The organism is Erwinia psychrophila (assembly GCF_039023475.1).
Taxonomy (GTDB): domain Bacteria; phylum Pseudomonadota; class Gammaproteobacteria; order Enterobacterales; family Enterobacteriaceae; genus Erwinia.
Genome location: NZ_JBCHVB010000002.1, coordinates 57,672 through 288,357, shown reverse-complemented (window position 1 = coordinate 288,357; position 230,686 = coordinate 57,672). Strand labels below are relative to the sequence as shown.

Sequence of the window (230,686 nt, the reverse complement as noted above, 5' to 3'; positions counted from 1 at the left end):
TCATGTCCAGGACTTTTCATATTGCCATATTGCCGGGTGACGGTATCGGTCCCGAAGTGATGGCCCAGGCCAGTAAGGTGCTGGATGCGATTCGCCAGCGTTTTAACATGCGCATCTCCATCAGCGAATATGACGTGGGCGGCATCGCTATCGATCGCCACGGCGAGCCGCTGCCTAAAAAGACGATCTCCGGCTGCGAACAGGCTGATGCGATCCTGTTTGGCTCCGTGGGCGGCCCGAAATGGGAGCATCTGCCGCCGGCGGAGCAGCCTGAGCGCGGCGCGCTGCTGCCGCTGCGCAAGCACTTTAAGCTGTTCAGCAACCTGCGCCCCGCCAGCCTGCACAGCGGCCTGGAAGCCTTTTGTCCGCTGCGCAGCGATATCGCCGCAAAGGGGTTTGATATCCTTGTCGTTCGCGAACTGACCGGCGGCATCTACTTTGGCCAGCCGAAGGGGCGTGAAGGCAGCGGGCAGCATGAACGCGCCTTTGATACCGAGGTTTATTATCGCTTTGAGATCGAACGCATCGCTCGTATCGCTTTCGAGTCAGCGCGCAAGCGCCGTAAAAAAGTGACCTCTATCGATAAGGCGAATGTGCTGCAATCTTCCATTCTCTGGCGTGAGATCGTCAGCGAAGTGGCAAAAGATTATCCCGACGTTGAGCTACAGCATATGTACATCGACAACGCCACCATGCAGCTAATCAAAGCGCCATCTCAGTTTGACGTCATGCTCTGTTCTAACCTGTTTGGCGATATCCTCTCCGACGAGTGCGCGATGATCACCGGATCTATGGGCATGCTGCCCTCCGCCAGCCTGAACGAGCAGGGTTTTGGCCTGTTCGAACCCGCCGGGGGCTCGGCGCCCGACATCGCCGGCAAAAACTGCGCTAACCCGATTGCCCAGATCCTGTCGCTGTCGCTGCTGATGCGCTACAGCCTCGACGCGCCCGAGGTGGCAGATGCGATTGATAATGCCGTCAGTCGTGCGCTGGCCGAAGGCTACCGTACCGCCGATCTGGCCGGTGAGGGCCAGGCCATCGGCACCGATGAGATGGGTTCCATCATTGCCCGATTTGTCAGCGAAGCCTGAAAATGAAAACGTTATACGAAAAGCTGTTTGATGCGCATGTCGTGCATGACGCGCCTGACGAAACGCCGCTGCTCTATATCGACCGTCATCTTGTGCATGAGGTGACCTCCGCACAGGCATTTGACGGCCTGCGCGCGCATGGCCGCCCGGTGCGCCAGCCGGCCAAAACTTTTGCCACCATGGATCATAACGTCTCCACCGAGACGCGGGATATCAACGCCAGCGGCGAGATGGCCCGCATACAGATGTCCATGCTGATTAAGAACTGCGGGGAGTTTGGCGTTCCTTTATATGACCTCAAGCATCCGTATCAGGGCATCGTGCACGTTATCGGTCCCGAACAGGGGATGTCCCTGCCCGGCATGACGATTGTTTGCGGGGACTCGCACACCTCCACGCACGGCGCATTAGGCGCGCTGGCGTTTGGCATCGGCACCTCGGAAGTTGAGCATGTGCTGGCGACGCAAACGCTGAAGCAGTCCCGCGCCAGAACCATGAAAGTTGAGGTAGTGGGAGAGACCGCGCCGGGGATCACCGCAAAAGATATCGCCCTCGCGGTCATCGGTAAAACCGGCAGCGGCGGCGGCAACGGCCATGTGGTGGAGTTCTGCGGCCCGGCCGTAGAGCAACTGAGCATGGAAGGACGCATGACGCTCTGCAACATGGCGATTGAACTGGGCGCGAAGGCGGGGCTGATCGCGCCGGATGAAACGACCTTCAGCTATCTGAAAGGCCGCCAGTTTGCGCCGAAAGGCGAGGCCTGGGAAAAGGCCGTGGCCTACTGGCGAACGCTGAAGAGCGATGCCGGCGTACAGTTCGATAAAGTTATCACGCTCGATGCGGCAGCGATTGCTCCACAGGTGACCTGGGGAACCAATCCCGGTCAGGTCATTGCCGTGGACGAATGCATTCCCGATCCGGCCTCGTTCAGCGATCCGGTTGAGCGCGCTTCGGCGGAAAAAGCGCTGGCTTATATGGATCTCAAGCCCGGCATCAGGCTGACCGAGGTGCGTATCGATAAAGTCTTTATCGGCTCCTGCACCAACTCCCGCATTGAAGATTTGCGGGCGGCGGCATCCGTGGTGAAGGGGCATAAGCTCGCCGCTGGCGTTCAGGGCTATGTCGTACCGGGTTCCGGTCCGGTGAAGGCGCAGGCGGAAGCCGAAGGGTTAGATAAAATCTTTCTGGAGGCGGGCTTTGAGTGGCGGCTTCCCGGCTGCTCCATGTGCCTGGCGATGAACAACGATCGCCTCAATCCGGGTGAACGCTGCGCGTCCACCAGCAACCGCAATTTTGAAGGCCGCCAGGGCCGTGGCGGACGCACGCATCTGCTCAGCCCGGCGATGGCAGCCGCGGCGGCGGTAGCCGGTCACTTTGCCGATATCCGCAAACTGAACTGAGGAGCAATAATGGCCAGGAAATTTACCCGTCATACCGGCATCGTGGTGCCGGTAGACACCGCTAACGTGGACACCGACGCCATCATTCCCAAGCAATTTTTGCAGATGGTGACGCGGACCGGTTTTGGCCGGAATCTGTTCTACGACTGGCGCTATACCGATGCCGAAGGCCAGATTCCCAATCCCGATTTCGTGCTCAATAAGCCTGAGTTCAGCGGCGCCACTGTCATGCTGACGCGGGAAAACTTTGGCTGCGGCTCTTCACGTGAACACGCGCCCTGGGCGCTGACCGACTATGGCATTCAGGTGATTATCGGTAGCGGCTTCGCGGATATTTTTGCCAATAACTCGTTCAATAACCAGCTGCTGCTGGTGACGCTGGATGAGGATGTGGTGGAAACGCTTTTTCAGCAGGTTGCCGCGCAGCCGGGCATTTCTTTTACGGTGGATCTGGAGGCTCAGGAGATCGCTGCGGGGGATAAACGTTACGCCTTCAGCATCGATCCCTTCCGGCGTCACTGCCTGATTAACGGGCTGGACAGTATCGGCCTGACGCTTCAGCACGACGCGGAAATCGCCGCGTACGAGCAGAAGCAGCCCGCTTTCCTGCGTTAACCCTTTGCCAGACTTTCCCCCAGGGAAGTCTGGCACGTCACGCTATCAGACATCTTTTACCTTCGCCGACATGGCCAGTGACGCGATTGCGAGCAGCAGCGCCGCCCAGTAGACCGAATAGTGCCCGAAGGTTTCAGCCAGCGCCCCCTGAAGAATACCGGCAAGGATCACCCCAGTGGAAATACTGTTAGTAAACAGCGTAGTCGCCGCACCGGGCCGGCCGGGCATCAGATCCTGAAAGTAGAGCATGCCAATGCCGGCGACGATGCCGATAAAGACCGCATTGAAAATTTGCAGCGCCATCAGCGCGATACGTGACTGAAACAGCACCAGCCCCAGGTAAAACAGCACGCCCGCCGCCACGGCAAAAAGCATCATTTTGCGCTTGCCGACGCGTTTAACCAGATGCCCGGCCAGCAGCATCGCCGGGATCTCCAGCCCCGCTGCCACGCCCATCAGCAAACCCGCAAGGCGGTCCGGCAGCCCGAGGACGCTGGTGATATAGAGCGGCATATCAATGATATACATGGTATTGCAGGTCCACATCAGCAGCGAGGCGATAAACAGCAGCCGCACATCTTTATTCTTCCAGGCGCTGATTTGCGCGCTCAGTACTTCCGGCGACTGCTCCACGCGGGCCACGGAGGGCAGCGCAAACCAGATCAGCGCAAAGCAGACGACAAAAAGCCCCGCGGCGATCGCGAACATGGTGGTAAAGCCGTAGTTTAGCGCCAGCGCGAACGACAGCGGTGGGCCAATCACCCAGGCCAGCGAAAGCTGCGCACGCATCACGGAGCTGAACATCACCACTTCCCGCGCCGAACTGTCCGCGTATTCGCGCGCCAGCGCAAAGATCTGCGGCATCGACACGCTGGCAAGGGCGGAGAGCAGCACGCCAAAAGTAATCAGCGTCAGATAGTCACGGTTAAAGGCAAACAGCAGCGCGTTACCTGTCGCCATCACGCAGCAAAAGAGGATCAGCATGCGGCGATCGCCGCGATTATCCGAGCGCTTCGCCAGCAGAATACTGACGGCAATCCCGGCTATCGCATTGACGGTATAGAACAGTCCGACCCAGAACGGTCGTACCGCCACTTCACGGGTCAGAAAGAGACTGAGGGTGGGCGCCTGGAGCGCACCCGCCACGCCAATCATAAAAGAGACGGCCATAAAGGCCAGGTAAACGGGATTAATACGGCGACGCGGTCGGAGCATATTCATACCTGGTCCTTCAATGGCAAAAGCCGCCCGGCGCGGACGACAAACAGGAAGCATAGAAGAAAAAAAGCCTGACGAAAAAAGCCAGCGAACATAATGCCCGCTGGCTGGTGAAGATGCACCATACTCAGATTCAAATAATGCCAGAGCGCCATTCAGAGAATGCCTCCCGCTCTTTCATCGGAGCCATTATCGCCCTAATATAAGGCAGGAAAAACAGACCGCTTTTTACAAAAGGTTCCCCTTTTATGTCCTCTTCCCGCTTACAGCAGCAGTTTATCCGCCTCTGGCAGAGCTGCAACGGTCAGTCAAAGGAAACCACGCTTGGCGAGCTGGCCGTTCAGCTCAGCTGTTCCCGCCGCCATATGCGTAACCTGCTTAACGCCATGCAGGCGGAAGGCTGGCTGGAGTGGCAGGCAGAGGCGGGACGGGGGAAGCGCTCGGCGCTGCGCTTCCTTTATACCGGGCTGGCGCTTCAGCAGCAGCGGGCGGAGGAGCTGCTGGAGCAGGATCGCATCGATCAGCTGGTGCAGCTTGTCGGGGATAAGCATACCGTACGGCAGATGCTGGTCTCTCACCTGGGCCGCAGCTTCCGGCAGGGCAAGCATATTCTTCGCGTGCTCTATTACCGGTCGCTGCTCAATTTACTGCCCGGCACCCCGCTCAGGCGATCGGAAACCCACCTTGCCCGGCAGATTTTCAGCGGTCTGACGCATATAAATGAGGAAAACGGGGAAATCGAGCCCGATATCGCCCACCACTGGCAGCAGGTATCGCCCCTGCACTGGCGTTTTTATCTCCGGCCCGCCATTCATTTCCACCACGGCCGGGAGCTGGAGATGGCGGATGTGATTGGTTCGCTCAACCGACTGAAATCACAGCCGCTTTTTTCACATTTTGATCGCATCGACTCGCCAACCCCGTGGACGCTGGATATTTACCTGCATCAGCCGGATAGCTGGCTACCCTGGCTGCTGGGCAGCATCAGTACTATGATCCTGCCCGACGAATGGCACACCCTGCCCGACTTTGCCCGTCAGCCGATCGGCACCGGCCCGTACGCCGTGGTGCGTAACCAGCAAACGCAGCTGCGTATCGCCGCCTTTGATGATTACTTCGGCTACCGGGCGCTGATTGATGAAGTGAATATCTGGGTGTTGCCGGAAATCAGCGATGAGCTGGTCTATTCGGGCGTAAAGCTGGAAGGTGCCAGCGTGGACGAAAAATCGGAAGAGAGCCGCCTCGAAGAAGGCTGTTACTTTTTGCTGTTCGATCAGCGTTCGCCGCTGGGGCAGAACGAGCAGGTGCGGCGCTGGATCAGCATGATCTTCAATCCTGTCGCGCTGCTGAACCATTCCGGCATCGGCTATCAGCGCTACTGGTTCCCCGCCTACGGCCTGCTGCCCCGCTGGCATCACCGGCGCGATATGGCGGTGACGGAAAAGCCTCCTGAACTGACCTCAATTACGCTGACCTGGTACAACGACCATATTGAACATCAAGCGATCGCTAACGCGCTGGCGCCGCTGCTGGCGGCACACGGTGTCAGCCTGGTAACGCGCCAGGTCGACTATGCCACCTGGCACCGGGGCGACGCGGAAAGCGATATCTGGCTCGGCAGCGCCAACTTCACCCTGCCGCTGGAGTTCTCGCTCTTTTCCCTGCTGTATGAGATCCCGCTGCTGCATCACTGCGTGCCGATTGACTGGCAGCGGGATGCCCAACGCTGGCGCGAACAGAAGCTTTCGCTGGCCGACTGGAGCCGCCAGCTCGTCAATACCTGGAGCCTGCACCCGTTATTCCATCACTGGCTACTCCTTGAAGGCGAGCGCAGTATGCGCGGCGTCAGGATGAACACCCTCGGCTGGTTCGATTTCAAGTCCGCCTGGTTCGCACCGCCTGAATCATGACGCTTTCGCTACCGCCCGGAAATCATTAGAATAGCGCCTTCTCAACGGGGTGCGCGCAGGTGCTTTAAGCCTGCACGCTGAGACAGACCCGTCGAACCTGATCCGGATAATGCCGGCGTAGGGATTTGAGACGCTGTTACCTGCTCAGATCCTTTGCGGCCTCGCTTAACTTAAGGAACGCAAAGTGTTAAAGAAACTTCTTCCCCTGCTGATGCTTACCGCTCTTCCCGTCTTTGCCGCCAAACCAACGCTGGTGGTCTACACCTATGACTCTTTCTCCGCAGACTGGGGCCCAGGCCCGGCGGTTAAAAAAGCGTTTGAAGCCGATTGCCACTGTGAACTCAAATATGTGTCGCTGGAAGATGGTGTTTCGCTGCTGAACCGGCTGCGTATGGAAGGAAAAAACAGCAAAGCGGATGTGGTGCTTGGGCTGGATAACAACCTGCTGGTAGCCGCGGAAAAAACCGGCCTGTTTGCACCAGCTAAGGTGGATACCAGCCAGACCACCGTCCCTGGCGGCTGGCACAACCAGACCTTTGTGCCTTTTGACTACGGCTGGTTTGCCTTCGTCTACGATAAAACCAAACTCAAAAACCCGCCGCAGAGCCTGAAAGAACTGGTAGAGAGCGAGCAGCCGCTGAGGGTGATCTATGAAGATCCCCGCACCAGCACGCCTGGGCTGGGGCTGCTGCTGTGGATGCAGAAAGTCTACGGCGATGATGCGCCTGCGGCCTGGCAGAAGCTGGCGAAGAAAACCGTTACCGTCACCAAAGGGTGGAGCGAAGCCTATGGCCTGTTCCTGAAAGGAGAAGGCGATATGGTGCTGAGCTACACCACCTCCCCCGCCTATCACCTGATTGAAGAGAAAAAAACGCAGTACGCCGCCGCAAACTTCAGTGAAGGTCACTACCTTCAGGTGGAAGTGGCCGGCATGCTGAAATCAAGCGGGCAGCCTGCGCTGGCGCAACAGTTTTTGACCTTTATGCTGGATAACGGCTTTCAGAAAACCATTCCCACCGGCAACTGGATGTATCCGGCGATCAAATCGGATTTACCGGCAGGTTTTGATAAGCTGCCCCTTCCTGCCACCACGCTACAGTTCACCCCTGAGGAAGTGGCCGATAAGCGCAGCCAGTGGATAGCCGCATGGCAACGCGCCGTCAGCCGCTGATCGCAGGCTGGCTGCTGCCCGGCGCGCTGGCGGCGACGCTGCTGGTCGCCGTGGCGCTGCTGGCCTTTACCGCGCTGTGGCGAAACGCCCCCGCCATCGCCTGGCGCGATCTCTGGCAGGATGACTACCTGTGGCACGTACTGCGCTTCTCTTTCTGGCAGGCGTTCCTTTCCGCCGCGCTCTCCGTTCTTCCGGCCATTCCGCTGGCGCGGGCGCTCTACCGCCGCCGGTTCCCGGGCCGGGAAACGCTGCTTCGCCTCTGTGCGATGACGCTGGTGCTGCCGGTGCTGGTGGCGGTGTTTGGCATCCTCAGCGTCTACGGACGTACCGGCTGGCTGGCTCAGCTCAGCGCACTGCTGGGGATTGACTACACTTTCTCGCCTTATGGCCTGCAGGGCATTCTGCTGGCGCACGTTTTCTTCAATCTTCCTCTGGCGGCGCGCTTACTGCTGCAGACGCTTGAGCAGATCCCCGGCGAACAGCGTCAGCTTGCCGCTCAGCTCGGCCTGCGCGGCTGGGATCATTTCCGGATAGTGGAGTGGCCCTGGCTCCGGCGGCAGATCCTGCCTGCTGGCGCGCTCATTTTTATGCTCTGCTTCGCCAGCTTCGCTACCGTGCTGTCACTCGGCGGCGGCCCGCAGGCGACCACCATTGAACTCGCCATTTTCCAGGCGCTGAGCTTCGACTACGATCCCGGCCGGGCCGCCCTGCTGGCGATGGTCCAGATGGTCTGCTGCCTCGGTCTGGTCATGCTCAGCCAGCGGCTCAGCAAAGCTATTCCTTCCGGCGTCGCCAGTATTGGCGGCTGGCGTAACCCGGAAGAGAGCCTGACGGCGAGGATTACGGACGTCCTGCTGATTACGCTGGCCCTGCTGCTGCTGCTGCCGCCGCTGCTGGCGGTCATGGTGGATGGCGTCAATGGCGGGATGATCGCGGTCCTGCAGGAACCGGCGCTCTGGCAGGCTACCCTCACCTCGCTGCGCATTGCGCTTGGTGCCGGCCTGCTGAGCGTGCTGCTGACCATGATGCTGCTCTGGAGCAGCCGCGAGCTTCGCCTGCGCCAGCGGGCTTTGCAGGGCCAGCTGCTGGAGCTGAGCGGAATGCTTATCCTTGCCATGCCGGGCATTGTGCTGGCGACGGGCTTCTTTATGCTGCTCAACGAAACCGTTGGTCTGCCGCAGCAGGCTGACGGCATTGTCATCTTCACTAATGCGCTGATGGCGATCCCCTATGCCATGAAGGTGCTGGAAAATCCGCTGCGCGATATCGCTGAACGCTATAACCGCCTCTGCCTGTCGCTGGATATCCGGGGCTGGCAGCGGCTCAGGCTGATTGAGCTGAAAGCGCTGAAGCGCCCGATCGCCCAGGCGCTGGCCTTTGCCAGCGTGTTATCAATCGGCGATTTTGGCGTGGTTGCGCTCTTCGGCAACGAGGATTTCCGCACGCTGCCGTTCTACCTTTATCAGCAAATAGGGTCATACCGCAGCAGCGACGGTGCGGTTACCGCGCTGCTGCTCCTGCTGCTGTGCTTTCTGCTGTTCACCCTGATTGAAAAACTGCCGGGACGCCATGCTGACGCTGACTGATCTGACTTATCTTTATCATACTCTGCCGATGCGGTTTTCGTTCAGCATGCAGCCGGGAGAGCGGGTGGCCATTCTTGGCCCCAGCGGCGCGGGCAAAAGCACCCTGCTCAGCCTGATTGCCGGTTTCCTTCCGGTTGAAGGAGGCAGCCTGCACATTAATCACCAGCCGCACAGCCATACGCCACCGGCTCAGCGTCCGGTCTCGATGCTCTTTCAGGAGAATAATCTTTTTCCCCACCTCACCGTGGCGCAGAATATCGGCCTGGGGCTTCACCCCGGCCTGAAACTGAATCATGCGCAAAAGCAGCAGCTGCAGGACATTGCGAAGCGCGTCGGGATGGAAACCTATCTGCAGCGCCTTCCCGGCCAGCTTTCCGGCGGCCAGCGCCAGCGCGTGGCGCTGGCCCGCTGCCTGGTCCGTCAGCAGCCGGTTCTGCTGCTGGATGAGCCGTTTTCAGCGCTGGATCCGGCGCTGAGAAAAGAGATGCTGCAGCTGGTTGATGAAGTCTGTGCAGAACGCGCTATTACCCTGTTGATGGTGTCGCACAGCGTTGAAGACGCCGCGCGTATAACGCCGCGCAGCATCCTGATAGTGGAGGGAAGCGTGTTCTGGGATGGCAGTACAGCAGCGTTATTCAATGGCGAAGTACCGGAGGCGGAACTGCTTGGGATAGGCCAGCGATAAGCGGCAGGGCCCGGCATAAACTTTGCCAGGCCAGCCAGCGGGATCAGCCGCCGATAAAAACCTGCCACAGCAGCTGGCGGAAAATGGGCATCATGGGATGAAACTGGATAGCCGTAAAGCAGGCAACGGCCAGCAGCATCGCCAGCGGGGCGAGCCAGCGCAGACGCGAGGAGGGCAGCAGCGGCGTCGCCCAGTCGGACTGTTTTTTTGCCCGCAGCCAGCGCCAGCCTAACCAGAAGCCGAGCCAGAGCAGCAGCGTAACCCCCAGCAGCAGCCACTTGAATGCGCCGCTGTTGGTCCCTTCCGGCACGTCGATCGCCACCCCGGCCAGGATCCCCGGCAGCAGGTAAAGCGGCGGCCAGAGTATGCAGCCTGTGATATTCGGGGGGATAAATTTTCTTACCGGCAACTCAAGCATTCCCGCCACCAGCGGGATCAGCGGACGGGTCGGCCCCACAAAGCGGCCAACGATGATGGTAAACATGCTGTGCTGATGCAGCGCATGTTCCGTTTTATCCATCAGGCCTTTGTGCTTTTTGATAAACGACCACCGGTGCAGCGGCCCTTTGAACTGCCAGCCAATCAGATAGGAAGCCCAGTCGCCCAGCAGGCAGCCCAGGGTGCCGACGGCCCAGGCGGGATAGAGGCCAATCTGCCCGCTGCCGATCAGGGCACCGAAAGAGGCCATCAGTACGGTTCCAGGCAGCAGCAGCCCGACCAGCGCCAGCGATTCTAAAAAGGTAATCAGCCCAACAGCCAGTAGCGACCAGGCAAGTGATTGCGTAATAAGATGTTGTAGCCAGGCTTCCATATCACTCACGTTCCACGTTACAGGAGGTCGGATTGTCCTGAGCCTCCCCGAATCCGTCAAGGCTTGTTTTGTATGGGAATGCTGACGAAGCGGCTGCCCGACGCGCCCGGTCAATAACCCTGTATAAATAAACATGCTATGATTGGGCATTATTAAGCCGATAAGGGTTTCAGGTGAACGACGCACGCGCAGGTTTTCTGCTTAGCCGCCACTGGCGGGATACGCCCGCAGGTACGGAAGTTGTGCTGTGGCTAGCGACGGATGAAGGGCCGCAGCGGGTGGTGCTTGCCCCCCAGGAGTCGGTCGCTTTTATTCCGCTTGAGCAGCGCGCGCAGGCCGAATCGCTGCTCCGCCAGGAGCGGCACTACCGGCTGGCCGGGCTGAACCTGAAGGATTTTCGTCAGCGCCCCGTCTTTGGCCTCTACTGCACCCAGTATCGCCAGCTGCAAAAGCTGGAGAAGCTGCTGCGGGAAAATGGCGTCATGGTCTTTGAGGCGGATATCCGCCCGCCCGAACGCTATCTGATGGAGCGCTTTATCACCGCGCCCGTCTGGTTCAGCGGTCAGCCTGCCGGTCACAGCCTGATCAATGCGCGCCTGAAGCCGCATCCTCACTACCGGCCGCCGCTAAAGTGGGTCTCGCTGGATATTGAAACCACCCGCCACGGCGAGCTTTACTGCATCGGACTCGAAGGCTGTGGCCGCCGCGATGTCTACATGCTCGGCCCGGAAAATGGCGATGCCAGCGCGCTCACCTTCAATCTGGAATATGTCTCTAGCCGTCCTCTGCTTCTCGAAAAGCTCAACGAGTGGTTTGCCAGAGAAGATCCGGACGTGCTGATTGGCTGGAACGTGGTGCAGTTTGATCTCCGGGTGCTGCAAAAGCATGCCGACCGTTACGGTATTCCGCTGCGGCTGGGACGGCATAACGAGGCGCTGGAGTGGCGCGAGCACGGCTTCAAGCCGGGCGTTTTCTTCGCGCAGGCGACCGGACGCCTGATCGTTGACGGCATTGATGCGCTCAAGTCAGCCTTCTGGAACTTCTCCTCTTTCAGCCTTGAGACGGTCTCCCGCGAACTGCTGGGCGAAGGCAAAGCGATCGATAATCCCTGGGACAGAATGCAGGAGATCGATAAGCGCTTTGCGGAGAACAAACCGGCGCTGGCGCACTATAACCTGAAGGATTGTGAGCTGGTCACGCGGATTTTCCAGCATACCGAGCTGATGCCTTTCCTGCTGGAGCGCGCCACGGTCAACGGGCTGGCGGTCGATCGTCATGGCGGCTCGGTGGCGGCGTTCAGCCACCTTTATCTTCCGCGGATGCACCGGGCTGGCTTTGTCGCTCCCGGCATCGGGCAGGTGGCGCCGGGGGCCAGTCCCGGCGGCTACGTGATGGACTCGCGGCCGGGGCTCTATGACTCCGTGCTGGTGCTGGACTATAAAAGCCTCTATCCCTCGATCATTCGCACCTTTCTGATAGATCCCGTGGGGCTGGCCGAAGGGCTGGCGCATCCGGATGAGAGCGAGTCGGTCAGCGGCTTTCGCGGCGCGCGCTTTTCCCGCACTAACCACTGCCTGCCAGAGATTGTCCGGCAGATCTGGCAGGGACGCGAAGCGGCCAAAAAGCAGGGCAACAAGCCGCTCTCGCAGGCGCTGAAAATCATTATGAACGCGCTGTACGGCGTGCTGGGCACCAGCGCCTGCCGCTTTTTCGATCCCCGTCTTGCCTCGTCCATCACCCTTCGCGGCCATGAAATTATGCAGCAGACAAAGACGCTGGTTGAGGCCGAAGGTTATGAGGTTATTTATGGCGATACCGACTCCACCTTTGTCTGGCTGAAAACGCCACACGATGACGCCAGCGCTTCCGCTATCGGCCAGCATCTGGTCGCGGTTATCAACGCCTGGTGGCAGACGCATCTGAAAGAGGCGTACGGGCTGGAGAGCGCTTTGGAGCTGGAGTATGAAACCCACTTCAGCCGTTTCCTGATGCCCACCATTCGCGGGGCTGAACAGGGCAGTAAAAAGCGCTACGCCGGGCTGATCCGTGAAGGCGACGCGGAGCGGATGGTGTTTAAAGGGCTGGAGACCGTGCGTACCGACTGGACGCCGCTGGCCCAGCAGTTTCAGCAGGCGCTTTATCTGAAAATTTTCAAAGGCGAGCCCTATCAGGATTACATCCGGGAGACCGTCCGCCAGCTGCTGGAGGGCGAACTGGATGAACAGCTTATCTACCGTAAGCGTCTGCGTCGTCCGCTGGATGATTATCAGCGCAACGTACCGCCGCACGTGCGGGCAGCGCGTATCGCGGATGAGCAGAATCAGAGGCTGGGCCGCCCCTTGCAGTACCAGAACGGCGGCAGGATACGCTACGTTATGGCCACCTCCGGGCCGGAGCCGCTGGAGGCGCGCCAGACGCCGCTGGACTATGAGCATTACCTGACCCGCCAGCTTCAGCCGGTGGCTGACGGCATCCTCCCGTTTCTGCAGGATGACTTTGCTACACTGGTAACAGGCCAACTGGGGCTTTTTTGACAGGTGACGAACGGGCGCCCTTCCAGTAACATAGCGCCCTTCCTGAATATCTGAATTTTTCTGCCGGGCCTTGCGCCAGGCCGTCTAGCTATTGCCTGAAATTATCACTACGAGAATCGAGCCGAATATCTATGCCTTTTACACTTGGTCAACGCTGGATCAGCGATACGGAAAGCGAGTTGGGACTGGGAACCATTGTTGCGGTCGACACGCGCATGGTTACGCTGCTTTTCCCTGCCACCGGCGAAAACCGTCTTTACGCTAAAAATGATTCTCCTATTACCCGCGTGATTTTCAATCCGGGCGATACCATCACCAGCCACGAAGGCTGGCAGCTTGAGGTGGAAGAGGTCAACACCGAAAACGGCCTGGTGACCTACACCGGCACCCGCCTGGATACCGGCGAAACAGATGTGGTGATGCGGGAAGTGATGCTCGACAGCAAGCTCGTGTTCGGTAAGCCGCAGGATCGCCTGTTCGCCGGCCAGCTCGATCGTATGGATCGCTTCGCCCTGCGCTACCGCGCCCTTAAATATCAGAGCGAGCAGTATCGCCTGCCGGTGAGCGGCCTGCGCGGCATGCGCACCAGCCTGATCCCGCACCAGCTGCATATTGCGCATGATGTGGGTCGCCGTCACGCGCCTCGCGTGCTGCTGGCTGACGAAGTGGGCCTCGGTAAAACCATTGAAGCCGGTATGATCATTCACCAGCAGCTGCTGGCGGGACGCGCCGAACGTGTCCTGATCGTGGTGCCGGAAACCCTGCAACACCAGTGGCTGGTTGAGATGCTGCGCCGCTTTAATCTGCGTTTCGCCCTGTTTGACGACGACCGCTACGCGGAGGCCCGCCTCGACAGCGATAACGCGTTTGAAACCGAACAGCTGGTCATCTGCTCGCTCGATTTCGTTCGTCGTAACAAGCAGCGTCTGGAAATGCTGGCCGACGCCTCGTGGGATCTGCTGATCGTGGATGAAGCTCACCACCTGGCTTGGGAAGAGGGAAAGCCAAGCCGCGAGTATCAGGTGATTGAACAGCTGGCGGAGCAGATCCCTGGCGTTCTGCTGTTGACCGCTACGCCGGAGCAGCTGGGTCTGGAGAGTCACTTTGCCCGCCTGCGCCTGCTCGACCCAAACCGCTTTCACGATTTCGCCACCTTTGTGGAGGAGCAGCAGCATTTTCGCCCCGTCGCGGATGCGGTTTCCCTGCTGCTTGCCGATAAGCCGGTCAGCCAGAATGAGATGAACGTGCTGAACGACCTGGTGGGCGAACAGGATATTGAACCGCTGCTGCAAATTGCCAACAGCGATCGGGAGGGCAAGCTTGAGGCGCGCCAGGAACTGATCTCCATGCTGATGGATCGCCACGGTACCAGCCGCGTGCTGTTCCGCAACACCCGTAACGGCGTGAAAGGTTTTCCGAAACGCGAACTGCACCAGATCCGCCTGCCGCTGCCGACGCAGTACCAGACCGCTATTAAGGTTTCCGGCATCATGAGCGCGCGGAAATCGGCCGATGAACGCGCCCGCGACATGCTCTATCCGGAACAGATTTATCAGGAATTTGAAGGCGACAGCGGCACCTGGTGGAACTTCGATCCCCGCGTTGACTGGCTGATGGGCTTTCTGACCAGCCACCGCGACCAGAAAGTGCTGGTGATCTGCGCCAAGGCCGCCACCGCGCTTCAGCTGGAGCAGGTGCTTCGCGAACGCGAGGGGATTAAAGCAGCGGTATTCCATGAAGGGTTATCGATCATTGAGCGCGATCGGGCGGCAGCCTGGTTTGCTTCCGAAGAGGATGGCGCCCAGGTGCTGCTCTGTTCTGAAATTGGTTCCGAGGGCCGTAACTTCCAGTTCGCCAGCCAGATGGTCATGTTCGATCTGCCATTTAACCCGGACCTGCTGGAGCAGCGCATCGGGCGTCTGGATCGTATCGGCCAGTCGCACGACATTCAGATCCACGTTCCGTGGCTGGAGAAAACCGCGCAGTCCGTGCTGCTTCGCTGGTATCACGAGGGGCTGGATGCGTTTGAGCATACCTGCCCAACGGGACGGGCGATTTATGACAAGGTTTACGCTCAGCTGATCGCGTTCCTGGCCGCGCCGGAAAATCCTGAAGGGCTGGATGACTTCATTGCCGGCTGCCGTAAAGAGCACGACGCGCTGAAAAGCCAGCTTGAGCAGGGCCGTGACCGTCTGCTGGAGCTGAACTCTAACGGGGGTGAAAAGGCGCAGGCGCTGGCTGAAACCATTAGCGAGCAGGACAATAATATTGAACTGGTAAACTTTGCGCTGAACCTGTTTGATATTGTCGGGATCAATCAGGAAGATCGCAGCGACAACCTGATCGTACTGACGCCGGGCGATCATATGCTGGTGCCGGACTTCCCGGGGCTGCCGGACGATGGCTGTACCATCACCTTCGATCGCGGCCAGGCGCTCTCCCGTGAAGATGCCCAGTATGTGACCTGGGAGCACCCAATTATTCGTAATGGCCTGGATCTGATCCTTTCCGGTGATACCGGCAGCTGTGCGCTTTCTCTGCTGAAGAATAAGGCGCTGCCGGTAGGCACGCTGCTGGTGGAGATGATCTACGTCGTCGAAGCGCAGGCACCAAAGCACCTGCAGCTGACCCGCTTCCTGCCGCCAACGCCGGTACGTATGCTGGTTGATCGCAAGGGCACCAACCTGGCAGGCAAGGTGGAGTTCGAAAGCTTTAACCGCCAGCTCAATGCGGTGAACCGTCATACCGGCAGCAAGCTGGTGAACGCGGTGCAGCAGGACGTGCATGAAATTATCAAGCTGGCGGAAGATCAGGCCGCGGAAGAAGCGCGTAAGCTGATCGATATTGCCCGCCGGGAAGCCGATGAGAAACTGAGCGCGGAACTGTCGCGTCTGGATGCTCTCAGCGCCGTAAACCCTAACATTCGTCAGGATGAAATTGAGGCGCTGGAGAGCAATCGCGAGCAGGTCCTTTCGGCGCTGGACGAAGCGGGCTGGCGTCTTGACGCGCTGCGTCTGATCGTCGTGACGCATCAGTAATCAGTCGGGGCGGCGCAGGCCGCCCCCTACAGGTATAAGATGGAACCCTATAACCCTCCCCAGGATCCCTGGTTACACATTCTTTATCAGGATGCGTTTATCATGGTGGTCAACAAACCCAGCGGGCTGCTCTCCGTGCCTGGCCGTCAGGAAGAGCATAAGGACAGCGTGATGACGCGAGTCCAGCGCGACTTCCCCGCCGCCGAGTCGGTACACCGGCTGGATATGGCCACCAGCGGCATTATCGTGGTGGCGATGAGCAAGGCGGCAGAGCGGGAGCTGAAAAGACAGTTTCGCGAACGGGAACCGCAAAAAACCTACGTGGCGCGCGTCTGGGGTCACCTTGCCGAAGAGAAAGGGCTGGTAGATTTACCGCTGATTTGTGACTGGCCCAACCGGCCAAAGCAGAAGGTCTGTTTTGAAACGGGGAAGTCGGCACAAACCGAATATGAAGTTCTGGCATTCGATGACGACAACAGCACTCGCGTACGCCTGAAGCCGATTACCGGGCGCTCACATCAGCTGAGAGTCCACATGCTGGCGCTGGGCCACCCGATTCTGGGCGATAATTTTTATGCGCATGAAGAAGCGCGGGCGATGGCGCCCCGGCTACAGCTCCATGCGGAAATGCTGACCATTACTCATCCCAAATACCTGAGCCCGATGACCTTCCGGCAGCCAGCGGATTTTTAAGCTCCGCTGGCCTTGTCCCTTAGCCAATACAGTGAGATAGCGTGGTGGTGGTCAGTCCATAGCGCCGGGCAAACCCCGCCAGCCTTTCCACCTCCGGCTTGCCGTGACTGGGATGCATCTCCTCATAGCGGCAATCCTTACCCGACAGCGTATATTTGCGGTTACCAAAATTATGGTAGGGCAGCAGATCAATACCCTGAAAGCTTTTCTTACCACGTACCATCAACGCGATCAGAGCCATCATTTTCTCCCCCTCTTCCTCATTGTCATTCACCTCAGGAATAACCGGAATGCGAATGCGCAACGGAATGGGTTGCTGAAGTAACTTCTCCAGATTACGCAGTATGCGGCGGTTGCTCACCCCGGTGTAGTGCTGATGCAGCGCCGGATCGGCCAGTTTGATATCAAACAGAATCAGCTGGCTCAGTTCACACGCTTCCCAGAGAGCAGGCCAGGAAGCATAACCGGCAGTCTCCACCGCGGTATGAACACCTTCCTGCCTGGCTCGCAGCAGCAGCGCCCGCGAAAATGTTGGCTGCATCGCCATTTCTCCTCCGCTGAGCGTCATGCCTCCGCCAGAGGTGCGATAATACAGCTCATCGGCAACCACGGTGCGTATCACCTCCTCAACGCTGATCCGGTTGCCGATATTGCGGATCGCGGCGGCGGGACAGGCGTTATCCTCCGGCCAGCCCGCTCCGGTGCGGCGGTCGCTATGCGGGTCGTTTCCTTTAGCGGGGCAGGCTTGCCAGCACTGCACCTTGCCACAGCGGGAAGCATCAAACAGCACTTCAGGTCCGGCGGCCAGACTTTCCGGATTCGCACACCAGGCACAGCGCATCTGGCACCCTTTCAGAAAGACCACGGTGCGCACACCGGGCCCATCATGCAGGGAAAAGCGCTGGATATTGAATACCGTGCCGGTTGTCATCAGCGCCTCAGAACTGGCCGATTTGAGTGCGGCTGATAATTTCATCCTGTACCTCGCGACTGAGTTCAACAAAGAAAGCGCTGTAACCGGCAACGCGGATCATCAGGTTACGGTATTCCTCCGGGTTCTCCTGCGCCTTAAGCAGCGTTTTATTGTCCACATAGCTGAACTGCATCTGGGCATTGCCCAGCATACTGGCGCTGCGCAACAGAGTAATAATCCCCTGCTCTCCCTCTACTGTATCCAGAATGCCGTGCAGTATTTTGAAGTTATGGACCATGCCGATTTCCATCTCTTCAACGTTAATACGGCTGACCGAATTGACAATTGCGGTCGGGCCCGCAAAGTCCGTCTGCTGTGAAGGACTGATCCCGTCCGCAAGCGGCATTCCCGCCCGGCGTCCGCTGGGCAGCGCGCCCGTAGCCAGGCCAAACGGCGTGTTATTAGAGATCGATAAGGTGCCGTGCGTGAAGGGACCATAAAGCATCTGAAACTGACGGTGTTCGTGTTCAATAAAGCGGATCAGATCGCGGGCGATAAGATCCACCTCTTCCAGATCGTTGCCAAATTTCGCCACGTTCAGGCAGGCCATATGCAATGCTTCATGGCCCGTAAAGTTATCGCGCAGAGCCTGCCCCATCTGCTCAGGCGAAACCTGCTTTTGCCGGTAAACCAGCTCGCGCATCGCCATCATCGCGTTGGCGTAATCCGCCATGCCGGTCCAGATCAGCCCCGGACCATTATTCACCACGGCGCCGCCGTGCATCACATCCTTGCCCTGCTCCATGCAGCCTTCCACCAGGCAGGAGATAAGCGGCTTCGGTGCCAGGCGCTTGTGCAGCTTCTGTATCATCAGCGTCGCCCTTGCCGCCTGCCGGACGATATGGCTCAGCTGTTGTCTGACGGCCGCTTCAAAAACGTCGTAAGTGGTCAGCGTGTGCAGCTCCCCGCTCTGCGGACCGGCCTGAGAGCCGCTGGCGGTTTTACCATTATTCAGCGCCAGCTCAATGGCGCAGGTAAAGGTGGTGTAACCTACCGAGGTCCACTGATAGATACGCCCTGAACGCTGCGGCTCCACGCAGCCCATCAGGCAATAATCACGCGCGTCCTCATAATCGAACCCTTTGCGCAGCATCATCTTGATATGCGCATCGTCAAAATGGCAGGCTGGGAAACCAATTCCCGCGCGGATGACCTCCACAATTTTGCGCATAAAGTGCTGCGGCGACTGATTGTGAATACGTACGGCCAGGCTCGGCTGATAAATTTTCAGCTTGCGTGAGCAGTCCATAATAAGCAGCGACAGCGGGTTGGTCGCATCGCCGCCTTCGCGTTTTTGACCACCGACGACCAGGTTGACAAAAGGCTGATAGCCGGCGAAATACATTGCGGAAGATGCGCTGCAAATCCACATACAGCCGGACATTTTAATCATCCAGCAGCTCAGCAGCTCTTCGGCCTGCGCCTGACTGAGGACGCCTGAGGCCAGATCGGCCTCCAGCAGCGGCCAGAGATACTGATCGACACGGCCCAGTGAAATGCCGGTCTGATTTTCTTCCAGAATAAACAGCGACTGGGCAAACCAGATAGCCTGAAGCGCTTCGTGAAAAGTTGCCGGTGGGTGCTCCGGTACGCGACGGCAGATGGCCGAAAGCGCCTCCAGCTCGGCCTTGCGCTCTGCACAGGAAGCGTGCTGCGCCAGCTCATGCGCGTAATCAGCGTAGCGGTGCGCATAATCAATGACGCCCTGGCAGGTTTCAATAATTGCCTCATAAAAGTGGTGCTTATCCTGATCCTCCGGGCAGCTGAGCGACAGATGACGCAGTGCCTCACGCGCCTCTTGCTGGACGCCGCCAAGCCCTTTTGTAAGCAGAATGATGTCATAGCCCGGACAGGTATCGCCGCCGCCATTCTGCGTTTTAATGCTTAAATCGCATATTCCGTCGTCGGTGCTCCACTCCCACAGGCCGGCGTGGCGCAGCTGCGTTTCGGCCATCTCATCCAGCGATCGCCCCTGCCAGAATGGAAAAATCTCTTCACGCAGTTCCCGCTTCACCTCTTCGCTGATTTCGTACGGATCCTGTGCCCGTGTTGACATGGTATCCAGCTCATCGGCCACCCAGCGCCAGGCGATTTCCGGTGAGATTTCGCCGCCGCGGGCCGCGCCGGCGGGATGGCTGATAATAAGCTCGTCATCTTCTATAACCAGCGGGGCAATCTGACAGGCGCGACGAAATGCCATAGCCCGTAACAGGACTGTTGGCATCCCCGGATAATTACGATAAGTTTCGGTGACCGCACGGGCCCGCGAGGCAGAAATAAAAGGTTTAGCTTTTAAATAGCGCTCCCGCAGGCGGATAACTCTTGGCGAAAGCGCATTGTCTGTCATGGTGTTCATTGATATATTCCCATCGTGATGCAGCCAGCAACGATTAAAGCAATACCGAGCATGGTGTATTTCCCTGCCTTTTGGCGGAAAATAATCGCCCCCACCAAATTAACCAGCACAATGCCCAGCCCACACCATAATGCGTAAGTCATCCCTGGAGATAACATCACCATGGCTTTAGAGAGTGAATAAAAACAGAGAAGATAAATAGCCATAACGCCCAGCGTTACGTTAAGCCGGCGAAAACCGTCTGTTTTCGGCAGCAGGCTGGTCGCGAATACTTCCAGTACAATAGCAACAGACAGCCAAAGTAAACCTGTGGAAATGCCGTTCATGATGCCTTCTCCCCGACAGATTGAGCCGCTCTGCTACGCTCTTTATCTGCCAGAAGATTTATGATCAATGCCCCGGCAACGATCAGCAGCATGCCAGCAATGCTGCCGCGATGAATCACCGTACCAAGCAGCAAAACGTTAATCAGTGAATTTCCCATAATGCCAACGCCCGCCCAGAGAGCATAGGCAAGGCCAAGAGGAATTCTTTTCAACGCGAGCGTAAGAAAATAGTATGAACAAACATAGGCGGCGAGGGAGCCGGCGGTGGGTAATAGTTTCGTCATGCCGCTGGATAATCCCAGCAGGATAGTCGCGATGATTTCCGCCATAATGGCGAATCCCAGGAACCAGGAATACTTATCATTACGCATACTTTATTTAATTACCCCATACCCGCTTGTTAACCCTTACGGGACAGGGAAAGCGCAAGCATCATTTATAGTGTTGCGGAATATAGCCCCGACTTCATCAATCATTCTTCAACCGCAAAAGGATAATGCAAAAATAAAGTGGAGGAAAAAATAACATTTAATAATAAAAATTAACCCACACTCAACATATAACCATGAAAAATATTTATAGTTAAATAACAGGAAATAAAAGTTTATATAAAGGCGTTTCCGGCAAGGCTTTGACTAATAATATATTGTCAGGTGAGATGCGTTAAAATGAAGTCAGGTGGCAGAAGAGCGTGAAGGGAGAAAGCCTCCCTTCACCGTGACGATGCTATTTAAAGCCTTTTTCCCGCTTAATCAAATCGTAAGCGGCCTGAATCTCCTGCGCTTTCTGCTTCGCCATCTCCATCATCTGCGGCGGTAATCCTTTCGCCACCAGCTTATCGGGATGGTGCTCGCTCATCAGCTTGCGGTAGGCGCGTTTGATGGTGGTGCCATCATCACTGCTTTTCACGCCCAGTACGCTACAGGCATCTTCCAGCGTCGGCCCACGCTGACCGGGATTGAAGCCGCCCTGTGACCCTGCGCCGCCATGGTACTGACCGCCGCCAAACTGCTGTCCGCCCTCCATCATGCGCAGGAACTGGTCGAACTGGCTGCGGGAAATGCCTAACTCTTCCGCGATGACATAGAGTACCTGACGCTCATTTGGATGCAGAGAGCCGTCCGCAAATGCCGCCTGAATCTGGATCTCCAGAAACACCCTGATCAGATCGAAGCGGCCAAAGCAGGCGCTGCGCAACTCTCTCAGCTTCTCCCGCAGCGGATAATCGCCCTCTTTACCTTCCCGGAAAGCGTGCTGTGCGGCGGTTCTTGCCTCACCGTGCAGCTGCATTCTGTCCATCAGCAGCGAGGCCATCTGGATATCCGCATTGGTCACCCGGCCTTTGGACTTGGTCAGATGTCCCATTACCTGAAAGGTGGTCCGGAAAAAGAGCGTCTGACGGGTCTGCTGGTTGCTGAAATATCCCTGCCCTCTGACCGTACGTGCTTTATCAATCAGGTGACCGATTAGCAGGCCAAATGCGATACCCCAAAAGCCGGCACCGCTTAACAAACCCAGCACAAGGCCAATAACTTTTCCCCAATAGCGCATATACTCCTCAATTCGCCATGCTCAAGGCTAAAAATTGCATTATCATACCTGTCATTTATCCCTAAGCCTAACGGCAACGCGGTCAAACAACCAGACGAACCCTTTGATTTCACATTGCGGGTTGGCGGCAACAACGAGATGTCAGGTCGCCAGCAATTTTGAAGATGAAAGGTATAACACTAGCGCAACGCAGTTGAGTACGTTAGTCTCTGACCGTTTGTCGGCATGATGCCAGCTATCACGGAATTTTCGATACCGCGTATGAAAAAACGACTACCTACTTTGCTGGCCACGCTTATCGGTTCAGCGCTATACAGCCAGCAGGGTCTGGCCGACGATCTGGCATCACAGTGTATGCTGGGTGTGCCAAGCTATGACCGTCCGCTGGTCCTGGGAAAAGAGACCAGCGAACTGCCCGTTACCATTAATGCGGACAACGCCACAGGTAACTATCCCGATAATGCGGTATTTACCGGCAATGTGGACATCCAGCAGGGCAACAGCCGTCTCTTATCCGATGAGGTGCAGCTCCATCAGAAGCAGCAGCCGGGTCAGGCGCCGGTCCGTACCGTGGACGCGCTGGGTAACGTGCACTATGACGACAATCAGGTCATCCTGAAAGGCCCGAAAGCCTGGTCAAACCTTAATACTAAAGATACCAACGTCTGGGACGGCACCTACCAAATGGTTGGCCGTCAGGGACGCGGCAGCGGCGATCAGATGAAGCTGCGCGGTCAGAACCGCTATACCATCCTGGAAAACGGCACCTTTACCTCCTGTCTGCCCGGCGACAATAGCTGGAGCGTGGTGGGCACCGAGGTCATTCAGGACCGCGAAGAGCAGGTGGCGGAAATCTGGAACGCCCGCTTTAAAATCGGCCCGGTGCCGGTGCTCTACAGCCCCTATTTACAGCTGCCGATCGGCGATCGCCGCCGCTCGGGCTTCCTGATCCCCAACGCGAAGTATGGCAGTTCCAACGGCTTTGAGTTCATCCTGCCCTATTACTGGAACATTGCCCCTCAGGCTGACGCCACCATCACGCCGCACTATATGAGCGAGCGGGGTTTGCAGTGGCAGAATGAGTTCCGCTATCTGACCAAAGCGGGCGCGGGCCTGATGGAGTTTGACTACCTGCCGACCGACGATCAGTTTAATAAAGACGCCGCGGCCCGTAATATGGAAGACGATAAGGACTCTAATCGCTGGCTGTTCTACTGGCGGCATTCTGGCGTTTATGATCAGAACTGGCGATTTAATATCGACTACACCAAGGTCAGCGATCCTTACTATTTTACCGATCTTGACTCGACTTACGGCAACTCGACCGATGGCTACGTGACGCAGAAATTCAGCGTAACTTATGCAGAGAAAAACTGGGACGCGACGCTCTCCACCAAACAGTTCCAGATCTTCTCCACTAACGCCACCCGCGACGTCTACCGCGCCGAGCCGCAGCTGGACTATAACTACTATCAGAATGACGTCGGCCCGTTTGATACCCACGTGTTTGCTCAGGCGGTGAAGTTCACTAACGTTAACGAACAATATCCGGACGCCACCCGTCTGCACCTGGAACCCACGATTAACCTGCCGCTCTCCAACCGCTGGGGCAGCCTGAATACCGAAGCCAAACTGCTGGCGACGCGCTATCAGCAGGACGATATTGAGTATTACAACAACAGCGTTGACAGAACCAAAGTCAACCAGCTGAAAAGCTCCGTGAACCGGACTATGCCGCAGTTTAAGGTCGACGGTAAGATGGTCTTCGATCGCGATATGAACTGGTCGCCGGGCTATACGCAGACGCTGGAACCGCGGATGCAGTACCTTTATCTCCCTTACCGCGATCAAAGCTCTATCCGTGCCTACGACTCCACGCTGCTGCAAAGTGACTACACCGGGCTGTTCCGCGACCGTACCTACAGCGGCCTGGATCGCATTGCCTCCGCTAACCAGCTGACCACCGGCGTCACCACGCGCATATTTGATAACGATCTGGTTGAACGTTTTAACGCTTCTGTAGGTCAAATCTACTCGTTTACGCCATCTCGGACCGGCATTGAGACGGCGGATAACGACGATCGCGGCAGCCTGGTCTGGGCGGGCGATACCTGGTGGCGGATTAGCGATCGCTGGGGCGCTCGCGGGGGTCTTCAGTATGACACCCGCCTGGACAACGTCTCGCAGGGAAATGCGGTGCTGGAATACCGCCGTGATGCGGATCGGATGTTGCAGCTGAACTACCGCTATACCAGCCCGGAATATATTGAACAGACGTTAAGCCGCGTAAGAAACCCTGGCTATCAGCAGGGGATTTCACAGGTGGGTACGACGGCGAGCTGGCCGATTGCTGACGCCTGGTCGGTGGTGGGCGCCTGGTACTACGATACCAAAGCGAAACAGCCAGCCGATCAGCTGGTGGGCTTACAGTACAGCTCCTGCTGCTACGCTATCCGCCTTGGCTACGAGCGTAAAATCACCAGCTGGGAAGATAACAACAGTAAGTACGACAACAAAATATCATTCAACATTGAGCTACGTGGCCTGAGTCCTTCTTACAGCCTGGGCACCGGTCAAATGCTGCGTGAGGGAATTCTGCCTTACCAGCGCGCTTTCTGATGTTGTGAATTAGTTATGCAAACCCGCAGTGCGGACAGAAGAATGGAAAAAGTATGAAGAACTGGAGAATGCTGATCCTTGGTGTGGCGATGTCAGCCAGCACCGCGTTTGCAGCCCCGCAGGTTGTTGATAAAGTTGCCGCCGTCGTCAATAACGGCGTGGTATTAGAAAGTGACGTCGAAGGCATGATGCAGTCCGTCAAAGGGCAGGCCCGCCAGGCGGGTCAGCAGCTTCCGGATGATAATACGCTGCGCCACCAGATTACCGAGCGTCTGGTGATGGACAACATTCTGCTGCAGATGGCGAAGCAGTCCGGGATTCAGATTCCGGACGCCCAGGTCGATCAGGCGATTGCAAACATCGCGGCGCAGAATAAAATGAGCAGCGACCAGCTTCGCAGCCGTCTGGCCTACGATGGTATGAATTACAACACCTACCGCGAGCAGATCCGTAAAGAGATGACGATTGCTGAAGTACGCAATAACGAAGTACGTCGTCGCATTACGATCCTGCCGCAGGAAGTGGACTCCCTCGCTCAGCAGGTAGGCTCCCAGAACGACGCCAGTACGTCGCTTAACCTCAGCCACATTCTCCTGCCGCTGCCGGAAAACCCTTCCCAGCAGCAGGTTGACGATCAGGAAACCCTGGCAAAACAGCTGGTCAGCGAAAGTAAAAACGGCGCGGATTTTGGCAAGCTGGCTATCACCTACTCGGCCGATCCTCAGGCGCTGAAAGGCGGAAATATGGGCTGGGGTCGTCTCCAGGAGCTGCCGTCGCTGTTTGCCCAGGCGCTGGCCACCGCGAAGAAAGGCGACATCGTCGGCCCGATCCGTTCCGGCGTGGGTTTCCATATCCTGAAGGTGAATGATATCCGCGGCGATAACAAAAACATCTCCGTTACCGAAGTGCATGCCCGCCATATTCTGCTTAAGCCGTCGCCGGTAATGACCAGCGATCAGGCTCGTCAGAAGCTGCAACAGCTTGCTGAAGAGATCAACAGCGGGAAAACCACTTTTGCTCAGGCGGCGAAAGAGTTTTCTCAGGATCCGGGTTCAGCCAACCAGGGCGGCGACCTCGGCTGGAGTTCACCGGAGATTTTCGATCCGGCATTCCGCGATGCGCTGCTGAAGCTGAACAAAGGTCAGATGAGCACGCCGGTACACTCCTCATTCGGCTGGCACCTGATTCAGCTGCTGGATACCCGCCAGGTGGATAAAACCGACGCGGCGCAGAAAGAGCGGGCGTACCGTCTGCTGTTCAACCGCAAGTTCGCGGAAGAAGCACAGACCTGGATGCAGGAACAGCGTGCATCCGCCTACGTGAAGATCCTGGACAGCCGTGCTCAGTAATTGTCGCGTGGTCATCACGCCCGGCGAACCTGCCGGGATTGGGCCTGACGTTACGCTTCAGCTGGCCCAGCGCGACTGGCCCGTGGAGCTGGTCGTCTGTGCCGATCCGCTGCTGTTGCAACAGCGCGCGGCGGCACTGAACCTGCCGCTGACGCTTCGTGACTATCAGCCTGGCGCGCCGGCCCTGCCCCAGAAGGCGGGAACGCTGACCCTGCTACCCGTGGCAACGTCGCAGCCGGTCAACGCCGGTGAGCTTTGCGTGGCGAACGGTCACTACGTGCTGGAGACCCTCTCCAGGGCGTGTGACGGCTGCCTGAGCGGGGAGTTTGCCGCGCTGATTACCGGCCCGGTTCATAAGGGCGTGATCAATGATGCGGGCATCCCGTTCAGCGGCCATACGGAATTCTTTGCCGGGCGGGCGGGTCGTGAACGCGTGGTGATGATGCTGGCGACGGAAGAGCTGCGCGTGGCGCTGGCGACCACGCATCTGCCGCTGAAAGCCGTGTCTGATGCAATCACCCGCGACAGTCTGCATGAAGTTATCACTATTCTGCACAGCGATCTGCAAAGCAAATTTGGCTTAGCTTCTCCCCATATCTTTGTGTGTGGTCTTAATCCTCACGCGGGAGAAGGCGGGCATATGGGCCGGGAGGAGATCGATGTGATCGTTCCTGCGCTTAACGAACTTCGTCAGCAGGGGATGCGGCTTACCGGTCCGCTGCCGGCGGATACGCTGTTTCAGCCAAAATATCTGGAACAGGCCGATGCGGTGCTGGCGATGTATCACGACCAGGGCCTTCCGGTGCTAAAATATCAGGGATTCGGGCGTGCGGTGAATATCACCCTCGGCCTGCCCTTTATCCGCACCTCCGTTGACCACGGCACTGCCCTTGAACTGGCAGGTCAGGGGCACGCTGATGCGGGCAGCTTTATTACGGCGCTTAACCTCGCCATCACCATGATCAAGAGCAGTAATGAATAATCGCGTCCATCAGGGCCATTTCGCCCGCAAACGTTTCGGACAGAACTTCCTTAACGATCCCTATATCATCGACAGCATTGTCTCCGCCATCCACCCTCAATCCGGCGAGGCTGTGGTGGAAATCGGCCCCGGTCTGGGCGCGTTAACCGAACCGGTTGGCGAGCGTCTTGACGCCATGACGGTCATTGAGCTTGACCGCGATCTGGCGGCCCGCCTGCAAACGCATCCGTTTCTTGGCCCCAAGCTGACCATTTTTCAGCAGGACGCCATGACCTTTGACTTTGCGGCCTACGCCCGCGAAAAAGGCCAGTCTCTGCGAGTGTTCGGCAATCTGCCCTACAACATCTCCACGCCTCTGATGTTTCACCTTTTCAGCTATACTGATGCGATTCGGGACATGCATTTTATGCTGCAAAAAGAGGTGGTAAACCGCCTGGTGGCTGGCCCCGGCAGTAAAGCCTATGGTCGTCTGACGGTGATGGCGCAATATTACTGCCAGGTTATTCCGGTACTGGAAGTGCCGCCAGAGTCATTCACGCCGGCGCCAAAAGTGGATTCCGCCGTGGTGCGACTGATGCCACATGCCACCCTTCCTCACCCCGTTGAGGATATGCGTGTGCTGAGCCGTATTACCACAGAAGCCTTTGGTAAACGCCGTAAAACGCTGCGTAACAGCCTGGGTCATCTGTTTACGCCGGAGGTGCTGGAAGAGATGAACATTGACGCCTCTCTCCGTGCGGAAAATATCTCCGTCGCCCAATACTGCCAGCTGGCAAACTGGCTGATTGCGCATCCTCAGCAGCAGCAGGAGAAGTAAGATCATGATCGAGTCGCCCCGCGTATGTATTCAGGTTCAGAGCGCCTATGTGGCATCGCAATCCTCGCCCGACGAGAATCGCTACGTCTTCGCCTATACCATTACCGTACGCAACCTGGGGCGGTCTCACGTTCAGCTGCTCGGCCGTTACTGGCTGATCACCAACGGCAACGGTCATGAAACGGAAGTTCAGGGCGAAGGCGTGGTCGGCGAACAGCCGCACATTGAGCCCGGCGGCGAATTTCAGTATACCAGCGGCGCCGTGATGGAAACGCCAATGGGAACGATGCAGGGACACTACGAGATGGTCGACAGCGAAGGCGAAGCCTTCCGCGTGGCAATTCCGGTGTTCAGGCTGGCCATCCCCACGCATATTCACTAATTCATTTTTCGGCGAGAGGCCCTGCCAGGGGCTTCCCGGTATTTCTGACGGCGCATCGCCACTCATTCCCGGACAGGTTTAATGAGCACTTATTTAATCGGTGACATTCACGGTTGCTATGATGAACTTCAGTCGTTGTTGCACAAGGTTAGTTTCGATCCCGTTCAGGACACCCTCTGGCTGACGGGCGATCTGGTTGCCCGGGGTCCCGGCTCTCTGGATGTCCTGCGCTATGTTCGCTCCCTCGGCGACTGCGTTCGCCTGGTGCTGGGTAACCACGATCTGCATCTGCTGGCCGTCTATGCCGGGATCAGCCGTAATAAGCCGAAGGATCGCATTACGCCCCTGCTGGAAGCGGACGATGCTGATGAACTGATCAACTGGCTGCGCCGCCAGCCGCTGCTTCAGGTCGATGAAGAGAAAAAGCTGGTAATGGCCCATGCGGGCGTCACGCCTCAGTGGGACATTGAGACGGCAAAAATGTGTGCCGCAGAGGTGGAAGCCGTTTTGTCGAGCGATACCTATCCGCTGTTTCTTGATGCCATGTACGGAGACATGCCGAATAACTGGTCTCCTGAGCTGACCGGCCTGGCCCGCCTGCGCTTCAGCACCAATGCGCTGACGCGGATGCGCTTCTGCTTTCCTAATGGTCAGCTGGATATGATCTGTAAAGACGCGCCGGACTCGGCCCCACCGCCGCTGAAGCCGTGGTTTACCATTCCCGGTCCGGTTTCGCGGGAGTATACCGTTGTTTTCGGCCACTGGGCATCGCTGGAAGGGAAAGGCACGCCTGACGGCATCCTGGGGCTGGATACGGGATGCTGCTGGGGCGGTACGCTGACCATGCTGCGCTGGGAGGATCGCCAGTTCTTTACCCAGCCATCAAACCGCTTACCTGATGAACATGCATCCGGTCAGGCCGCGCTGCGCACGGATTAACATACCTTAAACGCCTGCGCGAACGCTCAGCGTCGTTGCAGGCGGAATCCGTTAAAGCCACGCCCGGCGGGCGTGGCTTTATTTTGCCGGTAAGGTAACGTCACTGTGACTCAGCATGCCGTCAGGCACCCAGCACGCCGCCATCCTTACGGGTAATCATCATCACGGAAGAGCGTGGTCGTGGGCTGTTGTTGGGGAAGCGTGAGTCCTTCTCTTCACCCGGATGCTGCACATTCACAAACATCGTTTTGTAGTCCGGCGTGAAGGTAATCCCCGTCAGCTCACAGGATTTGGGACCCACCATAAAGCGACGGATCTCGCCGCTCTGCGGATCGCCCACCAGCATCTGGTTATTCCCCTGCCCTTCATAGTCGCCTTTATTACTGTATTTGCCATCCGTAAGGATCCACAGTCGTCCAGCCTCATCAAAGCCCAGGCCATCCGGGCTGTTGAAGGTGTTCTGCTCGGTAATATTTGGCGTACCGCGATTAACACCCTGCGGATGGGCAATCGGATTCCCGCACAGGACAAACATATCCCAGTTAAACGCCTGCGCCGTAGCATCCCCCTTCTCATCCCAGCGAATAATCTGACCATACACATTATTCGGTCGCGGATTAGCCGCGTTGAGCGGCATATTTTCATCACCGCGCTTGCTGTTATTGGTCAGGGTGCAGTAGGCACGACCATCATGCGGGTTCACGGCAATCCACTCCGGGCGGTCCATACGGGTGGCTTTCACCACATCGGCGGCACCGCGCGTATTGACCAGAATATCCGCCTGCGTGCGGAAGCCTTTGTCCGCGGTAAGACCATTTTGTCCCTGTACCAGCGCCACCCAGCGCCCGGTGCCTTTCAGCGGCGTCCCTCCGGTGTCGCCGTCAAAGATGGCGACATAGAGCGTCCCTTCGTCCAGCAACGTTTTGTTCGCCGCCGGATTAGCCTGGTCGACTTTGTCCTTTGAGACATATTTGTAGATATACTCGCCGCGCTCATCATCACCCATATAAACCACCAGCTCGCCGCTTTTCGCTACCGTAACGGCCGCATTCTCATGCTTGAAGCGTCCCAGCGCGGTGCGCTTAACCGGTACGGAGTCAGGCGTGAAAGGGTCAATCTCCACAATCCAGCCGTGACGGTTAAATTCATTGGGATTTTTTGCCACGTCAAAGCGCGGATCGAAATCGGGCCAGTTACGCTCGGGCCCGGCGGGGTTCAGCGTGTAGCGTTTCTGCGCCGCCGTCAGTTTGTAATCCGCCTCTTTGGTGCCGAAATAGGTGTCGAAGTTTTCTTCGCAGGTCAGATAGGTGCCCCAGGGGGTTTTACCATTGGCGCAGTTACCGAAGGTGCCGAGAACGTTCATCCCTTCCGGGTCAGCGTCGGTATGCAGCGCTGCATCGCCAGCAGCAGGGCCGGAAAAACGCATCGGCGTATTAGCGGTGATACGACGGTTATAGCGTGAGGGGCGTACCACTTCCCACTGATTCCCTTTACTGCGGCGCACCTCCACAACGGAAACGCCATGCGCCGCCTGCGATTTTTTCACATCTTCCAGGTCGTGCGCCTTGCTGTCGCCATGCGCAAACAGATATTGCTCATTAACGTACTCGTTATTGATGGCCATCAGGCCGCGATCCTGGCCCTCTTCCATGGCAAAAAAACTCATGCCATCGTTGTTATCGCCAAACTGTTTTTCCTGATCGGCGGCGCTGTTTTTGCCATCAGGATCAAACGCTGGCGCGCCATCAACCAGCGGTTCGCCCCAGGAAATCAGCACCTCTGCCTGATAGCCTTCGGCAAGGACGACGTCATCCGCTGTGGAAGCCGGAATGCTGTCAAAACCCAGTAATTTGCTCCCGGCAGGCACTGATTTCGCCATCGCCAGAGAAGGGATGGAAATACCGCCGCCGATAAAACCCGCCAGGCCGAAAGCACCGGAACCAGCAAGCAGTTTACGACGGCCAGGATTATGCGTGAGATCTTCGTTCAGAACTGGAGGGTGATTAGACATACTGCATTGCTTCCTTTAAGTTTTCCCAAATTGAAGCAATGCTAGTGTTGTTATGTTACATCCATGTTACATATGGCTGAAGAATAAAGATTAATCCGTCTGCCGACGCCGCTCCAGCAGTTCAAAACAGTAGCTGTGGGAGTTCTTCTCATCAGCATCATGAAATTCGCTGAAAACCGACTGCCACTGATCCGGCTCATAGTCAGGGAAATGCGTATCGCCTTCCACTTCCGCATCGATATGGGTCAGGTAGAGGCGGTCGGCACGCGGCAGCATCTGCTCATAGATATGCCCACCGCCGATGATCATAATCTCTTCAGCATCGCCTGCGGCGGCAAGCGCCGCATCCAGTGAGCTGACCCAGGTGACGCCTTCCACGGATGTCCCTGACTGACGACTGACCACAATATTCTGACGTCCCGGCAGAGGGCGACCTATCGCCTCCCAGGTACGGCGGCCCATAATGACCGGTTTTTTCAGCGTGTTGCGCTTAAACCAGGCCAGGTCCGCAGGCAGATCCCACGGCATTGCATTGTCCATCCCAATAACGCGATCGGCTGCCAAAGCCGCGATCAGGCTTATCATCATAGTTACTCAACAGGGTATAAAATTGGCGCCATCATACGTAAAGGCGAAACTTTCGTCGATAGCAAAGCGCCGGGTTTTGCGTAAAGGTTTTTAAGGGTAGCAGAAGCCGCATTTTCCCGGCCTGAAGGCGCAAAAGCGCGGCCCTGTCGTGCTATTATCTCGCTTTCGATTTGAATGCAGAACAGACGATGTTAGAAACCAGCTTATTTATTATCACCATCGCCGGCCTGGGCATGCTCTCACCCGGCCCGGATTTTTTCCTGATTATAAAAAACGCAGTGCGTTACCGGCGCAGCGCGGCGATGATGAGTGCGCTGGGCATCAACTGTGCCGTTGCAACACATATGGCCTACTGCGTGGCGGGCCTGGCGGTGGTGATCACCACCACGCCCTGGCTGTTTATGCTGTTAAAATATGCCGGTGCGGCGTACCTGATTACTCTCGGCGTCCAGGCGCTGCTTTCCCGCGGCGGCGGTAAACTGGATCTCAGCAGCGTGCAGCCTGAAACCACCTCTCTCAGAAAGGCGTTTCTCCAGGGCTATCTCTGTAATCTGCTTAACCCTAAGGCAACGCTATTTTTCCTGGCAATGTTCACGCAGGTGCTGAACGTTGATACGGGACTGGGTGAAAAAGTCTGGTATGCAGGAATTATTCTGGCCCTTTCCTCTGTCTGGTGGCCGCTGCTGGTAATCCTCATTCAGAGCGAGCCGGTGCGTCGTGGCCTGGCGAAGGCGCAGAAGCTGATAGATAAACTTCTCGGCGGCGTACTGATCGCGCTGGGCATTAAGGTCGCCCTTTCCTGATCCCGTCCCCCACGGATGAAGGCTTAAAAGCCGTTTGACTCATAGTAAGCGCCGATGCCTCAGCCCGATCATCGCTGACTGAGGCGCAACGATTATTCCGCTTTAGTTAACCCGGCAAACTCCGCTTTCGCTTTCTGTAACTGTTCTGCAAACGCGGGTTCAGCATGCAGTCGTGCGACGACGGCTGCGGCGACAAGCCGGGCGGCCGTGACATCGCTCTGCCAGTGATAGCCGCAAATAACGCGGCTTTGCCCCATCTCATATCCCCGCTTGAGGATCTCCCCCTGCCTGCTGGTATTCACTTCTGCCAGCACCAGCGCCGTTGCCCAGCCGATGGTGGTATGGCCTGAAGGGTAAGAGCCATTTTTAGAGAGGGTGCTCTCTTCATCCGCACGGCAGGTCGGTTCGTTATAGAAGGCAAAAGGCCGGATGCGCATATAGTGATCTTTAGCCGAACGGGTCGCGAGATCGCCGGCATCCTCGCGCATTTTCATTACCAGCCGGTAAATTTCGGGCGTTTTTTGTTTATCGATAGTCATGCCAAACGCCTCAGATAACGCTTCGGCGACGCCATCGCCCGCCACATGCGCATCTTTCCAGGCCTGCTTCCCTCGCGGCGTATTTCTCAGCATTTTGCCCACGTCATACTGCGCTTTGTCGTTCAGAAAATCGATGCTGTCCATCGCGGGCGGCGGCGGAAGCAGCGCCAGGCTGTCCGGCGCCTGCCCCTCATGCAGATAAAACCTGTCCGGCTGAGTGGTGACATCCTTCGCGGCCAGCGCCGTCTGTCCTGTCGCCAGGCAGATCATGACCGTTAGCAGTAGTTTCTTCATGCTTATTATCCCAGAGCGTATTGATGCCGCGAGAGTGCGGAATCCGGTAACTTATTGAAAATATTCTGACTGGGGATAATAGCGAAGGGAGCGATCTGAAAACCGTAGCGGGATCACAGGCAAAAAAAATCCCTGACTGAACAGGGATTTTCCAGAGACCTGACTGTCGCCAGCGGCCTGTTTACAGGCTCAACGTCCTGCCGCAGCGGGACGTTGAGTGCACACGATCAGCCTTTAATCTGCGCGTGCATTTCCTGCACGGAGGTTACCTTCGCGGTCGGATCCGCATTCAGTGACATCGCCGTAGCAAAACCGCCATTCAGCGTGGTGTCATAATGCACCTTATACTGAAGCGCGCTGCGACGGATCAGCTTGGAATCCTCAATCGCCTGGCGCCCTGCGGTGGTATTGACGATATAGGCGTATTCACCGTTTTTCAGGCGATCCTGAATGTGAGGACGACCTTCATGCACTTTATTGACCAGGCGTGGATTGATGCCGGCTTCACCCAGTACCACAGCGGTGCCGTGGGTGGCGTCCAGCTCAAAGCCCAGCTTCTGCAGCTTGGCCGCCAGATCCACGATGCGCTTTTTATCCCCTTCACGCACGGAGAGCAGCGCACGCCCGCTTTTCTTCATATTGCTCTGGGCACCCAGCATCGCTTTTGAGAACGCCTCGGCGAAGGTGCGGCCAACGCCCATCACTTCACCCGTAGAACGCATTTCCGGGCCGAGGATCGGGTCCACGCCCTGGAATTTATTGAAGGGCAGCACCACTTCCTTCACGGAGTAGTAAGGCGGAATGACCTCTTCCGTCACGCCCTGCTGGGCCAGGGTTTTGCCAGCCATCACGCGGGCAGCGACTTTCGCCAGGGGAACGCCGGTTGCCTTGGAGACGAAGGGTACGGTACGGGCCGCGCGTGGGTTAACCTCAATCAGGTAAACCTCATTGTCCTTCACCGCAAACTGCACGTTCATCAGGCCACGTACGCAAAGCTCAAAGGCGAGCTTCTCAACCTGCTGACGCATCACGTTCTGGATCTCTTTGCTCAGCGTGTAAGCAGGCAGAGAGCAGGCGGAGTCACCGGAGTGAACGCCAGCCTGTTCGATATGCTCCATAATGCCGCCAATCAGCACCCGCTCGCCGTCACAGATAGCGTCCACGTCCACTTCCACCGCGTCATCCAGGAAGCGATCCAGCAGCACTGGCGCATCATTGGAAACCGATACCGCAGTCTGGAAGTAGCGTTTCAGGTCGATCTCATCGTAGACGATTTCCATCGCCCGGCCGCCCAGCACGTAGGAAGGACGCACCACCAGCGGATAACCAATCAGGGCTGCTTTCTCTACGGCCTGCTCCAGCGCGGTCACGGTGGCGTTGGCAGGCTGCTTCAGACCCAGACGATCTACCGCCTGCTGGAAACGCTCACGGTCTTCAGCACGGTCAATCGCGTCGGGGCTGGTGCCAATGACGGGAACGCCCGCGGCTTCCAGATCGCGCGCCAGCTTCAGCGGCGTCTGGCCGCCATACTGCACGATAACGCCCTTCGGCTTTTCAATACGGACAATGGCCAGCACGTCTTCCAGCGTGACCGGCTCGAAGTAAAGACGGTCAGAGGTATCATAATCGGTGGAGACGGTTTCCGGGTTACAGTTAACCATAATGGTTTCAAACCCATCTTCACGCAGCGCCAGCGAGGCATGAACACAGCAATAGTCAAACTCAATGCCCTGACCGATGCGGTTCGGCCCGCCGCCCAGCACCATAATTTTATCGCGGTCCTGATTCGGGTTCGCTTCGCACTCTTCCTCATAGGTGGAGTACATATAGGCGGTATCGGTCGAAAACTCTGCGGCACAGGTATCCACGCGCTTATAGACCGGATGGAGGTCGTACTGTTCGCGCAGTTTACGGATTTCCGATTCCGCCACGCCCGCCAGCGCGGAGAGGCGCGCATCGGCGAAGCCTTTACGCTTGAGGCCGCGCAGGAATTCTCTGTTCAGGCCGTTGATGCCTTCGCGGGCTACCTGCTCTTCCAGCCGCACCAGCTCCTCAATCTGTACCAGGAACCAGCGGTCAATGTTGGTCAGGTTAAAGACGCCATCCACCGACATGCCCGCACGGAATGCATCGGCCACGTACCAGATACGATCGGAACCGGCATCTTTCAGCTCACGACGAATGTGAGTGAGCGCTTCCGCATCGTTCAGGTCCACTTTCGGGTCAAAACCGTGTACGCCGACTTCCAGACCGCGCAGCGCTTTCTGCACCGACTCCTGGAAGGTACGGCCAATCGCCATCACTTCACCCACGGATTTCATCTGGGTAGTGAGACGGTCATTGGCACCGGCAAACTTCTCAAAGTTAAAGCGCGGGATTTTGGTCACAACATAGTCGATGGAAGGTTCAAACGAGGCCGGTGTCAGGCCACCGGTAATGTCATTCATCAGCTCGTCGAGCGTATACCCTACCGCAAGCTTGGCCGCGATTTTGGCAATCGGGAAGCCGGTCGCCTTGGAGGCCAGCGCGGAAGAGCGTGACACGCGCGGGTTCATTTCAATGATGATCAGCCGGCCGTTCTCCGGGTTCACCGAGAACTGCACGTTGGAGCCGCCGGTTTCCACGCCGATTTCACGCAGCACCGCCATCGAGGCGTTACGCATGATTTGGTACTCTTTATCGGTCAGCGTCTGGGCAGGCGCCACCGTTATCGAGTCTCCGGTATGAATCCCCATCGGGTCGAAGTTTTCGATAGAGCAGACGATGATGCAGTTGTCGTTCTTATCGCGAACAACTTCCATCTCATACTCTTTCCAGCCGATCAGCGATTCATCGATCAGCAGCTCGTTGGTCGGGGAAAGATCCAGGCCCCGCTCGCAAATTTCTTCAAATTCTTCACGGTTGTAGGCGATGCCGCCGCCGCTGCCGCCCATGGTAAAGGAGGGGCGAATAATGCAGGGGAAGCCAACGTCAGCGGCAACCGCCAGCGCTTCTTCCATCGTATGGGCGATGCCGGAACGGGCGGTTTCCAGACCAATTTTCTTCATCGCCACATCGAAGCGACGGCGATCTTCCGCCTTATCAATCGCATCGGCCGTCGCGCCAATCATGGCGACGCCGAATTCTTCGAGTACGCCCTGACGCTCCAGCTCAAGCGCACAGTTCAGCGCCGTCTGGCCACCCATGGTCGGCAGCACCGCGTCCGGACGCTCTTTTTCGATAATTTTACGCACGACTTCCCAGTGGATGGGCTCGATGTAGGTGGCATCCGCCATCTCCGGGTCGGTCATGATGGTGGCCGGATTAGAGTTGACCAGGATAACGCGGTAACCCTCTTCGCGCAGGGCTTTACAGGCCTGGGCACCGGAATAGTCGAATTCGCAGGCCTGGCCGATCACAATCGGGCCGGCCCCAAGGATCAGGATACTTTTTATGTCGGTACGTTTTGGCATTTTCTCGCTCCTGATTAGTTTGCGGTAGACCGGTAAGCTTCGATCAGTTCGATAAAGTGGTCGAACAACGGCGCGGCATCGTGCGGGCCAGGGCTGGCTTCAGGGTGACCCTGGAAGCTGAATGCGGCCTTATCGGTACGGTGAATGCCCTGCACGGTATGGTCAAACAAGGAAGTGTGGGTAACCCGCAGGTTAGCCGGGAGATTGTCATTGTCGACGGCGAAGCCGTGGTTCTGCGCGGTAATCATAACGGTGTTGTTATCGTGATCTTTAACCGGATGGTTGCCGCCGTGGTGACCCAGCTTCATCTTGACGGTTTTCGCGCCGCTGGCCAGCGCCAGCAGCTGATGGCCCAGGCAGATGCCGAAGACCGGGACATCGGTTGCCAGGAAAGCCTGGATCGCCTCAATGGCATAATCGCAGGGTTCCGGGTCGCCCGGTCCGTTGGAGAGGAAGATACCGTCCGGATTCATTTTCAATACTTCGTCAGCGGGCGTTTGTGCCGGGACAACGGTCAGGCGGCAGCCGCGATCCACCAGCATACGCAGGATATTGCGCTTTACGCCGTAGTCATAGGCCACCACGTGGAAAGGCAGATCCTCATCCTTTTTCGCTTCGGGCAAACCTTGCAGGGTCCAGCTGCCCTGCTGCCAGCGGTAAGTTTCGCCGGTAGAGACTTCTTTCGCCAGATCCATTCCCTTCAGGCCCGGGAAAGCCTGGGCTTTCTGATGCGCCAGCGAAGCATCCGCCGCGTCTCCGGCAATGATGCAGCCGTTCTGCGCGCCTTTTTCCCGCAGCAGTCGGGTCAGCTTGCGCGTATCAATATCGGCAATCGCGACGATATTGTGGCGCTTCAGGTACTCAGACAGCCCTTCTTCATTACGGAAGTTGCTGGCAATCAGCGGCAGGTCACGAATGACAAGGCCTGCTGCATGTACCTGAGTGGATTCTTCATCAGCGGCGTTAGTGCCGACATTGCCGATATGGGGATAGGTAAGGGTGACGATCTGGCGGGAATAGGAAGGGTCAGTGAGGATTTCTTGATAACCGGTCATTGAAGTGTTGAAAACAACTTCTCCCACTGCCGAACCTACCGCCCCGATGGCCCGACCGTGGAATTGGGTTCCGTCTTCCAGAACCAATAGCGCTGACTTAATCAAAACATCCTCCAGAGAATAAACAGTCACATTATTTGCATATTAATTCAAACCCAAGGGGTAAATCAATGCATAAACCGCCTGACTTCTCGATTTTTGGCAAATTGCGCGCATTCTAATCATCACCTCAGGCAATGTCTACCCTGAAGAGGTATTTTTCACCTCTTTTTGCGTCACTGAAGAAAAACTAAGATGATTCACCCTGAAAAGAGCAGTTATACCACGCGTTAAAACGGTTGCCTGCTCTCTTATGCGTGAAAAAGGGGATATGGCGGGTAAAATGTGGACCAACTGGTCAAAATTATCGTTTTTTGCGCTTAAAAATCCGGTGAAAGTATATTTATAAAGATATTTAAACCATACTTACTCGAAACCTTAATTTTCAAATAAATAAAAAAGGGTGAAATAAAACACCCTTAAAATCAGTTCATTATAAATATTAAAATTACAATAACGTGGTTAACAGATCATAAATCTGCTAAATGCAGCACACTTCTCATATCATAAAGACCATTTTTCAATGGACTAACCCACTCAGCAGCACGAACAGCCCCTTTAGCAAAGGTCATCCGACTGGAAGCCTTGTGCGTTATCTCCACACGCTCGCCAATGTCGGCAAATATGGCTGTGTGCTCGCCGACGATATCGCCCGCCCGGACGGTGGCAAAACCAATCGTCTTCGCCTGGCGTTCACCGGTCAGCCCTTCACGCGCGTAGACAGCATGTTCGTCCAGCTTCCACTCCATCGTATCGGCAATCGCTTCGCCCATCGCCAGTGCGGTACCGGAAGGGGCGTCGACTTTATGCCGGTGATGCGCTTCAATGATTTCAATATCAGCGTAATCGCCCATCACTTTGGCCGCTTTTTCCAGCAGCTTCAGGACCAGGTTGACGCCCACGCTAAAGTTCGCAGCAAAGACAATCCCTATATCCTGCGCCGCCGCCGCGATGGCGGCTTTGCCCTCTTCATCAAAGCCGGTGGTACCAATGACCATCCTTTTCCCGTGCTGGCGGCAAAACGTCAGGTATTCCAGCGTCGCTTCCGGGCGGGTAAAGTCGATCAGCACGTCGAACGCCTCCACGGCCTCAGCCAGGCTGTCGCCGACCCGGATGCCCAGCGCTCCGGTGCCCGCCAGTTCACCGGCGTCGGTGCCAATCAGCGAGGACCCCTTACGCGCCAGCGCTGCGCCCAGGCTGACGCCCTCTGCGTCCACAACAGCCTGGATCAGCTGCCGTCCCATGCGGCCTCCCGCTCCCGCGATCGCTACGCGGATTTGTGCATCATGCATAGTATGACTCTTCAAGTAATGTAATGACGTAAACGGATTCAGGTTAACCAGCCCAACGCGACGCCGCCAGTGAAAAACGCCGATAATTAGAATTTTGAGTCAGCGCGGCGGCATTATCAGCGGCAGCCGCAGCGGAAAAGCATTTTTACTGAAAGCCACAGGATTCACGGACCACCAGCGCTGGCGGCAAAATAATCCGCTTTGCGGGTTCATCGTTTCCCTGGATGCGGCTGAAAAGCAGTTCTCCCGCCTGGCGACCAATCTCTTTTGCCGCAACGGAGACGGTAGTCAGCGCAGGCTGCACCAGCGAAGCTTCCGTAATATCGTCGAATCCGACCAGCGCAAAATCCCTCCCCGGCACGCGACCGATTTTGCGCAGGGCCTGCATGACGCCCAGCGCCACGACATCCTGGTAACAAACCGCAGCGGTGATTTCCGGATAGCGTCTGAACAGCGCTTCAGCCACGCGGGAACCGTCGCTCTGGCTGGCCAGAGAGGTGACCACCCAGTCACTGTTAGGCTGGATGCGATGTTCGAGCAGTTTACTGCTGTATCCTCCCATCCGCTGCGCACGGCTGATGGAGTGTTCACCACCGCCGATAAAGGCAATATGACGATGGCCCAGGCCAAGCAGATGTTGCGTCGCCAGTTGAGTACCAAGAAAGTTGTCAGTACCGACAAAATCAAAAGCGACATCGTCCAGTGGGCGAACCACCATGATAGCGGGGATATTGCGTCGCTTTAGCGTTTCAAAAAACAGCGGTGGCGTCTCTCTGGCCGCGCATAACACCATGCCACAGGCATTGTTACGCATCAGCGAATCGACGAACTTTTGCTGCCGCTCGCCCGACTCCTCGCTGTTGGCCAGAAAGAGCATCAGATCGTGACGCTCCATTTCCTGGCTGAGACCCGCCGTCATTTCGCTGTAAAAAGGGTTAGTAATATCATGCAGCAGCAGGCCAACCTGATTGCTGGTGCGGTTTCGCAAATTCGCGGCGGTTTGATTATAAACATAGCCCAGCTCATCCAGTGCTTTCAGCACGCGATGACGCGTTGGATCGGATATCCGGCCACGGTTATGCAGCACCATGGAAACGGTGGCCGTTGATACGTGGGCTCGCTCAGCCACTTGTGCCAGGGTTACAGAAGTCATCAGCTCTCCTTCTCTGCAAGTTGCCATCTAGGTTAATCGAATAACCTATTAATGCCATTTTTCCCTGTGAATTCCCTCACAGAAATCGCATTAACACCCTCTTCTTTCCGTTTATTGACGGGTTAATCGCATTTAGCACGGAGGTTAAACGATTAATCTAAATACCAGAAACAGGGAGGAAGTATGAAACCAGAGCAATATGATAAATGGCCTGAAATCAGGGTGGCCGGTTTTGAAAACCAGGCCTGGCGCGGCTGGGATGCTATTCAGCAGCATCTTGCGTCTTGTCTGTCAGCGCAGCAAAAGAGCGTGGTGGTCATTGACTGCTATCCGGGCGTTCGCCTGGAAGAGCTTCGCCAGCAGCTAACCCGGCTCAGTCCGGCTCTGCTGATCAATGCCGAAACCGCGCGTCACAGCGAAGCGCATCTGCACGATTTACTTGCCGGTAACCTGACGGATGACCGTGTGTTCGGCGTTCTTTCCTGCCATCAGCCCGGCGAGTTTTTCTGTGCCGATCGGCTGGTGGCGCTCAGGAAAAACGTGGACGCGGTGGAAGAAGGCCTGGTCATTGTTTATGGCACCGGCGCGGCGCTGGTGCATCCCGGCGATACGTTGATTTACGCTGACCTGGCACGCTGGGAAATCCAGCAGCGTTTTCGCAGCGGCGAGCTGGGTAACTGGGGCGTGGATAATCAGGATGAGGATATTCTGCGCCGCTACAAGCGCGCCTTCTTTATTGAGTGGCGCGTGTTTGACCGCCATAAAACGCCGCTGCTCCGGCGGGCGGATTTCCTGCTGGATACCAACCGGCAGGATGACCCGGCGCTGATAACCGGCGAAGCGCTGCGCGGTGGCCTGCGCCAGGCCACCCGCCAGCCGTTCCGCGTGGTGCCTTTTTTCGACCCGGGCGTCTGGGGCGGTCAGTGGATGAAAAACAGATTCAATCTCGATCCCTCAAAGCCAAATTACGCATGGTGTTTTGACTGCGTGCCCGAGGAGAACAGCCTGTTATTGCGTGTTGGCGACGTGCGGATCGAGATCCCTTCCCAGGATCTGGTCTTGCTTTACCCACGTCCGCTGCTGGGCGAAAAAGTTCATGCCCGCTTTGGTGCCGAGTTCCCCATTCGCTTTGATTTTCTCGATACCGTTGGCGGTCAGAACCTCAGCTTTCAGGTTCATCCCGTGACCGAATATATTCAGCAGCATTTCGGTATGCACTATACCCAGGACGAAAGTTACTACCTGCTGGATGCCACGCCTGAAGCGGAAATTTATCTCGGTACTAAAAGCGGTATTGAACCGCAGGAAATGCTGGATGACCTCGCCGCTGCTCAGCGCGGAGAAAAAGCCTTCACTGACGAGAAATTCGTTAACCGCTTTCCGGCACGTAAACACGATCACTTTTTGATCCCCGCCGGCACCGTACATTGCGCTGGCGCCGGCGCAATGGTGCTGGAAATCAGCGCCACGCCCTATATTTTCACCTTCAAGTTGTGGGACTGGGGGCGGCTGGGGCTGGATGGTCTCCCTCGCCCGGTTCATCTGGCCCATGGCGCACAGGTTATTGACTGGCAGCGGGATACCCAGTGGGTTAGCGACCATCTGATCAATCAGGTTGAACCCGTCGCCGAAGGCGATGGCTGGCGCGAAGAGCGTACCGGCCTGCACGAGCGCGAATTTATCGAAACCCGCCGTCACTGGTTCAGCAAGCCGGTGACTCACCATACGCAAGGTACGGTCAACGTGCTCAACCTGGTGGAAGGCAGCGAGGCGCTGGTCGAAAGCCCGGAAAACGCTTTTCATCCTTTTGTCGTGCACTATGCCGAAACCTTTATCGTTCCGGCCGCGGTAGGAGAATATCGTATTTCTCCCTATCGCAGCAGCATCGGAACGCAGCTCGCCACCATGAAAGCCTGGGTAAGGGGATAACCATGATTAATGTCATTCTGGCCACACACGGACCTCTGGCGAAAGCACTGCTCGCCAGCGCACGGATGGTATACGGTGATTTGCCTTATGTTTTCCCGGTAATGCTGACGGAAAACAAAGGGATAGAGAGTTTCAGGGAGGAGTTCGCTGCCGTACTGCTTCAGGCCGGTAAACAGGCTGATGGCGTGCTGGTCCTCTGCGACTTACAAAGCGGCACCCCCTGGAATATAGCCTGTCATCACGCCTTCAATCCTGCGACAACGCCGCCGGTGGCCGTACTTGGTGGGGTTAATTTTCCCATGCTGCTGTTAAGCGACGAGATCAAAACGTTTAAAGACGTTAAGCAAGCCGCCGCCACGCTTCTCGCCCAGGCGACAGAGACACTGGTGCAGGCCCGGCTGGATGCAGCGGAACAATCTGATGATTTTTAAGGGGAACCCATGAGCATTTCTTTTGTACGCATTGACGATCGGGTCATTCATGGCCAGTTAATTACCCGCTGGGCCAGAGAGCTTCCCTGCGACGGCATTATTGCCATCGACGATGCCGTCGCGGCCGATCCACTCCTCTCATCGGTAATGAAGGGGGCGCTACAGGATACGAAGGTCTGGCTGTTTGATACCGCCACGGCGATTGAAAAGCTGCCGAAAATTATCGCCAGCGAGAAGCGCTACTTTGTGATTGGAAAATCTCCGGTAACGCTCAGACGCATTGAGGAAGCCGGAATCAGCCTGCAAAACGCCAACCGTAAAATTAATGTCGGGCCAATGAGCGCCCGCGCCAACACTACCACCATCGGGCCGAATCAGGCCGTCAGCGCCGAAGAGGCGGCGGCATTTGACGACCTGACCGTACGTGGTCATCAGATAGAGTTTCGTCTGGTGCCCGATGCCAGCAGCTACACCTGGCAGGACGCCAGGCAAAAAATAAAATAAGGGGATCGTTATGGTTTTTGAAGCGACACTAATCGGCATTCTCTGCTATCTAGGCGCACTGAGTACGCCCTGGCTGCTCGGGGTCACCGGCGGCTGGTATCTGATCACCCGTCCGCTGGTTTCAGGCATGCTGGTCGGGCTTATCCTCGGCGATATGCAAACCGGCATCATTATCGGCGTGGCCGTACAGGCGGTCTATATTGCGATGGTCACACCCGGCGGTGCAATGCCAGCCGATCTGAACTTCGTCGCTTTTCCCGCGATCGCGCTGGGCGTTTTATCCGGCAAGGGGCCTGAAGTGGCCGTCGCGCTGGCCGCTACCATCGGGATCGCCGGGACGGTGCTATTTAACGCCATGCTGGTGCTCAACTCGTGGTGGAACCATCGCGCCGATCTGGCTCTGGAGAGGGACGATGAACGCGGCGTTTACCTCAACAGCGCCATCTGGCCGCAGGTGACTAACTTTTTCATGCGCTTTATCCCGACTTTTATCGCCGTCTATTTTGGCGCTCAGTACATCAATGCTTTTATGGACAGCCTGCCACAAATCGTCCTCTCGGTGATGAACGTGCTGGGCGGCATTCTCCCTGCGGTAGGCATTGCCATCCTGCTGAAGCAAATCATCAAAAACAACAGCATGCTGATCTACTTTCTGGTGGGGTTTATCTGCATCGTCTTCCTGAAGCTGAATATGGTGGCGCTGGTGATTGTGGGCAGCCTGCTGGCGCTTATTCACTACAACTACAAACCGGAGCCAGCCCCGGCTGGCACAGCAAAACCGCTTGATGATGAGGATGAATTCTGATGACTGGACCTAAACTCACCCGCCGGGATTTACGCCGCTGCTGGCGCAGCTGGATGATGTATAACCTCTCTTCAATGAGTTACGAACGCCTCGCCTCTTTTGGTTTTTGCCTGAGTATGCTGCCGGTCGCCAGAAAGCTGTACCCCGATGACCTGCAAAGGAAAGAGATGCTGAAGCGGCACGCCTCGTTTTACAACATTGAGCCGCAGCTGGGGGCTATCGTTAACGGCATGGTGCTGGGGCTGGAGGAAAAACGCGCCAACGGCGAGCCTGTTGATGGTGAAACCATTAACACGCTGAAGGTCGGGCTGATGGGGCCGGTTGCCGGCATTGGCGACTCGATGATCCCGGGAATGCTGATCCCTATACTGCTCAGTATCGGTATGGCGCTGGCGGCAGGCGGCAATATTCTTGGCGCTCTGTTTTACTGTGTCGCCTGGCTGGGGATTGTCCTTCCCGGCTCGTGGTTTCTCTTTCTGAAGGGCTACCATATGGGCTCAACCTCGGTTGAAATGCTGGTGAGCAGCAAATCAACCCGCCTGCGTGAAGCGCTGTCGCTGCTGGGGGTGTTCGTTATGGGCGGGGTGGCGGCAAGCTATGTGAAACTGGGCACCGGCCTGGCGTTTGTCACTAAGGACGGCGTTAATATCCACCTGCAACAGATGCTGGATGGCATTTTCCCCCAGCTGCTGCCGCTGATGGTGGTGCTGGGCACCTGGTATTTCATGGCGAAACGCGGCCTGTCGCCGGTAAAAGCGATGTTATTACTGCTGGTGCTGGCGGCGGCTGGCGTCACGGCAGGCGTATTTACCGTCTGATCGCCTCGCGGGTAAGAGTGTTAACTTACCCGCTCTGTTCTGGCCTTACTAAGCGGTTGTTCAACTTAGCCGGGACCATCAACTCGCCCTGTTAAGGCGCCAGCGCGATGACTTCCGCCACCCATTTCTGAAAACCAGCGACATCGATATCCAGCAGTACTTTCGCATTCGCCGGACGGCCCATACGGTGCTCAATATCCACGACGGTGGTACCGCTGGTAAATTCTCCCTGCGTCTCTATGCCCACAAAACAGTCATGGGCCCGGAACAGATCCGGCCTCACCAGCCAGGCAATCGTGCACAGGTCATGCATACGCAATCCGCTGTCCATACTGCCGCTACGATAGTGGCTGAAGAGAGAATGAAGCATTTTTCCGGTCCGGTTTAGCATCGGTAACTGCGCCAGGTAAGCCGGGGAAAGCAGGGCCCGGTTCGTCACATCCAGCCCGCACATTACAATCTCCAGGCCGCTGGCAAACACCTGAGCTGCCGCTTCGGGATCGATGGCGATGTTAAACTCAGCGGTAGGGGTAAAGTTGCCGCGCCCTGCGGAACCGCCCATGATCACCAGCCGCCGGACAGATTTTTTAGCGTCGGGATAGCGGGAGAGCAGCTGGGCAATATTGGTGAGTGGCCCAATGGCGACCAGCGTCACCGGCTCTTTGCTGGCGGTAAGCGTCTCATAGATTGCGGTTATCGCAGGCTGGGCGAGCGCCTGACGCTGCGGTTTGGTAAACGCATAGCCGTCCATTCCGGACTCGCCGTGCACGTAGGCGGCATCGCGCAGCGGACGCACCAGCGGTTTTTCGGCCCCACGGGCGACCGGGATATCCTTCTGCCAGAAATCCATCAGCTGAAGGGCGTTATGCGTCGTTTTTTCTACCGCCACGTTGCCGGAGACGGTGGTGATTAGCTTAAGATCGAGCTGCGGTGAAAAGAGCGCCGCGGCGATAGCTACGGCATCATCAATCCCTGGATCGGTATCCAGGACGATCGGGGTCCTGATCATATTATTCTCCTTAAAAAAAATGCCGGAAGGCGTAAACCCTCCGGCATTATCTCATCACAGACATGTACGATTATTTGACTTCACGCACGTCCATCCGCAACTCTTTCGGAACTTCAAAAACGATATTCTCTTCCCGTCCAATCAGCTCAACCGCCGCCTCGCCGCCGAATTCGCGCAGGCGCTGGATCACTTCCTGCACCAGAATATCGGGGGCGGAAGCGCCTGCCGTCACGCCAATACAGCCTGCGCCTTTGATCCACTCTTCCTGAATATCATCAGCAGAATCGATCAGCCGCGCCAGCTTGCCGGCGCGCTGCGCCAGTTCGGCCAGGCGGTTGGAGTTCGAAGAGTTGCGCGAACCCACCACCAGCACCACATCCGCATCTTTTGCCAGCGTACGGACGGCTTCCTGACGGTTAGTTGTGGCGTAGCAGATATCATCTTTGCGCGGTCCGATAATCTTCGGAAAGCGCTCCCGCAGGGCATCAATCACTTCCGAAGTGTCATCCACCGAAAGCGTGGTCTGGGTCATGAAGCAGAGGTTTTCCTCATCCTTCACATTAAGCTTAGCGACATCCGCCGGCGACTCAACCAGATACATGCCGCCCTTCGGATTGCTGTACTGCCCCATTGTGCCTTCCACTTCGGGGTGCCCTGCATGGCCAATCAGGATCGCTTCAGTGCCCTTCCGGCTGGCGCGCGCTACTTCCATATGCACTTTAGTCACCAGCGGACAGGTGGCATCGAACAGCATGGTGAGATCGCGTGCTTTGGCCTCAGCCCGCACGGCCTGGGAGACGCCATGAGCGGAGAAAATCAGGATAGAGCCGTCCGGCACTTCCCCGATCTCCTCAATAAAGATCGCGCCCCGCTCGCGCAGGCTGTTGACGACATAGCGGTTATGCACCACTTCATGGCGCACATAAATAGGTGCGCCATACATTTCCAGCGCGCGCTCCACAATGCTGATAGCGCGGTCAACGCCCGCGCAGAAGCCGCGGGGATTAGCCAGAAGGATTTGCATTTGTCGCCTCCAGTGCCGGATCGATTGAAAGCACTTCAACCTCAAAGTGAATGGTCTGCCCGGCCAGCGGATGATTGAAATCAACGGTGATCGAGTCACCGGAGATCTCACGGATCATTCCTGGCACCTCGTTCCCATCCATGCCGCTGAACAGCATGATCGCGCCGATCTCCGGCTCGCCCGCCTGGGTAAAATCACGGCGGGAGAAATACTGGATTAAATCCGGGCTGGCCGGGCCAAACGCCGACTCGGGGGCCAGCGTAAAGGCCTTTTTGTCGCCCGCCCGCAGGCCGAGCAGCTCAGCCTCCAGCGCGTCCGACAGGCTCCCGTCACCGAGGCTGAACAGCGCTGGCTTGCCATTATTACGGGTGGATTCCGCCGTGGAGCCATCTTCCAGCTTCAGGATGAAATGCACCAGCACTGCGCTGTTGCTCTGTACAGAATCACTCATAGCCTGCCCTTAATTTTTAGCCTGTTTGCCGGCAGGGCTGAGAAAGCCCTCCAGCACGATCAGCGCGGCCCCGACACAGATACCGCAGTCAGCGATGTTAAAGGTGGCAAAGTGCCAGTCGCCGACGTAGAAGTCGATAAAATCGACCACGAATCCATGATAAGCCCGATCGAACAGGTTGCCGGCCGCGCCACCGATAATCAGCGCGTAGGCGATGTTGTTCAGCTTATGGCTGGCCGGCGTCCGGTACATCATCACCAGCAGCGCCAGCACGATCGCCACGGCAATCCCGGCGAAGAACCAGCGCTGCCAGCCGCCTTTATCGGCCAGGAAGCTGAACGCGGCACCGTAGTTGTGCGCATGGAAGAAATTGAAAAACGGCATGACCGGCATCGACTCATGCAGCATCAGCGTATCCATAATCCACTGTTTGCTGGCAAAGTCGATGCCGATCACCACGGCCACCAGCCAGAGCCAGCGCAGCCCGGTAGAGAGAATAGGTTTACTCATCAGGCAAACTTACGCTGTTCGCCGTCGCCGGCGATGTTAGTGACGCAGCGTCCGCAGATTTCCGGGTGAGCTTCGCTCTCGCCAACGTCCGTCGTGTAATGCCAGCAGCGGGGACATTTTTCGCCTTCCGCTTTATGCAGGGCAATTTTCAGCCCTTTCACCAGCTCGCTCTGCTGAGCATCGTCGGTAGCCAGCGCGTAATCCGCCACCTGGGCGCCTGAGGTCAGCAGCACAAAGCGCAGCTCGTCGCCCAGGCTGGTCAGCTTCGCGGCCAGTTCCGGATCGGCATACAGGGTCACGGTCGCTTCCAGAGAGCCGCCCACGCGCTTATCTGCCCGCGCCTGCTCGATCACTTTATTGACTTCGCCACGCACCTTCAGCAGCTCGGCCCAGTAGCTGTCGTTCATCGGTTCGTTCTCCGCCAGGCCGAACAGCCCGTCGTACCACTCTTCGGTGAAGACATATTTCGCCCGCTTGCCCGGCAGTTCGCCCCAGATTTCATCTGCGGTGAAGGACATGATTGGTGCCATCCAGCGAACCAGCGCTTCGGCAATATAGTAGAGCGCGGTCTGGCAGCTGCGGCGCGCCAGGCCATCGGCTTTGGCGGTGTACTGGCGATCCTTAATGATATCCAGATAGAACGAACCCATCTCGATAGAGCAGAACTGCATCAGACGCTGCACCACCTCGTGGAAATCATAGTTCTCATAGGAGGCAAGGATATCGTCCTGCGCGGCTTTCGCGCGGCCAACCGCCCAGCGATCCAGCACCACCATCTCTTCCGGGCTGACCATGTCCGTTTCCGGATTGAAGCCGTTCAGGTTAGCCAGCAGGAAACGGGCGGTGTTACGGATACGACGGTAGGCATCCGCAGAGCGCTTCAGGATCTCGTCGGAGACGGCCATTTCACCGGAGTAATCGGTTGAGGCCACCCACAGGCGCAAAATATCGCCGCCGAGCTTGTTCATCACGTCCTGAGGTGAGACCGTGTTGCCGATCGATTTCGACATCTTACGGCCCTGACCATCCACGGTGAAGCCGTGGGTCAGCACCTGACGATAAGGCGCTTTACCTTTCATCGCGGTTGAAATCATCAGGGAAGACATAAACCAGCCGCGGTGCTGATCCGACCCTTCCAGATACATATCCGGTGAATGACCGTCGAACTCCGGACGCGCATCCACCACCGAGTAGCTGGTCGATCCTGAGTCAAACCAGACGTCCAGCGTGTCAGGCACCTTAACGTAGTTATCCGCGTCGTCGCCCATCAGCTCCTTCGCATCAAGATCCCACCAGGCCTGAATGCCGTCCTGCTCAACGCGCTGGGCCACTTTTTCCATCAGCGCCAGCGTATCCGGGTGCAGCTGCTCGGTATCTTTGTGTACAAACAGCGCCATCGGCACGCCCCAGGTACGCTGGCGGGAGATGCACCAGTCGGGGCGATTAGCCACCATCGACTCAATGCGCGCCTGACCCCAGTCCGGGATCCACTGCACGCCTTTGATCTCACGCAGGGACTGCTCGCGCAGGCCTTTCTGATCCATGCTGATAAACCACTGCGGCGTGGCGCGGAAGATGATAGGCGTTTTGTGACGCCAGCAGTGCGGATAGCTGTGCAGCAGTTTCTCAACGTGCAGCAGCGCGCCCTTCTCACGCAGCAGATCAACGATCATATCGTTGGCTTTAAAGACGTTGATGCCGTCCAGCGTCGGGTAAGTCCCCGGCAGGAATCTGCCATCCGGCCCTACCGGATTGGCGGTTTCGATGCCATATTTCTGGCCGATAACATAGTCATCAGGGCCGTGGCCCGGCGCGGTATGCACGGCACCGGTACCCGCTTCCAGCGTGACGTGCTCGCCCAGAACAATCGGCGAAAGGGTGTCGAGGAAAGGATGTTTAAATACTGCCAGCTCCAGCGCCGCCCCTTTCGCTTCGCCCAGAACCTGCCATTCGGTGATACCGACGCGCTTCATCACGCTTTCCACCAGATCGCTCGCCAGGATCAGGGCACGGCCCTCGATCTGTACCAGCTGGTAGTCAAATTCCGGATGCAGAGAGATGGCGCGGTTAGCCGGCATGGTCCACGGCGTGGTGGTCCAGATCACGACAGAAACCGGCCCCTCAACGCGCCCGGCGCCAAATTTCGCGCGCACGGCATCCGCATCGACGGCATTGAACATCACGTCGATGGAAGGCGAGGTCTTGTCGTAATATTCCACTTCAGCTTCAGCCAGCGCGGAGCGGCAGTCCATACACCAGTGCACCGGCTTGGCGCCTTTGTGCAGGTGGCCGTTACCGATGATTTTGCCCAGCGCACGAATGATATTGGCTTCGGTTTTAAAGTTCATGGTCAGATAAGGACGATCCCAGTCGCCCAGCACGCCCAGACGGATGAAATCTTTCTTCTGGCCTTCAACCTGCTCGGCAGCGTACTTGCGGCACGCTTCACGGAACTCAGCGGCGGTCACTTTCTCGCCCGGCTTGCCGATCATCTGCTCAACTTTGTGCTCGATTGGCAGGCCATGACAGTCCCAGCCCGGCACGTAAGGGGAGTCAAATCCGGACAGGCCTTTGGACTTAACAATAATGTCTTTCAGAATCTTGTTTACTGAGTGACCAATATGAATGCTGCCGTTCGCGTAAGGAGGGCCATCGTGCAGGATAAAGGTTTTTTTCCCTTTTTTGGCTTCGCGGATGATGCCGTAGAGATTGTCATCATACCAGCGTTGCAGCATTCCCGGTTCGCGTTTGGCCAGATCGCCACGCATCGGGAACCCCGTTTCCGGCAAATTCAGGGTAGATTTATAGTCACTCATCAGATTCTCGATTCCGTATTTCGGTTCTGTTTAAACCGGTGTTTTCAGCCCAAAAAAGGTTCGGGCAGTCACCACATCTTTAGCAATTTGCTCTTTAAGCGCGTCCAGTGAAGCGAAACGCTGCTCGTTACGAATTTTTTCACACAGCACCACTTCTATATGGTGCCCGTACAGGTCCATTGCAACGTCCAGCAGGTGAACTTCCAGCTGCTGACGCATCCCGGCCACCGTGGGGCGGGTGCCAATATTGGCAACGCCGGGCAGCGGCTGGTCGCCAATGCCGTGAACCTCGACGGCATAGACCCCTTTTACCGGCGACGCATAGCGCCTGAGCGGCAGATTAGCAGTAGGAAAACCGATGGTCCGGCCCAGCGCATCACCATGCACCACCCGGCCTGAAATGCTGAAAGGATGCCCCAGAAGCGAGGCCGCTAACGGCAGGTTGTCTTCTGCCAGCGCCTGACGAATCGCCGTACTGCTGATGCGCATACCGCCATCGCAGAAGGTCTGGGTACTGATAACGTCGAAGCCATACTCCGCGCCCGCTTTCTGTAATAGCAGGAAATCCCCCTGGCGACCAGCGCCGAAGCGGAAATCATCCCCTATCGCCAGAAATTTCACATCCAGCTTATCGACCAGCAGATCGGCCACAAAACTTTGTGGAGAGCGTGCGGCAAAACGGCGATCGAAGCGTACGCAAAGCACCGCATCCACGCCCGCCTCACGAAGATAGCGAACCTTTTCCCGCAGGCGGGAGAGGCGCGCCGGCGCTTTTTCAGCCGCAAACAGCTCCAGCGGCTGAGGTTCGAACAGCATGACGACGACGGGCAAATGACGCTGTCGCCCTTCTTCGCACAGTCTTGCCAGCAACGCCTGGTGACCGCGATGCACGCCATCAAAGTTGCCGATAGTCAGAACGCAGCCGCGATGCTGCTCCCTGAGATTATGTATGCCGCGGATAAACTTCATGGCTGGCTCAAATGGGTGGAAATCGGCGGATTATACCTTGTACAGCGTGGAAGGTTAACCCGCGAATGCGGCTTTACTGCTTTCTGGCCGCCATTTTCTGCCGCAAACGCGGTCTGCGTAACCCGATCTCATTTTTCTTATGATTAAGCTGTATTCATCCTCATGAAGCTGATAGAATCTTGCGCCATCGAAACGTAACCAAGTGTCGTTTTTTTATGACGCTTATTTGCACAAATCCATTGACAACCATGGGCGAAAGAGGCATATTCCTCGGCCTTTGAATTGTCCTCATAGAACTATTTGGGAGTTGGACCTTGGCTAATATCAAATCAGCTAAGAAACGCGCCGTAACGTCAGAGAAGCGTCGTAAACACAACGCTAGCCGTCGTTCAATGCTGCGTACTTATATCAAGAAAGTTTACGCTGCTGTTGCTGTCGGCGATAAAGCTGCTGCACAGAACGCATTTAATGAAATGCAACCTATTGTGGACCGTCAGGCAGCTAAAGGCCTGATCCACAAAAACAAAGCGGCTCGTCATAAAGCAAATCTGACGGCTCAGATCAACAAACTGGCTTAATCGCCAGGCTGTTAATCGGCTTTGAAAAAGAAACCGGCTCTGCCGGTTTTTTTTTGTCTTTAACGCAGGCTCCCGGCGACGTCAGACTGCCCGGGATAGAAAAAAAGCGCTGAGAAGTCCTTCTCACAGATGCGTCTTACCGCCGGATGCTGGATCATACGCTCGGCAAAAATCACATGATACTCCTCCGTCACGTTATCAATCCTGCCCAGCTCGGTGATCCCCTTTTCATGAAAGAGGTCATCCCCATAAAGTGAAGGGGCCACGAAGATCGCATTACTTGAGGTGCCGAACGCTTTCATTAATGCCGCATCGTCAAATTCGCCCAGAATATCCACCTGCAGTCCCTGTATCTGAAACCAGTTCAGCAGCCGACGCCCAAGCATTGAGCGCCGCCCGGGGATCAGCAGCTTGCGCTGTTCAAGGCAGGCGGGAAAAGGAAGCGCAGGCAGCGGCTCGCGGCACCAGAAGCTGACGCCACACTCCCCCAGCTTGACCGAAAACAGTCCTTCCTGCTGACCCGAATCTACCGGGCAGTCGGAGAGGATCATATCCAGCTTATGCTGGCTTAGCTGCTCCAGCAGCATCTCGTGCGTCGATTCAAAGCAGCGAAGATGAATGCTCTCATCCTCAACCACTGCGGTCTCCAGCACCTGACTGACGAGGCGTTTGGAAAGCGCATCGGCCACGCCCACGTCAAACAGCAGGTTCACATCCTTTCGGTAGTTCACGATATCCAGCATTTCCTGGCTGAGCGTAAACATCCGATCGGCGTAGCGAAAGACCATCTGCCCCAGCTCCGAGGGCACCAGCCCTCTGCCCTGCCGCCGGAACAGCTTCCCCTGTAACCGCTCCTCCAGCGCTTTGATCTGGCCGGTAATGGTCTGTGGCGTGAGATTCAGCGTATCCGCCGCGCCCACGACAGAACCCGCTTTGCATACCTGCCAGAAATAGTAGAGGTGGTTGTAATTAATGTGCGACACAGGCAACCCTCAGCGAACGGAGGCATGCACCCGGCCAGCAAGGCCGGCCGGGTGAACGCTAACGAAGTTTGACCCGCAGCAGCACGTAACCCATCACCGCTGAAATCACCGAGCCGGTAAGGATACCCAGCTTAGCCAGAGTGACCATCTCCTCATGCGCGGCATCAAAGGCCAGCGAAGCGATGAAGATCGACATGGTAAAGCCGATACCGCAGAGCAGACCGATAGCGGCGATATCCCGCATTCGGGTGCCTTCTGGCAGCGTGGCGATGCCCAGCTTCTCCGCGATCCAGCAAATCAGAGTAATGCCCAGCGGCTTACCGATAACCAGCCCCAGAATGATGCCCAGCGGTACCGCAGATAACAGGCCGTCGTATGACACGCCGGTCAGCGAGACGCCGGCATTGGCGAAGGCAAACAGCGGCAGGATCAGCCATGTCACCCAGGGAGCAAGACTGTGCGCCATATGCAGCGCCGGCGAATGGCCATTTTCCTTTTTAAGCGGGATGAAGAAGCCCAGCAGAACGCCCGCTACCGTAGCATGCACCCCCGACTTGAGTACGGCTATCCAGAGCACCAAACCCACCAGCATATAGACGGAGAGGTTGCGTACCCCAAAGCGGTTAAGCAAGGCCAGCACGACAATGGCGCCCGCCGCCACGCCCATAGACGCCAGCGACAAATCGGCGGTATAGAAGAAAGCGATAATCAGGATAGCGCCCAGATCGTCTATCACCGCCAGCGCCATCAGGAACATTTTCAGTGAGGGCGGAACGCGGCTGCCAAGCAGGGCCAGAATACCCAATGCAAAGGCGATATCCGTTGCGGTAGGGATAGCCCAGCCGTGGGCGGCCAGCGGATCGTTATGGTTAAGCAATGCGAAGATTACGCCCGGAGCAATCATGCCGCCGATGGCCGCGATCAGCGGAAACATCGCTTTTTCCCGGGTGGCAAGCGATCCCGAGACCAGCTCATGTTTTACTTCAAGGCCGATCATCAGGAAGAACAGCGCCATCAGCGCATCATTGATCCACAGCAGCAGATCTTTACTGATATCCAGCGGGCCAAAACGAAACTCTACGGGCATCGACAACAGGGTCTGATAGGCACCCTGCGTGTCGGCATTATTCGCCAGGTACATGGCTATAGCGGCGGCCAGAATGAGGATCATTCCGCCGGTAGCTTCACTTTTTAATAGTTTACTTATCGCAGTATTCATCACAAAATCCAGTTACTTTTCGTTGATGGCGTTGTTCAGGTGGCACCAGCATACGCTTTTTTATCACTCGTAAAAAACAGTTTATTCCCGCTATTGAAGCAGGTTTTCCCGAGGTATGGACGCACCTGCCGCGCTTTGCAGCGCCACCAGACGTAAAAAAGCCGGGCAATGCCCGGCTTGATAAGCTTATGAAAGCGATAACGTTAGCGCGTTAAGTCGTCAAAGAACTTCTTCACGCCGTCGAAAAAGCTTTTAGAGCGTGGGCTGTTTTTCTCGCCGCTCGGGCCACCGAAGCTCTCTTCCAGCTCGCGCAGCAGCGCCTTCTGTTTGTCGTTCAGGTTGACCGGCGTTTCTACCACCACGCGGCACAGCAGATCGCCCTGCGCACCACCGCGTACTGATTTCACACCCTTGCCCCGCATACGGAACAGCTTACCGGTCTGGGTTTCCGCAGGCACCTTAAGGTTCACGCGGCCATCCAGCGTAGGCACTTCAATCTCGCCACCCAGGGCAGCCATAATGAAGTTAATCGGCACTTCGCAGTACAGGTTGTTATCTTCACGCTCGAAGATATGGTGCTTGCGCACCTGAACCTGAACATAGAGATCGCCTGCCGGTGCTCCCTGCTCGCCCGCTTCACCTTCGCCGTTCAGACGAATACGATCGCCCGTGTCCACGCCAGCCGGGATTTTCACCGACAGGGTTTTAGACTTCTCAACGCGACCGTGGCCGTGGCAGGCGTTACAAGGATCTTTGATGACCGAGCCGCGACCATGACAGGTCGGACACGCCTGCTGAACGGTAAAGAAGCCCTGACGCATCTGTACCTGGCCCTGTCCATGACAGGTGGGACAGGTTTGTGGCTTGGTGCCGCTCTTCGCGCCGCTGCCGTGGCAAACGTCACACTCTTCAAGCGTAGGGATGCGGATCTCTTTGGTCACGCCGCGGACGGCTTCTTCAAGCGTCAGCTCCATGTTGTAGCGCAAATCGGCGCCGCGAGCGGCACGCTGCTGACGGCGTCCTCCGCCGAAGATGTCGCCGAACACGTCGCCAAAGATATCGCTGAAGTCTGCGCCGCCGCCGCCAAAGCCGCCGCCGCCGTAACCACCACCGCCCATTCCGCCCTGTTCAAAGGCGGCATGACCGTACTGGTCGTAGGCCGCACGCTTCTGCGCGTCGGTCAGAATTTCATAAGCTTCCTTGACCTCTTTAAATTTGGCCTCGGATTCTTTATCTCCCGGATTGCGGTCGGGGTGAAATTTCATCGCCAGACGTTTATAGGCCTTTTTGATTTCACGCTCTTCCGCCGTCTGGGAAACGCCTAAAATCTCGTAATAGTCTTTTTTCGCCATTCTGGTTTTCTGCCCTTAACATGCGTGCACGGGCGTGGAGAAACTCCGACGCCCGTGGGTTTAATCAGTGGTCCTGTTCACATCTTACCTGCCGTCATCTGGCTAACTTGCCGGCTGACTCAGCGAAGCAGGTCAGCCGGTTAATGCTTAATGTCGCCAGGTATTCAGGAACCCCACCTTGTCCGCTCAAAGGCGATTATTTTTTGTCGTCTTTCACTTCTTCGAATTCAGCGTCAACGACATCGTCTTCTTTCTTACCAGACGCGTCACCTGCATCCGCAGCGCCGCCAGCGGCCTGCTGCTGAGCAAATTCCATCAGCTTGCTGGAGACTTCCATCAGCGCCTGCATTTTGGCTTCGATTTCCGCTTTATCCTCGCCTTTCAGCGCGGTGTTCAGCTCGGTCAGCGCCGCTTCGATAGGTGCCTTGTCGTCTGCCGGCAGTTTGTCACCGGCTTCGTCCAGCTGCTTACGGGTGCTGTGCGACAGATGATCGGCCTGGTTACGAACCTGCACCAGTTCTTCGAACTTACGGTCAGACTCGGCGTTAGCTTCCGCATCACGCACCATTTTTTCGATCTCGTCGTCGTTCAGACCGGAAGAAGCCTTAATGGTGATCTTCTGCTCTTTACCGCTGTTTTTGTCTTTCGCGGAGACGTGCAGGATACCATCAGCATCGATGTCGAAGGTGACTTCAACCTGCGGCATGCCGCGCGGTGCTGGCTGAATGCCGTCAAGGTTGAACTGGCCCAGCGATTTGTTATCCGCTGCACGCTTACGCTCGCCCTGCACCACGTGAATGGTCACCGCAGACTGGTTGTCTTCCGCCGTTGAGAACACCTGGCTGTGCTTGGTCGGGATAGTGGTGTTCTTGCTGATCAGCGGGGTCATCACGCCACCCATGGTTTCGATACCCAGGGAGAGCGGAGTTACGTCCAGCAGCAGCACGTCTTTCACGTCGCCGGCCAGTACGCCACCCTGCACCGCAGCACCTACGGCAACCGCTTCGTCCGGGTTAACGTCTTTACGCGGCTCTTTGCCAAAGAACTCAGCAACTTTTGACTGCACCATTGGCATACGCGTCTGACCACCGACCAGGATCACGTCGTTGATGTCAGAAACAGACAGACCGGCATCCTGCAACGCAACCTTCAGCGGCTCGATTGAGCGGGTAACCAGATCTTCAACCAGCGACTCCAGCTTCGCACGGGTCACTTTGATGTTCAGGTGCTTAGGACCGGTCGCATCCGCCGTGATGTACGGCAGGTTAACGTCGGTCTGCTGCGCGGAGGAAAGCTCAATTTTCGCTTTCTCTGCGGCTTCTTTCAGACGCTGCATCGCCAGCGGATCGTTGTGCAGATCGATACCCTGATCTTTCTTAAATTCCGCCACGAGATAGTTGATCATGCGGCTGTCGAAGTCTTCACCACCCAGGTGGGTATCACCATTGGTAGCCAGAACTTCAAAGGTTTTTTCGCCGTCAACTTCGTCGATTTCGATAATCGAGATATCAAACGTACCGCCGCCCAGGTCATAAACCGCGATAGTGCGGTTGCCCTGGCCTTTGTCCATACCGTAAGCCAGTGCGGCTGCGGTTGGTTCGTTGATGATACGCTTCACGTCCAGACCGGCGATACGGCCGGCATCTTTAGTTGCCTGACGCTGCGCATCGTTAAAGTAAGCCGGTACGGTGATAACCGCTTCAGTTACCGGTTCGCCCAGGTAATCTTCCGCCGTTTTCTTCATTTTTTTCAGGACTTCCGCAGAAATCTGCGGAGGTGCCATTTTCTGGCCCTTCACGTCCAGCCAGGCGTCACCGTTGTCGGAACCGACGATCTGATAAGGCATGATTTTAATATCACGCTGCACTTCTTCATCCTGGAAGCGACGGCCAATCAGGCGCTTGATCGCAAACAGGGTATTCTGTGGGTTGGTCACGGCCTGACGTTTAGCAGGCTGACCGACCAGCGTTTCACCATCCTGAGTGTAAGCAATGATGGAAGGAGTGGTGCGATCGCCTTCCGCATTTTCCAGTACGCGAGCCTTGCCGCCGTCCATAATCGCGACACAAGAGTTAGTCGTACCCAGGTCAATACCAATAATTTTACCCATCTAAACATCTCCCACTTAAATTTGTTTCAAATCAGGTTATGCACACTTAATGCGGGCTTTTTTTACCTTTTCAACTGCCGGCGCCGCGCTTTTTTCCAGGTCCATAATCTTGGATGCCAACTAAGATGGGGCCATCTCGTACGGCATCAAGGGGAAAGACAAAAAAAATTTCGATTTTAGATTCGCTCAGATCAATATCCTCTGTTCCTACGGTCATTATGATGCGTCGCGCACCGGCAGTGCGTGTGGAGCATTCTCCTCATCAAGCCAAATATAAACTCACCTTTTTTTCAGCACTTATTACTCTTTCAGAGGATTTATGCACACCAACAAATTAGCGAATCCTGGTCCTTTGGGCCTGATGGGTTTCGGTATGACCACCGTATTACTGAATCTTCACAACGCAGGTTTTTTTCCGTTAGCTTCCGTGATCGTCAGCATGGGCATTTTCTTTGGCGGGCTGGCGCAGATTTTTGCCGGCATCCTGGAATATAAAAAAGGCAATACTTTCGGTCTGACCGCTTTTACTTCTTATGGCTGTTTTTGGCTGAGCCTGGTGGGGATTTTACTGCTGCCACGGATGGGACTGGCGGAACCAACTGATGCTGCCTTTCTCGGCGTCTGGCTGGCGATATGGGGCCTGTTCACGCTGTTGATGTTCTTTGGTACGCTGCGAGCAAACCGTGCTTTGCAATTTGTATTCGCCAGCCTGACGCTGCTGTTTGCGCTGTTGGCATACGGTAACATCGCCGGTAACCTGGCCGTAATAAGGTTTGCTGGCTATGAAGGCATTATTTGCGGTGCCAGCGCGATCTACCTGGCTATGGCGGAAGTGATTAATGAGCAGTTGGGCCGTCGCGTGCTGCCGACTGGAGAAGTCAGTCAGGCTTAGCTTCGGGTTCAGAAAGCCAAATTCTTTCGTCTGAAGCGCAAGTCGTCCGGAAAGACATAAACGATCGGCACAGTGTATTCCGGGGGACGCTTTATGCTCTATACCTCGTCTGACACACTGTGCTGCGCCTTTTATGCCTGCCCTCTGACTTTTAACCGTAGCTGAGAACCCGGCTGCGGTTTTCGCGCTGCAGGTAAATGCCCAGGAAAAAACCGAGCGTAGCCAGGCCGAGCACGTACCAGGCGGGTCCCATTGGCGTCAGCCTCATTATCAACGTCACGAAAATGGGCGTCAGTCCGCCAAAGATGGCGTAAGCCACGTTGTAAGAGAAAGAGATGCCGGTAAAACGCACCTCCGCAGGAAACGCCGTCACCATAATAAATGGCACCACGCCCACTACGCCAACAAAGAGGCCGGCCAGCGCATAAGTGATAAAGAGATACTGCGGTGCCGTCGCGGCAAAGTGAAAGAAAGACCAGCTGCTGGCGGCGAGAAGCAGGCTGCCGGCCATTAAGGTCTTCGCTGCGCCTACGCGATCAACAATAACGCCGGCAAGGACGCATCCGACGATCAGCATGACCGTTGCCAGACTGTTCGCCTGTAAGGTCAGCGCGGCGGGCAGTCCGTGCTGCTTCTGCATCAGCGCGGGTGCCATCAGGATCACCACGACGATGCAGGCAGAAAGCAGCCAGGTCAGCAGCATAGAGATAGCCACGCTGCGTTTATGGCTGACGACGACCGTTTTCAGCGGCAGATCGGCCGTCAGCGCTTTGCGCGCCTGCATTTCGGTAAAGACAGGCGTTTCACGCAGCCAGCGGCGCAGGTAAAGCGCGACAAACCCAAACAGGCCGCCCAGGAAGAAAGGAATACGCCAGCCAAAGTCAGCCACCTGCTGTGCGGTAAGGGAGGTGGTGATCAGAGTAGCGACGACGGAACCGAGCAGAATGCCTGCCGTTAAGCCCGCCGTCAGGGTGCCGCAGGCAAAACCGATACGCTTTCCAGGCACATGCTCCGCCACGAACACCCACGCGCCCGGCACTTCGCCGCCAATTGCCGCCCCCTGCAAAATGCGCATCAGCAGCAGCAGAACCGGCGCCGCAATGCCCAGCGTGGCATAGGTGGGCAGCATTCCCATCGCCAGCGTGGGCAGCGCCATCAGCAGTATGCTGAGGCTGAACATTTTTTTCCGCCCCCGGCTGTCGCCAAAATGGGCCATGATAATGCCGCCAAGCGGGCGCGCCAGGTAGCCCGCGGCAAAAATGGCGAAGGTCTGTACCTGACGAAGCCAGTCCGGAATATCCGGCGGGAAAAAGAGATCGCCGATAACCGCGGCAAAGAAGACAAAAATGATGAAGTCGTAAAACTCCAGCGCGCCGCCCAGGGCCGCCAGAGAAAGGGTTTTATAATCCTGCCGGTTTAAGCGACGACTGTTCTCGTGAAGCATGATTTTCCAGACACATCAGGGTAAGAAGAAAAAAGTAAAGTGAGCTTCTGTAAAGCTACAGGTACTATACCGTTCATTCTTCGCTACACCAGCGCCGCTGGATCTTATGCCTCAATTATTCCATTTTCAGCTGTTTGTTTCGCGCCTTGCACTTTTCGGACGAAATGCTGCTACTACTGCCGCGTTTGTTTCCACATAAGGCCCTTCCAGCAGCTGAATACAGTAAGGCACGCTGGCAAATATGCCGTGCACTTTTGTCTGCCCTTCCGCATCCTTCAGCCCTTCCAGCGTCTCTTTAATCGATTTCGGCTGGCCGGGAAGGTTTACGATCAGCGACTGCTTGCGGATCACGCCGACCTGACGTGAGAGGATCGCCGTGGGCACGAAGTTCAGGCTGATCTGCCGCATCTGCTCGCCAAACCCAGGCATTTCACGATCGGCGATAGCCAGCGTGGCATCCGGCGTCACGTCACGGCGCGCGGGGCCGGTACCGCCGGTCGTCAGCACCAGATGACAGAAAAGCTCATCCACCAGCTCACAAATCGTCTGTTCGATCATCGTCTGCTCATCCGGCACCAGACGCTTCTCCACCTCAAACGGGGTGCTCAGCGCCTGCGAAAGCCAGGCCTCAAGCGCGGGCAATCCTTCATCCTGATAGATGCCGTTTGCTGCGCGATCGGAAACGGAAATTAAGCCTATGCGTAGTTTAGTCATTGTGTCATCACCGTGGTTCCGGCCACGTAACGTGCGCGGACGGGGGAGAATAAGGGGTGTATTAGCGGGCAGGATAAACCATTGCAAAGCGGGATGTACAGCGGGGAAAATACCGCAGCCGGGAAGCCGGCTGCGGTCAGGAAATTACAGCAGATCGGCAATCATCTTATCCAGTTTGCCCTGATCAAGCGCAAAGTTACGGATACCCTGCGCCAGTTTATCGACGGCCATCGGATCCTGATTGTGCTGCCACAGGAACTCAGACTCAGTCATTTTCGCCGGACGGGCTTTCACTTCGCCGGTGAAGGAGAGTTTACGCTCCAGCGTCCCTTCGCTTTCCGCCAGCTCTTTTAGCAGGTCCGGAGAGATGGTCAGGCGATCGCAGCCAGCCAGCTCGATGATCTCACCGATGTTACGGAAGCTTGCGCCCATAACCACGGTTTCATAGCCGTGCTGCTTGTAGTACTCATAAATCTCAGACACGGAAACCACGCCTGGATCTTCATGCGCCGCATACTCTTTTTTATCCGTATTCGCTTTATACCAGTCCAGAATACGTCCCACGAAAGGCGAAATCAGGTAAACGCCCGCTTCGGCGCAGGCGCGGGCCTGGGCGAAGGAGAACAGCAGCGTCAGGTTACAGTTGATGCCTTCTTTTTCCAGCTGCTCGGCGGCACGAATGCCCTGCCAGGTGGAGGCCAGCTTAATCAGAATGCGATCGTTGCTGATACCCGCATCGTTATAGAGTTTGATCAGCGTGCGGGCTTTATTGATGCTGCCTTCCGTATCGTAAGAGAGGCGGGCGTCCACTTCGGTAGAGATACGTCCCGGCACCAGCTTGAGGATCTCCAGTCCGATATTCACATTCAGCTTGTCCGCCGCATGCTGGATCTGCTCTTCTTTCTTGCTGCTCTGGTCACGCGCCCAGCTGACCGCTTCTTCAATCAGCTTACGGTATTCAGGGATCTGCGCAGCGCTGAGGATCAGGGAAGGATTGGTGGTCGCATCCTGAGGCTGGTAAAGCTTGATGGCGGCAATGTCACCGGTATCGGCAACAACAGTCGTCAGTTGACGCAGGGAAGTTAGTTTGTCCGTCATGATTGTCATTCTCGTCAGAGTAGAGTTATCGGAATGTTGAAAATGTCTGCCCCGGATAATATCACGCGCACCTTGCCATGCAAGGTAAGGTTAGTCCGGGGCCACGGAGAGCTAAATGGCTGCCGGACGCGCAGGGAAACGCAGCGGCTATGGCAGCGATTTATCTTTTCAGCTGACTTTTTTGCTAAAGTACGCGTTTGGTCTTCCGCCCCTGTGGCGTTATATAAGGATTCAGGCATGTTGATGGTTATCTCCCCGGCCAAGACGTTAGATTTTGAAAGCCCGCTGGCGACAACGCGTTTCACGCAGCCTGCGTTGCTGGATGAGTCGCAGACACTGATCGAGGTAGCCCGCAAGCTGACGCCCGCCCAGATCGGCTCGCTGATGAGCATCAGTGACAAGCTGGCGCTGCTGAACGCCGGGCGCTTTAACGACTGGCATCCCACGTTCACGCCCGACAATGCCCGCCAGGCAATTCTGGCGTTTAAAGGCGACGTCTATACCGGCCTGGCGGCGGAGAGCCTGGACGAGCAGGATTTCGATTTTGCCCAGCGGCATCTGCGCATTCTTTCCGGCCTCTATGGCCTGCTGCGTCCGCTGGATCTGATGCAGCCTTACCGCCTGGAGATGGGAACGAAGCTGGAAAATCCGGTTGGGAAAGATCTTTACGCCTTCTGGGCAGAGAAGCTGACCGGGGCGCTGAACGCCGCTCTGGCGGAACAGGGCGAAGAGGTGCTGATTAACCTTGCCTCAGATGAATATTTCAAAGCCTTAAAGCCGAAGCAGATTAACGCGCGCATTATTAAACCCATCTTCCTGGATGAGAAAAACGGCAAATATAAGGTGATTAGCTTCTACGCGAAGAAAGCGCGTGGGCTGATGAGCCGTTATATTATCCAGCAGCGCCTGACCGATCCTGCGCAGTTGAAGGACTTCGATGTTGGCGGTTATCGTTTTGCTGCCGATGAGAGCGGTGAAAATGAGTGGGTGTTTAAGCGTAACGAAAGGACATAAGGTGTCGCGTTAACGTTTCTGCTCTCTCTGAAAAGCCCCCCCGTCCACGAGGGGGCCAGAGTGCTATTTATAGAGCAGGAATTCGCGAAGCTGGGCGAAGTCAGGCGCCATTTCATGAGAAAGCAGCGGCAGGTCGGCACGCTCGGCCAGCGCTTCCGGCAGCGGCAGCGAACGTTCCAGGATCGCCTCCACACTCTCCTTAAACTTGGCGGGATGAGCCGTGCCGAGGAACAGACCAAACTCCCCTTCCTGCAACTGATCGCGCAACAGCCGGTAAGCAATGGCCGCATGCGGCTCGGAAACATAGCCAAGCGCATCCAGCTCACGCATCGTCGCTCTGGTGGTTTCATCATCCACCGCGCCGACGCCCAGCTCATTCAGCCGCCAGATTTTACGCCGGAAGATCTCCTCAACGCGCGGCCAGTTGTTTGGCTGGCTGACGTCCATCGCATTCGACAGCGTAGCCACGGTCGCATTAGGCAGCCACTCGCCGCCGACGAGAAAGCGCGGCACGGTATCATTCGCGTTGGTCGCGGCGATAAAGCGCTTCACCGGCAGCCCCAGGGTTTTTGCCAGCAGACCCGCCGTTAAATCGCCAAAGTTACCGCTGGGCACAGAGATCACCAGCTGATTGCGTTTCTCCTGCGGCAGCTGCGCCACGGCCTCAAAGTAGTAGCAAATCTGCGCCAGCAGACGGCTGATATTGATTGAGTTGGCGGAGTTCAGGCCAATCGCTTTTTTCAGCAGCTCATCGTCAAACGCCTGCTTAACCAGTGACTGGCAGGTATCGAAATCGCCCTCAATGGCGATCGTCTGGATGTTACCGCCCAGCGTACAGAACAGCTTCTCCTGCAACGGGCTGATTTTGCCCTGCGGATAGAGAATAACGACGCGTACATTTTCCATACCATAAAAAGCATGGGCCACAGCGGCGCCCGTATCCCCGGAGGTAGCGGTCAGAATCGTGATTTTTTCATCGGCTTCGCTGACGTAAGAGAGCATCTGCGCCATGAAGCGGCCGCCGAAATCTTTAAACGCCAGCGTCGGACCATGAAAGAGTTCCAGCGTGGCAATATCGTCAGTGACGCTGACCACCGGCGCCGGGAAGGTGAAGGCCGTTTTCAGGCGTTCGTGCAGCTGGTGGGCCGCAATTTCATCGCCGATAAAGGCCGAGAGGATTTTGCTGCTGCGGGTCACGAAGTCCATCTCCAGCATCTCGTCAATCTCGGTCAGCTCAAACTCGGGCAGCTCCAGCGGAAAGAACAGCCCCTGCTGTTTGCCCAGTCCCTGCTTAACCGCCTGCGAAAAGCTCACCTGCTCATTGTGGTCCTTAAGATTATAGAGTTTCATGCGTTATCCCAGTTTACGTGCGCCGGCCGTATCTGAACGGCAAATATGGACGAAGCCTTCATCATTTTGCAGATAGTGCTGGCTGAGCCAGTCAGCCATACGCTGCGCCGTGTCAGGCGTATTGCAGACGGCAAACAGCGTCGGGCCGGAGCCGGAAATGCCACAGGCCAGCGCGCCAATATCCTGAGCGGCCTGCCGGGCCTGCGCGAATCCCGGTAAAAGCTTCGTGCGGTAAGGTTCGGCGATAACATCTTTCATCATTTTCGCCGCCAGTTCAGGCTGCTGAGTATGACAGGCGTGAATAAACCCGCCCATATAGCGCCCATGTTTAATGATCTCTTCTTTACGGTACTGCGCGGGCAGGATCGCGCGCGCTTCTGCGGTGGAGACTTTGATACCCGGATAGGCCATCACCCACAGCCACTCATCAAAGCCCGGCACCGCCTGGCTGATAATGCCGTTCTCTTCCAGCATCAGCTGCATGCCGCCCAGAAAGCAGGGAGCCACGTTGTCATAATGTACGCTGCCGGAAATACGCCCTTCCAGCTCTCCCATCAGCGCAAGCAGTTCAGTATCGTTGAGCGGTCTGCCGCAGTGCTCATTCATCGCCATCAGCCCGGCGACTACCGAGCAGGCGCTTGAGCCTAAGCCGGAGCCTATCGGCATATTTTTTTCCAGCGTCATGCGAACCGGTATGCGTATTCCGGTGGCCTCACAGAAGCGATCCCAGCACTGCCAGACAATGTTGTCCTGCGGATTAGCGGGCAGCTTGCTGACGAAGCGCCCCTCGTTACGCAGGCTGAATTCGCTCGCCGCTTCAACGGTCACGCAGTCGCCCAGCAGCGTACCGTCAACCGGCGAGACCGCCGCGCCCAGTACGTCAAAGCCCACGCTGACATTGCCTATTGAGGCCGGGGCATAAATTTTTACCATGGTTAAACTCCCAACTTCCATGACAGGGTACGCAGCAGATCGGCAAACACGCCGGCGGCCGTCACGTCGTTACCGGCACCGTAACCGCGGAGCACCAGCGGAATAGGCTGGTAGTAGCGGCTGTAAAACGCCAGCGCATTTTCGCCGTCTTTCACTTTATACAGCGGTGAATGCTCATCCACTGCCTCAATTTTTACCACGCAGCGTCCCCCCTCCTCAATCGCGCCTACAAAGCGCAGCACTTTACCTTCATCGCGGGCCGCGGTGACGCGGGCGGCAAAGGCATCATCAAGTTCAGGCAGGCGGGACATAAAGGTTTCCGCATCCGGAATGGCGGTAAAGGCATCGGGCAGCACCGCTTCAATAGTAATATCGCTCATCTCCAGCTGATAGCCCGCTTCACGTGCCAGTATCAACAACTTGCGCGCGACATCGCTGCCGGAAAGATCATCACGAGGGTCGGGCTCGGTAAAGCCCAGCTCGCGGGCCATTTTGGTCGCCTCAGAGAGCGACAGGCCCTCATCCAGTTTGCCAAAAATAAAGGAGAGCGACCCGGAAAGGATGCCCGAGAAGCGGATCAGCTCATCGCCCGCGTTCAATAGGTTCTGGAGGTTTTCGATGACCGGCAGGCCCGCGCCAACGTTAGTATCATAGAGAAACTTGCGGCGGGAGCGGGCAGCAGCCGTGCGCATTTGCTGATAGTAGTTCCAGGAAGAGGTGTTGGCCTTTTTATTCGGGGTTACCACATGGAAGCCTTCGGTCAGGAAGTCGGCATACTGATCGGCCACCGCCTGGCTGGAAGTACAGTCCACAATCACCGGATTCAGCAGATGATACTCTTTGACCAGACGAATCAGACGGCCCAGATTGAACGGCTCCTTCGCCTCTCCTAACGCTTCTTTCCAGTTCTCCAGCGGAATACCATGCACATTGGTCAGCAGCGCCTTTGAGTTGGCAATCCCGCAGACCCGCAGGTCGATATGCTTGTTCTTCAGCCAGGCCTGCTGACGGTGTAGCTGATCGATCAGCGCCGAACCCACGCCGCCCACGCCAACCACAAAGACTTCGATAACCTGATCGGTGGCAAACAGCATCTGATGCACGACGCGAACGCCGGTTGTCGCATCATCATTGTCCACCACCACGGAGATGGAACGCTCCGAAGAGCCCTGGGCAATGGCGATGATATTGATGTTAGCGCGCGCCAGGGCGGAGAAGAATTTCGCCGAGATGCCACGCAGCGTACGCATACCATCCCCCACGACGGAGATAACAGCCAGCCGTTCCGTGACGGCAAGTGGCTCAAGCAGACCGTTTTTTAACTCCAGATAAAACTCATCTTCCAGTACGCGACGCGCGCGGGCCTGATCGCTCTGCGGAACGCAGAAGCTGATGCTGTATTCGGAGGAGGATTGGGTAATCAGCACCACGGAAATGCCGCTGCGGGACATGGCGGCAAAGACTCTTGCTGCCATGCCAATCATCCCCTTCATGCCCGGCCCGGAAACGTTGAACATCGCCATATTGTTCAGGTTGGTGATGCCTTTGACCGGATTCTCTTCGTCTGAGCCATCGCCGCCGATAAGCGTACCGGGCGCCTGTGGGTTAGCGGTATTTTTGATCAGGCAGGGGATCTGAAACTGGGCGATAGGGGTGATGGTGCGGGGATGAAGCACTTTGGCACCGAAGTAAGAGAGCTCCATCGCTTCCTGATAGGACATCGACTTAAGCAGCCGCGCATCAGGAACCTGACGCGGATCGCAGGTATAGACGCCATCCACATCGGTCCAGATTTCGCAGCAGTCTGCCCGCAGACAGGCGGCCAGCACGGCGGCGGAGTAGTCGGAGCCGTTACGGCCAAGCACGACCAGTTCGCCCTTCTCATTACCGGCGGTAAAGCCCGCCATCAGGATCATATTGTCTGCCGGGATCTGGCTGGCGGCTATGCGACGGGTCGATTCCGGAATATCCACGGTAGAGTCGAGATAGTGACCCACGGCCAGCAGCTTTTCGACCGGATCGATTACGCTGACGCCGTAGCCGCGCACCTGAAGCAGCGCTTCCATAATGGCAATGGAGAGTTTTTCACCGCGGCAGATGATCGCCGCGTTGACGCTGTCAGGACACTGCCCGAGGAGCCCAATACCGTGCAGCACCTGTCTGAGCTGGGCAAACTCCTGTTCAACCACCGTTTTCAGCCGCTCTGCATCAAATCCGGGCTGAGCATCAGCCAGCCCCGTCAGCAGAGAGGCGAAAATATGTTCGGCATCGCTCAGGTTCGGTAAAGCATCCTGACCGCCGATCGTTTTTTCTATCATCGCCACCAGATGATTGGTGATCTTTGCGGGAGCGGACAATACGGTAGCGACCTGTCCCTGCTTAGCATTACTTTCCAGAATATCGGCCACGCGAAGAAATCGCTCCGCATTGGCTACTGAGGTCCCACCGAATTTCAGCACTCGCATTCTCAACGTCTCCTGAATTTTTGCCGAAAAAAAAGCCCGCACTGTTCAGGTGCGGGCTTGTTTTTTATTTTTACTGTATGCGTCAGCCCGCACCCTTACCAGTGGTAATGGTGGTGGTAATAATGATTGTTGTCATCAGGCTGTGATTACGCATAGTAGATTTATCGTCTGTCTGTTTTATAAAATCTGTCGGCTTTCAGAAGTAAAGCAAACGCCCCGCTAAGTCAATTTTTTTATCTTTACGTGCCACAAGGCCCGCTGAAGATGCGGGAAGCGGATTCGCCACCCCGCAGGACTTTTCTGCAATCAGCTGGCACTAACCCAGAGAATCACGCTGAGATTGAAGTGCTCATTAGTGTTTTAATCTGCAAGGTTTTTTTCAATGTCGGAAAGCAGGCGATGTAACATTGCGCTGTCGCGCTGGGCAAGCAGTCCAATCCGCTGGGTCAGCCAGTCCGCCAGCTTGCGATCGTCGCTGACCGCAAGACGATGCAGCAGCCGGTCGCAGCGCTGGCGTAACGCATCCAGCTGCTGTACGTCGGCAGGCGCTTCAGCCTGTGCGCTGACCTGACGCAGTGCGGAAAGCTGATAGCTGTAGACCATGACCGCCTGCCCCAGATTCAGCGAAGGATAGTCGGCCGCCATCGGAATGCCGGTCAGAACGTCCACGAGATCCAGTTCTTCATTGGTCAGCCCGGTATCCTCCCGGCCAAATACCAGCGCGACGCAGCCCATCCACTGCTGTTTCTCCTCCAGCAGGGTCTGCACCTGCTGTGGCGTGGCGTAGTAACGGAATTTGGCGCGGCTGCGCGCCGTCGTGGCGATGCTGAAATCTACATCCTGTAGAGCGGCCTCAAGCGAGGTCCAGTGAGTAACGTTGTCGAGAATATCACCTGCACCGTGGGCAACCCGGCGTGCAGCGGGATCCTGCCAGACCTGGCTGTTAACAATGCGTAATTCATCAAAACCCATCGTTTTCATGGCGCGGGCTGCCGCGCCCACATTTTCAGCCCGGGCAGGGGAAACAAGAATAAAGGGGAAGCGCATAATCATCCTGGTGGTCGGCCTGTGGGGCGCTTACTTTGCCACGGCCTGGCGGTAAAAAACAGCGCCTCTTATTTTACAAAACAGCAACAAAATAACCTTACTAAACGATGGGACTTAGTGAGGTTCATCATTATTTCTTATTGAATAGCCGGATAAAAACATTTATCTCTGGATAACCCATTACGCTTCAGCTAATTAACATTTGTTAAATTTCATCTCTCTTTTTTGTCGTGCAGCGGATTTAACGTTGCGACAGCAGGACATTACTGTGAGCTAAGCTGGCATTCTGGTAAGAGTTTTTCACAAAACTGTTAACGTGCTACAATAGGTTTGATATAAGTCAATTAAGCGTTGTTTTATTACTTATTGATTGTGGCAAATGCTGTTATGTTGCTGTTAATGCGGTTAGGATATACGCCATTTTTGACCGTGCTGACGCAGGTTTTTGTTCCCGCTGGCGGGTAACAGCCTGAAGGTTAGCGGCGCAGGTCAGAGCATCTGAAACATATTTCTGTACAGCTGTTGTTACGCCCGGAACAGAGTCACCTTCATTACTCAGCCACCGTAACAGCTGTATGCCCTGATTCGATTTTGTTGGCAATTTTAGGTAGCGAACACATGCAGACCCCGCACATACTTATCGTTGAAGACGAATTAGTTACTCGCAATACTCTCAAAAGTATTTTTGAGGCCGAAGGCTACATGGTTTATGAAGCTACGGACGGTGCGGAAATGCACCATATTCTGACCGAGAATGATATCAACCTGGTGATTATGGATATCAATCTGCCGGGTAAAAATGGCCTGTTACTGGCGCGTGAACTGCGTGAGCAGGCGAATGTGGCGCTGATGTTCCTGACCGGCAGGGATAATGAAGTTGATAAGATCCTGGGACTGGAAATTGGCGCGGATGACTATATTACCAAACCTTTCAACCCTCGTGAGCTGACCATTCGCGCGCGTAACCTGCTCTCCTGCACCATGAATCTGGCGCCGCACAGCGAAGAACGCAAGCTGGTTGAAAGCTATCGCTTTAATGGCTGGGAGCTCGACATCAATAGTCGCTCGCTGATTGGTCCCACCGGCGAACAGTACAAGCTTCCACGCAGCGAATTTCGCGCCATGCTGCACTTCTGCGAAAATCCGGGAAAAATACAAACCCGTGCTGATTTGCTGAAAAAGATGACCGGCCGTGAGCTGAAGCCTCATGACCGTACCGTTGACGTCACCATCCGCCGCATTCGTAAACATTTCGAATCCACGCCGGATACGCCGGAAATCATTGCCACTATCCATGGCGAAGGTTACCGCTTCTGTGGCGACCTCCAGGACTAACCCGCATTTCCCTTTCCCGAAAGGGCCGGTAAGCCGGCCCTTTTTCTTTGCAGATCAGTTATTCCACGGCATAATAGGCACGGCGCTGAGGGCATTTTTAGGGGAGCCTTCGACGACTTTATCGGAATAGCTGAGATAGATCAGCGCGTTCCGCTTTTGATCGTAAAACCGCACCACCTGTAGCTTTTTAAATACCAGTGAAGTGCGCTTGCGAAATACCACCTCGCCTTCTGCTTTTCCCTGAGCGATTTTATCGCTGAGCGTCACCGGACCGATCTGCTGACAGGAGATCGCCGCATCGGCGGTATCTTCCGCCAGGCCCAGTCCACCTTTGATGCCGCCGGTTTTCGCCCGACTGATATAGCAGGTAACATTTTTGACATCAGGGTCATCGAAAGCTTCAACAATAATTTTGTGATCCGGCCCGAACACCTTAAATACCGTATCCACTGAGCCGATTACCTCGGCCCGAGCGGTAAAAGTTGCGAAAATTACAGATGTGACTATTAACAAAATTCTTATTGTCATAACGTTACCATTGCAGTGAAAATAGATGACCTTGTAAGTGATTACTTTGACATTTTACCGGCCGGATGCGTGCTTACAACACTGTTGCGCACTGGTATAGCATATTCGCTGCGGGAATACCGAAAATGCGGCCAGCTGTCGCGGTGGAATTTTTTCAGTACCAATATTAACCAGGATGAGGACGTTTTATGGATCAAGCCGGTATCATTCGCGATTTGCTAGTCTGGCTTGAGAGCCACCTTGATCAGCCCCTCTCTCTCGACAATGTGGCAACCAAGGCGGGATATTCAAAGTGGCATCTGCAAAGAATGTTCAAGGAAGTGACCGGCCATGCGATTGGCGCCTATATCCGCGCGCGCCGTCTTTCAAAAGCCGCCGTGGCGCTGCGCCTGACCAGCCGGCCTATTCTGGATATCGCCCTGCAATATCGCTTTGACTCGCAGCAAACCTTTACCCGCGCCTTTAAAAAACAGTTCAACCAGACGCCCGCCTGGTATCGCCGCTCTTCAGACTGGAGCGCCTATGGTTTGCGGGCGCCGATCAGGCTCGATGATACGACCATGCCGGAGGTCACCTTCGTGGACCTGCCGGAAACCGTGCTGGTAGGACAGACGCAAAGTTATACCTGCACCCTTGAGCAAATCTCCAGCTACCGCGATGAGATGCGCCTGCACTTCTGGCATCAGTTCCTGACCGAAACGGACATGATCCCCCCCGTCCTGTACGGGCTGCATCAGTCACGCCCAAGCGTTGAAAAGGATGATGAGCAGGAGATCCTTTACACCACGGCGGTTCCATCGGACCAGCTCTCCCAGAGTATGCAGTCAACCCAGACGGTTCTGCTGGAAGCGGGTGAGTATGCCCAGTTTACCTACGAGGGACCGCGCAGTAGCCTTCAGGAGTTTATTCTGCTGATTTACGGCACCTGCATGCCCACGCTTCAGCTGACGCGCCGTCACGGCCAGGATATTGAGCGGTTCTATACCCACGGCGGTAAAAAACTCGCTGAGCCGCCGGTCAATATTCGCTGCGAATATCTGATCCCTATTCGCCCACGCACCGACACGCCAGAGGCTTAACACCCTGTAGAGTCACCTCTCTGACCGGAAGTGAACGCGCTTACCGGGGCGGCTGCCGCCCCGGTAGCTGACTAGCGCTGAAGCTCATCCATTGCCGGGGCGTCCAGGTGGGAGATATCCCCCGCCGTTTCCACCACCCAGCCCGACGCCAGCCAGGCACTCTGCTGATGATCCACGCGTGAGAGAGAGCAGTTTCGCAGGCGCAGGCGGCGTTCCGCATGGGCTGGCAGCCCAAGAATAGTGCTTACCAGCACGCCCAGCGCCATCCCGTGACTCACCAGCAGCGGACGGCTACCGGCAGGCAGATTCAGGCAGGCGTTGAGCGCCTCATGCATCCTTGCTGCCATCTCCGCCATCGTTTCGCCTTCGGGGATACGACCATTTTCGGTACCGTCGACCATCGCCCGGCGCCAGCCCTCCTCCTCCTCCGTCAGGAAGTCGAGTGGGCGCTGTTCCAGCACGCCCATATTCAGCTCGCGCAGACGCGGATCCAGGGTAACCTCACAGCCACAAGCATCGGCGATAATTTCGGCGGTGCGTCTGGCCCGTCCTAAATCGCTGGTGATAACGTGCGTAATGCCCAGATGTTTCACCCTGTCGCCCACCTGATGAGCCTGCCGCTCACCCTTTTCCGTCAGCGCGCTGTTTGACTGGCCCTGAATGCGTCGCGCCGCATTCCAGAGCGTTTCTCCGTGACGAACAAGATAGACCTCTAACATGCTATTTTCCGTTATACTGCGACAAATTTGCCTAAAGGGTTCAACTAATTATGTACCATGTTGTCGCCGCCACAATCAATCCAGCCAAAATTAAGGCAATTTCTCAGGCTTTCAACGATATCTTCGGTAAGGGATCCTGCCATATTGAGGGTGTTGAGGTCGACAGCGGGGTTGCTGCTCAGCCGCTGACAAATGCGGAAACGAGAACTGGCGCACGCCAGCGCGTCATGAATGCCCGCCAGGTCAGACCAGAAGCGGACTTTTGGGTGGCGATCGAGGCCGGGATCGAAGAAGACAGCGCCTTCGCCTGGATGGTGATTGAGAACCATAAATTACGCGGGGAGTCCCGTTCCGCGAGCTTTACGCTGCCGGCCATTGTGATGGCAGGCATTCATCAGGGACGCGAACTGGGCGAGGAGATGGCACGCCTGACCGGCATTGAGAATATTAAGCATAAGGGCGGCGCGATCGGGGCATTTACCTCCGGCCACCTCTCCCGTTCCAGCGTTTACCATCAGGCGCTGATTCTGGCTCTGTGCCCGTTCCACAACGCGCTCTATCAGATGAAGCCGGGCGACGACGCCTCAGCGTTCACCGCTGCCTGACAGCAGCTGCGCCTCCAGCCAGGCTTTGAGCGCCGGAGGCGCGCTTTTCAGGCTGTTCGAACCACGCGTTATCGTCGCGATCCCAACGCCCAAATCATTTTTCAGCTCGCGCTGGCTCAGCTCACCGCGCATCAGCTCTTCGATAATCCGCAGGCGGGTGCCGAACGCTTCGCGCTCGTCCGGCGTCATCATCAGCTGGAGCAGCGGCAGATGCAGCTCGTTGTCAAAGGCGCGCTGTAGCAGCGTCACAAAACGCTGCCACTCTTCGTTATGGGGTTCCACCGTGACGGGAACAGAAGAATCGGTCATATCAGGCCCATACCATTAAACTAGTACAGCAGCATAGCACAGGCCTGACCGGATCAGTAGCGGCGCTGCCACTCCGCTTTCGTCAGAATGTCGCCCGGCTTATCCATGAAATAGCGATAATAGGCGTCATACGCCAGCACGTTTTTCACGTAGCGACGCGTTTCAGAGAACGGAATGGTTTCAATAAAGGCCACGGCATCCAGCCGTCCGCCGCTGTTGCCCAGCCAGGTTTTCACCCGGGAAGGCCCGGCATTATAAGCCGCGGAAGAGAAGATGCGGTTCTGGCCAAACTGCTGATAAACCGACTCCAGGTATTGCGTCCCGATCTGGATATTGGTTTCAGGATCGAACAGCTGGCTGCTGTTGCTGTATCCCGGCAGCTTAAACACCTTGACCGTATGCTGCGCCGTTGCCGGCATCACCTGCATCAGACCGGAAGCGCCAACCGGGGAGCGGGCTTTTGGATTCCAGGCGCTCTCCTGACGGGCGATGGCCATGGCATAGCTGATCGGGATCTCTTTATCGCTCATGTAGCGCTGGAACTGCTCCTGCCAGGCGAGCGGGAAGCGCTCCTGTAAATGATCCCAGAGTTTGCCGGTAATGGTGGCCTGCACGCTGAGATCCCACCACTTCTGCTGGAAAGCGTAACGCGCCAGCTGCTGCTGCTGAGTGCTGGTTTTACTGGCGACCAGATAGCTCCATTCGGTGCGTGCCAGGTTATCCATGCCCCAGTACATCAGCTCGCGTACGCGGGATATGGCAGCGCCCTGCGTCAGGCCAGGCTCAGGCGAAGGTGATTCCAGCACTTTTAACGGATAGTCCTCACCGAGACGCTGGGCGGCTACCATCGGATAGAAACCGCGTGACTGCGTCAGGTGGTGCAGAATTTTTTCCGCTTCCTCTTTCCGTCCCTGCTCCGCCAGCAAATCGGCCTGCCAGTACTGCCACTCATCCTGCTGCTTTGCCTCGACGGGCAGACGGGCAATCCAGGTATTCATTCCCCGGCGATCGTTATCGCCTAATGCCATCCGCACCCGGCGCTCAATCAGCGAGGTGGAGTTGCTACGCATCACCACCTGGTCCCGCCAGTGCGCCTGTTCGCTGGTGACATCACTGCCCATCAGACGCCAGACGACGGCTTCACGCAGATCCTGCTCTTCCTGCTCACTCATCTTCTGCTCTCTGACCAGAGAGGGGATCATCGCCCTGGCGTTTTCAGGATCCTCACGCACGAGGCGGGCAAAAGCTAAAGAAGTTGCCTGACGGGTAAAATCGGTCGGGCCGACCGTCCGGGCAAATGTCATAACGTTGGCCGGATTGTTTTGCAGATCCATCACCGCATCAGCCATAGTCTGGTAATCCTGCGGAAGCTGCTTCGCCAGGTAGTTGACCAGGTTAGTGTTCCCTTCTTTCATTGCCAGCCGGATGCGCTCAAGCGTGGTAATCGGATTTTGCTCGCCTGCCGCCTGCCAGACGCTGAAGAGCTTATCGCAGGTGCTGGGCAGCGAAGTGCCGCGCAGCCAGATGGCTTTTGTGCCCTCCCACGCCACCTGCTGCTCCCCGGCAGCCCATTTGGCGTAATACCAGTTACAGCGTGCGGAGACCGGCTTTGGCGCTTCCGGGCTAAAAACCAGAATACCGCGCCAGTCCTGACGGCGGGCCAGCTCGTTGACAAAGCGGGCTGAGAGAGAGCGTACCGGCGGCAGCGTCGGGTATTTTTTAATAAAATCATTCACCACGAAGCCGCTCTGCTGATCCAGATGCTGCGTCAGCTGCCGGTATTCCAGATAGGGGTAAAGCGGGTAATCGCGCAGCGTGGGCATCAGCTGCGCGACGGTATCCATTTGATTGTTATCCCAGGCCTGCTTAATTTCCAGATAACGGCTTCTCTGCGCATCCAGTGAATCCGCCTGCGCCGCGCCGGCAATTACCGTTAAACAGGCTCCGGCTATCCAGTACTGCCATTTGTCTGCCATGACTTTCCCCACGTTAGCGCCTCTCTTTGTCCTGTAATTGTCCTTTAAACCCTTAACATGCTAACCAGGCCTGACCAGTCATGCTATGCCGCACCGGGATCTTTACGCAAGATGACAAGGTTCAACGGCTATCGTATCAGCATAAGGTTAATGATTTATGCCGGATAAAGGTTAACCACGATCAACGATACCCGCCAGGCATCCCTTCAGCATAGCTCTCCTGACGGGCGGGTCGAAAGCCGTGGTCAGGCTAAAGGCCGCCATTGACGCCGGAGTGGCGATCGCAGTAACAAGGTTTTCTCTGGCAGCCCGTCCGGTATTGGAGTAACGATCGGAGAAGAAAACGGGCTGAGCAGAGTCCATCATATGATGAGAAAATTAAACCGCGGTGTACGCCGCCTGATAAAGCGCTGCCCCTTTGCTGCTTTTATCGCTCCTTTTTTGTTCACGCCCTGCCCGCATAACGTGCATTATTGCTGCACCCTCCAATATAATTGACTTCAAATCAACCACTTGCCTTAATGGCACAGCTTTTGCTTTGTTGAATACCATCTTGTATACCAGATGGAATTCAACCTATGGCTTTCACCGGTTTTACCCTGAATGACTGGCAGCATTACCATCAACAACATCCGCAGGACCCGCTTGCCACCCTTTTATCACTGCTGACGGAGCTGCCCGAAGAGGACAACGCCTGGCTTTACCTCGCCACGCCGGCTCAGCTGCGCGCGCAGGTGGAACCGCTGCTGGCGGCCTGGCAAAAAGATCCGCAGTCGCTGCCGTTGTTTGGCGTACCTTTTGCGGTGAAGGACAATATCGACGTGGCTGGCTGGCCGACGACCGCCGCCTGTCCGGCCTTTACGCACGAAGCCACAGCGGATGCCGTCGCCGTCGCCAGGCTGAAAGCGGCGGGGGCCGTAGTGATTGGCAAAACGAATCTGGATCAGTTCGCCACCGGCCTGGTCGGTACGCGCTCCCCTTTTGGCGCAGTGAAAAATACCTTTAATCCCGCTTACGTCAGCGGCGGCTCCAGTTCCGGTTCGGCCTCGGTAACCGCACGCGGCCTGGTCTGTTTTGCACTGGGCACCGACACGGCCGGATCGGGTCGCGTGCCGGCTGGCTTTAACAATATTGTTGGCCTGAAACCCACCAAAGGCTGGCTGTCGTCAACCGGCGTGCTGCCCGCCTGCCGCCTGAACGATACGATCTCCGTTTTTGCGCTGACGGTGGAAGATGCCTTTCAGGTAGCTACCTGTGCAGGGGGTTTGGATGCTGATGATGCCTACTCGCGTAGCAATCCGGCACTTGCGCCCGCCGCACTGCCCGTCGCACCGCGCCTTGCCATTCCTTCTCACCCCACTTTCTTTGAGGACAGCCAGGCGCAGGCCGCATGGGAAAAAGCGCTGGCCGTGCTGGAAAGCGACGGTGCCACGCTGCATCCCATCGACTTTTCGGTTTTCCATCAGCTGGCCGAACAGCTTTACGCCGGCCCGTGGGTAGCTGAACGCACCGCGGCCATCGGCGACATGCTGGCGCAGCCGGAAGAAATGGACCCGGTGGTGCACAGCATTATCGCTAGCGGCAATGGCTATAGCGCAGTAGACGCTTATAAAGCGGAGTATCTGCGCGCTGAGCTGAGCCGCCAGATCCAGCAGACGCTGAGCCAGTTCGATGCGCTGGTGGTGCCGACCTCCCCAACTATCCGCACGCTGGAAGAGATGAAGCAGGAGCCAGTCCGCTATAACTCGCAGTTTGGTACCTACACCAATTTCACCAATCTGGCTGACCTGGCCGCGCTCGCCCTGCCCGGGCCTTTCCGTGAAGACGGTCTGCCGGCCGGGATTACGCTGATTGCGCCCGCCTGGCACGATCGCGCGCTGGCGACCTTTGGTCAACGCTGGCAGAGCAGCCTGGCGCTCAGCCCCGGCGCCACCGGCAGACCGCTTACGGTTTCTGGAGAGCTGCCCGCTTCGGCTTATCACGTACGCGTCGCCGTCGTTGGCGCACATCTGACCGGCATGCCGCTGAACCACCAGCTGACCAGCCGTAATGCCGTGCTGGTGGAAGAGACCCAGACCGCAGCCTGCTATCGCCTTTATGCACTGGCGAACACCCAGCCCCCCAAGCCGGGCCTGGCGAAAGAGAGCAGCGGCGCAGCCATTACCGTAGAGCTGTGGGATATCCCGCTGGCCCGCTTTGGCGAGTTTGTGGCGGAGATCCCTGCGCCGCTGGGTATCGGTACGCTGGAGCTGATCGACGGCCGTCGGGTGAAAGGCTTTATCTGTGAACCGGCGGTGCTGGCCGAAGCGCGGGACATCACCGACTTTGGCGGCTGGCGCAACTGGCTGGCCCGCAAGGAGACTCCCCATGTTTAATACCGTTTTGATCGCTAACCGGGGCGAAATCGCCTGTCGCGCCATCCGCACCCTGAAAAAACTGGGCGTCACCAGCGTGGCGGTTTACTCCGAAGCAGATAAAAATGCGCAGCACGTCAAAGATGCGGATATCGCCCTGGCGCTGGGCGGCGAAAAAGCCGCAGACAGCTACCTGCGTATCGATAAAATTCTGGCGGCGGCTAAGGAGAGCGGCGCACAGGCGATCTGGCCAGGCTACGGGTTTCTTTCCGAGAGTCTGCCGTTTGCCGCCGCCTGCGAAGAAGCAGGCATTGTTTTTGTCGGCCCGACGGCGCGGCAAATTGGCGAGTTTGGCCTGAAACACCGCGCCCGCGAACTGGCCGCCGAAGCCGGCGTGCCGATGACGCCGGGCACGCCGCTGCTTAACTCACTGCAAGAGGCGTTAGGCGCAGCGGAAACCATCGGCTATCCGGTGATGCTGAAAAGCACGGCGGGCGGCGGCGGTATCGGCTTGACCCGCTGCAGCGATGCGCAGGCGCTATGCGACGCGTGGGAAAGCGTGCGTCGCCTGGGCGAGCAATTTTTTAGCGATGCGGGCGTTTTTCTGGAGCGCTGTATCGATCGCGCCCGTCACGTAGAAGTGCAGATTTTTGGCGACGGCAAGGGCAAGGTCATCGCACTGGGAGAGCGGGACTGCTCGCTCCAGCGCCGTAACCAGAAAGTGGTGGAAGAGACGCCTGCGCCAAACCTGCCGGAGGCGACCCGTACCGCCCTGCTCGCATCGGCGGTCAGGCTTGGTGAACAAGTTAGCTACCGCAGCGCCGGTACGGTGGAATATATCTACGATGCGCAGCGCGATGAGTTTTTCTTTCTGGAAGTGAATACCCGTTTGCAGGTTGAGCATCCGGTCACGGAGTGCGTCACCGGTCTGGATCTTGTGGCGTGCATGCTGCAAGTCGCCGCAGGTGAAGAACCGGACTGGGCGCGCATGGCTCAGGCTCCGCAAGGCGCAGCGATAGAAGTGCGACTCTATGCCGAAGATCCGCTGAAAAACTTTCAGCCCAGCCCCGGCGTCCTGACGGAGGTCTGCTTTCCGGAAGGGGTTCGCGTGGACAGCTGGATCAACACGGGTACAGAGGTATCCGCCTTTTATGACCCGATGATCGCCAAGCTGATTGTGCATGCCGAAAACCGCGAGGCGGCGCTGGCGAAAATGCGCGAGGCGCTGAACGATACCCGCCTGCACGGCATTGCCACCAATCTGGACTATCTGCGTCAGGTGGTCGCCACGGAGGCCTTCAGCAGCGGTAATGTCTGGACGCGCCTGCTGGACAGCTTCACGCCTGCGGCACAGGTGGTCGAAGTGCTTCAGCCCGGCACCTGGAGCAGCATTCAGGATTACCCTGGCCGTCCCGGCTACTGGGATATCGGCGTGCCGCCCTCCGGGCCGATGGACGACTTTGCCTTCCGTCTGGCCAACCGCATCGTGGGCAACGCGGCAGAAGCGGCAGGCCTGGAGTTTACGCTGCAAGGGCCGACGCTGCGCTTTCACAGCGATGCCGTGATTGCCTTAACGGGCGCCGAATGTCCGGCGACGCTGGATGGGCAACCTGTGAGCTACTGGCGGCCCATTGAAGTCAACGCCGGACAAACGCTGGCGCTGGGCCGGGCGCAAACGGGCTGCCGCACTTATCTGGCGGTACGCAACGGCTTTGACGTGCCGGAATATCTCGGCAGCCGTTCGACTTTCGCCCTGGGCCAGTTTGGCGGCCATGCCGGACGGACGCTGCGCGTGGCGGACATGCTGCCCATTTCGCAGCCGCAGCTTGCTGCCTGTACTACGCCAGCGCCGGTAAGCGAGCCTCAGGCCGTAGATGCGGCGCTAATCCCAACCTACGGCGAAGAGTGGCGGATAGGCGTACTGTACGGGCCGCACGGCGCGCCAGATTTCTTTACTCAGCGCTCCATTGACCAGTTCTTTGCCCAGCCGTGGCAGGTTCACTACAACTCTAACCGGCTGGGCGTGCGGCTGGTCGGCCCAAAACCGGACTGGGCGCGTCCTGACGGTGGCGAGGCGGGCCTGCACCCCTCTAACGTTCACGACTGTGAATACGCCATCGGCGCGGTGAATTTTACCGGCGATTTTCCGGTGATCCTGACGCGCGACGGGCCAAGCCTCGGCGGCTTCGTCTGCCCGGTCACCATCGCCAAAGCGGAGCTGTGGAAGGTCGGCCAGGTGAAGCCGGGCGACCGCATTTACTTTCATCCGGTAAGTTTTGACGAGGCGCTGGCGCTGGAGAACGCGCTGGAAACGCGAGTAAGCACGCTTCGGCCAGCCGCCGCGCCAGCCTTTGCTATCCCTTCTCTGGCGGAAACCGCAGACGGCTCGGCCGCCATTCTGGCCGCGCTTAACGCAACCGAAACCACGCCAGCAGCCGTTTACCGGCAGGCGGGCGACAACTATATCCTGCTGGAATATGGCGACAACGTGCTGGATCTGGCGCTGCGTCTGCGCGTGCATCTGCTGATGATTGCGCTGCGTGAAACCGGCCAGCCGGGTATTGAAGAGCTGTCGCCGGGCGTGCGATCGCTACAGATCCGCTACGACAGTCGCCTTCTCAGCCAGAAAGCGCTGCTGTCGCTGCTGCTGGGCCTGGAGAAAAAACTGGGTGACGTCAGCGAACTGAAAGTCCCCTCCCGCATCGTACATCTGCCGATGGCGTTTGAGGACAGCGCCACGCTGGGTGCCGTCGATCGCTATAAGGAGACAGTACGAGCCAGTGCGCCGTGGCTGCCCAATAACGTCGACTTTATTCAGCGCATCAACGGGCTGGCCTCGCGCGAAGAAGTCCGTCAGACCCTTTTCGATGCCAGCTATCTTATCCTGGGCCTGGGTGACGTCTATCTGGGCGCGCCCTGCGCCGTCCCGATCGATCCGCGTCATCGCCTGTTGAGTTCCAAATATAACCCAGCCCGTACTTTTACTGCCGAAGGCACGGTAGGCATTGGCGGCATGTATATGTGTATTTACGGCATGGATTCGCCAGGCGGTTATCAGCTGGTAGGCCGCACGCTGCCGATCTGGAACAAGTTTCTGAAAAACGATCAGTTTGCGGCGGATGAGCCCTGGCTGCTGCGCTTCTTTGATCAGGTGCGCTTTTATCCGGTCAGCGAAGCGGAGCTGGAAGAGCTGCGTGAAGATTTCCGCGAGGGTCGGGGCCGGGTAACGATAGAAGAAACCGTCTTCGATTTTGCTGAGCACACGCGTTTTCTCCAGGAGAACGCCGATGCTATTGCCGCCTTCCGCCAGCACCAGGCCAGCGCTTTTGCCACGGAAGTGGCGCTCTGGGCCCAGGAGGAAGAAGGCGCGCCGCTGACCAGCGAAGAAAACCTGCTGCCGGCAGAAGAGGAGAATGCGCTGCTGGTGAGCGCCGATCTTAACGGCAATATCTGGAAAGTACTGGTACAGCCGGGCGACGAGGTGGAAGCAGGCCAGCCGATCGTCATTGTGGAAGCGATGAAAATGGAGCTATCGATTACCGCGCCGCAGGCTGGCCGGGTGAAACGCATCGGCTGTCAGCCGGGTCGGCCGGTCAGTCCGGGCGATGCGCTGCTGTGGCTGGAATAGGGAGCATTTATGCAGGCGCGGCAAAAAAATCAGGATCGTCCACAGGCGCTGGCGGACAAGATCTACCAGACGATTAAAAACGATATCTTCGATTTTCGTCTGATGCCGGGCGACCGCTTCAGCGAAAACGAAATTGCCGGGCGCATGGCGGTCAGCCGTACGCCGGTGCGTCAGGCGCTGTTCCGGCTGGCGCGCGAAGGCTATGTCGAAGTCTGGTTTCGCAGTGGCTGGCAGGTATGTGACTTCGATTTCACCCGCTTTGAGGAGTTGTACGACTTACGCATAGTGCTGGAGTGCGAAGCCGTGCGTCGCCTGTGCGCAATGCCGGAAGCGCAAACCAGCCAGCGACTACGCGAGCTGTGGCAGTTCTGGATCGAGGCCGCGCCGCTGGCGGAAGGCAAGGAAATCTCGCTGCATGATGAAGCCTTCCATATGACGATAGTGGCGGCGGCGGGCAACAGCGAGATGGCCCGTATCCACGCCGAACTGACCGAGAAAATCCGCATTATCCGCCGCCTCGACTTTACCCGGGAGGATCGGATTGCCGCAACTTATCAGGAACATGCCCAAATTTTGCTGGCGGTACTACAGCAACAAAGCAAGGAGGCCCAACGTATTCTGACGGCGCATATTGCCGTCAGTAAGGCCGAAGTCAGAAAAATAACGCTGCACAGGCTGCAGCAGGCAAGAACGCTACCCGATTCACTTAACTCTTGAGGTTCGCCAGATGAAAAGACGTTCACTGCTGAAGGCCTTTGCGCTTTCGGCCACCGTTATCGGTATGGGAGTGTCATGGAACGCGCAGGCCGCAGACACCATTAAAGTCGGCATTCTCTCTTCGCTCTCCGGCACGATGGCGATTTCAGAAACGCCGCTAAAGGATGTGGCGCTGATGACCATCGACGAAATCAACGCTAAAGGCGGCGTGCTTGGCAAAAAGCTACAGCCGGTGGTCGTCGATCCGGCGTCCAACTGGCCGCTGTTCGCTGAAAAAGCGCGTCAGCTTCTCTCACAGGATAAGGCCGCCGTGGTCTTCGGCTGCTGGACCTCCGTTTCCCGCAAATCGGTGCTGCCCGTTTTCGAAGAGCTGAACGGACTGCTGTTCTACCCGGTGCAGTACGAAGGCGAAGAGATGTCGCCAAACGTCTTCTACACCGGCGCGGCGCCGAACCAACAGGCGATCCCTGCGGTGGAGTACCTGATGAGTGAAGATGGCGGCAGCGCTAAACGTTTCTTCCTGCTCGGTACGGACTATGTCTATCCGCGCACCACCAATAAAATCCTGCGCGCCTTCCTGCACAGCAAAGGGGTGAAAGACGGCGATATTGAAGAGGTCTACACGCCGTTCGGCTACAGCGATTACCAGACTATCGTGGCCAATATTAAAAAGTTCTCGGCGGGCGGAAAAACGGCAGTGATCTCCACCATCAACGGCGATTCCAACGTGCCCTTCTATAAAGAGCTGGCTAACCAGGGCATTAAAGCGACCGATGTGCCGGTGGTGGCCTTTTCGGTGGGCGAAGAGGAGTTACGCGGCATTGATACCAAACCTCTGGTCGGCAACCTGGCCGCCTGGAACTATTTTCAGTCGGTAGAGAATCCGACAAACGAAAAATTTGTGGCCGACTATCGCGCTTATGCTAAAGCCCACAACCTGCCCAATGCGGCGACCGCTGTCACTAACGATCCGATGGAGGCCACCTATGTAGGCATCCATATGTGGGCGCAGGCGGTAGAGAAAGCCGGCACCACGGATGTCGATAAGGTGCGTGAGGCAATGGCCGGCCAGACCTTTACCGCGCCGGACGGCTTCACGCTGACGATGGATCAAACCAATCATCACCTGCACAAGCCGGTCATGATTGGCGAAATCGAAGATAACGGTCAGTTCAATGTGGTATGGCAGACCGACAAACCTGTCCGCGCGCAGCCGTGGAGTCCGTACATTGCGGGCAATGATAAGAAGCCCGACCATCCGGTAAAAACCACGCAGTAATGCCAGCGCCGGGAGGGTGTCATCCGTCCCGGCAACGCTTTTCACCTTCTGACTGAATGGGCACTGCGATGATCCTACGACAACTGCTAACGCTCTTTTTTACGCTCTGTCTGTTGCCTGCGGCTTTTGCCGGGCCGGCAGCGGATTTCGCCGCCGCCAGCCGCACGCAGCAGATCGCCCTGTTACAGCAATGGGCCGCCGCGCCGGACGCCTCGCGCCTGCCTTTTCTGATGGCCTTACGCAAAGAAAGTGTGGTGCTGGACGAGCATAAACAGCCGTTCAGCGTTACCGACGGCAGGTTGATGCCGCTCGATACCGTCACTCAGCCTGCGGGCAGCACCAAAAAACTGTTTATGAATAACCGCCTGCGCATCCTGATCGCTACCACGCTGGCAGCGCATCAGCTGGTCAGCGACAGCGCCGCCACACGCCTGGCCGCCGCGCGCGAACTGCAAAACGAGGCGCAGGCCGATCAGCTACCGCTGCTGACTCAGCGTCTCGCGGTCGAAAAAGATGACGACGTCCATGCGATTCTGGCCCAGGCCGTGGCCAGCTTACAGGTTGCCGATGCTAACCCACAGGTGCGCCTGCAGGCCGTAAAGCTTCTGGGTGAAACCAGCGATCCGCAAACCCAGGCGACGCTGACGCGCTTGACGCAGCCGCAAAACGAAGCGGACGCGCAGGTGCGCGCCGCCGCCGCCGACAGCCTGAAGCAAATTAAGCAGCGGCTGATGCTCGGCGACCTGCTTGGCCAGGCTTTTGCCGGGCTTTCGCTCGGTTCGGTACTGCTGCTGGCCGCGCTGGGGCTGGCGATCACTTACGGCCTGCTGGGCGTCATTAATATGGCGCACGGCGAGATGCTGATGCTCGGCGCTTATTCAACCTGGCTGGTGCAGACGCTGTTTCAGCGCTACGCGCCGGAGTGGCTCGCTTTTTATCCCCTGCTGGCGCTGCCGGTCGCGTTTATCGTTACTGCCGCCATCGGCATGGCGCTGGAGCGCACCATTGTACGCCATCTTTATGGCCGTCCGCTGGAAACGCTGCTGGCGACCTGGGGCATCAGCCTGATGCTGATCCAGCTGGTGCGCGTGCTGTTCGGCACGCAAAATCTGGAGGTGGCGAATCCGCCGTGGCTGTCGGGCGGCTGGCAGGCTCTGCCCGGCCTGGTGCTGCCTTATAACCGTATCGCCGTCATCCTGTTTGTTTTTGCCGTACTGACCCTGACCTGGCTCCTGCTGAATAAAACCCGCCTGGGCATGAACGTGCGGGCCGTCACGCAAAATCGTGCGATGGCCGACTGCTGCGGCGTGCCCACCGGACGTGTGGATATGCTGGCTTTCGGCCTGGGATCCGGCATTGCGGGTCTGGGCGGCGTGGCGCTGTCGCAGCTCGGCAACGTCGGACCTGAACTGGGCCAGAGCTATATTATCGACTCATTTTTAGTGGTGGTGACCGGTGGCGTCGGCCAGCTGGCGGGCACGGTCGTCGCCGCATTTGGCTTAGGGATAATGAACAAAATTCTGGAGCCGCAAATCGGGGCGGTACTGGGGAAAATTCTGCTGCTGGCGCTGATCGTGCTGTTTATTCAGAAACGGCCACAGGGACTTTTTGCCATGAAAGGAAGGGTAACTGACTGATGACGCAACCCATAACGCTGACCCTTGCGCAAAAATCGCCGCGTCTCAGCCTCGCTTTTGGCCTCTTACTGCCGGTTGCGCTGCTGATCCTGCCTTTTCTTGCGCTGCTGCCTGCGGAGAATCCGCTGGCGCTCTCAACCTATACGCTGACGCTGATCGGCAAAATACTCTGCTACGCCATAGTCGCCGTGGCGCTGGATCTGGTCTGGGGCTATGCCGGTCTGCTGTCGCTCGGCCACGGCCTGTTTTTTGCGCTGGGCGGCTACGCGATGGGGATGTACCTGATGCGCCAGGCTGCTGGCGACGGCCTGCCCGCTTTTATGACGTTTCTTTCCTGGGACAGCCTGCCCTGGTTCTGGACAGGCACGCAGCATTTCGCCTGGGCACTCTGCCTGATTGTGCTGGTGCCGGGCGTGCTGGCGCTCATCTTCGGCTGGTTTACCTTTCGCTCAAAGATCAAAGGTGTCTATTTTTCTATTATGACCCAGGCGCTGACCTGGGCCGGGATGCTGCTCTTTTTCCGCAACGAAACCGGCTTCGGCGGCAACAACGGCTTTACCGGCTTTACCACCCTGCTCGGCTTTCCGGTGACGGCGACTGGCACCCGAATCGGTCTGTTTGTCGCCACCGTATTGCTGCTGCTGGCCACGCTGGCTATCGGTTTTGCGCTGGCGCGCAGCAAATTTGGCCGGGTGTTGACGGCGGTGCGCGATGCGGAAAACCGGCTGACGTTCTGCGGCTACAATCCGCAGGGATTTAAGCTGTTTGTCTGGACGCTCTCCGCCGTACTTTGCGGGCTGGCCGGTGCGCTCTACGTGCCGCAGGTAGGCATTATTAACCCCGGCGAGATGTCGCCAACCAACTCTATCGAAGCCGCCATCTGGGTGGCGTTGGGCGGACGCGGCACGCTGATTGGTCCGCTGCTGGGCGCCGGGATCGTCAACGGCGCGAAGAGCTGGTTTACCGTCGCCTTTCCGGAATACTGGCTCTTTTTTCTGGGCCTGATGTTTATTCTTGTCACGCTGTTTCTGCCGCGCGGCGTGATTGGCCTGCTCCGTCGGAGGAAGCATGACTGAACAACTTTTTACTCAGCCGCATCCGGCGGATCGTTATCGTGCGCAGAGCGATCCGGTATTGCAGCTGGAGAAGATCAACGTCTCTTTTGACGGTTTTAAGGCGCTTACCGATCTTTCGCTACAGATAGGCGTGGGCGAGCTGCGCTGCATCATTGGCCCGAACGGCGCAGGTAAGACCACGCTGATGGACGTTATCACTGGCAAAACTCGTCCGGATAATGGCCGTGCCTTTTATGACCAGAGCACTGACCTCACCACTCTCTCGCCAGTGGAGATCGCGCGGATCGGTATAGGGCGCAAGTTCCAGAAACCTACGGTGTTTGAAGCGCTCTCTGTGTTTGAAAATCTGGAAATTGCGCTGAAAACCGAAAAGTCGGTCTGGGCCTGCCTGCGCGGTAAACTCAACGGCGAACAGCGCGACCGCATTGACGAGGTGCTAAAGCTGCTGCGGCTGGGTGCCGAACGCCAGCGCCCGGCAGGCCTGCTTTCGCACGGTCAGAAACAGTTTCTGGAGATCGGTATGCTGCTGGTGCAGGACCCGCATCTGCTGCTGCTGGATGAGCCAGCGGCAGGCATGACCGATGCGGAAACGGCATACACCGCCGAGCTGTTTAAAAACCTGGCCGGTCAGCATTCGCTGATGGTGGTGGAGCACGATATGGGCTTTGTCGAAGCGATTGCCGACCGCGTTACGGTGCTGCATCAGGGTCAGGTGCTGGCGGAAGGCTCACTGCGTGAAGTGCAGGCCAATGAGCAGGTTATCGACGTTTATCTGGGGCGCTAATATGCTGAAAGTCACCGGCTTAAATCAATACTATGGCGGCAGCCATATCCTGCGAGGTCTGTCGTTTGAAGTCCGCACGGGCGAAATTACCTGCCTGCTGGGCCGCAACGGCGTGGGGAAAACCACGCTGTTAAAATGCCTGATGGGCCTGCTCCCGGCGAAATCCGGCACGGTCACCTGGCAGGAGCAGATTATCAATCACCGTAAACCGCACCAGCGCGTGCGGGCGGGTATGGCTTATGTTCCGCAGGGCCGGGAAATTTTTCCACGCCTTACGGTAGAAGAGAACCTGTTGATGGGGCTGTCCCGTTTTTCCGGCTCCCGTGCGAAACAGATACCGGACGAAATCTGGCAGCTTTTTCCGGTATTGCGGGAAATGAAACAGCGGCGCGGCGGCGATCTTTCCGGCGGCCAGCAGCAGCAGTTGGCGATTGGACGCGCGCTGGCCTGCAAGCCGCAGCTGCTGATCCTGGATGAGCCCACGGAAGGCATTCAGCCCTCCGTCATTAAAGAGATCGGCACGGTAATTCGTCAGCTGGCTCAGCGCGGCGATATGGCTATTTTGCTGGTCGAACAGTTTTACGATTTTGCCGCCGAGCTGGCTGACAGTTATCTGGTGATGTCACGCGGGGAAATCGTGCAGTCTGGCCGGGGTAAAACAATGGCGGCGGACGGCGTCAGAGGTCTCGTCGCGATTTAACTGCATACCTGCTCTGAAATAATGGGCAGGTAAATATTACCGAGAAAAAAACATCAAAGTAACGACTTATCCTGTTGGAATGCGCATTTTAGCGGCAATAAACGTTCTGAACTTAACCCCTGGTTGAAGTACTGTCAGTCCAGTTTTTATAAAACTATCGTATCGAATGTCCAATTCTCCGCTTCTTTTGCAGGAAGGGTAACTGACGGTATTGTCCTGATAACACGGTTCCACTAAGCGAAATGGTACGCGTCCTCCCACCATTTGCAGCCTTTTCCCGATGCAGGTAAGATAACTTATCTGCCAGCTCTTCTTGCTGCAATCTATTAAAATAGCAGTGGTTTATCTGGGAAGGCGGCCTGCCTTATTCATAGGAAACCGGTTCATGGAAACCCGTAGCAGTGAGCGCGTAAACAAGCTGGCCCAGGCGCTGAAGCGGACTGATAAAATTCATCTGAAAGAAGCGGCACAGCTGCTGGGCGTTTCTGAGATGACTATCCGCCGGGATCTGAATGAGCAGCCCTCTTCGGTGGTGCTGCTGGGCGGCTACATCGTCTGCGATCCCAAAAGCACCCAAAGCCACTATTTTGTGTCGGATCAGCAGGCGCAGAATGTGGATAAAAAGCGCCGTCTTGGGCAGCTTGCCGCGCAGCTGATTGAGCCGGGCGATACGGTATTTTTCGACTGCGGCACCACCATGCCGTGGGTCATCGATGCGATTGATAGCAGCCTGTCGTTTACCGCCATCTGCTGCGCAATGAACACTTTTCTGGCGCTGAAAGAAAAACCCGCCTGTAAAGTGATCCTCAACGGCGGCGAGTATCACGCCGATAACGCCATCTTCACGCCGCTTGGTCAGGGCTCGGTGATGGACAGTCTCTGTCCGGGTAAAGCCTTTCTCTCTGCGGCCGGCATTGACGCCGCTCAGGGCGCAACCTGCTATAACCTCAACGAACTGCCGATGAAGCATCAGGCGATGCAGCGGGCCAGTCATACCATCCTGATTGCGGACAGCAGCAAGTTTGGCAAGGTTTTGCCCGCCCGCATTGGTGAGCTGAGCGCGTTCAGTACGCTGGTCAGCGATGAAGCGCCGCCGAAGAAGCTTGCTCAGCGACTGGCGCAGTTGGGGATTAAGAGCATCAGCGGGCAGCCAGAGAGCTGATCTTATCGCGGATGCAGCCAGCGCGCCGCTGTTAACATTGTTGCGCGCATGCCGCGCTGGCAGGTCAGACCCAGCGGTTCAGGATCTCTTCGCCATCCCGCAGGCGGCGCAGATTTTCACACACGCCGTTCACATTGCCCGCCAGCGAATTATCCGTCACGCCCCCTACATGCGGCGTGGCGATCACATTACAGGCAAACAGGCTGTCCTCTGGATCGGGCGGCTCCTGCCAGAAGACATCCAGCCCCGCGCCGGCAAGATGCCCGCTCTCAAGCGCTGCCAGCAGCGCCGCCTTCTCAATCAGCCCGCCCCGCCCCAGATTGATTAAAAAACTGCCCGGCTTCATCTGCGTCAGCGCGGTTTCATCGATAATGTTCCGCGTGTCCACATTATCGGGCAGGCTCAGTATCACAAAGTCCGCCTCGCTCAGCAGCGCAGGCAGCTGATCCATACTGCCCAGCCAGTCGAGCTGGTGCGCTTTTGCAAACCCGCTGTCCACCGTCCGCTTCACGCCCGTTAGCCGTACGCCGAAAGGCACAAGTCGATGCGCCAGCGCTTTGCCAATGCCGCCCAGCCCCACCAGCCCCACGGTTTTTCCGCTCAGCCCCATCCCCACCGGCAGGCCAAGCTGACGCGTGGCGATCATCTCCGGCAGCTCATGTGCCTTACGCGCCAGGCCAATCATCATCCAGATGCCAAGTTCGGCCACCGAGTCCGCATTGCCTGAACGGTCAGAGGGCACGTTCGCCACCTGAATGCCGAGCGCCCTGGCGCTGTTAATATCGACGCTCTCCAGCCCCGCCCCCGCCTGCTGGATCAGCTTAAGCCGGTCGGCCGTTTGCAGCAGGGCATCATTCACCTTAGCCATACCGGGGATCAGCGCATCATATCCCGCCAGGCTTTCCGCAGCGTGTCCGGCTGAGGCGATAAATTCCACGTCAGGCAGCGTCTGGCGAAACTGTTGGATCATACCACCCCAGGCGTTTTCATCGGCGGCTATCAGCACTCTCATGGTTATCCCTCTGTCTTGTAAGGCAAAAAAACAGCATAGTGGCCGGAGGACGAAAATCAAACAGCTTAAGTATAAATCTGCCCGGCGGACCAGGCTTGCCCGGAGGGCGACCGGGGAACCCTCCTCCGCCTTCTGAGCCGCTTCCTCAGGACCTGGCTGGCGGAGGTTTATACAGGCAACGCGATGACAACGCGGGGATAACGGATATCAGCCGGTCACGGCTGTGATTACCGCAGGAAACCAGCTAAACTTGCCCATCTGAGCGGGCATCTTTCTGCCCCATTTAAAACACAGACACCAAGAGGCTCATCCTAACGTGGCTCAATTCGTCTATAGCATGCATCGCGTCGGCAAAGTGGTTCCGCCGAAGCGTCATATCCTGAAAAATATCTCCCTGAGCTTTTTCCCGGGCGCCAAAATCGGCGTACTTGGCCTGAACGGCGCGGGTAAATCCACTCTGCTGCGCATCATGGCCGGCATCGATACCGATATCGAAGGGGAAGCCCGTCCACAGCCCGGCATCAAGATCGGCTACCTGCCGCAGGAGCCGCAGCTTAACCTGGAGCATACCGTTCGCGAATCGGTAGAAGAAGCCGTTGCCGAAGTAGTGGGCGCGCTGAAACGCCTGGATGAAGTGTACGCGCTGTACGCTGAAGAAGACGCGGACTTCGACAAGCTGGCCGCCGAGCAGGGCCGTCTGGAAGAGATCATTCAGGCACACGACGGACACAACCTTAATACCCAGCTTGAGCGCGCCGCCGATGCGCTGCGCCTGCCGGACTGGGACGCGAAGGTCGCTAACCTTTCCGGTGGTGAACGCCGCCGCGTCGCGCTGTGCCGCCTGCTGCTGGAAAAGCCGGACATGCTGCTGCTGGACGAACCGACGAACCACCTGGATGCGGAATCCGTCGCGTGGCTGGAACGTTTCCTGCACGACTTCGAAGGCACCGTGGTGGCGATTACCCACGACCGTTACTTCCTCGACAACGTGGCGGGCTGGATCCTGGAGCTGGACCGTGGCGAAGGCATTCCGTGGGAAGGCAACTACTCTTCCTGGCTGGAGCAGAAAGATGCGCGTCTGGCTCAGGAAGCCTCAAGCGAAGCGGCACGTCGCAAATCCATTGAGAAAGAGCTTGAGTGGGTTCGGGCCGGCGCGAAAGGCCGTCAGTCTAAAGGCAAGGCCCGCCTGGCGCGCTTTGAGGAGCTGAACAGCAGCGACTACCAGAAACGTAACGAAACCAACGAACTGTTTATTCCGCCTGGCGCACGCCTGGGCGATAAAGTGGTTGAGGTCACGAATCTGCGTAAGTCATATGGCGACCGCCTGCTGATTGACGATCTCTCCTTCTCAGTACCGAAAGGGGCGATTGTCGGCATCATCGGCCCGAACGGCGCCGGTAAATCGACGCTGTTCCGCATGATGTCCGGTCAGGAACAGCCTGATTCCGGCAGCATCGTGCTGGGCGATACGGTCAAACTGGCCTCCGTCGATCAGTTCCGCGACAGCATGGATAACACCAAAACCGTTTGGGAAGAAGTCTCCGGCGGTCAGGATATTATGCGCGTGGGCAATACCGAAATGCCGAGCCGAGCCTATGTTGGCCGCTTTAACTTTAAAGGCGTCGATCAGGGCAAACGCGTCGGCGAACTCTCCGGCGGTGAGCGCGGTCGTCTGCACCTGGCGAAACTGTTGCAGGTTGGCGGCAACATGCTGCTGCTGGATGAACCGACCAACGACCTGGACATTGAAACCCTGCGCGCGCTGGAAAACGCCCTGCTGGAGTTCCCGGGCTGTGCGATGGTTATCTCGCATGACCGCTGGTTCCTTGACCGTATCGCCACCCATATCCTGGATTATCAGGATGAGGGCAAGATCGAGTTCTTTGAAGGTAACTTTACCGAATACGAAGAGTACAAGAAGCGTACGCTGGGTGCCGAGGCGCTTGAGCCAAAACGCATCAAGTACAAGCGTATGAGTAAGTAATCAAAAGGGCGAAGCGATTCGCCCTTAACATTTCCGACAGGGCGAGCTCTTCGCCCTGCTCTGTCTCTCTCTCTTCCCTGCCTATTGATAAAACTCCCGGAAAATGGGCGACTGCAACGCGAAATCAATAAAGCGTGCCAGCGCGGGTGAGTTCAGCTTGCGGCTTGGGTAGACCAGCCACAATTCATTGCCTTCTACCTGCCAGTCCGGCAGCACCTGCACCAGCCCTCCGTGCGGGACAATATCCTCGGTGAGAAATCTCGGCAGCAGGGTGATTCCTGCATCGCCCAACGCGCACTCGCGCGCATAGACCAGGTTGTCGGTCATATGGATGGGCGGCAGCAGCCAGCGGTAATACTCCTCTTCCCGCTTCAGTAACCACTCGCTCCAGGCGCGATGAGCAATACAGCGATGCGTTGAAAGCTGTTGCGGATGGGTTAACGCTTCACGTTTATCCAGATAACCTTTTGAGGCCACCAGCAGCCTTTCGCAGTAGCCGATGCGCCGTCCAATCAGCGATGAGTCCTGCGGCTGCCCGGTACGCAGCCCCACATCGTAGCCTTCCTGCACCAGATCCCGGACTTCATCCGAGACGGAAACTTCAAGCGTGACGTCCGGGTATTCCTGCTGAAAAGCGGCATTGAAGCGCGCCAGTAGCGTGGCGCCAATCCCCGCTGGCGAGGTAATGCGCAGGCGTCCGCTGGGGTTATCCCGCAGGCGTTGTATAGCCATGTTGGCACGCTCGCTGGCCTGCATCATCTCCTGACAGTGCACCAGGTAGCGTTCGCCGGCAAAGGTCAGATTGAACTGACGCGTGGTACGGTTGATCAGCCGAATACCCAGCGCCTGCTCAAGCTGACTGATGCGCTGGCTGACGCTGGACTTCGGTAATCCGGCGCGCTTTGCCGCCCCGGTAAAACTGCCGCATTCGGCCACCAGCGCAAACAGGGCCATATCCTGCAGCTGTTTAAACATAATTGTTCACCTGAAACGAACACTTCGTTAGTTATTGTACGGCTTATCATGAGTCCGCTTAGCTTCTACACTGAATATCACACCTTAAAGGAGATGCGCCATGAGTATTAAAGCGATTGCTATCAATCCAGAAAAACCACAGCAGTTTATTGAAATTCAGCCGGAAAAACCGACGCCGGGGGAATACGATCTGCTGGTTGAAGTGAAAGCCGCTTCGGTCAATCCCGTGGATACCAAAGTCCATAAAGGCGCGCAAAAGAGTGGTTTGCAGCATCCCCGGATTCTCGGTTGGGATGCCAGCGGCGTGGTGCTGGAAGTGGGCAGCAAAGTGAGCGGCTTTAAGGCCGGGGACGAAGTCTATTACGCGGGAGATCTTACCCGTCCGGGCAGCAATACCACGCATCAGCTGATCGATGCCCGCATCACCGGCCACAAACCTGCCTCGCTGAACTGGGCGGAAGCGGCAGCCATCCCGCTGACGGCGCTGACCGCCTGGGAAGGTCTGTTTGACCGCCTGCAGCTTGATAAGGTGGAAGAAGGCAAAACGTTACTGATCGTTGGCGGCGCAGGCGGCGTAGGCTCGCTGGCTATCCCGTTTGCCAAACTGCACAGCAAAGTGAAGGTGATTGCTACCGCTTCCCGTCCGGACTCCGTACAGTGGTGTAAAGATCGCGGCGCGGACCTGGTGATCGATTATAAAGATATGGTCGGCGAGCTGGAGAAGCACGGTCTGAAGCAGGTCGATTACATTTTCTGCCTGAATGACACCGATGGTCACTGGGAGGCGATGGCAAAACTGATTGCGCCGCAGGGGCATATCTGCACCATCGTAGAGAATGAGAAGCCGTTAGAAATGAATCAGCTGAAGCTGAAAAGCGCCGCGCTGCATTTCGAACTTATGTATACCCGCAGCATGTTTAACACGCCGGATATCGCCCGTCAGGGTGAGATTCTGGATGCCACGGCGAAGCTGCTGGATGCAGGGAAAATCACGACCACGCTGAACAAAACGCTGCAGGGGCTGAGCGTGGAAACCCTGACAGAAGCCCATAAACTAGTGCTTGAAGGCCATATGCGCGGAAAAGTGGTGATGGTTTACTAGCACAAGTTGGGGACGCATGGCCTGGCTGTGCGTCAACAACGTTAAAACCTGGCCGGTCACCATGTCATTTAATTCAGTGCTCACACAGGTCAAAACCGGCTGTGGTGGAAAGGCGTCATCATAGAGCACGTTATCCTGGACGTCGTGAATCCATCCCTGGAGATTTGGATGCCGCATTCCTGCGGCAGATACTCGGCTAATGCGCTCTATGGTGTCACCCAGGAGATTCGGTGTTGTCTTTGATTTCAATGTTCACACAGGTCAAAACCGGCTGCGGTGGAAAGGTGTCACCATAGAGCACGTTATCCGAGACGCCGTAGTGCAAGATATTAAACCAGCTATCGGGGCAGCATTAGCGCAAGCCTGGATGCCGCATCCCTGCGGCATCCACCCGGCTAACGTGCTCTATGGCGCCCCCAGAACATGCAGTGTTGTCTTTGATTTCAACGTTCACACAGGTCAAAAGACGATTTGGGTTTAGGTTTGGATTGGGGTTTAGAAGTTGGTTTTGGTTTTCTTTAACAGGCAACACCATGGCTATTGGGAAGGGAGAGTGGGCTGATAAGCAAAGGCTAAGCGGCATGGACGCCGCTTCGCAGCCCCCACGGATGGGTTCACGGCGTCTTTGTGTTCAGCCCACTCTCCCTGACCTTAATACCTGAACATAAAGAAAACTTGCTATATTTCAGGCAGTTATACTCCATAACCTTAACATCTGAACACAAAGACAACTTGCCCTACTCCAGAAATCTCTTCTGCCTGATACGAGCGGCAAAACACAAAACAAAGCGCCCTGCCGCCAGACTTCAGAGCCTTACGCGCCCAGCATCTCCTTCACCAACGCCACGCAGCGCAGAAAGCGTCCGTCGTAGCTATCCTGCTCCACATGCTTAAAGGCGATATTGTTCTCTTCAGGCAGCGCGATCGGCCGCTTCTGGAACTCCTTGCGGTCCACCGAGCTGCCAAGGCTGCGTAGCCCGTCGGCGACCCAGGGCACGTTGTTTTTCACCAGGATCACCAGATCGAAGCGATGTCGGGTTACCGCAGACGTTTTCTCTCCCCCTCATAAACCCGCACAAAGTCACTGATAGCCGAATATATTTCCCCTCAATAACCCTGCATAATACCGCTCCTGGCGTCAGCCTTTCTGCCCTGTAGCCGCTACCGGCAGGCTGGGTCAGACTCACTCTGTTTTCGCTTCCGTTTCAGTTTTGGTTTACGCCCAGAAGCCATTCAACCAGACCACATGCTTCCCGAACTGTCGCTGCACATTTTATGCAGCACGGCGTCCGCCATAACGTGAAGCGATAAAAAAGGGGCCGCGAACGGCCCCCATGGTTGATGCCACACTCAGAAGTTCCAGCTGAAACCAGCGTTGACGCTGTTATCCTGGTAGTTTTCCGAGATCAGACCGCTGTAGCCCAGTGACAGATGAGAGGTTTGGTTCAGCGCGACTTCCGCGCTGGCCTTGATGACAGCGCCGTCGCGTGAAGCGGAGACGCTGTTTACCACGAACGGCGTGCTGCTGCCGTTAAACTTCAGCCCGGTTCCGCGATCCAGATCGCCATACTGATGCTGCCAGCCCAGTTCGCCGCGCAGCGCGACTGCCGTGCCCTGGCTCACTTCCCATTCAAGGTCAGAGCGCAGACCCAGCGTGGAGAGCGTGGCGTCGGTGTGCTGCTTGTCGCCATGCAGTGCCGCCGCTCCGCCCTGTTCAGCGATACGGTTGTTCTGGAAGTTAATATACGAGAGGTTGGCGAAGGGTTCGATATTGACCGGACCCGCCGGCATGCTGTAACCCGCTTCGGCGAAGAACTGTTCGGTACGGGCGTTGTACCTGGCGCTGGCCCGATCGAACTGATCCCCGTAGGTAACGGAGCGTTCAGTATCGAAGCGGTGCCAGGTGTAGGCTGCGCCAGCACGCAACGCCAGCGCGCCATACTCTTTACCGCCGTAGACCGCCAGGTGGTAGTTATCGCTGTCGGCATTTGAACCGTAGCCGCCGTCAAGCGAGGTGCGGGTATAGCCGGTGGCGACGCCGATACGTGCGCTATCCATCAGAGTGGAATCCAGCCCCAGCAGCACGCCGTAAGTTGAAGCCTGATAGCCGGTGGCGCTGGCGTCGCCGGAAGCGTGATCCCACGCGCCCAGCAGCTTCGCCCAGGAGCCTCCCTCATCAGTCTTGATCTCCGGCGATCCGGCCAGCCCTTCCGCCTGGCGCAGACGATCGTTCAGCGTGTCACGCAGATAACGGCTGTCGTTAACCTGTGCCGAAGCGATATCGGCGTGGACCTGGCCCCCAAGCTGCTGGAACGCCTGACGCGCTTCGCCAGGCGTTCCGCTCAGCAGCAGGCTTTCATAGACCGGATTACCTGCCCCCAGCGCTTCTGCCGCCGCCGCGACCGACCGCTGAGTAGCGGATTCGGCGACGCTGGCAAAGGCGACGTCGTTGCGGCCCACCGCCAGCGAGAGCTGATTATCCTGATAGTTGAGCGAAGTCCCCACGAAGGCGAAAGCGTAACCCGGCAGCAAGCTGTCGAACTCACCGCTAATCCCCTGTTCCGCCGTCAGAATATTGTACCGTCCCGTCAGGCTTTGCGCTTCGCTCTGGCTAAGCAGGTTGGCGCTGTTTTCCAGCGAGACTAACACTTCACCACCGTTAATCGTGATGGCGCTGGTGCTGGCGATACGGTCGCTGCGTCCGTCAGGGGCAACCTCAACGGCGTAACGCGATCCTTCTTCAAAGGTCACATCGCCGTTGACGTTCAGCGTGCCGATCGAGTTGCCCGGCGCAACGGTACCGCCGCTGGCGACGGTTAACGAGCCTACACTTCCTGAGCCGCCCAGGATGCCGCGCTGCTGTACCCTGACGTCTGACGTCAGCGATCCGTTGACCGCCAGCAGGCCGGCATTAACCAGCGTTGGTCCGGAATAGGTGTTTGTGCCGGTGAGCCAGAGCCCCCCGGTGCCCTCTTTGGTCAGCCCGCCGTGACCGGAAATATCGTTAGACCAGAGATCAAAACCACACTGTACGTCATTACAAATTCGCGCATAAGGCGTGCCCGCATCCACCGTAGCGCCGGTGCCAGGGATATTGGCAACGAACTGAGAGGGACCATAGGCGACGCCTTCCGGATCCGGTACGCGCAGCGCTTCAGGGATATCTTCAACGGTATAGAACTTACCTGGCCCGTTAATCGCTTTGCTAAGGTCGATCATCCCCCAGCCGTAGAGCGCATCGATGCCGGGATCGCCCATATCGGTTGCCGTGGTTTTCAGCACCTGCGCCACCTGTGCGCCGCTCATATAGGGGTAGCGCTCCATTAATACGGCTATGCTACCGGCTACGTGCGGAGCCGCCATTGAGGTGCCGCTGTATTTGGCATAGTCAGTGGTGAGGTTATCAACGCTGGTCCCCTCAATTACCGAGCTGTAAACGCGGGAGCCGGGCGCTGAGACGCAGAAGCTGGCGGTATAACCGCACTGGGAAGAGAAGTAGCTCACGCTGTAAGGCACGCTATTGGTTGACGCCTCATCCTCGGCAACGCTGGCGACCGAAAGCCAGTTGGGCGCGATATCCGGCACGAAATAAGCCAGCCCCGCCATCGCGTCAGGGTTATTGAGGTTGTAGTCATTACCGGCAGCAAAGATGGTGACGATACCGCTGCGGGCCGCATCAATCGCGCCCTGATAGGCACCGCCCGGTACGGTGCCGAGGATGGTTTTGATTTGATCGAACTGTTTCTGCGCATCGGCCACGGTGAAATGCGGGTAAGCCGGATCGCTGCCGCCCTGAGCGAATTTGTCGGTAATACCGATGCCCCAGCTGTTGTTGATAATGCGCACGCCGCTCTCTCTGAGCGCGTCCCAGCCCGCTTTATAGACCGCGCCATCGTTGCCAAGGACGATGCCATCCTCCGGGCCGGGATCGCCATTTTCAGCGCTGACGATTTGCGCGTCATAAGCGACGCCGTGCATGGGGCCGCCGTCACGGCTGCCTGCCGCGATGCCGGCCACGTGCGTGCCGTGCGATCCCAGCGTGCCGTCAGAATCCACGCTGGGCGTGCCGTCATAGCGGAACGCATCACCCGCTTTTACCGGAATATAAGGGTCGGTGTAGGCGCGTATGCCTTCGGTCACCAGGTTAATCACTTTATCGCTGCCGGAAAACTCCGAATGTGCGGCATAAACAGACTGATCGAAAATGCCCAGCTTAACGCCTTTGCCGCTGTAGCCGGCAGCATAGGCTTTATCCGCGTTAATCGCGCCCAGCCCCCATTCCGCTTGATATTCATTACTGCGCCAGCTTGCCGGATTGCCCGCGGCGCCCTGTTCAATATAACTGCCTGCCGCAGCCTGACCGACAGAACCCAGACATACCGCTACCGCCAGCACGCTTAAACGTGCGCATCGCCTTTCCATCCCAGATTGCGTTACACGCTGAGGCAGAGCCAACTTTCTGCTTTTCCTGACCATTGCCAATACCACCCTTTATTAATTTTCAGACAAGGATTTTTAAAATTATTCAATTTGTAGAAAAGTCCCACCGCCCTAAACGAGCCGGTGTGAATATCAGGTTTGGCAGAAAGTTTTTATTTCCGCCAGTAACAAAAGGAAATATAACGACGTAAAAAGGTGATTTCCTTCATATTATTTTCATATATTTTACGCCAACCTCTCTTGAAAAAATTTGAGTTAAGTAATCAAGCGTTAATTAATGAAATTATATTAAGAATGATCCTAAATATGAAATTATGTGGCAGCAGAGGTGATTAATTACTTGTGGATAATTATTGAAATGAAATAGTTTCTCAGCGTTTTTTTTATTTCTCCCCTGCATATTCAAGCCAACTTAACCGATTGATAGTTAATAAAAACAAAAAACAAATTAGTATAAATCTCTTATTTTTTATATTTTTAAAGCCGTTAATTTCCACACACCAGGTCCGGTGTTACAAAATTCAGAACAAAGTCTTTATTTACCTGCTGAATTAAAAATAACAATCCATAACATTAAAGGTAATTTGTGGGATTTCAGAAAATGTCTTAAAGCTCTGACTGCCTGCCCCGGCGTGAGGTTATTGCCCTGTTTTCGACCGGAAAAGTTGTAATGGCGTTTTTTGCATGGCGGGCCCCGAAATGGCATTCCACAGAAAATGACGCGTTCCGGACGGCGGGTGAATCGGGTCCTTCCGCGAGGAATCAAATTTTCTGGCAGCCCGCCGTAGCCGACACAATTTATCCTCCAATCGTATCCCGTCAGCTACCCTGATCATCCTTTTCCTGCTTCACCTGACAAAACTGAAAGGTGTCAGCACGCTCCCGATCACAAATTATTGATGATAAAAAAATAGTTATTGATCTTGTTTTGGCAGTTAATCAATCTTATGTGAAACCGGTTACCTAGATTTATCCGTAACAAGAACAAGGGCTGTGAAAGCCTCCGTTCTTAATTAACCTTATGAATAATATATAAAAAAACACCCTGCGATTAAGGTGCGTCATAACACAAGAGGTTTCACACTCATGTCAAAGAATTACGCGGCAATCTCACGCGCTATCGTCGATGCGATCGGTGGTGGTGATAACGTGGCGGCGGTAACCCACTGCATGACGCGCCTGCGCTTTGTGCTTAACGATAACAGCCGGATTGATGCGGCCACGCTGAAAAAAATCCCCGGCGTAATGGGCGTGGTGCAAAACGATAACCAGTGCCAGGTCATCATCGGCAACACCGTCTCGCAGGCCTATGCCGAAGTCGTCAGGCTGTTGCCGGCCAACATGCAGGCACAGCATGCCGAGCCGCAAAAAGGCAAACTGACCCTGCGACGCATCGGCGCCGGCATTCTGGATGCGCTGATCGGTACTATGTCACCGCTAATCCCGGCGATCATCGGCGGATCGATGGTGAAATTGCTGGCGATGATCCTTGATATGGCTGGCGTTTTCCCGAAAGGCTCCTCCACGCTGACCATCCTGAACGTCATCGGCGATGGCGCCTTCTTCTTCCTGCCGGTGATGGTGGCCGCTTCCGCCGCGGTAAAATTCAAAACCAATATGTCGCTGGCGATCGCCATAGCTGGCGTGCTGCTGCATCCAAACTTTATCGACCTGATGGCGAAAGCCGCGCAGGGACAGGCAGTCGACTTCGCTGGCGTGCCGGTGACGGCGGTAAAATATACCTATACCGTTATTCCCGCGCTCTGCATGACCTGGATCCTCTCCTGGATCGAAAGATGGGTGGACAGAATCACCCCGGCTGTCACTAAAAACTTCCTTAAGCCGATGCTGATCGTCCTGATCGCCTCGCCGATCGCTATTCTGCTGATTGGACCGCTTGGCATCTGGATCGGCAGCGGCATCTCAGCGGTGGTCTATACCATCCATCATTACCTCGGCTGGCTCTCGGTCGCCATTATGGGCGCGCTCTGGCCACTGCTGGTGATGACCGGTATGCACCGCGTCTTTACCCCGACCATTATTCAGACCATTGCGGAAACCGGCAAAGAAGGGATGGTTATGCCCTCTGAAATCGGCGCCAACCTGTCGCTGGGCGGCTCGTCGCTGGCGGTCGCCTGGCGCACGAAAAATCCGGAACTGCGTCAGACCGCGCTGGCCGCCGCCGCTTCCGCTATCGTTGCCGGGATCTCAGAACCTGCGCTGTATGGCGTGGCGGTACGCCTCAAGCGTCCGCTGATCGCCAGCCTGATAAGCGGGTTTGTCTGTGGTGCGGTAGCGGGGGTTGCCGGACTGGCAAGCCATTCGATGGCGGCACCCGGTCTGTTCACCAGCGTACAGTTCTTCGATCCGGCAAATCCAATGAGCATCGTCTGGGTATTTGCCGTAATGGCACTGGCCGTGATTCTCTCTTTCATACTTACTTTAATTCTGGGCTTTGAGGATATTCCGGTGGAGGCAGAGACAACAAGCGAAGCGACGACCGGACGGCCTGCCGCCTGGTCCACCGATTCTCAGGCCGTGAAAACGTATTAACAGAGGACGCATATGGAAACCAAATTTCCCGCAGGATTTTTATGGGGTGGCGCCATCGCTGCAAACCAGGCCGAAGGCGCCTGGCGTGAAGGGGGCAAAGGCACGGCGACGGTGGATATGCTTCCGCACGGGCCGGAACGTCTGGCGGTTAAGTTGGGCCAGCAGCCGCGTTTTAGCTGGCGTGACGATGAGTTTTATCCCAGCCACGACGGGATCGATTTCTACCATCGTTATAAAGAAGATATTGCGTTAATGGCGGAGATGGGGTTCAGGGTATTTCGTACCTCTATCGCCTGGAGCCGTCTTTATCCGCAGGGCGATGAGCTGATGCCGAATGAAGCCGGCATCGCTTTCTACCGCGATCTGTTTAACGAGTGCAAAAAATATAATATCGAGCCGCTGGTCACGCTGTGCCACTTCGATGTTCCGATGCATCTGGTTAAAGAGTATGGCTCCTGGCGCAGCCGCAAAATGGTCGACTTTTTTACCCGCTATGCGCGCACCTGTTTTGAAGCCTTTGATGGTCTGGTGAAGTACTGGCTGACCTTTAATGAGATCAATATCCTGCTGCACAGCCCGTTTTCCGGTGCCGGGCTGGTCTTTGCCGAAGGGGAAAATCAGCAGCAGGTAAAATATCAGGCCGCCCATCACGAGCTGCTGGCCAGCGCGCTGGCGACAAAAATCGCCCATGAGGTGAACCCGCAAAACCAGGTGGGTTGCATGCTGGCGGGCGGAAATTTCTATCCCTGGTCCTGCAAGCCGGAAGATGTCTGGGCGGCGCTCGAAAAGGATCGCGAAAACCTGTTCTTTATTGACGTGCAGGCCCGTGGCGCTTATCCGGCATGGACTCAGCGGATGTTCCGCGAGCAGGGGGTCGCCATTGAGATCCTCCCTGAAGACAGCGAAATTTTGCGCCACACGGTCGATTTCGTCTCTTTCAGCTATTACGCCTCACGCTGCGCCTCCGCGGAGATGAACAGCCAGAACACCAGCGCAGCGAACGTCGTTAAATCGCTGAAAAACCCTCACATCGAGGCCAGCGAGTGGGGCTGGGGCATCGATCCGCTGGGGCTGCGCATCACCATGAATATGATGTACGACCGCTATCAGAAACCGCTGTTTCTGGTGGAGAACGGGCTGGGCGCGAAGGATACGTTTAACGCTCAGGGCGAGATTGAGGATGATTACCGTATCAGCTATTTACGCGAGCATATTCGCGCGATAGCGGAAGCGATCGAAGATGGCATTCCGGTTATGGGCTATACCAGCTGGGGCTGTATCGATCTGGTTTCCGCTTCTACCGGCGAGATGAGCAAACGCTACGGTTTTGTCCATGTCGATCGGGACGATCGCGGGCAGGGGACGCTGGCGCGCACGCGCAAAAAATCGTTCTGGTGGTATAAGAAGGTGATTGCCAGCAACGGCGCAGATCTGGATTAGTTTCGCGACAGACCAGGCGGGGTTAGTTCTCTATCCGGCCTGTGTCAGCCCTTAATCTGCACTATGTCAGCCCTCGCCACGTAAGCCATTTACGACCGGATCGACGGAAAGCCGCCCGACCAACACAAGGGCGTGGCGGCATCGTTGACAATAAACGTTAATCTCCCCACCTGCGGCTGACTGTCCCGCCGCCAGCCAGACCATGCAGCACCCGCCACTGTTCAGAAAATCTCTGCCGGTGCCCGCACGCCCGCCCGATCCTGTAAGACATAATCCGCAACCTTTACCCTAAAAGGGTTTAGAATATCCCGACCAGCCAGAGCAGGAAAAACCGATGTCAACGATGCAGGAAGTCGCGAGAAAAGCGGGCGTTTCCAAGGCTACCGTCTCCCGCGTACTCTCGGGTAAAGGATACGTTAGCGAAGAAACCCGGAAACAGGTCTTTGCGGCCATTGAAGCCGCGGGCTACCGCCCTAACCTGCTGGCGCGTAATCTCGCCACCAGCAAATCTCAGTGTATCGGCATGGTGGTCACCAACACCCTCTACAGCGGCAGTTACTTCAGCGAAATTCTTTCAGGGGCGGCAAAAAAAGTGGAAGAAAGCGGCCGCCAGCTTATCCTCGTTGACGGTAAACACAGCGCGCAGCAGGAACGCGAGGCGATAGAATTTCTTCTCGACCTTCGCTGTGACGCCATCATCCTTTATCCGCGCTTTCTCAGCATTGAGGATCTGGACGACATCATCGGGGAAACTCGCCAGCCGATCATGGTAGTGAACCGCAGGCTACGGAAACATCCCAGCCATTCCGTCTGCTGCGATCATAAAGCATCATCTTTTAACGCCGCGCAGGCGCTGATCGCACGCGGTCACCGGCGCATCGCCTTTATTACCGGATCGCCCGACTCGCCAACCGCACTTGAGCGCCTCGCCGGTTATAAAGACGCGCTGCGTCACGCCGGCCTCCCCATCGATCCTCAACTTATTGTCGAAGGCAAATGGACGCCCGCCTGCGGCGCACAGGCCGTCAGAGATCTGCTGGAGCACGACATCGCCTTTAGCGCACTGATCGCCAGTAACGATGATATGGCGGTGGGGGCGCTAAAACAGCTCAACGCCGCCGGCCTCACCGTACCTGAACAGGTATCGCTGCTGGGTTTTGACGACATCCCCGTCGCGCCTTTCCTGCACCCTGCGCTCTCCAGCGTCAAAGCGCCGGTAACCGGGATGATCAATGAGGTGATTAACCGCCTTATTTCCATGCTGGACGGCGGCGATATGACGCCCCATAAGGATTTTACCTGCGGGCTGATTCTGCGTGAATCGGTGGCCGATGCCGCCGCGCCGGGAAAATAACGCCTGCGCCGCAGCCTGCCTGAAGTGGGGGTCATTAACGCTTACCAGCAGAACGTGAACTAACGCCATCCGCTGGCGTTTCCCACGCAGGCGCTGTTCTGCACTTGCCGGTCAGATACCCGGCATGTCTTCACCCTCTCCACTTAGCGCAGGAAGCGTTCATCATTGTTATCCTGCTCTACGTGCTCCTGCTGAATCCCCTTCTTTTCACCGGGCAGTCCGTTTCACCGACGACCCTGGGTTTATATCCGTTTTTTGTGAGCAATCTCGCAGCCGCTTAGCCAGATGCCATAATTTCTTTCCTCCTCCCCCGCCATCCTTGTGCGGCTGAACGATGCCGCACTCTGCCCCTCTTTTTATACTGAACAGGCAACATGCTTCTCCCCGGTCAGCCGGCGCTTAAAAATCCGATTACAAGCTGCTGACTCCCCTACACGATGAGGTTTATGGCATGAAAATCAGTCACATCGAGGTGATTCGCCTCGCTATTCCCTTTGCAAGCGATCGCACCACGCCAGAGGTGGAGGAAACGGCCTGGAACGCAGCGTCGCCCGCCCTGAAGCAGATGGAGACGCTGCTGGTGCGTCTGACCACCGATGAAGGTCAGCAGGGCTGGGGAGAAGGCTTCGGGCATTTATGTAATCCGGTGACGGCCCAGGCGCTGGAGTCGCTGGTTATTCCTCTTTTCCTGAATAAGCCCGTGCCGGAGAGCCGTGAAGCGCTGGCGGCGCTGGTGAGCGAGGCGGAAAAAGCGCTGCATGCCTTTGGCCGCAGCGGACCGGTGCGCTATGCGCTGTCGGCGATAGACATTGCGCTCTGGGATCTGCTGGGGCAGCGCCAGGGTCAGCCGTTGTGGCAGCTGCTGGGCGCAGAGCGCCATGAGATTGGCCTCTATGCCAGCCTGGTCAGCTATAACAACCAGCCGGAGGAAGTTGCCCGCCAGGTACAGCGCGCGTGGCAGGCGGGCTTCCGCACCCTGAAACTGCATGAAACCGACTACGCGGCCATCGCCGCCGCCAGGGCCGCGCTGCCGCAGGAGGCGACGCTGATGGTGGATGTGAACTGCCCGTGGACGACAGATGAAGCCAGCAGCCGCGCCCGCCAGCTGGCAGAGTTGAAGCTGGGCTGGCTGGAAGAGCCTGTCTGGCCGCCGGATGATATTGCCGGCCTGGCGGAGGTTCGTCGCGCAGGCACGCCGATTGCCGCCGGCGAGAACATCTGCGGCGACTGGGGCTTTGAGCCCTTTTATCACGCTCAGGCGGTGGATGTGCTGCAGCCCAGCGTGGCGAAAGTGGGCGGCATCACGGCCTCGCTCCGCGTTATGGCACAGGCCCGCTCGCACGGCATTAAGGTCGTTCCCCACTGTTTTTACTATGGTGCCGGTTTGCTGGCGACGGCGCACCTTGTGGCCACGCTACCTGAAGAGATCTCGCTGGAAGTCCCCTATATCCGTTTCTCGCCGCTGCTTTATCCGCAGCTTGATTTCGCGCCGAGAATGACCTTGCCCACCACGCCTGGCCTGGGCTTTCAGCCCGACGCGGCGGTACTGAAAGCGCATACCCTCAGCCATATCACCCTGAGCGCGGAGGCGAACCATGTTTAAAAACTACCGCAGCGTAGTGGCGCTGCTGCTCTTTTTTGCCGGGATCCTGAACTACCTGGATCGCGCCGCGCTGTCGGTGATGGCGCCGCTGGTAAAACAGGATCTCCATATTAATGATGCTCAGATGGGCATTCTGTTCAGCTGCTTTTTTATCGGCTATTGCCTGTTCTGCTTTCTGGGCGGCTGGGCCGCAGACCGCTATGGCCCGCGTAAGGTGTTCGGCTTCGCGGCGGCCATCTGGTCGCTGTTTTGCGGCGCCACGGCGCTGGCCGGCAGCTTTGCGCATCTGCTGATTGTGCGCGTGCTGTTTGGTATTGGCGAAGGCCCGATGGGAACGACCACCAATAAGTCGATCTCCAACTGGTTCCCCCGCAAAGAAGTGGGCCGTGCGGTTGGCTTTACCAATGCCGGACAGCCGCTGGGTGCGGCCATCGCCGCGCCCGTGGTCGGGCTTGTGGGGTTGCAGTTTGGCTGGCGCATCGCTTTTGTGGTGATTGCCGCGCTGGGCTTCGTCTGGCTGGCTTTCTGGCTGTGGCTGTTCCGCGACCGGCCTGAGCAGCATCCGCGCGTCAGCGAGGATGAGCGGGCATTGATCGCCGCACAGCGCCCCGCCACGCGCGTAACGAAAACGGGCGACGCTAAGCAAGTCCCCCTCTGGCACTACGTCCTTTCGCTGCCGGTGCTGGGCGTCGCCGCCGCCTTTTTCTGCTTCAACTATATCCAGTTCTTCTTTCTGTCATGGCTGCCCAGCTATCTGACCGACTTTCAGCATCTGGATATTAAAAGCATGAGCCTGATCGGCATTCTGCCCTGGCTTGGCGCGACGGTCGGCTTTATCGGCGGTGGGATCGTTTCCGATGCGCTGTTCCGGCGGACCGGCAATTTCCTGCTGTCGCGCAAGCTGGTGATCTTCACCGGGCTCGCGGTCGCCGCGATCTGCGTGATGCTGACCGCCTGGGCCAGTAACGTTACGCTTGCCGTGACGCTGATTACGCTGGCCAGCGTCTTTGCCTATATGACGCCGCAGGCCTGCTGGTCGCTCCTGCAGGATATCGTACCTGCGGAACGCATCGGCACCGCCGGGGGATTTGTGCATCTGCTGGCAAATCTGGCGGGGATCCTGTCACCGGGCATCACCGGCTTTTTAATCCAGTATGGCGGGGGTTACTCATCAGCCTTTCTGCTCGCCAGCGTGCTGGCGCTGGCCGGCATGGTCATGCTGGCGCTGTTTGTGCGTGAGCAGAGCGTCAATACGCTGCGCTCGCTGGCGTAATAAGACCACAGGGAGCGGGCATGTTTTATGCCTGCTCCTTGTTCTTTATGGAACGATCAGACGCCAGCCTTACGATCGCCCAGCATCTCCTTCACCAGCTCCACGCAGCGCAGAAAGCGTTCGTCATAGCTATCCTGCTCCACGTGCTTATAGGCGATATTGTTCTCTTCAAGCATCGCGATCAGCAGCTTCTGAAACTCTTTGCGATCCACCGAGCTGCCAAGGCTGCGTAGTCCGTCGGCGACCCAGGGCACGTTGTTTTCCACCAGGATCACCAGATCGAAACGATATTCGTCGATCAGCGCCTGCACGAAGGGGTGTTCGCGCCCTTCGTACTTTTTGCAGAAGGCCTGGGTAGTGACGAAATCCGTATCGATAAAGGCGACTTTATTGGCATATTTTACCGCAAAATCAATATACTGCGCCTGACCCAGCGCGATTTTATCGTAGTCGGAATACTGGAGCGCCATCTCGTCGCCGCCAAGATGGGAGAAGACGTAGTCGCGGCCAAACTCCCACGCGCTGGTGGTGTTAAAAATATTGGCCAGTTTATTCACCAGCGTCGATTTTCCGCTCGATTCACCGCCGAGGATCGCCACCGTACGGACGAAAAACGGTTTGACCTCGGTGGGGATATATTCCCAGTAGTGAAACGGATCCTGACGGATCTGCGCGCCGCTGATGTCCATAAACGATCGTTTAGGATCGATCAGGACCGCTTCGATCCCCAGATGCTGCTGATACTGCGGCGCGTCAGGCTCTTCGCTGGTGTAAACCCGGTTTGGCACAATGCCGTGGTTTTCCATAAAGGCGTTAATGCCCCGGCTCCAGACATCCCAGCCGTGCGGATAGGGCTCCATGCCTTCTTCATTAAAGGCGTGGATGCGGATATTTTTCTGGTATTTAAACGTCTGTAACAGCCAGCGCAGGCGATCGCTGACGGTAGGCTGCTGCGACATGGCGCTGTCTTCAAACAGCTGGCGGTCGCGGGGTTCGTCATACCCCATAATGATATGCAGCTCATCAACCTGGCTACAGGCGCGCTGGATAAGGTAAATGTGCCCCGTATGCAGCGGATAAAACTTGCCGAAGACCACGCCCACCGTTTTTTCCCGGCGCGGAAACTCCAGCCCGAGGAAGCGGTGCAGCGCTTCAAGCTTCTGCGCGCTGGGGCTTTTGATTTTGGCATTCAGCAGCTGGCTAAGATAGCCTTTAGTCATACCGCTTGCGTCGGCGACCTGCTGGAGCGTACAGCCCTGGTGACGGATTGCGGTTTTCAGATATTCGAATGACGACATCAGATGCCTCCTGCATAACGGGCGGACTCAATTCCACCCCGGTGAATATAGTTCACGCTCCACCAGCGGGCCGATGCGCTGGCCCGCCGCAGAATGAAGGACGGCCTCAGAGGTCTTCCAGGATCGCCAGCGCATCGGCCAGTTTTTTCACCCCGTACACCTTCATGTTTTCCGGCACCTTTTTAGGCACGTTAGCCGCCGGGACGATAGCGCGGCGGAAACCGTGCTTCGCCGCTTCGGAGATACGCTCCTGCCCGCTGGGCACAGGCCGGATCTCGCCCGCCAGTCCCACTTCACCAAATACCACCAGATCCTGCGGCAGTGGACGATCGCGCAGGCTGGAGACCATCGACAGCATCAGGGCCAGATCGGCGCTGGTTTCCGTCACTTTTACGCCGCCCACGACGTTAACGAAAACGTCCTGATCCGCCATCTGTAAACCGCCGTGCCGGTGCAGGACGGCTAACAGGATCGCCAGCCGGTTCTGCTCAAGGCCGACCGCGACGCGCCGGGGATTGCCCATCATGGAGTGATCCACCAGCGCCTGAATCTCGACCAGCAGAGGGCGCGTCCCTTCCCACAGCACCATTACCGAGCTGCCGGAGGTGACTTCATCACCGCGGCTGAGGAAGATAGCGGAAGGGTTACTCACTTCCCGCAGTCCCTGCTCGGTCATGGCGAAAACGCCAAGCTCGTTAACGGCGCCGAACCGGTTTTTATGGCTGCGCAGCGTGCGGAAGCGGGAATCCGCGTCGCCGTCCAGCAGCACGGAGCAGTCAATACAGTGCTCCAGCACTTTCGGCCCGGCCAGCGAGCCATCTTTGGTGACGTGCCCCACCATCACAATAGCGACGCCGCGCGTTTTCGCGAAGCGGGTCAGATAGGCGGCGGTTTCCCGCACCTGGGCCACGCTGCCCGGCGAGGACTGAATATCCGCCATATGCATGACCTGAATCGAGTCGATCACCATCAGCTTCGGCGCTTCCTGCTCGGCAATCTGACAGATCTGCTCGATGCTGGTTTCCGACAACATATTGAGGTTTTCGGTCGGCAGACCGAGGCGGTGCGCACGCATCGCCACCTGCTGAAGCGACTCTTCGCCGGTGACGTACAGCGTTTTCATCCCTTCGGAGAGGCGACACAGCGTTTGCAGCAGAAGCGTACTCTTACCGGCGCCGGGACTGCCGCCAATCAGGATAGCGCTGCCGGGCACCACGCCGCCGCCCAGCACGCGGTCAAACTCTTTAAAGCCGGTGGAGAAGCGCGGCAGCGCCTCCAGGCTGATATCGGACAGCTTCTGTACGCGGCTGGTGCCCGCGCTGCCCGCATAGCCGGAGAGGCGTTCGTTGCGCGCCACGGCAGGAGACGCCGCCAGACGCACTTCGGTAATGGTGTTCCAGGCGTGGCAGGCGCTGCATTGCCCCTGCCAGCGTGGATAATCTGCGCCGCATTCGTTACATACAAAGGCGCGTTTTATCGCTTTGGCCAAATCTGTTCCTTAACGTTCATCGGAAATCAGGCTGCCGCTGAGAATGCAGAACACGCCCATTAGATCCGCATGACGGATAGTCACGTTGGTTTTTTCATTCACGGTCGGCTTGGCGTGGTAAGCAACGCCCAGCGCCGCCGCCTTCAGCATCAGCAGATCGTTGGCACCGTCACCAATGGCGACGGTCTGCTCCGGCGCAATCTCAAAACGCGCGGCAAGCTTGTGCAGCGTCTCCGCCTTATATTTAGCATCAACGATATCGCCCAGCAGCTCACCGGTCAGCTTGCCGTCCCGCACCTCCAGCTCATTCGCCACGCTGGCGGAGAGATGAAGCTTTTCGCGCAGATGTCCGGCAAACCAGGTAAAGCCGCCGGAGGCGATGGCCACATGCCATCCCAGCGCCTGAAGCTTCTGCACCAGCGACGTGAGGCCAGGCATCAGCGGCAGTTCGTCACGGACTTTCGCCAGGATCGCCGCATCGGCGCCTTTCAGCGTCGCCACGCGCTGACGCAGGCTGGCGGTGAAGTCGAGTTCACCGCGCATCGCCCGTTCGGTCACTTCGGCAACCAGGTCGCCACAGCCCGCCAGTTTTGCGATTTCATCAATGCACTCTATCTCAATTGCGGTAGAGTCCATATCCATCACCAGCAGTCCGGGCGTTTTCAGATGGGGGATTTTGCCCAGCGGTGCCACGTCCAGTCCGGCATCATGGGCCAGCCTGGTCGCACGCGCGGTCAGCGAGCCCGCCAGGCGTATCACCTGATACTCATCAACGCACCAGGCGCTGACGATCACCATCGCCGCGCCAAGCTGATGCTGGAAGTCGGTGAGGCGGGCTTTATCGAGCTGGCGTCCGTACAGCAGCCAGCCGGTGCGTCCGGCACGGTAGTCCAGCGGCATCACTTCATCGCCGCTGAGGGAAAGAGGTAAACCCGGCCAGAGAGAGACTTCGGAAGGCAGGTCGCACCAGGTCAGACTATTTGGCATTACAGCTCCTGTAAGGACATATTAACCACGCAAGAGGCTACCCTGTCCGCCCCGCTTCTGGCAACATAAAGCTCAGCGACAAACGTCGGTTTTCTTCCTGAGGCATGAAGGGCAAAGATGGCAAAGGCCAAACTAAAATTCAGACTGCACCGTACGGCAATCGTCCTGATCTGCCTGACCCTGCTGGTTGTGCTGATGCAGGGCGCCTCCTGGTTCAGTCTTGGCCATCAGATGGCCCGCTCCGAGCAGGTGGATGAGCTTGCCCGTACGCTGACCCGGCAGGTGGCCTGGAGCCTGGCGCCGCTGATGGAGAACAGCGACGATAACCAGCCGAAAATTGACGAGATGCTCAGCCTGCTGACGAAAGAGAGCCGCATTCTCGACGCCTCGCTCTATGACGAAAACGGGATGCTGATGGCGCACAGCGGAGAAACCATCTCCGTGCGTGACCGGCTGGCGCTGGACGGGCAACGCGCCGGAAGCTATTTCAATCACCAGATCGTCCAGTCGCTGGACAGCCCCGATGGCCCACGGGGCTTTCTGCGCGTCACGCTGGATACGCACGTGCTGGTCACCGAATCGCGACAGGTCGATAACACCACCAATATCCTGCGCCTGATGATGCTGCTGTCGCTGGCTATCGGCATCATCCTGACCCGGACCCTACTCAGAGACCGCCGTACCCGCTGGCAGCAGTCGCCGTTTCTGCTGACCGCCAATAATCCCGTCAGGGAAGACGATGAAGAAGCGCTCCCCGGGGAGGCAGCGCCGGTGGACAAGCAGCCCTGATTCGCGCGCGCTGCTGTTACAGGCATGCTCGCGCAGAGAAACGTCTGAGCAATACCATAAAAAAAGGCCGGATTCTCCGGCCCTTTTTCACAGGTAATGCTGATGTGTGCCCCGACTTCAGGCCAGCATCTGCCGTTACTCTTTATCGCCCAGCAGAACGGATTCCAGCGCGATCTCAACCATTTCGCTGAAGGTCGTCTGACGTTCAGCCGCCGTCGTCTGCTCGTGGGTGCGGATATGGTCGGAAACGGTGCAGATAGCCAGCGCTTTTGCGCCAAACTCTGCCGCCACGCCGTAGATACCGGCAGCCTCCATTTCCACGCCCAGAATGCCGTACTTCTCCATCACGTCGAACATCTCCGGGTCCGGCGAGTAGAACAGGTCGGCGGAGAAGATATTACCGACGCGGGCATTAACGCCCAGCGCTTTAGCAGCGTCAGCGGCGTTACGCACCATGTCGAAGTCCGCAATCGCCGCGAAGTCGTGATCCTTAAAGCGTATACGGTTCACTTTGGAATCCGTTGAGGCGCCCATCCCGATCACCACGTCACGCAGTTTGACATCGGCACGCACCGCGCCACAGGAACCGACGCGAATGATCTTTTTCACGCCGAAATCGGTGATCAGCTCTTTGGCGTAGATGGAGCAGGATGGGATACCCATGCCGTGCCCCATTACCGAAATTTTACGGCCTTTATAGGTACCGGTGTAGCCCAGCATACCGCGTACGTTGTTTACTTCGACCGCATCCTGCAAAAAGGTTTCCGCAATGTGCTTGGCGCGCAGCGGATCGCCCGGCATCAGCACAACGTCTGCGAAATCACCCATTTCAGCGTTAATATGAGGCGTAGCCATGTTTTTTCCTTGTTAAATATTGCCGGCGCGCGCTGCGCCGGCCGGTTACGTTTCGCTGATTACAGCATGCTTTTGCCGTATTCCATATTGGAAAGGCCAAAATAGTTCGCCACGGTCTGGCCGATATCGGCGAAGGTGTCGCGGTAGCCGCGCGAGCCTGGTTCGATTCCCGGCCCATAGATCAGCACCGGGATGTGCTCACGGGTGTGCTCGGTGCCTTCCCAGGTCGGATCGCAGCCGTGGTCAGCGGTGAGGATCAGGATATCGCCCTCCTTCACCAGCGCCATCAGCTCAGGCAGACGGCGATCGAACAGCTCAAGCCCGCCAGCGTAGCCTGCCACGTCACGGCGGTGTCCCCAGGTGGAGTCGAAGTCCACGAAGTTTGTGAAGACAATGCTGTTATCCGGCGCGACTTTCATCTCTTCGATGGTGGCATCAAAGAGCGCATCCAGCCCCGTCGCCTTCACTTTTTTGGTGATGCCGACGTGCGCGTAGATATCCGCAATTTTCCCCACGGAGATAACTTCGCCGTTCTGCTCATCCACCAGCTTCTTCAGGATGGTCGGTGACGGCGGCTCTACGGCCAGATCGTGACGATTGCCGGTACGCTCAAAGTGACCCGCTTTGTCGCCAATAAAGGGACGGGCGATGACGCGGCCGATGTTATAACCGCCTTCCGTCAGCGCCTCACGGGCAATCTCGCACAGCTTATAGAGGCGATCCAGGCCGAAAGTCTCTTCATGGCAGGCAATCTGGAACACGGAGTCCGCCGAGGTATAGAAAATCGGTTTGCCCGTTTTCATATGCTCTTCGCCAAGCTGATCGAGGATCACCGTCCCTGAGGAGTGGCAGTTACCCAGATAGCCCGGTAAATCCGCCTTTTCAACCAGCAGATCGAGCAGCTCCTGCGGGAAACTGTTCTCTTTATCGGAGAAGTAACCCCAGTCAAACAGCACCGGCACGCCTGCAATTTCCCAGTGGCCCGACGGCGTATCTTTCCCGGAAGAAAGCTCGCTGGCATAGGCGTAAGCGCCAATAATATCGGCGTCTTTATCCAGACCCAGCGGGAATTTCCCGGTGGACTCTTCCGCTGCCTTACCCAGGCCTAACGCGGTCAGATTAGGTAAATGCAGCGGCCCTTTCCGGCCCTTGTCGGCCTGACCGTTGTAGCACGCCTCGGCGATATGGCCGAGGGTGTCCGAGCCTTCATCGCCAAACTTATGGGCGTCTTTGCTGGATCCGATCCCGAAGGAATCCAGCACCATGATAAATGCACGTTTCATCCTGGTCTCCTGCGTTTATAACGCGCTGAGCGTAAATTTTATCGATCAGAACAGTATGACGGTTATCCGCTTATTCTGCGATAGATTACGGGTGTTTCTGCGAACTCTTTCTCACTGAGCGTGACCGCAGCTTTGACGGCGGCAGCAGCTTCCTGCCAGCCCGCCTCGGTCGCCGCATGGATCACAGCCAGCGGCCGCTCGCCATCCACGCGATCGCCCAGCTGCGCCATCTCGCTGAAGCCCACGCTATAGTCGATAGCATCACTGGCGCGGCGGCGTCCGCCGCCCATGGTGACCACAGCCATCCCCAGCGCGCGGGTATCCATCGCGCTGACAATGCCCGGCGCATCGGCATAAACGGCCTTGCTGAGCATCGGGGCGGGAAGATAGCGATCCATGTTTTCGATAAAGTCTGCCGGGCCTTTCTGAGCAGCCACCATGCGGGAAAATATCTCGGCGGCGCGGCCATTATCGAGCACCGTCTGGAGCTTACCGGTCGCCTCTTCCACAGAGGAGGCCAGTCCACCGGAAACCAGCATCTCGGCGCTCAGCGCCAGCGTCACTTCCAGCAGGCGTGGATTGCGGTATTCACCGGTCAGGAACTGCACCGCTTCACGCACTTCCAGCGCGTTACCGGCACTGGAGGCGAGTACCTGATTCATGTCCGTCAGCAGCGCGGTCGTTTTACAGCCCGCGCCGTTTGCCACGCCGACAATGGCCTGCGCCAGCTGCTCTGAAAGTTCGAAAGTTGGCATAAATGCGCCAGAGCCGACTTTCACGTCCATCACCAGCGCATCCAGCCCTTCGGCCAGTTTTTTCGCCAGGATAGAGGCGGTGATCAGCGGAATAGAGTCCACCGTCGCGGTAATATCGCGCGTGGCATAGAAGCGCTTGTCGGCGGGCGCGAGCGAATTGGTCTGGCCAATAATCGCCACGCCCACCTCTTTAATCATCCGGCGGAAGGCGTTGTCATCCGGGAAAATATCAAACCCCGGAATGGCTTCCAGCTTATCCAGAGTGCCGCCGGTATGGCCCAGGCCGCGTCCCGAAATCATCGGCACAAACCCACCGCATGCAGCCACCATCGGGCCCAGCATCAGCGACGTGACGTCGCCCACGCCGCCGGTGGAGTGTTTATCCACGATCGGGCCGTTGAGGTTCAGCGCCTGCCAGTTGAGCACCGACCCGGAGTCCCGCATCGCCATCGTCAGCGCCACCCGCTCGGGTAGCGTCATATCATGAAAATAGATAGTCATCGCCAGCGCGGCGATCTGCCCTTCCGACACGCTGTTGTCACGGACGCCATTAATAAAGAAGCGAATCTCTTCTTCGCTCAGCGCCTGACCGTCTCTTTTTTTGCGGATAATTTCTTGTGGCAGGTACATTTTGCCCCCTGGTAATGAAAAACCCTGGCGAACCGGGCCTCTGCGGAAAGCTGCCCCGGCCAGAGAAACACGGCGCGCAGGGCTGTCAGGCAAACAGGTAAGCCACCAGCGCCGTTAAGCCTGGCGGCATTTACCCGGCGACTCAGTAGGCTGAATCGCTTTTTGCGCCGGTAAAGCCCGCCGCGTTCAGCAGGCTGGCTAACAGGCTGGAGGCGCCAAAGCGGAAGTGACGGGAGTTGGCCCAGTCGCTGCCCATAATGTCATCAGCCAGTTTCAGATAAAGCGCCGCATCTTCAGCTGTGCGGACGCCGCCTGCGGGCTTGAAGCCTACCGACTGCTTCATGCCTTTGTCCGCGATGGTTTTCAGCATGATTTCCGCCGCTTCAGGCGTTGCGTTAACCGGCACTTTGCCGGTAGACGTTTTAATAAAGTCCGCTCCCGCCTCGATCGCGATTTCAGACGCTTTACGGATCAGCGCCGGATCTTTCAGCTCGCCGGTTTCGATGATCACTTTCAGCAGAACATCGGCCTCTTCACAGGCGGCTTTACAGGCGCTGACCAGTTTGTAACCGATATCCTCATTACCCGCCATCAGGGCGCGGTAAGGGAAGACCACATCCACTTCGTCTGCGCCATAGGCGATGGCCGCGTGCGTTTCTGCCAGTGCGATCCTGAGATCGTCATTGCCGTGGGGAAAGTTTGTCACGGTCGCGATACGGATATCCGGCGTGCCCTGCTCTTTAAGCGTTTTACGGGCAATAGGGATAAAGCGTGGATAGATGCAAATCGCAGCGGTGTTCCCCGCTTCGGTTTTTGCCTGACGACACAGGGCGATCACTTTTTCATCCGTGTCATCGTCGTTCAGCGTGGTCAGATCCATCAGTTTTAACGCCCGTATGGCGGCTTGAGTTACGTCAGTCATTCTTCTCTCCAGTCGGAAATTGGCGTCCGTGATGTTACGATAATAACAGAGCGGGCCGCACCTGTTCCGTGATTGAATTCACACAGGTTAAAAGTATCGTTGCAAACATTGTATAATACAGGTGATTAAGATCACACATATTTACCCGACACCGCGTGGCTCAGCAGGAAAACCGACGACATTGTTAGCATCTATCCGGCCCGGCACAGGGGAATGTTAAAATAATAACATTCACATCTGATTTACCCGACAACGTTGATTTCGCCGGGTGTCCCGAGCCTGTCGTCAGCACCTTATCTGTAAGTTTAGACATTCAGACATGAAACAGCGTGCGGGTATTCTCACGAATGGCGTCAGCGATCTCCTGCGGTGACTCTTTACGAACAGCACACAGGCTTTGCCAGATGTTGAGGATCCGCTCCGGGCGGTTGGGCTGGCCCTGAAACCCCTGTACGGGCATATCCGGCGAATCGGTTTCCAGCAGAAGTGAGGAGAGCGGCAGACGGGAAAGGGTGTTGCGGGTTTTCGCCGCGCGGTCGTAGGTCATGGTGCCGCCCACGCCAATAAAATAGCCGGCGCGAATAAAGGCCAGCGCCTGCTGTTCGCTGCCGGCAAAACCATGAACCACCCCGCGCCTTGGCAGATCGAAGCGCCGCAGATGCATCGCCAGCTTATCGTGCGTGCGGCGGGAATGCAGGATTACCGGCAGATCGTAATCCCGGGCAAGGCGTAACTGGGCCGTCAGCATCGCCTCCTGCTTATCAAACTGCGGGTCGTCCTGAAAGAGATCAAGACCAATCTCTCCGATGGCGACCAGCTTGCCGGGACGCTGGCGGAGCCAGGCTTCCAGCTGTGTAAGATGCTCTTCCTGGAAATCAGCCACCGCCAGAGGATGGATCCCGAGCGCCGCATAGACCGGCCCATAGCGCTCAGCCAGTGCCATCACTCCGGCGAAGCGATCCGCCGAGACGCCAACGGCGATGAGGCTTCTGACGCCCGCTTCCTCCGTCAGCCGCAGGCTTTCCGCTTCACTGCCACAGAAAGGCGCAAAGTCAAAATGACAGTGGGTATCAACAAATTCAGGTGTCATGCCTGCGATCCTTTTATGTAATCCGCATCGTTACCGGCCTCAGACGCGGCGGCGATGCCCTGACGGTCCGGCTCGTTGGCTACCGGCGCCGCAGGGACCACCGGCGGCTGATTGACCAGCGTACCCTGATCCTGCAGCCATTGCCCCACCGTTGCCAGAAAATGGCGTCCGCAGCGGCGACCCAGATGATAATCCTTATTCAGCGCAGCAATCCGGCTTCCGAGCGCCCTGCTTGCCAGCGGCTGCGGTGGAAAGATCTCCACGATCGTCACGTTGCCGGGCGGATTCTGAATAAACTGCTGGGTCTGATGATAGCTTGCCTCATGCAGCTGCATAATATTGACCAGCGGCTGAAGGGCGCCCTCGCTGAGCCAGCGCTCCACTCGCTTCAGCCACTGTGGCGTATAGGTCAGCTGCGAAGGGACGGTACGGATCACCACGATGGTTTCCGCGCCGCGCCGGACCGCCTCGCGCACCGGAATGGCGTCGCTGATCCCCCCATCCAGATAGCTTACACCATCCAGATCGACGCCGGGGCGATAGAGGCCCGGTATGGCGCTGGAGGCTTTAATCAGGTTCAGCCAGTTAGCCGCCGTAGGGGCGAAATAGCCGGGCGAATAGTCGTCACTCCGGCAGGCGCACATATAAAACTCCCGCCCGGAGGAGAACATCTTCTCCCCCGCCGCCATAGCCAGCGGAAACTCCTGCGTGGTGATATCAATAAGCCAGTCCAGATCGATAAGGTGTCCCCCACGCACAAAGCGTAACGGATTGAAAAACAGTTTACTGGTGGTGTAGCGGGTAATAACGCGCCGGGCGTAGCCGGGCTGCCCACAGATAAAAGCGGACAGATTCTGCGCTCCGGCAGAGGTCCCCAGCATCAGATCAAACGGATTGAAGTTTGCGCGCTGAAACTCATCAAGGACGCCAGCGGTGAAGATGCCCCGCTGCCCGCCACCCTCACATACCAGCGCCAGTTTGCCGGGACGGAAGGGGGTTAACGCCAGCGGTGCTGTCGTGCCGGGAATGATGGGGATATGCTTTCCCAATTCGGTATCCTCAGGAGTGATGTCTGATTCAGGATACGGTTAATGTAAGAACGGCGTGTGGCGGAATTTGCTTTCCAGCGTTGAAGAGCAGCACAAACAAGAAGACCAGCCGCAGCTGGTCTTCTCAAAAACACGTTTCGTCAGCGTGTCTATAACTTCTTGCGGCCGGTGAACAGGCTGATCAGGAAGATAATGATACCGACGACGAAGACAATTTTAGCGGCCCATGCGGCTGTACCCGCCAGACCACCAAAACCTAATGCGGCTGCGATGAGCGCAATGACCAGGAAAATAATACCCCAACGAAACATAAGCCTCTCCTTACCTTATAGTTAAAATCGAACTGCTTCTGTTATTCAATTCAGCCGTAAACCGGCATGAGTCATTTATAGTCTTTCAGAAGATTATTAAGGCGGCACCGCTCCGCGTCGGGAGCGGTGCCACTTCATCACGATTTCACACTGAGATCGTTTTTCACGCTTTTCACGCCGTCGATGGCTTTGGCAATGCCTTCAGCACGTTCAGACTGCGCCTGATTTTTCACCGTACCGGAAAGCTGAACCACACCGTTGGTGGTTTCCACTTTAACGTTACGTGACGGAACGATATCGTCCGCTAACAGTTTAGCTTTGATTTCGCTGGTGGTTGCCGCATCACCGGCATAACCGCTTACGCTGGACTCTGTGCTGTCTTTTACGTGTAGTTTGTCACTGACGGATTTCACACCTTCGACTTTCTTCGCCGCCGCGACGGCCATTTCAGCCTGATCCTGCGACGGGACGAAACCGCTCAGCGTCACTACGCCTTCATGGGTTTCAACCGAGATATCCGTGCTTTTAATGGCGTCGCTGTCAACCAGGGCGGCTTTCACCTTGGCGGTCACGCCGCTGTCATCCATGTAGTCACCGACTTTTTCCATAGAGCTATCGATTTTAGAACTCATGCTATCGTTAGTGGACTGCACTTTCGGCGTGGTGGTGTCTTCAGCCATTGCCGCACCACTTACCAGAGCAGAACCCATCATTACAGCCATCAGAGTTTTAGCAATCTTAGTCTTGTTCATCGATCGTTTCCTTCTAGGTTCATACACCCACAATTGTGAGCTTTCAGCCACAAACGGCGTGACTGTAGGAGTAAGACGTCGCAGCAACCGCGCCGCATGTTTTGCGTCCTGTTGAAATAAATATAGACGCTAATTGGGATTTCACCGCTGCTTGTGGTTGATATGATGGATATTTGGTCAACGGCGCGGTTTTTTAAGATGAGTCTGTAAGCAGGAAACGGGACGGCAGGGGCAGAAACAGGCATAAAAAAAGCGATGCACGGGGCATCGCTTCGCAGAGATATGGAATCGCGTCAGGAACTTAGTGTTCCCGCGTTTTGCGGAACACCACGTCCGGATAGCGCTCTTGGGTGATATTCAGGTTTACCATGGTCGGCGCGATGTAAGTCAGGTTATCCCCACCGTCGAGGGCAAGATTGACTTCGTTCTTACGCTGGAACTCGTCAAACTTCTTCGCATCCGCGCATTCAACCCAGCGGGCGGTCGAAACGTTAATCGCTTCGTAAATCGCCTCCACGTTATATTCGCTTTTCAGACGGGCTACCACCACGTCGAACTGCAGCACGCCGACGGCGCCTACAATCAAATCGTTATTATGCACCGGACGGAATACCTGTACCGCGCCCTCTTCCGAAAGCTGAACCAGCCCTTTCAGCAGCTGCTTCTGCTTCAGCGGATCGCGCAGACGAATACGGCGGAACAGCTCCGGCGCGAAGTTCGGAATGCCGGTGAACTTCATATTCTCGCCCTGCGTAAAGGTATCGCCGATCTGGATGGTGCCGTGGTTATGCAGGCCGATGATATCGCCCGGATAAGCCTCTTCAACGTGCGAACGGTCGCCGGCCATAAAGGTCAGCGCATCGGCGATCACCACATCTTTGCCCAGGCGTACCTGACGCAGCTTCATGCCTTTTTCGTAGCGGCCGGACACCACGCGCAAAAAGGCGACGCGGTCACGGTGCTTCGGATCCATATTCGCCTGAATCTTAAAGACGAAGCCGGTAAATTTCTCATCGGCGGCGGTCACGGTGCGCAGATCGGTTTCGCGTGGCATAGGGGAAGGTGCCCACTCCACCAGCCCGTCAAGCATATGATCCACGCCGAAGTTACCGAGCGCAGTACCGAAGAAGACCGGAGTCAGCTGTCCGGCCAGGAAAGCTTCCCGCTCAAATTCATGCGAGGCGCCCTGCACCAGCTCCAGCTCTTCACGCAGCTGCGCAGCGAGTTCTTCGCCAATAGCGCTATCCAGTTCCGGGTTATCCAGCCCTTTTACCACGCGAACTTCCTGGATGGTGTGGCCTTTACCGGACTGATAAAGATAGGTTTCGTCTTTATAGAGGTGATAAACGCCCTTAAACAACTTGCCGCAGCCGATAGGCCAGGTAATAGGCGCGCAGGCAATCTTCAGCTCGCTTTCCACCTCATCCAGCACTTCCATCGGATCGCGGATATCGCGGTCCAGCTTGTTCATAAAGGTCAGGATCGGCGTGTCGCGCAGACGGGTTACTTCCATCAGCTTGCGGGTACGATCCTCAACGCCTTTTGCCGCATCGATGACCATCAGGCAGCAGTCCACGGCGGTCAGCGTACGGTAAGTATCTTCCGAGAAGTCTTCGTGTCCGGGGGTATCCAGCAGGTTAATCAGCGATTCCCGATAGGGAAACTGCATGACGGAGGTCGTGATGGAGATCCCACGCTGCTTTTCCATTTCCATCCAGTCCGATTTGGCGTGCTGGCTGGAGCCGCGGCCTTTGACCGTGCCGGCTGTCTGAATCGCCTGCCCGAACAGCAGCACTTTTTCAGTAATGGTGGTTTTACCCGCATCCGGGTGAGAAATAATGGCAAAAGTGCGGCGGCGGGCCACCTCTTGCATAAAGGGTGCATTAGACATGAAGAAACTCTGTTTGGTGCTGTGCTGCTGCTGCGCGGTCAGCGCGGGGCAAGTTCACAGGGGATTAATCATCAATGGCCGGCATTTTCGCCGATCCAGAGGTTATAAACAATGCAGAACGGGGGGGAATGCGCAGAAATGCAGTGCGGCCCGGAAGCGCTACCTCTGCATGCTGATTTTTTGCCCATTTTGCGGCGTCATTCCACTTCTGCCTACATTGGCCCGGCCCCCTGAGGATATTCCTGATGTTATCGCGCTTTTAGCGGCGGGCGGATCAAATTATTACGCGCCTCTTCACATTCCTCGCGACACTGGCATCCTTCGATATGGTCGTTGATCAACCCTAACGCCTGCATCAGCGCGTAGGCCGTGACGGGCCCGACCCACGTCCAGCCCCGCTTCTTCAGCGCCTTCGAGAGACGAGTAGCCTCTGGCGATGTTTTGGCGTTCTGCCAGTATTCAAGATCGATGGTGGGCCTCTCCTCCGGCAATGGCTCAAACTGCCAGAACCAGGCGCCGAGCGATCCGGCCTCGTTGACCAGCTCAATGGCCCGTTTCGCATTGTTGATAGTTGAGAGGATCTTTGCACGATTGCGCACAATCGTGTTATCGGCCATCAGCCTTTCAACGTCGGCTTCGGTAAACTGTGCGACGGCGTGGAAGTCAAAGTCGTGGAATGCCTGGCGAAAGTGATGCCGCTTATTATAAATAAGCTGCCATGACATGCCGGAGTGAAACCCTTCGAGACAAACTTTTTCAAACAGACGACGATCGTCCGTAACCGGTCTGCCCCATTCACCGTCATGGTAGTCGGGCATCAAAGGCTGCCAGGCGCAGCATACCCGGCCATCGTCGGTCAGGGTCAGGCCTGCCGCGTTCAAATCGATCAGGTAATGCTCATCCATTTAACGTCCTCATCAGCTTCGCCAGTAAAGTGCTCTTTCAGGATAAACGCCGCCCACGCGACAATGCTATACCTGAAACGCGGTGTAACAACCGCGTTTGGTTTTTTCTTTGCAACGAGGCTATGTTTTAGACCATCAGCGGCGCGTCGTCACCAGGCTACGCGCCTTCCACCATGAAAAAGGGTACTTTCAGTTATGAGCGATAACGACTATCAGCCAGCGAAAGTCTGGACGGAAAAAAAAGACGCTGGCGGCACCTGGGGGAGCATCAACCGCCCCACGGCCGGCCCGCGCAGCGACGTCGCCCTGCCGACCGGCAAGCATCCTCTGCAGCTCTATTCAATGGGCACGCCTAACGGCCAGAAAGTGACCATTATGCTGGAGGAGCTGCTGGCGCTGAACGTCAACGACGCAGAATATGATGCGCATCTTATCCGCATTGGCGAGGGCGATCAGTTCAAGTCCGGCTTCGTTGATATCAACCCAAACTCAAAAATCCCCGCCCTGCTGGACGTCACCACCACGCCAGCGACACGCGTATTCGAGTCTGGCGCGATTCTGCTCTATCTGGCAGAGAAGTTTGGTCATTTCCTGCCTAAAGATGCGGCAGGCCGTACCGAAGCTTTAAACTGGCTGTTCTGGCTCCAGGGTTCAGCGCCCTATCTGGGCGGGGGCTTCGGACATTTCTATGCCTATGCACCGGTCAAGATTGAGTACGCCATTGACCGCTTTACGATGGAAGCCAAGCGGCAGCTCGACGTGCTGGATCGTCAGCTTGCCGGGCATCGTTACATTGCCGGTGAAGATTACACCATCGCGGATATCGCCATCTGGCCATGGTATGGCGCGCTGGTCAGGGGAATGGTGTATGACGCGGCTGAGTTCCTCGATGCGGGCGCCTATAAAAACGTTCAGCGCTGGGCTGATGAAATTGCTCAGCGTCCGGCGGTAAAACGTGGCCGCATCGTTAACCGTACGTTTGGCGATCCCTCAGAGCAACTGCATGAGCGCCATGACGCCTCCGACTTCGAGCTGAAGACGGAAGATAAAAAAGCGAAGTAAGCTTCAGCATCTCGCCCGCCAGGGCGGGATCATCGCTGACCGGCATGCATTCTGGTCAGCGTCTTTCGCCTCATAGTGAAGCAACCACGTTATTTCACCAGGATCTCTTCCAGTTCTTTCAGCGTCTTGACCTGCCAGGTTGGGGTAATGCCTTCCGGCAGCGCACGACCATCCGCGTTCAGCCAGCAGGTTGCCAGCCCCGCCCGCATTCCGCCCAGAATATCGGAGTCCGGATTGTCGCCCACCATCATGACTCTATCCCGCGCAGGGTTGCCCATTTGTTCCAGCGCATAGTCAAAAATGGCCGGATGCGGCTTGGCATGTCCTACCTGCTCGGAGATCACCAGCAGATCAAAATAGTCGAGAAAGCCGGTGCGCTGAAGGCGGGCCTGCTGAAGCGCCGTGAAGCCGTTGGTAATAATCCCCATCTTCACGTTGCCCTTCAGGCTGTTGAGCAAATTGACCGCGCCGGTCAGCGGCACGCAAATTTCAGCCATCGCGGCGAGAAAGCCGCTGTTTAAATCGTGCGGCGTCACCTTCAGCCGATCTGCCCATCCCTGAAAGCGCTGATGCTGTAACTGCAGCGCGCTGATGGCGCCATTCTGGTAATCCACCCACAGCGGTTTATTGATGGCCTGATAGTCGTTGTAATCGACAGGCGTGAACTCCACGTCATACTGTTGAAAAAGCCGCTGTAAACCGGCATAAGCGTCGAAATGGAACAGCGTGTCGTCGGCGTCGAATAAGATCCAGTCCCACTCTTTTAACATCTTGCGATCCTTTTTGGGTTTTAGGGTGAATACCCGATGCAGGCGGCTGGCAGATAAACTGCGCTTCATAATTGCCCTGAGACAATGCAAAAAGCGGTAGTTTCCTGCGCGCTCAGATTGTCAGTGCCATGATGATGGCATCTTCTTTGCCTTCGGCGCTGGGATAATAGTTGCGGCGTACCGACACTTCATTGAAATCCAGCGATTCATAAAGGGCAATCGCTGGCCGGTTAGAGGCGCGAACCTCCAGCCAGAGCGTCTGGATTTCCCGTCGCTCCAGTTCGGCAATGAGGTGATTCAGCAGAGAGCGACCCAGCCCCCGGCGCTGGAAGGCCGGATCCACAGCAAGGTTGAACAGCGTCGCTTCGTCAAGAACCACCTGCGTGATAGCAAAAGCCGCCATTTTGTCGTCGGCATCAAGCCGGAAGTTCAGGTAGCGTTCACCCTGGTTGCTGACCAGCGTTTTTTCACTCCAGGGATAAGCATGGGCGCGCTGCTCGATGGCCAGCGCCTGCTCAAGATCCTGCGGTGTCAGTAAAGAAATCTGATTCATAGTGAGAAATCTGCTGCCATAGCGCACGTTTCGCGCCGGCATTGTCGTAGAGCTCCGCCAGGGCAGGCGAAGCGATCTGGGAACCTGCCAGCGTCACTGGCGAGGCCAGCCCCATGCACCAGCTTATGCAGCGGGTATCATCAGGCAGCATCGCGAGCTGGTCAGGCGTAAGCACAACCACTTCCTCTTCCTGCATCAGCATGGCGCGGAGGACGTCGCCGATCAGCGGATCGGTCAGTAAAGGGGGAGCGTCGGCAATAATCAGTAGCCGGGTTTTCTCTGGCAGCGATACCGCCACCTCGCCGTGCAGGGCGCGCGGACGCCGCAGTCTGTACTGCGTTATGCCCATTTGCTGTAATAACCAGTCACGTCTGGAAGACATTCTTTATCCCGTCTGGTCGCCCGATTGCGCCGCTATGCTAGCAAACCCATCGAATCTGCGCCAACAAACCTCTCACCGCTTCTTACTTGCCCGGTTAATTTCGGTATAATCCCCGCTCTGATTTGTAAGGAGCCACCGATGTCTGCATTTTCCCCGGCCAGTGAAGTGATACTGCGCCACAGTGATGAATTTACTCAACGCCGCGTGCTGTTTGCTGGCGACTTGCAGGATGACCTGCCCGCCCAGTTGGAGACCGCCCTGAGCCGGGTGCATACCCAACAGTATCATCACTGGCAGATCCTCAGCCGTGCGCTGGGGGAGAATGCCCACTTCGGTCTGATTGCCACGGCAGATCGGCTGGCGGACTGCGATACGCTGATCTATTTCTGGCCGAAAAACAAACCCGAAGCGCAGTTCCAGTTAGAGAATCTGCTGTCGCTACTGCCTGTCGGCAGCGATCTGTTTGTGGTCGGTGAAAACCGCAGCGGCGTGCGCAGCGCGGAGCAGATGGTAGAGAAGTGGGCGACGCTGACCAAAATCGACAGCGCCCGTCGCTGTGGCCTCTATCATGGCCGGCTTGACGCGCAGCCGACCTTTGACGCCGACGCCTGGTGGGATGAGTATCCGCTGGGCGATCTGACGGTGAAAACGCTGCCCGGCGTCTTCAGCCGTGACGGCCTGGATGCCGGCAGCAATCTGCTTCTCTCCACCCTGAAGCCGCATATGAAAGGTAAAGTGCTGGACGTGGGCTGCGGCGCGGGCGTGCTTTCCGCCATGCTGGCCAGCTTCTCCCCGAAAGTCCGCCTGTTTATGACGGACGTCAGCGCTGCGGCGATAGAAGCCAGCAAGGCGACGCTTGCCGCCAACCAGCTTGAAGGCGAAGTATTTGCCAGTAACGTCTATTCCGACGTGACCGGACGTTACGATATGATCCTCTCAAACCCGCCTTTCCATGACGGGATGCAAACCAGTCTGGACGCGGCACAGACGCTGATTCGCGGCGCGGCCAAACACCTGAATATGGGTGGCGAGCTGCGTATTGTGGCGAATGCCTTTTTGCCCTATCCGCAGGTGCTTGATGAAACCTTCGGCAGTCATGAGGTTCTGCTCCAGAACGGTCGCTTCAAGGTTTACCGCGCCGTTCTCGCCCGCGCCAGTAAAGCTAAGCGCTAGCGTGCAGTTTGCCCGGATGCCGCGCTGCTGCGTCCGTCGGGCAAGCAACTGATTCCGCTACAAAGCGGCGTGAGCGTTGCTTTTTGCAGCGATCGCCGCAGGGGCGTCAAATAACTGTTGACGTCCCCCGGAAAATCTCTAGAATGCGCCTCCGTGGTTGCAATACATTTATCATGTATTGATGGTATGCGAAGGTGGCGGAATTGGTAGACGCGCTAGCTTCAGGTGTTAGTGTCTTAACGGACGTGAGGGTTCAAGTCCCTCTCTTCGCACCAAAAACCATGTTATTCATATTACGCAGCATCTGCGCGAAGGTGGCGGAATTGGTAGACGCGCTAGCTTCAGGTGTTAGTGTCTTAACGGACGTGAGGGTTCAAGTCCCTCTCTTCGCACCAAATGCGGTGATGTGAATAAAAAAGTTCAACAAAGATGCGAAGGTGGCGGAATTGGTAGACGCGCTAGCTTCAGGTGTTAGTGTCTTAACGGACGTGAGGGTTCAAGTCCCTCTCTTCGCACCACGTTGAACAAACTTCCTGCGTTCCCTCTCCCGTATCCATCCTCATTATTTTTCCCGAAAAGCTTTTGCTTCATCCTTTTTAAAGCGCACTGAAATTCAGTGAAATTGCCGCTATACCGCCCGTCAGCGCCAGACAGGATGGTAACAGCAGATAGTGACGCAGACGCTTATGGTAGAGCATAACGACGGTCGCCAGCAGCGCAATAACCATAACCAGACGCCATTCGCTGAACGAGAGATCCATCAGGGTGATCGGCGGCATAATCGTGCAGGGAAGGACTATTCCCCAGCCGCTATCCAGTTTTTTTCCGAACATCAGGCTTATCCCCCAGAGGCCACAGGCGGCCACTATCGCTATCAGCATCGCAATCCCACACCTTCTTAAATGATAATGATTCCCACTATCATATAAGAATATTTTTCATCTTTCAGCAACTTTTAGCGCCATTATCCTAAACTCTGCTGGCGCTAATGACAGCTCTGTTGTTAAGTGATAAATTGAATTCGATCCACCCAAAATGAAAATTCTAATAATAACAGGTTCACACTATTCCACGCGTGAAATAGGCTGGCACCTTCGGTTACCGCCCGGCGCTATTTCTGAGCAGTTACGAGTAGAACATAATGAAATTACAAACTTATGATGAATTGCTTCACAGCAAGCATCGCCTTTCGCTGATGCTTTTTCTTTTTTTAAACACAGCCACATCGTTATTTTGCTTATACAGTATCGGAAAAAACCGCGCATTTGAGTTAATGTCGCCTGTGATGACAATCGCTTTAACCAGTGTATTAATCTTAATCTGGGTAACCCTGAAGCCTACAGGCAAATTCCCGATATTAAATCTTGTGGCATTGCTCACAGGTCTGCTCTGGGCATGGCAAATTGTCCTTAATTATAAATTCGCCTTCGCTTTTGACAGCAGTTTTTTAGTGGTCAGCCTGGTAGGCATTTTTTTTATCAGCATGATTGCGCTGGGAGATCACCTGCTCGCCTTCTGTCTGCACGCCGCCCCGTCGTCGCTGGCGGCCCTGGTGCTGGATAACGGCCATAACACCCTGCTGATCCTGTGCACTATTGTCCTGCCGCTGGGGGGATTCACCCTGCATCATTTGATGCAGCGGCGGCGCGATATCTTTACCCGACGCCTGATGCGCCAGCTCTACGAGGAGAAGGAAACCTACAGCGACCTGAGCATGCTCGACCCGCTCACCGGGCTCTATAACCGCCGCGGGCTTAAAAACAGGCTGGAAAACATTCTGGATAACCACGCCGGCAGCCACTTTGTCCTGCTGCTCGATATCGATCATTTCAAGGCGTATAACGACAACTATGGGCACGCCATGGGCGATCAGGCGCTGGCGCGCGTCTCTATTGCTATCCGTGATGCGGTGCGCTCGCGTGATATCGTCACGCGTTACGGCGGAGAAGAGTTCCTGGTGTTGCTGACCAACGTCAACGAATCGATAGCCCGTAAGCTGTCGGAACGCATCCGTCAGTACGTGCTGGAGCTGGAAATCCCCCATCTTTTCAACGAACGCGTTGCCACCCACGTCACCATCAGCGCGGGGTTTGCTCCCCTTTACGATCGGGATTTTGATGGCGCTCTGGCTAATGCAGACCGGGCGCTCTATCTGGCGAAAAGCCGTGGGAGAAATACCATCCTTTCCAGCGATGAAATTGCTAAAAGTTCGCTCAGCCAGCCTGCCGATGCAATGTAATTGATGTTACCGGCCCGGCATGCGGGCCGATACATTCCAGTCACTTACAATTAGATTAAATTCAGATAATCCTGATGCGCAAAAATAGTCTCCTCTCCTTTCCTGTCCGTTAATTATCGTCACCTTTGCAAAGGTCGCAGTGACTAAAAACGCATTCTGGCGATAATAATATTCAATTGCGGCTGCAGCGTTTGTTATTTATTCTGAATAAATGGAATTTATTATTTCTCTGCATGCACTATTTCTTTCCCTTATCTCCGGACAGTGAAAAATTTTCTGCATCAATTCTGCCACGTGATTAAAAAGCAACGCTCTCTTATCCGCTGGCCCCGTTTTTTATAGCCACACCCTCAACAGGGGGACTGCGCTGCGGCGTAATGCGGCGAAAATTGCTGCTTGTCTGTCCGTTTTCTCTCAGATACAATCAAGAACGATTATCATTTGTTTTTGTACTTCGGTTTAAACTGGATACTACATGACCACGATTGTTCGTCAGGCATCTGAGTATGGTTCTTATCCGCTGATCTTCCTGCAAAGCAATCGCTCGCTTGGCGATTCGCTGCGTGCACTGTTCAGTGAGCACCGTTCTTACTTCCTGGAAACGATCCGCCTGGGTGAAGAAGCGCCCGCAGAGTGCATGACGCTTAAGCGCTGGTCACAGCCCGAAAACTTTGCCCAGTTGAACAGACGCTACGGCGATTTTATCTACCGCGAACAGCGTGAGATGGAACGCGAAAACAAACCTCTGCAGTCGCTCTGGGCACAGTGGTATTTCGGCCTTTTTCTGCCCCCGATGATGATGAGCCTGCTGCTGGAATCCCGGGCGCTGGACTGTTCACCTGAACGCTGTCACGTTGAATTTCATGAAACCGGTCGCCCGGCCGCCTTCTGGATTGACGTGCGTGAAGATGAAGAGGCCCGCTACCTCAGCCCCCGTCGCCGCATGGATCGTCTGATCCAGCAGCATCTTATCCCGGCCATTCAGGGCATCGTTCAACATGGCGATATCAACGGTAAGCTGATCTGGAGCAACACCGGCTTCTCCGTCTACTGGTTTTTGGGGGAGATCGCTCCGCTAATCGGTGAAGATTTACGCGCGGAGCTGGAACACGCTTTTTTCTTTTCGAAAACGCTCTCTGACGGCACCGATAATCCTTTCTACCGCACCATGCTGCCACGCGAAGGGGAGATGCAACGCCGTACCTGTTGCCAGCGCTACCGCCTGCCTGACGTTCAACGCTGCGGTAACTGCACCTTAAAACCGGTCTGAACCCTCTCCTTTTCCGTTTACAGTCAGCGCACTCTGTGGCAGGTTTATCCGCTTCGTTTTGTTGGAGATAAGCATGAGCCTGGAGACTGTACGGCAGTTCTTCGCCGAACGCGCCCCTGATGTAGGAATTATTGAGCTTGCTGAAAGCACCGCTACCGTGGCGCTGGCGGCCAGAGCACATCACGTAAAACCGGGGCAAATCGCCAAAACGCTGTCGCTTAAAGTGCGCGACAGCGTGGTGCTGATTGTAACGCGGGGCGACGCCCGCCTGGATAACCTCAAGCTGAAAAAGACGCTGGGCGCAAAAGCCCGCATGCTCAGCACGGACGAGGTGGTGAGCTGGACAGGCCATCCCGTTGGCGGCGTTTGCCCGTTCGGATTAGAGACGCCGCTACAGGTTTTTTGTGACATTTCGCTTCGTGCCTTTGATGAAGTCCTGCCGGCGGCCGGTTCGATCAACAGTGCCGTACGCCTCTCGCCGGAAAGGATTGCCACGCTGACCGATGCAACATGGGTCGACGTCTGTCAGATCCCCGGAGAAGCCTGACACCTGCTTCCACCCTCAACAGCCTCAGGCCGCCTGCCCTTCCCGCTGACCGGCATCAGCGGTTCTGGCGATTTTCGGTCTGGGGCTATTTCAGTGCGCCAATGCCTGTTCAATCATCTCCAGCAGTAGCCGGTTATTCACCGTTTTCAGCACATGAATCACTCCACCAGCGGGCTCACCTGTGCCAACGCTGACGCCCAGCGGCTGACGATAGCGCCAGGATTTTCCCCGCGTCTGACCCGGCCTCAGCTCAACGTCCACAAAGTAGTCCGCCGCTGTCGCAATTCCCGGATTCAGCAGCCAGGCCACCACCAGCGCATCATGGATCCAGCAGCCCGGAAGATGACGGGTCTGCATCGAATAGTCCAGCCATGGACGAACCGTGTCGGTGACAAATTTTGCCAGCGGAGTGTTAAACCGTTCAATGCGATCCAAATCGCTATGCGTCATCATCGTCTGGGTGGTGACATCCATCGGCACCAGCGTAATGTTCGCCCGGCTGGTCAGTACCTGATGTGCCGCCTCGGGATCGAGGCCAAAATTGGTATCTTTGATAAAATGATCCAGCGCGAACACGCCGCCCATAATGGCAATCTCCTGCACCGCCTCCGCCATTTCCGGATAGCGCTCCAGCGCAAGCGCCACGTTGGTTAACGGGCCGATCGCCACCAGGGTGATTTGACCCGGATTGGCGCAGATTAACTCGCCAATAGCATCCGCAGCCTCACGACTGGGCGCGACAGCCCTCTCTGGCGGCCGGACGTCCTTCCACAGATGGCCAAGCTTGTTGATATGGATCCGGTTATCCAGCTCTTTACGCCAGGGCTCCGGAGGTTCGGCCAGCGCCCGTGAGGCTCCCTGCACGACGGGCACCGTAATCCCAAGCCTGTCGGTTAAGTCTTTCGCCACGCTGTAGCCCACATCGTTAGGCGTGTTGCCGGCAACAATGGTAATCAGCTCCAGCGAGAGCGCTTTCGATCCCAGCGCAAGCGCGAGTGCCAGCCCGTCATCCACGTTAGCCCCGGCTATGCCGTTTCCCGGATCGCAATCAATAATAAGTCGTTTCATGAAGTGTCTTTAATAAGGGGTTACCTGAAAAGAGGGGGCTGACAGCCGCAGGATTCACCGATCTCAAGCCGGTGAGAAAATTCGCTCAGCTGCACCTGACCAGCCGGCGCCATGAGCATCTCAATCGCTTTTTTAGCCATTTCATTCACCGGCTGACGCACCGTGGTCAGCGAGGGAACATGATAGGCGGACCGATCCGTCCCGTTAAAACAGACCAGCGCCAGCTGCTCCGGTACTCTGATATTATTTTCCGTCAGCGCCCGCAAACAGCCTGTCGCCTGTGCCTCATTTGAAATAAATAAGGCTCGCGGGAGTTTACCGGCCAGCAGCATATGTTTTGCCGCCTGATAGCCTCCTTCGCGGGTATAGGTTGCCGGAAATATCCACTGTGGATGCTCAATCAGCCCATATTCACGCAGTGCCTTACGCCAGCCCGCAAGCCGGTCCTGGGTATTCAGCCTTTCCAGCGGGCCGCAGATAATGCCCACCTCCTGATAGCCATGGCTGAGCAGATGAGCGGTAACCTGAAAGGCGGCCGCGCTTTCATCCACGCGAAGAATATTAACGTTTAAACCGGGATCGACGCGATCCAGCATGACAAACGGCGTGCCACTTTCCCGGATCAGATCGATGTAAGGATGACGATCGACGCTGTTATACAGCAACCCGTCGATCTGTTGACTAAGCAGATTATTCAGCAACTCCAGTTCCCGTTTGCGGCTGTCCCCCGCATCGCCCAGCAGCATTACCATGCCATGATCCAGGGCTTCCTGCTGAAGCGCATGGGCAAAAGAGGCGATAAACGCATTGCCGATATTGGGCACCACCAGCCCGTACGTTTTGGTGGTCCCGGACGCCAGCGCCCGGGCAAGGTTGTTTGGCCGGTAGCCGGTTATTTTTATCGCCTCCAGCACGCGGAGCCGCGTGGCCACGGCGACAGGTCGCGGGCCGTTATTGATCACGTAGCTCACAACGGCAACGGACGTGCCCGCTACTCTGGCCACGTCCGCTCTTGTTGCACGCTTTTGCATCAACTTTGCCAAACGACTTTCCTGTTAGCGTTAAGGGCCAGCCTTCGCGTCAGGTTCAGATCCGACTTCAGATGGCATCCTCAGGATCGTTAAGATCGCGACCGCGCGTTTCCGGTGCAACGAACGTCGTTACAAAACCGATTGCCGCCATTACCGCAAAATAGAGCGCTATTGGCCACCAGTGCCCCGTCCATGAAAGAAGGGCTGCGGCAATCAGCGGTGCTGTACCGCCGGAGAGTATTGAGCCCAGCTCCTTCGCCGTCGCCATTTTAGTGTAGCGGTTTTTTACACCGAACATTTCCACGCCCCACGCTGCCTGCACGCCGTAAATGCCCAGCGACGCCAGCCCCATTCCGGCCACAATAGTGGCAATGACAATCGCCGGTTCACGGGAATCAAGCAGCATAAATGCCGGGAAGGCATAGAGGATCAGTAACAGGCAAAAACAGCGGTAGGTGATGCGGCGGCCAAAGCGGTCAGAGAGCCAGCCGGCAACGGGGATAATAAGGAAGCCGAGCAGTGAAGCCATAAAAACCGCCGTGGTCGCCACAGATTTGTCGACCGCCAGCATCTTGACGACATAGCCAATCATAAACCCCTGCACCAGGTAGGAAGGGCCGTTTTCGCCAATGCGCAGGCCCACTAAAGTAAAGAAAGCCCGTCCACGTCGCCAGAAGCTGCGGTTATCGGGTACTGCCTGAAGGGTATGTTGCGCAGTAAGCCTCTCAGCCTCAAGCGCCGCTTTTCTGCGCTCGAAAACCGGCGTTTCTTTCAGATGGCGGCGGATCCACAGTGCAACCAGCGCGATCAGTGAGCTGCACAAAAAGGGAATACGCCAGCCCCACGCCTGAAGCTGCTGCTGATCCATCTGCACTACCGCCAGCCAGACCAGCGAGGCTACCAGCGTTCCGCTGTTAGAACCCAGCGCGATAATGGATGAAACCAGCCCGCGTTTTTCCGCTGGTGCGTATTCCCCCAGTACCACTGTCCCCCCGGAGAGTTCGGCGCCCGCGCCAAAGCCCTGGCTGAACCGCAATACCACCAGGCAGGCCGGCGCCCAGAGACCAATGGAAGCGTAGCTGGGGATCAGCCCGATCAGCGTTGTGGAAGCGCCCATCAGGATAATGGTGGAGATCATTACCGCCTTGCGCCCTTTACGATCGCCAAGCCAGCCAAAAAACAGCGCGCCAATGGGCCGCGCAATAAATCCCACGGACCAGGTGGCAAAACTTGAGAGGAGCGCCATGGCGGGCGTGGCTTCAGGAAAAAAGACGTCGCCGAAGATGATCCCCGCCGCCAGGCCGTAGAGCGCAAAATCAGCATACTCCATGGCGGTGCCCAGCCAGCAGGAAAAGGTAGCCCGCCAGAAATCCTTACGTCCTTCGGGCGTAAGCAGGCGTTCATCTGCGGCGGAGGCGGCATGTTGTGGAGGGGTTCCGGCGTGCGGAATATCTTGAGGTATGGACATAAAAACTCCCTGTTATGTGCGTTTTTGCCTTCCCTGGCCGTCCTGATACGCAACTGCATTCGCCAGCGAGGACATTCTTTTGCAGATTTGTGATGAAAGGTCAGTAACGGGTTCCCTGGTGTTGGGTGTCGCTGTCGCTGTTTCCCGTCCGTTGGCTTTCAGAACCAATCAAATAAAAACGTGAAACAGGGTGACCTTCACCTGGCAAAAAACATCCAGCACGGTGAATTTTTAAATCGGGCTCATTGTATCTACACGCGTAGACAAATCAAGGTATGCGCCAAAATAAATTAGAAAATCTTCACATTTCAATTTTACAGTCTAATTCTGGAGCCTTAATTAACAATAAGTTAACGATTCATTAAGCGTTTACGGGAAAAAGTTCGCTTATTATTAATCTAAAAAATTTCAGTAATTGTCAGTTTTTAGGCAATGCGGCTTATTATGCGAATCAGAGACCTAAGTGACCAGGTATGGCACTAAAATGAGATGCAACCGCTTGCAAACGCCGTAAAGATAAAAGGAGACGGATTTGTTTTATCCGCTTTTCGCACATAGGCTTTTTAAAAAATTCTGTGAGGCAAAATCATGAGCATCATCCTGATGCGCCACGGTAAGCCAGATCATTATGCGCCGGGTCGGGTGCCCGCGCTGGCGATGGCCCAGTGGTGTGAAGCATACGATCTCTCCCTGGTGCAGGACCTGCCTCCGGCGAAAAGCCGGCGCCTGGCCGCAATAGCAGATTATGTGGTGACCAGCCCCCTTCCCCGCGCCCGCTCCTCGCTGGCTAAGCTCAGGCTGGAGCCGGCGCATATAGATGCGATCTTTAGCGAAGTATCATTGCCGGTTATCAGGCTGGGCTATCCGCATCTTCCGCCCTCACTCTGGCTTGCGCTGCTGCGCCTGCTATGGCTTTGCGGCTATGCCGGTTCGGTAGAGTCCTTACGGCAGGCGGAGCAGCGGGCGGCGCTTGCCGCTGACAAACTGATTGAACTCTCCGCGCAGGGCAACGTACTGCTACTGGGGCACGGGATTATGAATAAGCTGATCGCCCGCCATCTGCGCAAAAGCGGCTGGCTGGCGGAAAAACACGCCAGCAGTCGCCACTGGAGCGCCGCTATCTATCATCCGCCGGTAATTTCCTGAGCTAAAAGATCCAAAGAGAAACAGGCAAGCTTTGCAGAGCCCCGGATATTCGCACCCGATGGGGTTGCCGTTACTCTGGTTACTGCTGACGGAGAGGCCGTTCAGCAGAAACCGTTAAGGAGTTTCCCGTGTCTGAACTGAACAATAAAATTGTTGCGATTACCGGTGCCAGCAGTGGCATTGGCGAGGCAACGGCCCGCCTGCTGGCGGCGAAAGGAGCAAAAGTTTTTGTCGGTGCGCGCCGGACTGAACGTCTGGAAAAGCTGGTTGCTGAGATCCAGGAGGCCGGTGGTGAGGCAGCCTGCATGGCGCTCGATGTCACGAGCCTGTCGCAGATGGAAGCCTTTATCGCTGAGGCGACACGCCGCTTTGGCGGGCTGGACGTGATGATAAATAACGCCGGTGTGATGCCTCTCTCCCCGCTTTCATCCCGTAAAGTGTCGGAGTGGAATCAGATGATTGATGTGAATATCCGGGGCGTACTGTACGGCATTGCCGCCGTCCAGCCGCTGATGGAACAGCAGCAGCACGGTCATATTATTAACGTGTCGTCCATCGGCGGGCTCTCCGTCTCCCCCACCGCCGCAGTCTACTGCGCCACCAAATTCGCGGTTCGCGCCCTGTCGGACGGGCTGCGGCAGGAAACGGATAAACTGCGCGTTACGGTTGTTTCACCGGGCGTTGTGACGTCCGAACTGGCCGAAACGATCACCGACGAAAGCGCCCGCGAAGCGATGAGATCCTTTCGCAACGTGGCGCTCGATCCGCTCGCTATCGCCCGCGCTATTGCCTGGGCAATCGGTCAGCCTGACGATGTTGACGTGAGTGAGATGGTGATTCGCCCGACCAGCAGCCCGTACTGATCGACGTTCAGATCGCCTGGCCGGGAGAAGGTGCCGCCTCTCCCGGCTTTAGCCTGCCATGCCAACGGCGGGAGAGAGTTGCAGAATTTCCTGCATAAAAAGCGCTTCCTGAACGGGGCTGCGGCCAAAGAAGCGCTTAAACTCCCGGCTGAACTGCGAGGGGCTTTCATAGCCCACCTCCGCTGACGCCGCGGCGGCGGAAATACCGCCCCGCACCATCAGCAGCCTTGCATGATGTAACCGGGTAGATTTCAGGTACTGTATGGGCGACATCTGGGTAATCGCTTTGAAGTGCGCGTGGAATGCCGCCACGCTCATGCCCACCTCACGGGCCAGACCAGCCACTTCAAAACGCTCCTGATAGCGCGTCTGTAACATGCGCAATGCCTGACTGATTTGAGCAAAATAGCCCTGCTGCGCCAGCGCGGCACGCAGTGCGGCTCCCTGATCGCCGGTGAGCACGCGGTAGTAAATTTCCCGCAACAGGCCGGGACCCAGAACACGAGCTTCTTCGGGCGAGCGGAGCGCTTCCAGCAGACGGATCACGCTCACTCCCAGAGAGTCATCCAGAGGTGTAGACGCCATACTCACCGGCATATTACTGCGAGTAACCGGGATCTCCAGCGTTATCAGCAAATCCGCCAATGCCTGAAAATCCAGCCGCAGCGCCACCGCCAGCATCGGCTCCTCCAGCGTCGCTTCCGTCTGGCTGACAAAGGGCAGAGGCACGGCGACCACCAGGAAATGCTGCGCGTCATAGAGGAACATTTCTTCGCCCCAGAAGCCGCGCTTACGCCCCTGACAGACGACCACGATTGAAGGTTCATAAAGCACGGGCGTCTGCTGGATCGGCACGTCCGATCGCAGAAACCGGACATCATCCAGCGTCGACTGGGTGTAGCCATTACCGGGCGCCAGCTGGGTAATCAACGCCGCCATTTTCCGGCGACGGATTTCCGCCTCCGGCTGGCCGGTGAAGTAAGTCATAGATGCGACCACCGTTAAAAATGCAGATGAATAGGTTCCGCCAGAACAGAAAAGCAGGCCGTTAACGAGGCCGCTATTCCCTTATCGAGCCCTGTACGCCGCGGGGCTGATGGCGGAAACGGTTGTTATTTAACCCATTTCCAGCATGCCCGTTCCGCCTGAAAATTCAACAAATGATTGTTTACCGCTGGATTGCCCCAGCAACTTCCATTATAATCCTGCGCCGCAGGCCCCTTAGCTCAGTTGGTTAGAGCACGCGACTCATAATCGCTTGGTCACTGGTTCAAGTCCAGTAGGGGCCACCAAATTTTACCTGTTAAATCAGGATATTAAGCCACCTTTCAGAGGGTGGCTTTTTTGTTGGTGCATTATAAGTGGCGACAAAATGGCGGCAGATTTTTCTATTGGCCGTGACGGCAAGCGTATTCGCCGCCAGTTTGTGACCAAGGGCGAAGTCCTGTCTTTTGAGAAACACATCAAAGATCAGGCGTAAGATAAACTCTGACTGGGTAAAAAGGCGGACAAGAGGCGCGTTATCGCTCTGGTTGAATTGTGGTTCAACACGCACGGCATCACGTTGGCTGATGGCAAGAAGCGTCGGAGCACAATGGCGTTTGCCTGCGAGGCAACGGGCAATCCCTTTGTAACTGAATTTAACGCGAAAATTTTTGCGTCTTATCGCGAGCAGCGGTTAAGCGGGAAGATCACGCGGTCCACTCGAGTGAAGACTGTTACGCCTCGCACAGTAAATTTAGAGCTGGCGTATTTTAGGGCGATGTTTGACGAGTAGCGCCGGTTCGCTGTGTAGAGGACCATATTCACGCATTTACTATTATGCGAATGATGACACAATAGATTGAAAAAAATCAAAAAACGTAAAGTCGAAAAAAATATTGATTCAGCTTATCATTAGAATTAATAATGTATATACTTTTAAAAATAAATAACATGCGAACAATATTCTAATGGCATAGGAAAATACGTATGGCAGAAATCCCTCAGATTTCCAGATCAAGCGCTATAAAAAAAGCTCTTATATCAATACTGACACCATCATTTATAATTATAGCTATATCAACCTTATTTATATGGATTTACCTTTACCGCATAGGAAGACAAGATATATTTTTACAAGCAATAAGCTTTAATGAAATATTGAATTTTGTCGCATTTTACTCAATCATAAGCATTTTAATTTTTTGCATTGTTTTTTATATCCCCTCAATTATTCCACCACTTATCCTCCATACAGAACTGAAGAATTATAGTGATTACAAAAAAATAGAGCGTGGATACACACTGGCTTTGATACTAAGCTCGTTCATCGCAGCAGCTCTATTCTGGGGGGGTATGTACTACTTTAAAAAAGTAGAAATGCCAGTTGAAAACGGACCTGTTGTGCCTATCTTCTTTATAATCAACATCATCGCTTGCGTTGCATTAACTTATTCATTTAATAAAAAAATAGTATCGTATCGGTCAGGTATTTTATCAGGCCGGGACAAAATAGCTTTCATTACAATCATTAATTTTTTTAAGCCAGCACTACTTGGCTTAGTATCTTGTTCATTTGTCTTTCCATTAGGTTTGATAATGAAAACTCTGAAATTCCCTGACGGCACAGGAAACCTAAAGGAAGCTATTTGGTTGTTTAGTCTGACATCTCTTATTATTATACTTACCCTTATCCCTCTTATGGTTTTTTCAGGTTTAAGAGCTGGATTACTAAAAAGATTAACCGCATTCTTTTTCTCAACATTAATAACATTGGCACTGACATCCAGTCTGTTACCGGTTATACCTGCAATGATAATTAACATGACAATGAAATTATCTGGTGTTATGGATCTTACAATGTATTGTTATGCTGTCCCCGCTGAAAAATATCCTGCTGAAATGTTTGCAGGAAAAAGATGGGGATATTCAGAAAGTAAAGATAAAAAATTTCATATATTTGAAGGGGTCAACCTTTTTACATTAGGAAACGTCAGCCTTATCTGCCCTAAAAATACACCTGAAATTTTAAATGAAAGTATGCATTATCAATTAGGAGATAAAGAATTTGATAACAGACTGCGTAAAAAACTTCAACAGTCAACAAAGAAATGCATTATCTTAAACAAGGACACTTTATTAAAATGGCAACAATGACAAAACAATAAATAATAGTAAGGCCGTAATTGTCGGAAAGCGGCTTTTCTTCTTAAACCTAAAAACGCTTAGGTTTATCTTTTATTTTAGGGACTGAGCCTGCGAGTTAATACCCAGGCCAGCGCTGGTATCAATTCGGTTAAGCAAAACGTGGTATTTACGCCAGCGGTTATAACTGATTGTCACGCAGCTCGTGCCGCAGCAGGAACAGATAACTAGTGGCGCGACAATGGAGGCATTCAGCTTTGGCGACCCGGTGCCAGTGCTGGATCGCCGCGAATTACTGGATTATGTGGAGTGCGTGATTATGGACCGGTGGTATGAACCGCCGGTAAGCTTTGACGGGCTGGCGCGGACGTGCCGCGCCGCGGTACATCACAGCTCACCCATCAACGTGAAGCGTAACATTCTCACCAGCACGTTCATTTCCCATCCACTGCTCAGCCAGCAGGCATTCAGCCGTTTTGTGCAGGACTATCTGGTATTCGGTAACGCGTATCTGGAAAAGCGTATCAGCCGCCTGGGTGGCATTTTGTCGCTGGAGCCTGCGCTGGCAAAGTTCACCCGGCGCGGCACGGATCTGGATACTTACTGGTTTGTGCAGTACGGCATGACCAGCGAGCCGTATCAGTTCACGCCCGGCAGCATCTTTCACCTGATGGAACCTGACCTGAATCAGGAGATTTACGGCCTGGCGGAGTACCTGTCCGCCATCCCCTCCACGCTGCTGAACGAATCCGCCACGCTGTTTCGCCGCAAGTATTATCTTAACGGCAGCCACGCAGGGTTCATCATGTATATGACCGACGCGGCGCAGAGTCAGGAGGATGTGAACAATATCCGCGGGCAATGAAAAGCGCCAAAGGGCCGGGCAACTTCCGTAAGCTCTTTATGTACTCACTGAACGGGAAGAAGGACGGTATCCAGATCATCCCACTGTCAGAAGTGGCGGCAAAGGATGAGTTTCTTAACATCAAAAACGTGAGCCGGGATGACATGATGGCTGCGCACCGGGTGCCGCCGCAGATGATGGGGATAAAATTCCGAATAATATAGGCGGGTTTGGTGAAGTGAAGAAGGAAAGTGAGGTGTTTGTGCGTAATGAGATAATTCGATTACAGAAAATATTAATGGAAATAAAAAACTGGCTTAACGAAGAAGTAATTTCATTCAATAAATACGCTTTAAAATGAAAATCAAATGGGCGCGCATGAGGCACCCAAATTATTACCTTCGAGCTTCTACTATATTCAATCCCTTGTAAAGACTTTGATGAATATATACAGAGCCAGTATTCGGTAACATTAAATCAGCATCTTCACACCGAAATCTAGCTGTCCCTGAATTTCCCAATCGAACACCTATTACAGAGGCGTTAAAGAGCGTTTTCATTAGTTCACGAGAAGTAAAGCGCTTACAAAGCTCAGGGGATCTCTCTTCTAATTTACTAATGAAATCTTCTGTGGAATTGTATCTGTGCTGCGTTTGACGCAAAGACTCTAATAGCTCACCAAAATGAGGGTAAAGCCTTTTGTATTCTTGCTTTAAATCCTCAACTTTCCATGCGCTGTATCTTTCTTCAGCCGTTCGGATTATATCTTTCTTTATTTCACTTGCATCGCTCGCGCTGCGTTTTTGACATTCCTGCAAAAACTGAATGACTTCTCTTGGACGAAGGAATGTACGTTTGACTAAATAATTGAATGGTGAAATACTCCCTCTCATCTCACCTTCTTCAAATATATCATCAACACTTATTTCCTGTGGTAAGCGAGCGTTCACCATGTTTTTTAGCAGTTCGGGAGTCCATATTATTTCTTCTTCTATTGCTCGGTGTTTATCTTTATCATCAAATTCCAGCCCTTGATAAATATCCGAGCGTAAAAAAGTTACAATATGAATCCCTTTTGCTCTGGTATCAGAATAATTATCATTAATATCTTTGGTAGCCTTTAACAACCCTATCAAAAGGCTCTTGGCATCATCCGATCCGTCCCATGAATCATCTAATCTATCGGTAGCAATTAGCACACCGATATCTGTGCATATTTCTTTAAGCTCATCAAGAATGATCTTTATTATTTGAGGGGTCAATGGAGTTTGCGGATTGTCTCTGTTGAACCCTACCCCATAGCCAAATGCTTCAAAATTGAATGCGCTTAACCCTGAGAGTAATTTTCTGGCTGTCCCTAGAGTTGTCGGCGTCAAACCACCATAATTATCTGTAACAAATTTTTTGATTCTCGAAAGTGCTTCCTGGGGCCTTTTTTCAGAAAATCTCCTGCCAGACTTAATAATTTCAGCCGCAGCTTCAACAGCTATTGCGAACTTCCAAGCGTTACAATGCGCTTGTTCAGGCAATAATCCTTGTTCTTCATACTGCTTTAATGCGCCCCAAGCATATTGGTCAGGAGTCATAACATTTACAATAACTTCCTGCCCATATTTAGCTCTTACCAGTCTTGGTAACTGAGTAAAAATTGAAGATTTCCCTGCCCCTTTTCTGCCAAGAAAATGGGCGCTATAGAAACTTAAAGCTTGCTCAACTTGAGGTGTGTTAATAAAATAATCAGCCAATCTTCTATCAGCCTCGGCATCGACTGTACCAAAATTGAGCCCTTTAATTGTAAGGCCTAGCGCATCTAACCGCACGATAATTCCTCATAAGTAAACTAAATCCTTTCTTTATTCTCACAAGATAATAGCAATTCATCCAAAAAGGAAGTGGTGGCAGCGCACGCTCTTACCCCCTCCACGCCTGCGCGCTTTGTGTAGTGGTTTTCATGCAGGTACATGGGCTGCGAAAAAATCCGCCGCCCCTAGTCCAATCCCAGTAGATTCCACCACACTTCCCCTGTTAAATCAGTTTGTTAATCCACTTTCCAGAGGGTGGCTTTTTTGTTGGTGCATTATAAGTGGCGACAAAATGGCGGCAGATTTTTTAGCTGGCAACATAAAACCTGCTGGCGAAGAAGAAACTGTCCGCAAAGGGCCGTTTACATATGCACGGTTAAGAGCGTTTTTCGATGACCAAATCAACGCCTTCATTTAGCAGCTCATTGATTGACACACCGTGCGCCTGCGCAGTGATAGCAAGCGCTTGATGCCGATCAGGCGTCAGTTATCTTACCGCTAAATGATTTATAAGGTTCAACGCCATCTTTACGGCACTCATCAAGAAAAACGGCAAGTGAGGCCGCGCCTTCCTTTTTTAACTCTTCCACGCTGTATGCGTAGAAATCAGCCCCGCCGTACAGGCCAACAAACTCCCCGCGAAATATTTCTATCTTAGGGTCAAAGGTGATGACGGCCATATGGCCGTCGATTTTGAGTGTATTATTCATGGTCTTATTCCTGAGCTATCGGGCCATATCCGGATGGCGTTCACCGCCCCCTTGTCAGTGGTTGGTCTGGGGTGTGGCCTGTGAAAGATTTTTTTCTGCCCTTTCAACAGTACCGCAATCCTTGAACCTAACCCCCCTCTAACCAACCTTACGCCCGCCAGAAAAAGCGTGAGCAGAGGATCAGCACCGGATAAATCTCCAGGCGCCCCATCAGCATTGCTCCGCACATCAGATATTTTGCGCCATCGCTTAAGGTGCCAAAAGTGGAGGCGGTTTCGCCAAATCCCAGTCCCATATTATTGATGCAGGCCGCCACGGTGGCGAACGAGGTCATCAGGTCATAGCCCATTACGTTTAACGACCAGATGAAAAAGATGGTGAACAGCATATAGAGGAAAAAGAAGCTCCAGACGGAGCGAAGGATGCGTTCGTTTACAACGCTTTCGCCGATGCGGATGCTCAACAATGCGCGGGGATGCGACAGCTGATGCAGCTCATGGCGGCTCTGTTTGAACAACACCAGAAAGCGCAGCGCCTTGATCCCACCGCAGGTTGATCCCACACAGCCGCCAAAAAAACTGGCCGTCAGCAGCAGCATAATGGTGTGCGCTGGCCAGTCAGCGTAATCGCTGGTTGCCAGCCCGTTATCAGTGATCATCGAACTGGTCAGGAAAAAGGCATGGACCAGGCTGCCCGTCGCGTTATACATGCCCGCGTGCCAGATTTGCCAGGCGGTAATCAGAACCACAATGGTGGTGACCAGCAGGAAGAAACGCAGCTCCGCATTCTGCCGGAACGGCTGCAACGTGCGCCGGGTAAAGGCGACGAACCAGACGGTAAAGTTGATGGCGGAGAGCAGCGAGAACAGCCCCGCCACCAGTTCAATCGGGTAGCTGTTCCAGTAGCCGATACTCTCGCTGCGGGTGGAGAAGCCGCCCAGCGATACGGTAGAGAGGCCGTGACAGAGCGCGTCAAACGCGGGCATCCCGGCCAGCATATAGGCCGCGGAACAGGTCAATCCCAGCAGCAGGTAGGTGAGCCACAGGCTGCGGGAAGTATCAGCCAGGCGCGGCGTTAGTCGCTCTTCTTTAAAGGGGCCAGGCATTTCAGACTGGTAGAGTTTTGCGCCCCCGATGCCCAGCAGCGGCAGAACCGCGACCGCAAGGACGATGACGCCCAGCCCGCCGATAAAGTTAAGCTGCGCCCGGTAGTAGAGGTAAGCATGCGGCAGCGCGCTGACGTCGCCTACCACCGTGGCGCCCGTGGTGGTAATGCCGGAAACGCCTTCAAACAGCGCGTCAGCAAAGCCCAGCCCGACAGAGTCATCCAGCCAGAGCGGCATGGCGCTGATAACGGAAAAGAGCAGCCAGAACAGCACGATAATCACAAAGCCGTCACGGGTTCTGAGCTGAATGCCGGCATGTTTCGTCGCCAGCCAGGCACCGCCGCCAAGCGTAAAAAAGGTCAGAAAGGTGGTCAGGAAAGCAAAGTAGCTGCGCTCTTTACTGATGAGGGCGATCAGCATCGGCGGCAACATCGAGAAACTGTAGAGGAGCACCAGAAAGCCACAGAGGTGCGTCACCACCCGCAGACGATGAAAGTTAATCACTGGTGTAAATTGCAAAACACGGCTCCGGTTATTTTTATTCTGGCAAAAATCCTGCCGCCCTATTAAACCCTTACCGCTGTAAAAATGTCGTAAAAAAATCAGGGTAAATGCAACAATCCGGTTTCGGGCCGTGACGATTAACATGCAGACGGGTTTAAGCTGCTGACTTAGTAACCGGGCGTCATGGATTCACGACTTAACAAGCCTGTCTGTCATACCGGCGGGGCGAAACTCTCCGCTAAAGAAGTTTTAACTTAACGGTACGCTGGCGTAATCATGTAAAAGAGCAGCTTCATCGCTGCTCTTATTGTGACAAAGTGAGGGGCTCACTTATTTTTCCGGATGCTGCTTCCCTTCCTCAATGAACTTCTCATCGATCTCGTCGCTGTTGCCCTGATGATCGCGACCGGAAAGCAGGTTCCAGCAGGCGATGAACATCGCGGCGATCAGCGGACCAATAACAAAACCGTTGATGCCATAAATTTCCATGCCGCCGAGCGTGGTAATCAGGATCAGATAATCCGGCATTTTAGTATCTTTCCCCACCAGAATCGGGCGAAGGATGTTATCCACCATGCCGATAACCACCACGAAGAAAGCGACCAGTAAAATGCCTTTCCACAACATGCCCGTGGCGAAGAGAAAGATCGCTGCCGGAACCCAGACTATCGCTGAACCAACTGCCGGGATCAGGGAAAGGAAAGCCATCAGGGCGCCCCACAGCAGGCTTCCTTCTATGCCGGCAAAATAGAACGCCACGCCGCCGAGCGTCCCCTGCACGATACCCACCACAACGGTCCCTTTCACCGTCGCCCGTGCAACCGCCACAAACTTCATAAACAGGTGATGTTTGGCGTAATCAGACAGGGGCAACGCTTCGAGGATAAGGCTGACGAGATGAGAGCCATCTTTAAGCAGGAAAAAGAGCAGATAGAGCATTACGCCAAAACCGACGGTAAAGCTGAAGGTGCTCTTGCCAATGAGGAATACGCTCCCGGCCAGATACTGCCCGCCCTGGAACGCAACCTGCGACAGCCTGGTCTGGATGTTGGAGGCGGTATTGAGATCGTGTTCCGCCAGGAAACTGTTCGCCCAGTCCGGCAGGTGCCGCATTACATCAGCCAGAACAACGGGCAGCTGGGTGTTGTTATTCTGTAGTTTGGTATAAACGACGTTGAATTCAATTGCCATTGAGGAGGCGATAATGGCCAGCGGCGTGAAGACTATCAGGCAGATCACCATGACCGTCAGGAGTGATGCCAGGCCATCTCGTTCACCAAGGTGCGCCCTGAACCGGGACTTCATTGGATGGAAAATCACGGCAAGGATGGCCGCCCACAGTACTGCGGAAAAGTAAGGCCCTAACACATTGAAAAAAGCCGCCGTCACGATAACCAGGATCAGGATAAAAAATCCCTTAGTCAGGCCTTTGAATCTCATAATTGTCCCTTAAACACTGCAATTTTGCTTCCGTAGCATAGAACGCCTCAGGGGTTTTGCAATGACGGCATGTCCGTACGAAGGGCCGGGAGGTTGGTGCGGATTGAGGCTGCGAATGTGTATGGCGAAAATCAACCAGCATGATGATGGCTGTCGTTGGGTCCTTTGTTCCGCCTCTCAGCGATGATTTCACCGTCTGGTGCACCGCTCACACAACATAGCGACCGATATCAAAAAGACGGGAGATATACGGGCTGTTGGCAACATCAGCCCGGCCTTAATCAGATAGCGACTCTCCCCTCCCGGCAAAGAGGATATCCAGTATCCCTGGATATACCGCCTCCTTACCGGGAAGGGAAAACCGGCTTACGCCGGCGTCAGCTTAACCGGCCACTGATTCAGAACGATGCCGCGCTTGCGGGCACCTTCGCCAAAATCCTGAAGCACCGCTTTGACATCGGGATCGATATACTCTGCATTATCATGGTCAACAATCACCACGCTGTTCTCCGGGATCTCCTCCAGCAACCCTTTCAGACGAGGGTTATGCATAAACGTCAGGTTCTGCTGAAAACGCAGGACAAAATGATCGTCATAGCGGGTCAATACCAGCGCATTGCGGTGACTTTTATAGATGCTGAAGAGGATTTGCGTCGCCAGACCAATCCCAATCCCTGCCAGCATGCCGAACACCAGAATGCCGCCGATGGTTGCCAGAAAGGGCACATACTGCTGTGCGCCCTTTCGGAAGTGTTCAACAAAGAGTCGCGGCGTGGCCAGCTTATAACCGGTGTAGAGCAGGACCGCCGCCAGGCTCGCCAGCGGAATGGCGTTCAGTATCTGACTGAAGAAAATGCCGCACACCAGTAACAGCACACCATGGATAAGAATGGAGATTTTACTCTGCGCGCCCGCGCTGACGTTAACGGAGCTGCGCACGATGACGGCAGTGATCGGCAGGCCGCCGAGGAAGCCGCTCATCAGGTTACCGATCCCCTGTGCGCGCATCTCTTTATCCGGAGAAGGTGCCGGATTCTGGGGCCGCAGTTTCTTCAGCGCTTCCTGACTCAGTAAGGTTTCCAGACTGGCGACAATAGCCAGCGTTACCGCGACGATATAGACCGCCGGATTCTGCCACACCGACCAGTCTGGCCGTTCAACCTCGCCGATCAGCGCCTGGATGCTGTTGAATTCAGGCAGGGAGATTCGCGTCAGGTTGCTGACCAGGCCCGGAAAGAAACTTCCGCCGATCAGGGTTACCATGCAGCCAAACAGGACGGCCATCAGCGGACCCGGTATCCAGCTTAGCGCCTTGATCTTTTTTACCGTCGATGTTGACCAGAACCACAGGATAAACAGGCCAATAGCGGAAACCGCGATAGCGGGCAGTGAGACGCTGAAGGCGCCCCCCGTTACCATTGTGGCTAAATCGCTCTCTTCAGCGACGCCCAGCGCGACGGGAATTTGCTGCATGATCAGCAGAATACCAATGGCCGCCAGCATCCCTTTAATCACCGTTCCCGGGACCAGGGTGATAAAACGTCCGGCACGCGCGACCCCTAACAGGAATTGCAGTACGCCGGCTACCATCAGCGCAAACAGCAGCGCGGAGAAAGAGCCAAGCGTTTCAATGGCGCCGGTCACTATGGTGACCAGACCGGCTGCCGGTCCGCTGACGGCGAATTTTGACGGGCTGAAGGTAGTGACGACCAGCCCGCCAATCACCCCGGTCAGCAGCCCGACGAAGGGCGGAAGGCCGCTGGCCTGAGCAATGCCCAGACAGAGCGGCAGGGCGACAAGAAAGACGACAAGGCCGGCGGGAATATCCTGACGAAGCGTACGTAAGTTCATGGTAACTGTCCCTCTGCGTTTTGCTGAATCAGCTCTTTGAGATGCCCCGAATGCAGATCGTATACACAGCCAAAAACGTCAAGCTCCCCGCCTGCACGCCAGGCATTGAGCACTGGTTCCGTGCGTATCAGCTGGCCAAACTGCGCCAGCACGTTAGCTTCCACCAGCAGATTAAGCCGCTCGCTTTCATCCGTCGTGTCACGAGTTTCAGCCAGGCCCGGGGCCAGCGCCTCACGAAGCTGGGTGATGCGACGTGCAAGCGGTGAGTTTTCATCAGAGAGAGGGATATCAGGCAGCGAAACGGCCGCCTGTACGCCGCCACAGCCATAGTGCCCACAAAGGACAATGCGTGAAACATTAAGGTATTCAATCGCGTACTGAAGGACGCTCATAAAGTTATCATCGCCGTTTACCACCATATTGGCGATATTGCGGTGCACAAACAGCTCGCCCGGATGGGCGCCGGTCAGGACTTCAGCGGGAACACGGCTGTCCGAACAGCCGATCCAGAGCGAGTGCGGCTTTTGCGAATGTACGTTCTGCTGAAAGTAATGAGGATTGCGTTGGCGGCGCTGCAAGGCCCAACTGCGGTTTTTCGCTAACAGGGGTTTTAGGGTCGTCAAAATAAAGCCTCTCTCTCAGGACAACAGGAATAAACCTGGGCGCCAGACGGAATAAAAGGGATATACAGAGGGAAAGCCTCTGTAATGAGTATGTACATAAGTGCTGGAATAAGTTCTGACATTTTAGTACCAGCAACATTATTAAGAGTAATCCTGGCTGACCCTGAAAATAATGAATTGTAATTTTACTTAAACCTGCTTTCCCTTAAACCCTGATTTTGCCAGTACACGACTTTATTCATAATAATTTCATATGGTTTATGATTATTTAATTTAATCATATTATTCAAAAACTTAAAAACATAACGTGCGTTATTACTTTTCGCTGGATACTTTATTTAATTACAAAACCCTGCCCGAATAATAAAGACATCTGTCTCCTTTTAATACCCCGCTCTCATAAGTCCTCATTTTAAAAATGGTTTATAAGAAGAGTAATTAAGCGAATGCAGGCAATATCATCCTCGCGAATGATCACTTTATTTATCAATTAATGTCAGGGTGAAATTTCACTATTTAAGAAACTTTACAACCCGGCATGAATTTATAAATGATAAACCCGCCCTCTTTTCTGCTGCCTCCGGTCGCTTAATTGCCATTATTCTGACCAAACCGCTCAACGGTGAACCCATGCCGCCGAAAAGCGGGGGCGCATCACACTCCCGGCGATGAGCGCTTGAGAATGCCGCGTTCGCCGCTAAAGTGGAACTCATCCGACCACTTCACCGCAGGATCCTATGCGCGCTTCCCTTTTCTCTCCGCTGGATCTGGGCTTTACCCAGTTAAAAAATCGCTTTCTGATGGGCTCCATGCATACCGGACTGGAGGAGCATCCCGACGGGCCGCGGCGGCTGGCCGCCTTCTATGCGGAACGTGCGGCGGCTGGCGTGGCGCTGATCGTGACCGGCGGCATTTCCCCCACACCAGAAGGCGTGGTGATGGCGGGTGCCTCAGTGCTGAATCATCCCGGTCAGCTGGCGCATCACCGTGAGATCACCGACGCCGTACATCACGCCGGCGGTAAAATCGCCCTGCAGATCCTGCATGCGGGCCGCTACAGCTATCAGCCAGCCCTGGTGGCGCCCTCGCCTTTACAGGCCCCGATTAATCCGTTCCGGCCCCACGCCCTGAGTCACGAGGCTATTCTGGCGCTGATCGCTGATTTTGCGCGCTGCGCCACGCTGGCCAGGCAGGCGGGCTATGACGGCGTTGAGATAATGGGTTCAGAAGGCTACCTGATTAACCAGTTCCTGGCCGCCCGCACCAACCAGCGAAACGATGAATGGGGAGGTGACGAGGCGCGGCGGATGCGTTTTGCCGTGGAGATCGTCAGCGCGGTACGTGAAGCGGTCGGTGAAGATTTTATCGTTATTTACCGGCTATCCATGCTGGATCTGGTCAGCGAAGGCAATACGCTTCCACAAACTATCCGGCTGGCGCAGACTATTGAGCAGGCTGGGGCCACGCTGATAAATACCGGGATTGGCTGGCACGAAGCGCGGGTGCCCACGATCGCCACTCCGGTGCCCCGTGGCGCCTTTGGCTGGGTCACCCGACAGCTCCGGCAGCACATCAGCCTGCCGCTGATTACAACTAACCGTATTAATCATCCCGACATCGCCCAGGCGCTGCTGGATGAGGGCTGCGCGGATATGGTGTCAATGGCGCGTTCTTTCCTTGCCGACGCAGAGTTTGTCAGTAAAGCGCAGCAGGGTCGCAGTGATGAGATCAATACCTGTATTGGCTGCAATCAGGCCTGCCTCGATCAAATTTTTGCCGGGAAGATTACCTCCTGCCTGGTGAATCCACGCGCCTGCCATGAAACCGAGATGCCAGTAATCAAAACCGGCCAGATAAAACAGCTTGCCGTGATTGGCGCAGGCCCGGCGGGCGTGGCGTTTGCCGTCAACGCGGCCATGCGTGGGCATAAGGTGACGCTGTTCGACAGCGCGGCGGAGATCGGCGGTCAGTTCAACATCGCCCGGCAGATCCCCGGCAAGGAAGAGTTCAGCGAGACGCTGCGCTATTTTCGCCGTCAGCTGGAACTGCACAACGTCGCGCTACGCCTGGGGGAGTGGGCCACCGTGCCAGCTCTGCAACAGTTTGATGAGATTATCCTGGCCAGCGGCGTCTCACCGCGTATTCCGGCAATCCCCGGTATCGATCACCCGTCGGTTCTCAGCTATCTGGAGGTGCTGCGCGATAAAAAGCCGGTTGGCAAACGCGTCGCAATTATCGGTGCCGGGGGCATCGGCTTCGATACCGCCGAATATCTCTGTCAGCACGGTCCCTCCACCAGCCTGGATGTTGAAGCCTTTTGCCGCCAGTGGGGAATTGACCAGACGCTTCAGCACCCTGGCGGCCTGACCGATCCTCAGCTTCCTCATTCTGAACGTCAGATCTGGTTGCTACAGCGCAAAGCGGGTAAACCCGGCGCGGGGCTCGGTAAAACGACGGGCTGGATCCACCGCGCAAGCCTGCAAATGCATGGGGTGACAATGTGGGGCGGCGTGGAGTATCTGAGGATTGATGACCAGGGACTGTTAATCCGCCGCGACGGCGTTGAAGCGCAGCTGAACGTCGATAATGTGGTGGTTTGCGCCGGGCAGGAGCCAAACCGGGCGCTGGCGGAACCGCTGATGGCCTCAGGCAAGCGCGTCCATATCATCGGCGGTGCGGATGTGGCGCTGGAGCTGGATGCCCGTCGCGCTATCGCACAGGGAACCCGGCTGGCGCTCAATATTTAGCAGCCAGGGGTTGCATCACGGCCATAATGTGCAGACATTGTCAGCATGACGTTTGCCGAAAAGGACTGTCTGATGCCTCTGCACTACCACTCTCCGCTATTGTCGGGTCTTGACTGGCTGGAACATGCTTTTCTGCCTGCGGGCGAGCGCCCGCCTGAAGACGCGATTTATAACCGTCAGCGCCACAGCGCCACCGTCGTGCTGGCGGATGAGGCGCTGCCGGTGAAAAGCCGCGACGCGGATGGCCTGATCGCCACGGATACCCGGCCGGTGGCGGTCTATACCGCAGATTGCCTTCCCGTGCTGATTGCAGATACGCAGATGAAGCAGGTTGCGGCTGTGCATGCCGGACTCAGCGGCGCACTGAAAGGCGTGGTGATCAATGCCATTCATCGCCTGTGCGAGCGCGGGGCATCGCCGGAGAGCCTGACGATCGCCATCGGCCCTTCTATCGGGCCGTGCTGTTACGAACTGGGGAAAACATTGATAGATCGGACAGAGCAGGAGGATCCGCTCAGCCTGGCCGGCATGATGCATTTTACTGAACAGCAGCCAGCCAATCCCCATGCCATACGCGCGCAGGCCTGTGGCACCACGCAGGGCGTCTGGTTCGACTTACCGCTGCTGGTGAAGCGGATGGCAATGCGCGAAGGCGTCCCCGAGGCGCAGATCGAGCTGAGCCGGATCTGTACCTACTGCATGGCGGAAGCGCAGGCGAGCTATCGCCGCAATACCCATTTCAGCCACGGCTATCAGCAGCGATTCTCCTGGATAAAGCGGCGGTAGAGCGGGACCCCGCCTAGCGGAGTTTTACCGAGCGCAGGATAACGAACTTCTGATTTGAGGCAACTGTGGTGCAGTTACCGAACAGTTTTTTCATCTTGCGGTAATAATCTAAGTGGCGGTTGCCCACGATGCGCAGCTCGCCACCGTATTGCAGGCAGCGCCGCGCATCGCGGAACATCTGCCAGGCGATATGATCGGTCAGCGCGCTTTGCTGGTGGAACGGCGGATTACAGAGTACCGCATGTAAGCGATCGGAAGGGAAACCGGCCATCGCGTTATTCACGCCAAAGTGGCTGCGGGCCAGATCCTCAGGACGGTTCAGCTCCACGTTCATCTCGCTGGAAGCCACTGCCATCCAGGATTCATCGAGGAAGTGCACCTCGGCAGCGGGGTTTTTCTCCAGCGCCATCAGGCCAATCACGCCGTTTCCACAGCCCAGATCGACAATCTCCCCTTCAAGCCCATCCGGCAGATGCTCCAGGAAGAAGCGCGCACCAACATCAAGGCCGCTGCGGGCGAAAACGTTGGCATGGTTGTGAATCTGGTATGAAGTGCCGTCAAGCGGCCAGCTGTTGATAACCGGCGAGTCCGCAAGCGCTGGCAGCGTCGGCGTGCAGTAGATCAGCCGCGCTTTTTTGACCGCGAGTGACGTTTTGGTGGTGCCTAATACGCGCTCAAATAGCTGTAACGTCGAGGTGTGGATATCCTTCGCCTTACCCGCCGCGATAACCTGCGTCTGTGGCGTGACCACGCTGCGCAGCGCGCGCAGCTGCTGCTCAAGCAGCGCCAGCGTTTTAGGGATTTTAATCACCACGCGCGCAGGGGAGTCGGGCAGTGGCGCAAGGCTGTCCAGCAGCGTTACGTCACCTTCATCCATGCCGTTCATCGACAGGTTCTGTCGTGTTGCCTGATGAGCGATAAATGAGTCGCTGATGCTGTATAACTCTTCGCCGAAGAGCGCGCAGGCCAGCGCGCCAAAGGTGTCATTGAAGATCAGGGTTGGCCCGTTCGCGGGAGTTTCGGCAATGTGGCTGAGCAGATACTCATCGGCTGCATCCCATGCCTGCAACGGACTCTCTTCGCGCATCTGGGGAAAACGGTGCAGCGTCAGCGTGCGGTGGCTCAGTTCGAGTTGGCTCATGGGATCTCCGGCGTGGTAAAATTCCCGCGTTTTATCCCCTAAAACGGGCCGACAGTAAACGTTTTTCTTCCGCCGGCGGCGCGGTCAGCGTTAAAAGTGGCGCTCAACGCTCTCTTCGGTGAGGACGTGCCGCCCCGGCGATCGCCGGAGCGATGTTCAACTGCCGCCTTAAAAGGCTATAATCGGGGAAATTTATTACTTTTCCGGCATTATGACTCAGTTACGCTATCTGAACGGTTATCCCTCCAACATTATCACTCAGGTGCAGACGCTGTTTGACCAGAGCAAGCTGGGCCTCTGGCTGGATAAAAAGTATCCGGGCGGTCATAGCGTGCAGAACGATAAGGCGTTGTATCAGTACGTTTCCGATCTCAAACAGCGCTATGTGAGGAATGCCTCCGCGCTCTCTAAGGTAATGTACGACAACAAACAGAACCCGATTAAGGGCACGCTGGGCACCAATACTTTTGTCTCCCGCGTGCAGGGCGGCAAGCTGAAATCCAATAATGAAATCCGCATCGCCACTCTGTTCCGCGACGGCCCGGAAGATTTTTTACGGATGATCGTGGTCCATGAACTCGCGCATCTGAAAGAGAAAGAGCATAACAAAGCGTTCTACCAGTTATGCTGCCACATGGATCCCGATTACCATCAGCTGGAGTTTGATATGCGGCTCTGGCTTAACTGGAAAGAGCTGAATAAAGAACGTCCCTGAATACGCGGCCGGAGACGCCAGCAGTGAACCGCCTTCTATCTCATATCTCACGTCTGACGCATAAGCTTATGGACAATGCGGGCCAGAGCGGCCCTGGGTGTGAAATCCCTCCTGCGACAAAACGCGGTAAGCAGCGCCCGCCGTCAGAGAAACGCCTTCGCCTTCTGGATAAGGCTGGTTTTGGTCAGCGCGCCAAGATATTTTCTTTCCTGCGGATTGTTCAGCACCGGTAACCGCTCCAGCGTCACTCTCGCAAAGGCTTCCCACCCTTCCGTAATGGTCTGGTTTTCAAAAATGGTCGGAAAATCGGCGTCCATCACGCAGCTGACCGGGGAATTCAGCGTGATTTCTTTATCCAGCACCTTACGGGAAATGTCATGGATGGACGTCGCGCCAAGAAACTGCCCTTCATCATCGACCACATAGACAAAGCGCTCCCGTTTCAGCGAGCTGACCGCCAGCGCTTTGCCCACGGAATCGTCAGGCCTTAGCGCCGCGCCTGAGACAATGAACTGCGAAATGATGCCATTATCAAACTCGAACTTTGCATCTGAGCGGCTGAAGTGGTTTTTAATCAGCGGATAGGTGCTGGCGAGCTGCAACCGGTAAGCGGTCATGGTGGCCAGCACGCAGGCGATCATCGTCGGAAAAAGCAGACTGCTGTTGAGCGTCATTTCCAGTACCATCAGCATCGCCATCAGCGGTGCCTGGCTGACCGACGCCAGCACGGCCCCCATGCCGATGGCGGCAAAAATGACCGCGTGGCTGACCGGCAGGCCCGCAAACGTCGCCAGCGAGGCCAGCAGCACGCCGAGAATGGCGCCAATCAGCAGCGAGGGCGTAAAGAGACCGCCAACGGCATTCGATCCAACCGACACGGCGGTGGCGACCATCTTCAGCACCAGCAAAAGCAACAGCCCTTTCAGCATCAGGCCGCCGGCCATGATCGCCACAATCACTTCGTAACCGTTGCCAAGTATATTGCTGCTGCCCATCGCCAGAATACCGACAAGCAGCCCGCCCAGCCCTAAACGCAGCGGCAGACTTTTTACCCTACCAAAACGGGTTTTGCACTGATTGATCAGCCAGATAAATGCCCCGCCCACCAGCCCGGCCAGCAGCCCCAGCGCAACGGTCAGCAGCATGTTAACGGGCGTCAGCTCAAACTGCGCGCTGGTCAGGGTATAGATGGCGGAACGGTGTCCCAGCGTCCACATGGTCAGCACCGCCACGCCGGAGGAGATAATCAGCGGGATCACGCGCTGAAGCGCAGAGATGCCAAACGCGATTTCCGCCACAAAAATGGCGGAGGCGAGCGGTGCATGATAGACGGACGAGAGGCCCGCCGCCGCCGCCATCGCCACCAGATCGCTGTTTTTCAGGTTGAAACGCTGAAAGCAGAACCGCCCCATCAGGCTGCCGCAGAGCGCGGAAAGCTGCACCATCGGCCCCTCCTTCCCGATTGACGCCCCGCTGCTGATACTGGCGATAGAGGAGATCGCCCGGAACAGCGAGGTTTTGGTCGGAACCGCATCCAGCCTGGCGTTAATCACCTCCAGATAGTCTGTCCGCACCGTCTCTTTTTGCTCAATCGCCGTGGCATAACGCAGAAAGAACCCGGCTATCACGCCGCCAGTCCCGACGATCAGCGGCCAGAAATACCAGGGATAGACGTTAATCGCCTGAGTAATGTCCTTTTCGGTGCCGAACAGCAGAGAGTTGATTAGCTCGATGGTCATCCGGAAAAGCAACGTCACCAGCGAGGCGGCAAATCCCACCGGAATCGCAACAAGTATGCTGGTCCAGTTCAGTGCATGTCGGCTGCCCGTAGTCATTGTTGTGCATTTATCCCGGAAGGTGTTCTCTGCCCCTATCCTCCAAGAGGCGGCGTAAAAAATCAAATATTCATCCGCTTTCCCCGGCGTTGCCATTACCGGTTTTTGTTATTAAAACAACGATTTTTTCACAGCCCGCCGCCAGCCCCGCATGCTACTCTGATCGAGAACAGGGTGGGACGCTGACCGATCGGTTCCACAGATAATTTAATAAGTGGAGATCGCAACAAGCCATGATTCGCTTCGCAATAGTAGGCACCAACTGGATTACGCGGCAGTTCGTCGATGCCGCTCATGAAACCGGTAAAATGAAACTTACCGCCGTTTATTCCCGGGCGCTTGAACAGGCTCAGGCCTTCAGCAACGATTATCACGTGGCGCATCTTTTTACCTCCCTGGAGCAGATGGCCCAGTCCGGTGACATCGACGCGGTCTATATCGCCAGCCCGAATGCGCTGCACTGCCAGCAAGCGCTGCTGTTTATGCAGCACGGGAAACATGTGATCTGTGAGAAGCCGCTGGCATCCAACCTGCGCGAAGCCGAAGCGATGATCGCCTGCGCCCGTAAAAACCAGGTTGTGCTCTTTGAAGCGTTCAAAACCGCCAGCCTGCCTAATTTCCAGGTTCTTCAGCAGTCGCTGCCGAAAATCGGCAAGCTGCGTAAGGCGCAGCTGACCTACTGCCAGTATTCATCCCGCTATCAGCGCTACCTGGATGGTGAGAACCCGAATACGTTCAATCCGGCCTGGTCCAACGGCTCCATCATGGATATCGGCTTTTACTGTCTGGCCTCGGCGATCGCGCTTTGGGGCGAACCTGCCAGCACGATCGCCAACGCCTCTCTGCTGGAAAGCGGCGTGGATGCGCATGGCACCGTGGTGATGGACTACGGCGATTTTGACGTTACGCTGCTGCATTCCAAAGTCAGCCAGTCCGTTAACACCAGTGAGATTCAGGGTGAGGATGGATCGCTGCTCATTGAGCAGATAGCCGAGTGTCAGCGCATCACCTTCGTACCGCGCAGCGGTAAGCCGCAGGATCTCAGTCAGCCTCAGCACATCAATACCATGCTCTACGAAGCGGAAACCTTTGCCAAACTGATAGAGGGTAATCAGGTGGATCACGCTGGTCTGGCCCGATCGCGCAGTACGGCGAAGTTGCTGACCGAAATACGCCGTCAGACCAACGTTATCTTCCCTGCGGATAATGTGGTTATGTAAACATTTCTAAATATTACCGCCTGAGATTGACCTGGGGTGCTCTGGCACCTATCTTCATTCGCAGCAAAGGGGAGTAACTTCATTGCCGGCTAATCGTCAATACGGTACCTAAGTACCCGGTTACCGGGCAGCCAGGATCGCATCCTGCGTTGTAAGTGAGACCTTGCCGGGAGGCGAGGTTTGCTGACAGCATCAACACTGTGGCTGACGTCTTCCAACGTTGGCCATTTTTTATGCACAGGATAATGCCATGAATAGTGTAGGAACACCGTTACTCTGGGGCAGCTTCGCTGTCGTGGTGCTGATTATGCTGGCGATCGATCTCTTTTTGCAGGGTCGTCGCGGCGCGCAAAGTATGACATTCCGGCAGGCTGCCGTATGGTCTCTGATCTGGGTCTCCGTCTCTCTTCTCTTTGCTGCGGCCTTCTGGTGGTATCTGAAAGGAACCGTCGGCCCCGAAATTGCCCATACCCAGACGCTCGCCTTTCTGACCGGCTACGTGCTGGAAAAAGCGCTGGCTGTCGATAACGTCTTCGTCTGGCTGATGCTGTTCAGCTACTTCTCCGTTCCCGCAGCGCTGCAACGTCGCGTATTGATCTACGGCGTGCTGGGTGCCATCGTCCTGCGTACTATCATGATCTTCGCCGGCAGCTGGCTGGTTTCTGAGTTCGCCTGGATCCTTTACGTGTTTGGTGCCTTCCTGATCTTTACCGGCATCAAGATGGGGATGCCCGGTGGCGAAGGGGAAGAGGCCGTCGGCGACAAGCCGGTCGTGCGCTGGCTGCGCAGCCATCTGCGAATGACCGACAATCTGGAGGGGGAAAAATTCTTCGTCCGTCGTAACGGCATTCTGTTCGCCACACCGCTGCTGCTGGTGCTGATTATGGTGGAACTGAGCGACGTGATTTTCGCGGTCGACAGCATTCCGGCGATCTTCGCCGTGACAACCGATCCCTTTATCGTGCTGACCTCTAACCTTTTTGCCATCCTCGGCCTGCGTGCCATGTACTTCCTGCTGGCTAATGTCGCTGAGCGTTTCTCCATGCTCAAATATGGTCTGGCGGTGGTACTGGTCTTTATCGGTATTAAAATGCTGATCGTCGATTTCTATCACATCCCTGTGGCCATCTCCCTCGGCACCGTGGGAGGTATCCTCGCCCTGACGCTGCTGATTAACACCTGGGTTAACCGCCGCAACGATCGCCGGTTATCGGGCAAATAAACGCGGTCATTTTGTGAGTAAGGCCCGGAGTACGCAAAGTTAATGCATCTCCGGGCTCAATTTCGCTACTTTTCGCTTTCCCTGCCAGGACATTTCCTTATACTTCCCAGCGCAAACATGAGTATGCCGCTATGTTCAGCGCGATCGACGCTGACGCGCATCCCTATCACTATCACAGCTGGTTTCTACTATGAGTATGGAAAATAATCGTTCGGGTCTGCTGCATCGCCTGATGCAGGGTAGCCTTGTCACCCAAATCATGATTGGTCTGGTGGCGGGCATTGTGCTGGCATGGTTCTCCAAAGAGAGCGCGCTGGCCGTTGGGCTGCTGGGCGATCTCTTCGTCAGCGCATTGAAGGCGGTTGCGCCCATTCTGGTCATGGTGCTGGTTACGGCCTCAATTGCCAGTCACCAGCAGGGGCAGAAAACCACTATCCGCCCCATTATCACGCTATATCTGTTAGGCACCTTCTGCGCCGCCGTAGTCGCGGTTATCTTCAGTAACCTGTTCCCTCAGACCTTAGCGCTGACCGCTGCCACGACAGAAATCACGCCGCCTACCGGCGTTCTGGCCGTATTGCAGGGCCTGCTTAAGAGCATGGTGGCGAATCCGGTTGATGCGCTGATGAACGCGAACTATATCGGTATTCTGGTCTGGGCTATCGGGCTCGGCATTGCCTTCCGCCACGCAAGCAGCACGACGCGCACTTTTCTGCACGACACCTCCACTGCGGTCACCGGACTGGTACGCATCGTGATTCGCTTCGCGCCGCTCGGTATTTTTGGGCTGGTGGCGTCCACTTTGGCCTCAACCGGTTTCTCGGCGCTGTGGGATTATGCCCATCTGCTCTGTCTGCTGCTGGGCTGTATGCTGCTGATGGCGCTGGTGGTGAATCCACTGCTGGTCTGGTGGAAGATCCGCGCCAATCCTTATCCGCTGGTGTTTACCTGCCTGCGCGAAAGCGGCGTTACCGCCTTTTTCACCCGCAGCTCCGCCGCCAATATCCCGGTTAATATGGCGCTGGCGAAAAAGCTGAATCTGGATGAGGATACCTACTCCGTTTCGATTCCCGTCGGGGCGACCATCAGTATGGCTGGCGCGGCGATCACCATCACCGTGCTGACGCTGGCGGCGGTTACAACGCTCAATATTCAGGTCGATATTGGCTCCGCTATCCTGCTGAGCCTGGTGGCGGCCGTCTGTGCCTGTGGCGCTTCGGGCGTGGCGGGCGGTTCACTGCTGCTGATCCCGGTAGCCTGCAATATGTTTGGCATCCCGGATGATATCGCCATGCAGGTGGTCGCCGTTGGCTTTATTATCGGCGTACTGCAGGATTCTGCCGAAACGGCCCTGAACTCCTCCACCGATATTCTGTTTACTGCCGCTGCCTGTATGGCTGAAAAGCGTCGGGAAGAGCAGAAAGCGGTGTGATGCCGGTGGCGCGGTCGGGCCAGCGAGCCTGACCGCACCCTATTGCCGGGTGCTTTCCGCTCTCCGGAGCTAACTGTTCCTGTTCCCCGAAGTCTGGCCTCATTTTTATAAATCGCCGCAGCAGAAGACCGGATCACAAGGTAAGCCCCCGCCCGTTTGTCACTTTCCGGAAGAGAAACTTACCATACCGACTCATCATCAGGACGTTAACAGGCTGGCAGGAAACCGCTGACGGCTTAACAGATAAAAATGGTGCTGAGTCCCCGCTTCGGGTTTCAACTGCGGGAAAGGAGCGTTCTTAATGCGCGTAAAGGCCAGAGTAAGACGCAGATGACGCGATTAATGTCAGCCTGTGTAAAGCCACTTTCCGCTTACCGCCAGCCCCTGTAAAACATCGTTAATGCCAAGTTTCCCCTGTCTCAGTTGCCCGTAGTTTGTTACAGTCAACCGTCATTTTTTACGGTTTGAGGCAGAATCAAGGTGCCGCGCCGCTTTTCTGACAAAGGTAGAAGACCGTACGTGTCCTGACTCAGCCTGCACCTATAATAAATAATATTTCGTGACGGCCTTTGCCAGAACAACGTTAACAATGATGTTCAGGAATACCCAATGGATATATTTAAAGAACTGATACATGCGCTCTGGCAACAGGATTATGAATCCCTTGCCGATCCGTCGCTGGTTTGGGCGATTTATTTTGTCCTCTTTATGATCCTTTTTCTGGAAAATGGCCTGCTTCCCGCCGCGTTTTTGCCGGGTGACAGCCTGCTGATTCTGGTCGGCGTGCTGATTGCCAAAGGCACGATGACCTTCCCACTGACGCTGCTAATCCTGACCACGGCGGCAAGCCTGGGGTGCTGGGTGAGTTATATTCAGGGCCGGTGGCTGGGCAATACGCCCACGGTACAAAAATGGCTCTCCCATCTGCCCGCCCAGTATCATCAGCGGGCCTATCAGCTTTTCCATCGTCACGGCCTGTCCGCGCTGTTAATAGGACGCTTTATCGCCTTTGTCCGCACGCTGCTGCCGACCATTGCGGGCCTGTCGGGCCTGAGTAATGCGCGTTTCCAGTTTTTTAACTGGATGAGCGGACTGTTATGGGTATTGATCCTGACAGTGATGGGCTTTGCCCTCGGCAAAACCCCCCTCTTCCTCAAATATGAAGATCAGCTGATGTTCTGTCTGATGCTGCTGCCGCTGGTGCTGCTGGTCTTTGGCCTCTTTGGTTCGCTATACGTGCTGTGGCGCAAAAAACGCAGCCCGGACAATGGGAAAGGACACTCCTGATGCTCACTCAACGCCGCCCCTCTCTGCGGTTGCTTGCTGCCCTGTTGGCTGGCGCTGCGGCGCTGCTGCTGGTGGCCTTTTTGCCCGCGCTGTTTCGCAACGAAACCGCCCTGCAAATCCGCCCCTCACAGCAGGGCATTTCCGTGCCCGACGGGTTTTATGTTTACCAGCGCCTTAACGCCAAAGGCATTCACATCAAAAGCATCACGCCGGATGATAATTCTCTGGTCATAAAATTTGACTCGGCCGAACAGAGTAAGGCCGCTGAAAAAGTGCTCCGCGACATGCTGCCCTATGGTTTTGATATCGCCCGCCTGGATAAAACGGCCTCCCCGGAGAGGACTAGCCGTATCAGCCCCGCCAGAAAGACGCTGGGCTGACGGGCAGCCGCCTGTTCGCCCGCCCTTCCCGCTATCCCTAAGAATCTTCTCTCTTTTTGAGCTTTCCCGGTTTTATGACTATGCTTAACGGGCGTGTATTTCCAACCGCAGTGATGGGAAAAACCGGAACGTTCCAGCGTCCCGGGCAATGGAAGGTAGCGACCACTATGATTTACCGCACGATCCTTGGCCTCGGCCTTTTGACGCTGACCACTATCACCCATGCAGCTGACTCCCTTTGTATGCAAAAGGCGCAGGATATTCAGCATGAGATCGATCTGGCCCGCCAGAATGACAACCAACGCCGCGTGAACGGACTGGAACGGGCTTTAACTGAAGCACGCGCGGGTTGTACTGACGAAAAGCTGAAATCTCTTCACCAGGAAAAGATTAAAGAGCATCATCAGAAAGTGGAGGAACGTCAGAAAGCGCTGGATAAGGAAAAAGCGGAGGGTGATGACAGTCAAAAAATCGCCAAACGTGAAGCTAAACTGGCCGAAGCCAGGCGTGAACTTAGGGAAGTCCAGGCAGCACCCTATTAGGTCGCTGACTCTCTGGCTCTCACAACTGACCAATAAAGGAGTTTGTCATGTCTAAAGACACCACATCTGAGCACCTGCGCGCCGAACTGAAAACGCTGGCGGATACGCTGGAAGAAGTCCTGAGCCACACCGGCGACAAGTCCAGGAGCGAACTGGATAAGCTGCGTAGCAAAGCGCAGAGCGCGCTGAAAGATACCCGTGCCCGTCTGGGTGATTCAGGCGATCGCATCGCCAAAACCTCGCGCGAAGTGGCAGACCACGCTGACGTTTACGTGCGTGACAATCCCTGGACCAGCGTAGGTATCGGCGCCGCTGTAGGTGTCGTGCTGGGTGTCCTGCTGACGCGTCGCTAATTATGGCAAATTCTCCGCAAAGCCACGGCCCCGGCAAAGGGGTCATAGACATCGGACAGCGCATCGTCACCACGCTGGTCGGGATCGTGGAAACCCGTGTGCGGCTGGCGGTGGTTGAGCTTGAGGAAGAGAAAGCCAATCTGATCCAGATGCTGATTATGATTGGCCTGACAATGCTCTTTACTGCCTTTGGCCTGATGAGTCTGATGGTTCTGATTATCTGGGCCGTCGATCCGCAATACAGGCTGATGGCGATCGGCATTACTACCGGCATGCTTTTTGCGCTGGCGCTGATTTTCGGCCTCTGGACGCGGGCAAAATCGCGGCGCTCCACGCTGCTCAGCGCCACGCGCCGGGAGCTGAAGTCAGACCGTGAACTGCTGGAGGATGACTGATGAGCCGCGAGCGTGACGAGCATAAGGCCGAGCTGTTGCGCCAGATTCAGCAGCAACGGCTGGATCTGAGCGCAGGCAGAAAGCTCTGGCTGGAGCGCACCGCGCGCTACGATCGGGGCTGGATGACGCTGGTTAACCTGCGCCGCTATGCGGCCGTAGGCAGCGGTCTGATGGCCATCTGGTCCGTGCGTAACCCCCGCTTTATTACTCGTATGGTTAAGCGCGGTCTCGGCTTCTGGAGCACCTGGCGCATCGTGCGGGCTTATCTGCCCGGCCGCTAAGCGCTTCAGAGCCTCGCCGACCTTCCTGGGGACCAGACTCTGCTGGCCCCAGCCATAACTTCAATTTTACTGAACAACTAAAACAGTTTATCTCGCTTACAAAAATCCCCTTACGCGAATATTATCTCCAGCAACGAAAGGTACTGCGCTCAACGTCGCGTTATGCCTGAAGAAATAGCGGCTGGCATCGTCGCCAGACTAACAATTATTGCTGGAGTTAATCATGAAAAAATTCGAAGATGCAGGGTTCCTGGTGGCACGTATTCTGATGCCAATCCTGTTTATTGTTGCTGGCTGGGGTAAGATTTCCGGTTATGAAGGGACTCAGCAGTATATGGAGAGCATGGGCGTTCCCGGCTTCTTCCTGCCGCTGACCATCCTGCTTGAATTCGGCGGCGGTCTGGCGATCCTGTTTGGCTTCCTGACCCGCTTTACCGCTATCGTCACCGTGGTCTTTACTCTGCTGACCGCTGTGCTGTTTCACAGCGATGCCTCAGTGGCGGGTAACTCCATCAACTTTATGAAGAACCTGAGCATTGCTGGTGGCTATCTGCTGCTGTTCATCACCGGCCCGGGCGCAATCAGCATCGACCACCTGCTGCGCAAAAAAACAAAACTGAACGGCGCTAAAGCAGCGGCATAATAAAACAGGCGGGGCCAGCCGATTGCTGCCCTGCCTCTCTTTTATTGCGCGGCTAACGTTCTCCCGGATGCTTTAAATAGTATTCCGGCTTTAACTGCCTCAGCGTTAAAGCATCCGGGCGTTATCTGAGCGGAAACAGTAAAAATAAATAAGGGCCAACGGGTAATCCGCATTCACCGATAGCCTTGATAGCCTTTTTTTATTTTTATCAGAAAAATTCATTCAGTGACTGACAGATAACGCTTTACAGCTATGAAATGGCGACAGGCTTAATAAGCCAGATACGGGAAAACCAGGGGCGGTAATAATCACCTCCGTACAATCTGTTATGCTTCTCTGTAATGCAGATCGACTTCACGTAGCGCAGGGTGAGGTAAGCTGTTATCTCATCAACCCCCCCGGAAATAAACAGCCAAATAAACGTCAAGGAGCCCGCTAATGGGACAACTTATCGAGGGTGTCTGGCACGATAACTGGTACGACACCAAATCCACCGGTGGCCGCTTTAAGCGTTCTGAATCCGCCTGGCGCAGCTGGGTAACCGCTGACGGCGAAGCCGGACCCACTGGCAAAGCGGGTTTTCAGGCTGAGGCGGGCCGCTACCATCTCTACGTTTCTCTTGCCTGTCCCTGGGCGCACCGTACGCTGATTATGCGCAAGCTGAAAGGACTGGAACAGATGATCTCCGTCTCCGTCGTTCATCCCCTGATGCAGGAAAACGGCTGGACCTTCGATGAGGCCTTCCCTGGCGCCACCGGCGACAGCCTTTATCAGAATGACTTCCTCTATCAGCTTTATCTGCACGCGGATAGCGACTATACCGGGCGCGTCACCGTTCCCGTGCTCTGGGATAAGCAGCAGAACACCATCGTCAGTAATGAATCAGCCGATATCCTGCGCATGTTTAATAGCGCGTTTGATGGCGTGGGTGCGCGTGCGGGGGATTATTATCCTGTCGCGCTGCGCGACAAAATCGATGAAGTGAATAGCTGGGTTTACGACACGGTCAACAACGGCGTGTACAAATCCGGTTTTGCCACCTCGCAGGAAGCTTATGATGAAGCGGTTACCGCCCTGTTCAGCTCGCTTGACCGGCTTGAACAGATGCTGGGACAGCACCGCTACCTGACCGGCGATCGGCTGACCGAGGCTGACCTGCGCCTCTGGACCACGCTGGTTCGCTTCGATCCGGTTTACGTCACCCACTTCAAATGCGATAAGCACCGCATCAGCGACTATCTCAACCTCAACGGATTTTTGCGGGAAATTTATCAGATGCCGGGGCTGGCAGAAACGGTCGATCTGGCGCATATCCGCCATCATTACTACCGCAGCCATACCACCATTAATCCGTCCGGCGTGATTTCATTGGGGCCGGCCTTTAACTGGGATGAGCCGCATGGCAGGGATGAGCGCTTCCGCTTACGCTAAATGCCACGTACGGACCTGCCGGAAGTTCGCTGTCCGGCAGGTGCAATCGCCTGTCCCGATCCAAGATAGGGCTTATTTCTGCTGCTTCGCCAGAAGCTTCGGAATTTCACGCAGGCACCAGGCTTTCGCCTCTCCCATACTGTCCCGCCGCCACGCCATAATAATGTCCACCTCCTGGGTATATTCCGGGCTGACGACGCGCAGGCGACCTTCCGCAATATCTTTTTCCACCATCGGATAGGGGATCGACGCCACGCCCAGCCCTGCCAGCAAGGCGCGATGCTTATCTTCGATAGAGCTCACCGTCAGACGCTGCTGCTTGTCCAGAAGCTGCACGGTCAGCACCGGCCGCTCCCGCGCGGTATCCGCCACCGCGATACCGCGATATTTTACGCGCGTCACTTCGGAAAGCGGCTCTGGCTCATCGTGAATGGGGTGATCCGGGCTGGCGACAATCACGCTGATCATGCTGTAGAGCTTGCGGGTATTAATTTCTGAGGAGGCGCGAAAATGCAAATCGGGCGCAATCACAATATCTGCCCGCCCCTGCTCCAGCCGCTCCCAGGCCCCGGCCAGCACTTCCGTCACCAGCGAGATTTGGGTATTCGCCTTCACGGCCAGCTTATCGATCAGCGGAAAGAGATAGCGGCAGGGCACCAGCGCTTCGCTGACGATTGTCAGATGGGTTTCCCAGCCTCTGGCCAGCGCTTCGGCGTCGGTGGTCAGTTTATCCGCCGCTTCGAGCAGCACCCGGCCACGCTCCAGCAGCATCCGCCCGACGTTGGTGAATTTGGTCCGGTGGCCGGAGCGATCGAAGAGCACCACGTCCAGCTCTTCCTCCAGTTTCTGCATGGTATAGCTTAAGGCGGAAGGAACACGTCCCAGCTCATCCGCCGCCGCCGCAAAACTGCCCCGACGATCGATAGCATCCATTACGCGTAATGCTTCCAGCGTCAGCGCACGGTCTTTTGCCATAGCATTTCTCTGTCAGTAAATTTGAACATGCCAAGCAGATTAACTGGCTAACAATCCTGCGTCCAGAAACTTACTATAAGAACATCATAAACGGCCGGAAATACGAGCGGCCGGATGGGAGGATTTCATGATTACCAGTCGCACCGCGCAAGAGTGTGGCAAGGCTGATTACGGTTGGCTACAGTCGCGATACACCTTTTCCTTTGGCCACTATTTTGATCCAAAATTACTGGGCTACGCCTCTTTACGCGTGCTCAATCAGGAAGTGCTGACACCAGGGGCCTCCTTTCAACCCAGAACCTACCCAAAGGTCGATGTTCTGAATCTGATCCTGCAAGGCGAGGCGGAATATCGCGACAGCGAAGGCAACCACGTTACCGCCAGCAGTGGGGAAGCGCTGCTGCTCTCTACCCAGCCAGGCGTCAGCTACAGTGAACATAATAACAGTAAAGAACAGGCGCTGACGCGTATGCAGCTCTGGCTGGATGCGGCCCCAACGCGTGAAAGTGCGGCGGTGCAGCGTCTGGCTATGCCGCCCAATCAGCGCCATCTGCTGCTGGCCTCGCCGGACGGCGCGGAGAACAGCCTGCAGCTTCGTCAGCAGGTCTGGGTTCATCAGCTACAGCTTGAACCCGGCGAGGTGGAAACCATTGCGTTGCGTGGCCGCCAGGCTTATCTGCAATCGATACACGGCGCGTTAAACGTCGGCACACCTTCCCGCTCCAGACAGGCGCTGGTTTGCGGAGATGGTGCGTTTATTCAGGAAGAAGAGAGCGTAACGCTGACGGCCAGCACCCCGCTGCGGGCGCTGGTGATTGATTTACCAGTCTGACAACAGACACCGGGACATGCGCCCGGTGTTGTCAATACAGCCTGCGGCCTAGTTCAGTTTTGAAGCGCGCAGCGGCAGCCAGTAACGATGCAGCGTCAGCGCTGCCGGGCCAATCGCGTTCTGGCTCTGCACATAGGCTTCCGGCGTCATCTGCTCAAGCTCAGAGAAACGGCTTTCCATACCGTGAAGCGCAATGGCGTCCAGCGCTTTCTGCTGCTGCTCCGGCAGCGCTGCCCAGTCCCCCAGCGCTACGCCGCGCAGGTAGCCAACACACCAGTCTTCCACAACGGTATACTCTTCGCCGTCCATCTCACTGATGCCAAACAGCGGCGCAAACTGATCCGGCGCATCGTTCAGCCTTTCGGCAATGTCGTTCATATGCTGCCAGGTTAGCTGTTGAAAGCGCTCCCTCTTCTCGTCGGAAGGCCATTCAGGCCGATCGTCTTCATCGCCCCACAGTGCCGCCAGCCAGAGAGCCGGTTCCACCACATTCGGGCCGGAGAGAAGGGCGGTCAACATGCCGTCCAGTTCAGAAACATCCATGACGGAGGCGTCATTGCCGTATTCAAGCAGAACATTGTCCAGCCACTCCAGTTCTTCTTCCGTTAAGGGTCCAGTATTCATGCTGCGTTCTCCTGCGCCTGTCGAAAGGGTTTCGGAGCCATCTTACTCCGTTTGAAAAGGACTGCTGCAAAAAACTGTTTCCGGGGATAAACGGCCTGTTTCTTATCTACATTATGGCTGAAAAGTGCGATAAGGCTGCTGTAAACGCTCAATAAATGTGAACCGTTGGGGTTTGTTCCAGGAAGGATGCTGCGCGAAGATAAAGAAGAAAAAGCATTATTTGCTGGCGGGGTAATAATGGCCGGCGTGACTGTATATAAAGTTCTGATTCCTTCCAGAGCAAAAACCAGAATAACTGGAGAGGCTAAATGAGTCCGTAGCTAAACGGTAAAACACGCTCTTCCATCAACATATTTCTGAGTGGCCATTCATCTTTCCATCCTGCGGAAAGCAAAAAACCCGCCGGAGCGGGTTTTTACTGAATGTGTTGAAGCTGACCGGTAAGCCGGGTTCTGTCGTGGACAGTCATTCATCTAGGCCAGCAATCGCTCACTGGCTCAAGCAGCCTACCCGGGTTCAGTACGGGCCGTACCTTGTGAACCCCTATTTGGCCTTGCTCCGGGTGGAGTTTACCGTGCCGCGAACTGTTGCCAGACGCGCGGTGCGCTCTTACCGCACCCTTTCACCCTTACCTGATCCCATTTCTGGGCCATCGGCGGTTTGCTCTCTGTTGCACTGGTCGTAGGCTTGCGCCCCCCAGGCGTTACCTGGCACCCTGCCCTATGGAGCCCGGACTTTCCTCCCCTCTGTCTGTCTCCCCCGAAGGAGGACGGCAACAAAGCGGCGACTGTCTGGTCAGCTTCGGCGCGGATAATAGGGCATTCCACGCGGTTTGTCACCCCTCTTGCTGTTCCAGCGCGTACTTATAGAGCGCATTCTTCTTCACACCGTGGATCTCAGCGGTCAGCGCGGCGGCCTTTTTCAGCGGCAGCTCCTTCTGTAACAGCGCCAGGGTGCGCAGCGCTTCCGGCGGCAGCGCATCTTCCTGCGCATGATACCCTTCCACCACCAGCACCATTTCGCCCTTACGGCGGTTTTCATCTTCCTGCACCCATGCCAGCAGTTCGCCAACCGGAGCGCCCTTTATCGTTTCCCAGGTTTTAGTGATTTCACGCGCCAGCACGACATAACGATCCGTTCCCCAAACCGTCACCATATCCTGTAAACTCTCCAGCAGACGGTGGGTGGATTCGTAAAAAATCAGCGTGCGCGCTTCCTGCTCAAGCGCGCGCAGCGTATCGCAGCGGCCTTTGCTTTTAGCGGGAAGAAACCCTTCGTAACAAAAACGATCGGACGGCAGCCCTGCCGCGCTTAATGCGGTAATGGCGGCACAGGCGCCCGGCAGCGGCACCACGCGGATGTCCGCTTCGCGGCACAGGCGCACCAGATGGTAGCCGGGATCGTTGATCAGCGGCGTGCCCGCATCGGAAACCAGCGCAATGCTTTGTCCCTCGCGCAGCTTCGCCAGCAGGGACTCCGCCTTCTGCTGTTCGTTGTGATCGTGCAATGCGAACAGGCGCGCATTGATGGCGAAATGTTGTAGCAACAGCCCGGTATGACGTGTATCTTCCGCTGCGATCAGATCGACGTTTGAGAGCACTGTCAGCGCACGCTGAGTGATATCGCCCAGGTTACCGATCGGTGTGGGAACAATATAGAGCGTGCTGGCAGAAATCTCTGCCCGATCGTGTTGTTTCATTGTGAGATCCGAATTGCCGATTTAATATTGAGCATCTTGAAAAAAACATCACTGGATACAGTATGCTTCCTTCGAAAGTCATTCATAACAAAGCAGGACGCTGCTTTTCCCTGCTGCTGGCCGCGCTCCTTTTTGCCGGATGTACCAGCCAGGACCCGCAGGCGCCGGTGGCGAACGTGCAGGGCGCAGCAACGGGCTCTTCTGATTACTATCTGCAACAGATGCAGCAAAGCGACGATGATAACAAGGTTGACTGGCAATTACTCGCAATCAGAGCGCTGCTGAAAGAAGAGAAGATCCCCCAGGCCGTCGATCTGATCGGCAAACTGCCGCAGACGCTCAACAAAACGCAGCGTCAGGAAAGCGACCTGCTGAAAGCGCAGTTAAGCGTTGTGCAGCAGGACCTTAGCGGCGCCGCTGCCCTGCTGAGTCAGATCGAGGTGGGCGCACTCTCTGAAACGCAGAAAGCGCGCTACTATCAGCTGGTGATTGCCACCCACCAGGGTCGTCCTTCGCTTGAGGTGCTTCGTGCCTATATTGCGCAGGAGCCGCTGCTCTCCTCCCCCGCCGACAAGCAACAGAATATTGATGCGACCTGGCAAACGCTGGTGCAGATTACCCCGCAACAGATGAACAATCTGGTTATCAACGCCGATGAAAACACGCTCCAGGGCTGGTTAGATCTGCTCAACGTCTATAAATCTAACAGCAGCGACCCGGAGATGCTGAAGGCGGCGATTGGCGACTGGCAAACCCGCTATCCTCACAATCCCGGCGCGAAAATGCTGCCAACGGCGCTGAGCCAGGTGCAGAATTATCAGCAATCCTCAACCGGAAAAATTGCGCTGCTGCTGCCGCTCAACGGTCAGGCAAAGGTCTTTGCTAACGCCATTGAGAAGGGATTTAACGACGCCAGAAACGGTGTGCTGGCGCAGTCCGCAGCCCCCATGCAGGCACCGGAAAACCTCTCATCTGCGCCGGCGGCCGAGGCGAATCCGGCCGATCCGTCAGCGGTCGTCAGTCCTTCCGCTGCGCCAATCGAAGCGCCGGGCAATACTGAGGGTGAACCCAGCCCAGCACCGGTTGAGGAGCCCGCTCAGCCCGTGGCGCAGAACGGCAATGTCGCGCAGACTGCCCCGCCATCAAGTTCGGCCCAGGTGCAGATTTACGACACCAGCTCACAGCCTATCGACCAGATCCTTACCCAGGCCCAGCAGGATGGCGCAACGCTGGTCGTCGGTCCCCTGATCAAATCCAACGTCGAGAAGCTCTACAGCCTGCAAACGCCGCTGAATATCCTTGCGTTGAATGAGCCGGGCACCATCCAGAACCGTCCGAATCTGTGCTACTTTGCGCTTTCTCCTGAAGACGAAGCGCGGGATGCCGCCCATCATATGTGGGAACAGGGCGTACGTTCGCCGCTGCTGATGCTACCGCGCAGTTCGCTGGGCGACCGGGTCAGTAAAGCCTTCGCCCTGGAATGGCAAACGCTGGGCGGCGGCACCGTGCTGCAACAGCTGTTTGGTTCAGTCAGCGAGCTGAAGCAGGGGATTAACAGCGGAGCGGGCCTGCGCCTTTCCGGTACGCCGGTGAATGTCCAGCCACAGCAGCCGCAGGGAGTGACCATTGCGGGGCTGACCATTCCGGCGCCGGTAGAAGAGACGCCACCGGCTGCGGAAGGCGGCAGCGTGGATTCGGTTTATATCGTCGCCAACCAGAGTGAAATGGCGCTGATTAAGCCGATGATCTCAATGCGCGTCAGCAGCCGCAGCATGGTGAAAATTTACGCCAGCTCGCGCAGCTATCAGGCGGGCGCCGGACCGGACTACCGCCTGGAGATGGATGGCGTGCAGTTTAGCGATATCCCGCTGCTTTCCGGTACCAATCCGGCGCTGATGCAGCAGGCAGTGAAGAACTTCAATAATGATTATTCGCTGGTCCGCCTCTATGCGATGGGCGTGGACGCCTGGACGCTGGCTAACCATTTTGATGATATGCGCCAGATGCCGGACTTCCGGATCCAGGGAGAAACCGGCGGCCTGAGCGCGACCCAGGAGTGCGTTATCAACAGGAAGTTGACATGGAACCAGTATCGTCAGGGGCAAATCGTCCCGGCATCCTGAGTCGCCAGCAGGCGGGGGCGCTGCATGAACAGCAGGCCCGCCGTCTGCTGGAGAAAGCAGGATTGGCTTTCGAAGCGGCGAACGTGCGTTACCGGTCTGGTGAAATCGACCTGATCATGCGCGATCGGCAGACATGGATTTTTGTCGAGGTACGCTACCGGCGTAACGCCTTGTTTGGCGGCGCGGCGGCCAGCGTCACCCGTCGCAAGCAGCAAAAGCTGCTGCGCGCTGCCGCATTGTGGCTGCGCGCACGCGGAACCAGTCTCGAGAGCGTCGACTGCCGTTTTGATGTGGTCGCCATAACCGGCTCAGAAATTGACTGGTTGCCCAATGCATTTACGGCGGAGTCGTTTTCGCCACCATAAACCAGGTGAAAGAAGTGCTGGAAAGAATAAAAGTCTGTTTTACCGAGAGTATTCAAACACAGATTGCCGCCGCCGAAGCGTTACCGGATGCCATTTCACGGGCGGCAATCACCATGGTACAGTCCCTGCTCAACGGCAACAAAATCCTGAGCTGTGGCAACGGTACGTCAAGCGCCAACGCCCAGCACTTTGCAGCCAGTATGATTAACCGTTATGAAACCGAACGGCCAAGCCTGCCCGCCGTCGCGCTGAGTGCGGATAATGTCCTGCTGACCGCCATCGGTAATGACCGTCTGCATGATGAAATTTATGCCAAGCAGGTTCGTGCGCTGGGCCACGCTGGCGACATTCTGCTGGCCATCTCAACCCGGGGCAACAGCCGTGACATTGTGAAAGCGGTTGAAGCGGCCGTCACGCGGGATATGACCATTGTCGCCCTGACCGGCTATGACGGCGGCGAACTCGCCGGCCTGCTGGGTCCGCACGATGTGGAAATTCGTATTCCCTCGCACCGAAGCGCGAGGATTCAGGAAATGCATATGTTAACCGTCAATTGCCTGTGCGATTTGATCGACAACACCTTGTTTCCCCACCAGGACGTTTAAGGAGCTTACATGAAAGCACTCTCCGCCATTGCCGTTGTTCTTACCGCACTGATGCTACAAGGCTGTGTGGCTGCGGTTGTGGGCAGCGCAGCGGTCGCCACGAAAACCGCTACGGATCCCCGGACCATGGGAACTCAGGTAGACGACGGAACGCTGGAACTCCGCGTCAGTAACGCGCTGAGTAAAGATCAACAGATCAAAACCGACGCGCACATCGTTGCCACCGCCTATCAGGGTAAAGTACTGTTAACCGGCCAGGCGCCAACGAGTGAGATAGCCAGCCGCGCCAAACAGATTACGATGGGCGTGGACGGTGCCACTGAGGTCTATAACGAAATCCGCACCGGCAGCAAAGTGACCTTTGGCACGGCGTCATCCGATACCTGGATCACCACCAAAATCCGCTCTCAGCTGCTGGGCAGTGAGCAGGTGAAGTCGTCAAATGTGAAGGTGACTACCGAGAACGGTGAAGTCTTCCTGCTCGGTCTGGTGACGGAGTCAGAAGCGAAAGCCGCCGCCGATGTTGCCAGCCGCGTCAGCGGCGTGAAGCACGTTACTACCGCCTTTACCATTCTGAAATAGTCCTTTGTCCGTCCGTGCCTTATCGCGCGGACGGATGATTCTCTCCCTCGCATGAATCCTTTCCCGCTACCCGTCCGGCATCCTGTACTGCCAGTTTTCTGTTACAGCCGGCTTAAGCAATCCATGGCTACCGACTTGAAGCTGGCAAAATCGGGGCTCTCACGCAGCCGCGTCATCGCCCTTTCCCGCATAAAAGTGACGAAGAGATCGTAAATTGCCATCGCCTCTTCATATTCCGTTTTGCTGATCGCCAGCAGGAAAATCACGTAGGCCGTTTCCTCCCCCCAGGCGATGCCCTGCGGAGCCAGGACGGTATAGACCACCGTTTTCCTCGCCAGTAGGCCAAGCGAGTGCGGCAGCGCAATCCCTTCGCCCAGCATCGTACTGACGATGGCTTCACGCTCTTCAACCGAGGGATAGAACGTTTCGTCCACCACCCCTTCCTCTTCGAGCCGGTTGCAGAGCGTGCGGAACAGTTCTGTCTGCTCCATCGGCTGGTCGATAATCAGAAAGTGGCTGGCGTCGAAAAACTTCTCCAGCATATAAGGACGGGTGCGATCCACCAGCACCAGCTTGCCAATCTGCTCCAGCTGATATTCGGTCGGGAAAGGCGACATCACCACCACCGGCTTATCTTTTTCGCTCAGCCGGACGGTGGAGATTACGAAATCCGCCTCAATGCTCGCCTGCTGCTCATATTCCCGCAGGGAAACAATACCACTGACGATAATCTGCGGATATTTGCGCAGCAGCATCGCCTGGATCATGCGTACCGTCGAATTGCCGGTATCGCATACCAGCAGGATCTGCGGATGGCGCTGGTAGCCGACGTTATAGTGCCGCTCAAGCCCGACACCGATATGCAGCACCAGGAAACCGATCTCATTTTCGCTGATCGCATAGGGCGTATATTTTCCCCAGCTGGAGACTGCCGCCAGGGTTACATCGTAGGCCATCGGATAGTGCTGCTTAATATTGGTCAGCAGCGGGTTGGGAATATTTATCTGATAGCGGACGCGGGTAATCATCGTTTTGATGTGCGTCAGCAGGTCAGCACGCAGCTGCGGATCGTTTTGCAGATTGAAGTTGTAGTGAGCGTTGATGTAGCTGAGGATGTAGTCCACCAGCGATTCGCTGTCATCCGGGCTGATAGCGCTCGGCGCGATCTCTTCCACCCGCCGCGCCGCAATATTGACGCGGAGATAGGCTTCTTCAGAAGGTGAAATAGCCTTGCCGGTCATCGGCCTCAGCAGATTGATAATATGGCGTGCGGCATCCCTGACATCTTCATCCACATCCTCTGCGCTGAACTCCTGAAGCGGGTAGCCCTCACTGATACGCCGGATGGCCACGGCGCAGTAGAGCCGCAGATAGAATTCGCTGTCGTCGGACATGCGAATGTGAAAGCGGCTGAGGCAGTGCTGCAGCAGCGGCTGGAGCGTCTCAAGCATACTGCTGTTAAGGGCTTCCTGACGCAGCAGCGGATCGTCGCTGTCCTCCAGCGCTATCTGATAGAGCAAATCCGTCAGGCAGGTCCGCATCGCTACCTCGCTGCCAAACAGCTTCATGCCGTAGCGAGGTTTGGTTTCAATCGCCAGCTGATAGCGTCCGAGCCACTCTCTGACCTCAGCCATATCACTCTGTAGCGTGGCGCGGCTGACAAACCACTCGTCCGCCAGATCTTCCAGCTTCAGCGAAAAGGCTGAGGTGAGAAAACGAGTTAACAGATAGTGCACGCGGGCGGCAGAAGTGCGGGGGATACGCAGCGGCGAAGGCGACTGCTGGCGCAGCGCGCCGTAGCGGGCCGCATCTTCTATTTTAAGCTGATAGCCCTCGCCCCGGCTCAGGACAAAGCGGGCGCCGTGATCCGCCAGCAGTTCGTTCAGGGTGGTGATATCGGTGCGCACGGTGCGCGTTGACACCTCAAGGCGGCGCGCAAGCTCGTCCTGCGGCAGGGTTTCGTTCTGGAGTAGATCAAAAAGTTGGGCAAGGCGATGGTTTGGAAATCTCACGGTTCTCCCCGTCCTGATAAGAGGGGCCGCATACCGGCCCGCAAAAAATAACGACAGCATTAACATCCGCAGCGAAGGCCCGCCGGTCGCCCTGCTGTCATCAGCCAGTAAGAAGATGCCGCTGGCGGAACAAAACGGTGAGTTGTGCCGCCGCGCCGTTTCCGGCAGAGCGCCTGTTATGACAGTCTCAAGGTACGCGTATCGTCATCCGGCGTCCAGACGTCATCTTTACGGCCCGCTTCCCCTCCGCCTGACCTTAACATCCGTCTGAAAAGGCGGGCAGACTGCCCGCCGTACCGGCTTAACCGACCAGTTTTTTCGTGATAGCCAGCAGGGTGCTGACGTCGGCAGGTCGGGTATTGCCTGAAGCCTTATCGATAATGGAGCTGTAGACGTGCGGGATCACTTTGCTGACGCCCGCGTCGAGCGCGATCTTCAGGATCGCTTCATAGTTTTCCAGATCGATGCCGCCCGTAGGTTCAAGCCAGAAATCCTGCTGTGCGCACGCGTCAGCCACGGCTTTGAATTCCTCAATCGCCTTAAGGCCGCCCATCGGAAAGTATTTTACCGAGCTGCCGCCCATGTCTTTCAGCATCGCGATGGCGGTTTCAACCGGGACAATACCGTCAGCGGCCTGCGAACTGAGCGGACCGGTAGAGATCTTCACCAGGCCGGGCGTGCCGGTAGGTGAAATCAGGCCGTTCACCAGGGTTTCACTCTGTCCCAGCAGCGCACGGCTGGTCGCCACGCCGGTAAAGACCTGATTCACGTGCTGAGGCTGTACCTCGGCGGAGATGGCGCTGACCATCGCCGACTGATTAGGATCGCCCGCGCCCAGGCCGACCGAAAGCGCATTATCGATCAGCGCAGCATACTCACGCATATCGGCCACCGCGCTCGCGACGCTATCATAATTTTTCGACAGCACGCCCACCAGCACATGGCCTTCCGCGGCCTGCCAGATCTCCCGGGCATTCTCTTTTGAACCGGCCAGCACGTTCAGGCATACGCGGTTCTGATAAAATTTCGGTTTCAGCATCATGCTTTTCTCTCTCCTGTCAGCAGGGCTTTAATACACACGTAAATCGTATTGAGCTGTTCGGGTGAGACGCTGCGCACGTCAACTTCAACGATGCCTTCGTTAGCTTTGTAGCCCCGGAAATAGATGGCGATCTCACCCGTTTTCAGCGCCTGCACGATGTCGCCTGTCGTCTGACCAATGACGGCTTCGTCAAAGTGGATTTCGGTCCGCGCGATATCGCGGCCGGCCGCATCCCAGACTACACGGGCGGTGATGCCCGCCAGGCCGTTCAGGCTGTCGATAAAGGGGGTCATTTTTTCCACCATCTGCGCGCCGGAAACTTTCTCCTGCACCAGATAGTTTTCAATCGCCTGCGTCAGGCCAAGAATACCCTCCTTGCCGACCTTCATGGCGCGTCCGATGCCCATAGACTGACGCTTCACCCACTCGACGTGCTGCCTGCGTCCCATCACCAGCCCGCTGGTTGGCCCTTCGATCGCTTTGGCCCCGCTGTAGATCACCAGGTCGGCACCGTACTGGTAGTAGCACTGCAAATCTTCTTCCGCTGCCGCATCCACGATAAGCGGCACGCCATGCTCGCGGGCGACCCTGGCGGCCTGTTCCACGCTGAGGTGGCTTTTCTGCACGCAGTGGTGCGATTTGATATAGAGAATGGCGGCGGTCTGCGGCGTTATCGCGGCGGCAAGCTGAGCCGGGGAACACTCATTGGCGTAGCCAGCTTCGACCAGACGGCCGCCCCCCATCGTCACCATGGTGCCGACCGGCGCACCGTAGTTGACGTTATGCCCTTTCGGCACAACGATATCGTGCGGCACAATCAGCGGCGCGGCATGCAGGTTCTCCAGCAGCCATTCGTCATCTTTGACAATAACGGCGGCGACAGACTGCGCGATGCCGGCGGAGGCGCAGGAGACAACCACCGCGTCCTCCGAACCGAGCAGCCCGGCAATATAGGCGCCGGTTTTATTCACCAGATCCTTTATCTCAAAATAGTGATTCAGGCCGTACTTCACCGTATCGACGACGTCGGCGGCAGGCGTTGAGACACCGAGGATGGTCATGCGACCTGAGGCGTTGATGACCTGCTTCAGGTCATATTTTTCATAAATCGAAGACATGATGCTTTTTCCCTTCGTCGGTAGTGAACCACTCTCCGCCCGCAACGGCGGCAAGCGGCACCAGCTGTTTCTCTCCCGCCACCGACTGCCCTTCGGAGTCGGTAAACAGGCAGGTTTCCTCTCTGACATCAAAAATGGTCAGGTCAGCGTCGCCCCCCACCTCAAGCCTGCCCTTATCATGCAGGCGCAGGCCTTCTGCCGCCTGGGTAGTCACGCAGGCGATGATTTGCGGCAGCGTCATACCTACGCTGAAGAACTTGGACATGACATGCGCGAGGGTAAAGACCGGGCCGTTGAGGCGGTTACGGCAGTAGATATCGGAACTGATCGTGTGCGGCAGGATCCCCTGCGCGATCGCCACGCGGGCCACCTCAAAGCTGAAGCTGGCGGTGCCGTGCCCCACATCCAGCCGGACACCCCGCTGTAGCGCACGGCTTACCGAGGCACGCAGCTCGCCCGACGGCGTCAGCACGCGGTTCGGCTTGCCGTTATAGCAGTGAGTGATGATGTCGCCGCTGTGCAGCAGATCGGCAATCTCATCCAGATCGGGCGGATTATTGCCGATATGAACCATCAGCGGTAAACCGCCGGTTTCCTGCTGAATCGCCTTGGCCCGGACCAGCGGCTGAATGCCGTTAGCCCCCACCACGCTGCTGCTCATGCGCGCCTTGAGGCCGATAATAAAATCGGGCAGGCGTCTGACCGCGTTGCAAACGCACGCCTTATCGATCTGGTTCATATCCGCCAGCTCGTTCTGCGTGACGATGCCGGTGCGGGCGATGTTCAGCAGAGCATAGACATGGGTACTGGCACCGCGGGTCAGCTGGTAAAATTCGTCGACGTCATCGGCGCCGGTGCTGCCAGCATCGACGACGGTCGTGACGCCGGTTTCAACACCCACCCGATCCGCCTCATCATGATAGATGGGTGATTTGGGATAGCAGTGAACGTGAGAGTCGATCCAGCCCGCGCTCAGCCAGTAACGCCCGGCAAGATCGCGCTCGCAGGACGCTTCGCCCTGCACCTCGCCCAGCGCGGCAATTTTTCCATCGCGAACCGCGACGTCGGTCAGGCTGCCATCAGCAAGACGCGCCCGACGAATGATGAGATCAAACATGGCAAACTCCTGTATCACCGGATGCCTGCGCATCCGTCAGAGCGGCCTGCTCCGGTTGAGCAGGCCGCCGTTTCCTCAGAGGGCGACTGGAAAGATAGCGCCCAGCAGCATGGCGCCCAGTATCGCGCCACCGGTAATGGGCTTGTTCCAGAGATAGAACATCAGTGCGCCAATCAGCGATCCCAGGCCAATAGGAATAGAGGCGGCCATCGCCGAGAGGATAATCAGCGGGCCCAGGAACCGGCCTGAGGAGTTACCGGCACCCATCATCACATCCGCCCCATAGGTCGAATCGCTGTTATTGATGGTGAACTTACGCGCCAGAATGATGACGTAGCCAATCGCCAGGCCCAGTACCAGCCCCGTGATCAGCGAGGCGGCGAAATTCGCCAACGGATAGATAATGCCCGCGCCCAGCAGCAGTGCGGGTACGCCCAGGCCGACGCCGGTCTGAATGGCGCCACCAATATCCAGAATACCGACCAGCGATCCTTCGATAATACGGGCGAACAGGAAGCTGGCGCCGAACGCCGCTACCGCGCCGTAGACGCCGGTTTCCATTCCGGCCCGCAGCATGGAGACAAAGGCCACCTCGTTAAAGGCGCCGAGGCCGTAAACGTAGTACATATGCGTTCCCGCAAACACCCCGGCAGAGAGCAGGCCGACAAAAATCGGGAATGACCAGTCGGCATACCAGAAACCGCTTTTTGACTCTTCCATTCTTATCGTCCTCTTATTTACCGCTCAGGGTGTTGTGGATCATATCCAGCCAGCCCGGCACGCCCAGCTGGAAGGATTCCAGCACTTTTAAATCAAAGCCGCGGAAGAAACCGCTAAGCACAAACAGCAGAACGATAGCGACCATCATGGTTTTAGTGACTTTGTTCCAGCCGCTCTCTTCAACGCCTTTACCGATCAGGATGCCCAGTACCAGACCCGGTACGGCATTGCCCATGATTAGCTGCGCCAGTCCGCCAAAGATGGTGGCCCAGAAGCCCGATTTTTTACCGGCATCAATAGCGGCCAGCCAGAAGATCACGGGCATCACGGTATTGACCAGCAGGTTAGCGGCTGGCACCAGCACCTTAACCGCCGTTACCTGCAACGCAGCCGGAACGGCCGAAGCGGTGGTGTTAAGGAAGGCGACCACGATCATGCCGATAATCCCGCAGGCAACCGCCATCTTCTTCGGATCGTGCATCGTTTCGGCCACGTTGCGGTTTTTAACCATCAGCGCGGCGGTGCCCCAGTGAGGGATAATGCGGTGATCAACGTCCTGCGTGAACGAACCCGCCGCCACGGAGGAGGCCCAGGCATTAAAGAAAAACCCGAGGCCAAATGAGAAGTGAGAAGCCGGATCGCCTTCACAGGAATTCAGTTCACCCAGTGTACGAAACGCCCCCATCCCCTGCGTTGTCGGGGCATGGAACATACGCGCGGCACCCGCGCCTACGCCCACACCGACAAGTCCGCCGATGATGAGCGACTTAAAGAGAATTATTAAAAACATCAGTCTTTCCTTTCAGGCTTACGCCAACGTTTTTAAATCATGATTATTGCTGCCCCGAGGGCAGGGCTTTATTGTGCGACGAAATCAACTTTTTCCACGTCAATCACGGTCACGCTGACGGTGATGTTCAGCTCCACGCTGTAGCTCCGCCGCTCTCTCGCCAGAAAGAAAAACAGGAACTTCTCTTTTCTGACGCGCTCCCGGGCGCTGACTACCTGCACCTCCTGCGGCTCAATACGCAACAGCACTTTACTGGTCGATTTCAGCAGCGTGTTCTGCACCCTGGAAAGCGCATCGGCAAAGGCGCGCGCTTTGCTGTCACCTTTGCCGCTGACGTTTACCGTCGTCGTGAAGTGCTCCTTCATCGGTCAGCTACCATGCTTCTTGTTCCAGGCCTGAACCAGCTTTTCGCCCAGCTCTTCCTTATCCATAAAGCCGAAACCCAGCACGTTAGCCCCTTCGTTGATGGCGGTGACGCCTTCATCTACGGAGCGCATACCGTGCTTCGCTTTATAGCCATATTTGTTCTGCGCGGTGATTGCACCCGCACCGCCGCTGCCGCAAAAAGAGATGCCGAACGAGGCCCCTTCCGCTTTCATGACGTCACCCAGCTTCATATCTGCCGCCACGCCGGGCACCACAATGGCTTTACCACCGGCTTTCTCCACGCCGGCCGCGACTTTCTGGCCCTTTCCTAAACGATCGCCGATCACTACGATGACTTGTGACATGATTTATTCCTTATATTGCCGTTGCATAATGTTGATGGCAGGACAGACCCCCCTTAAGCCGGGCACCTGTCTGCCAGGCTTATTCGTCGTTCTCTTTCGCGACTTCAAAATGTACCGAGAGCAGCCAGGCTTCTTCCTGCGGCAGATTGCCGAAGAGATCGACCACCTGCTGCGCCAGCGACATGGATTCGGGAGAGATATCCTCAAACAGCTCCGCTTCCACCTCCGGCAGCGGCTCGCCCGTCAGCGATCGCAGCGCCATCGCCTTAACGTGTGAGACCAGCATCTGCTGCTGCACCGCCGTGGGTACGATCCCCCGGGCTGCAAAGAGTCCGGCGATCTGCGCCATGACTTTTTCCGCCAGCGCCTGGATCGCCAGGTCATCTTTCGCCGTATTCACCGATACCGCTCCATTTCCCACGCTATACTCCCCATTTTCCGTTCCGGCACTGGCGCGGAACATCGTTAATTCCTGATGCAGCCAAATTAACTTTCTCAGCGCCAGGTTTGTAGCCCGACTTTTTCCACTTCAAAGTGGAAATCCCCTCCCCCGGCGACGACTGAATCACAAAACCGTTAATTCAACACAAAATATGCATTAATTTGAGGTTTATCACAGAAACATCGGTTTTATGATGCATAGCCAATATATTGCCCGCGTTACGCGATGGGGAAAAAAGCCTGTGGATGAAAATAGATAGGAAAAACTTATAATTACCGCGGGAAGATGGCGGGCCAGGGTGACGCTTCGGGAAAGGTGAACCTTTGTCATTGCGGGATAAATTCTTATTCAGAAACTATTCTGCTCATCAGCACAATATCACTGAATTATCTTTTTTCTGGCGCTAACCCTACAGGCTTATTCACGCCCCCGGCACAATAAAATAGATATTTTAAAAAGGATGCTTAAATTACCGGATTAAAAATTACAGTACGCTGGATGCGTGAAATATCCAGGAGACAAAAAAAGCGCCCGGAGGGACGCTTTTTGAAAACAGATCTGACGGTATTTTACTGCCCGGCGATCTTCATCTCCGGCAGCAGTACCGAGCCGCACTGTATATTGCTGCGGGTTTCTATATCGCTGCCAACGGTGACGATATTACGCCACATATCCTTCAGGTTGCCGGCGATAGTGATTTCACTCACCGGATACTGTATCTCACCATTTTCCACCCAGAAGCCAGCCGCACCACGCGAGTAGTCGCCGGTAATGCCGCTGACGCCCTGCCCCATCAGCTCGGTGACGACCAGGCCGGTGCCCATTCTTTTCAGCAGCTGCGTGAAGCTGTCGCCCTGGCCTGCGATGCGCCAGTTATGGATGCCGCCCGCATGGCCGGTGCTTTGCAGCCCCAGCTTACGCGCCGAGTAGTTGGTCAGTAGCCAGGTTTGCAGTACGCCATCTTTGATAATGTCGCGCTGCGTGGTACGCACGCCTTCGCTGTCAAACGGTGAGGACGCCAGCCCTTTCAGCAGGTGTGGCTGCTCCTGAATGGTCAGCCATTCCGGCAGAATTTGCTCCCCCATCGCATCCAGCAGGAAGGTGGACTTGCGGTAGACGCTGCCGCCGCTGATCGCCCCGACCAGATGACCAAACAGGCCCGTGGCGACTTCTGCGGCAAAAATGACCGGCGCCTTCATGGTGGAAAGTTTGCGCGGTGAAAGGCGAGACAGCGTACGGCGGGCGCACTCTTCACCTACCCATTCAGGCGATGCCAGATCTTCCATGGCGCGGCCAATGGTATAAGCATAATCACGCTCCATGTCGCCGTTTGCCTCTGCAATCACGCTGCTGGAGATGGAGTGACGACTTGAGGAATAGCCCTGGATCATGCCGTGGCTGTTACCGAACACCTTCATGCCGATATGGCTGTTAAAGCTGCCGCCTTCCGTGTTGGTAATGCGGGTATCGGTTTTCAGTGCGGCCTGCTCTGCCCGCGCCGCCAGCTCAATAGCCCGGTCGGGATCGAGATCGGAGGGGTGAAACAGATCCAGATCCGGCGCATCAAACGCCAGCAGCTCACGATCCGCGACGCCGGCAAAAGGATCGGGTGAGGTAAAGCGGGCGATATCGATCGCCGCCTGCACCGTGCGTGCGATCGCCTCGGGACTCAGATCGGTGGACGACGCACTGCCCTTGCGATTCTGATGATAAACGGTGATGCCAAGCGCACCATCGCTGTTGAATTCGACATTTTCCACTTCGCCATAGCGGGTGCTGACGCTGATGCCGGTCGTTTTTGTGACGGCGACCTCTGCTCCATCGGTGCTGACCTTAGCCAGATCGAGTGCTGTCGCGACCGCCTCTTCGAGGGTTTTACGCTGTTCTGCAACTTGGGAGAGTAATTTCATCGACCTACCATATAATTAGCAGAGGGCTTTCTGGCCTGTGCCTGTGCCAGTTTTGCAAACTCTTCGGTGTTTAAGGTTAATTTGAGTCTAACAGACTCAGAGAACAATTTCGCAGTACCTCAGTTTCCTGATAGCATTAGCCTCTTTTTTAGGGAGCCTCCCATGACCAAACAGCCCGACGACTGGCTCGATGATGTACCAGATAACGAAGAAGAAGAAGATGAAGAGATTATCTGGGTCAGCAAGAGTGAAATAAAACGTGATGCCGAGGAGCTGAAGCGCCTGGGTGCAGAACTGGTAGAGCTAAGCAAGAACTCACTGGATAAAATTCCGCTGGATGAAGATCTGCGTGCGGCGATCGAACTGGCTCAGAAGATCAAAAAAGAGGGCCGCCGCCGCCAGCTGCAGCTGATCGGCAAAATGCTGCGCTCGCGTGATGAAGATCCTATCCGCCAGGCGCTCGACAAGCTGAAGAACCGCCACAACCAGCAGGTTGCGCTTTTCCACAAGCTGGAAGTGCTGCGCGATCGTCTGGTTGAACAGGGTGACGACGCCATGCAGGAAGTGCTGAATCTTTATCCCGACGCCGATCGTCAGCAGCTGCGCTCGATGATCCGCAACGCGCAGAAAGAAAAAGCCGCCAGCAAGCCGCCAAAATCCGCCCGCCAGATCTTCCAGTATCTGCGCGAGCTTGCCGGCGCCCAGTAAGCCGGACGGCCCCGCTTACGTAAAGAGGGGCCCTGATGGCCCGGCGGCGTTATCGGGATGGCTGCGGGCCGGTTACGCTGGCAGCACAGCCATCCAGGCCAGGCTTAGCCCGCCAGCCTGTCCAGCAGCTTCTGATGAATGCCGCCGAAGCCGCCGTTACTCATCACCAGAATGGTATCGCCCGGCTGCGCCGCTCTCGCCACCATCTCCACCAGCGTATCCACCTCCGCGCTCCAGTGCGCCGGCTGTACGCAGGCCTCCGCCACTTCCGAAACCTGCCAGGGAATATGGTGCGGCTGCAGCAGGAAAACTTCATCCGCTCTGGCCAGCGCCGGCGCCAGCGCCTCCTTGCTGATCCCCATCTTCATCGTATTTGAGCGCGGTTCCAGAACGGCCAGAATGCGGGCCGTGCCGCCAACTTTGCTGCGTAGCGCGGTCAGGGTCGCCAGAATGGCGGTCGGATGATGCGCAAAGTCATCATAAACCTGGATGCCGTTCGCTTCACCGCGCAGCTCCAGCCGCCGGCGCGCATTAATGAAATCATTCAGGGCGTGGCCGGCATCTTCCGGTTTGATCCCCACGTGCCGGGCGGCAGCAATGGCCATCAGGCCGTTATGCATGTTGTGCTCGCCTACCAGCGACCAGTTCACTTCCGCCACGCGCTCGCCGTCCAGCCAGACCTCCCAGTGAGAGGCGTCCGCCGTCAGCTTTTTCGCCTGCCAGCGTCCCCCTTCGCCCAGGCTCTCCTGCTCGCTCCAGCAGCCCATTGAGATCACCTGCTTCAGGTTAACATCATGCTCAGGAACCAGAATCCGGCCCTGTCCCGGCACAATGCGGATCAGATGATGGAACTGGCGCTGGATCGCCCGTAAATCGTCAAAAATATCGGCATGATCGAACTCAAGATTATTGAGGATCAGCGTACGCGGGCAGTAGTGAACGAACTTGGAGCGTTTGTCGAAAAAGGCGCTGTCATATTCATCCGCCTCAATCACAAAGAACGGGCTTTTGCCTAAAGTTGCCGAAACGGCAAAATTCCCCGGCACGCCGCCGATTACAAAGCCGGGCTCGAGTCCACAGGCCTGCAGAATCCAGGCGGCCATGCCCGCCGTCGTCGTTTTCCCATGCGTCCCCGCTACCGCAATCACCCAGCGATCGCGCAGGACGAAATCATGCAGCCACTGCGGACCGGAGAGATAGGGGATATTGCGTTCAAGCACGGCTTCAACGCAGGCGTTGCCACGGGTCATCGCATTGCCAATGATGACCAAATCCGGTGCAGGATTAAGCTGAGAAGCATCGTAACCTTCTATTAAATCAATACCTTGATTTTCTAAAAGCGTGCTCATCGGAGGGTAAACATTGGCATCTGAGCCCGTGACCTCATGACCTAACGCACGGGCGAGAACCGCCAGCCCGCCCATGAATGTGCCGCAGATACCGAGAATATGAATACGCATAACAGGTCCGTTTACTGAAAAGTTCGAGGCACAGTGTAGCGCCCTCCCTGGAAGGAAGAAACGGATTTGCCCTATGTTCTTTCGCGTTCATTCGGCTAAACTGCGTACGCATTCGTTGGCAGTTTGTAATTCAGGCTGCTGCTCAACCGCAGATTCAGGGATAGTGTTATGAAAACGTTAGGCGAATTTATCGTCGAGAAGCAACACGACTTTCCTCACGCCACCGGCGAACTGACGGCGCTGATTTCCGCCATCAAGCTGGGTGCGAAAATTATTCACCGTGATATCAACAAAGCCGGACTGGTCGATATTTTAGGCGCCAGCGGTGCTGAAAATATTCAGGGCGAACAGCAGATGAAGCTCGACCTGTTCGCTAACGAAAAGCTGAAAGCGGCGCTGAAAGCGCGCGGTATCGTTGCCGGTATCGCTTCAGAAGAAGAAGATGAGATCGTAATCTTCGAAGGCGTGGAAAACGGCAAGTACGTGGTGCTGATGGACCCTCTTGATGGTTCTTCCAATATCGACGTTAACGTCTCTGTAGGCACGATTTTCTCCATCTACCGCCGTATCACCCCTATGGGCACGCCGGTAACGGAAGAGGATTTCCTCCAGCCTGGCAGCCAGCAGGTTGCGGCAGGTTACGTGGTCTATGGCTCCTCCACCATGCTGGTTTATACCACCGGCTGCGGCGTACACGCCTTTACCTACGATCCTTCCCTGGGCGTTTTCTGCCTCAGCGCGGAGAGAATGGCGTTTCCTGAAAAAGGCTATACCTACTCCATTAACGAAGGTAACTATATCCGCTTCCCTCAGGGCGTGAAAAAGTACCTGAAGTTCTGTCAGGAAGAGGATCAGGCGACCCATCGTCCCTATACCTCCCGCTATATCGGCTCGCTGGTGGCGGATTTTCACCGTAACCTGCTTAAGGGCGGGATCTACCTTTACCCCAGCACCGCCAGCCACCCGAAAGGCAAGCTGCGCCTGCTGTATGAGTGCAATCCGATGGCTTTCCTGGCCGAACAGGCGGGCGGCAAGGCGAGCGACGGCGCCAACCGTATTCTGGACCTGATGCCGGAAACGCTGCACCAGCGTTCGCCTTTCTTCGTGGGCAATACGGATATGGTTGAGGATACCGAACGCTTCCTGCGCGAATATCCTGACGCCTGACGTCAGGCCATTTTGCAGGCGACAAAAAAGAGGGCGATCTTCAGGATGGCCCTCTTTTTTTGCCCGGAATTCGTCAGGCCGTATGCAGCTTAAATACCGCCATTGACTGCACCAGCTGCTGAGACTGCTCTTCCAGCGACTGGGTAGCTGCCGTCGCCTGTTCGACCAGCGCCGCATTCTGCTGCGCCACTTCATCCATCTGCGTCACCGCCATATTAACCTGCTCAATACCGCGGCTCTGTTCCTGTGACGCGCTGGAGATCTCTTTCATCAGCGTGGTAACACGCGTCACTTCGCTGGTGATCTCATCCATCGTCTCCCCGGCCTGGCTTGCCATCTGCGATCCTTCATCCACCCGGCCCTGTGACTCGACGATCAGCTCACGGATCTCTCTCGCGGCGGTTGCGCTGCGCTGCGCCAGATTACGGACTTCGTTCGCCACCACCGCAAAACCACGGCCCTGTTCACCGGCACGAGCGGCTTCTACCGAGGCGTTCAGCGCCAGGATGTTCGTCTGGAAAGCGATACCATCAATGACGCCCAGAATGTCGCCAATGCGTTTAGAGCTGCTGGCGATTTGCTGCATTTTTTCAATCACGTAGCAGACAACTTCGCTGCCGCGATCGGCGCTATCGGAAACCGAACGCGCCAGCTGGTGCGCCTGATCGGCGTTTCCGGCGTTCAGCTTCACGGTGGCGGTCAGCTGCTCCATGCTGGCGGCGGTCTGCTCAAGCGAAGCGGCTGACTCTTCGGTGCGCTGAGAAAGGTTGAGGTTGCCGGAGGCAAGCTCACGGCTGCCCGTATCAATTTGCAGGCTGGCGTCACGCACGCGGCTGACGGAAAGTTGCAGAGAAGCCTGCATGTCAGCCAGCGCCGTATTGAGGCGACCCAGCTCATTTTTACCGCCTTCAGGCAGCGCCTGCGTAAGATCGCCTGCGGCAACAAATTCCAGATGTTCTATCGCGGCATCCAGCGGTTTAAGCAGAAGTGAGCGCAGTAACATCCAGGAGATCGTCAGCAAAGCCACGGTCAGAATGCCGCAGAAGAGGATCAGCAGCGTCAGCATTTTTTCATTTCTGGCCGCATCGGCCAGCTGGCTGGCCGTCACACCATCGGCATAGAGATTAAAATCATTCATCGCTTTACTGAAGGTGGCGTTCAGCGTGGAAAGGTTCTCCTCCAGGACACGGTAATATTCCCCGGAATCCTGCTGCTGTAGCGAGGTCAGCATGGGAGTAATGCCTTTATCAATATAGCTGTTGTAGCTGGCGACAACCGCATCCGCCAGCGTTTTACCCTGTGCCGTCACGGTGCCGGCATCCACAAAACGCTTCAGCAATTTATGTGAATTATCCGCGTACTCCTGAGCACGCGCCGTGGCCACATCAGCCTCATCCAGAAGACCAATTTCCAGCTTCCTGATAGAGAGCGCACCGGCCGTCCTGGCCCGCAGCAGCAATGCGTTCGCCTGGTAGAGGCTGTTCTGCTCAACGCCCTGGATGCGGTTAATCACATCGAGGGAGCGGTTCCCTTTGCTGATAGCAACAATGCCCATCACGCTGACGCTGAGCAGCATTAGCGTCATTAGCGCCAGAAGCACTAACAGGCCGTTACGGATTGAGATTTTTCTAAGCATGATCTTATGTGATCCTCGTTAAGGCAGATGTGGCAGGATAGAAATAGACGAGGAAGGTATCGGTCAGCCCGGCGCCAACCTTTAGCGGATATAATGTGATCGGCGTCACTCATCGCCACTAAATTGATTTAGATCAATTTTACGCAACGCAATGAAAAGGATAACTTAATGAAAAAAACCCTCCTGCTGGCAGGGTTGCTGTGCGCCTTTGCCAGCCATGCTGACAGTAATCCGGTGGACAGAGCAGAGCAGCAGTGTCTTGAGGGCGCCTCCACTACCCTGGCGATCCAGCAATGTTACCGCACGGCAAATCTTGCCTGGGAGCGTGACATGAATAAAGCATATGCCGACCTTATGACGACGCTTAATCATGCCCAAAAAGCCAAATTACGCAGCGCGCAGCGCGCCTGGCTGAAATACCGCGACGGCTGGCTGGAAGCCAGTAAAGCCCGACTCAGCGACGGAGGAACGCTGGCGTCGGTTGAAGTGGCGGCGCAGGGTGTGAACCTTGTTAAAAACCAGACGCTGGCGCTGAGATCGCTGGCGGCGGCTGGCTGTGCAAACCCGGATGATTGCTGAATTCCCCCGCGCTAAAGAGTGCCGCGATGCCGAAACGCGCCGGGCGCTGCGCTTTCAGAACTGGAGCATTCCGAAAGGCCAAAAAGGAGGGATACTTTCATATTCAGTTGGCTATAATGAGCGTCACTCGATCTAGACTGAATAAAGGAAATAACCATGAGTTTGAACCTGGTTCCAGCGGGCAAAGATATGCCAGAAGACATCTATGTAGTTATCGAGATCCCGGCTAACGCCGATCCGATCAAATACGAAGTCGACAAAGATTCCGGCACCCTGTTCGTTGACCGCTTTATGTCTACCGCGATGTTCTATCCGTGCAACTACGGTTACATCAACCACACGTTGTCTTTAGACGGCGACCCGGTAGACGTGCTGGTCCCGACTCCTTACCCACTGCAGCCTGGCTCGGTAATTCGCTGCCGTCCGGTTGGCGTGCTGAAAATGACCGACGAGTCTGGTGAAGATGCCAAACTGGTTGCCGTTCCGCACACCAAGCTGACCAAAGAGTACGATCACATCAAAGATGTGAACGACCTGCCGGAACTGCTGCGTGCGCAGATCACCCACTTCTTCGAGCAGTATAAAGCGCTGGAAAAAGGCAAATGGGTGAAAGTGGAAGGCTGGGATAATGCCGAAGCCGCAAAAGCGGAAATCGTGAGCTCTTTCGAGCGCGCAGCGAAGAAGTAACTTTCGCCGCCCGATAAAAAAACACCGCTCTCTGAGCGGTGTTTTTATTTAACCCTGTCAATCACTCCTTCTCCGGGACGTCACGCAGCAGCCAGTCGCCGCTGTCGATACGTTTTTTCCCCTTCACCGGACGCTGATAAACATAGAGCCATGCGCTGCCGTAAGGCGTTGGTACCAGCTCTCGCTTATACTCCCCGCCCTTTGTTCTCAGCGCATCCAGCTCGCCCAGCATTGAGGCATCTACGCGGTAAACTTCACAATAAACCTGCCCGCTACCCGTGACCACGCCAGGATAGAGACCCAAACTGTACAGTTCATAGCCGTCGATCAGATGATCGCCCAGCCACTGCCCATTGGTCATCCAATGACTGTTGCCTTGCTTACGTCTTAAGCTGCCGTAGACAATTATTCGCATTGCTAAAACTCAAACTGATAGAGCACATCCAGCGCCTGGTCGATACCAGACACCGCTTCCAAATAGAGTTTGGGCATCAGGCGATAACGCAGAGTTAACGTCGCCAGTGAATCAAATATGCCGACACCATATTTTACCTGTAGACCCGGCAGTACGTAGCCGCTGACCTGAACCTGCTGGCTGTCGCCGACGCCAGCCGTGTCCAGGGCCAGATTACTCACGCCAAAGGTCTCACCGATTTTACCCACAACCTGGCCACTTTGTGCAAGCCCCAATCCTACCAATGCGGAAGTAATTGCATCATTACCGCTGCCGTTGGCATCCAGCCCCTGTCCGCGAAGCAGATAGGACAAGGCTTCCTGCTGCGACATAGCCGGATCGGAGAAGACTTCCGCCTTCGGTTCATCGGCCAGCCCGGTCACCCGCACGCCTGCCGTGACGTCATCTTCGGTAGCTTCCGGGTTACGAATCGCCTCAATATTCAGGTATGGCTGGTCCGGCGGACCGGCAAACTGCAGTTCCCCCTTACGTACCACCAGATCCTGCCCATAGGCGTGGAAGCGGCCGGAAGGAATATTGATCTGTCCGTTCAGACCCAACCCACGTCTGTCCTGTACCAGCTTCAGATCGCCGTTCAGCTTCGCTTTCAGGCCAAATGCGCTGAGCCTGACGTCATCCCCGACGTGGATGATCAGGTTACTGTTGATCGGGATCGCGGTGCTTTGTGGTGCGATAGGTTGCAGATTTTTATCCAGCAGTACCTCATCGGAAGAGACCCCCACGGCGCTTTCCGGTACCTCCTGTACGGTAATACGCGCCCAGGGAATATCCACGCGACCATCCAGGTTAAACAACTCAGGCGTGGCCTCAAACACCAGATCAGGCGACACATCCATCCTCACCATCGGCGGCACCGTGATGCGAACGCGATCGCCTTTCGCCGCAATGCGCGCGCGCCAGGCGTCCAGCTGACGCCAGTCGGCATCGCCATTCAGCGCAATATCGCCATGGGACGTTTGCACCAGACCCTGTAGCGTTGAACTCATGCCGTTAAAGACCATATTGAGGTTAGCTGCCGTCAGCTCGACCGGCATAAAGCTGCCGTCCACATCGACGTCTTTCAGACCCAGCTGTCCAAATACCTGAGGCTGTTGCAGAGTGCCGCCCAGCCGGAGATTACTGTTCAGCATGCCCTTAATTTGCTCGCCCTTCATCAACGCCGGATTAAGCATCGCCAGCGACAGATCGGCAATATTGACGTTGCCGGAAAGGGTGCGCCGTCCCTGCGGATCGGCAATCTGCACGTTGCCGTCCAGCTGCCCGTTATTGGCAATGCGGATCAGCCAGCCAAGCTGTGCCCGGCCATTGCGCATCGCGGCATTGAGATTCAGCGTGTCAAAAGCGATCGGCAGCTTGTTGCCCTGCACATCCTGCACCACCTTGACGCCGTTACCCTTGAGCGCAACCCGGCCCTCAGGCAGCCCGCCGTCGGCGCGCCAGCTGACATCAGCGTCGCCGCTGAATATGCCGCTGAGCGAGGTGGCATCACCGAGGAAAGGTTTGACCATCGCCAGATCAAAGCGTTTCAGCGCGACTTTTGCATGGCCCGATGGACCTGCTTCAATGGTTTGCGGTACGCAAAGCTCCGCATCCCGGTTGAGCCAGCAGTGTGGCCCGACGCTGACGGTCTGCTTCGCGTTGAGGTAATCCAGCGCAATGGCCCGCGTTAACCGCCACTCGCCTACCGGCGTCTCAAAGCGGGTGTTGTTCAGCGATCCCTGCCAGCGCTGCGCCTGACGATCGAAGCTGCCGGTTAAGGCCAGCTGGCCGGATACCGGCTCGCCGTCAACGTTGAGCTTCAGCTGATGCTGTTTTTCCGTGCCGCTGGCGTCGAGCACCAGCTGAGAGATGGTCAGCGCATCCTGCTTCAGCCGCTCCACGCGAAGCGCAAGTTTGCCCTGCACCTGCTCGCCAGAAGTGACGTCTCCATCCAGCTTCACGCGGCCTATCGTCATCGCCTGCCAGCGCAGGCCGGTTGCCGTGAGGTCGGCCAGCAGCTGCGGCGCAGTAAGATCGCCACGCGCTTTGATCGTCCCTTTCGCCACGCCGCCTAATCCGGGCAGCGCATTATCCAGATGCTGCGCATCTATGCTGGCATCCAGGTTCAGCGTCTCGCCGAGTGAACCTTTAACGTCAATGTTGTTACGTCCCAGCACCAGCTTGATACCGGGGATGTTCCACTGGTTATAGCTGTTACCGTACAGAGAGCCGTCCGCCGTTACCGCGTTCTGCTTCACGTTGCCGCGCAGTTGCAGTTCAGGGACGCGCATCTGCCAGCTGCCGCCATAGAGGCTGCCGCGCGTCGTGATTTTTCCGGCAAGCGTTGCGGGCCAGTCGGGATACTGCTTCGCGGTGTTGATGCCGGTCAGCGTCAGCTCGCTACGCCAGCTGATCGCCTTGCTCCAGTCCACTACCGCCGTAAGGTCGGCATGTCCCTGCAACGCCGCCAGCCGTAGCTTATCGAGCGAGAACTGTTCGACGTTGCCTTTGCCATCCAATTGCACGGTGGCCGGCGGGATGCCCTGCCCTTGCAGCGCCGTTCTGAACGACATCACATAATCCGTCGCCTTTCCTTTAATGCTGAAGTTCAGGTTATCGGCCTGATACTGCGTTTCACCGTTTACCGGCCAGCGCAGCCGGGCGCTTTGCAGCGTCATAGCGAGCGGGAGCCCCGCCTCAGCCAGCTCAGTTTGCGCGTTCAGCTGCATCCGCACCGGTCCGGAAAGGTTCAGCGCCAGGTTCAGCTGCTCACGCAGGCCGCCCCCGACCGTCATTTTGACCTTCTCGCCCCTGAGCGGATCGATATTCAGTGAACTGTAGAGCGTGAAACTGACCGGCCAGTTACCCGAAAGCGTCGCCTGTCCCTGTGCGTTAAGCTGCCCCTGCGGGGAATCGACATCCAGCGTTTCCAGATGCAGCAGCCGATCCTGCGTTCTTGCCTTCACCAGCAGACGATCGATCGCGATATCGGTATCACCGGTGATACGCAGCTGTTCGCCCAGGATCTGCTGAACGTCCACATCCAGCGGCAGCGTAAAATCGGGAAGTTCAGGAAGCAGCGGTTTGGCAAACATCGCTTTGAGCGTTTCGCCCAGCGGCGGTTCGTCCGCTTCCGGCTGCTGAACTTTGGGCTGCACCACCTGCTCGTTGGCGACTTTCGCCGCTTTTGGCAGGGCGATCAGCAGCCCCTGAATATGCGTGGGCGTCAGCGTTAAGGCGCGCTGCTGCCAGCGGATACCGGAGGTAAAATCGGCCAGCGAAATCGCGGTATCGTCAATTTTGACGTTGACGTTATGCAGCGCCAGCTGCCGCAGCGTGATGGGATAAGGCGTACTCAAATCGCCTGAAGAGGGCTCCTCTTCCACCGTTTTTTCCGGCGCGGGCGTCATCTTGCTGCTGTCCACAATGACGTTCACATCTTTCAGGGAAAGATCGTTGACGCAGAAAGCGCTGTTCTTCAGGCACCCCAGCTGGAGCGCCAGGTGAAATTCACCGGCGTTAACCGTGACGCCCGGCATCTCATACTGCACCCCTTTCAGGGTCAGATTGCGCCAGCCGCCGTCAACCTGCCGGATCTCCAGCCCCGGTACCCAGCGCGACGCGCCGTTCAGTACCAGGTGCAGGCCCGTCGTCGTTCCCACTAAAAAGGCCACGCCGCCAATCAACAGCAGCAGAAAAATCAGAATGCCAATAAGGACCTTCTTCCAGCGACTCATAGTTCAGGCCCCAATCCGATATAAAACTGAATGTCCCGTTTTTCGTCATCGCCTATAGGTCGGGCGATATCCAGCTTGATCGGTCCGACCGGCGACTGCCAGCGCACGCCAAAGCCCGCACCGGTTTTGAAATTACTTTGCTTGATGTCATTGACCGCTTCGCCGGAGTCGATAAACACCGCGCTCCACCATTTTCCGGTCACGTTATACTGATATTCCAGCGAGCCCGTCGCCATTTTGGACGCCCCGGTAAGCTTGCCGTCCTCATCCCGTGGCGAAATCCCTTTGTACTTGTAGCCACGAATGCTGCGGTCCCCCCCGGCGAAGAAGCGTAAATCCGGCGGGACGCGATCGAAATCATTTGTCTCTATCCAGCCCAGATTGCCGCGCACCACGAAGCGATGCTTATCCGCCAGGGTACGGATCCAGACGTTTTGTGCCTGAACCACCGCAAAATCCACGTCCGAACCCCAGGTGGTGTCTGAGACATCCAGCGAGTAGCGCTGTGAATCGCCCCAGACCGGCATCAGGCCGCCTCTGGAGCGGGTACGGTTAATGCTCACGCCGGGATAGAGCAGCATCGTGCTGTTGGTCACGTTCCCCTGGGTAAAGTGGTCGAAGCTCCAGCGCAGGTTGATGGCTCTCTGCCAGCCGGTTGAAGACTCCCAGTAGCGCGAAGCGGCCAGCGTTGTCGAGTCTGATTTGGTGTCATTCAGATCGGTGCGTTTCAGGCCGCCCTGCAAAAGGTAGTACTGCTCAAGCGGGCTTTTTAACAGCGGGATTTTATAGCTGAAATCCAGCTGCTGCTCCGGCTCGGAGACGTTGGCGCTGCTGGTAAAACTATGACCGTAAGAGTTGACCCAGGGTTTTCTCCAGGTTGCTTTCACGCGCGGGCCAACGTCCGTGGAATAGCCGACGCCGGTTTCAATGGTGTTCTCGGTGCGCGGGCTGACCACGCCATGCAGAGGCAAAATTTTCGTTTCGCGGGATTTATCGAACTCGGGCGCCACCACCACGGAATTAAACCAGCCGGTCGCAGAGAGCCGACGATTCAGCTCGGCCAGATCGCGGGAGCTGTAGTAATCCCCTTTTTTGAACGGCACCAGGTTTTGCAGATACTCTTCGCGGATCTGTGAGCCTTCAAAGCTGACATCACCAAAGCGATAACGTCTGCCGCTGTCGTAATCGATATCCCAGAAAGCCTCACGTCGCTCGACCGAAACGCCGAGCTGGCTTTTGGCAAAATCACCGTCGAAATAGCCCTTACGCAGCGCCATATTATTAAGCGAACTCTTGAAGCTGTCGTAGTCGCCATGGTTAAGCACGCCGCCGATTTTGCCTTTCCCGTCGCGTACCAGTTCCTGATAATCTTTATCCGTACGCGCCTCGCCGCGAATAATCACCGTTTCGCCCACCAGGCGGACGGGTTCACCGGGAGTCACTTTCGTCAGCAGCACCGGCCGGTTGCCGCCCGCCGGCGGCGGCTGGAGTTCAAAATCAATGGTCGGATCGTAATAGCCCAGCGCCTTTAACCCTTCCTTAACGGCGTCGCTGACGCGAGCGCGGAAACGCCCATCGGCGGAGACTTCATCGCCAGAGATGGTGGAAAGTCTGGCCCGGACATTCTTCTCTAACTCCCCGGTTAACCCTGTTACCTGTAACCGCACGGTGGCGCTGTGTGCAACCGGTACCGCTGCGATCAGACAGAACATGCAGTAGACTTGAATTCGTGGCACGCTTACTCCTGCTATTTTGCCGGCCCTGATCCCTGATGGGCAGAACGTTTTCTTTTAAAGCCGTTAAACATCCTGGCGTTCCGTTAACCATGGCAAACTATTTTGCCTGTCACGAACCTCTTTTTATAGGTAAAGCCAAATTCTTGACATATTGTGTGCAAAGAACCGGCACGTTACAACACAGGATCGTGATTGAATGTCTCAGGAGCGTCCGGCGCCTTCACACTCGGATAAATCTCATCCTGTTGATCGCCGTAATTGTAAGCAGGGTTTACCACAGCTATAATCCTCTGCGAAGGCCGCCCTGCGGCTCACTGACTGACTTCTGCCCCGGCTGATGCCGAATCGGTGCAGACATTTTTGGCACGGACAGCCCAGCTTCACCGAGCGGTAGATGACCCTGACCGATTTTCACTCGCTGCCCAGGCCAAAAATGACAAGTAATTAACCCAAGGCGGATTCACGGCGCTTTTTTCGATAGCCACTGAATCACGTCATTTACTGGATGCTCTATGTTAGACAGCTTGCTTGTCATCTTACTGCTGATTGCGATCAGCTCGTTTTTTTCTCTTTCAGAAATCTCTCTGGCCGCCGCGCGTAAAATTAAGCTCAAGCTGCTGGCGGACGAAGGCAATATCAACGCCCAGCGCGTAATGAAGATGCAGGAAACGCCCGGCATGTTCTTTACCGTGGTGCAGATTGGTCTGAACGCGGTGGCGATCCTCGGCGGCGTGGTCGGCGATGCGGCATTCTCTCCCGCGTTTCGCTCCCTGTTTGAGCGCTTCACCAGCCCCGAGCTGGCTGAGCAGCTGAGTTTTATCTGCTCGTTTACCGTGGTCACCAGCCTGTTCATTCTGTTTGCCGACCTCTTCCCTAAGCGTCTTGGGATGATCGCGCCGGAAGTGATTGCGCTGAAAATCATCAATCCGATGCGGCTCTGCCTGTTTATTTTTCGCCCGCTGGTCTGGTTTTTCAACGGCGGCGCCAATATTATTTTCCGCCTGTTTAAGATCCCGTTAGTCCGCAAAGATGATATCACCTCTGACGATATCTATGCGGTAGTGGAAGCGGGCGCGCTGGCGGGCGTCCTGCGCAAGCAGGAACATGAGCTGATCGAAAACGTGTTTGAGCTGGAGTCGCGTACCGTTCCCTCCTCAATGACCTCGCGTGAAAACGTTGTCTGGTTCAATCTGAACGAAGACGAAGCGAGCCTGAAGGAAAAGATTGCCAATCATCCGCACTCCAAGTTTCTGGTCTGTAATGACGACATTGACCATATCGTTGGCTATGTCGACTCTAAAGAACTCCTGCTGCGGGTGCTGGGCAACCAAAGCATGGCGCTTAACAGCGGCGTGCAGATCCGCGCGGCGCTCATCGTGCCGGACACTCTGACGCTTTCCGAAGCGCTTGAAAGTTTCAAAACCGCGGGTGAAGACTTCGCGGTGATCATGAATGAATATGCGCTGGTGGTGGGGATCATTACGCTAAACGACGTCATGACCACGCTGATGGGCGACCTGGTTGGCCAGGGGATGGAAGAGCAGATTGTCGCCCGCGATGAGAACTCATGGCTGGTTGAAGGCGGTACGCCGATTGATGATGTGATGCGCGTGCTGCATATCGACGAGTTTCCACAGTCCGGCAATTATGAAACCATCGGCGGCTTTATGATGTATATGCTGCGTAAGATCCCTAAACGGACCGACTTCGTGAAGTTTCACGGCTATAAGTTTGAGGTGGTGGATATTGACAGCTACCGCATCGACCAGCTGCTGGTGACGCGCATTGACGCCAGGCCGGCGGCGACGCCAGTGCTGATCAAAACGGCTGAAGAGTAACGGGAAAAACAGAAAAGGCGCGAGAGTTCGCGCCTTCTTACTTAGTTAAACTCGGTCTGCAAGCGCAGTACCTGACGGTTCACTTCTGACATCACGCTATAATGCTGTTTATCTTTTACGCGTGGGATCAGGATCTTGCCTTTATCAAATTCAAAAGCGCCAACGTCTTTTATGTAAATCCTGCCACGGAACAGGGTTTTAACGTATTTGGCTACCTGCAGCGGATTGTATCGCTGGAAGATCTTCATTCTGGTTCTACTCCTTAGTCATCAATGTACGCTGCTTCGTATCCAATATCGGAACGAGTCTGTGCAGCGCAAAGTGAAGTTACTATAGACCATCATCCGTTTCCTGAAGTCCGAAAATCGACTTATTTTCCTGCTTTTACATATCGTGACAGTAGGCTCTGTCAGTCATGCCAGGTAAAACAGTATAATCCTTCGTCCAGCAGGGAAATGTGCAGTGTGTTGCAAAGATGTTATTTCATGGCGACAGGCGCAGTATCTGCGCATATTATTGCAGGAAGATGACTATCTGGTCTGATCTCTTTAAGAGGGCTTACATGTTCACTTTCCGCCAGCTCCCCCTGATTTTAACGCTGCTTTTGCCTCTCACCGCCAGTGCGCATAATTTCACCACCGGCCAGCGCGTGACGCCTGTGGGCATCGCCGATAAGGGAGAGCTACTCTATCAACACGATGAGTTTAGCTATAAAAACTGGAACAGCGCGCAGCTGCCGGGAAAAGTGAGAGTCATCCAGCATATTGCCGGACGCTCATCGGCGAAGGTCATGAATGCGGCGCTAATCGAAGCGATAAAGGCGGCTCATCTGTCACGCGAGCGCTATCAGACAACCACGGTCGTGAACACTGACGATGCCATTCCCGGCACGGGGATGTTTGTGCGCAGCAGTATTGAGAATAATAAGAAGCAGTTCCCCTGGTCGCAGTTTATCGTGGATGATAACGGCGCAGCGAAAAAAGCCTGGGGTCTGGAAGATGGCGGTTCGGCTATCGTCGTGCTGGACGCGTCCGGTAACGTTCGCTTTGCCAAAGATGGCGCCCTGACGCAGGAAGAGGTGAAGCAGGTTGTCGCGCTCATACGTCAGCTCCTCAAAACATCCTGACGCACTTTTCCGGCCTGCATCATGCTATAAGCGGATGCGCCGGGCCTAGCTGCTTCTCTGCACCGGGGGTGCAGAGAAGCAGCGGACAACTCACCTACCGACAGGGGCAGATATCACCGCCCCGCCGCCAGTCAGAAAATAGAGACCCGGAAACCGGGATTGAGAAAAGATTCGCGCGGCGCATAATCAAGCGTTTTTCCCTGCCAGTCGTGAACGTGCGCACCCGCAGCAATCGCGACCGCATGGCCTGCGCCGGTATCCCAGATATTGGTAGGCCCGAAGCGGGGATAAAGCTGCGCTTTACCTTCCGCCACCAGGCAGAACTTCAGCGATGAGCCTATCGCCGTCGTCTGGTGTTCGCCCATCTGATTAAGATACTCTTTCAGTTCTTCATCGTTCGTCGCATGGCTGCGGCTGATCACCACCAGCGGCGGACGCGCCTCCCGCACCTGAATCTGCTCACGATGGCCCCCCTCTTCTTTCCAGGCTTTACCTTCTGCGGCGGAATACATCACGCCCAGCACCGGCGCATAGACCACGCCCAGCACCGGTTTACCCATTTCAATCAGGGCGATGTTTACGGTGAATTCTCCGTTACGCTTGATAAATTCTTTGGTGCCGTCCAGCGGATCGACCAGCCAGTAGGTCTGCCAGTGCTGACGAACCTCCCATGGCTGCGGATCTTCTTCCGACAGCACCGGAATATCCGGTGAAAGCTGAGACAGGCCCTGCAAAATCACTTTATGTGCGGCAATATCAGCCGCTGTCACCGGTGAGTCATCGGACTTCTGGGCAATATCGAGCGGCGTCCCGGCTTCGTAGATTTCCATAATGGCGTCGCCCGCTTCGCGAGCCAGCTGGCAAATTTTATCTAACATTGTAAACCCCTTTCGTCGTCATGATGCCAGCCGCACCAGCTGGAGAACCTGCTGCATTTTCTTCACAAAAATGCTCCTTCAATGATCTTAGCAGCAGATCGCGCCAGGCTCCGGGCCGGAAGCCGCTTACCGTAATGGCCAGCGGGCATACATCATCGTTAGCTTAATTATCAAAAGCATAATGCATTATTTACCGCAGGAGTTTCTGTTTTTCCGGGTATTCTCCGCCAATTGCTCGCAGGCAGCGTCGTGCCGGCAGCGATCCTGCCCCCGGAAGGGCTAAAAACTTGTCACCGGTCACATTTATGGGTGACGTAACATAAATGTTTTACAAAAATCTGAGATGTTTAGACTCTTTGGCACAGGTCACATGGAGAGAAAAATGATGAAGCCCTGCGTGACGCTGGCAGCACTGCTGGTCAGCTCAACACTTCAGGCCGCAACGGTGGATTTCCGCCTGATGGAAACTACCGATCTGCACAGTAACATGATGGATTTTGACTACTACAAAGACTCGGCGACCGAAAAATTTGGCCTGGTCAGGACCGCCTCGCTGATCGCTGCCGCGAGAAAAGAAGCGGGCAACAGCGTGCTGGTCGATAACGGCGATATTATTCAGGGCAGTCCTTTAGGCGATTATGTGGCCGCGAAAGGACTCCAGCAGGGCGAAGTCCACCCCGTCTATAAGGCGATGAATACGCTGGATTATACGGTGGGTAACTTAGGTAATCATGAATTCAACTACGGGCTGGACTATCTGCATAAAGCGATTTCCGGCGCCGACTTTCCCTATATCAATGCCAATATTATCGACCTGAAGAGCGGCAAGCCGCTTTTTACGCCTTTTCTGATCAAAGAGGAGCAGGTGACCGATCGTGACGGCAAAAAGCAGACGTTGAAAATCGGCTATATTGGCTTTGTGCCGCCGCAAATAATGGTCTGGGATAAGGCCAATCTCAGCGGCAAAGTGAAGGTGAACGATATTACCGCTACCGCAAAGAAATGGGTGCCGGAAATGCGCAAACAGGGTGCGGATTTGGTTGTCGCGGTTGCTCACTCGGGCCTCTCCGCCGATCCTTATCAGGCGATGGCGGAAAATTCCGTTTACTATCTCAGCCAGGTTCCCGGTATTGATGCGATCCTGTTTGGCCACGCCCATGCCGTCTTTCCCAGTAAAGATTTTGCCAGCATTCCGGGGGCTGATATTACTAAAGGCACGCTTAATGGCATTCCTGCCGTGATGCCCGGCATGTGGGGCGATCATCTTGGCGTGGTGGATCTGGTGCTGAATAACGATAAGGGTCACTGGCAGGTCAGTCAGGCGAACGCAGAGGCGCGCCCTATCTACGATAAAGCCGCGAAGAGATCCCTGGCGGCAGAAGATCCGGCGCTGGCCGCGGTGCTTGAGCACGATCATAACGCCACGCGGAAGTTTGTCAGCAAGCCGATCGGCAAGTCGGCTGACGTTATGTATAGCTATCTGTCGCTGGTGCAGGACGATCCAACGGTGCAAATCGTCAATAATGCCCAGCGAGACTACGTGAAGCGGTTTATTCAGGGAGATCCTGACCTCGCCGGGCTGCCGGTGCTGTCAGCCGCCGCCCCGTTTAAAGCCGGCGGCCGTAAGAACGATCCGGCCAGCTACGTGGAGGTGGAGAAAGGCCCGTTAACCTTCCGTAACGCGGCGGATCTCTATCTCTATCCCAATACGCTGGTAGTGATGAAGGTCAGCGGAAAAGAGGTGAAAGAGTGGCTGGAGTGCTCGGCGGGACAATATAACCAGATTGATATTCACAACAGCCAGCCCCAGTCGCTGATTAACTGGGATTTCCGCACTTATAACTTTGATGTTATTGACGGTGTGAATTATCAGATTGATGTCACCCAGCCGGCACGCTATGACGCTGAATGCCAGAAAGTGAATGAAAATGCCTCACGCATTAAGCAGCTTACTTTCCAGGGAAAACCGATCGATGCTGATGCCACCTTCCTGGTTGCCACCAATAATTACCGGGCTTACGGCGGAAAATTCGCCGGCACGGGGGACGCACATATCGCCTTCGCATCGCCGGATGAGAATCGCAGCGTGGTGGCGGCCTATATCAGCGCGCAAACGAAAGCGCAGGGCGAGGTTCAGCCCGGCGCGGATAATAACTGGCGGCTTGCCCATATCGACAGCAAAACGCCGCTGGATATCCGCTTTGAAACGTCGCCTGGCGATAAAGCCCGCGACTTTATTCGCGATCGTGCTCAGTATTCACTGACGCAGGAGGGAACTGACGAGACAGGTTTCGCTATTTATAAAGTGGATCTTCAGAAAAAATAACCGCTGGCAATAACGGCAAAAATAAAACCAGTCTGGCTCACTTATGCAGGCTGGTTTTTTAATTTTTACTGAAAAAGGCCATGACATTACTTTTCCGGCATTTCAGCGTGTCCAGCTGCTTTTGAGCAACAGCCCAGGGAAGGGGATCGCAATCGAAAAAGGCGGTTCTGATGATACCGCCTTGTTTTCACTGTTCGTTCAGAAATAGCGGCGGATTACAGGATTTCCAGCAGCTCAACTTCAAAGACCAGCGTGCTGAAAGGCGGAATAGAGGCACCTGCGCCACGTTCGCCGTAGGCCAGGTTTTGTGGAATAACCAGCTCCCATTTTGAGCCAACTGGCATCAGCGTCAGCGCCTCGATCCAGCCTGGGATCACGCCGCTTACCGGGAATTCAGCCGGTTCGCCGCGCTGCACGGAGCTGTCGAACACAGTGCCGTCAATCAGCTTGCCGGTGTAGTGCACACGTACGCGATCCTGACGGGACGGAATCGCACCTTCACCCTGAGTAATCACGCTGAATTGCAGGCCTGACTCGGTGCTGCTGACGCCGTCGCGTTTAGCGTTCTCTTCAAGGAAGGTCTGACCTTCAACTGCCATCGCCTGCTGGCGTTCACGGCGAACGGCATCGGCCCGCTCATGAACTTCACGCAGCGCACGATGAACAACATCGACCGGGACAGCAGGCGCGTTCCCTTCCAGCGCATCGCGCAGGCCCGCCAGCAGGGCTTCTGGTTGCAGACCCTGCAAGCCAGATTCCAGCAGCTGCTGACCAACCTGTAAACCGATACCGTAACTTGCTTGCGCTTCCACGCCGTCAAAAGAAGGGGTTGTCATGGAATTTCCTTTCATCATTGATAAAAACGAAGGCGAAGCATAACAGCGCGGGCATCAGGCGTAAAATCCCATCTTCTCCGGGTGACTTTTCGCCGTGAAAAGGAAACAATACTTCCCTCTCATCGTCGGCGTAAACTCCACACCGGCAACGCGTTATCAGCTATATTTGTGACGAGGTAAACATGGGCCATCCTGCCCGTCGGCGAAGGAAAAGCCAGCCGCTTTCACTATCAGGGTTTCTGCACCGGGTAGGTAAAAGCTCATTATTTGCGCGAGCTTCGCGCCAGGAGGAGGACGCCATGCCTAAAGCGTCTGCAACAGTAACGCAGCTAGTTAACCAAATCTGGCAACTGCCGGACAAGGCCCGCTGGATGGATCCACTGCCGTCCTTTCACCGCCGGGCCATTATTATTGCCGTCGCGGTCATCCTGCTGGCGTTTTTATGGCCTGCCTCCTCGCCGGAGCAGCCCCAGCGCCCGGTCACCGCCGGGGGGCAGCCGGAGACCCGCGTGCCGATGCAGGCCGAACTGAGCGACCAGCAGCCTGACGCCGGGCAGCCTTCAGCGCCCGTCGCTTCCCCTGACACGCAGGGAGAGTGGCGCGCTTACCAGATAGCTTCAGGACAGACGCTGGCGCAGCTCTTTCGTGACAATAACCTGCCGGTCAATGATGTCTTCGCAATGGCTCAGGTTGAGGGAGAGGATAAACCGCTGAGTACATTGCATACCGGGCAGGCGATCCGCATCCGCCAGAGCGCTCAGGGCACGATTACCGGTCTGACGGTGACGACGGATCAGGGGGAGGTGCTGTTTACACGCCAGCCGGATGGCAGCTTTCTGCGAGTGCGGTAATCAGGGAGGCGGCAGCAATGCCGTTAACAGAAACAAAAACGCCGGCGCGAGGCCGGCGTTTTTATGCGTGAGAGAGGAAGCGATTAAGCTTCAGCAGTCACGTTTACAATCACTTTAGCGAAAACTTCGCTGTGAACCTGGAAGCTCACTTCGTGCTCACCGGTAGTACGCAGAACGCCGTTTGGCAGGCGAACTTCGCTTTTTGACACTTCAACGCCAGCTGCAGTCACTGCATCAGCGATGTCGCGGGTACCGATGGAACCGAACAGTTTACCTTCGTCGCCTGCTTTAGACGCGAGGTTAACGGTGCCCAGTGCGTTGATTTTTTCAGCGCGTGCGTTAGCCGCAGACAGAACGTCAGCCAGTTTGGCTTCCAGCTCTGCACGACGTGCTTCAAAGAACTCAACGTTTTTCTTGGTAGCAGGAACAGCTTTACCCTGTGGCACCAGGAAGTTACGAGCGTAGCCCGCTTTAACGTTAACCTGATCACCCAGGCTGCCCAGGTTTGCTACTTTATCAAGCAGAATAACTTGCATTACCTTATCCTCTTAAAGTCGTTATGGACAGTGGCCGTTACTGATGACGATCAGTGTACGGCAGCAGGGACAGGTAACGCGCGCGCTTGATAGCACGAGCCAGCTGACGCTGGTATTTTGCGCGAGTACCGGTGATACGGCTCGGTACGATCTTACCGCTTTCAGTAATATAATTTTTCAGCGTTGCGATATCTTTATAATCGATCTCTTGAACGCCTTCCGCGGTGAAACGGCAGAACTTGCGACGACGGAAATAACGTGCCATTAGGCTAGTCTCCAGAATCTATCAATTCAATCTGCTCGGCATGCAGTACCGTTTTATTCAGTCCATTGCGCCCTTGATGGCAGCTAATGAAGCCTGAAACGGTGATATGCGTGCCGACCGTTATACTTTGAGTAATTGCCTGATGGGCTTTGCCGCTGATAACCACCGGCATCCGACACCAGGCTTGCCGGGTAAAACCGGCTTCCACCTGCTCTGAACGGTGCTCAAGCACGAACTGGCAGTGTGGAATCCCTGACGGGCTGACTTTTCGCATCGGCGTCTTGCACACGGTGCCAGACAGCGTCAGACGGTTAGCCGTCACGGTAAATTACTCTTCAGAATCCCCAGCATCAGCTTCATCAGAGGTTTCGTTAGCAAAATCTTCACGACGCTCACGGCGCTCGTCTTTCGCTTTAACCATCGGAGAAGCTTCAGTTACCGCGTGCTTAACGCGCATAACCATGCTACGGATAACGGCGTCGTTGAAGCGGAAGTTAGTTTCCAGCTCATCGATCGCTTCCTGCGGCGCTTCAACGTTCAGCAGAACGTAGTGTGCTTTGTGCAGTTTATTGATCGGGTAAGCCAGCTGACGGCGGCCCCAGTCTTCCAGACGATGAATCGTGCCTTCTGCACCAGTGATAGCACCGGTGTAACGCTCGATCATGCCAGGAACCTGTTCGCTTTGGTCAGGGTGAACCATAAATACGATTTCGTAATGACGCATCGAATTTGCTCCTTACGGATTATTCAGCCTCCTGTCGGGGTCAGCCGCGGCCCATGGAAGCAAGGAACGTTATAGGCTGTGAAACACAACCTGCTAGTGCGGCTGAAAAATTGACGCGTAATCATACTGGCGGCGGGGAGGAAACTCAAGGTAAAGTCATCGCGGGGGATAAATTAGTTCTCAGCAGGCGGAACGGACAGCGTAAAGCCGCCGGGAAACCGCGCTTAGCGGATCTTTTTATCTCCTGAAAACAGGGGCAGCCCTGGCATTCCGGCTATAAATGGCGACCGAAAAACGTCGTAACCGCCGCCAGCGCGGTCGGCGTAATGCGGTGCCCCACGCCCGGTTCGGTAAGGTAAGTCAGGTTACCGTCAAGCTTCGCTTCTCGCAGCGACTTCACCAGCCTGGCGCTCTCATCAGCGGGTACCACCTCATCCGCTTCCCCATGCCACACCAGCAAAGGACGGCTGGCGATGCTGCCTAACTGATGGCTGATGTCGTAGGCGGCAAGCGGCGCCATACGCCTGGCAAATTGCTCTTGCTGCGCGGCTGTTTCAGCCACCAGCGGCGGATAGAGCCGCTGGGAAAGCGACATGTAGTATCCCGACCCCATCAGGCAGGCGGCGCAGGAAAGATGTGAATAGCGCGCCAGTGCGCCCAACGCCGTCATTCCCCCCATTGAGGCACCCGCCACGGCAAAGCGTTCCGCCTCCACCAGCTTCTTCTCGCGCAGAGCCGCTTCAAGGGCCGGCAGCCCATCAATGCTGCTTTTCAGGATCTCCCAGAAATGACTGAGGCGAAATCCTGCGTCGCCTTCGTAACGGGCACCGTGCTGGTCAGCGTCGGGCAGTATCACCCGAAAACCGGTCTGAGCCAGCGCAACGCCAAAGTAGGCGTACACCTCTTTCGAAGAGGCAAAGCCGTGATAGAAAATCACTGTGGGCAGGGGCTGATGCCGTTTACCGGCTGGCGCCGCATGCAGGCAATCAATGCCGGCAAAGGATTCAGTATCAATTTCAATCATGCCCTCTCCTGTTGCATACCGTGCTAAGAAGCCCGTTATTCATAACAACGTAGCCCTCTTATCTTGTTCATTTTTTTTGATTTAACAGAGCAAATCCTTCCGCTAACAATCCTTCTCCGTCAGGCATAAGATTGTTCACATCGAGGCAGACCGCCTCTCCCGTAAAAAAACACCCAAGGAAATGACCATGAAATCCATCAAAACTTTCGTTGCAGTTACCGCCCTGTCACTGGTTTCATTTGGCAGCTTCGCCCAGAGCATCACCGTTACCGCCGCCACGCTGGCCGGTGCGGAAGCCAAAGTGGCTGCTCAGGCTAAGCAGACCGGAACAATGTATAAAATTACCGGCGCACGGGTGGATAACAACGCCTACGTAACAGCCGAGCTGATCAAATAAGCATGGTCGCATAAGACAGCGTCGACAAAAGCCCGCCCCAGGCGGGCTGATACGATCATTCTTTACGCCGTAAGTCACGCAGCATGGCTTCACGCAGAATAGCGTTAAGCCTTGTCTGATAGCCTTTACCCGGTTCTTTCAGCCACGCCATCACATCTGCATCGATCCTGACCGAAGCCTGGGTTTTTACCGGGCGATAAAAATGGCCCTTTTCGGCTTTCTCCCAGAATGATTCATCGAGCGGCAAAATTTCACTGTAGTCAATTTCGGCGTCAGGCTTTGCGGCCAGCGCTTTCAGCTCTGATTCGCGCCCTTCTGCCAGCGCCGGCAATATGCCTCTTTTAAATCTGACTGTACTCATAACGCCTCCTCTCAGCACGCTCAGCCCGGCGTGCGCTGACGATCCGAACAATTTCAGCACCTTCTTCAAAGCGTAGGGTATGGGCAACCAAAACGATCAGACATCCGGTCACTACGCCGATTGTCTGCCACCGGTATTCCCCATGTTCAAAGCGATCCTGTACGGAGAGATGAGTGATCGTCAAATACCCGTGCCGCTTCCTCAAACCGAATCCCATGCTTGCGAAAATTTTTCGCCGCTTTGACAGTGTCCCACTCGAATTCCATTTCGATGATCCTTGCTGCTCCTTTTGTATATACAAATAAGTATATTCAAAAATGACATGCTTTTAAAGAAACGCTGCCACGCTATCCTGTATGTGATGCTGGGTTGCTCAGAAACCGTGATTTTACCCTTCCGGCGAGTCCCCCTTTACGGTCACGTTCCTTTTTCATCCACTCCTAAACGCTGTGTAAATCTTATTCATTTTTTTTGATTTAGCAGAGCAAATCCCTCCGCTAACAATCCCTCCCGGTCAGGCATAAGATTGTTCACATCGAGGCAGAACGCCTCTCCCGTAAAAAAACACCCGAGGAAATGACCATGAAATCCATCAAAACTTTCGTTGCAGTTACCGCCCTGTCACTGGTTTCATTCGGCAGCTTCGCCCAGACCGTCACCGTTACCGCCGCCACGCTGGCCGGTGCGGAAGCCAAAGTGGCAGCCCAGGCTAAGCAGGCTGGAACAATGTATAAAATTACCGGCGCACGGGTGGATAACAACGCCTATGTAACTGCCGAGCTGATTAAATAATCATGGTCGCATAAGGAAGTGCCGACAAAAGCCGCTTATTAAGCGGCTTTTGTCGTTTCTGAACCCTTACCTGATAAGGCTCCGAAAGCTGCTGGCTTCTCCCGCGAACTGAAGTGGTTTACTGCATTCACCCATGACATCATCTTCGTCATATCGCACAACCGGGGTATAAAGGATTAAGCGAAAGGAGGAGGAAAATTATGCCATTACAAACAGAACGCCTTTGCTGCCGGGCTGTCAGGCCGTCTGATGTGGAGACGCTTTTCACTATCTACGGCGACCCGGCAACGAACGTTTTCAACCCCGCCGGCCCCTACACGGATAGCCATCAGGCTGCGTCTGTTCTGAAGCAGTGGATGGCGCACTGGACAGAGCGAGGTTGCGGAAACTGGGCCATCTCACTTCACAGTGAGCCTGGAAAAATTATCGGATTTGGTGGCATAAGCGTGAGGCGCTGCGCAGGTTCGCTCATCAATAACCTTGGTTATCGCTTTGCAACGCAAGCCTGGGGAAAAGGAGTGGCGACAGAATTTTCTCAGGCCGCCATTCATTATGGATTTAACGACCTCAGGCTTGATGACATCTCCGCTGTGGTAAGGCCAAATCATTTTGCTTCACAAAACGTTTTGCTCAAATCCGGGATGAGCTTTAGCAAAGAGGTACATGATGTGGAGAATGCTCCTCCCAGCCTGCTCTTCACGCTTACCCGCGATGAATGGAGCAAGAATGCCACATAAGTCTGCCGCTCTGGTGCCCTCTGCGTAAAACGTCGGCCACCACACCGCCCCGATAACGTTAAACCTTAACACCATAGCGACAGCATGGAAGGAGGAAAAAATGGATGAGTTAGCAATACAGGAGTGGCATAAAGAGGATTATCTGATCAGCACAGATAAAACCAAATTAGATATATCCGCCATACATCGTTATCTGACCAGATCGACATGGGCCGGAGGGATTGATGAAGAGACCGTTGTTAATTCCGTTCAGCACAGCCTTAACTTTGGTGTTTTTTATCAGGGCTCACAGATAGGTTTTGCAAGAGTTATCACTGACTATGCGACTTTTGCCTATCTGTGCGACGTTTACATCCTTGAAGAGCACCAGGGAAATAGCCTGGGAAGATGGCTTATGACGTGCTTTCACGCCCATCCTGTTTTTGCACATTTACGCAGAATATTACTGTTCACTACCACGGCCTCCTGGCTCTACGAAAAGTTTGGCTATGAACCCGTTAACCGACCTGGCTATGCATGGACGATTACCCGCCCTGATATTTACCAGCCCAAAAAACAAAAAGAGTAAACGCCAAAGAAAGGCCAGCCGAAGAGTATTGGGGCATAAAAAAGCACGACCGGGAGGCCGTGCTTTTATGATGTCATTACGGATGCTTTATTTCAGATGCTCCTTCAGTGCCGCACCTGCCTGCTCCAGCGCAGTTTTGACCGTGGGCTCCTGGCTCAGCGGATTCAGCAGACCGAAGTCGTGGATCATACCGTTATAGCGGGTCACGGTGACAGGGACACCCGCCGCATCCAGCTTGCGTCCAAACGCCTCGCCCTCATCACGCAGCACATCCAACTCTGCCGTCTGAATCAGCGTCTGCGGGAAGCCCTTCAGCTGTTCAGTGCTGGCACGGAGCGGCGAGGCAAGGATGTTATTACGATCGGCGGTGCTGGTCGTATAGTTATCCCAGAACCACTTCATCATATTTTTCGTCAGAAAATAGCCGTTTTCGTACTGGTTGTAAGAATGGGTATCGAAGTTCGCATCAGTTACCGGCCACATCATGACGTTATAACGGATCTTTGGCCCGCCGAACTGCTTCGCCTGGAGCGCGACCGACGCCACCATATTGCCGCCCACGCTGTTGCCTACCAGTCCTAAATGCGTACCGTCCACGCCGATCTCTTTTCCATGTGCAGCGACCCATTTTGTCGCTTCATAGGCCTGACTGATGGCAACAGGAAAGTGTGCTTCTGGCGAGGGCGTGTAGTCCACATAGACGGCGGCTGCGCCAGATTCTCTGGCCAGATCGCGGATCAAACGCTCATGCGTCGGGAAATCGCCCAGCACCCAGCCGCCGCCGTGGAAAAACATAAATACCGGCAGCGTGCCTTTTGCGTTAGGCGGCTTAACGATTTTCAGCTTAATGTCCTGCCCATCGATATGAATGGTTTTTTCAGAAACCTGCGCGGCAGGCAGTTTTACGCCCTTTTGTGCGCCGATTAGCACCTGACGAGCTTCCTGAGGCGTCATCTGTTCCATCGGCTTACCGTGGCCGCCGTTGAGGGCATTAAGGAAGGCCTGTACGCCTGCCGTCGGTGCAGGTGTATTAATTTCCTGCGCTGAAGCCATTGAGGTCACTGAAGCAAAAACGGCAGAGGTTAAGATCGTCGATATGGTTTTCATGAGTTTTACCCTGTTGAAATTGTGTTTGTTCTGTTTTCAGGAAAGGAACCACTTCCCCTCCTTCGCTATATTCTTGTACGCATAATACTTGCGCACAAGATACTTTCAGTCAAATATTATTTATACTTTTTTAACGCTAAAGAGTGAGGAAAGAGGTAAAAATGAAAGAAAACAACCTGTTAGAAAGCCAACTTTGCTTTTCACTTTATTCGGTGACCAACGCCCTGATCCGGCAGTACAGGCCGCGTCTGAAAGAATTAGATCTCACTTATCCGCAGTTTGTTGTCCTGATGGCGCTCTATGAAGCGGACAATATCTCCCTCAGGAAGCTGGGTGAAAAAACCCTGTTTGATTCGGGAACGTTAACCCCGCTGGTGCAGAAGCTTGAAAGCAAAGGCTTTTTGAACCGGGTTGCTGTAGCCGAAGATGAGCGGGTAAAGAAAGTTGTGCTTACCGATAAGGCGCTGGCGTTGCAAGAACAGATCGTCGATGTTCCAAACCAGATGCGCTGCTCCATGCGGATGAAGGATGATGAGCTGGCAATGCTCAGACAGCTGTCCAAAAGCCTGCTGGAAGATTTGTAGCCTGCCTCCTGTAGGCTACAACGCTTTTTATGCCCAGGCGTGCTAAATGCCTCCACGTTAGCCTGTTAAAACCCGCCGCTTTTTAACAGGAACAGCATCCGGAACCCAGACAGTTTGCTCCGCCATTCAGGGTGTGCGCGTGGAGAAGCCTGGTGCGGATACTGCGGGCAGATTGCCGTCCTGCTCCAACCCTCTGCGGGAAAGTCATTTATTTGACCTGGATCACATAAATTATAGGGTTATTCGTTAACGCAAATCAGTAAATAAGCGCTAAATGTTTCTAAATAGTTGCCGTTAATCGTTAAGACCCCATTCCATCCTTAACAGGTTAACCTATGAAACACCTCTCTTTCCGGCGCTGGAGTATCGGCGTAAAACTCTCGATCATTACATCGGTCACGGTGGCTATCCTTTTCCTGACGCTGACACTGTCGCTTACGCAGAGTGCCTCACGGCAAATGCAGAGCCTGACGCTGGAAAATATGGAAAATCAGGTCAGCGGCATTGCCGATATGGCCTCCATGTTCAACAGTACGTTGAGCGAAGAAGTGGCGAACTATACCTCGCTGTTCGAAAGCTTCCTGCCAAAAAACTTCTCAATTAATGAAGCCGAGACGATTCCCATCGGTACGCAAGCGGCACCAACGCTACGCGCAGGATTGAAAACGCTCAACCTTGACGAGACGCTGGTCGATGACTTCCTGAATCGAACCGGTGCGATTTCCACCATCTTTGTCCGTATGGGCGATGATTTTCTGCGTGTCTCCACCTCACTCAGAAAAGAGAATGGCGAACGCGCTATCGGCACTCTGCTCGACCGCAACAGTAAAGCGTGGAAGCTCGCGCAGAAAGGCGATATTTATCAGGGCGTAGCCATGCTCTTCGGCAAGCGCTATATCACGCAGTATCAGCCGGTTAAGGACAGCAGCGGGAAGGTTATCGCCATTCTCTTTGTCGGCGTGGATATCACTAAACAATACGCAGAGATCCGCGAAAAAGTCCTGACGAAGACCCAGGGAGAAAGCGGTCGTTTCTACGTACTGAATAACGCCGAAGGGAAAAACCAGGGTCAGTTCATCTTCCACCCTACGCTGGAAGGCCAGCTTCCGAAGTGGCCTGATACCCTGCAAAAACAGCTACTGGGCAAGGAACTGGGCACGATTGAGATCGTAGATGAGAAGGGTGAAGATCAGATTGTCAGCTGGCAACAGCTGCCGGGCTGGGACTGGGTGATTCTGGGCGAAGTCAATAAGGCCAGCCTGCTGGCACCGGTCAGGCACACCGGGAATATGTTCCTGATGATTGGCGCGGCGCTGGTGATTTTGTTTGCCCTCGGGTTTGTGATCACCACCCGTCGCTGGCTGAGTCAGCCGCTGAAGCAGGTCATTGAACTGGCCCAGCATTATTCCGCAGGCAACCTGGAAGCCACGCTGGAAACCCAGCGCCATGATGAGGTCGGTCAGCTGATCGTCGCTATTAACGGGATCGGCGACGGACTTGAACGCATCGTCTCACAGGTGCGTGAAGCGGCGCAGGATATCAGCAGCGGCACGGACGCTATCGCTCTCAGCAGCGAGAATATCAGCGAGCAGATTACCCGCCAGGCCAGCAGCGTGGAGGAAACCTCCGCCAGTATGGAACAGCTGAGCGCCACCGTTGCGCAGAACGCCGCGAACGTCAACCAGGCGCTGGCGCTGGTCGGTGAAGCCGCCACGGTGGTGAAAAACGGGGGTGAAACCGTGTCACGCTCGGTCGTCACTATGACGGACATCAAGAATGCCTCACAAAGCATTGCCGATATTACCCACGTGATCGAATCTATAGCCTTCCAGACCAATATCCTGGCGCTGAACGCGGCCGTTGAAGCGGCCCGCGCCGGCGAACATGGCAAGGGCTTTGCGGTCGTTGCCGCAGAAGTTCGCGCGCTGGCACAGCGTAGCGCACAGGCCGCCAAAGAGATCGATGGCCTGATTGATAACTCACTCAGCAAAGTGGTACAGGGGCACGATCTTTCCGAGCAGACCCGTCAGGCGATGGACGATATCGTGGGCCGTATTGAGCAGGTGAAGGTCTTGATGAGCGAGATTAACATCGCCTCTAAAGAGCAGTCTCAGGGCATTGGCCAGGTCAATCTGGCGATGAACCATATCGGCCAGGCCACGCATCAGAATACCGAACTGGTCGCGAACTCCGAACAGACTGCCCAGGAACTGAGCCGCAAGGGGCATCATCTGACGCAACTCGTCAGCGTATTTACGCTCAAGGGCTAAATAAAACCGGTGGGATAGCTTACACTTTATGCTATCCCACTGTGATGAGGCCGCTATGATCCGCTTATTGTCCCTGACGCTCATTCTGCTGCTGACAGGCTGCAGTCAGTTCCAGACGACACCACAGCCACCCCCTCCCGCGACTTCTACGGCGCAGGAGATCAACCGCGCCCAAAGCCTGACCCTGAAGCGCCTGGGTTCCATCACCGCCCACGTTCGCGGATCGCCAGATGACGCTGAACGAGCCATTGCCGATAAAGCCAATGCGGCCGGTGCGACCTGGTATCAGATCCAGATGGTCAGCGAGACGGTCATGCCGGGTTACTGGTATGCCAGCGCTATTCTTTACGGGCCTTCAGACGACGCCAGTCGCACGGAGCAGTAAACGCTCACAGACGTTTTCAGGCAGGCTGCGGGCGCCTCGGGGATCGAGGTTCTGACGACACCATGCGTCTGCCAGAACGGGTTCAAGATGCGTCATAACCTGTACGCCGGTAGCAAGGTTAAACAGCCCCTTGCACAGCATACGTGCCTGCGACTCCTGCGGTTTACGTAACAGGCTTTTTATCTGCCGCCACTGACTGTCAAAGTGGCGATTTTGCCCCTTTACCGCCTCAAATTCGGCGGCGAGCATATCTCTGATGCCCGGCTGTTTGCTCAGTACGCGCAGCACATCCAGACACATCACGTTGCCTGAACCTTCCCAGATACTGTTGACGGGCATCTCCCGGTAGAGTCTTGGCAGCTCGCTCGTCTCGCAGTAACCCGCACCTCCCAGCACCTCCATCGCCTCCGCCACAAAAGCGATGCCGCGTCGGCAGACAGCGTATTTCGCCGCAGGCGTAAAGAGCCGGCTGAACATCTCTCCCTGCTCGCTTTCGCGCTGCGACCAAGCTCGCGCCAGACGGAACAATATTGCCGTCTGCCCTTCCAGCATCAGCGCCTGACTGCTAAGCACCTGGCGCATCAGGGGCTGATCGATCAGGTTTTTCCCCAGCACCTGCCGCTGATGCGCGTGGCAAAGCGCCACGGAAAATGCACGGCGCATCATGCCGTGGCTTCCCAGAGCGCAATCGAAGCGCGTGTAACCACCCATTTTCAGGATCTGCCGGAGCCCACCGCCCTCTTCGCCAATCAGCCAGCCGGTGGCTTCAAAAAACTCCACTTCCCCGCTGGCGTTGGCACGGTTTCCCAGCTTCTCTTTCAGACGTTCAATTCTGACTGCGTTTCGTTCACCTTCCGGCAGCAGGCGCGGCAGGAAAAAGCAGGACAGGCCGCCTTTTGCCTGCGCCAGTACAAGATGGGCATCGCTTTGTGGCACCGAGAAAAACCATTTATGCCCGGTCAGACGATAGGCTTCTCCGCTGCCGCGCGACGCAACAGGTTCCGCCCGGGTGGTATTACTCAGTACGTCTGTACCGCCCTGCTTTTCGGTCATTCCCATGCCAATCAGCAGCCCCCGTTTAAGCGGTGCCTGTTGCAGGTGAGCATCATATCTGTCGGAGAGCAGAGGCGGCAGCCAGGCCTGAAAGAGAGCGGGCAGCTGCTTCTGGAGCAGAGGGATAGCGCCAAAAGTCATGGTGACGGGACAGAGCGTGCCGGCTTCAACCTGAGCGTGCAAAATGAAGCGGGCGGCGCGGGCCACAAACGCGGCAGGAGGAGCTTCCGGCTGCCAGGGCAAATTATGCACGCGGTTGGCGCACAGCCCCTGCATCAGTAAATGCCAGGCGGGATGAAAACGGACGTCATCCAGCCTTTCACCACAGGCGTCATAACGCAACAGTTCCGGCGGGTGGCTGTTGGCCAATCGGCCCAGCTCCAGTGACTCGGCGCCGCCAAGCTGCTGCCCCACGGAAGCGAGCAGATCGCTGTCCCAGCCGGCTCCTTCGCGCACCACTGCCTCGCGTAAGGGCATATCGGAAAGAAATAAATTGCTGTTACTCAGTGGCCGGGGCTGGTTAAAAACGGTGTGGGTTTTCCAGTCCATTGACTTCCCCTTTGCTTATTCAGGCTGATGATGTGACTCCACTTACATTAGGCTGCGCGAGGCGCCGTTTTTGGGGGATGGATCACAAGGCAGCGCAGAAGTCTGAAGGCGGAAAAGCCTGAAAAGAGCATCAGTGAATACTTTGCCAGGGTGCTATCACGCGGGATGAAACTTGTGGTTTGCTTATAGCTGGGCTGAAGGCGGAGGTTTTATGGCTGGATTTAGCGCGAGACTGGCGCGATTCAAAAAGAACAAACCAACCCGCTAACCGGGCTGGCTTTGAGGATCTTAGCTGCGGCGCTGACGGACGGCTTCGAACAGGCAGATGCCGGTAGCGACCGAGACGTTAAGCGAAGAGACGCTGCCGGCCATGGGAATGCGGATCAGCTCATCGCAGTGCTCGCGGGTCAGACGGCGCATTCCCTCGCCTTCCGCGCCCATCACCAGCGCCATCGGGCCGGTCATTTTGCTCTGGAAGACGTCATGGTCGGCTTCACCTGCCGTTCCGACGATCCACACGTTCGCTTCCTGAAGCACGCGCATCGTACGGGCCAGGTTCGTTACGCGGATCAGCGGCACATGCTCAGCCGCGCCGCTGGCGACTTTTTTCGCCGTCGCGTTCAGCTGCGCGGAACGATCGCGCGGCACGATCACCGCATGGACGCCTGCGGCATCCGCGCTGCGCAGGCAGGCACCCAGATTATGAGGATCGGTGACGCCATCCAGGATCAGCAGGAACGGCGACGCCAGGCTTGCCAGCAGATCGGGCAGATCGTTTTCCTGATACTGACGGCCAGGCTTAACCCGGGCCACTATACCCTGGTGAACCGCGCCTTCGACCTGATTGTCCAGCCACTGACGGTTCGCCACCTGAATCACAATACCCTGCTCTTCCAGCGCTTTCACCAGCGGCTGGAGGCGGCGATCGTCGCGACCTTTAAGAATAAAAACTTCCTGAAAACGCTGCGGATCGCTCTCCAGAAGCGCCTGTACGGCGTGAATACCAAAAACTATTTCACTCATTGAACGGTTACTCAAATGGTCATTTTATAGCAGGGGAGAAGATGATCTTCTTCCCCTGAAACACCGGACCGCTCATTCATCCACCGGCTTAACGGAACAGATGCTTGAGCGGTTGAGGGTTATGCCGGGTTATCTGGTTTCTTTTTCGCCGCGCGTTTAGCCCGCGTAGCGGCCCCGATTTTCCGGGTTTTGTCCGACGGTTTTTTGGCCTTCTTGCTGCCGCCGTCCGCTGCGCCCTCTTTTGGCTTTGGCGCGCGGAAGGCGCTGTCCGGCTCAAAATTGGTTCGCTTGCTCTGTTCACGACGGCGCTTACCGTTGTTCTGCGGCTTTTTGGCGCGATCGCGTTCGGTTTTCCCTTCGCCACGCGGTTTACGTGAGCTTGAGATCAGTGCGAAGTCGATCTTACGCTCTTCCATATGGACGGCTTCAACTCTTACTTCCACCGTGTCACCCAGGCGGTAAGCTTTGCCGCCGGATTCGCCGATCAGGCGCTGGCCTGCGGCATCGAACCGGTAGTAATCATTGTCGAGGGTGGAGACGTGCACCAGCCCATCAATGAACAGATCGTTAAGGCGGACAAAGAAGCCAAAGCCGGTGACGCTGGAAATCACGCCGGTAAAGGTTTCCCCGACCTGATCCTGCATAAAGTCACACTTCAGCCAGTCGGCAACGTCACGCGTGGCTTCATCAGCCCGGCGCTCGGTCATTGAGCAGTGCTGGCCAAGCTGTAGCATCTGCTGCAGCTCGTAGTGGTAGCCACCGGTCGGCGTGGTGATCCCTTCCAGCATGCCATTTTCTTTCGCCAGCAGGTACTTAATGGCGCGGTGTAACAGCAAGTCCGGATAGCGGCGGATCGGCGAGGTGAAGTGCGCATAGGAAGCCAGCGCCAGGCCGAAGTGCCCACGGTTTTCCGGATCGTAAACCGCCTGCTTCATGGAGCGCAGCAGCATCGTTTGCAGCATTTCCGCATCCGGGCGGCTGGAAATCTGCGTCAGCAGCGCCGCGTAGTCCAGCGGATGCGGCTTGTTGCCGCCGCCCAGGGTCAGACCCAGCTCATTAAGCACCGAACGGAAGCTTTTAATATTCTCTTCGCCCGGGCGATCGTGATCGCGGAACAGCGCGGGTTCGTTATTCTTCTCCACATAGCGAGCAGAAGCGATGTTCGCCAGAATCATGCACTCTTCGATCAGCTTATGCGCATCGTTACGGGTAACCTGCTCAACGCGCTCAATGCGGCGATCGGCATTGAAGATAAACTTGGCTTCGTCAGTTTCAAAGGAGATGCCGCCGCGCTGCTCGCGCGATTTTTCCAGCACCAGATACATGCGGTGCAGCTCTTCCAGATCTTTTACCAGCGGCTGATACTGCTCGCGCAGTTCCTGATTCCCCTGCAGGATGCTCCAGACCTTGTTATAGGTCAGGCGCGCCCAGGAGTTCATCACCGCTTCGTAGTGCTTGTAGCCGGTCAGCTTGCCGGTGGCGGAAATGGTCATTTCGCAGACCATACAGAGGCGGTCAACCTGCGGATTCAGCGAGCAGAGGCCGTTTGACAGCACTTCAGGCAGCATAGGGACAACCTGAGACGGGAAATACACGGACGTTCCGCGATTCACGGCTTCATCATCCAGCGGCGTGCCCGGGCGGACATAGTAGCTCACGTCGGCAATAGCGACCCAGAGGCGCCAGCCGCCGCCGCGTTTCCTTTCACAGAAGACCGCATCATCGAAGTCACGTGCGTCTTCACCGTCGATGGTGACCAGCGGCAGATCGCGCAGATCAACGCGCCCGACCTTCGCCTCTTCCGGCACTTCTTCTTTCAGTTTGGCGATCTGACGCTCCAGCTCTGGCGGCCAGCTGTGCGGAATATCGTGGGTACGCAGCGCCATTTCGACGGCCATGCCGGTGCCCATATTGTCGCCCAGCACTTCGACCACTTTGCCCACGGCTTTACTGCGGCGGGTTGGGCGCTGCATCAGCTCCACCACCACCACAAAGCCCATCCGCGCGCCTTTCAGCTCTTCCGGCGGGATCAGGATATCAAAGCTCAGGCGGCCATCGTCAGGCACCACAAAGCCCACACCCGCTTCGGTAAAGTAGCGGCCAACAATCTGATTGTTACGCGGCTCAAGGACACGCACCACGCGGGCTTCGCGGCGGCCTTTACGATCGGCCCCCATCGCCTGGGCGAGGATCACGTCGCCATGCATGCACATTTTCATCTGATCGGCAGAAAGGTAGAGATCGTCCTTGCTGCCTTCGATGCGCAGGAAGCCGAAGCCGTCACGGTGGCCGATTACCTTACCGCGTAACAGGTCCAGACGCTCAGGCAGCGCGTAGCACTGGCGGCGGGTGAAGACCAGCTGCCCGTCGCGCTCCATGGCGCGCAGACGGCGGCGTAGCGCTTCAATCTGCTCCTCTCCTGAAATGGAGAGTTCTTCCGCCAGCTCTTCACGGCTGGCCGGTTTTTCGCGTTTATCCAGGTGTGCCAGGATAAATTCGCGGCTGGGAATGGGGTTTTCGTATTTCTCAGCTTCCCGTTCCTTAAAAGGGTCTTTTGACATTGCGGTTCCTCCGTTGTCATCAGTTGCGTAGCGAAGGTTTTTCACTCAGCAATAATTGGTAGAGCGGCTGGTTGTCTTCAACCATATCGGCCAGCGTATAACCATCCAGGACGGCGAGAAAGGTCTGCACCGCCTCGTTCAGCGCGTTTTTCAGACGGCAGGCCGAAGTGATATGGCAAAAATCGCTGTGGCAGTTCACCAGCTGAAGCGGCTCCAGATCGCGGACAACCTGGCCTATCACGATCTCCGATGGCGGTTTCCCGAGCCGGATGCCGCCGTTTTTACCCCGAATGGCCATGACGTAACCATTCCGGCTCAGCTGATTGATGATTTTGACCATATGATTACGTGAGACGCCGTAAGTCTCCGTGACTTCAGTGATGCTGGTCAATTTGCCGGCCGGCAATGCGGCCATAAAAGTGAGCGCACGTAAGCCATAATCGGTAAAACTCGTTAGCTGCACGGTAACCTCGCGGAAGAGAAGCACATCTGAAACGCCAGTAATCCGCTCATAAATAAGTGTTAATAATGATGATAAACCAGCCTTCGCCTTCAAGGCCATTTTATTTAAGCAAGCGGGAGGCAAAGCGGGACGGGAATGCGAGGCTGAATGATAAAGACCGGGCAGAGCCCGGTCTGTGTGACTGCGTTATGCGTCAAAAGGATCGCGCAGGATCATCGTCTCGCTGCGGTCCGGACCGGTAGAGATGATATCTACCGGCACGCCCGTCACCTCTTCCACACGTTTGATGTAGTCACGCGCGGCCTGCGGCAGGCCTTCCAGCGTTTTCACGCCAAAGGTGTTCTCGCTCCAGCCCGGCAGGGTTTCGTAAATCGGCTCAATGCCTTCCCAACCTTCTGCGGCCAGCGGCGTGGTGGTCACTTCACGGCCATCCGGCATACGGTACGCGATACAGATTTTCACCTCTTTCAGGCCATCCAGCACGTCCAGCTTGGTCATGCAGAAACCGGAAAGGGAGTTAATCTGTACTGCGCGGCGGACGGCTACGGCATCCAGCCAGCCGGTGCGGCGACGGCGGCCGGTAGTTGCGCCAAACTCGTTACCCTGTTTGCAGAGAAACTCGCCGGTTTCGTCAAACAGCTCAGTCGGGAAAGGACCTGCGCCAACGCGGGTTGAATAGGCTTTAACGATACCCAGCACGTAATCCACATAACGGGGACCGATACCGGAACCTGTCGCCACGCCGCCGGCGGTGGTGTTTGAGGAAGTGACATAGGGATAGGTACCGTGATCGATATCCAGAAGCGTGCCCTGCGCGCCTTCAAACATGATCAGATCGCCACGCTGACGTGCGCCATCCAGCAGTTCGGAAACATCGACAATCATGCCGGTGAGGATATCCGCAATGGCCAGCGTATCGCTCAGCACTTTGTCGTAATCGACCGCGTCTTCTTTGTAGTAGTTCACCAGCTGGAAATTGTGATAATCCATCACTTCTTTCAGCTTCGCGGCGAAGGTTTCCTTGTTGAGCAGATCGCTGACACGCAGGCCGCGACGGGCAACTTTATCTTCATAAGCCGGGCCGATGCCGCGTCCGGTGGTACCGATCGCCTTCGCGCCGCGGGCTTTTTCACGCGCCACGTCCAGCGCAACGTGATATTCCAGAATCAGCGGGCAAGCTTCAGAAATAAACAGGCGTTCACGTACCGGGAAACCGCGATCTTCCAGTCCCTTCATCTCTTTCATCAGCGCAGCAGGCGAGAGCACCACACCGTTGCCGATGATGCTGGTCACGTTTTCACGCAGGATGCCAGAGGGAATTAAGTGGAGGACGGTTTTCTCACCGTTGATGACTAGCGTATGGCCAGCGTTATGGCCGCCCTGATAGCGCACAACGTATTTTGCACGTTCAGTCAGGAGGTCAACAATCTTACCTTTACCTTCGTCACCCCATTGGGTGCCCAGTACGACGACGTTCTTACCCATTTCTCAAAATCACCGATTGCTTAAAAAAGGATTCTACCACCGTAAAACCCGTCTTTCAGCTATTTTAGCAGTCGATTGCGCAGTTTTTTGCCAGCGGTTAATTCCCGGCGTGCGTGCTGACCATATAGTAAATTACCGCGCCGGCAACGACCAGCCCGCCGCCAAAACGCCGCAGCAGAGAATCGGGCAGCTGAGCCATCGAGAGGATCATACGGCGCCAGATGCGCGGCAGCAGCATCGGCCCTAACCCTTCCAGAACAAGTACCAGCGCCAGCGCCATCCAGACAGTTGAGTTCATTATTTTTCCCGCTCATAAAAAAAGGGCCGGTTTTATCCGGCCCTTCGTTTTATAGCAGATCCTTAGCGTGTGGCGTTAGCGGGCGATTTCATAAAGCGGAAGAAATCGCTGTCCGGGCTAAGTACCATCACATCACGGTTGCCCTTGAAGCTGTTATCGTAGGCGCGCAGGCTGCGGATAAAGGCGTAGAAATCGGGATCCTGACTGAACGCATCGGCATACAGTTTCGCTGCGGTCGCGTCCCCTTCACCGCGGGTGATCAGCGCGGTACGCTGCGCTTCTGCCAGCGTGCGGGTTACCTCGTAATCCGCTGTTGCACGCAGCTTCTCAGCCTCTTCCTGCCCCTGAGAACGCTGGCTACGGGCCACCGCTTCACGTTCAGCGCGCATACGGTTGTAGATCGCATCTGAGACTTCCGTCGGCAGGTTGATCTGCTTAATCCGCACGTCAATCACTTCAATACCGAGCGCGGCCATGCTGTTAGGGTTAACCGCCGGCTCTTTGCTGTTCGTTTCACGCTCAACGCGAGCCGCTGCTGAAGCGATCGCATCGTCGGCGGCCGGCGTGGCGATATCATCATCCTGACCAGCGCTACCGGTATTCAGCGCGTCACGTACGTCGGTCGTCAGGCGTCCACGCGAGTCCGTTACGATATCCTTCACGTCCAGACGACCAATTTCAGAACGAAGGCGGTCGCTGAATTTACGCTTCAGCAGCACCTCAGCCTGAGAGACGTCGCCGCCCCCCGTAGCCAGATAGTAACGGCTGAAGTCGCTGATACGCCATTTGATATAAGAATCGACGATCAGGTCTTTCTTCTCTTTGGTAACGAAGCGATCCGCCTGGTTATCCATGGTCTGGAGACGGGCATCCAGTGACTTCACGGACTCCAGGAAAGGAATTTTGAAATGCAGTCCTGGCGCATAGACCAGTGGCTTGTTTTCATCATCCCGCAGAACTTTACCAAAGCGCATAACAATGCCGCGCTGGCCTTCCTGTACTACAAACAGTGACGCGTAAAGCACCACCAGCACAACAATCAATACGACGATTAATGGCTTACGCATCGCTTATTCTCTCCCTTCGCGCTGGGAATCGCTACGCTGGGCATTCACCCGACGCTGATCCATGATGTCGTCCGGACTGAACGACGTACTGCCGCTGGCGCGTTCACCGCTGCCTGAAGCCGGTGGCAGGCGCAACAAGCTGTTACTGCTGCTGTCCTGAGTCGTATGTGGGGTATTACCCTGGCCGCGCATCAGCTGATCCAGCGGAAGCACCATCAGGTTATTGCCCTTATCGTTAACCAGCACCTTGCGGGTCTGTCCGAGCACGCGCTCCATCGTTTCAATATAGAGACGCTCACGGGTGATTTGCGGCGCTGCCTTATATTCCGGCAGGATCTTGGCAAAACGAGCCACTTCACCCTGCGCTTCCAGCACGATACGCGCCTTGTAGGCTCGGGACTCTTCAAGGATACGCTGCGCCTGACCATTGGCCCGGGGCTGAACTTCGTTCGCGTAGGCTTCTGCTTCACGAACGTACTGCTCGCGGTTTTCACGTGCGGCGATAGCATCATCGAACGCTGCCTTCACTTCTTCCGGCGGACGCGCGGCCTGGAAGTTAACGTCGAGCAGAGTGATCCCCATATCATACGGGCGAACCGTCTCTTCCAGCTCACGCTGGGTCTCGCTACGGACCACGGTACGGCCTTCGGTCAGAATGCGGTCCATGGTGGAACGGCCAATCACGCCACGCAGCGCGCTGTCCGTCGCCTGACGCAGACTGTCATCCGCGTTGGTTACCGCAAACAGGTAACGCTCCGGATTGGTCACGCGGTACTGAACGTTCATTTCCACGCGCACAACGTTTTCGTCGGATGTCAGCATGGTCCCGGATGCCGCCAGTTCACGAACGGCTTCTACGTTCACCGTACGAACCTGATCAACAAAGGTAGGTTTCCAGTTCAGACCAGGGCCGACAAGATGGTCAAATTTACCAAAGCGGGTGACAACACCGCGCTCCGCTTCCTTGATCGTATAGAAACCGCTGGCTGCCCAGATCACGACGGCCGCAACGGCAACGATACCAATCAGGCGACCTGCGCCCCGGCCCGGTGTCTGCTGACCGCCGCTGTTGTCATTTTTACCACCGCCAAATCCACCGAGCTTTTTGCTCAGCTTGCGAAAGATATCGTCCAAATCAGGAGGCCCCTTATCGCGCCCTCCTTTGTTGCCCCCAGAGTTGCCGCCTTGATTATTGCTGCTCCCCCACGGGTCGCGGTCCTGTCCGTTATTCCCGGGCTGATTCCACGCCATGTTTATACTCCATTAATTGTGTGTGCGGTGGTATCCCAGGCCGGGATACGCGTGACAGGCAAAACCCGTTATACAATGTAATCGACCAGGCTCGGCTCCTGTTTACACAGGCGACGCCAGTCAACGATCGGCATACGTATCTGTAAACCTACGCTACCGTCGTCTTCATTCCACTCTTTTTCTATCGCCTGAAGCTGATAAAAACGGCTGCGCAGCCGTCCTGCTTCAGGTGGAAGACGAAGATCGTACTGCGCTATCTCACCGGCCAGCCGCTCGGTGAGCGCCTGGAACAGCAGTGGAATGCCCTCACCCGTCTGCGCTGATAGCCAGACACGAACAGGCAGGTTTTCCTCATTACGATCGATTCTGGGGACAAAGTCCTCCAGCATATCAATTTTGTTCATCACCAGCAGGGTGGGAATATCATCAGATTCTATCTCTTCAAGAACCTCATCCACCGCTTCGATGTTTTCATCCACTCGCTGATCGGCCGCGTCAATAACGTGCAGCAATAATGTTGCCTGACGGGTTTCCTGAAGCGTGGCTTTGAACGCCGCAACCAGATCGTGGGGAAGATGACGAATAAAGCCGACCGTATCGGCCAGCACCACTTCACCCACATCGGCAACGTCAATCCGGCGAAGTGTGGGGTCCAGCGTGGCGAACAGCTGGTTGGCGACGTAAACCTCAGCGGAAGTAATACAGTTGAACAGCGTGGATTTACCGGCGTTGGTATACCCTACCAGCGACACCGTTGGCACATCGGCCTTACTACGTGCCTGCCGGCCCTGTTCGCGCTGCTTTTCAACGCGTTGCAGCCGTGAAAGGATCAGCGTAATGCGGTTACGCAGCAGTCGGCGGTCCGTCTCCAGCTGCGTTTCACCGGGCCCGCGCAGACCGATACCGCCTTTCTGGCGTTCAAGGTGGGTCCAGCCGCGAACCAGGCGCGTGGCAAGATGGCGTAGCTGAGCCAGCTCTACCTGTAATTTACCTTCGTGAGTACGGGCGCGCTGGGCAAAAATATCCAGGATCAGGCCGGTGCGATCGATAACGCGGCATTCGCAAAGCGCTTCAAGGTTGCGCTCCTGTGCCGGGCTCAGGGCGTGATCGAACAATACCACCGACGCACCGCTGGCTTTTACCGCTTCGGCAATTTCAACTGCCTTACCTTCGCCGACAAAATATTTGGGGTGGGGCGACTTGCGGCTGCCTGTTACGACTCGCAGCGCTTCGACACCCGCGGAAGAAACCAGGGTTTCGAACTCCTGCAAATCTTCCATATCTCTGTCTTGGGAGAAATAGATGTGTACCAGTACGGCCTGCTCACCGGCATCATAACGGTCAAACAAACTTAAAACCTCTCAGAACCTTATTAAACCTGCTACACAATGGCCATACAGCGTGAAAATCAGATTCAGAATGCGCGCCTCTGTCAATAAGACGGCCTGTTTCGCCTGGCACTACCCGCCAGCCCGGAAAAAAGCCGGACCTGAAACGGAAGGCCAGGACGGGGATCCTGAATGCTCAGGGCCCCCTGCCATGAAGAACGGTGATTACTCTGCGTCTTCACTGTCTTGCTGAGGCTGAGATGCGGCCCCCTGATTGCTGCTACCGTGATGATAGTTGCTGCTTCCGCCACCTGCATTGTTGCTATGGTGGGAGACCGGACGGGACGGCACAACGGTAGAGATAGCGTGCTTATACACCATCTGGCTAACCGTGTTTTTTAATAAAATTACAAATTGATCAAACGACTCAATCTGACCCTGAAGTTTGATACCATTCACCAAATAAATCGAAACCGGAACACGTTCCCGACGCAGTGCGTTCAAGAACGGATCTTGCAATGATTGCCCCTTAGCCATTCTATCTTTTCCTTATATGCTTGTTGTTTGCTACTTAAGAACCTCATCGGCCCTGAAATACTGCGTAAAAATTTGCGCAAGATAACGTACCAATTGTACACAATCACCCATGCTTCGCATCAAGAACCTGTAAGAGTTGCGCCAATGCCGCCTGAGGTTGTTCGCTATCCAGCCAGTGAACATCCTTCCAGCCGCGCAGCCAGGTTATCTGACGCTTGGCCAACTGCCGGGTTGCGCAAATTCCCCGATAAACCATCTCATCGTATTCAATTTCACCGGCCAGATATGACCACATCTGGCGATAACCAACACAACGAATGGAAGGCATGTCCGTATGTAAATCACCCCGTGCAAAAAGTGCCCGGGCCTCCGCTTCAAATCCTGATGCCAGCATCTGATGAAAACGTTGTTCAATTCGCTGATGAATCAGTTCGCGCTGCGGGGGAGCAATCGCAAACTGAATAACATCATACGGCAGCGCTTCACCAGAAGTTTTCGTCAGTTCTGTTAAAGTTTTACCCGAAATAAAAAAAACTTCCAGTGCTCGCGAGAGTCTCTGGGGATCATTCGGATGAATACGATTTGCAGCAATGGGATCTACTTCACATAACTGGCGGTGAAGGGCGTCCCAACCCTGTTCCTCCGCCATCTGCTCAATACGCTGACGAACCTCCGGATCCGCCGGGGGCAACGGCGATAATCCTTCCAGTAGAGCCTTGTAATAGAGCATGGTGCCACCAACAAGCAGCGGGATGCGTCCCTTTTGGGTGATCTCCGCCATTTCAGCCAGCGCATCACGACGAAACTCGGCGGCCGAATAGGCCTCGGCGGGATCGCGGATGTCCAGTAAACGATGAGGCGCCAGAGCTCTTTCCCCGGCGGTAGGTTTGGCGGTGCCAATATCCATACCGCGATACACGAGGGCAGAATCAACGCTAATCAACTCAACCGGCAGCACCTGGCGTAACGCAATTGCCAGCGCGGTTTTACCGGAAGCCGTTGGCCCCATCAAAAAAATTGCCTTTGGCCGGCCAGCCTTGGATATTTCACTCATGCTTCAGGGCATTCATCGCCAGTTCAGTATCGACGTACTGCATTAATCCAGAAGGTGGCGATTTAATCAGCTGTGGGCAAAGTCGTTCCACTTCGGCCAGCAGCGCAATCGCCTGTGAGTGATTCCAGTGTGGATGCTCAGTCTGTGAATGACGCGCCAACCATTGCGCCACCTGCGTCGCCGAAACATCCTGCTGCCGGGCGAGATAGCCTAACAGGTCTGGAATCAAGTTTTGTAAATTTTGTTGGCGTAACGGTAAAGGCACCGCGCGCAGGGTCACATGATGACCGTCTGCGTTCAGCTCTATGCCCATCCGCACCAACAGATCGCGACAACGATTCAGGGCTTCACGCTCGGGAGCGTCCATTTTCATCCGTACCGGGATCAGTAGCGGTTGAGGCTTCAGCCCTTCTTCACCGGGTTCGAGCTGCGCCTGCTTCAGCCAGCGCTGGGCCACGGGGAGAGAGAGCAGCGCCAGTCTGTTTTGCTGCTCGACGAGGGCGAAATCCTCGCTTAACACCGTAAGTACGCGACCAAAGCTCTGACAGTGCCCGCTGAGCGGCGGCGCATCCTCAGACTGGGGGGGCTCCTGCACCTGCTGCACATCAGAGGCGTTCAGCAACTGCTGATAAACCGCCCCTTCCCGCTTCTGATAAACCGGCGTCTGCCGCTGCCAGGCGGGAACAGGGAGAGAAGCGCTTTTCTCCTGCGGAGCGCGACCTTTGTCTGACGCAGCGGAGGCGACACGCGCTGAAGATGAGCCCGCAGCACCGCCTGAGCTTTTGTAAACCGTCGCTTCTTTAGCGGGAGGAGGAGAAGAAAAATGGTTGCCGCCCGCCGCGGGTCGGTTTTCTGGCTGCCAGCGAGCGGCAGGCGCTTCCGGCGCCGTCTCGGGGAGCTGCGTCTGACCGGTTTCCTGTAAAACGCTGATGACGCCCTGATAGATAAAATCGTGCACCAGTCGCGACTGATGAAAGCGAACTTCATGCTTAGCGGGATGGACATTCACATCCACCTGATGAGGATCGATATCCAGATAGAGAACGTAGGCGGGCTGATTGTCGGCGCCGAGCTTATCCTGATAAGCCTGACGGATAGCGTGATTGATCAGCCTGTCACGCATCATGCGGCCATTCACATAGCAATATTGCAGCTCGCTCAGCGCGCGCGAACCGACCGGATCGGCGACCCAGCCGTGCAGTTTCAGATCGCCGTGTTCCCATTCAATGCCCAGCGCATGGGTGAGAAAAGCGGTGCCGCAAATCGCGCCCAGACGACGCTCCCGCTGGCTGGCTTCACGTACGGCACGATATTGTCTTATCAGCTTGCCGTTATGGGTCAGCGAAAAAGCCACATCGAAGCGCGCCAGCGCGATACGGCGGATAATTTCATCAATATGCGTGAATTCCGTTTTTTCGGTACGCATAAATTTGCGACGGGCCGGCGTATTGTAAAACAGATCCAGCACCTCAAGCGTGGTGCCGACCGGGTGCGCCGCCGGTTTAACTGTCACCGCCATATCGCGCCCTTCCGCATAGGCCTGCCAGGCCTCGCTCTGAGCTTCGGTGCGCGAGGTCAGCGTCAGACGGGAGACCGAACTGATACTGGCCAGCGCCTCGCCGCGAAAACCCAGGCTCATAATGGCTTCAAGATCGTCGAGCGAGGTGATTTTACTGGTGGCATGGCGGGCCAGCGCCATCGCCAGCTCTTCCTTGCCTATCCCACAGCCATTGTCCCGTATGCGGATAAGCTTCGCGCCGCCCTTATCGATTTCAATATCGATGCGCGTTGCGCCTGCATCAAGGCTGTTTTCTACCAGCTCTTTGACCACCGACGCCGGGCGCTCCACCACTTCACCGGCCGCGATCTGGTTAGCGAGCTGGGGAGGCAACACCTGAATGGGCATACACGCTCCTTGGTTGGTTAAGACGCCGGTATGGTCAGCGTCTGGCCGAGCATTACGTTTTGTGACTTCATATTATTGGCCTGCTGAATCGCTTTGGCGCTGACGCCATAATGCACCGCAATCTCCGTCAGCGTGTCACCTTTTACGATCTTATGCCGCACAGGCCTTTGTGGCTTCGATGCACTGGCCTGACTTCCCACCGGCACTTTCAGCCGCTGCCCTACCCAGACGCCATCTTTTTTCAGCTTATTCAACGTACGCAGGGTCGCCATGCTGACGTTATAGTGCGCCGCGATGCCCGACAGCGTTTCTCCACGTTTTACCACATGACGCTGGGTCGCTCCCGAATAGAGCGCCATGGCTGAGACGGGATCCGTACCTGAATCAACCGCCGCTGCGGACTGCAGCGGGCGGTTTTCCTCCTTTGGGAGAGATTGCAGCGGATGCGCCAGGAAGTAATTGCGGAGTCCCTGATGAATGGACTCGGCAATCTTCTGCTGGTATGCGCTACTGCCGAGCAGTCGCTCCTCCGAAGAATTACTGATAAAGCCGGTTTCCACCAGCAGTGAAGGAATATCTGGCGAGCGCAGGACGCCAAGGCTGGCGTGCTCGGGGCGCTTTTTATGCAGCGAACCTACGCGCTTTAGCTGCGCCAGCACCTTGACCGCCACGTCGTAGCCGACCCGCTGAGAATGACCAAACTGCAGATCCAGCACCGCCTGACTGAGATAAGGATCGGCCTGGCTGTTGGCCAGAAGATCGCCCGCGCCGCCCAGTAACTCTGACTGTTTTTCATGCTGCTCCAGCCATCCCGCCATTTCGCTGTTGGCGCGGCGGTTTGAGAGTACCCAGACTGAAGCACCCGACGCGCTACGATTAGGCGCAGCGTCAGCGTGAATAGAGACCAGCAGGTTGGCATTTTGCTTGCGGGCCACTTCTGAACGGCCCATCACGGAGATAAAATAGTCGCCGTCGCGGGTCATTACGCCCTTAAACATAGGATCTTTATTCAGCAGAACTTTCAGCTTGCGGGAAATAGCGATAGTAACGCTTTTCTCCTGAAGACCTCCCCGCCCAATTGCACCCGGGTCCTGGCCGCCGTGTCCGGCATCGATCGCCACAATGACAGGCTCGTTTGCCGGGCGGGAGACTTTACCGGGCCTGGCCACCTGATTTCCACTGGTGACGGCCGTCACCGGATTAGAGGTGAACGGGTTTTCGGAGGGCGATGAAGGCGCCGTACCGGTCGCTTTCGCAACAGTGCCTGAAGAACGCGAGCCGCTGATAGTGAAGACGACGTTATAGTTATTGCCGCTGCGCTGGGTTACGGCACGCGTTTTGCCCGGCTGGGTTAATTCAAACACCAGCCTGATGCTCTGGCTGTCCTTCGGCTGACTGGTGCGGATGCGTTTCACCATATTCTGCCCGCTGAAGGTCAGCGGCAATCCTTTCACCACGCCGCTCTGGCGGATGTCGAGCACCACACGCTCCGGGTTATGCAGCGGGAAAAAACCGTAGATGGGCTGGCCGCTGAAGCTCAGCGTGACGGTAGCCTTATCGTCACCGTTCGCGACTTTGATATCGGACAGGCTGGCGGCAAAAACGGAAAAAGAACTGAGCAGGAGTGCCAGGATCAGACCAAACTTCATGCGCAACATCATCAACAACCTTTTTCCATAATAATCTGCTGCACCATCGCCTCACCCGCCGTGGAACAGGCGCGTAGCTCAGCCTGGCGTGCGTCATCCTGATAGTGAAGATGCAGTTCAAGATCCGGCTCAGGCAATACGCCTGCGCCCTGCTGCGGCCATTCAACCAGACAGAGGCTTTCGCCGGTGAAATAGTCCCGGATCCCCATAAACTCCAGCTCTTCGGGATCGGCAAGGCGATAAAGATCGAAGTGATAGACCCGGCGATCTGGCAGGACGTAAGGCTCCACGAGCGTATAAGTTGGGCTTTTCACATTGCCTTTATGCCCGAGTGCCTGAAGGAATCCCCGACTGAAGGTCGTTTTCCCTGCGCCCAGATCGCCATAGAGATAAATTGTTACCGCACCTTTACAGGCACCGGCCAGGCTGGCGCCGAGTGCGAGGGTGGCTGCCTCATCAGGCAGTGTTATTACACAGCTCTTCATTCTTTTGTATTCAACATCTCTGGGTTGACAAACAGATACAGCTCGGAAAAAAGATCGGTCGCTAACATCCCCCGGGTACCATAGCGTTTCGCTACGGCTTCAGCAGCGGCGCCATGGACCACGCAGCCTGCACAGGCGGCATCATACAATGAGAGCTTCTGCCCCAACAAACCGCCAATAATGCCGGAGAGGACGTCTCCCATGCCGCCGCTGGCCATACCTGCATTGCCTACGTCGGCAATCGCCAGCTGCCCTTCTGCGCTGGCGATCAAAGTACCTGCGCCCTTCAGCACCACTACGCCGCCGTAGCGTTTAGCCAACTGCGTCGCTGAATGTAAGCGATCGCTCTCTATTTCGCTCGTTTTCACGTTCAGCAACCTTGCAGCTTCGCCCGGATGCGGCGTAAGGATCCGATTTTGACGTTTATCCGGACTGATTGCCAGCAGGTTAAGCGCATCCGCGTCCCAGAGCATCGGTTTCTGGGAGTTTTCTATCCGGCGCAGGGCGTTTTTACCCCAGTTTTCCTGACCCAGCCCCGGGCCGATGACAATGACGTCGGCCCATTCCAGCGCCCGATCGATGGCGTCATCGCTCAACGCCTGCACCATAAGTTCCGGACGGGCAGTCAGCAGAGGTGAAACGTTATCTTTGTGAGTAAGCACTCGCACTAATCCGGCACCGGCCCGAAGCGCTGCTTCTCCCGTCATACGAATCGCCCCAGCCGTCCCTGGCTCACCGCCTACAATCAGCAATTTACCCTGATCGCCCTTATGAGACGTGGGCCGCCTCGGCTTCAGCCAGGCGCTCAGAGAAGACGCATCAAAACGCGAGTAAGGCGCCTCCTGTCCGGCGATAAAGGGATCCAGGCTCAGCGCATGAAAATGCAGGCGTCCTACCACATCCCGTGCTTTCCCCGTCAGTAAGCCTGGCTTTAGCGCGATAAAGGTAAGCGTCTCATCGGCGAAAATCACCTCGCCTGGCGTTGTTCCATTAGCGGCCACTAACCCTGAAGGGACATCCACGGCAAAAACAGGTGCAGAGTGAGCGTTTACTTTTGCAATAAGCCGATCGTAAGGCGCTTCAGGAGGCCGGCTCAGCCCCGTTCCCAGCAGCGCATCCACAATAAGCTCCACCTTCTCCGGCCAGTGAGCGGCGGGATCGTGAATCACTCCGCCTGCCGCCAGCCACGCTTCACGCGCCTGAGCGGCTTCTTCAGGCAGTGGTTTACTGCCTTCGCAGGCAATAACGGTCACCGTTAACCCGGCGGATTGCGCCAGCCTGGCGATAATAAAGCCGTCGCCGCCGTTATTGCCGTGTCCACAAAGCAGCAGCCAGTGTTCCGCCGCGGGCCAGAGCGCGCGTATTTTGGCAAAAGCGGCTTCCCCGGCGCGCTGCATCAGTTCAAACAGCGTAATGCCAAGGCTGTCCGCTCCTTCCTGTTCAAATTGCGCCAGCTTCTCTACAGGCCAGACAGAATAAGGTAAACTGGTACTGTTTTTTTGTCTGTTTAGGTTAGTCATGTCGCATCCTCTCGATCTCAATCAACTTGCCCTGGATATTAAACAGTGGGGGCAGTCACTCGGTTTTCAGCAAGTCGGCATCTGTGATACCGATCTGAGCCATGAAGAGCCGCGCCTCCAGGCCTGGCTCGACAAGCAGTATCATGGAGAGATGGAATGGATGGCGCGTCACGGCATGATGCGCGCCCGTCCCCATGAGCTACTGCCTGGTACACTGCGGGTAATCAGCGTACGAATGAATTATCTGCCGGCGAAAGCGGCCTTCGCCAGCACCCTGAAAAATCCTCAGCTCGGCTATGTCAGTCGCTATGCGCTGGGCAGGGACTATCACAAAGTATTACGCAACCGCCTAAAAAAGCTTGGCGATAAAATCCGCGAACGGTGCGCAGAGGTTCAGTTTCGTCCCTTTGTGGACTCGGCGCCACTGCTTGAGAGGCCCTTAGCGGAGAAAGCCGGGCTGGGCTGGACCGGCAAACATTCGTTAATCCTCAATCGTGAAGCCGGCTCGTGGTTTTTCCTGGGGGAGCTGCTGATTGATCTGCCGCTTCCCGTAGACACGCCGCAGGAAGAGCAGTGTGGTCGCTGCGTGGCCTGTATGACCATCTGCCCTACAGGCGCTATTGTCGAGCCCTATACGGTCGATGCCAGGCGCTGTATCTCCTACCTGACTATCGAGCTGGAAGGCGCTATTCCTGAAGAGTTCAGGCCGCTTATCGGTAACAGAATTTATGGCTGTGACGATTGTCAGCTGATCTGTCCCTGGAACCGTTACGGGCAGCTTACGGATGAAGAGGATTTCAGCCCGCGCGCGCAGTTACATGCGCCACCTTTGACTGAACTCTTTAAATGGGATGAGCCGCAGTTTCTTCGCGTGACGGAAGGCTCCGCCATTCGCCGGATTGGTCATCTGCGCTGGTTGCGTAACGTCGCCGTGGCGCTGGGTAACGCGCCATGGTCAGAAGAAGCACTCGAAGCGCTTACGGCACGCCGGGGCGAAAATGCGATGCTTGATGAACATATTGAGTGGGCTATTGAGCGCCAACTGGCGGCCAGAAGTCAGGATGCCATTGAGTTACAAAGCTCGCAGCATAAGCGCTTAGTCAGGGTGGTTGAGAAGGGATTACCGCGTGATGCATAACTGAGCAAACAGGGCCTGTCATGGCGCAGGCAAGTTTCCCACAGGCTGTGTATAAAATTAAAAAATCGTTGTCATTCAACCGTCACTGAAAGCACAAGCGATCCAGGTAACAATTTGAAATATTCAATTTATTTTATAAAACAATAGATTATGCGAAAAGGTTAAATTTACACATAACCTTTCGTATCAGCATAACTAATACAAACCTGTGCATAACTCTGTTGACGAACTTTTTGTATAACCGGAAATGACGATGCGCAGCAGAGTTATCGCTGTGGATAATTCAACTGAGGATAAATGAGGTTGTGTGTGTTTGGAGCGGGAAACGAGACTCGAACTCGCGACCCCGACCTTGGCAAGGTCGTGCTCTACCAACTGAGCTATTCCCGCTTAAGATACTGAGCACTAAAAAACGGAGAGAAAACCGACAAAATCGTTGTAACTCTTTG

203 protein-coding genes, 5 tRNA genes, 1 other RNA gene, 4 pseudogenes, 1 riboswitch and 1 other annotated feature are annotated in these 230,686 nt (G+C 56.1%); of the genes and pseudogenes, 95 read left to right on the top strand and 118 right to left on the bottom strand.

Annotated features, from left to right (window positions below; all coding sequences use genetic code 11):
• The first annotated feature begins 2 nt into the window (after window positions 1–2).
• Genes leuB through leuD form a run of 3 tightly spaced genes read left to right on the top strand, consistent with a single transcriptional unit; the run spans window position 3 to window position 3,106 of the window.
• Complete coding sequence (gene leuB / locus AAH446_RS07375; protein ID WP_342906067.1) at window positions 3–1,091, top strand: 3-isopropylmalate dehydrogenase; 1,089 nt, start codon at window positions 3–5, stop codon at window positions 1,089–1,091.
• Between the two features lie 2 nt (window positions 1,092–1,093).
• Window positions 1,094–2,491, top strand: a complete 1,398-nt coding sequence (leuC, locus tag AAH446_RS07370) for a 3-isopropylmalate dehydratase large subunit (RefSeq protein ID WP_342906066.1) — start codon at window positions 1,094–1,096, stop codon at window positions 2,489–2,491.
• 9 nt (window positions 2,492–2,500) lie between these two features.
• Entirely contained in the window at window positions 2,501–3,106 is a 606-nt protein-coding gene (gene leuD / locus AAH446_RS07365) for a 3-isopropylmalate dehydratase small subunit (RefSeq protein WP_342906065.1), read from the top strand.
• 45 nt (window positions 3,107–3,151) lie between these two features.
• On the opposite strand, the gene AAH446_RS07360 is transcribed toward leuD, so the two are convergent.
• A complete protein-coding gene (locus tag AAH446_RS07360; protein ID WP_463322786.1) occupies window positions 3,152–4,327 on the bottom strand; it encodes an MFS transporter in 1,176 nt (391 codons plus the stop codon).
• 245 nt (window positions 4,328–4,572) lie between these two features.
• Between AAH446_RS07360 and sgrR the strand changes: the two genes are divergently transcribed.
• The 4 genes from sgrR to thiQ all read left to right on the top strand — a co-directional run bounded on the left by sgrR (window position 4,573) and on the right by thiQ (window position 9,676).
• Window positions 4,573–6,234, top strand: a complete 1,662-nt coding sequence (gene sgrR, locus AAH446_RS07355) for an HTH-type transcriptional regulator SgrR (protein WP_342906064.1) — start codon at window positions 4,573–4,575, stop codon at window positions 6,232–6,234.
• Between the two features lie 35 nt (window positions 6,235–6,269).
• Window positions 6,270–6,376: riboswitch (TPP riboswitch) on the top strand.
• A gap of 42 nt (window positions 6,377–6,418) precedes the next feature.
• On the top strand, window positions 6,419–7,405 hold the full coding sequence (gene thiB / locus AAH446_RS07350; RefSeq protein WP_342906063.1) for a thiamine ABC transporter substrate binding subunit: 987 nt from the start codon (window positions 6,419–6,421) through the stop codon (window positions 7,403–7,405).
• Complete coding sequence (gene thiP / locus AAH446_RS07345) at window positions 7,381–8,991, top strand: thiamine/thiamine pyrophosphate ABC transporter permease ThiP (RefSeq protein ID WP_342906062.1); 1,611 nt, start codon at window positions 7,381–7,383, stop codon at window positions 8,989–8,991. Before thiB ends, thiP begins: the two co-directional genes overlap by 25 nt.
• Window positions 8,975–9,676 carry a thiamine ABC transporter ATP-binding protein ThiQ gene (gene thiQ / locus AAH446_RS07340; protein ID WP_342906061.1) on the top strand — a complete coding sequence of 234 codons (702 nt, stop codon included), beginning with the start codon at window positions 8,975–8,977 and terminating at the stop codon, window positions 9,674–9,676. The genes thiP and thiQ overlap by 17 nt, the downstream gene beginning before the upstream one ends.
• Before the next feature lie 43 nt (window positions 9,677–9,719).
• Here the strand turns inward: thiQ and AAH446_RS07335 are convergent, their stop codons facing one another.
• Window positions 9,720–10,487 carry a DedA family protein gene (locus AAH446_RS07335; RefSeq protein ID WP_342906060.1) on the bottom strand — a complete coding sequence of 256 codons (768 nt, stop codon included), beginning with the start codon at window positions 10,485–10,487 and terminating at the stop codon, window positions 9,720–9,722.
• 173 nt (window positions 10,488–10,660) lie between these two features.
• Between AAH446_RS07335 and polB the strand changes: the two genes are divergently transcribed.
• From polB to rluA, 3 genes are all read left to right on the top strand, one after another.
• A complete protein-coding gene (gene polB / locus AAH446_RS07330) occupies window positions 10,661–13,021 on the top strand; it encodes a DNA polymerase II (protein ID WP_342906059.1) in 2,361 nt (786 codons plus the stop codon).
• A 131-nt stretch (window positions 13,022–13,152) separates the two neighbouring features.
• The gene (rapA, locus tag AAH446_RS07325) at window positions 13,153–16,059 is read left to right on the top strand and encodes an RNA polymerase-associated protein RapA (RefSeq protein WP_342906058.1); all 2,907 of its coding nucleotides are present in this window, start codon (window positions 13,153–13,155) and stop codon (window positions 16,057–16,059) included.
• A gap of 39 nt (window positions 16,060–16,098) precedes the next feature.
• Window positions 16,099–16,752, top strand: a complete 654-nt coding sequence (gene rluA / locus AAH446_RS07320) for a bifunctional tRNA pseudouridine(32) synthase/23S rRNA pseudouridine(746) synthase RluA (RefSeq protein ID WP_342906057.1) — start codon at window positions 16,099–16,101, stop codon at window positions 16,750–16,752.
• A 19-nt stretch (window positions 16,753–16,771) separates the two neighbouring features.
• On the opposite strand, the gene AAH446_RS07315 is transcribed toward rluA, so the two are convergent.
• The 5 genes from AAH446_RS07315 to djlA form a co-directional block, all read right to left on the bottom strand.
• Window positions 16,772–17,728: a glycyl-radical enzyme activating protein gene (locus AAH446_RS07315; RefSeq protein WP_342906056.1), complete on the bottom strand. Its 957-nt coding sequence runs from the start codon at window positions 17,726–17,728 to the stop codon at window positions 16,772–16,774.
• Entirely contained in the window at window positions 17,691–20,081 is a 2,391-nt protein-coding gene (gene cutC / locus AAH446_RS07310) for a choline trimethylamine-lyase (RefSeq protein ID WP_463322785.1), read from the bottom strand. The genes AAH446_RS07315 and cutC overlap by 38 nt, the downstream gene beginning before the upstream one ends.
• A complete protein-coding gene (locus AAH446_RS07305; protein WP_342906055.1) occupies window positions 20,078–20,407 on the bottom strand; it encodes a DMT family transporter in 330 nt (109 codons plus the stop codon). The genes cutC and AAH446_RS07305 overlap by 4 nt, the downstream gene beginning before the upstream one ends.
• Window positions 20,404–20,778 (bottom strand): DMT family transporter, encoded by a 375-nt coding sequence (locus AAH446_RS07300; protein WP_342906054.1) that lies wholly within the window; start codon window positions 20,776–20,778, stop codon window positions 20,404–20,406. The genes AAH446_RS07305 and AAH446_RS07300 overlap by 4 nt, the downstream gene beginning before the upstream one ends.
• A 355-nt stretch (window positions 20,779–21,133) precedes the next feature.
• Window positions 21,134–21,958 (bottom strand): co-chaperone DjlA, encoded by an 825-nt coding sequence (djlA, locus tag AAH446_RS07295; RefSeq protein ID WP_342906053.1) that lies wholly within the window; start codon window positions 21,956–21,958, stop codon window positions 21,134–21,136.
• Window positions 21,959–22,183: 225 nt separating this feature from the next.
• Between djlA and lptD the strand changes: the two genes are divergently transcribed.
• The 6 genes from lptD (at window position 22,184) to apaH (ending at window position 29,046) form a co-directional block, all read left to right on the top strand.
• Window positions 22,184–24,577 carry an LPS assembly protein LptD gene (gene lptD / locus AAH446_RS07290; protein WP_342906052.1) on the top strand — a complete coding sequence of 798 codons (2,394 nt, stop codon included), beginning with the start codon at window positions 22,184–22,186 and terminating at the stop codon, window positions 24,575–24,577.
• Between the two features lie 53 nt (window positions 24,578–24,630).
• Window positions 24,631–25,926: a peptidylprolyl isomerase SurA gene (surA, locus tag AAH446_RS07285; RefSeq protein ID WP_342906051.1), complete on the top strand. Its 1,296-nt coding sequence runs from the start codon at window positions 24,631–24,633 to the stop codon at window positions 25,924–25,926.
• Window positions 25,916–26,908, top strand: a complete 993-nt coding sequence (gene pdxA / locus AAH446_RS07280; protein ID WP_342906050.1) for a 4-hydroxythreonine-4-phosphate dehydrogenase PdxA — start codon at window positions 25,916–25,918, stop codon at window positions 26,906–26,908. The genes surA and pdxA overlap by 11 nt, the downstream gene beginning before the upstream one ends.
• Window positions 26,901–27,725 carry a 16S rRNA (adenine(1518)-N(6)/adenine(1519)-N(6))-dimethyltransferase RsmA gene (gene rsmA, locus AAH446_RS07275; RefSeq protein ID WP_342906049.1) on the top strand — a complete coding sequence of 275 codons (825 nt, stop codon included), beginning with the start codon at window positions 26,901–26,903 and terminating at the stop codon, window positions 27,723–27,725. Before pdxA ends, rsmA begins: the two co-directional genes overlap by 8 nt.
• A gap of 4 nt (window positions 27,726–27,729) precedes the next feature.
• The gene (apaG, locus tag AAH446_RS07270; protein WP_342906048.1) at window positions 27,730–28,107 is read left to right on the top strand and encodes a Co2+/Mg2+ efflux protein ApaG; all 378 of its coding nucleotides are present in this window, start codon (window positions 27,730–27,732) and stop codon (window positions 28,105–28,107) included.
• Between the two features lie 81 nt (window positions 28,108–28,188).
• The gene (gene apaH, locus AAH446_RS07265) at window positions 28,189–29,046 is read left to right on the top strand and encodes a bis(5'-nucleosyl)-tetraphosphatase (symmetrical) ApaH (RefSeq protein WP_342906047.1); all 858 of its coding nucleotides are present in this window, start codon (window positions 28,189–28,191) and stop codon (window positions 29,044–29,046) included.
• 121 nt (window positions 29,047–29,167) lie between these two features.
• Here the strand turns inward: apaH and AAH446_RS07260 are convergent, their stop codons facing one another.
• Window positions 29,168–31,057: a PhoX family protein gene (locus AAH446_RS07260; protein ID WP_342906046.1), complete on the bottom strand. Its 1,890-nt coding sequence runs from the start codon at window positions 31,055–31,057 to the stop codon at window positions 29,168–29,170.
• Between the two features lie 90 nt (window positions 31,058–31,147).
• Window positions 31,148–31,642, bottom strand: coding sequence for a type 3 dihydrofolate reductase (gene folA, locus AAH446_RS07255; protein ID WP_342906367.1), 495 nt, complete (start codon window positions 31,640–31,642; stop codon window positions 31,148–31,150).
• Between the two features lie 191 nt (window positions 31,643–31,833).
• Here folA and AAH446_RS07250 point away from each other — a divergent pair, with 191 nt between their 5' ends.
• Window positions 31,834–32,448 carry a LysE family translocator gene (locus tag AAH446_RS07250; RefSeq protein WP_342906045.1) on the top strand — a complete coding sequence of 205 codons (615 nt, stop codon included), beginning with the start codon at window positions 31,834–31,836 and terminating at the stop codon, window positions 32,446–32,448.
• Between the two features lie 92 nt (window positions 32,449–32,540).
• Here AAH446_RS07250 and AAH446_RS07245 read toward each other — a convergent pair whose 3' ends face one another.
• The 5 genes from AAH446_RS07245 to AAH446_RS07225 form a co-directional block, all read right to left on the bottom strand.
• Window positions 32,541–33,281 carry an acid phosphatase gene (locus tag AAH446_RS07245; RefSeq protein ID WP_342906044.1) on the bottom strand — a complete coding sequence of 247 codons (741 nt, stop codon included), beginning with the start codon at window positions 33,279–33,281 and terminating at the stop codon, window positions 32,541–32,543.
• A gap of 227 nt (window positions 33,282–33,508) precedes the next feature.
• Window positions 33,509–36,733, bottom strand: coding sequence for a carbamoyl-phosphate synthase large subunit (gene carB, locus AAH446_RS07240; RefSeq protein ID WP_342906043.1), 3,225 nt, complete (start codon window positions 36,731–36,733; stop codon window positions 33,509–33,511).
• A 14-nt stretch (window positions 36,734–36,747) separates the two neighbouring features.
• The gene (carA, locus tag AAH446_RS07235; RefSeq protein WP_342906042.1) at window positions 36,748–37,893 is read right to left on the bottom strand and encodes a glutamine-hydrolyzing carbamoyl-phosphate synthase small subunit; all 1,146 of its coding nucleotides are present in this window, start codon (window positions 37,891–37,893) and stop codon (window positions 36,748–36,750) included.
• A gap of 464 nt (window positions 37,894–38,357) precedes the next feature.
• The gene (gene dapB / locus AAH446_RS07230) at window positions 38,358–39,179 is read right to left on the bottom strand and encodes a 4-hydroxy-tetrahydrodipicolinate reductase (protein WP_342906041.1); all 822 of its coding nucleotides are present in this window, start codon (window positions 39,177–39,179) and stop codon (window positions 38,358–38,360) included.
• Window positions 39,180–39,324: 145 nt separating this feature from the next.
• A complete protein-coding gene (locus AAH446_RS07225) occupies window positions 39,325–40,332 on the bottom strand; it encodes a LacI family DNA-binding transcriptional regulator (protein ID WP_342906040.1) in 1,008 nt (335 codons plus the stop codon).
• A 183-nt stretch (window positions 40,333–40,515) separates the two neighbouring features.
• Here AAH446_RS07225 and AAH446_RS07220 point away from each other — a divergent pair, with 183 nt between their 5' ends.
• Genes AAH446_RS07220 through AAH446_RS07200 form a run of 5 tightly spaced genes read left to right on the top strand, consistent with a single transcriptional unit; the run spans window position 40,516 to window position 44,819 of the window.
• Entirely contained in the window at window positions 40,516–42,261 is a 1,746-nt protein-coding gene (locus AAH446_RS07220) for a class I mannose-6-phosphate isomerase (protein ID WP_342906039.1), read from the top strand.
• A gap of 2 nt (window positions 42,262–42,263) precedes the next feature.
• Window positions 42,264–42,692, top strand: coding sequence for a PTS sugar transporter subunit IIA (locus AAH446_RS07215; protein ID WP_342906038.1), 429 nt, complete (start codon window positions 42,264–42,266; stop codon window positions 42,690–42,692).
• Window positions 42,693–42,701: 9 nt separating this feature from the next.
• Window positions 42,702–43,196 carry a PTS sugar transporter subunit IIB gene (locus tag AAH446_RS07210; RefSeq protein ID WP_342906037.1) on the top strand — a complete coding sequence of 165 codons (495 nt, stop codon included), beginning with the start codon at window positions 42,702–42,704 and terminating at the stop codon, window positions 43,194–43,196.
• A 10-nt stretch (window positions 43,197–43,206) separates the two neighbouring features.
• Complete coding sequence (locus tag AAH446_RS07205) at window positions 43,207–44,001, top strand: PTS mannose/fructose/sorbose/N-acetylgalactosamine transporter subunit IIC (protein ID WP_342906036.1); 795 nt, start codon at window positions 43,207–43,209, stop codon at window positions 43,999–44,001.
• Window positions 44,001–44,819 carry a PTS system mannose/fructose/sorbose family transporter subunit IID gene (locus AAH446_RS07200; RefSeq protein ID WP_342906035.1) on the top strand — a complete coding sequence of 273 codons (819 nt, stop codon included), beginning with the start codon at window positions 44,001–44,003 and terminating at the stop codon, window positions 44,817–44,819. The genes AAH446_RS07205 and AAH446_RS07200 overlap by 1 nt, the downstream gene beginning before the upstream one ends.
• Window positions 44,820–44,910: 91 nt before the next feature.
• On the opposite strand, the gene rihC is transcribed toward AAH446_RS07200, so the two are convergent.
• The 6 genes from rihC to ribF form a co-directional block, all read right to left on the bottom strand.
• Window positions 44,911–45,825, bottom strand: a complete 915-nt coding sequence (gene rihC / locus AAH446_RS07195; RefSeq protein ID WP_342906366.1) for a ribonucleoside hydrolase RihC — start codon at window positions 45,823–45,825, stop codon at window positions 44,911–44,913.
• 73 nt (window positions 45,826–45,898) lie between these two features.
• On the bottom strand, window positions 45,899–46,852 hold the full coding sequence (gene ispH, locus AAH446_RS07190; RefSeq protein WP_342906034.1) for a 4-hydroxy-3-methylbut-2-enyl diphosphate reductase: 954 nt from the start codon (window positions 46,850–46,852) through the stop codon (window positions 45,899–45,901).
• The gene (gene fkpB, locus AAH446_RS07185; RefSeq protein ID WP_342906033.1) at window positions 46,833–47,303 is read right to left on the bottom strand and encodes an FKBP-type peptidyl-prolyl cis-trans isomerase; all 471 of its coding nucleotides are present in this window, start codon (window positions 47,301–47,303) and stop codon (window positions 46,833–46,835) included. The genes ispH and fkpB overlap by 20 nt, the downstream gene beginning before the upstream one ends.
• A 9-nt stretch (window positions 47,304–47,312) precedes the next feature.
• Window positions 47,313–47,813: a signal peptidase II gene (gene lspA / locus AAH446_RS07180; RefSeq protein WP_342906032.1), complete on the bottom strand. Its 501-nt coding sequence runs from the start codon at window positions 47,811–47,813 to the stop codon at window positions 47,313–47,315.
• Window positions 47,813–50,629: an isoleucine--tRNA ligase gene (gene ileS / locus AAH446_RS07175; protein WP_342906031.1), complete on the bottom strand. Its 2,817-nt coding sequence runs from the start codon at window positions 50,627–50,629 to the stop codon at window positions 47,813–47,815. Before ileS ends, lspA begins: the two co-directional genes overlap by 1 nt.
• Before the next feature lie 30 nt (window positions 50,630–50,659).
• Entirely contained in the window at window positions 50,660–51,598 is a 939-nt protein-coding gene (ribF, locus tag AAH446_RS07170; RefSeq protein ID WP_342906030.1) for a bifunctional riboflavin kinase/FAD synthetase, read from the bottom strand.
• 314 nt (window positions 51,599–51,912) lie between these two features.
• Here ribF and rpsT point away from each other — a divergent pair, with 314 nt between their 5' ends.
• The gene (gene rpsT, locus AAH446_RS07165) at window positions 51,913–52,176 is read left to right on the top strand and encodes a 30S ribosomal protein S20 (protein ID WP_342906029.1); all 264 of its coding nucleotides are present in this window, start codon (window positions 51,913–51,915) and stop codon (window positions 52,174–52,176) included.
• Window positions 52,177–52,235: 59 nt separating this feature from the next.
• Here the strand turns inward: rpsT and nhaR are convergent, their stop codons facing one another.
• The 4 genes from nhaR to dnaK all read right to left on the bottom strand — a co-directional run bounded on the left by nhaR (window position 52,236) and on the right by dnaK (window position 57,840).
• Window positions 52,236–53,159, bottom strand: coding sequence for a transcriptional activator NhaR (gene nhaR / locus AAH446_RS07160; protein ID WP_342906028.1), 924 nt, complete (start codon window positions 53,157–53,159; stop codon window positions 52,236–52,238).
• A 58-nt stretch (window positions 53,160–53,217) separates the two neighbouring features.
• Entirely contained in the window at window positions 53,218–54,378 is a 1,161-nt protein-coding gene (gene nhaA, locus AAH446_RS07155; protein ID WP_342906027.1) for a Na+/H+ antiporter NhaA, read from the bottom strand.
• Between the two features lie 203 nt (window positions 54,379–54,581).
• Window positions 54,582–55,730: a molecular chaperone DnaJ gene (dnaJ, locus tag AAH446_RS07150; protein ID WP_342906026.1), complete on the bottom strand. Its 1,149-nt coding sequence runs from the start codon at window positions 55,728–55,730 to the stop codon at window positions 54,582–54,584.
• A gap of 196 nt (window positions 55,731–55,926) precedes the next feature.
• The gene (gene dnaK / locus AAH446_RS07145) at window positions 55,927–57,840 is read right to left on the bottom strand and encodes a molecular chaperone DnaK (RefSeq protein ID WP_342906025.1); all 1,914 of its coding nucleotides are present in this window, start codon (window positions 57,838–57,840) and stop codon (window positions 55,927–55,929) included.
• Window positions 57,841–58,159: 319 nt separating this feature from the next.
• Between dnaK and satP the strand changes: the two genes are divergently transcribed.
• Entirely contained in the window at window positions 58,160–58,732 is a 573-nt protein-coding gene (satP, locus tag AAH446_RS07140; RefSeq protein ID WP_342906024.1) for an acetate uptake transporter, read from the top strand.
• Window positions 58,733–58,883: 151 nt separating this feature from the next.
• Here satP and AAH446_RS07135 read toward each other — a convergent pair whose 3' ends face one another.
• The 3 genes from AAH446_RS07135 to tal form a co-directional block, all read right to left on the bottom strand.
• Window positions 58,884–60,176 carry an MFS transporter gene (locus AAH446_RS07135; RefSeq protein ID WP_342906023.1) on the bottom strand — a complete coding sequence of 431 codons (1,293 nt, stop codon included), beginning with the start codon at window positions 60,174–60,176 and terminating at the stop codon, window positions 58,884–58,886.
• 126 nt (window positions 60,177–60,302) lie between these two features.
• Entirely contained in the window at window positions 60,303–60,890 is a 588-nt protein-coding gene (gene mog, locus AAH446_RS07130; RefSeq protein WP_342906022.1) for a molybdopterin adenylyltransferase, read from the bottom strand.
• Between the two features lie 144 nt (window positions 60,891–61,034).
• Window positions 61,035–61,988 carry a transaldolase gene (gene tal, locus AAH446_RS07125; protein ID WP_342906021.1) on the bottom strand — a complete coding sequence of 318 codons (954 nt, stop codon included), beginning with the start codon at window positions 61,986–61,988 and terminating at the stop codon, window positions 61,035–61,037.
• Between the two features lie 237 nt (window positions 61,989–62,225).
• On the opposite strand from tal, the gene yaaA reads away from it, so the two are divergent.
• Entirely contained in the window at window positions 62,226–63,002 is a 777-nt protein-coding gene (gene yaaA, locus AAH446_RS07120; RefSeq protein WP_342906020.1) for a peroxide stress protein YaaA, read from the top strand.
• Window positions 63,003–63,065: 63 nt separating this feature from the next.
• On the opposite strand, the gene thrC is transcribed toward yaaA, so the two are convergent.
• The 5 genes from thrC to AAH446_RS07100 form a co-directional block, all read right to left on the bottom strand.
• Entirely contained in the window at window positions 63,066–64,352 is a 1,287-nt protein-coding gene (thrC, locus tag AAH446_RS07115; RefSeq protein ID WP_342906019.1) for a threonine synthase, read from the bottom strand.
• Window positions 64,353–64,355: 3 nt separating this feature from the next.
• Complete coding sequence (thrB, locus tag AAH446_RS07110) at window positions 64,356–65,285, bottom strand: homoserine kinase (RefSeq protein ID WP_342906018.1); 930 nt, start codon at window positions 65,283–65,285, stop codon at window positions 64,356–64,358.
• A 2-nt stretch (window positions 65,286–65,287) separates the two neighbouring features.
• Entirely contained in the window at window positions 65,288–67,750 is a 2,463-nt protein-coding gene (thrA, locus tag AAH446_RS07105; RefSeq protein ID WP_342906017.1) for a bifunctional aspartate kinase/homoserine dehydrogenase I, read from the bottom strand.
• Window positions 67,751–67,775: 25 nt separating this feature from the next.
• Window positions 67,776–67,897 (bottom strand) — a sequence feature (Thr leader region).
• Entirely contained in the window at window positions 67,833–67,904 is a 72-nt protein-coding gene (gene thrL, locus AAH446_RS19750; protein ID WP_428946225.1) for a thr operon leader peptide, read from the bottom strand. It overlaps the preceding feature by 65 nt.
• 206 nt (window positions 67,905–68,110) lie before the next feature.
• The gene (locus tag AAH446_RS07100) at window positions 68,111–68,797 is read right to left on the bottom strand and encodes a tRNA/rRNA methyltransferase (RefSeq protein WP_342906016.1); all 687 of its coding nucleotides are present in this window, start codon (window positions 68,795–68,797) and stop codon (window positions 68,111–68,113) included.
• A gap of 618 nt (window positions 68,798–69,415) precedes the next feature.
• On the opposite strand from AAH446_RS07100, the gene arcA reads away from it, so the two are divergent.
• On the top strand, window positions 69,416–70,132 hold the full coding sequence (gene arcA, locus AAH446_RS07095; RefSeq protein WP_342906015.1) for a two-component system response regulator ArcA: 717 nt from the start codon (window positions 69,416–69,418) through the stop codon (window positions 70,130–70,132).
• 54 nt (window positions 70,133–70,186) lie between these two features.
• On the opposite strand, the gene creA is transcribed toward arcA, so the two are convergent.
• Window positions 70,187–70,660, bottom strand: coding sequence for a protein CreA (gene creA, locus AAH446_RS07090; protein ID WP_342906014.1), 474 nt, complete (start codon window positions 70,658–70,660; stop codon window positions 70,187–70,189).
• Window positions 70,661–70,848: 188 nt separating this feature from the next.
• Between creA and robA the strand changes: the two genes are divergently transcribed.
• Complete coding sequence (gene robA, locus AAH446_RS07085) at window positions 70,849–71,739, top strand: MDR efflux pump AcrAB transcriptional activator RobA (protein WP_342906013.1); 891 nt, start codon at window positions 70,849–70,851, stop codon at window positions 71,737–71,739.
• A gap of 71 nt (window positions 71,740–71,810) precedes the next feature.
• On the opposite strand, the gene gpmB is transcribed toward robA, so the two are convergent.
• The gene (gpmB, locus tag AAH446_RS07080) at window positions 71,811–72,458 is read right to left on the bottom strand and encodes a 2,3-diphosphoglycerate-dependent phosphoglycerate mutase GpmB (RefSeq protein ID WP_342906012.1); all 648 of its coding nucleotides are present in this window, start codon (window positions 72,456–72,458) and stop codon (window positions 71,811–71,813) included.
• Window positions 72,459–72,508: 50 nt separating this feature from the next.
• On the opposite strand from gpmB, the gene yjjX reads away from it, so the two are divergent.
• The gene (gene yjjX, locus AAH446_RS07075) at window positions 72,509–73,063 is read left to right on the top strand and encodes an inosine/xanthosine triphosphatase (RefSeq protein WP_342906011.1); all 555 of its coding nucleotides are present in this window, start codon (window positions 72,509–72,511) and stop codon (window positions 73,061–73,063) included.
• On the opposite strand, the gene trpR is transcribed toward yjjX, so the two are convergent.
• From trpR to AAH446_RS07060, 3 genes are all read right to left on the bottom strand, one after another.
• Complete coding sequence (trpR, locus tag AAH446_RS07070; RefSeq protein WP_342906010.1) at window positions 73,043–73,372, bottom strand: trp operon repressor; 330 nt, start codon at window positions 73,370–73,372, stop codon at window positions 73,043–73,045. The genes yjjX and trpR overlap by 21 nt on opposite strands.
• Window positions 73,373–73,425: 53 nt before the next feature.
• Window positions 73,426–75,348, bottom strand: coding sequence for a murein transglycosylase (gene sltY / locus AAH446_RS07065; RefSeq protein WP_342906009.1), 1,923 nt, complete (start codon window positions 75,346–75,348; stop codon window positions 73,426–73,428).
• Window positions 75,349–75,519: 171 nt separating this feature from the next.
• The gene (locus tag AAH446_RS07060; RefSeq protein WP_342906008.1) at window positions 75,520–75,714 is read right to left on the bottom strand and encodes a hypothetical protein; all 195 of its coding nucleotides are present in this window, start codon (window positions 75,712–75,714) and stop codon (window positions 75,520–75,522) included.
• Window positions 75,715–75,926: 212 nt separating this feature from the next.
• Between AAH446_RS07060 and atzF the strand changes: the two genes are divergently transcribed.
• The 9 genes from atzF to deoR all read left to right on the top strand — a co-directional run bounded on the left by atzF (window position 75,927) and on the right by deoR (window position 88,685).
• The gene (gene atzF, locus AAH446_RS07055; protein WP_342906007.1) at window positions 75,927–77,723 is read left to right on the top strand and encodes an allophanate hydrolase; all 1,797 of its coding nucleotides are present in this window, start codon (window positions 75,927–75,929) and stop codon (window positions 77,721–77,723) included.
• A complete protein-coding gene (gene uca / locus AAH446_RS07050; RefSeq protein ID WP_342906006.1) occupies window positions 77,716–81,330 on the top strand; it encodes an urea carboxylase in 3,615 nt (1,204 codons plus the stop codon). Before atzF ends, uca begins: the two co-directional genes overlap by 8 nt.
• 9 nt (window positions 81,331–81,339) lie before the next feature.
• Entirely contained in the window at window positions 81,340–82,047 is a 708-nt protein-coding gene (locus tag AAH446_RS07045; protein ID WP_342906005.1) for a GntR family transcriptional regulator, read from the top strand.
• Window positions 82,048–82,057: 10 nt separating this feature from the next.
• Entirely contained in the window at window positions 82,058–83,326 is a 1,269-nt protein-coding gene (gene urtA, locus AAH446_RS07040) for an urea ABC transporter substrate-binding protein (RefSeq protein ID WP_342906004.1), read from the top strand.
• 68 nt (window positions 83,327–83,394) lie between these two features.
• The gene (gene urtB, locus AAH446_RS07035) at window positions 83,395–84,963 is read left to right on the top strand and encodes an urea ABC transporter permease subunit UrtB (protein ID WP_342906003.1); all 1,569 of its coding nucleotides are present in this window, start codon (window positions 83,395–83,397) and stop codon (window positions 84,961–84,963) included.
• Window positions 84,963–86,039 carry an urea ABC transporter permease subunit UrtC gene (gene urtC / locus AAH446_RS07030; RefSeq protein ID WP_342906002.1) on the top strand — a complete coding sequence of 359 codons (1,077 nt, stop codon included), beginning with the start codon at window positions 84,963–84,965 and terminating at the stop codon, window positions 86,037–86,039. The genes urtB and urtC overlap by 1 nt, the downstream gene beginning before the upstream one ends.
• A complete protein-coding gene (gene urtD / locus AAH446_RS07025) occupies window positions 86,032–86,823 on the top strand; it encodes an urea ABC transporter ATP-binding protein UrtD (protein WP_342906001.1) in 792 nt (263 codons plus the stop codon). Before urtC ends, urtD begins: the two co-directional genes overlap by 8 nt.
• Window position 86,824: 1 nt before the next feature.
• Window positions 86,825–87,523, top strand: a complete 699-nt coding sequence (gene urtE / locus AAH446_RS07020) for an urea ABC transporter ATP-binding subunit UrtE (RefSeq protein WP_342906000.1) — start codon at window positions 86,825–86,827, stop codon at window positions 87,521–87,523.
• A 385-nt stretch (window positions 87,524–87,908) separates the two neighbouring features.
• Window positions 87,909–88,685 carry a DNA-binding transcriptional repressor DeoR gene (deoR, locus tag AAH446_RS07015; RefSeq protein WP_342905999.1) on the top strand — a complete coding sequence of 259 codons (777 nt, stop codon included), beginning with the start codon at window positions 87,909–87,911 and terminating at the stop codon, window positions 88,683–88,685.
• A gap of 64 nt (window positions 88,686–88,749) precedes the next feature.
• Here deoR and AAH446_RS07010 read toward each other — a convergent pair whose 3' ends face one another.
• Entirely contained in the window at window positions 88,750–89,697 is a 948-nt protein-coding gene (locus tag AAH446_RS07010) for a 2-hydroxyacid dehydrogenase (RefSeq protein ID WP_342905998.1), read from the bottom strand.
• 316 nt (window positions 89,698–90,013) lie between these two features.
• Here AAH446_RS07010 and ettA point away from each other — a divergent pair, with 316 nt between their 5' ends.
• The gene (ettA, locus tag AAH446_RS07005; RefSeq protein WP_342905997.1) at window positions 90,014–91,681 is read left to right on the top strand and encodes an energy-dependent translational throttle protein EttA; all 1,668 of its coding nucleotides are present in this window, start codon (window positions 90,014–90,016) and stop codon (window positions 91,679–91,681) included.
• 81 nt (window positions 91,682–91,762) lie between these two features.
• Here the strand turns inward: ettA and AAH446_RS07000 are convergent, their stop codons facing one another.
• Window positions 91,763–92,659, bottom strand: a complete 897-nt coding sequence (locus AAH446_RS07000; protein WP_342906365.1) for a LysR family transcriptional regulator — start codon at window positions 92,657–92,659, stop codon at window positions 91,763–91,765.
• A 97-nt stretch (window positions 92,660–92,756) separates the two neighbouring features.
• Between AAH446_RS07000 and AAH446_RS06995 the strand changes: the two genes are divergently transcribed.
• Complete coding sequence (locus tag AAH446_RS06995; protein ID WP_342905996.1) at window positions 92,757–93,758, top strand: zinc-binding alcohol dehydrogenase family protein; 1,002 nt, start codon at window positions 92,757–92,759, stop codon at window positions 93,756–93,758.
• 814 nt (window positions 93,759–94,572) lie between these two features.
• Here the strand turns inward: AAH446_RS06995 and AAH446_RS06990 are convergent.
• Together AAH446_RS06990 and AAH446_RS06985 are read right to left on the bottom strand one after the other, a co-directional pair.
• A pseudogene (locus AAH446_RS06990) lies at window positions 94,573–94,800 on the bottom strand (multifunctional transcriptional regulator/nicotinamide-nucleotide adenylyltransferase/ribosylnicotinamide kinase NadR); the annotation flags it as partial.
• 308 nt (window positions 94,801–95,108) lie between these two features.
• The gene (locus AAH446_RS06985; protein ID WP_342905995.1) at window positions 95,109–98,180 is read right to left on the bottom strand and encodes an autotransporter outer membrane beta-barrel domain-containing protein; all 3,072 of its coding nucleotides are present in this window, start codon (window positions 98,178–98,180) and stop codon (window positions 95,109–95,111) included.
• A 1,104-nt stretch (window positions 98,181–99,284) separates the two neighbouring features.
• Between AAH446_RS06985 and ascF the strand changes: the two genes are divergently transcribed.
• The 5 genes from ascF to AAH446_RS06960 all read left to right on the top strand — a co-directional run bounded on the left by ascF (window position 99,285) and on the right by AAH446_RS06960 (window position 106,421).
• Window positions 99,285–100,751, top strand: a complete 1,467-nt coding sequence (gene ascF, locus AAH446_RS06980) for a PTS cellobiose/arbutin/salicin transporter subunit IIBC (RefSeq protein WP_342905994.1) — start codon at window positions 99,285–99,287, stop codon at window positions 100,749–100,751.
• Window positions 100,752–100,763: 12 nt separating this feature from the next.
• Entirely contained in the window at window positions 100,764–102,191 is a 1,428-nt protein-coding gene (locus AAH446_RS06975) for a 6-phospho-beta-glucosidase (protein WP_342905993.1), read from the top strand.
• A gap of 334 nt (window positions 102,192–102,525) precedes the next feature.
• Window positions 102,526–103,545, top strand: a complete 1,020-nt coding sequence (locus AAH446_RS06970; protein WP_342905992.1) for a LacI family DNA-binding transcriptional regulator — start codon at window positions 102,526–102,528, stop codon at window positions 103,543–103,545.
• A gap of 451 nt (window positions 103,546–103,996) precedes the next feature.
• Window positions 103,997–105,148 (top strand): mandelate racemase/muconate lactonizing enzyme family protein, encoded by a 1,152-nt coding sequence (locus AAH446_RS06965; protein ID WP_342905991.1) that lies wholly within the window; start codon window positions 103,997–103,999, stop codon window positions 105,146–105,148.
• The gene (locus tag AAH446_RS06960) at window positions 105,141–106,421 is read left to right on the top strand and encodes an MFS transporter (protein ID WP_342905990.1); all 1,281 of its coding nucleotides are present in this window, start codon (window positions 105,141–105,143) and stop codon (window positions 106,419–106,421) included. Before AAH446_RS06965 ends, AAH446_RS06960 begins: the two co-directional genes overlap by 8 nt.
• A 56-nt stretch (window positions 106,422–106,477) precedes the next feature.
• Here AAH446_RS06960 and nadR read toward each other — a convergent pair whose 3' ends face one another.
• The 3 genes from nadR to serB form a co-directional block, all read right to left on the bottom strand.
• Window positions 106,478–107,719: a multifunctional transcriptional regulator/nicotinamide-nucleotide adenylyltransferase/ribosylnicotinamide kinase NadR gene (gene nadR / locus AAH446_RS06955; protein ID WP_342905989.1), complete on the bottom strand. Its 1,242-nt coding sequence runs from the start codon at window positions 107,717–107,719 to the stop codon at window positions 106,478–106,480.
• Between the two features lie 106 nt (window positions 107,720–107,825).
• Window positions 107,826–109,208 carry a DNA repair protein RadA gene (gene radA / locus AAH446_RS06950; protein ID WP_342905988.1) on the bottom strand — a complete coding sequence of 461 codons (1,383 nt, stop codon included), beginning with the start codon at window positions 109,206–109,208 and terminating at the stop codon, window positions 107,826–107,828.
• A 9-nt stretch (window positions 109,209–109,217) separates the two neighbouring features.
• Window positions 109,218–110,195 (bottom strand): phosphoserine phosphatase, encoded by a 978-nt coding sequence (gene serB / locus AAH446_RS06945; RefSeq protein ID WP_342905987.1) that lies wholly within the window; start codon window positions 110,193–110,195, stop codon window positions 109,218–109,220.
• Between the two features lie 117 nt (window positions 110,196–110,312).
• On the opposite strand from serB, the gene AAH446_RS06940 reads away from it, so the two are divergent.
• Window positions 110,313–110,984 (top strand): YtjB family periplasmic protein, encoded by a 672-nt coding sequence (locus tag AAH446_RS06940; RefSeq protein WP_342905986.1) that lies wholly within the window; start codon window positions 110,313–110,315, stop codon window positions 110,982–110,984.
• A 135-nt stretch (window positions 110,985–111,119) separates the two neighbouring features.
• Here AAH446_RS06940 and deoD read toward each other — a convergent pair whose 3' ends face one another.
• From deoD to AAH446_RS06890, 10 genes are all read right to left on the bottom strand, one after another.
• On the bottom strand, window positions 111,120–111,839 hold the full coding sequence (gene deoD / locus AAH446_RS06935; protein ID WP_342905985.1) for a purine-nucleoside phosphorylase: 720 nt from the start codon (window positions 111,837–111,839) through the stop codon (window positions 111,120–111,122).
• Window positions 111,840–111,898: 59 nt separating this feature from the next.
• Complete coding sequence (gene deoB / locus AAH446_RS06930; protein ID WP_342905984.1) at window positions 111,899–113,122, bottom strand: phosphopentomutase; 1,224 nt, start codon at window positions 113,120–113,122, stop codon at window positions 111,899–111,901.
• Window positions 113,123–113,184: 62 nt separating this feature from the next.
• On the bottom strand, window positions 113,185–114,507 hold the full coding sequence (gene deoA, locus AAH446_RS06925) for a thymidine phosphorylase (RefSeq protein ID WP_342905983.1): 1,323 nt from the start codon (window positions 114,505–114,507) through the stop codon (window positions 113,185–113,187).
• Between the two features lie 142 nt (window positions 114,508–114,649).
• Window positions 114,650–115,429, bottom strand: a complete 780-nt coding sequence (deoC, locus tag AAH446_RS06920; protein ID WP_342905982.1) for a deoxyribose-phosphate aldolase — start codon at window positions 115,427–115,429, stop codon at window positions 114,650–114,652.
• Between the two features lie 313 nt (window positions 115,430–115,742).
• On the bottom strand, window positions 115,743–116,519 hold the full coding sequence (locus AAH446_RS06915; RefSeq protein WP_342905981.1) for a TatD family hydrolase: 777 nt from the start codon (window positions 116,517–116,519) through the stop codon (window positions 115,743–115,745).
• Entirely contained in the window at window positions 116,516–117,568 is a 1,053-nt protein-coding gene (locus AAH446_RS06910) for a patatin-like phospholipase family protein (protein ID WP_342905980.1), read from the bottom strand. The genes AAH446_RS06915 and AAH446_RS06910 overlap by 4 nt, the downstream gene beginning before the upstream one ends.
• A 149-nt stretch (window positions 117,569–117,717) precedes the next feature.
• Window positions 117,718–117,879, bottom strand: a complete 162-nt coding sequence (locus AAH446_RS06905) for a DUF1328 domain-containing protein (RefSeq protein WP_071995405.1) — start codon at window positions 117,877–117,879, stop codon at window positions 117,718–117,720.
• Window positions 117,880–118,016: 137 nt separating this feature from the next.
• Entirely contained in the window at window positions 118,017–118,631 is a 615-nt protein-coding gene (gene osmY, locus AAH446_RS06900; RefSeq protein WP_342905979.1) for a molecular chaperone OsmY, read from the bottom strand.
• Window positions 118,632–118,932: 301 nt separating this feature from the next.
• On the bottom strand, window positions 118,933–120,522 hold the full coding sequence (prfC, locus tag AAH446_RS06895; RefSeq protein WP_342905978.1) for a peptide chain release factor 3: 1,590 nt from the start codon (window positions 120,520–120,522) through the stop codon (window positions 118,933–118,935).
• A 248-nt stretch (window positions 120,523–120,770) separates the two neighbouring features.
• Window positions 120,771–121,427 (bottom strand): DNA-3-methyladenine glycosylase I, encoded by a 657-nt coding sequence (locus AAH446_RS06890; RefSeq protein WP_342905977.1) that lies wholly within the window; start codon window positions 121,425–121,427, stop codon window positions 120,771–120,773.
• A 195-nt stretch (window positions 121,428–121,622) separates the two neighbouring features.
• On the opposite strand from AAH446_RS06890, the gene yghU reads away from it, so the two are divergent.
• The gene (yghU, locus tag AAH446_RS06885) at window positions 121,623–122,489 is read left to right on the top strand and encodes a glutathione-dependent disulfide-bond oxidoreductase (protein WP_342905976.1); all 867 of its coding nucleotides are present in this window, start codon (window positions 121,623–121,625) and stop codon (window positions 122,487–122,489) included.
• A gap of 89 nt (window positions 122,490–122,578) precedes the next feature.
• Here yghU and yjjG read toward each other — a convergent pair whose 3' ends face one another.
• The 3 genes from yjjG to AAH446_RS06870 all read right to left on the bottom strand — a co-directional run bounded on the left by yjjG (window position 122,579) and on the right by AAH446_RS06870 (window position 124,194).
• On the bottom strand, window positions 122,579–123,259 hold the full coding sequence (gene yjjG / locus AAH446_RS06880) for a pyrimidine 5'-nucleotidase (protein WP_342905975.1): 681 nt from the start codon (window positions 123,257–123,259) through the stop codon (window positions 122,579–122,581).
• Window positions 123,260–123,371: 112 nt separating this feature from the next.
• Window positions 123,372–123,812 (bottom strand): ribosomal protein S18-alanine N-acetyltransferase, encoded by a 441-nt coding sequence (gene rimI, locus AAH446_RS06875; RefSeq protein WP_342905974.1) that lies wholly within the window; start codon window positions 123,810–123,812, stop codon window positions 123,372–123,374.
• Window positions 123,775–124,194, bottom strand: coding sequence for a DNA polymerase III subunit psi (locus AAH446_RS06870; protein ID WP_342905973.1), 420 nt, complete (start codon window positions 124,192–124,194; stop codon window positions 123,775–123,777). Before AAH446_RS06870 ends, rimI begins: the two co-directional genes overlap by 38 nt.
• A gap of 138 nt (window positions 124,195–124,332) precedes the next feature.
• Here AAH446_RS06870 and rsmC point away from each other — a divergent pair, with 138 nt between their 5' ends.
• The 4 genes from rsmC to AAH446_RS06850 all read left to right on the top strand — a co-directional run bounded on the left by rsmC (window position 124,333) and on the right by AAH446_RS06850 (window position 125,885).
• Complete coding sequence (rsmC, locus tag AAH446_RS06865) at window positions 124,333–125,367, top strand: 16S rRNA (guanine(1207)-N(2))-methyltransferase RsmC (protein WP_342905972.1); 1,035 nt, start codon at window positions 124,333–124,335, stop codon at window positions 125,365–125,367.
• A 188-nt stretch (window positions 125,368–125,555) separates the two neighbouring features.
• Window positions 125,556–125,642 (top strand) — tRNA-Leu (locus AAH446_RS06860).
• Between the two features lie 33 nt (window positions 125,643–125,675).
• A tRNA-Leu gene (locus tag AAH446_RS06855) sits at window positions 125,676–125,762 on the top strand.
• A gap of 36 nt (window positions 125,763–125,798) precedes the next feature.
• Window positions 125,799–125,885, top strand: a tRNA-Leu gene (locus AAH446_RS06850).
• A gap of 78 nt (window positions 125,886–125,963) precedes the next feature.
• Here the strand turns inward: AAH446_RS06850 and AAH446_RS06845 are convergent.
• Window positions 125,964–126,248 carry a DUF1435 domain-containing protein gene (locus tag AAH446_RS06845; RefSeq protein WP_342905971.1) on the bottom strand — a complete coding sequence of 95 codons (285 nt, stop codon included), beginning with the start codon at window positions 126,246–126,248 and terminating at the stop codon, window positions 125,964–125,966.
• A gap of 260 nt (window positions 126,249–126,508) precedes the next feature.
• On the opposite strand from AAH446_RS06845, the gene AAH446_RS06840 reads away from it, so the two are divergent.
• From AAH446_RS06840 to AAH446_RS06830, 3 genes are all read left to right on the top strand, one after another.
• Complete coding sequence (locus AAH446_RS06840; protein WP_342905970.1) at window positions 126,509–127,606, top strand: GGDEF domain-containing protein; 1,098 nt, start codon at window positions 126,509–126,511, stop codon at window positions 127,604–127,606.
• Window positions 127,607–128,081: 475 nt separating this feature from the next.
• Window positions 128,082–128,876 carry a siderophore-iron reductase FhuF gene (gene fhuF / locus AAH446_RS06835; RefSeq protein WP_342905969.1) on the top strand — a complete coding sequence of 265 codons (795 nt, stop codon included), beginning with the start codon at window positions 128,082–128,084 and terminating at the stop codon, window positions 128,874–128,876.
• A 73-nt stretch (window positions 128,877–128,949) separates the two neighbouring features.
• Window positions 128,950–129,423, top strand: coding sequence for a YbaK/EbsC family protein (locus tag AAH446_RS06830; protein ID WP_342905968.1), 474 nt, complete (start codon window positions 128,950–128,952; stop codon window positions 129,421–129,423).
• Between the two features lie 90 nt (window positions 129,424–129,513).
• Here AAH446_RS06830 and AAH446_RS06825 read toward each other — a convergent pair whose 3' ends face one another.
• The 3 genes from AAH446_RS06825 to AAH446_RS06815 all read right to left on the bottom strand — a co-directional run bounded on the left by AAH446_RS06825 (window position 129,514) and on the right by AAH446_RS06815 (window position 132,990).
• Window positions 129,514–130,491, bottom strand: coding sequence for a nucleoside hydrolase (locus AAH446_RS06825; RefSeq protein WP_342905967.1), 978 nt, complete (start codon window positions 130,489–130,491; stop codon window positions 129,514–129,516).
• A 20-nt stretch (window positions 130,492–130,511) separates the two neighbouring features.
• Complete coding sequence (locus AAH446_RS06820) at window positions 130,512–131,522, bottom strand: LacI family DNA-binding transcriptional regulator (protein ID WP_463322791.1); 1,011 nt, start codon at window positions 131,520–131,522, stop codon at window positions 130,512–130,514.
• A gap of 67 nt (window positions 131,523–131,589) precedes the next feature.
• Window positions 131,590–132,990: an MFS transporter gene (locus tag AAH446_RS06815; protein WP_342905965.1), complete on the bottom strand. Its 1,401-nt coding sequence runs from the start codon at window positions 132,988–132,990 to the stop codon at window positions 131,590–131,592.
• A gap of 588 nt (window positions 132,991–133,578) precedes the next feature.
• Between AAH446_RS06815 and AAH446_RS06810 the strand changes: the two genes are divergently transcribed.
• On the top strand, window positions 133,579–134,136 hold the full coding sequence (locus AAH446_RS06810; protein WP_342905964.1) for a histidine phosphatase family protein: 558 nt from the start codon (window positions 133,579–133,581) through the stop codon (window positions 134,134–134,136).
• 128 nt (window positions 134,137–134,264) lie between these two features.
• Window positions 134,265–134,999 (top strand): SDR family oxidoreductase, encoded by a 735-nt coding sequence (locus tag AAH446_RS06805; RefSeq protein ID WP_342905963.1) that lies wholly within the window; start codon window positions 134,265–134,267, stop codon window positions 134,997–134,999.
• 48 nt (window positions 135,000–135,047) lie between these two features.
• Here AAH446_RS06805 and AAH446_RS06800 read toward each other — a convergent pair whose 3' ends face one another.
• A complete protein-coding gene (locus AAH446_RS06800) occupies window positions 135,048–135,986 on the bottom strand; it encodes an AraC family transcriptional regulator (RefSeq protein ID WP_342905962.1) in 939 nt (312 codons plus the stop codon).
• Window positions 135,987–136,214: 228 nt separating this feature from the next.
• Here AAH446_RS06800 and AAH446_RS06795 point away from each other — a divergent pair.
• The 4 genes and pseudogenes from AAH446_RS06795 to AAH446_RS06780 all read left to right on the top strand — a co-directional run bounded on the left by AAH446_RS06795 (window position 136,215) and on the right by AAH446_RS06780 (window position 139,330).
• Window positions 136,215–136,291: transfer RNA gene (locus AAH446_RS06795), tRNA-Ile, on the top strand.
• An 80-nt stretch (window positions 136,292–136,371) separates the two neighbouring features.
• Window positions 136,372–136,773, top strand: a pseudogene (locus AAH446_RS06790) (phage integrase); the annotation flags it as partial.
• Window positions 136,774–136,970: 197 nt separating this feature from the next.
• Window positions 136,971–138,137 (top strand): hypothetical protein, encoded by a 1,167-nt coding sequence (locus AAH446_RS06785; protein WP_342905961.1) that lies wholly within the window; start codon window positions 136,971–136,973, stop codon window positions 138,135–138,137.
• 229 nt (window positions 138,138–138,366) lie between these two features.
• Window positions 138,367–139,330, top strand: a pseudogene (locus AAH446_RS06780) (phage portal protein).
• Between the two features lie 34 nt (window positions 139,331–139,364).
• Here AAH446_RS06780 and AAH446_RS06775 read toward each other — a convergent pair.
• The 8 genes from AAH446_RS06775 to AAH446_RS06740 all read right to left on the bottom strand — a co-directional run bounded on the left by AAH446_RS06775 (window position 139,365) and on the right by AAH446_RS06740 (window position 147,004).
• On the bottom strand, window positions 139,365–140,789 hold the full coding sequence (locus AAH446_RS06775; protein ID WP_342905960.1) for a P-loop ATPase, Sll1717 family: 1,425 nt from the start codon (window positions 140,787–140,789) through the stop codon (window positions 139,365–139,367).
• A gap of 210 nt (window positions 140,790–140,999) precedes the next feature.
• Window positions 141,000–141,185, bottom strand: coding sequence for a hypothetical protein (locus AAH446_RS06770; RefSeq protein ID WP_342905959.1), 186 nt, complete (start codon window positions 141,183–141,185; stop codon window positions 141,000–141,002).
• A complete protein-coding gene (locus tag AAH446_RS06765; RefSeq protein ID WP_342906364.1) occupies window positions 141,148–141,228 on the bottom strand; it encodes a hypothetical protein in 81 nt (26 codons plus the stop codon). Before AAH446_RS06765 ends, AAH446_RS06770 begins: the two co-directional genes overlap by 38 nt.
• Window positions 141,229–141,247: 19 nt before the next feature.
• Window positions 141,248–141,481: a type II toxin-antitoxin system HicB family antitoxin gene (locus AAH446_RS06760; RefSeq protein WP_342905958.1), complete on the bottom strand. Its 234-nt coding sequence runs from the start codon at window positions 141,479–141,481 to the stop codon at window positions 141,248–141,250.
• A gap of 148 nt (window positions 141,482–141,629) precedes the next feature.
• The gene (locus tag AAH446_RS06755; protein WP_342905957.1) at window positions 141,630–143,105 is read right to left on the bottom strand and encodes a TrkH family potassium uptake protein; all 1,476 of its coding nucleotides are present in this window, start codon (window positions 143,103–143,105) and stop codon (window positions 141,630–141,632) included.
• 315 nt (window positions 143,106–143,420) lie between these two features.
• A complete protein-coding gene (locus AAH446_RS06750) occupies window positions 143,421–144,530 on the bottom strand; it encodes an AI-2E family transporter (protein ID WP_342905956.1) in 1,110 nt (369 codons plus the stop codon).
• Window positions 144,531–144,896: 366 nt separating this feature from the next.
• Window positions 144,897–146,381: a SulP family inorganic anion transporter gene (locus tag AAH446_RS06745; RefSeq protein ID WP_342905955.1), complete on the bottom strand. Its 1,485-nt coding sequence runs from the start codon at window positions 146,379–146,381 to the stop codon at window positions 144,897–144,899.
• Complete coding sequence (locus tag AAH446_RS06740; RefSeq protein WP_342905954.1) at window positions 146,378–147,004, bottom strand: carbonic anhydrase; 627 nt, start codon at window positions 147,002–147,004, stop codon at window positions 146,378–146,380. The genes AAH446_RS06745 and AAH446_RS06740 overlap by 4 nt, the downstream gene beginning before the upstream one ends.
• A gap of 737 nt (window positions 147,005–147,741) precedes the next feature.
• On the opposite strand from AAH446_RS06740, the gene AAH446_RS06735 reads away from it, so the two are divergent.
• Window positions 147,742–149,751: an NADPH-dependent 2,4-dienoyl-CoA reductase gene (locus AAH446_RS06735; protein WP_342905953.1), complete on the top strand. Its 2,010-nt coding sequence runs from the start codon at window positions 147,742–147,744 to the stop codon at window positions 149,749–149,751.
• Between the two features lie 72 nt (window positions 149,752–149,823).
• Complete coding sequence (locus tag AAH446_RS06730; RefSeq protein ID WP_342905952.1) at window positions 149,824–150,537, top strand: purine nucleoside phosphorylase YfiH/LACC1 family protein; 714 nt, start codon at window positions 149,824–149,826, stop codon at window positions 150,535–150,537.
• A gap of 13 nt (window positions 150,538–150,550) precedes the next feature.
• Here AAH446_RS06730 and rlmG read toward each other — a convergent pair whose 3' ends face one another.
• Window positions 150,551–151,678, bottom strand: a complete 1,128-nt coding sequence (gene rlmG, locus AAH446_RS06725; RefSeq protein WP_342905951.1) for a 23S rRNA (guanine(1835)-N(2))-methyltransferase RlmG — start codon at window positions 151,676–151,678, stop codon at window positions 150,551–150,553.
• Between the two features lie 211 nt (window positions 151,679–151,889).
• On the opposite strand from rlmG, the gene AAH446_RS06720 reads away from it, so the two are divergent.
• On the top strand, window positions 151,890–152,393 hold the full coding sequence (locus AAH446_RS06720; RefSeq protein WP_342905950.1) for a M48 metallopeptidase family protein: 504 nt from the start codon (window positions 151,890–151,892) through the stop codon (window positions 152,391–152,393).
• 143 nt (window positions 152,394–152,536) lie between these two features.
• Here AAH446_RS06720 and AAH446_RS06715 read toward each other — a convergent pair whose 3' ends face one another.
• The gene (locus AAH446_RS06715) at window positions 152,537–154,228 is read right to left on the bottom strand and encodes a chloride channel protein (protein ID WP_342905949.1); all 1,692 of its coding nucleotides are present in this window, start codon (window positions 154,226–154,228) and stop codon (window positions 152,537–152,539) included.
• 233 nt (window positions 154,229–154,461) lie between these two features.
• Between AAH446_RS06715 and AAH446_RS06710 the strand changes: the two genes are divergently transcribed.
• The 11 genes from AAH446_RS06710 (at window position 154,462) to AAH446_RS06660 (ending at window position 163,414) form a co-directional block, all read left to right on the top strand.
• A complete protein-coding gene (locus tag AAH446_RS06710; RefSeq protein WP_342905948.1) occupies window positions 154,462–155,448 on the top strand; it encodes a Gfo/Idh/MocA family protein in 987 nt (328 codons plus the stop codon).
• A 250-nt stretch (window positions 155,449–155,698) separates the two neighbouring features.
• A complete protein-coding gene (locus tag AAH446_RS06705) occupies window positions 155,699–156,670 on the top strand; it encodes a TerC family protein (RefSeq protein WP_342905947.1) in 972 nt (323 codons plus the stop codon).
• A gap of 190 nt (window positions 156,671–156,860) precedes the next feature.
• Window positions 156,861–158,102 (top strand): serine/threonine transporter SstT, encoded by a 1,242-nt coding sequence (gene sstT, locus AAH446_RS06700; protein ID WP_342905946.1) that lies wholly within the window; start codon window positions 156,861–156,863, stop codon window positions 158,100–158,102.
• Between the two features lie 609 nt (window positions 158,103–158,711).
• Window positions 158,712–159,389: a DedA family protein gene (locus tag AAH446_RS06695; protein WP_342905945.1), complete on the top strand. Its 678-nt coding sequence runs from the start codon at window positions 158,712–158,714 to the stop codon at window positions 159,387–159,389.
• Window positions 159,389–159,769, top strand: coding sequence for an EnvZ/OmpR regulon moderator MzrA (mzrA, locus tag AAH446_RS06690; RefSeq protein WP_342905944.1), 381 nt, complete (start codon window positions 159,389–159,391; stop codon window positions 159,767–159,769). Before AAH446_RS06695 ends, mzrA begins: the two co-directional genes overlap by 1 nt.
• Before the next feature lie 167 nt (window positions 159,770–159,936).
• Window positions 159,937–160,311, top strand: a complete 375-nt coding sequence (locus AAH446_RS06685) for a DUF1090 domain-containing protein (RefSeq protein ID WP_342906363.1) — start codon at window positions 159,937–159,939, stop codon at window positions 160,309–160,311.
• A gap of 47 nt (window positions 160,312–160,358) precedes the next feature.
• A complete protein-coding gene (locus tag AAH446_RS06680; RefSeq protein ID WP_342905943.1) occupies window positions 160,359–160,664 on the top strand; it encodes an ElaB/YgaM/YqjD family protein in 306 nt (101 codons plus the stop codon).
• Window positions 160,665–160,666: 2 nt separating this feature from the next.
• Complete coding sequence (locus AAH446_RS06675; RefSeq protein ID WP_342905942.1) at window positions 160,667–161,059, top strand: phage holin family protein; 393 nt, start codon at window positions 160,667–160,669, stop codon at window positions 161,057–161,059.
• A complete protein-coding gene (locus tag AAH446_RS06670) occupies window positions 161,059–161,340 on the top strand; it encodes a YqjK-like family protein (protein WP_342905941.1) in 282 nt (93 codons plus the stop codon). The genes AAH446_RS06675 and AAH446_RS06670 overlap by 1 nt, the downstream gene beginning before the upstream one ends.
• Window positions 161,341–161,563: 223 nt before the next feature.
• Window positions 161,564–161,983, top strand: coding sequence for a DoxX family protein (locus AAH446_RS06665; protein ID WP_342905940.1), 420 nt, complete (start codon window positions 161,564–161,566; stop codon window positions 161,981–161,983).
• A 438-nt stretch (window positions 161,984–162,421) separates the two neighbouring features.
• Window positions 162,422–163,414 (top strand): glutathione S-transferase family protein, encoded by a 993-nt coding sequence (locus tag AAH446_RS06660; RefSeq protein ID WP_342905939.1) that lies wholly within the window; start codon window positions 162,422–162,424, stop codon window positions 163,412–163,414.
• 72 nt (window positions 163,415–163,486) lie between these two features.
• Here the strand turns inward: AAH446_RS06660 and AAH446_RS06655 are convergent, their stop codons facing one another.
• On the bottom strand, window positions 163,487–164,389 hold the full coding sequence (locus tag AAH446_RS06655; RefSeq protein WP_342905938.1) for a LysR family transcriptional regulator: 903 nt from the start codon (window positions 164,387–164,389) through the stop codon (window positions 163,487–163,489).
• A 127-nt stretch (window positions 164,390–164,516) separates the two neighbouring features.
• Here AAH446_RS06655 and AAH446_RS06650 point away from each other — a divergent pair, with 127 nt between their 5' ends.
• Window positions 164,517–165,221: a pirin family protein gene (locus AAH446_RS06650; RefSeq protein WP_342905937.1), complete on the top strand. Its 705-nt coding sequence runs from the start codon at window positions 164,517–164,519 to the stop codon at window positions 165,219–165,221.
• A gap of 48 nt (window positions 165,222–165,269) precedes the next feature.
• On the opposite strand, the gene AAH446_RS06645 is transcribed toward AAH446_RS06650, so the two are convergent.
• On the bottom strand, window positions 165,270–165,845 hold the full coding sequence (locus AAH446_RS06645) for a UPF0149 family protein (protein ID WP_342905936.1): 576 nt from the start codon (window positions 165,843–165,845) through the stop codon (window positions 165,270–165,272).
• Window positions 165,846–166,031: 186 nt separating this feature from the next.
• Between AAH446_RS06645 and AAH446_RS06640 the strand changes: the two genes are divergently transcribed.
• Window positions 166,032–166,157: a hypothetical protein gene (locus AAH446_RS06640; RefSeq protein ID WP_342905935.1), complete on the top strand. Its 126-nt coding sequence runs from the start codon at window positions 166,032–166,034 to the stop codon at window positions 166,155–166,157.
• Window positions 166,158–166,270: 113 nt separating this feature from the next.
• Here AAH446_RS06640 and rnpB read toward each other — a convergent pair.
• An RNA gene (gene rnpB / locus AAH446_RS06635) (RNase P RNA component class A) lies at window positions 166,271–166,648 on the bottom strand.
• 32 nt (window positions 166,649–166,680) lie between these two features.
• A complete protein-coding gene (gene rsmI / locus AAH446_RS06630) occupies window positions 166,681–167,544 on the bottom strand; it encodes a 16S rRNA (cytidine(1402)-2'-O)-methyltransferase (RefSeq protein WP_342905934.1) in 864 nt (287 codons plus the stop codon).
• A gap of 62 nt (window positions 167,545–167,606) precedes the next feature.
• On the opposite strand from rsmI, the gene AAH446_RS06625 reads away from it, so the two are divergent.
• Genes AAH446_RS06625 through dolP form a run of 4 tightly spaced genes read left to right on the top strand, consistent with a single transcriptional unit; the run spans window position 167,607 to window position 171,219 of the window.
• Window positions 167,607–169,667: a penicillin-binding protein activator gene (locus AAH446_RS06625; protein ID WP_342905933.1), complete on the top strand. Its 2,061-nt coding sequence runs from the start codon at window positions 167,607–167,609 to the stop codon at window positions 169,665–169,667.
• Window positions 169,625–170,032 (top strand): YraN family protein, encoded by a 408-nt coding sequence (locus tag AAH446_RS06620; RefSeq protein ID WP_342905932.1) that lies wholly within the window; start codon window positions 169,625–169,627, stop codon window positions 170,030–170,032. The genes AAH446_RS06625 and AAH446_RS06620 overlap by 43 nt, the downstream gene beginning before the upstream one ends.
• 14 nt (window positions 170,033–170,046) lie before the next feature.
• Complete coding sequence (gene diaA, locus AAH446_RS06615; RefSeq protein WP_342905931.1) at window positions 170,047–170,637, top strand: DnaA initiator-associating protein DiaA; 591 nt, start codon at window positions 170,047–170,049, stop codon at window positions 170,635–170,637.
• A gap of 9 nt (window positions 170,638–170,646) precedes the next feature.
• On the top strand, window positions 170,647–171,219 hold the full coding sequence (gene dolP, locus AAH446_RS06610) for a division/outer membrane stress-associated lipid-binding lipoprotein (protein ID WP_342905930.1): 573 nt from the start codon (window positions 170,647–170,649) through the stop codon (window positions 171,217–171,219).
• Window positions 171,220–171,320: 101 nt separating this feature from the next.
• Here the strand turns inward: dolP and AAH446_RS06605 are convergent, their stop codons facing one another.
• The 10 genes from AAH446_RS06605 to pmbA all read right to left on the bottom strand — a co-directional run bounded on the left by AAH446_RS06605 (window position 171,321) and on the right by pmbA (window position 181,101).
• On the bottom strand, window positions 171,321–173,231 hold the full coding sequence (locus AAH446_RS06605; RefSeq protein WP_342905929.1) for a BglG family transcription antiterminator: 1,911 nt from the start codon (window positions 173,229–173,231) through the stop codon (window positions 171,321–171,323).
• Window positions 173,232–173,532: 301 nt separating this feature from the next.
• Entirely contained in the window at window positions 173,533–174,273 is a 741-nt protein-coding gene (dagF, locus tag AAH446_RS06600; protein ID WP_342905928.1) for a 2-dehydro-3-deoxy-phosphogluconate aldolase, read from the bottom strand.
• Window positions 174,270–175,391, bottom strand: coding sequence for a DgaE family pyridoxal phosphate-dependent ammonia lyase (locus AAH446_RS06595; RefSeq protein ID WP_342905927.1), 1,122 nt, complete (start codon window positions 175,389–175,391; stop codon window positions 174,270–174,272). The genes dagF and AAH446_RS06595 overlap by 4 nt, the downstream gene beginning before the upstream one ends.
• Window positions 175,375–176,508, bottom strand: coding sequence for an amidohydrolase/deacetylase family metallohydrolase (locus tag AAH446_RS06590; RefSeq protein ID WP_342905926.1), 1,134 nt, complete (start codon window positions 176,506–176,508; stop codon window positions 175,375–175,377). Before AAH446_RS06590 ends, AAH446_RS06595 begins: the two co-directional genes overlap by 17 nt.
• Before the next feature lie 75 nt (window positions 176,509–176,583).
• Complete coding sequence (locus AAH446_RS06585) at window positions 176,584–177,228, bottom strand: DUF4310 family protein (protein ID WP_342905925.1); 645 nt, start codon at window positions 177,226–177,228, stop codon at window positions 176,584–176,586.
• Between the two features lie 13 nt (window positions 177,229–177,241).
• Entirely contained in the window at window positions 177,242–178,018 is a 777-nt protein-coding gene (locus tag AAH446_RS06580; RefSeq protein ID WP_342905924.1) for a DUF4311 domain-containing protein, read from the bottom strand.
• 68 nt (window positions 178,019–178,086) lie between these two features.
• The gene (locus tag AAH446_RS06575; protein WP_342905923.1) at window positions 178,087–178,383 is read right to left on the bottom strand and encodes a DUF4312 family protein; all 297 of its coding nucleotides are present in this window, start codon (window positions 178,381–178,383) and stop codon (window positions 178,087–178,089) included.
• A gap of 3 nt (window positions 178,384–178,386) precedes the next feature.
• Window positions 178,387–178,749, bottom strand: a complete 363-nt coding sequence (locus AAH446_RS06570; RefSeq protein WP_342905922.1) for an SFCGS family glycine-rich protein — start codon at window positions 178,747–178,749, stop codon at window positions 178,387–178,389.
• A gap of 79 nt (window positions 178,750–178,828) precedes the next feature.
• A complete protein-coding gene (locus tag AAH446_RS06565; protein ID WP_342905921.1) occupies window positions 178,829–179,212 on the bottom strand; it encodes a glycine dehydrogenase in 384 nt (127 codons plus the stop codon).
• A gap of 548 nt (window positions 179,213–179,760) precedes the next feature.
• Window positions 179,761–181,101 carry a metalloprotease PmbA gene (gene pmbA, locus AAH446_RS06560; RefSeq protein ID WP_342905920.1) on the bottom strand — a complete coding sequence of 447 codons (1,341 nt, stop codon included), beginning with the start codon at window positions 181,099–181,101 and terminating at the stop codon, window positions 179,761–179,763.
• Between the two features lie 162 nt (window positions 181,102–181,263).
• Between pmbA and yjgA the strand changes: the two genes are divergently transcribed.
• Entirely contained in the window at window positions 181,264–181,809 is a 546-nt protein-coding gene (gene yjgA, locus AAH446_RS06555) for a ribosome biogenesis factor YjgA (RefSeq protein ID WP_342905919.1), read from the top strand.
• 104 nt (window positions 181,810–181,913) lie between these two features.
• On the opposite strand, the gene mpl is transcribed toward yjgA, so the two are convergent.
• Window positions 181,914–183,269 (bottom strand): UDP-N-acetylmuramate:L-alanyl-gamma-D-glutamyl-meso-diaminopimelate ligase, encoded by a 1,356-nt coding sequence (mpl, locus tag AAH446_RS06550; protein WP_342905918.1) that lies wholly within the window; start codon window positions 183,267–183,269, stop codon window positions 181,914–181,916.
• Window positions 183,270–183,437: 168 nt separating this feature from the next.
• Here mpl and fbp point away from each other — a divergent pair, with 168 nt between their 5' ends.
• Window positions 183,438–184,436, top strand: a complete 999-nt coding sequence (gene fbp / locus AAH446_RS06545; protein ID WP_342905917.1) for a class 1 fructose-bisphosphatase — start codon at window positions 183,438–183,440, stop codon at window positions 184,434–184,436.
• A gap of 73 nt (window positions 184,437–184,509) precedes the next feature.
• On the opposite strand, the gene AAH446_RS06540 is transcribed toward fbp, so the two are convergent.
• Window positions 184,510–186,072 carry a methyl-accepting chemotaxis protein gene (locus AAH446_RS06540; RefSeq protein WP_342905916.1) on the bottom strand — a complete coding sequence of 521 codons (1,563 nt, stop codon included), beginning with the start codon at window positions 186,070–186,072 and terminating at the stop codon, window positions 184,510–184,512.
• Window positions 186,073–186,240: 168 nt separating this feature from the next.
• Between AAH446_RS06540 and AAH446_RS06535 the strand changes: the two genes are divergently transcribed.
• A complete protein-coding gene (locus tag AAH446_RS06535; RefSeq protein WP_342905915.1) occupies window positions 186,241–186,651 on the top strand; it encodes a lysozyme inhibitor LprI family protein in 411 nt (136 codons plus the stop codon).
• Between the two features lie 156 nt (window positions 186,652–186,807).
• The gene (gene ppa, locus AAH446_RS06530) at window positions 186,808–187,338 is read left to right on the top strand and encodes an inorganic diphosphatase (RefSeq protein ID WP_342905914.1); all 531 of its coding nucleotides are present in this window, start codon (window positions 186,808–186,810) and stop codon (window positions 187,336–187,338) included.
• A gap of 61 nt (window positions 187,339–187,399) precedes the next feature.
• Here ppa and AAH446_RS06525 read toward each other — a convergent pair whose 3' ends face one another.
• The 3 genes from AAH446_RS06525 to tamA are packed head-to-tail and all read right to left on the bottom strand — an operon-like array spanning window position 187,400 to window position 193,265.
• A complete protein-coding gene (locus AAH446_RS06525) occupies window positions 187,400–187,753 on the bottom strand; it encodes a gamma-glutamylcyclotransferase family protein (protein WP_342905913.1) in 354 nt (117 codons plus the stop codon).
• A 2-nt stretch (window positions 187,754–187,755) separates the two neighbouring features.
• A complete protein-coding gene (tamB, locus tag AAH446_RS06520) occupies window positions 187,756–191,529 on the bottom strand; it encodes an autotransporter assembly complex protein TamB (protein WP_342905912.1) in 3,774 nt (1,257 codons plus the stop codon).
• Window positions 191,526–193,265 (bottom strand): autotransporter assembly complex protein TamA, encoded by a 1,740-nt coding sequence (gene tamA / locus AAH446_RS06515; protein ID WP_463322784.1) that lies wholly within the window; start codon window positions 193,263–193,265, stop codon window positions 191,526–191,528. The genes tamB and tamA overlap by 4 nt, the downstream gene beginning before the upstream one ends.
• A gap of 512 nt (window positions 193,266–193,777) precedes the next feature.
• On the opposite strand from tamA, the gene paeA reads away from it, so the two are divergent.
• Complete coding sequence (paeA, locus tag AAH446_RS06510; protein WP_342905911.1) at window positions 193,778–195,103, top strand: polyamine export protein PaeA; 1,326 nt, start codon at window positions 193,778–193,780, stop codon at window positions 195,101–195,103.
• A gap of 41 nt (window positions 195,104–195,144) precedes the next feature.
• Here paeA and AAH446_RS06505 read toward each other — a convergent pair whose 3' ends face one another.
• A complete protein-coding gene (locus AAH446_RS06505; protein ID WP_013200508.1) occupies window positions 195,145–195,351 on the bottom strand; it encodes a DUF1107 domain-containing protein in 207 nt (68 codons plus the stop codon).
• 314 nt (window positions 195,352–195,665) lie between these two features.
• On the opposite strand from AAH446_RS06505, the gene AAH446_RS06500 reads away from it, so the two are divergent.
• Window positions 195,666–196,229 (top strand): YtfJ family protein, encoded by a 564-nt coding sequence (locus AAH446_RS06500; protein WP_342905910.1) that lies wholly within the window; start codon window positions 195,666–195,668, stop codon window positions 196,227–196,229.
• Between the two features lie 131 nt (window positions 196,230–196,360).
• Here AAH446_RS06500 and cysQ read toward each other — a convergent pair whose 3' ends face one another.
• A complete protein-coding gene (cysQ, locus tag AAH446_RS06495; protein WP_342905909.1) occupies window positions 196,361–197,107 on the bottom strand; it encodes a 3'(2'),5'-bisphosphate nucleotidase CysQ in 747 nt (248 codons plus the stop codon).
• A 382-nt stretch (window positions 197,108–197,489) separates the two neighbouring features.
• On the opposite strand from cysQ, the gene AAH446_RS06490 reads away from it, so the two are divergent.
• The gene (locus tag AAH446_RS06490) at window positions 197,490–199,433 is read left to right on the top strand and encodes a bifunctional 2',3'-cyclic-nucleotide 2'-phosphodiesterase/3'-nucleotidase (RefSeq protein WP_342905908.1); all 1,944 of its coding nucleotides are present in this window, start codon (window positions 197,490–197,492) and stop codon (window positions 199,431–199,433) included.
• A 215-nt stretch (window positions 199,434–199,648) separates the two neighbouring features.
• On the opposite strand, the gene fklB is transcribed toward AAH446_RS06490, so the two are convergent.
• Entirely contained in the window at window positions 199,649–200,269 is a 621-nt protein-coding gene (gene fklB, locus AAH446_RS06485; protein WP_342905907.1) for an FKBP-type peptidyl-prolyl cis-trans isomerase, read from the bottom strand.
• 299 nt (window positions 200,270–200,568) lie between these two features.
• Here fklB and AAH446_RS06480 point away from each other — a divergent pair, with 299 nt between their 5' ends.
• Window positions 200,569–201,120, top strand: coding sequence for an OapA family protein (locus tag AAH446_RS06480; RefSeq protein ID WP_342905906.1), 552 nt, complete (start codon window positions 200,569–200,571; stop codon window positions 201,118–201,120).
• An 83-nt stretch (window positions 201,121–201,203) separates the two neighbouring features.
• Here AAH446_RS06480 and rplI read toward each other — a convergent pair whose 3' ends face one another.
• The 5 genes from rplI to yjfP form a co-directional block, all read right to left on the bottom strand.
• Window positions 201,204–201,656, bottom strand: a complete 453-nt coding sequence (rplI, locus tag AAH446_RS06475) for a 50S ribosomal protein L9 (protein ID WP_342905905.1) — start codon at window positions 201,654–201,656, stop codon at window positions 201,204–201,206.
• 37 nt (window positions 201,657–201,693) lie between these two features.
• A complete protein-coding gene (gene rpsR, locus AAH446_RS06470) occupies window positions 201,694–201,921 on the bottom strand; it encodes a 30S ribosomal protein S18 (RefSeq protein WP_000135199.1) in 228 nt (75 codons plus the stop codon).
• A gap of 4 nt (window positions 201,922–201,925) precedes the next feature.
• On the bottom strand, window positions 201,926–202,243 hold the full coding sequence (priB, locus tag AAH446_RS06465; protein ID WP_342905904.1) for a primosomal replication protein N: 318 nt from the start codon (window positions 202,241–202,243) through the stop codon (window positions 201,926–201,928).
• 6 nt (window positions 202,244–202,249) lie between these two features.
• Complete coding sequence (rpsF, locus tag AAH446_RS06460) at window positions 202,250–202,645, bottom strand: 30S ribosomal protein S6 (protein WP_342905903.1); 396 nt, start codon at window positions 202,643–202,645, stop codon at window positions 202,250–202,252.
• 274 nt (window positions 202,646–202,919) lie between these two features.
• Window positions 202,920–203,669, bottom strand: coding sequence for an esterase (gene yjfP / locus AAH446_RS06455; RefSeq protein WP_342905902.1), 750 nt, complete (start codon window positions 203,667–203,669; stop codon window positions 202,920–202,922).
• Window positions 203,670–203,856: 187 nt separating this feature from the next.
• Between yjfP and AAH446_RS06450 the strand changes: the two genes are divergently transcribed.
• On the top strand, window positions 203,857–204,066 hold the full coding sequence (locus AAH446_RS06450; RefSeq protein ID WP_342905901.1) for a DUF1471 domain-containing protein: 210 nt from the start codon (window positions 203,857–203,859) through the stop codon (window positions 204,064–204,066).
• Window positions 204,067–204,121: 55 nt separating this feature from the next.
• Here AAH446_RS06450 and AAH446_RS06445 read toward each other — a convergent pair whose 3' ends face one another.
• Window positions 204,122–204,427 carry a BrnA antitoxin family protein gene (locus tag AAH446_RS06445; RefSeq protein ID WP_342905900.1) on the bottom strand — a complete coding sequence of 102 codons (306 nt, stop codon included), beginning with the start codon at window positions 204,425–204,427 and terminating at the stop codon, window positions 204,122–204,124.
• Window positions 204,408–204,699, bottom strand: a pseudogene (locus AAH446_RS06440) (BrnT family toxin). Before AAH446_RS06440 ends, AAH446_RS06445 begins: the two are co-directional and overlap by 20 nt.
• A 310-nt stretch (window positions 204,700–205,009) precedes the next feature.
• On the opposite strand from AAH446_RS06440, the gene AAH446_RS06435 reads away from it, so the two are divergent.
• From AAH446_RS06435 to AAH446_RS06425, 3 genes are all read left to right on the top strand, one after another.
• Window positions 205,010–205,219, top strand: coding sequence for a YdgH/BhsA/McbA-like domain containing protein (locus AAH446_RS06435; protein ID WP_342905899.1), 210 nt, complete (start codon window positions 205,010–205,012; stop codon window positions 205,217–205,219).
• Window positions 205,220–205,419: 200 nt separating this feature from the next.
• Window positions 205,420–205,956, top strand: coding sequence for a GNAT family N-acetyltransferase (locus AAH446_RS06430; protein ID WP_342905898.1), 537 nt, complete (start codon window positions 205,420–205,422; stop codon window positions 205,954–205,956).
• Between the two features lie 100 nt (window positions 205,957–206,056).
• A complete protein-coding gene (locus AAH446_RS06425) occupies window positions 206,057–206,524 on the top strand; it encodes a GNAT family N-acetyltransferase (RefSeq protein WP_342905897.1) in 468 nt (155 codons plus the stop codon).
• 87 nt (window positions 206,525–206,611) lie between these two features.
• Here AAH446_RS06425 and AAH446_RS06420 read toward each other — a convergent pair whose 3' ends face one another.
• A complete protein-coding gene (locus AAH446_RS06420; RefSeq protein ID WP_463322790.1) occupies window positions 206,612–207,577 on the bottom strand; it encodes an alpha/beta hydrolase in 966 nt (321 codons plus the stop codon).
• Between the two features lie 215 nt (window positions 207,578–207,792).
• Here AAH446_RS06420 and AAH446_RS06415 point away from each other — a divergent pair, with 215 nt between their 5' ends.
• From AAH446_RS06415 to bsmA, 3 genes are all read left to right on the top strand, one after another.
• Window positions 207,793–208,215 carry a MarR family winged helix-turn-helix transcriptional regulator gene (locus AAH446_RS06415; RefSeq protein WP_342905895.1) on the top strand — a complete coding sequence of 141 codons (423 nt, stop codon included), beginning with the start codon at window positions 207,793–207,795 and terminating at the stop codon, window positions 208,213–208,215.
• Window positions 208,216–208,550: 335 nt separating this feature from the next.
• Window positions 208,551–210,485 (top strand): methyl-accepting chemotaxis protein, encoded by a 1,935-nt coding sequence (locus tag AAH446_RS06410; RefSeq protein WP_342905894.1) that lies wholly within the window; start codon window positions 208,551–208,553, stop codon window positions 210,483–210,485.
• Between the two features lie 55 nt (window positions 210,486–210,540).
• Window positions 210,541–210,870: a biofilm peroxide resistance protein BsmA gene (gene bsmA, locus AAH446_RS06405; RefSeq protein WP_342905893.1), complete on the top strand. Its 330-nt coding sequence runs from the start codon at window positions 210,541–210,543 to the stop codon at window positions 210,868–210,870.
• Here bsmA and AAH446_RS06400 read toward each other — a convergent pair.
• From AAH446_RS06400 to nnr, 15 genes are all read right to left on the bottom strand, one after another.
• Window positions 210,841–212,472, bottom strand: a complete 1,632-nt coding sequence (locus tag AAH446_RS06400) for an isovaleryl-CoA dehydrogenase (RefSeq protein ID WP_342905892.1) — start codon at window positions 212,470–212,472, stop codon at window positions 210,841–210,843. The genes bsmA and AAH446_RS06400 overlap by 30 nt on opposite strands.
• Window positions 212,473–212,760: 288 nt before the next feature.
• Entirely contained in the window at window positions 212,761–213,495 is a 735-nt protein-coding gene (rlmB, locus tag AAH446_RS06395; RefSeq protein WP_342905891.1) for a 23S rRNA (guanosine(2251)-2'-O)-methyltransferase RlmB, read from the bottom strand.
• A 119-nt stretch (window positions 213,496–213,614) separates the two neighbouring features.
• Window positions 213,615–216,056, bottom strand: a complete 2,442-nt coding sequence (gene rnr, locus AAH446_RS06390; protein ID WP_342905890.1) for a ribonuclease R — start codon at window positions 216,054–216,056, stop codon at window positions 213,615–213,617.
• A gap of 19 nt (window positions 216,057–216,075) precedes the next feature.
• The gene (nsrR, locus tag AAH446_RS06385; RefSeq protein ID WP_342905889.1) at window positions 216,076–216,519 is read right to left on the bottom strand and encodes a nitric oxide-sensing transcriptional repressor NsrR; all 444 of its coding nucleotides are present in this window, start codon (window positions 216,517–216,519) and stop codon (window positions 216,076–216,078) included.
• Between the two features lie 186 nt (window positions 216,520–216,705).
• Window positions 216,706–218,004: an adenylosuccinate synthase gene (locus tag AAH446_RS06380; RefSeq protein WP_342905888.1), complete on the bottom strand. Its 1,299-nt coding sequence runs from the start codon at window positions 218,002–218,004 to the stop codon at window positions 216,706–216,708.
• A gap of 97 nt (window positions 218,005–218,101) precedes the next feature.
• On the bottom strand, window positions 218,102–218,302 hold the full coding sequence (locus AAH446_RS06375; protein WP_342905887.1) for a DUF2065 domain-containing protein: 201 nt from the start codon (window positions 218,300–218,302) through the stop codon (window positions 218,102–218,104).
• Between the two features lie 62 nt (window positions 218,303–218,364).
• The gene (gene hflC, locus AAH446_RS06370; RefSeq protein WP_342905886.1) at window positions 218,365–219,369 is read right to left on the bottom strand and encodes a protease modulator HflC; all 1,005 of its coding nucleotides are present in this window, start codon (window positions 219,367–219,369) and stop codon (window positions 218,365–218,367) included.
• 3 nt (window positions 219,370–219,372) lie between these two features.
• Window positions 219,373–220,620: an FtsH protease activity modulator HflK gene (hflK, locus tag AAH446_RS06365; RefSeq protein WP_342905885.1), complete on the bottom strand. Its 1,248-nt coding sequence runs from the start codon at window positions 220,618–220,620 to the stop codon at window positions 219,373–219,375.
• 68 nt (window positions 220,621–220,688) lie between these two features.
• Window positions 220,689–221,969, bottom strand: a complete 1,281-nt coding sequence (gene hflX / locus AAH446_RS06360) for a ribosome rescue GTPase HflX (RefSeq protein WP_342905884.1) — start codon at window positions 221,967–221,969, stop codon at window positions 220,689–220,691.
• A 204-nt stretch (window positions 221,970–222,173) separates the two neighbouring features.
• Window positions 222,174–222,485 (bottom strand): RNA chaperone Hfq, encoded by a 312-nt coding sequence (hfq, locus tag AAH446_RS06355; RefSeq protein WP_342905883.1) that lies wholly within the window; start codon window positions 222,483–222,485, stop codon window positions 222,174–222,176.
• 103 nt (window positions 222,486–222,588) lie between these two features.
• The gene (gene miaA, locus AAH446_RS06350; RefSeq protein WP_342905882.1) at window positions 222,589–223,539 is read right to left on the bottom strand and encodes a tRNA (adenosine(37)-N6)-dimethylallyltransferase MiaA; all 951 of its coding nucleotides are present in this window, start codon (window positions 223,537–223,539) and stop codon (window positions 222,589–222,591) included.
• Window positions 223,532–225,445, bottom strand: coding sequence for a DNA mismatch repair endonuclease MutL (gene mutL, locus AAH446_RS06345; RefSeq protein ID WP_342905881.1), 1,914 nt, complete (start codon window positions 225,443–225,445; stop codon window positions 223,532–223,534). The genes miaA and mutL overlap by 8 nt, the downstream gene beginning before the upstream one ends.
• A 17-nt stretch (window positions 225,446–225,462) precedes the next feature.
• Window positions 225,463–227,103: an N-acetylmuramoyl-L-alanine amidase AmiB gene (gene amiB, locus AAH446_RS06340; RefSeq protein ID WP_463322789.1), complete on the bottom strand. Its 1,641-nt coding sequence runs from the start codon at window positions 227,101–227,103 to the stop codon at window positions 225,463–225,465.
• Window positions 227,104–227,105: 2 nt separating this feature from the next.
• Window positions 227,106–227,579, bottom strand: a complete 474-nt coding sequence (gene tsaE / locus AAH446_RS06335) for a tRNA (adenosine(37)-N6)-threonylcarbamoyltransferase complex ATPase subunit type 1 TsaE (protein WP_342905879.1) — start codon at window positions 227,577–227,579, stop codon at window positions 227,106–227,108.
• A complete protein-coding gene (nnr, locus tag AAH446_RS06330) occupies window positions 227,576–229,099 on the bottom strand; it encodes a bifunctional ADP-dependent NAD(P)H-hydrate dehydratase/NAD(P)H-hydrate epimerase (protein ID WP_342905878.1) in 1,524 nt (507 codons plus the stop codon). The genes tsaE and nnr overlap by 4 nt, the downstream gene beginning before the upstream one ends.
• On the opposite strand from nnr, the gene queG reads away from it, so the two are divergent.
• Window positions 229,098–230,237, top strand: a complete 1,140-nt coding sequence (queG, locus tag AAH446_RS06325; RefSeq protein ID WP_342905877.1) for a tRNA epoxyqueuosine(34) reductase QueG — start codon at window positions 229,098–229,100, stop codon at window positions 230,235–230,237. The genes nnr and queG overlap by 2 nt on opposite strands.
• Before the next feature lie 314 nt (window positions 230,238–230,551).
• On the opposite strand, the gene AAH446_RS06320 is transcribed toward queG, so the two are convergent.
• A tRNA-Gly gene (locus AAH446_RS06320) sits at window positions 230,552–230,627 on the bottom strand.
• Window positions 230,628–230,686: the final 59 nt, after the last annotated feature.

What these genes read in the sequence shown, in the direction of transcription:
- dnaJ (WP_342906026.1), bottom strand. Translation starts at nt 55,730, where the DNA reads ATGGCGAAAAAAGACTATTACGAGATTTTAGGCGTTTCCCAGACGGCG.
- AAH446_RS06785 (WP_342905961.1), top strand. Translation starts at nt 136,971, where the DNA reads ATGGCAGAAATCCCTCAGATTTCCAGATCAAGCGCTATAAAAAAAGCT.
- AAH446_RS07335 (WP_342906060.1), bottom strand. Translation starts at nt 10,487, where the DNA reads ATGGAAGCCTGGCTACAACATCTTATTACGCAATCACTTGCCTGGTCG.
- AAH446_RS06745 (WP_342905955.1), bottom strand. Translation starts at nt 146,381, where the DNA reads ATGAACTTACGTACGCTTCGTCAGGATATTCCCGCCGGCCTTGTCGTC.
- paeA (WP_342905911.1), top strand. Translation starts at nt 193,778, where the DNA reads ATGTTAGACAGCTTGCTTGTCATCTTACTGCTGATTGCGATCAGCTCG.
- nhaA (WP_342906027.1), bottom strand. Translation starts at nt 54,378, where the DNA reads ATGAATACTGCGATAAGTAAACTATTAAAAAGTGAAGCTACCGGCGGA.
- thrA (WP_342906017.1), bottom strand. Translation starts at nt 67,750, where the DNA reads ATGCGAGTGCTGAAATTCGGTGGGACCTCAGTAGCCAATGCGGAGCGA.
- dapB (WP_342906041.1), bottom strand. Translation starts at nt 39,179, where the DNA reads ATGCATGATGCACAAATCCGCGTAGCGATCGCGGGAGCGGGAGGCCGC.
- mog (WP_342906022.1), bottom strand. Translation starts at nt 60,890, where the DNA reads ATGACTAAACTACGCATAGGCTTAATTTCCGTTTCCGATCGCGCAGCA.
- serB (WP_342905987.1), bottom strand. Translation starts at nt 110,195, where the DNA reads ATGCCAAATAGTCTGACCTGGTGCGACCTGCCTTCCGAAGTCTCTCTC.
- leuD (WP_342906065.1), top strand. Translation starts at nt 2,501, where the DNA reads ATGGCCAGGAAATTTACCCGTCATACCGGCATCGTGGTGCCGGTAGAC.
- AAH446_RS07010 (WP_342905998.1), bottom strand. Translation starts at nt 89,697, where the DNA reads ATGAGAGTGCTGATAGCCGCCGATGAAAACGCCTGGGGTGGTATGATC.
- carB (WP_342906043.1), bottom strand. Translation starts at nt 36,733, where the DNA reads ATGCCAAAACGTACCGACATAAAAAGTATCCTGATCCTTGGGGCCGGC.
- gpmB (WP_342906012.1), bottom strand. Translation starts at nt 72,458, where the DNA reads ATGTTAGAGGTCTATCTTGTTCGTCACGGAGAAACGCTCTGGAATGCG.
- mpl (WP_342905918.1), bottom strand. Translation starts at nt 183,269, where the DNA reads ATGCGTATTCATATTCTCGGTATCTGCGGCACATTCATGGGCGGGCTG.
- thrC (WP_342906019.1), bottom strand. Translation starts at nt 64,352, where the DNA reads ATGAAACTCTATAATCTTAAGGACCACAATGAGCAGGTGAGCTTTTCG.
- ispH (WP_342906034.1), bottom strand. Translation starts at nt 46,852, where the DNA reads ATGCAAATCCTTCTGGCTAATCCCCGCGGCTTCTGCGCGGGCGTTGAC.
- sltY (WP_342906009.1), bottom strand. Translation starts at nt 75,348, where the DNA reads ATGGCAGACAAATGGCAGTACTGGATAGCCGGAGCCTGTTTAACGGTA.
- AAH446_RS06845 (WP_342905971.1), bottom strand. Translation starts at nt 126,248, where the DNA reads ATGCTGATAGCGATAGTGGCCGCCTGTGGCCTCTGGGGGATAAGCCTG.
- ileS (WP_342906031.1), bottom strand. Translation starts at nt 50,629, where the DNA reads ATGAGTGACTATAAATCTACCCTGAATTTGCCGGAAACGGGGTTCCCG.
- AAH446_RS06995 (WP_342905996.1), top strand. Translation starts at nt 92,757, where the DNA reads ATGAGTATTAAAGCGATTGCTATCAATCCAGAAAAACCACAGCAGTTT.
- urtA (WP_342906004.1), top strand. Translation starts at nt 82,058, where the DNA reads ATGAAAAGACGTTCACTGCTGAAGGCCTTTGCGCTTTCGGCCACCGTT.
- urtC (WP_342906002.1), top strand. Translation starts at nt 84,963, where the DNA reads ATGACGCAACCCATAACGCTGACCCTTGCGCAAAAATCGCCGCGTCTC.
- rsmA (WP_342906049.1), top strand. Translation starts at nt 26,901, where the DNA reads ATGAATAATCGCGTCCATCAGGGCCATTTCGCCCGCAAACGTTTCGGA.
- yaaA (WP_342906020.1), top strand. Translation starts at nt 62,226, where the DNA reads ATGTTGATGGTTATCTCCCCGGCCAAGACGTTAGATTTTGAAAGCCCG.
- AAH446_RS06890 (WP_342905977.1), bottom strand. Translation starts at nt 121,427, where the DNA reads ATGGATGAGCATTACCTGATCGATTTGAACGCGGCAGGCCTGACCCTG.
- tal (WP_342906021.1), bottom strand. Translation starts at nt 61,988, where the DNA reads ATGACGGACAAACTAACTTCCCTGCGTCAACTGACGACTGTTGTTGCC.
- cysQ (WP_342905909.1), bottom strand. Translation starts at nt 197,107, where the DNA reads ATGTTAGATAAAATTTGCCAGCTGGCTCGCGAAGCGGGCGACGCCATT.
- AAH446_RS07200 (WP_342906035.1), top strand. Translation starts at nt 44,001, where the DNA reads ATGACTGGACCTAAACTCACCCGCCGGGATTTACGCCGCTGCTGGCGC.
- AAH446_RS06705 (WP_342905947.1), top strand. Translation starts at nt 155,699, where the DNA reads ATGAATAGTGTAGGAACACCGTTACTCTGGGGCAGCTTCGCTGTCGTG.
- dolP (WP_342905930.1), top strand. Translation starts at nt 170,647, where the DNA reads ATGAAAGCACTCTCCGCCATTGCCGTTGTTCTTACCGCACTGATGCTA.
- AAH446_RS07215 (WP_342906038.1), top strand. Translation starts at nt 42,264, where the DNA reads ATGATTAATGTCATTCTGGCCACACACGGACCTCTGGCGAAAGCACTG.
- nnr (WP_342905878.1), bottom strand. Translation starts at nt 229,099, where the DNA reads ATGACTAACCTAAACAGACAAAAAAACAGTACCAGTTTACCTTATTCT.
- AAH446_RS06410 (WP_342905894.1), top strand. Translation starts at nt 208,551, where the DNA reads ATGAAACACCTCTCTTTCCGGCGCTGGAGTATCGGCGTAAAACTCTCG.
- AAH446_RS06965 (WP_342905991.1), top strand. Translation starts at nt 103,997, where the DNA reads ATGAAAATCAGTCACATCGAGGTGATTCGCCTCGCTATTCCCTTTGCA.
- AAH446_RS06735 (WP_342905953.1), top strand. Translation starts at nt 147,742, where the DNA reads ATGCGCGCTTCCCTTTTCTCTCCGCTGGATCTGGGCTTTACCCAGTTA.
- AAH446_RS06870 (WP_342905973.1), bottom strand. Translation starts at nt 124,194, where the DNA reads ATGTCTTCCAGACGTGACTGGTTATTACAGCAAATGGGCATAACGCAG.
- trpR (WP_342906010.1), bottom strand. Translation starts at nt 73,372, where the DNA reads ATGACCGATTCTTCTGTTCCCGTCACGGTGGAACCCCATAACGAAGAG.
- sstT (WP_342905946.1), top strand. Translation starts at nt 156,861, where the DNA reads ATGAGTATGGAAAATAATCGTTCGGGTCTGCTGCATCGCCTGATGCAG.
- AAH446_RS06640 (WP_342905935.1), top strand. Translation starts at nt 166,032, where the DNA reads ATGCTGCGCGAAGATAAAGAAGAAAAAGCATTATTTGCTGGCGGGGTA.
- AAH446_RS06570 (WP_342905922.1), bottom strand. Translation starts at nt 178,749, where the DNA reads ATGTCACAAGTCATCGTAGTGATCGGCGATCGTTTAGGAAAGGGCCAG.
- deoD (WP_342905985.1), bottom strand. Translation starts at nt 111,839, where the DNA reads ATGGCTACGCCTCATATTAACGCTGAAATGGGTGATTTCGCAGACGTT.
- AAH446_RS06985 (WP_342905995.1), bottom strand. Translation starts at nt 98,180, where the DNA reads ATGGAAAGGCGATGCGCACGTTTAAGCGTGCTGGCGGTAGCGGTATGT.
- deoB (WP_342905984.1), bottom strand. Translation starts at nt 113,122, where the DNA reads ATGAAACGTGCATTTATCATGGTGCTGGATTCCTTCGGGATCGGATCC.
- AAH446_RS06480 (WP_342905906.1), top strand. Translation starts at nt 200,569, where the DNA reads ATGCCTAAAGCGTCTGCAACAGTAACGCAGCTAGTTAACCAAATCTGG.
- nadR (WP_342905989.1), bottom strand. Translation starts at nt 107,719, where the DNA reads ATGTCGTCATTCGAATATCTGAAAACCGCAATCCGTCACCAGGGCTGT.
- mutL (WP_342905881.1), bottom strand. Translation starts at nt 225,445, where the DNA reads ATGCCCATTCAGGTGTTGCCTCCCCAGCTCGCTAACCAGATCGCGGCC.
- rluA (WP_342906057.1), top strand. Translation starts at nt 16,099, where the DNA reads ATGGAACCCTATAACCCTCCCCAGGATCCCTGGTTACACATTCTTTAT.
- AAH446_RS06445 (WP_342905900.1), bottom strand. Translation starts at nt 204,427, where the DNA reads ATGAGTACAGTCAGATTTAAAAGAGGCATATTGCCGGCGCTGGCAGAA.
- cutC (WP_463322785.1), bottom strand. Translation starts at nt 20,081, where the DNA reads ATGAACACCATGACAGACAATGCGCTTTCGCCAAGAGTTATCCGCCTG.
- AAH446_RS07045 (WP_342906005.1), top strand. Translation starts at nt 81,340, where the DNA reads ATGCAGGCGCGGCAAAAAAATCAGGATCGTCCACAGGCGCTGGCGGAC.
- AAH446_RS06815 (WP_342905965.1), bottom strand. Translation starts at nt 132,990, where the DNA reads ATGTCCATACCTCAAGATATTCCGCACGCCGGAACCCCTCCACAACAT.
- AAH446_RS06380 (WP_342905888.1), bottom strand. Translation starts at nt 218,004, where the DNA reads ATGGGTAAGAACGTCGTCGTACTGGGCACCCAATGGGGTGACGAAGGT.
- AAH446_RS06375 (WP_342905887.1), bottom strand. Translation starts at nt 218,302, where the DNA reads ATGAACTCAACTGTCTGGATGGCGCTGGCGCTGGTACTTGTTCTGGAA.
- AAH446_RS06810 (WP_342905964.1), top strand. Translation starts at nt 133,579, where the DNA reads ATGAGCATCATCCTGATGCGCCACGGTAAGCCAGATCATTATGCGCCG.
- hflK (WP_342905885.1), bottom strand. Translation starts at nt 220,620, where the DNA reads ATGGCGTGGAATCAGCCCGGGAATAACGGACAGGACCGCGACCCGTGG.
- AAH446_RS06825 (WP_342905967.1), bottom strand. Translation starts at nt 130,491, where the DNA reads ATGAAACGACTTATTATTGATTGCGATCCGGGAAACGGCATAGCCGGG.
- AAH446_RS07225 (WP_342906040.1), bottom strand. Translation starts at nt 40,332, where the DNA reads ATGACTTCTGTAACCCTGGCACAAGTGGCTGAGCGAGCCCACGTATCA.
- AAH446_RS06650 (WP_342905937.1), top strand. Translation starts at nt 164,517, where the DNA reads ATGATTACCAGTCGCACCGCGCAAGAGTGTGGCAAGGCTGATTACGGT.
- AAH446_RS06415 (WP_342905895.1), top strand. Translation starts at nt 207,793, where the DNA reads ATGAAAGAAAACAACCTGTTAGAAAGCCAACTTTGCTTTTCACTTTAT.
- rlmB (WP_342905891.1), bottom strand. Translation starts at nt 213,495, where the DNA reads ATGAGTGAAATAGTTTTTGGTATTCACGCCGTACAGGCGCTTCTGGAG.
- AAH446_RS06505 (WP_013200508.1), bottom strand. Translation starts at nt 195,351, where the DNA reads ATGAAGATCTTCCAGCGATACAATCCGCTGCAGGTAGCCAAATACGTT.
- AAH446_RS06450 (WP_342905901.1), top strand. Translation starts at nt 203,857, where the DNA reads ATGAAATCCATCAAAACTTTCGTTGCAGTTACCGCCCTGTCACTGGTT.
- djlA (WP_342906053.1), bottom strand. Translation starts at nt 21,958, where the DNA reads ATGCGCTATTGGGGAAAAGTTATTGGCCTTGTGCTGGGTTTGTTAAGC.
- AAH446_RS06670 (WP_342905941.1), top strand. Translation starts at nt 161,059, where the DNA reads ATGAGCCGCGAGCGTGACGAGCATAAGGCCGAGCTGTTGCGCCAGATT.
- thiQ (WP_342906061.1), top strand. Translation starts at nt 8,975, where the DNA reads ATGCTGACGCTGACTGATCTGACTTATCTTTATCATACTCTGCCGATG.
- deoA (WP_342905983.1), bottom strand. Translation starts at nt 114,507, where the DNA reads ATGTACCTGCCACAAGAAATTATCCGCAAAAAAAGAGACGGTCAGGCG.
- amiB (WP_463322789.1), bottom strand. Translation starts at nt 227,103, where the DNA reads ATGTTGCGCATGAAGTTTGGTCTGATCCTGGCACTCCTGCTCAGTTCT.
- AAH446_RS06565 (WP_342905921.1), bottom strand. Translation starts at nt 179,212, where the DNA reads ATGTTCCGCGCCAGTGCCGGAACGGAAAATGGGGAGTATAGCGTGGGA.
- rnr (WP_342905890.1), bottom strand. Translation starts at nt 216,056, where the DNA reads ATGTCAAAAGACCCTTTTAAGGAACGGGAAGCTGAGAAATACGAAAAC.
- rapA (WP_342906058.1), top strand. Translation starts at nt 13,153, where the DNA reads ATGCCTTTTACACTTGGTCAACGCTGGATCAGCGATACGGAAAGCGAG.
- AAH446_RS06685 (WP_342906363.1), top strand. Translation starts at nt 159,937, where the DNA reads ATGATTTACCGCACGATCCTTGGCCTCGGCCTTTTGACGCTGACCACT.
- bsmA (WP_342905893.1), top strand. Translation starts at nt 210,541, where the DNA reads ATGATCCGCTTATTGTCCCTGACGCTCATTCTGCTGCTGACAGGCTGC.
- AAH446_RS06590 (WP_342905926.1), bottom strand. Translation starts at nt 176,508, where the DNA reads ATGTTTGATCTCATCATTCGTCGGGCGCGTCTTGCTGATGGCAGCCTG.
- leuB (WP_342906067.1), top strand. Translation starts at nt 3, where the DNA reads ATGTCCAGGACTTTTCATATTGCCATATTGCCGGGTGACGGTATCGGT.
- fklB (WP_342905907.1), bottom strand. Translation starts at nt 200,269, where the DNA reads ATGACAACCCCTTCTTTTGACGGCGTGGAAGCGCAAGCAAGTTACGGT.
- AAH446_RS06675 (WP_342905942.1), top strand. Translation starts at nt 160,667, where the DNA reads ATGGCAAATTCTCCGCAAAGCCACGGCCCCGGCAAAGGGGTCATAGAC.
- rpsR (WP_000135199.1), bottom strand. Translation starts at nt 201,921, where the DNA reads ATGGCACGTTATTTCCGTCGTCGCAAGTTCTGCCGTTTCACCGCGGAA.
- hfq (WP_342905883.1), bottom strand. Translation starts at nt 222,485, where the DNA reads ATGGCTAAGGGGCAATCATTGCAAGATCCGTTCTTGAACGCACTGCGT.
- AAH446_RS07100 (WP_342906016.1), bottom strand. Translation starts at nt 68,797, where the DNA reads ATGCGCTTCCCCTTTATTCTTGTTTCCCCTGCCCGGGCTGAAAATGTG.
- AAH446_RS06595 (WP_342905927.1), bottom strand. Translation starts at nt 175,391, where the DNA reads ATGTCTTCGATTTATGAAAAATATGACCTGAAGCAGGTCATCAACGCC.
- rimI (WP_342905974.1), bottom strand. Translation starts at nt 123,812, where the DNA reads ATGAATCAGATTTCTTTACTGACACCGCAGGATCTTGAGCAGGCGCTG.
- AAH446_RS06580 (WP_342905924.1), bottom strand. Translation starts at nt 178,018, where the DNA reads ATGTTTTTAATAATTCTCTTTAAGTCGCTCATCATCGGCGGACTTGTC.
- AAH446_RS06710 (WP_342905948.1), top strand. Translation starts at nt 154,462, where the DNA reads ATGATTCGCTTCGCAATAGTAGGCACCAACTGGATTACGCGGCAGTTC.
- AAH446_RS06840 (WP_342905970.1), top strand. Translation starts at nt 126,509, where the DNA reads ATGAAATTACAAACTTATGATGAATTGCTTCACAGCAAGCATCGCCTT.
- AAH446_RS06585 (WP_342905925.1), bottom strand. Translation starts at nt 177,228, where the DNA reads ATGGAAGAGTCAAAAAGCGGTTTCTGGTATGCCGACTGGTCATTCCCG.
- yjjG (WP_342905975.1), bottom strand. Translation starts at nt 123,259, where the DNA reads ATGTTAAAAGAGTGGGACTGGATCTTATTCGACGCCGACGACACGCTG.
- AAH446_RS07210 (WP_342906037.1), top strand. Translation starts at nt 42,702, where the DNA reads ATGAGCATTTCTTTTGTACGCATTGACGATCGGGTCATTCATGGCCAG.
- uca (WP_342906006.1), top strand. Translation starts at nt 77,716, where the DNA reads ATGTTTAATACCGTTTTGATCGCTAACCGGGGCGAAATCGCCTGTCGC.
- AAH446_RS07305 (WP_342906055.1), bottom strand. Translation starts at nt 20,407, where the DNA reads ATGAACGGCATTTCCACAGGTTTACTTTGGCTGTCTGTTGCTATTGTA.
- AAH446_RS06535 (WP_342905915.1), top strand. Translation starts at nt 186,241, where the DNA reads ATGAAAAAAACCCTCCTGCTGGCAGGGTTGCTGTGCGCCTTTGCCAGC.
- queG (WP_342905877.1), top strand. Translation starts at nt 229,098, where the DNA reads ATGTCGCATCCTCTCGATCTCAATCAACTTGCCCTGGATATTAAACAG.
- deoR (WP_342905999.1), top strand. Translation starts at nt 87,909, where the DNA reads ATGGAAACCCGTAGCAGTGAGCGCGTAAACAAGCTGGCCCAGGCGCTG.
- lptD (WP_342906052.1), top strand. Translation starts at nt 22,184, where the DNA reads ATGATGCCAGCTATCACGGAATTTTCGATACCGCGTATGAAAAAACGA.
- AAH446_RS06420 (WP_463322790.1), bottom strand. Translation starts at nt 207,577, where the DNA reads ATGGCTTCAGCGCAGGAAATTAATACACCTGCACCGACGGCAGGCGTA.
- AAH446_RS07245 (WP_342906044.1), bottom strand. Translation starts at nt 33,281, where the DNA reads ATGAAGAAACTACTGCTAACGGTCATGATCTGCCTGGCGACAGGACAG.
- creA (WP_342906014.1), bottom strand. Translation starts at nt 70,660, where the DNA reads ATGACAATAAGAATTTTGTTAATAGTCACATCTGTAATTTTCGCAACT.
- yghU (WP_342905976.1), top strand. Translation starts at nt 121,623, where the DNA reads ATGAGCGATAACGACTATCAGCCAGCGAAAGTCTGGACGGAAAAAAAA.
- pmbA (WP_342905920.1), bottom strand. Translation starts at nt 181,101, where the DNA reads ATGAAATTACTCTCCCAAGTTGCAGAACAGCGTAAAACCCTCGAAGAG.
- urtB (WP_342906003.1), top strand. Translation starts at nt 83,395, where the DNA reads ATGATCCTACGACAACTGCTAACGCTCTTTTTTACGCTCTGTCTGTTG.
- AAH446_RS06695 (WP_342905945.1), top strand. Translation starts at nt 158,712, where the DNA reads ATGGATATATTTAAAGAACTGATACATGCGCTCTGGCAACAGGATTAT.
- AAH446_RS06435 (WP_342905899.1), top strand. Translation starts at nt 205,010, where the DNA reads ATGAAATCCATCAAAACTTTCGTTGCAGTTACCGCCCTGTCACTGGTT.
- AAH446_RS06940 (WP_342905986.1), top strand. Translation starts at nt 110,313, where the DNA reads ATGGCAAAGGCCAAACTAAAATTCAGACTGCACCGTACGGCAATCGTC.
- AAH446_RS06490 (WP_342905908.1), top strand. Translation starts at nt 197,490, where the DNA reads ATGATGAAGCCCTGCGTGACGCTGGCAGCACTGCTGGTCAGCTCAACA.
- ascF (WP_342905994.1), top strand. Translation starts at nt 99,285, where the DNA reads ATGTCAAAGAATTACGCGGCAATCTCACGCGCTATCGTCGATGCGATC.
- AAH446_RS06970 (WP_342905992.1), top strand. Translation starts at nt 102,526, where the DNA reads ATGTCAACGATGCAGGAAGTCGCGAGAAAAGCGGGCGTTTCCAAGGCT.
- AAH446_RS06800 (WP_342905962.1), bottom strand. Translation starts at nt 135,986, where the DNA reads ATGACTTACTTCACCGGCCAGCCGGAGGCGGAAATCCGTCGCCGGAAA.
- lspA (WP_342906032.1), bottom strand. Translation starts at nt 47,813, where the DNA reads ATGAGTAAACCTATTCTCTCTACCGGGCTGCGCTGGCTCTGGCTGGTG.
- AAH446_RS06620 (WP_342905932.1), top strand. Translation starts at nt 169,625, where the DNA reads ATGGAACCAGTATCGTCAGGGGCAAATCGTCCCGGCATCCTGAGTCGC.
- fhuF (WP_342905969.1), top strand. Translation starts at nt 128,082, where the DNA reads ATGACCACGATTGTTCGTCAGGCATCTGAGTATGGTTCTTATCCGCTG.
- AAH446_RS06820 (WP_463322791.1), bottom strand. Translation starts at nt 131,522, where the DNA reads ATGCAAAAGCGTGCAACAAGAGCGGACGTGGCCAGAGTAGCGGGCACG.
- AAH446_RS06975 (WP_342905993.1), top strand. Translation starts at nt 100,764, where the DNA reads ATGGAAACCAAATTTCCCGCAGGATTTTTATGGGGTGGCGCCATCGCT.
- AAH446_RS06915 (WP_342905981.1), bottom strand. Translation starts at nt 116,519, where the DNA reads ATGACACCTGAATTTGTTGATACCCACTGTCATTTTGACTTTGCGCCT.
- AAH446_RS06660 (WP_342905939.1), top strand. Translation starts at nt 162,422, where the DNA reads ATGGGACAACTTATCGAGGGTGTCTGGCACGATAACTGGTACGACACC.
- AAH446_RS06905 (WP_071995405.1), bottom strand. Translation starts at nt 117,879, where the DNA reads ATGTTTCGTTGGGGTATTATTTTCCTGGTCATTGCGCTCATCGCAGCC.
- AAH446_RS06730 (WP_342905952.1), top strand. Translation starts at nt 149,824, where the DNA reads ATGCCTCTGCACTACCACTCTCCGCTATTGTCGGGTCTTGACTGGCTG.
- urtD (WP_342906001.1), top strand. Translation starts at nt 86,032, where the DNA reads ATGACTGAACAACTTTTTACTCAGCCGCATCCGGCGGATCGTTATCGT.
- osmY (WP_342905979.1), bottom strand. Translation starts at nt 118,631, where the DNA reads ATGAACAAGACTAAGATTGCTAAAACTCTGATGGCTGTAATGATGGGT.
- AAH446_RS06500 (WP_342905910.1), top strand. Translation starts at nt 195,666, where the DNA reads ATGTTCACTTTCCGCCAGCTCCCCCTGATTTTAACGCTGCTTTTGCCT.
- AAH446_RS07205 (WP_342906036.1), top strand. Translation starts at nt 43,207, where the DNA reads ATGGTTTTTGAAGCGACACTAATCGGCATTCTCTGCTATCTAGGCGCA.
- AAH446_RS06655 (WP_342905938.1), bottom strand. Translation starts at nt 164,389, where the DNA reads ATGGCAAAAGACCGTGCGCTGACGCTGGAAGCATTACGCGTAATGGAT.
- AAH446_RS06770 (WP_342905959.1), bottom strand. Translation starts at nt 141,185, where the DNA reads ATGAAGGCGTTGATTTGGTCATCGAAAAACGCTCTTAACCGTGCATAT.
- satP (WP_342906024.1), top strand. Translation starts at nt 58,160, where the DNA reads ATGCACACCAACAAATTAGCGAATCCTGGTCCTTTGGGCCTGATGGGT.
- AAH446_RS06715 (WP_342905949.1), bottom strand. Translation starts at nt 154,228, where the DNA reads ATGACTACGGGCAGCCGACATGCACTGAACTGGACCAGCATACTTGTT.
- folA (WP_342906367.1), bottom strand. Translation starts at nt 31,642, where the DNA reads ATGATAAGCCTGATCGCGGCTTTGGCAGCCGATCGCGTTATTGGGATG.
- AAH446_RS07360 (WP_463322786.1), bottom strand. Translation starts at nt 4,327, where the DNA reads ATGAATATGCTCCGACCGCGTCGCCGTATTAATCCCGTTTACCTGGCC.
- rsmI (WP_342905934.1), bottom strand. Translation starts at nt 167,544, where the DNA reads ATGAAACAACACGATCGGGCAGAGATTTCTGCCAGCACGCTCTATATT.
- AAH446_RS06645 (WP_342905936.1), bottom strand. Translation starts at nt 165,845, where the DNA reads ATGAATACTGGACCCTTAACGGAAGAAGAACTGGAGTGGCTGGACAAT.
- atzF (WP_342906007.1), top strand. Translation starts at nt 75,927, where the DNA reads ATGGCTTTCACCGGTTTTACCCTGAATGACTGGCAGCATTACCATCAA.
- AAH446_RS06680 (WP_342905943.1), top strand. Translation starts at nt 160,359, where the DNA reads ATGTCTAAAGACACCACATCTGAGCACCTGCGCGCCGAACTGAAAACG.
- AAH446_RS07300 (WP_342906054.1), bottom strand. Translation starts at nt 20,778, where the DNA reads ATGCGTAATGATAAGTATTCCTGGTTCCTGGGATTCGCCATTATGGCG.
- fbp (WP_342905917.1), top strand. Translation starts at nt 183,438, where the DNA reads ATGAAAACGTTAGGCGAATTTATCGTCGAGAAGCAACACGACTTTCCT.
- AAH446_RS07315 (WP_342906056.1), bottom strand. Translation starts at nt 17,728, where the DNA reads ATGAAATTATCAGCCGCACTCAAATCGGCCAGTTCTGAGGCGCTGATG.
- tsaE (WP_342905879.1), bottom strand. Translation starts at nt 227,579, where the DNA reads ATGAAGAGCTGTGTAATAACACTGCCTGATGAGGCAGCCACCCTCGCA.
- arcA (WP_342906015.1), top strand. Translation starts at nt 69,416, where the DNA reads ATGCAGACCCCGCACATACTTATCGTTGAAGACGAATTAGTTACTCGC.
- yjgA (WP_342905919.1), top strand. Translation starts at nt 181,264, where the DNA reads ATGACCAAACAGCCCGACGACTGGCTCGATGATGTACCAGATAACGAA.
- apaH (WP_342906047.1), top strand. Translation starts at nt 28,189, where the DNA reads ATGAGCACTTATTTAATCGGTGACATTCACGGTTGCTATGATGAACTT.
- rpsF (WP_342905903.1), bottom strand. Translation starts at nt 202,645, where the DNA reads ATGCGTCATTACGAAATCGTATTTATGGTTCACCCTGACCAAAGCGAA.
- fkpB (WP_342906033.1), bottom strand. Translation starts at nt 47,303, where the DNA reads ATGAGTGATTCTGTACAGAGCAACAGCGCAGTGCTGGTGCATTTCATC.
- deoC (WP_342905982.1), bottom strand. Translation starts at nt 115,429, where the DNA reads ATGACTGACGTAACTCAAGCCGCCATACGGGCGTTAAAACTGATGGAT.
- AAH446_RS06575 (WP_342905923.1), bottom strand. Translation starts at nt 178,383, where the DNA reads ATGAAGGAGCACTTCACGACGACGGTAAACGTCAGCGGCAAAGGTGAC.
- hflC (WP_342905886.1), bottom strand. Translation starts at nt 219,369, where the DNA reads ATGCGTAAGCCATTAATCGTCGTATTGATTGTTGTGCTGGTGGTGCTT.
- AAH446_RS06960 (WP_342905990.1), top strand. Translation starts at nt 105,141, where the DNA reads ATGTTTAAAAACTACCGCAGCGTAGTGGCGCTGCTGCTCTTTTTTGCC.
- thiP (WP_342906062.1), top strand. Translation starts at nt 7,381, where the DNA reads ATGGCAACGCGCCGTCAGCCGCTGATCGCAGGCTGGCTGCTGCCCGGC.
- urtE (WP_342906000.1), top strand. Translation starts at nt 86,825, where the DNA reads ATGCTGAAAGTCACCGGCTTAAATCAATACTATGGCGGCAGCCATATC.
- rsmC (WP_342905972.1), top strand. Translation starts at nt 124,333, where the DNA reads ATGTCTGCATTTTCCCCGGCCAGTGAAGTGATACTGCGCCACAGTGAT.
- tamB (WP_342905912.1), bottom strand. Translation starts at nt 191,529, where the DNA reads ATGAGTCGCTGGAAGAAGGTCCTTATTGGCATTCTGATTTTTCTGCTG.
- AAH446_RS06830 (WP_342905968.1), top strand. Translation starts at nt 128,950, where the DNA reads ATGAGCCTGGAGACTGTACGGCAGTTCTTCGCCGAACGCGCCCCTGAT.
- AAH446_RS07135 (WP_342906023.1), bottom strand. Translation starts at nt 60,176, where the DNA reads ATGCTTCACGAGAACAGTCGTCGCTTAAACCGGCAGGATTATAAAACC.
- AAH446_RS06720 (WP_342905950.1), top strand. Translation starts at nt 151,890, where the DNA reads ATGACTCAGTTACGCTATCTGAACGGTTATCCCTCCAACATTATCACT.
- ppa (WP_342905914.1), top strand. Translation starts at nt 186,808, where the DNA reads ATGAGTTTGAACCTGGTTCCAGCGGGCAAAGATATGCCAGAAGACATC.
- leuC (WP_342906066.1), top strand. Translation starts at nt 1,094, where the DNA reads ATGAAAACGTTATACGAAAAGCTGTTTGATGCGCATGTCGTGCATGAC.
- rplI (WP_342905905.1), bottom strand. Translation starts at nt 201,656, where the DNA reads ATGCAAGTTATTCTGCTTGATAAAGTAGCAAACCTGGGCAGCCTGGGT.
- yjjX (WP_342906011.1), top strand. Translation starts at nt 72,509, where the DNA reads ATGTACCATGTTGTCGCCGCCACAATCAATCCAGCCAAAATTAAGGCA.
- rlmG (WP_342905951.1), bottom strand. Translation starts at nt 151,678, where the DNA reads ATGAGCCAACTCGAACTGAGCCACCGCACGCTGACGCTGCACCGTTTT.
- AAH446_RS06760 (WP_342905958.1), bottom strand. Translation starts at nt 141,481, where the DNA reads ATGAATAATACACTCAAAATCGACGGCCATATGGCCGTCATCACCTTT.
- yjfP (WP_342905902.1), bottom strand. Translation starts at nt 203,669, where the DNA reads ATGATTGAAATTGATACTGAATCCTTTGCCGGCATTGATTGCCTGCAT.
- AAH446_RS06525 (WP_342905913.1), bottom strand. Translation starts at nt 187,753, where the DNA reads ATGCGAATAATTGTCTACGGCAGCTTAAGACGTAAGCAAGGCAACAGT.
- sgrR (WP_342906064.1), top strand. Translation starts at nt 4,573, where the DNA reads ATGTCCTCTTCCCGCTTACAGCAGCAGTTTATCCGCCTCTGGCAGAGC.
- thrB (WP_342906018.1), bottom strand. Translation starts at nt 65,285, where the DNA reads ATGGTAAAAATTTATGCCCCGGCCTCAATAGGCAATGTCAGCGTGGGC.
- AAH446_RS06400 (WP_342905892.1), bottom strand. Translation starts at nt 212,472, where the DNA reads ATGGACTGGAAAACCCACACCGTTTTTAACCAGCCCCGGCCACTGAGT.
- apaG (WP_342906048.1), top strand. Translation starts at nt 27,730, where the DNA reads ATGATCGAGTCGCCCCGCGTATGTATTCAGGTTCAGAGCGCCTATGTG.
- AAH446_RS07260 (WP_342906046.1), bottom strand. Translation starts at nt 31,057, where the DNA reads ATGTCTAATCACCCTCCAGTTCTGAACGAAGATCTCACGCATAATCCT.
- surA (WP_342906051.1), top strand. Translation starts at nt 24,631, where the DNA reads ATGAAGAACTGGAGAATGCTGATCCTTGGTGTGGCGATGTCAGCCAGC.
- miaA (WP_342905882.1), bottom strand. Translation starts at nt 223,539, where the DNA reads ATGAGTGAAATATCCAAGGCTGGCCGGCCAAAGGCAATTTTTTTGATG.
- dagF (WP_342905928.1), bottom strand. Translation starts at nt 174,273, where the DNA reads ATGATGCTGAAACCGAAATTTTATCAGAACCGCGTATGCCTGAACGTG.
- AAH446_RS07060 (WP_342906008.1), bottom strand. Translation starts at nt 75,714, where the DNA reads ATGATGGACTCTGCTCAGCCCGTTTTCTTCTCCGATCGTTACTCCAAT.
- AAH446_RS06625 (WP_342905933.1), top strand. Translation starts at nt 167,607, where the DNA reads ATGCTTCCTTCGAAAGTCATTCATAACAAAGCAGGACGCTGCTTTTCC.
- dnaK (WP_342906025.1), bottom strand. Translation starts at nt 57,840, where the DNA reads ATGGGTAAAATTATTGGTATTGACCTGGGTACGACTAACTCTTGTGTC.
- ribF (WP_342906030.1), bottom strand. Translation starts at nt 51,598, where the DNA reads ATGAAGTTTATCCGCGGCATACATAATCTCAGGGAGCAGCATCGCGGC.
- AAH446_RS06425 (WP_342905897.1), top strand. Translation starts at nt 206,057, where the DNA reads ATGGATGAGTTAGCAATACAGGAGTGGCATAAAGAGGATTATCTGATC.
- AAH446_RS07250 (WP_342906045.1), top strand. Translation starts at nt 31,834, where the DNA reads ATGTTAGAAACCAGCTTATTTATTATCACCATCGCCGGCCTGGGCATG.
- AAH446_RS06540 (WP_342905916.1), bottom strand. Translation starts at nt 186,072, where the DNA reads ATGCTTAGAAAAATCTCAATCCGTAACGGCCTGTTAGTGCTTCTGGCG.
- prfC (WP_342905978.1), bottom strand. Translation starts at nt 120,522, where the DNA reads ATGTCTAATGCACCCTTTATGCAAGAGGTGGCCCGCCGCCGCACTTTT.
- AAH446_RS07220 (WP_342906039.1), top strand. Translation starts at nt 40,516, where the DNA reads ATGAAACCAGAGCAATATGATAAATGGCCTGAAATCAGGGTGGCCGGT.
- robA (WP_342906013.1), top strand. Translation starts at nt 70,849, where the DNA reads ATGGATCAAGCCGGTATCATTCGCGATTTGCTAGTCTGGCTTGAGAGC.
- AAH446_RS06665 (WP_342905940.1), top strand. Translation starts at nt 161,564, where the DNA reads ATGAAAAAATTCGAAGATGCAGGGTTCCTGGTGGCACGTATTCTGATG.
- mzrA (WP_342905944.1), top strand. Translation starts at nt 159,389, where the DNA reads ATGCTCACTCAACGCCGCCCCTCTCTGCGGTTGCTTGCTGCCCTGTTG.
- AAH446_RS06750 (WP_342905956.1), bottom strand. Translation starts at nt 144,530, where the DNA reads ATGAGATTCAAAGGCCTGACTAAGGGATTTTTTATCCTGATCCTGGTT.
- AAH446_RS06430 (WP_342905898.1), top strand. Translation starts at nt 205,420, where the DNA reads ATGCCATTACAAACAGAACGCCTTTGCTGCCGGGCTGTCAGGCCGTCT.